The 230,686-nt window shown below is 42.1% G+C and carries 187 protein-coding genes, 1 tRNA gene and 5 pseudogenes (1 of these 193 cut by a window edge); 115 read left to right on the top strand and 78 right to left on the bottom strand.

The window, feature by feature from the left end; genetic code table 11:
* Positions 1–207 precede the first annotated feature (207 nt).
* The 3 genes from ACSAZL_RS22260 to ACSAZL_RS22250 form a co-directional block, all read right to left on the bottom strand.
* Positions 208–573 carry a response regulator gene (locus ACSAZL_RS22260; RefSeq protein WP_440946718.1) on the bottom strand — a complete coding sequence of 122 codons (366 nt, stop codon included), beginning with the start codon at positions 571–573 and terminating at the stop codon, positions 208–210.
* A complete protein-coding gene (locus tag ACSAZL_RS22255; RefSeq protein WP_440946717.1) occupies positions 545–3,634 on the bottom strand; it encodes a response regulator in 3,090 nt (1,029 codons plus the stop codon). The genes ACSAZL_RS22260 and ACSAZL_RS22255 overlap by 29 nt, the downstream gene beginning before the upstream one ends.
* Before the next feature lie 464 nt (positions 3,635–4,098).
* On the bottom strand, positions 4,099–6,888 hold the full coding sequence (locus ACSAZL_RS22250; protein ID WP_440946716.1) for a cation-translocating P-type ATPase: 2,790 nt from the start codon (positions 6,886–6,888) through the stop codon (positions 4,099–4,101).
* 560 nt (positions 6,889–7,448) lie between these two features.
* Here ACSAZL_RS22250 and mtaA point away from each other — a divergent pair.
* Both mtaA and ACSAZL_RS22240 read left to right on the top strand, forming a co-directional pair.
* Positions 7,449–8,468: a methylcobamide:CoM methyltransferase MtaA gene (gene mtaA, locus ACSAZL_RS22245; protein ID WP_440948937.1), complete on the top strand. Its 1,020-nt coding sequence runs from the start codon at positions 7,449–7,451 to the stop codon at positions 8,466–8,468.
* 311 nt (positions 8,469–8,779) lie between these two features.
* The gene (locus ACSAZL_RS22240; RefSeq protein ID WP_440946715.1) at positions 8,780–10,399 is read left to right on the top strand and encodes a methylamine methyltransferase corrinoid protein reductive activase; all 1,620 of its coding nucleotides are present in this window, start codon (positions 8,780–8,782) and stop codon (positions 10,397–10,399) included.
* 99 nt (positions 10,400–10,498) lie between these two features.
* Here ACSAZL_RS22240 and ACSAZL_RS22235 read toward each other — a convergent pair whose 3' ends face one another.
* A complete protein-coding gene (locus tag ACSAZL_RS22235; protein ID WP_440946714.1) occupies positions 10,499–10,753 on the bottom strand; it encodes a hypothetical protein in 255 nt (84 codons plus the stop codon).
* Positions 10,754–11,250: 497 nt separating this feature from the next.
* Between ACSAZL_RS22235 and ACSAZL_RS22230 the strand changes: the two genes are divergently transcribed.
* The gene (locus ACSAZL_RS22230) at positions 11,251–12,690 is read left to right on the top strand and encodes a GTP-binding protein (RefSeq protein WP_440946713.1); all 1,440 of its coding nucleotides are present in this window, start codon (positions 11,251–11,253) and stop codon (positions 12,688–12,690) included.
* 607 nt (positions 12,691–13,297) lie between these two features.
* Positions 13,298–14,464 (top strand): GTP-binding protein, encoded by a 1,167-nt coding sequence (locus ACSAZL_RS22225; protein ID WP_440946712.1) that lies wholly within the window; start codon positions 13,298–13,300, stop codon positions 14,462–14,464.
* Positions 14,465–14,669: 205 nt separating this feature from the next.
* Here ACSAZL_RS22225 and ACSAZL_RS22220 read toward each other — a convergent pair whose 3' ends face one another.
* On the bottom strand, positions 14,670–15,368 hold the full coding sequence (locus tag ACSAZL_RS22220) for a helix-turn-helix transcriptional regulator (RefSeq protein WP_440946711.1): 699 nt from the start codon (positions 15,366–15,368) through the stop codon (positions 14,670–14,672).
* 1,230 nt (positions 15,369–16,598) lie between these two features.
* Between ACSAZL_RS22220 and ACSAZL_RS22215 the strand changes: the two genes are divergently transcribed.
* Together ACSAZL_RS22215 and ACSAZL_RS22210 are read left to right on the top strand one after the other, a co-directional pair.
* Positions 16,599–18,494 (top strand): uroporphyrinogen decarboxylase family protein, encoded by a 1,896-nt coding sequence (locus ACSAZL_RS22215; RefSeq protein WP_440946710.1) that lies wholly within the window; start codon positions 16,599–16,601, stop codon positions 18,492–18,494.
* Between the two features lie 297 nt (positions 18,495–18,791).
* Entirely contained in the window at positions 18,792–19,112 is a 321-nt protein-coding gene (locus ACSAZL_RS22210; RefSeq protein WP_440946709.1) for a hypothetical protein, read from the top strand.
* On the opposite strand, the gene ACSAZL_RS22205 is transcribed toward ACSAZL_RS22210, so the two are convergent.
* Positions 19,099–19,350 (bottom strand): hypothetical protein, encoded by a 252-nt coding sequence (locus tag ACSAZL_RS22205; protein ID WP_440946708.1) that lies wholly within the window; start codon positions 19,348–19,350, stop codon positions 19,099–19,101. The two genes, ACSAZL_RS22210 and ACSAZL_RS22205, sit on opposite strands and share 14 nt — an antisense overlap.
* A gap of 139 nt (positions 19,351–19,489) precedes the next feature.
* Here ACSAZL_RS22205 and ACSAZL_RS22200 point away from each other — a divergent pair, with 139 nt between their 5' ends.
* The 10 genes from ACSAZL_RS22200 (at position 19,490) to ACSAZL_RS22155 (ending at position 34,954) form a co-directional block, all read left to right on the top strand.
* Positions 19,490–21,097: a TCP-1/cpn60 chaperonin family protein gene (locus tag ACSAZL_RS22200; protein WP_440946707.1), complete on the top strand. Its 1,608-nt coding sequence runs from the start codon at positions 19,490–19,492 to the stop codon at positions 21,095–21,097.
* A gap of 643 nt (positions 21,098–21,740) precedes the next feature.
* On the top strand, positions 21,741–22,862 hold the full coding sequence (locus ACSAZL_RS22195; protein WP_440946706.1) for a CobW family GTP-binding protein: 1,122 nt from the start codon (positions 21,741–21,743) through the stop codon (positions 22,860–22,862).
* Positions 22,863–23,944: 1,082 nt separating this feature from the next.
* Positions 23,945–24,721: a methanol--corrinoid protein MtaC gene (gene mtaC, locus ACSAZL_RS22190; RefSeq protein WP_440946705.1), complete on the top strand. Its 777-nt coding sequence runs from the start codon at positions 23,945–23,947 to the stop codon at positions 24,719–24,721.
* 14 nt (positions 24,722–24,735) lie between these two features.
* The gene (gene mtaB / locus ACSAZL_RS22185) at positions 24,736–26,121 is read left to right on the top strand and encodes a methanol--corrinoid protein co-methyltransferase MtaB (RefSeq protein WP_440946704.1); all 1,386 of its coding nucleotides are present in this window, start codon (positions 24,736–24,738) and stop codon (positions 26,119–26,121) included.
* A gap of 54 nt (positions 26,122–26,175) precedes the next feature.
* Positions 26,176–26,760, top strand: a complete 585-nt coding sequence (locus tag ACSAZL_RS22180; protein ID WP_440946703.1) for an acetate uptake transporter — start codon at positions 26,176–26,178, stop codon at positions 26,758–26,760.
* Between the two features lie 395 nt (positions 26,761–27,155).
* A complete protein-coding gene (locus ACSAZL_RS22175) occupies positions 27,156–28,121 on the top strand; it encodes a cation diffusion facilitator family transporter (protein ID WP_440946702.1) in 966 nt (321 codons plus the stop codon).
* A 651-nt stretch (positions 28,122–28,772) separates the two neighbouring features.
* A complete protein-coding gene (locus tag ACSAZL_RS22170; RefSeq protein WP_440946701.1) occupies positions 28,773–30,788 on the top strand; it encodes a hydantoinase/oxoprolinase N-terminal domain-containing protein in 2,016 nt (671 codons plus the stop codon).
* A 154-nt stretch (positions 30,789–30,942) separates the two neighbouring features.
* A complete protein-coding gene (locus tag ACSAZL_RS22165; protein ID WP_440946700.1) occupies positions 30,943–32,871 on the top strand; it encodes a hydantoinase/oxoprolinase N-terminal domain-containing protein in 1,929 nt (642 codons plus the stop codon).
* Between the two features lie 145 nt (positions 32,872–33,016).
* The gene (locus ACSAZL_RS22160) at positions 33,017–33,802 is read left to right on the top strand and encodes a helix-turn-helix transcriptional regulator (RefSeq protein ID WP_440946699.1); all 786 of its coding nucleotides are present in this window, start codon (positions 33,017–33,019) and stop codon (positions 33,800–33,802) included.
* A gap of 363 nt (positions 33,803–34,165) precedes the next feature.
* On the top strand, positions 34,166–34,954 hold the full coding sequence (locus ACSAZL_RS22155; protein ID WP_440946698.1) for a helix-turn-helix transcriptional regulator: 789 nt from the start codon (positions 34,166–34,168) through the stop codon (positions 34,952–34,954).
* Between the two features lie 548 nt (positions 34,955–35,502).
* On the opposite strand, the gene cdhA is transcribed toward ACSAZL_RS22155, so the two are convergent.
* The 3 genes from cdhA to ACSAZL_RS22140 all read right to left on the bottom strand — a co-directional run bounded on the left by cdhA (position 35,503) and on the right by ACSAZL_RS22140 (position 39,110).
* Positions 35,503–37,920, bottom strand: coding sequence for a CO dehydrogenase/acetyl-CoA synthase complex subunit alpha (gene cdhA / locus ACSAZL_RS22150; RefSeq protein WP_440946697.1), 2,418 nt, complete (start codon positions 37,918–37,920; stop codon positions 35,503–35,505).
* A gap of 430 nt (positions 37,921–38,350) precedes the next feature.
* The gene (locus ACSAZL_RS22145; RefSeq protein ID WP_440946696.1) at positions 38,351–38,770 is read right to left on the bottom strand and encodes a cell surface lipoprotein; all 420 of its coding nucleotides are present in this window, start codon (positions 38,768–38,770) and stop codon (positions 38,351–38,353) included.
* A 268-nt stretch (positions 38,771–39,038) separates the two neighbouring features.
* Positions 39,039–39,110, bottom strand: a tRNA-Arg gene (locus ACSAZL_RS22140).
* A gap of 172 nt (positions 39,111–39,282) precedes the next feature.
* On the opposite strand from ACSAZL_RS22140, the gene ACSAZL_RS22135 reads away from it, so the two are divergent.
* The 11 genes from ACSAZL_RS22135 to thsB all read left to right on the top strand — a co-directional run bounded on the left by ACSAZL_RS22135 (position 39,283) and on the right by thsB (position 54,792).
* Positions 39,283–40,467 (top strand): redox-regulated ATPase YchF, encoded by a 1,185-nt coding sequence (locus tag ACSAZL_RS22135; protein WP_440946695.1) that lies wholly within the window; start codon positions 39,283–39,285, stop codon positions 40,465–40,467.
* A 122-nt stretch (positions 40,468–40,589) separates the two neighbouring features.
* The gene (locus tag ACSAZL_RS22130) at positions 40,590–41,264 is read left to right on the top strand and encodes an undecaprenyl diphosphate synthase family protein (RefSeq protein ID WP_440946694.1); all 675 of its coding nucleotides are present in this window, start codon (positions 40,590–40,592) and stop codon (positions 41,262–41,264) included.
* 6 nt (positions 41,265–41,270) lie between these two features.
* The gene (locus tag ACSAZL_RS22125) at positions 41,271–41,789 is read left to right on the top strand and encodes a DUF5817 domain-containing protein (RefSeq protein ID WP_440946693.1); all 519 of its coding nucleotides are present in this window, start codon (positions 41,271–41,273) and stop codon (positions 41,787–41,789) included.
* A 520-nt stretch (positions 41,790–42,309) separates the two neighbouring features.
* Positions 42,310–43,284: a global nitrogen regulator NrpRI gene (nrpRI, locus tag ACSAZL_RS22120; protein ID WP_440948936.1), complete on the top strand. Its 975-nt coding sequence runs from the start codon at positions 42,310–42,312 to the stop codon at positions 43,282–43,284.
* Between the two features lie 32 nt (positions 43,285–43,316).
* Entirely contained in the window at positions 43,317–43,982 is a 666-nt protein-coding gene (locus ACSAZL_RS22115; protein ID WP_440946692.1) for an MBL fold metallo-hydrolase, read from the top strand.
* 520 nt (positions 43,983–44,502) lie between these two features.
* A complete protein-coding gene (locus ACSAZL_RS22110) occupies positions 44,503–45,246 on the top strand; it encodes an ABC transporter ATP-binding protein (protein WP_440946691.1) in 744 nt (247 codons plus the stop codon).
* Positions 45,228–46,451 (top strand): SufB/SufD family protein, encoded by a 1,224-nt coding sequence (locus tag ACSAZL_RS22105; RefSeq protein WP_440946690.1) that lies wholly within the window; start codon positions 45,228–45,230, stop codon positions 46,449–46,451. The genes ACSAZL_RS22110 and ACSAZL_RS22105 overlap by 19 nt, the downstream gene beginning before the upstream one ends.
* Before the next feature lie 695 nt (positions 46,452–47,146).
* Positions 47,147–47,506 (top strand): helix-turn-helix domain-containing protein, encoded by a 360-nt coding sequence (locus ACSAZL_RS22100; protein WP_440948935.1) that lies wholly within the window; start codon positions 47,147–47,149, stop codon positions 47,504–47,506.
* Positions 47,507–47,511: 5 nt separating this feature from the next.
* Positions 47,512–48,129 carry a 4Fe-4S binding protein gene (locus ACSAZL_RS22095; RefSeq protein ID WP_440946689.1) on the top strand — a complete coding sequence of 206 codons (618 nt, stop codon included), beginning with the start codon at positions 47,512–47,514 and terminating at the stop codon, positions 48,127–48,129.
* Between the two features lie 301 nt (positions 48,130–48,430).
* Complete coding sequence (locus tag ACSAZL_RS22090) at positions 48,431–51,481, top strand: FAD-binding and (Fe-S)-binding domain-containing protein (protein ID WP_440946688.1); 3,051 nt, start codon at positions 48,431–48,433, stop codon at positions 51,479–51,481.
* Positions 51,482–53,160: 1,679 nt separating this feature from the next.
* The gene (gene thsB, locus ACSAZL_RS22085) at positions 53,161–54,792 is read left to right on the top strand and encodes a thermosome subunit beta (protein ID WP_440946687.1); all 1,632 of its coding nucleotides are present in this window, start codon (positions 53,161–53,163) and stop codon (positions 54,790–54,792) included.
* Between the two features lie 420 nt (positions 54,793–55,212).
* On the opposite strand, the gene ACSAZL_RS22080 is transcribed toward thsB, so the two are convergent.
* Together ACSAZL_RS22080 and ACSAZL_RS22075 are read right to left on the bottom strand one after the other, a co-directional pair.
* On the bottom strand, positions 55,213–55,602 hold the full coding sequence (locus ACSAZL_RS22080) for a DUF473 domain-containing protein (protein ID WP_440946686.1): 390 nt from the start codon (positions 55,600–55,602) through the stop codon (positions 55,213–55,215).
* A 4-nt stretch (positions 55,603–55,606) separates the two neighbouring features.
* Positions 55,607–56,365, bottom strand: a complete 759-nt coding sequence (locus tag ACSAZL_RS22075; protein WP_440946685.1) for a proteasome assembly chaperone family protein — start codon at positions 56,363–56,365, stop codon at positions 55,607–55,609.
* 428 nt (positions 56,366–56,793) lie between these two features.
* Between ACSAZL_RS22075 and ACSAZL_RS22070 the strand changes: the two genes are divergently transcribed.
* Positions 56,794–57,381 (top strand): pyruvate kinase alpha/beta domain-containing protein, encoded by a 588-nt coding sequence (locus tag ACSAZL_RS22070; protein ID WP_440946684.1) that lies wholly within the window; start codon positions 56,794–56,796, stop codon positions 57,379–57,381.
* A 272-nt stretch (positions 57,382–57,653) separates the two neighbouring features.
* Here the strand turns inward: ACSAZL_RS22070 and mntA are convergent, their stop codons facing one another.
* A complete protein-coding gene (gene mntA, locus ACSAZL_RS22065; protein WP_440946683.1) occupies positions 57,654–58,085 on the bottom strand; it encodes a type VII toxin-antitoxin system MntA family adenylyltransferase antitoxin in 432 nt (143 codons plus the stop codon).
* Positions 58,086–58,231: 146 nt separating this feature from the next.
* On the opposite strand from mntA, the gene tgtA reads away from it, so the two are divergent.
* The 4 genes from tgtA to ACSAZL_RS22045 all read left to right on the top strand — a co-directional run bounded on the left by tgtA (position 58,232) and on the right by ACSAZL_RS22045 (position 63,426).
* A complete protein-coding gene (gene tgtA / locus ACSAZL_RS22060) occupies positions 58,232–59,704 on the top strand; it encodes a tRNA guanosine(15) transglycosylase TgtA (protein WP_440946682.1) in 1,473 nt (490 codons plus the stop codon).
* 251 nt (positions 59,705–59,955) lie between these two features.
* Positions 59,956–60,897, top strand: coding sequence for a UbiA family prenyltransferase (locus ACSAZL_RS22055; protein WP_440946681.1), 942 nt, complete (start codon positions 59,956–59,958; stop codon positions 60,895–60,897).
* Positions 60,898–60,915: 18 nt separating this feature from the next.
* Positions 60,916–62,073 carry an NAD(P)/FAD-dependent oxidoreductase gene (locus ACSAZL_RS22050; RefSeq protein WP_440946680.1) on the top strand — a complete coding sequence of 386 codons (1,158 nt, stop codon included), beginning with the start codon at positions 60,916–60,918 and terminating at the stop codon, positions 62,071–62,073.
* 213 nt (positions 62,074–62,286) lie between these two features.
* Entirely contained in the window at positions 62,287–63,426 is a 1,140-nt protein-coding gene (locus ACSAZL_RS22045) for a radical SAM protein (RefSeq protein WP_440946679.1), read from the top strand.
* A 435-nt stretch (positions 63,427–63,861) separates the two neighbouring features.
* Here ACSAZL_RS22045 and ACSAZL_RS22040 read toward each other — a convergent pair whose 3' ends face one another.
* Both ACSAZL_RS22040 and serB read right to left on the bottom strand, forming a co-directional pair.
* On the bottom strand, positions 63,862–64,719 hold the full coding sequence (locus ACSAZL_RS22040) for a coiled-coil protein (RefSeq protein WP_440946678.1): 858 nt from the start codon (positions 64,717–64,719) through the stop codon (positions 63,862–63,864).
* Between the two features lie 40 nt (positions 64,720–64,759).
* Positions 64,760–65,455, bottom strand: a complete 696-nt coding sequence (gene serB / locus ACSAZL_RS22035; RefSeq protein WP_440946677.1) for a phosphoserine phosphatase SerB — start codon at positions 65,453–65,455, stop codon at positions 64,760–64,762.
* A 414-nt stretch (positions 65,456–65,869) separates the two neighbouring features.
* On the opposite strand from serB, the gene ACSAZL_RS22030 reads away from it, so the two are divergent.
* Positions 65,870–66,700, top strand: a complete 831-nt coding sequence (locus ACSAZL_RS22030; RefSeq protein WP_440948934.1) for a F420-dependent methylenetetrahydromethanopterin dehydrogenase — start codon at positions 65,870–65,872, stop codon at positions 66,698–66,700.
* Positions 66,701–66,878: 178 nt separating this feature from the next.
* Here ACSAZL_RS22030 and ACSAZL_RS22025 read toward each other — a convergent pair whose 3' ends face one another.
* Together ACSAZL_RS22025 and ACSAZL_RS22020 are read right to left on the bottom strand one after the other, a co-directional pair.
* A complete protein-coding gene (locus tag ACSAZL_RS22025) occupies positions 66,879–67,319 on the bottom strand; it encodes a DUF2111 domain-containing protein (protein WP_440948933.1) in 441 nt (146 codons plus the stop codon).
* Between the two features lie 65 nt (positions 67,320–67,384).
* The gene (locus ACSAZL_RS22020) at positions 67,385–68,047 is read right to left on the bottom strand and encodes a DUF166 domain-containing protein (RefSeq protein ID WP_440946676.1); all 663 of its coding nucleotides are present in this window, start codon (positions 68,045–68,047) and stop codon (positions 67,385–67,387) included.
* Between the two features lie 169 nt (positions 68,048–68,216).
* On the opposite strand from ACSAZL_RS22020, the gene tmk reads away from it, so the two are divergent.
* Positions 68,217–68,834, top strand: coding sequence for a dTMP kinase (tmk, locus tag ACSAZL_RS22015; protein ID WP_440946675.1), 618 nt, complete (start codon positions 68,217–68,219; stop codon positions 68,832–68,834).
* A 117-nt stretch (positions 68,835–68,951) separates the two neighbouring features.
* Here tmk and ACSAZL_RS22010 read toward each other — a convergent pair whose 3' ends face one another.
* Entirely contained in the window at positions 68,952–69,224 is a 273-nt protein-coding gene (locus ACSAZL_RS22010) for a hypothetical protein (protein WP_440946674.1), read from the bottom strand.
* A 137-nt stretch (positions 69,225–69,361) separates the two neighbouring features.
* Positions 69,362–70,099, bottom strand: coding sequence for a HisA/HisF-related TIM barrel protein (locus tag ACSAZL_RS22005; RefSeq protein WP_440946673.1), 738 nt, complete (start codon positions 70,097–70,099; stop codon positions 69,362–69,364).
* A 112-nt stretch (positions 70,100–70,211) separates the two neighbouring features.
* On the opposite strand from ACSAZL_RS22005, the gene ACSAZL_RS22000 reads away from it, so the two are divergent.
* Both ACSAZL_RS22000 and ACSAZL_RS21995 read left to right on the top strand, forming a co-directional pair.
* Positions 70,212–70,916: a (5-formylfuran-3-yl)methyl phosphate synthase gene (locus ACSAZL_RS22000; protein ID WP_440946672.1), complete on the top strand. Its 705-nt coding sequence runs from the start codon at positions 70,212–70,214 to the stop codon at positions 70,914–70,916.
* A 106-nt stretch (positions 70,917–71,022) separates the two neighbouring features.
* The gene (locus tag ACSAZL_RS21995; protein WP_440946671.1) at positions 71,023–71,592 is read left to right on the top strand and encodes a metal-dependent hydrolase; all 570 of its coding nucleotides are present in this window, start codon (positions 71,023–71,025) and stop codon (positions 71,590–71,592) included.
* Between the two features lie 194 nt (positions 71,593–71,786).
* On the opposite strand, the gene ACSAZL_RS21990 is transcribed toward ACSAZL_RS21995, so the two are convergent.
* Positions 71,787–73,595 carry a DUF6541 family protein gene (locus ACSAZL_RS21990; protein ID WP_440946670.1) on the bottom strand — a complete coding sequence of 603 codons (1,809 nt, stop codon included), beginning with the start codon at positions 73,593–73,595 and terminating at the stop codon, positions 71,787–71,789.
* Positions 73,596–74,328: 733 nt separating this feature from the next.
* The gene (locus ACSAZL_RS21985; protein ID WP_440946669.1) at positions 74,329–75,234 is read right to left on the bottom strand and encodes a polysaccharide deacetylase family protein; all 906 of its coding nucleotides are present in this window, start codon (positions 75,232–75,234) and stop codon (positions 74,329–74,331) included.
* Between the two features lie 399 nt (positions 75,235–75,633).
* Between ACSAZL_RS21985 and ACSAZL_RS21980 the strand changes: the two genes are divergently transcribed.
* On the top strand, positions 75,634–75,921 hold the full coding sequence (locus ACSAZL_RS21980; RefSeq protein ID WP_440946668.1) for a hypothetical protein: 288 nt from the start codon (positions 75,634–75,636) through the stop codon (positions 75,919–75,921).
* Between the two features lie 1,539 nt (positions 75,922–77,460).
* Positions 77,461–79,479, top strand: coding sequence for a disaggregatase related repeat-containing protein (locus ACSAZL_RS21975; RefSeq protein ID WP_440946667.1), 2,019 nt, complete (start codon positions 77,461–77,463; stop codon positions 79,477–79,479).
* A gap of 416 nt (positions 79,480–79,895) precedes the next feature.
* On the opposite strand, the gene ACSAZL_RS21970 is transcribed toward ACSAZL_RS21975, so the two are convergent.
* Positions 79,896–80,018: a hypothetical protein gene (locus ACSAZL_RS21970; protein WP_440946666.1), complete on the bottom strand. Its 123-nt coding sequence runs from the start codon at positions 80,016–80,018 to the stop codon at positions 79,896–79,898.
* Between the two features lie 211 nt (positions 80,019–80,229).
* Between ACSAZL_RS21970 and ACSAZL_RS21965 the strand changes: the two genes are divergently transcribed.
* From ACSAZL_RS21965 to ACSAZL_RS21955, 3 genes are all read left to right on the top strand, one after another.
* Complete coding sequence (locus ACSAZL_RS21965; RefSeq protein ID WP_440946665.1) at positions 80,230–81,837, top strand: right-handed parallel beta-helix repeat-containing protein; 1,608 nt, start codon at positions 80,230–80,232, stop codon at positions 81,835–81,837.
* A 320-nt stretch (positions 81,838–82,157) separates the two neighbouring features.
* Positions 82,158–84,248, top strand: a complete 2,091-nt coding sequence (locus ACSAZL_RS21960; protein WP_440946664.1) for a disaggregatase related repeat-containing protein — start codon at positions 82,158–82,160, stop codon at positions 84,246–84,248.
* A 120-nt stretch (positions 84,249–84,368) separates the two neighbouring features.
* On the top strand, positions 84,369–84,902 hold the full coding sequence (locus ACSAZL_RS21955) for a metal-dependent hydrolase (protein ID WP_440946663.1): 534 nt from the start codon (positions 84,369–84,371) through the stop codon (positions 84,900–84,902).
* 117 nt (positions 84,903–85,019) lie between these two features.
* Here ACSAZL_RS21955 and ACSAZL_RS21950 read toward each other — a convergent pair whose 3' ends face one another.
* On the bottom strand, positions 85,020–86,615 hold the full coding sequence (locus ACSAZL_RS21950; RefSeq protein WP_440946662.1) for a glycosyltransferase family 2 protein: 1,596 nt from the start codon (positions 86,613–86,615) through the stop codon (positions 85,020–85,022).
* A 529-nt stretch (positions 86,616–87,144) separates the two neighbouring features.
* On the opposite strand from ACSAZL_RS21950, the gene ACSAZL_RS21945 reads away from it, so the two are divergent.
* From ACSAZL_RS21945 to ACSAZL_RS21920, 6 genes are all read left to right on the top strand, one after another.
* Positions 87,145–87,300: a hypothetical protein gene (locus ACSAZL_RS21945; RefSeq protein WP_440946661.1), complete on the top strand. Its 156-nt coding sequence runs from the start codon at positions 87,145–87,147 to the stop codon at positions 87,298–87,300.
* A 575-nt stretch (positions 87,301–87,875) separates the two neighbouring features.
* Entirely contained in the window at positions 87,876–88,811 is a 936-nt protein-coding gene (locus tag ACSAZL_RS21940; RefSeq protein WP_440946660.1) for a UDP-N-acetylglucosamine 3-dehydrogenase, read from the top strand.
* A gap of 117 nt (positions 88,812–88,928) precedes the next feature.
* Positions 88,929–89,966, top strand: coding sequence for a polysaccharide deacetylase family protein (locus ACSAZL_RS21935; RefSeq protein WP_440946659.1), 1,038 nt, complete (start codon positions 88,929–88,931; stop codon positions 89,964–89,966).
* A 212-nt stretch (positions 89,967–90,178) separates the two neighbouring features.
* Positions 90,179–92,116, top strand: a complete 1,938-nt coding sequence (locus ACSAZL_RS21930; protein WP_440946658.1) for a hypothetical protein — start codon at positions 90,179–90,181, stop codon at positions 92,114–92,116.
* 94 nt (positions 92,117–92,210) lie between these two features.
* Positions 92,211–93,671: a lipopolysaccharide biosynthesis protein gene (locus tag ACSAZL_RS21925; protein ID WP_440946657.1), complete on the top strand. Its 1,461-nt coding sequence runs from the start codon at positions 92,211–92,213 to the stop codon at positions 93,669–93,671.
* A gap of 137 nt (positions 93,672–93,808) precedes the next feature.
* Entirely contained in the window at positions 93,809–93,943 is a 135-nt protein-coding gene (locus ACSAZL_RS21920; protein WP_440946656.1) for a hypothetical protein, read from the top strand.
* Positions 93,944–94,157: 214 nt separating this feature from the next.
* On the opposite strand, the gene ACSAZL_RS21915 is transcribed toward ACSAZL_RS21920, so the two are convergent.
* From ACSAZL_RS21915 to ACSAZL_RS21890, 6 genes are all read right to left on the bottom strand, one after another.
* Positions 94,158–95,165 (bottom strand): GNAT family N-acetyltransferase, encoded by a 1,008-nt coding sequence (locus ACSAZL_RS21915; RefSeq protein WP_440946655.1) that lies wholly within the window; start codon positions 95,163–95,165, stop codon positions 94,158–94,160.
* A 77-nt stretch (positions 95,166–95,242) separates the two neighbouring features.
* Positions 95,243–96,457 (bottom strand): glycosyltransferase family 4 protein, encoded by a 1,215-nt coding sequence (locus ACSAZL_RS21910; protein ID WP_440946654.1) that lies wholly within the window; start codon positions 96,455–96,457, stop codon positions 95,243–95,245.
* Positions 96,458–96,500: 43 nt separating this feature from the next.
* Positions 96,501–97,427, bottom strand: a complete 927-nt coding sequence (locus ACSAZL_RS21905; protein ID WP_440946653.1) for a glycosyltransferase family 2 protein — start codon at positions 97,425–97,427, stop codon at positions 96,501–96,503.
* Positions 97,417–98,466, bottom strand: coding sequence for a polysaccharide deacetylase family protein (locus ACSAZL_RS21900; protein ID WP_440946652.1), 1,050 nt, complete (start codon positions 98,464–98,466; stop codon positions 97,417–97,419). The genes ACSAZL_RS21905 and ACSAZL_RS21900 overlap by 11 nt, the downstream gene beginning before the upstream one ends.
* A complete protein-coding gene (locus tag ACSAZL_RS21895; protein ID WP_440946651.1) occupies positions 98,450–99,523 on the bottom strand; it encodes a DUF354 domain-containing protein in 1,074 nt (357 codons plus the stop codon). Before ACSAZL_RS21895 ends, ACSAZL_RS21900 begins: the two co-directional genes overlap by 17 nt.
* 588 nt (positions 99,524–100,111) lie before the next feature.
* Entirely contained in the window at positions 100,112–100,393 is a 282-nt protein-coding gene (locus ACSAZL_RS21890; protein WP_440948932.1) for a hypothetical protein, read from the bottom strand.
* A 250-nt stretch (positions 100,394–100,643) separates the two neighbouring features.
* Between ACSAZL_RS21890 and ACSAZL_RS21885 the strand changes: the two genes are divergently transcribed.
* Entirely contained in the window at positions 100,644–101,927 is a 1,284-nt protein-coding gene (locus tag ACSAZL_RS21885) for a UDP-glucose dehydrogenase family protein (RefSeq protein WP_440946650.1), read from the top strand.
* 240 nt (positions 101,928–102,167) lie between these two features.
* On the opposite strand, the gene galU is transcribed toward ACSAZL_RS21885, so the two are convergent.
* Positions 102,168–103,061, bottom strand: a complete 894-nt coding sequence (gene galU, locus ACSAZL_RS21880; RefSeq protein WP_440946649.1) for a UTP--glucose-1-phosphate uridylyltransferase GalU — start codon at positions 103,059–103,061, stop codon at positions 102,168–102,170.
* 189 nt (positions 103,062–103,250) lie between these two features.
* Here galU and ACSAZL_RS21875 point away from each other — a divergent pair, with 189 nt between their 5' ends.
* Complete coding sequence (locus tag ACSAZL_RS21875) at positions 103,251–104,201, top strand: NAD-dependent epimerase/dehydratase family protein (RefSeq protein WP_440946648.1); 951 nt, start codon at positions 103,251–103,253, stop codon at positions 104,199–104,201.
* Positions 104,202–104,484: 283 nt separating this feature from the next.
* On the opposite strand, the gene ACSAZL_RS21870 is transcribed toward ACSAZL_RS21875, so the two are convergent.
* Positions 104,485–105,954, bottom strand: a complete 1,470-nt coding sequence (locus ACSAZL_RS21870; RefSeq protein WP_440946647.1) for a flippase — start codon at positions 105,952–105,954, stop codon at positions 104,485–104,487.
* Between the two features lie 758 nt (positions 105,955–106,712).
* Complete coding sequence (locus tag ACSAZL_RS21865) at positions 106,713–109,484, bottom strand: disaggregatase related repeat-containing protein (RefSeq protein WP_440946646.1); 2,772 nt, start codon at positions 109,482–109,484, stop codon at positions 106,713–106,715.
* Between the two features lie 482 nt (positions 109,485–109,966).
* On the opposite strand from ACSAZL_RS21865, the gene ACSAZL_RS21860 reads away from it, so the two are divergent.
* Entirely contained in the window at positions 109,967–110,092 is a 126-nt protein-coding gene (locus ACSAZL_RS21860; RefSeq protein WP_440946645.1) for a hypothetical protein, read from the top strand.
* Between the two features lie 258 nt (positions 110,093–110,350).
* On the opposite strand, the gene ACSAZL_RS21855 is transcribed toward ACSAZL_RS21860, so the two are convergent.
* Positions 110,351–111,439, bottom strand: coding sequence for a glycosyltransferase family 4 protein (locus ACSAZL_RS21855; RefSeq protein ID WP_440946644.1), 1,089 nt, complete (start codon positions 111,437–111,439; stop codon positions 110,351–110,353).
* Positions 111,440–111,736: 297 nt separating this feature from the next.
* Between ACSAZL_RS21855 and ACSAZL_RS21850 the strand changes: the two genes are divergently transcribed.
* The gene (locus ACSAZL_RS21850; RefSeq protein WP_440946643.1) at positions 111,737–112,942 is read left to right on the top strand and encodes a glycosyltransferase; all 1,206 of its coding nucleotides are present in this window, start codon (positions 111,737–111,739) and stop codon (positions 112,940–112,942) included.
* Positions 112,943–113,232: 290 nt separating this feature from the next.
* Here the strand turns inward: ACSAZL_RS21850 and ACSAZL_RS21845 are convergent, their stop codons facing one another.
* The 3 genes from ACSAZL_RS21845 to ACSAZL_RS21835 form a co-directional block, all read right to left on the bottom strand.
* Positions 113,233–115,254 carry a hypothetical protein gene (locus tag ACSAZL_RS21845; protein WP_440946642.1) on the bottom strand — a complete coding sequence of 674 codons (2,022 nt, stop codon included), beginning with the start codon at positions 115,252–115,254 and terminating at the stop codon, positions 113,233–113,235.
* A gap of 268 nt (positions 115,255–115,522) precedes the next feature.
* Positions 115,523–116,536, bottom strand: coding sequence for a glycosyltransferase family 2 protein (locus tag ACSAZL_RS21840; RefSeq protein ID WP_440946641.1), 1,014 nt, complete (start codon positions 116,534–116,536; stop codon positions 115,523–115,525).
* Positions 116,537–116,559: 23 nt separating this feature from the next.
* The gene (locus ACSAZL_RS21835) at positions 116,560–117,459 is read right to left on the bottom strand and encodes a glycosyltransferase family 2 protein (RefSeq protein ID WP_440946640.1); all 900 of its coding nucleotides are present in this window, start codon (positions 117,457–117,459) and stop codon (positions 116,560–116,562) included.
* A 675-nt stretch (positions 117,460–118,134) separates the two neighbouring features.
* Here ACSAZL_RS21835 and ACSAZL_RS21830 point away from each other — a divergent pair.
* From ACSAZL_RS21830 to ACSAZL_RS21770, 13 genes are all read left to right on the top strand, one after another.
* Entirely contained in the window at positions 118,135–118,350 is a 216-nt protein-coding gene (locus ACSAZL_RS21830) for a hypothetical protein (protein WP_440946639.1), read from the top strand.
* The gene (locus ACSAZL_RS21825) at positions 118,347–119,246 is read left to right on the top strand and encodes a DUF1616 domain-containing protein (protein ID WP_440946638.1); all 900 of its coding nucleotides are present in this window, start codon (positions 118,347–118,349) and stop codon (positions 119,244–119,246) included. The genes ACSAZL_RS21830 and ACSAZL_RS21825 overlap by 4 nt, the downstream gene beginning before the upstream one ends.
* Positions 119,247–119,248: 2 nt before the next feature.
* Positions 119,249–120,109: a lysostaphin resistance A-like protein gene (locus tag ACSAZL_RS21820; RefSeq protein ID WP_440946637.1), complete on the top strand. Its 861-nt coding sequence runs from the start codon at positions 119,249–119,251 to the stop codon at positions 120,107–120,109.
* Between the two features lie 562 nt (positions 120,110–120,671).
* On the top strand, positions 120,672–121,031 hold the full coding sequence (locus tag ACSAZL_RS21815; RefSeq protein ID WP_440946636.1) for a hypothetical protein: 360 nt from the start codon (positions 120,672–120,674) through the stop codon (positions 121,029–121,031).
* Between the two features lie 255 nt (positions 121,032–121,286).
* The gene (locus tag ACSAZL_RS21810) at positions 121,287–121,955 is read left to right on the top strand and encodes a DapH/DapD/GlmU-related protein (RefSeq protein ID WP_440946635.1); all 669 of its coding nucleotides are present in this window, start codon (positions 121,287–121,289) and stop codon (positions 121,953–121,955) included.
* A 67-nt stretch (positions 121,956–122,022) separates the two neighbouring features.
* Positions 122,023–123,105: a DegT/DnrJ/EryC1/StrS family aminotransferase gene (locus ACSAZL_RS21805; RefSeq protein WP_440946634.1), complete on the top strand. Its 1,083-nt coding sequence runs from the start codon at positions 122,023–122,025 to the stop codon at positions 123,103–123,105.
* A 45-nt stretch (positions 123,106–123,150) separates the two neighbouring features.
* A complete protein-coding gene (locus ACSAZL_RS21800; protein WP_440946633.1) occupies positions 123,151–124,089 on the top strand; it encodes a UDP-N-acetylglucosamine 3-dehydrogenase in 939 nt (312 codons plus the stop codon).
* A 90-nt stretch (positions 124,090–124,179) separates the two neighbouring features.
* Positions 124,180–125,607, top strand: coding sequence for a nucleotide sugar dehydrogenase (locus ACSAZL_RS21795; RefSeq protein WP_440946632.1), 1,428 nt, complete (start codon positions 124,180–124,182; stop codon positions 125,605–125,607).
* A gap of 64 nt (positions 125,608–125,671) precedes the next feature.
* The gene (locus tag ACSAZL_RS21790) at positions 125,672–126,724 is read left to right on the top strand and encodes a polysaccharide deacetylase family protein (protein ID WP_440946631.1); all 1,053 of its coding nucleotides are present in this window, start codon (positions 125,672–125,674) and stop codon (positions 126,722–126,724) included.
* A gap of 333 nt (positions 126,725–127,057) precedes the next feature.
* Positions 127,058–127,210 (top strand): hypothetical protein, encoded by a 153-nt coding sequence (locus tag ACSAZL_RS21785; protein WP_440946630.1) that lies wholly within the window; start codon positions 127,058–127,060, stop codon positions 127,208–127,210.
* 116 nt (positions 127,211–127,326) lie between these two features.
* Complete coding sequence (locus ACSAZL_RS21780; protein ID WP_440946629.1) at positions 127,327–128,844, top strand: lipopolysaccharide biosynthesis protein; 1,518 nt, start codon at positions 127,327–127,329, stop codon at positions 128,842–128,844.
* 458 nt (positions 128,845–129,302) lie between these two features.
* Positions 129,303–130,004 (top strand): hypothetical protein, encoded by a 702-nt coding sequence (locus ACSAZL_RS21775; RefSeq protein WP_440946628.1) that lies wholly within the window; start codon positions 129,303–129,305, stop codon positions 130,002–130,004.
* Positions 130,005–130,288: 284 nt separating this feature from the next.
* Positions 130,289–131,662, top strand: coding sequence for a TIGR04279 domain-containing protein (locus ACSAZL_RS21770; protein WP_440946627.1), 1,374 nt, complete (start codon positions 130,289–130,291; stop codon positions 131,660–131,662).
* A gap of 118 nt (positions 131,663–131,780) precedes the next feature.
* On the opposite strand, the gene ACSAZL_RS21765 is transcribed toward ACSAZL_RS21770, so the two are convergent.
* Both ACSAZL_RS21765 and ACSAZL_RS21760 read right to left on the bottom strand, forming a co-directional pair.
* On the bottom strand, positions 131,781–131,915 hold the full coding sequence (locus ACSAZL_RS21765) for a hypothetical protein (RefSeq protein ID WP_440946626.1): 135 nt from the start codon (positions 131,913–131,915) through the stop codon (positions 131,781–131,783).
* 250 nt (positions 131,916–132,165) lie between these two features.
* Positions 132,166–133,080: a glycosyltransferase family 2 protein gene (locus ACSAZL_RS21760; RefSeq protein ID WP_440946625.1), complete on the bottom strand. Its 915-nt coding sequence runs from the start codon at positions 133,078–133,080 to the stop codon at positions 132,166–132,168.
* Between the two features lie 818 nt (positions 133,081–133,898).
* Here ACSAZL_RS21760 and opgC point away from each other — a divergent pair.
* Positions 133,899–134,963 (top strand): OpgC domain-containing protein, encoded by a 1,065-nt coding sequence (gene opgC, locus ACSAZL_RS21755; RefSeq protein ID WP_440946624.1) that lies wholly within the window; start codon positions 133,899–133,901, stop codon positions 134,961–134,963.
* Between the two features lie 163 nt (positions 134,964–135,126).
* Here opgC and ACSAZL_RS21750 read toward each other — a convergent pair whose 3' ends face one another.
* Positions 135,127–135,252: a hypothetical protein gene (locus tag ACSAZL_RS21750; RefSeq protein WP_440946623.1), complete on the bottom strand. Its 126-nt coding sequence runs from the start codon at positions 135,250–135,252 to the stop codon at positions 135,127–135,129.
* Positions 135,253–135,266: 14 nt separating this feature from the next.
* Positions 135,267–135,431, bottom strand: coding sequence for a hypothetical protein (locus tag ACSAZL_RS21745; protein ID WP_440946622.1), 165 nt, complete (start codon positions 135,429–135,431; stop codon positions 135,267–135,269).
* Between the two features lie 709 nt (positions 135,432–136,140).
* On the opposite strand from ACSAZL_RS21745, the gene wecB reads away from it, so the two are divergent.
* From wecB to ACSAZL_RS21710, 7 genes and pseudogenes are all read left to right on the top strand, one after another.
* A complete protein-coding gene (gene wecB / locus ACSAZL_RS21740; protein ID WP_440946621.1) occupies positions 136,141–137,262 on the top strand; it encodes a non-hydrolyzing UDP-N-acetylglucosamine 2-epimerase in 1,122 nt (373 codons plus the stop codon).
* Positions 137,263–137,310: 48 nt separating this feature from the next.
* The gene (locus ACSAZL_RS21735; RefSeq protein WP_440946620.1) at positions 137,311–138,573 is read left to right on the top strand and encodes a nucleotide sugar dehydrogenase; all 1,263 of its coding nucleotides are present in this window, start codon (positions 137,311–137,313) and stop codon (positions 138,571–138,573) included.
* A gap of 78 nt (positions 138,574–138,651) precedes the next feature.
* On the top strand, positions 138,652–139,776 hold the full coding sequence (locus ACSAZL_RS21730) for a DegT/DnrJ/EryC1/StrS family aminotransferase (RefSeq protein WP_440946619.1): 1,125 nt from the start codon (positions 138,652–138,654) through the stop codon (positions 139,774–139,776).
* The gene (locus ACSAZL_RS21725; RefSeq protein WP_440946618.1) at positions 139,776–140,738 is read left to right on the top strand and encodes an NAD-dependent epimerase/dehydratase family protein; all 963 of its coding nucleotides are present in this window, start codon (positions 139,776–139,778) and stop codon (positions 140,736–140,738) included. Before ACSAZL_RS21730 ends, ACSAZL_RS21725 begins: the two co-directional genes overlap by 1 nt.
* A 700-nt stretch (positions 140,739–141,438) precedes the next feature.
* Positions 141,439–141,606 (top strand): annotated as a pseudogene (locus tag ACSAZL_RS21720) (DapH/DapD/GlmU-related protein); the annotation flags it as partial.
* A gap of 463 nt (positions 141,607–142,069) precedes the next feature.
* On the top strand, positions 142,070–143,341 hold the full coding sequence (locus ACSAZL_RS21715) for a glycosyltransferase (protein WP_440946617.1): 1,272 nt from the start codon (positions 142,070–142,072) through the stop codon (positions 143,339–143,341).
* Positions 143,342–143,356: 15 nt separating this feature from the next.
* A complete protein-coding gene (locus ACSAZL_RS21710) occupies positions 143,357–144,808 on the top strand; it encodes a lipopolysaccharide biosynthesis protein (RefSeq protein ID WP_440946616.1) in 1,452 nt (483 codons plus the stop codon).
* Positions 144,809–144,926: 118 nt separating this feature from the next.
* On the opposite strand, the pseudogene ACSAZL_RS21705 reads toward ACSAZL_RS21710, so the two are convergent.
* The 3 genes and pseudogenes from ACSAZL_RS21705 to istA all read right to left on the bottom strand — a co-directional run.
* A pseudogene (locus ACSAZL_RS21705) lies at positions 144,927–145,460 on the bottom strand (transposase); the annotation flags it as partial.
* 152 nt (positions 145,461–145,612) lie between these two features.
* Entirely contained in the window at positions 145,613–146,071 is a 459-nt protein-coding gene (locus ACSAZL_RS21700; RefSeq protein WP_440946615.1) for an ATP-binding protein, read from the bottom strand.
* Positions 146,068–147,315 (bottom strand): IS21 family transposase, encoded by a 1,248-nt coding sequence (gene istA, locus ACSAZL_RS21695; RefSeq protein ID WP_440946614.1) that lies wholly within the window; start codon positions 147,313–147,315, stop codon positions 146,068–146,070. Before istA ends, ACSAZL_RS21700 begins: the two co-directional genes overlap by 4 nt.
* Positions 147,316–147,551: 236 nt before the next feature.
* Between istA and ACSAZL_RS21690 the strand changes: the two are divergent.
* Positions 147,552–148,495: pseudogene (locus ACSAZL_RS21690) on the top strand (IS5 family transposase).
* A gap of 175 nt (positions 148,496–148,670) precedes the next feature.
* Here the strand turns inward: ACSAZL_RS21690 and ACSAZL_RS21685 are convergent.
* The 13 genes and pseudogenes from ACSAZL_RS21685 to ACSAZL_RS21625 form a co-directional block, all read right to left on the bottom strand.
* Positions 148,671–148,878, bottom strand: a pseudogene (locus ACSAZL_RS21685) (IS256 family transposase); the annotation flags it as partial.
* 149 nt (positions 148,879–149,027) lie between these two features.
* On the bottom strand, positions 149,028–149,492 hold the full coding sequence (gene tnpA / locus ACSAZL_RS21680; RefSeq protein WP_440946613.1) for an IS200/IS605 family transposase: 465 nt from the start codon (positions 149,490–149,492) through the stop codon (positions 149,028–149,030).
* A gap of 182 nt (positions 149,493–149,674) precedes the next feature.
* Positions 149,675–150,301 (bottom strand): annotated as a pseudogene (locus ACSAZL_RS21675) (IS1634 family transposase); the annotation flags it as partial.
* A 358-nt stretch (positions 150,302–150,659) separates the two neighbouring features.
* On the bottom strand, positions 150,660–152,207 hold the full coding sequence (locus ACSAZL_RS21670) for a hypothetical protein (RefSeq protein ID WP_440946612.1): 1,548 nt from the start codon (positions 152,205–152,207) through the stop codon (positions 150,660–150,662).
* Positions 152,208–152,945: 738 nt separating this feature from the next.
* Positions 152,946–154,160 (bottom strand): glycosyltransferase family 4 protein, encoded by a 1,215-nt coding sequence (locus tag ACSAZL_RS21665; protein ID WP_440946611.1) that lies wholly within the window; start codon positions 154,158–154,160, stop codon positions 152,946–152,948.
* A gap of 404 nt (positions 154,161–154,564) precedes the next feature.
* Complete coding sequence (locus ACSAZL_RS21660) at positions 154,565–155,752, bottom strand: glycosyltransferase family 4 protein (RefSeq protein ID WP_440946610.1); 1,188 nt, start codon at positions 155,750–155,752, stop codon at positions 154,565–154,567.
* Complete coding sequence (locus tag ACSAZL_RS21655) at positions 155,749–156,915, bottom strand: glycosyltransferase (protein WP_440946609.1); 1,167 nt, start codon at positions 156,913–156,915, stop codon at positions 155,749–155,751. Before ACSAZL_RS21655 ends, ACSAZL_RS21660 begins: the two co-directional genes overlap by 4 nt.
* Entirely contained in the window at positions 156,912–157,994 is a 1,083-nt protein-coding gene (locus ACSAZL_RS21650; RefSeq protein ID WP_440946608.1) for a CapA family protein, read from the bottom strand. The genes ACSAZL_RS21655 and ACSAZL_RS21650 overlap by 4 nt, the downstream gene beginning before the upstream one ends.
* A gap of 13 nt (positions 157,995–158,007) precedes the next feature.
* On the bottom strand, positions 158,008–159,378 hold the full coding sequence (locus ACSAZL_RS21645; protein ID WP_440946607.1) for a hypothetical protein: 1,371 nt from the start codon (positions 159,376–159,378) through the stop codon (positions 158,008–158,010).
* Between the two features lie 19 nt (positions 159,379–159,397).
* Positions 159,398–161,551: a bi-domain-containing oxidoreductase gene (locus tag ACSAZL_RS21640; RefSeq protein WP_440946606.1), complete on the bottom strand. Its 2,154-nt coding sequence runs from the start codon at positions 161,549–161,551 to the stop codon at positions 159,398–159,400.
* 38 nt (positions 161,552–161,589) lie between these two features.
* Positions 161,590–162,792: a prenyltransferase/squalene oxidase repeat-containing protein gene (locus ACSAZL_RS21635; RefSeq protein WP_440946605.1), complete on the bottom strand. Its 1,203-nt coding sequence runs from the start codon at positions 162,790–162,792 to the stop codon at positions 161,590–161,592.
* A gap of 13 nt (positions 162,793–162,805) precedes the next feature.
* Entirely contained in the window at positions 162,806–164,059 is a 1,254-nt protein-coding gene (locus ACSAZL_RS21630; RefSeq protein ID WP_440946604.1) for a glycosyltransferase family 4 protein, read from the bottom strand.
* Positions 164,060–164,299: 240 nt separating this feature from the next.
* On the bottom strand, positions 164,300–165,271 hold the full coding sequence (locus tag ACSAZL_RS21625) for a glycosyltransferase family 2 protein (protein WP_440946603.1): 972 nt from the start codon (positions 165,269–165,271) through the stop codon (positions 164,300–164,302).
* A 1,751-nt stretch (positions 165,272–167,022) separates the two neighbouring features.
* Here ACSAZL_RS21625 and ACSAZL_RS21620 point away from each other — a divergent pair.
* From ACSAZL_RS21620 to ACSAZL_RS21580, 9 genes are all read left to right on the top strand, one after another.
* Positions 167,023–168,807 (top strand): nucleotide sugar dehydrogenase, encoded by a 1,785-nt coding sequence (locus ACSAZL_RS21620; protein ID WP_440946602.1) that lies wholly within the window; start codon positions 167,023–167,025, stop codon positions 168,805–168,807.
* Positions 168,804–169,739 carry an SDR family oxidoreductase gene (locus ACSAZL_RS21615; protein ID WP_440946601.1) on the top strand — a complete coding sequence of 312 codons (936 nt, stop codon included), beginning with the start codon at positions 168,804–168,806 and terminating at the stop codon, positions 169,737–169,739. The genes ACSAZL_RS21620 and ACSAZL_RS21615 overlap by 4 nt, the downstream gene beginning before the upstream one ends.
* A gap of 90 nt (positions 169,740–169,829) precedes the next feature.
* On the top strand, positions 169,830–171,461 hold the full coding sequence (locus tag ACSAZL_RS21610; RefSeq protein WP_440946600.1) for a lipopolysaccharide biosynthesis protein: 1,632 nt from the start codon (positions 169,830–169,832) through the stop codon (positions 171,459–171,461).
* Positions 171,462–171,484: 23 nt separating this feature from the next.
* Entirely contained in the window at positions 171,485–172,258 is a 774-nt protein-coding gene (gene rfbF / locus ACSAZL_RS21605) for a glucose-1-phosphate cytidylyltransferase (protein ID WP_440946599.1), read from the top strand.
* A gap of 1 nt (position 172,259) precedes the next feature.
* Positions 172,260–173,369: a CDP-glucose 4,6-dehydratase gene (gene rfbG, locus ACSAZL_RS21600; RefSeq protein WP_440946598.1), complete on the top strand. Its 1,110-nt coding sequence runs from the start codon at positions 172,260–172,262 to the stop codon at positions 173,367–173,369.
* On the top strand, positions 173,359–173,904 hold the full coding sequence (gene rfbC, locus ACSAZL_RS21595; protein WP_440946597.1) for a dTDP-4-dehydrorhamnose 3,5-epimerase: 546 nt from the start codon (positions 173,359–173,361) through the stop codon (positions 173,902–173,904). The genes rfbG and rfbC overlap by 11 nt, the downstream gene beginning before the upstream one ends.
* Before the next feature lie 32 nt (positions 173,905–173,936).
* A complete protein-coding gene (locus tag ACSAZL_RS21590; RefSeq protein ID WP_440946596.1) occupies positions 173,937–175,040 on the top strand; it encodes a DegT/DnrJ/EryC1/StrS family aminotransferase in 1,104 nt (367 codons plus the stop codon).
* Positions 175,041–175,053: 13 nt separating this feature from the next.
* On the top strand, positions 175,054–175,743 hold the full coding sequence (locus ACSAZL_RS21585) for an acetyltransferase (protein WP_440946595.1): 690 nt from the start codon (positions 175,054–175,056) through the stop codon (positions 175,741–175,743).
* Positions 175,744–175,752: 9 nt separating this feature from the next.
* Positions 175,753–176,925, top strand: coding sequence for a TIGR00180 family glycosyltransferase (locus ACSAZL_RS21580; RefSeq protein ID WP_440946594.1), 1,173 nt, complete (start codon positions 175,753–175,755; stop codon positions 176,923–176,925).
* A gap of 240 nt (positions 176,926–177,165) precedes the next feature.
* Here ACSAZL_RS21580 and ACSAZL_RS21575 read toward each other — a convergent pair whose 3' ends face one another.
* From ACSAZL_RS21575 to ACSAZL_RS21545, 7 genes are all read right to left on the bottom strand, one after another.
* Complete coding sequence (locus tag ACSAZL_RS21575; RefSeq protein ID WP_440946593.1) at positions 177,166–179,037, bottom strand: hypothetical protein; 1,872 nt, start codon at positions 179,035–179,037, stop codon at positions 177,166–177,168.
* Between the two features lie 139 nt (positions 179,038–179,176).
* On the bottom strand, positions 179,177–179,986 hold the full coding sequence (locus ACSAZL_RS21570) for a glycosyltransferase family 4 protein (RefSeq protein ID WP_440946592.1): 810 nt from the start codon (positions 179,984–179,986) through the stop codon (positions 179,177–179,179).
* Positions 179,987–180,351: 365 nt separating this feature from the next.
* On the bottom strand, positions 180,352–181,497 hold the full coding sequence (locus tag ACSAZL_RS21565) for a glycosyltransferase family 4 protein (RefSeq protein WP_440946591.1): 1,146 nt from the start codon (positions 181,495–181,497) through the stop codon (positions 180,352–180,354).
* A gap of 31 nt (positions 181,498–181,528) precedes the next feature.
* Positions 181,529–182,773 (bottom strand): phenylacetate--CoA ligase family protein, encoded by a 1,245-nt coding sequence (locus ACSAZL_RS21560; protein WP_440946590.1) that lies wholly within the window; start codon positions 182,771–182,773, stop codon positions 181,529–181,531.
* Between the two features lie 70 nt (positions 182,774–182,843).
* On the bottom strand, positions 182,844–183,953 hold the full coding sequence (locus tag ACSAZL_RS21555) for a glycosyltransferase family 4 protein (RefSeq protein ID WP_440946589.1): 1,110 nt from the start codon (positions 183,951–183,953) through the stop codon (positions 182,844–182,846).
* 27 nt (positions 183,954–183,980) lie between these two features.
* Positions 183,981–184,952 (bottom strand): glycosyltransferase family 2 protein, encoded by a 972-nt coding sequence (locus ACSAZL_RS21550; RefSeq protein ID WP_440946588.1) that lies wholly within the window; start codon positions 184,950–184,952, stop codon positions 183,981–183,983.
* Positions 184,953–185,108: 156 nt separating this feature from the next.
* Positions 185,109–186,080 carry a glycosyltransferase family 2 protein gene (locus ACSAZL_RS21545; protein ID WP_440946587.1) on the bottom strand — a complete coding sequence of 324 codons (972 nt, stop codon included), beginning with the start codon at positions 186,078–186,080 and terminating at the stop codon, positions 185,109–185,111.
* 792 nt (positions 186,081–186,872) lie between these two features.
* On the opposite strand from ACSAZL_RS21545, the gene ACSAZL_RS21540 reads away from it, so the two are divergent.
* Together ACSAZL_RS21540 and ACSAZL_RS21535 are read left to right on the top strand one after the other, a co-directional pair.
* A complete protein-coding gene (locus tag ACSAZL_RS21540) occupies positions 186,873–187,760 on the top strand; it encodes a DUF1616 domain-containing protein (RefSeq protein WP_440946586.1) in 888 nt (295 codons plus the stop codon).
* A 568-nt stretch (positions 187,761–188,328) separates the two neighbouring features.
* Positions 188,329–189,531 carry a lysostaphin resistance A-like protein gene (locus ACSAZL_RS21535; protein WP_440946585.1) on the top strand — a complete coding sequence of 401 codons (1,203 nt, stop codon included), beginning with the start codon at positions 188,329–188,331 and terminating at the stop codon, positions 189,529–189,531.
* 261 nt (positions 189,532–189,792) lie between these two features.
* Here the strand turns inward: ACSAZL_RS21535 and ACSAZL_RS21530 are convergent, their stop codons facing one another.
* Positions 189,793–190,041: a hypothetical protein gene (locus ACSAZL_RS21530; protein WP_440946584.1), complete on the bottom strand. Its 249-nt coding sequence runs from the start codon at positions 190,039–190,041 to the stop codon at positions 189,793–189,795.
* 741 nt (positions 190,042–190,782) lie between these two features.
* The gene (locus ACSAZL_RS21525) at positions 190,783–191,046 is read right to left on the bottom strand and encodes a hypothetical protein (RefSeq protein ID WP_440946583.1); all 264 of its coding nucleotides are present in this window, start codon (positions 191,044–191,046) and stop codon (positions 190,783–190,785) included.
* Positions 191,047–191,653: 607 nt separating this feature from the next.
* Between ACSAZL_RS21525 and ACSAZL_RS21520 the strand changes: the two genes are divergently transcribed.
* Together ACSAZL_RS21520 and ACSAZL_RS21515 are read left to right on the top strand one after the other, a co-directional pair.
* Positions 191,654–192,544 carry a hypothetical protein gene (locus tag ACSAZL_RS21520; protein ID WP_440946582.1) on the top strand — a complete coding sequence of 297 codons (891 nt, stop codon included), beginning with the start codon at positions 191,654–191,656 and terminating at the stop codon, positions 192,542–192,544.
* Positions 192,545–192,671: 127 nt separating this feature from the next.
* Positions 192,672–194,489: a TIGR04279 domain-containing protein gene (locus ACSAZL_RS21515; RefSeq protein WP_440946581.1), complete on the top strand. Its 1,818-nt coding sequence runs from the start codon at positions 192,672–192,674 to the stop codon at positions 194,487–194,489.
* 147 nt (positions 194,490–194,636) lie between these two features.
* Here ACSAZL_RS21515 and ACSAZL_RS21510 read toward each other — a convergent pair whose 3' ends face one another.
* The gene (locus ACSAZL_RS21510) at positions 194,637–195,533 is read right to left on the bottom strand and encodes an SDR family NAD(P)-dependent oxidoreductase (RefSeq protein WP_440946580.1); all 897 of its coding nucleotides are present in this window, start codon (positions 195,531–195,533) and stop codon (positions 194,637–194,639) included.
* Positions 195,534–196,075: 542 nt separating this feature from the next.
* Between ACSAZL_RS21510 and ACSAZL_RS21505 the strand changes: the two genes are divergently transcribed.
* The 9 genes from ACSAZL_RS21505 to ACSAZL_RS21465 all read left to right on the top strand — a co-directional run bounded on the left by ACSAZL_RS21505 (position 196,076) and on the right by ACSAZL_RS21465 (position 203,372).
* Positions 196,076–196,963 carry a DUF1616 domain-containing protein gene (locus tag ACSAZL_RS21505; RefSeq protein WP_440946579.1) on the top strand — a complete coding sequence of 296 codons (888 nt, stop codon included), beginning with the start codon at positions 196,076–196,078 and terminating at the stop codon, positions 196,961–196,963.
* Between the two features lie 2 nt (positions 196,964–196,965).
* Positions 196,966–197,841 carry a lysostaphin resistance A-like protein gene (locus tag ACSAZL_RS21500; protein WP_440946578.1) on the top strand — a complete coding sequence of 292 codons (876 nt, stop codon included), beginning with the start codon at positions 196,966–196,968 and terminating at the stop codon, positions 197,839–197,841.
* An 89-nt stretch (positions 197,842–197,930) separates the two neighbouring features.
* Entirely contained in the window at positions 197,931–198,893 is a 963-nt protein-coding gene (locus ACSAZL_RS21495; RefSeq protein WP_440946577.1) for a hypothetical protein, read from the top strand.
* Positions 198,894–199,008: 115 nt separating this feature from the next.
* Positions 199,009–199,773: a heparan-alpha-glucosaminide N-acetyltransferase gene (locus ACSAZL_RS21490; RefSeq protein ID WP_440946576.1), complete on the top strand. Its 765-nt coding sequence runs from the start codon at positions 199,009–199,011 to the stop codon at positions 199,771–199,773.
* Positions 199,774–200,158: 385 nt separating this feature from the next.
* Positions 200,159–200,494 (top strand): hypothetical protein, encoded by a 336-nt coding sequence (locus ACSAZL_RS21485; RefSeq protein ID WP_440948931.1) that lies wholly within the window; start codon positions 200,159–200,161, stop codon positions 200,492–200,494.
* A gap of 449 nt (positions 200,495–200,943) precedes the next feature.
* Entirely contained in the window at positions 200,944–201,138 is a 195-nt protein-coding gene (locus ACSAZL_RS21480; RefSeq protein WP_011024348.1) for a 30S ribosomal protein S17e, read from the top strand.
* A gap of 56 nt (positions 201,139–201,194) precedes the next feature.
* Positions 201,195–202,070, top strand: coding sequence for a 4-hydroxy-tetrahydrodipicolinate synthase (dapA, locus tag ACSAZL_RS21475; RefSeq protein WP_440946575.1), 876 nt, complete (start codon positions 201,195–201,197; stop codon positions 202,068–202,070).
* The gene (gene dapB, locus ACSAZL_RS21470; RefSeq protein WP_440946574.1) at positions 202,067–202,858 is read left to right on the top strand and encodes a 4-hydroxy-tetrahydrodipicolinate reductase; all 792 of its coding nucleotides are present in this window, start codon (positions 202,067–202,069) and stop codon (positions 202,856–202,858) included. The genes dapA and dapB overlap by 4 nt, the downstream gene beginning before the upstream one ends.
* Before the next feature lie 331 nt (positions 202,859–203,189).
* Positions 203,190–203,372 carry a hypothetical protein gene (locus ACSAZL_RS21465; protein ID WP_440946573.1) on the top strand — a complete coding sequence of 61 codons (183 nt, stop codon included), beginning with the start codon at positions 203,190–203,192 and terminating at the stop codon, positions 203,370–203,372.
* Positions 203,373–203,450: 78 nt separating this feature from the next.
* Here the strand turns inward: ACSAZL_RS21465 and ACSAZL_RS21460 are convergent, their stop codons facing one another.
* The 3 genes from ACSAZL_RS21460 to ACSAZL_RS21450 all read right to left on the bottom strand — a co-directional run bounded on the left by ACSAZL_RS21460 (position 203,451) and on the right by ACSAZL_RS21450 (position 206,232).
* Positions 203,451–203,867 carry a hypothetical protein gene (locus ACSAZL_RS21460; protein ID WP_440946572.1) on the bottom strand — a complete coding sequence of 139 codons (417 nt, stop codon included), beginning with the start codon at positions 203,865–203,867 and terminating at the stop codon, positions 203,451–203,453.
* Positions 203,868–203,982: 115 nt separating this feature from the next.
* On the bottom strand, positions 203,983–205,125 hold the full coding sequence (locus tag ACSAZL_RS21455) for a hypothetical protein (protein WP_440946571.1): 1,143 nt from the start codon (positions 205,123–205,125) through the stop codon (positions 203,983–203,985).
* A gap of 30 nt (positions 205,126–205,155) precedes the next feature.
* Positions 205,156–206,232 (bottom strand): right-handed parallel beta-helix repeat-containing protein, encoded by a 1,077-nt coding sequence (locus ACSAZL_RS21450; RefSeq protein ID WP_440946570.1) that lies wholly within the window; start codon positions 206,230–206,232, stop codon positions 205,156–205,158.
* A 303-nt stretch (positions 206,233–206,535) separates the two neighbouring features.
* On the opposite strand from ACSAZL_RS21450, the gene ACSAZL_RS21445 reads away from it, so the two are divergent.
* Complete coding sequence (locus tag ACSAZL_RS21445) at positions 206,536–206,661, top strand: hypothetical protein (protein WP_440946569.1); 126 nt, start codon at positions 206,536–206,538, stop codon at positions 206,659–206,661.
* Between the two features lie 98 nt (positions 206,662–206,759).
* Here ACSAZL_RS21445 and ACSAZL_RS21440 read toward each other — a convergent pair whose 3' ends face one another.
* From ACSAZL_RS21440 to ACSAZL_RS21420, 5 genes are all read right to left on the bottom strand, one after another.
* Positions 206,760–206,939, bottom strand: coding sequence for a hypothetical protein (locus tag ACSAZL_RS21440; RefSeq protein ID WP_440946568.1), 180 nt, complete (start codon positions 206,937–206,939; stop codon positions 206,760–206,762).
* Positions 206,932–208,473, bottom strand: coding sequence for an ArsR/SmtB family transcription factor (locus ACSAZL_RS21435; RefSeq protein ID WP_440946567.1), 1,542 nt, complete (start codon positions 208,471–208,473; stop codon positions 206,932–206,934). The genes ACSAZL_RS21440 and ACSAZL_RS21435 overlap by 8 nt, the downstream gene beginning before the upstream one ends.
* Before the next feature lie 95 nt (positions 208,474–208,568).
* Positions 208,569–210,296 carry a right-handed parallel beta-helix repeat-containing protein gene (locus tag ACSAZL_RS21430; protein ID WP_440946566.1) on the bottom strand — a complete coding sequence of 576 codons (1,728 nt, stop codon included), beginning with the start codon at positions 210,294–210,296 and terminating at the stop codon, positions 208,569–208,571.
* Positions 210,297–210,847: 551 nt separating this feature from the next.
* A complete protein-coding gene (locus tag ACSAZL_RS21425) occupies positions 210,848–211,369 on the bottom strand; it encodes a hypothetical protein (protein WP_440946565.1) in 522 nt (173 codons plus the stop codon).
* A 185-nt stretch (positions 211,370–211,554) separates the two neighbouring features.
* The gene (locus ACSAZL_RS21420) at positions 211,555–211,941 is read right to left on the bottom strand and encodes an ArsR/SmtB family transcription factor (RefSeq protein ID WP_440946564.1); all 387 of its coding nucleotides are present in this window, start codon (positions 211,939–211,941) and stop codon (positions 211,555–211,557) included.
* A gap of 249 nt (positions 211,942–212,190) precedes the next feature.
* Between ACSAZL_RS21420 and ACSAZL_RS21415 the strand changes: the two genes are divergently transcribed.
* The 14 genes from ACSAZL_RS21415 (at position 212,191) to ACSAZL_RS21350 (ending at position 221,490) form a co-directional block, all read left to right on the top strand.
* The gene (locus ACSAZL_RS21415) at positions 212,191–212,640 is read left to right on the top strand and encodes a hypothetical protein (RefSeq protein ID WP_440946563.1); all 450 of its coding nucleotides are present in this window, start codon (positions 212,191–212,193) and stop codon (positions 212,638–212,640) included.
* 40 nt (positions 212,641–212,680) lie between these two features.
* Entirely contained in the window at positions 212,681–213,400 is a 720-nt protein-coding gene (locus tag ACSAZL_RS21410; protein ID WP_440946562.1) for a DUF1673 domain-containing protein, read from the top strand.
* Between the two features lie 5 nt (positions 213,401–213,405).
* Entirely contained in the window at positions 213,406–214,041 is a 636-nt protein-coding gene (locus ACSAZL_RS21405; RefSeq protein WP_440946561.1) for a DUF1673 domain-containing protein, read from the top strand.
* Positions 214,038–214,643, top strand: a complete 606-nt coding sequence (locus ACSAZL_RS21400; protein WP_440946560.1) for a DUF1673 domain-containing protein — start codon at positions 214,038–214,040, stop codon at positions 214,641–214,643. Before ACSAZL_RS21405 ends, ACSAZL_RS21400 begins: the two co-directional genes overlap by 4 nt.
* On the top strand, positions 214,644–215,273 hold the full coding sequence (locus ACSAZL_RS21395; protein ID WP_440946559.1) for a DUF1673 domain-containing protein: 630 nt from the start codon (positions 214,644–214,646) through the stop codon (positions 215,271–215,273).
* A gap of 29 nt (positions 215,274–215,302) precedes the next feature.
* The gene (locus tag ACSAZL_RS21390; RefSeq protein ID WP_052721747.1) at positions 215,303–215,863 is read left to right on the top strand and encodes a DUF1673 domain-containing protein; all 561 of its coding nucleotides are present in this window, start codon (positions 215,303–215,305) and stop codon (positions 215,861–215,863) included.
* 3 nt (positions 215,864–215,866) lie between these two features.
* Positions 215,867–216,511, top strand: coding sequence for a DUF1673 domain-containing protein (locus ACSAZL_RS21385; protein ID WP_440946558.1), 645 nt, complete (start codon positions 215,867–215,869; stop codon positions 216,509–216,511).
* The gene (locus tag ACSAZL_RS21380) at positions 216,508–217,119 is read left to right on the top strand and encodes a DUF1673 domain-containing protein (protein ID WP_440946557.1); all 612 of its coding nucleotides are present in this window, start codon (positions 216,508–216,510) and stop codon (positions 217,117–217,119) included. Before ACSAZL_RS21385 ends, ACSAZL_RS21380 begins: the two co-directional genes overlap by 4 nt.
* Complete coding sequence (locus ACSAZL_RS21375; protein WP_440946556.1) at positions 217,120–217,743, top strand: DUF1673 domain-containing protein; 624 nt, start codon at positions 217,120–217,122, stop codon at positions 217,741–217,743. It abuts the gene before it with no gap.
* Entirely contained in the window at positions 217,744–218,478 is a 735-nt protein-coding gene (locus ACSAZL_RS21370; RefSeq protein WP_440946555.1) for a hypothetical protein, read from the top strand.
* Position 218,479: 1 nt separating this feature from the next.
* Positions 218,480–219,115, top strand: a complete 636-nt coding sequence (locus ACSAZL_RS21365) for a DUF1673 domain-containing protein (protein WP_440946554.1) — start codon at positions 218,480–218,482, stop codon at positions 219,113–219,115.
* Positions 219,115–219,843 (top strand): DUF1673 family protein, encoded by a 729-nt coding sequence (locus ACSAZL_RS21360; protein ID WP_440946553.1) that lies wholly within the window; start codon positions 219,115–219,117, stop codon positions 219,841–219,843. Before ACSAZL_RS21365 ends, ACSAZL_RS21360 begins: the two co-directional genes overlap by 1 nt.
* A gap of 1 nt (position 219,844) precedes the next feature.
* Positions 219,845–220,582, top strand: coding sequence for a DUF1673 domain-containing protein (locus ACSAZL_RS21355; RefSeq protein WP_440946552.1), 738 nt, complete (start codon positions 219,845–219,847; stop codon positions 220,580–220,582).
* Positions 220,583–220,725: 143 nt separating this feature from the next.
* On the top strand, positions 220,726–221,490 hold the full coding sequence (locus ACSAZL_RS21350) for a DUF1673 family protein (protein WP_440946551.1): 765 nt from the start codon (positions 220,726–220,728) through the stop codon (positions 221,488–221,490).
* Positions 221,491–221,583: 93 nt separating this feature from the next.
* Here ACSAZL_RS21350 and ACSAZL_RS21345 read toward each other — a convergent pair whose 3' ends face one another.
* The gene (locus ACSAZL_RS21345; RefSeq protein ID WP_440946550.1) at positions 221,584–222,057 is read right to left on the bottom strand and encodes a DUF5788 family protein; all 474 of its coding nucleotides are present in this window, start codon (positions 222,055–222,057) and stop codon (positions 221,584–221,586) included.
* Between the two features lie 575 nt (positions 222,058–222,632).
* On the opposite strand from ACSAZL_RS21345, the gene ACSAZL_RS21340 reads away from it, so the two are divergent.
* A complete protein-coding gene (locus ACSAZL_RS21340) occupies positions 222,633–223,127 on the top strand; it encodes a hypothetical protein (RefSeq protein WP_440946549.1) in 495 nt (164 codons plus the stop codon).
* A gap of 238 nt (positions 223,128–223,365) precedes the next feature.
* Here the strand turns inward: ACSAZL_RS21340 and pyrI are convergent, their stop codons facing one another.
* From pyrI to ACSAZL_RS21325, 3 genes are all read right to left on the bottom strand, one after another.
* Entirely contained in the window at positions 223,366–223,836 is a 471-nt protein-coding gene (gene pyrI / locus ACSAZL_RS21335; protein ID WP_440946548.1) for an aspartate carbamoyltransferase regulatory subunit, read from the bottom strand.
* Positions 223,833–224,759, bottom strand: a complete 927-nt coding sequence (gene pyrB / locus ACSAZL_RS21330; protein ID WP_440946547.1) for an aspartate carbamoyltransferase — start codon at positions 224,757–224,759, stop codon at positions 223,833–223,835. Before pyrB ends, pyrI begins: the two co-directional genes overlap by 4 nt.
* A gap of 104 nt (positions 224,760–224,863) precedes the next feature.
* Positions 224,864–225,343 carry a DUF5788 family protein gene (locus ACSAZL_RS21325; protein WP_440946546.1) on the bottom strand — a complete coding sequence of 160 codons (480 nt, stop codon included), beginning with the start codon at positions 225,341–225,343 and terminating at the stop codon, positions 224,864–224,866.
* 403 nt (positions 225,344–225,746) lie between these two features.
* Here ACSAZL_RS21325 and hxlA point away from each other — a divergent pair, with 403 nt between their 5' ends.
* The 4 genes from hxlA (at position 225,747) to ACSAZL_RS21305 (ending at position 228,725) form a co-directional block, all read left to right on the top strand.
* Positions 225,747–226,994 (top strand): 3-hexulose-6-phosphate synthase, encoded by a 1,248-nt coding sequence (hxlA, locus tag ACSAZL_RS21320; protein ID WP_440948930.1) that lies wholly within the window; start codon positions 225,747–225,749, stop codon positions 226,992–226,994.
* 55 nt (positions 226,995–227,049) lie between these two features.
* Positions 227,050–227,211 (top strand): hypothetical protein, encoded by a 162-nt coding sequence (locus ACSAZL_RS21315; protein ID WP_440946545.1) that lies wholly within the window; start codon positions 227,050–227,052, stop codon positions 227,209–227,211.
* Positions 227,212–227,277: 66 nt separating this feature from the next.
* A complete protein-coding gene (locus ACSAZL_RS21310) occupies positions 227,278–228,072 on the top strand; it encodes an A24 family peptidase C-terminal domain-containing protein (protein WP_440946544.1) in 795 nt (264 codons plus the stop codon).
* 110 nt (positions 228,073–228,182) lie between these two features.
* Positions 228,183–228,725 carry a hypothetical protein gene (locus ACSAZL_RS21305; protein WP_440946543.1) on the top strand — a complete coding sequence of 181 codons (543 nt, stop codon included), beginning with the start codon at positions 228,183–228,185 and terminating at the stop codon, positions 228,723–228,725.
* A 234-nt stretch (positions 228,726–228,959) separates the two neighbouring features.
* Here ACSAZL_RS21305 and ACSAZL_RS21300 read toward each other — a convergent pair whose 3' ends face one another.
* Positions 228,960–230,686 carry the 3' portion of an amino acid permease gene (locus ACSAZL_RS21300; protein ID WP_440946542.1) on the bottom strand. The gene runs 532 nt beyond the window's last position, so the window shows 1,727 of its 2,259 coding nt (coding positions 533–2,259); its start codon lies off the right edge, out of view — the gene reads right to left on this strand; its stop codon occupies positions 228,960–228,962.

Here is a 230,686-nt window from a genome sequence, read left to right as displayed (position 1 = left end):
CAAATGTTGATTTACTTTCCCTGATTTTTTATGGTCTCCAGATTTTAAAGCTTTTTAGATTGTAAATATCATTTCCTGTCGCGAACTTCTAGCACTTCTAACTACAGTACATTTATGTATTTTTCGAAAGATTACCAATTTTTTTTAAAACATATAATATCCGTGCAATTCAGGTTGTGTTTCAAGATTGCAGTTCTGTGTCCGTTCTTAGTCTCCCAGATATTTATCGATAAGTGCTCTGAACCTGTGGATATCTATGGGTTTTGAGATATAATCCACGCATCCCATTTCGATAAAGTGTTCTTCACTTCCCTTCATGGCATGGGCTGTGACAGCTATCACGGGAATATCCGCAGTCACAGGGTTCTTTTTTATCCTGTCCAGAACCTCAAGCCCGTCCATCTTAGGAAGTTGCATATCGAGGAGGATAATATCGAACTTTTTCTCAGCAAGGCGCTCAAGAGCCTTTATCCCGTCCTCTGCTTCAGTTACACGGTGTCCGTAAAACTCCAGGAGGTCCAGGATCAATTCCATGTTCATAGGGTTATCTTCGACAATAAGAATTTCTTTCATCTTCACGCCTCTTCAGCATAGCTAATTGTTTTATCCTATTAATTAACTCTTTTCTTCCGAAAGTGCCCTTTTTCATAATAGAAATAAGATGACCCTTAAGTTCGCCATTGAGTTCTTCGATATTCTTCTCTGTAAACTCGCCTGCAGTACATACAATTAAAGGAATTTCTTTTGTCTGTTCCCCAGCTCTCAGACGAGAAATGACCTCAAATCCACTTATCTCCGGCATAAGCAGGTCGAGGATGAGGATATCCGGCTGCTGCTCGGAAAAGAGCCTTTCCAGACCTTCCTGCCCACCATAAGCTTTTACTATCTCAAAGCCTTCGGATTCGATCATTGAACTCAGCAGTTCCACCGCATTCTCATCGTCATCAATAATAAGAACCTTCGGCTCGTCAAAACTGAACTTACCTGTGATTTCTCTCAGGGAATCCAGCAGTTCGACTCTTCTTACCGGCTTTGTAAAAGAATAAGTTGCTCCAAGGGCAACTCCCAGTTCGTTATTATCTGTCACGGAAATAATAAGTACGGGAATGCTGGTTGTATCGGGGTCGCTCTTCAGCTGCCTCAGGACATTCCAGCCACTGGTATCAGGAAGTAAAACGTCCAGCGTGATGACATCAGGTTTCAGTTTCTTTGCAACTTCCAAAACATTTTTTCCACTATACAGGGAGGCTGTGCCGTACCCGGCTTCCCGGAGAACAACCGAGATCAGTTCATTGGAATTTATGTCGTCATCAACTACAAGCACAAGATTCTGAGCTTCACAACTTTCAGGAAGAAGGATTTCTGGAAGCTCAATTTCTTCTTTTAAAACTTCTGCGCACTCTTTCACGGAGAATGCAACTGTTTTACTCATTTCAAACTCAAGCATTACATCTTTAAGGTCCCTTGTGTCGGCTTTTTGGGACTCGGGCGGCTTTTTAAGAGGAACTGTGAACATAAAAGTACTGCCTTTTTCAGGTTCACTTTCAACCCAGATATCTCCCTGGTGTAGATTTACGATTTTCTTCACAAGAGCAAGCCCGAGTCCTGTCCCGCAGTACTGCCTGGCTGACGAGGAATCGATCTGAGTAAAGGGCTGGAAAAGGATTTTCTGGTCTTCAGAAGAAATCCCGATTCCCGTATCCGTTACGGAAAAAAGAGCCCTGCTTCCGCTCTTTTTACAGTGAACCGAGACGCTGCCTCCCTCCGGGGTAAACTTAATCGCATTGCTTACAAGGTTGTAGAGGATCTGGATCAACCGGCTTCTGTCGGCCTGAATATCTCCGAAATCCGGTCCTACAATAAAACTTATTTCAAGGGATTTTGTCTGGGCAAGGGGAAAAAGCGTGGACTTCACCTCTTCGAAAACCGAGTCAACAGAAAACTCACTGTAGTGAAGTTCCATTTTTCCGGCTTCTACTTTTGAGAGGTCCAGAATATCGTTTATAAGTCCCAGAAGGTGTTTTCCGCTTGCAGAGATGTTATTAACGTACTTCATCTGTTTTCCGTTGAGTTCCCCAAAGACTCTCTCAATCAGGATGTCCGAAAAACCGATGATGGAATTAAGAGGCGTCCTCAGTTCATGGCTCATATTGGCAAGGAACTCGCTCTTTGTACAGCTGGCAGCCTCAGCCTCCAGTTTTGCCTGAAGCAGTTTCTCTTCGGAACGTCTGTGTGCCGTAATATCAAGCCCTGTTTGCAGGAATCCGGTTACTTTTCCGTCTTCGTCTCTTGTAAGATTTGTACGGATCATCCAGACTTTTCCGTCAGTGGTAACTACCTCTCCTGTTTCTTCATTTCCGGATTCAAGCGCTTTTTGTGCAAGAGCCCTTCCTGAAGCCGCATCGGACATGGGAGAAAGTTCTTCAGAACTGTGCCCAATAATGTTTTCCAGCTTAAGGCCTGCATAGTCAAGAGAAGCCCTGTTTGCCCAGACGATTCTCAGCTCAAGATCCATAAAGATCACGATTTCGCTGAGAGAGTCGAGAATAACCTTCTTCTCATGTTCCTGAGCTTTAACTTTGTCAGAGTTTAATTTCAGACGGTCAAGCATCCGGTTTATTCCTTCAGTCAACCTCGAGAGCTCATCGTCCCCCTCCATAATACAGTGTGCCGAGAAATCTTCATCTTTTCCCACTTTGTCTACAAAAGTATCAATGGTAACAAGCCGGGATACGACCTCCCTATCAAGAAGGAACTTACAGCCTGCCCCGACCATGAGACCGGAAAACAGGAGGAAGAGAACGATATAGCGGAGAGACTTCCTGCCTTCTTCATAGATGTTCCTGTCAGCAGCCGTTCGAACCATGACTATTGGGTTTCCGTTAATGTCTCTGTGGATAAAATAACCTGCTAACCTGTCCCCTTCTACGTCTACAATACGTGTAAAATTCTCACTGCCATTATTTTCTAAAAAGGCTTGCTGAAACTCAGGAGGCACGTTATCAGGCCCGTAAAGCAAAACCGGATTTCCCGTAATTTTCTGGATTGACTCGACGAAACCAGAATCCAGTTCTCTCCCCAGGACAATTGTCCCGATCATTTTACTGTTATCGGATGCTGCAGATACGGAGTGGCAGGAAAAGATTACAGGTCCTCCTTCCAGCAGGAGTAGTCCGCTTAAAGGACTCAGCCCTTCCCTGTAGAGAAGGTTTCCGTTAGTGATCTTCTGGTTGATTTCGGGAATAATTAAGTCGCTGGAAGCATTGCTGGCATTTTTTGAATCCGAAACCTGAGAGTGGATTATATTCCCCGAACTACTGACAAAAAAAACAAAGTCACATCCGCTCAGGGTAAAAAGATCGGTGAGTAAAGTTCCGCCAAGATCTTCCGGATTCTCACTTGACATGAAAGCCCGGATATCTTCCCTTGAAGCCAGAGCAGAGTTTGTTTCGTCCAGCTGCAGGATCTGGAAATCAATTACATTTTGTACACTCTCCACGTTTTCAATTGCCTCTTTCTCCTCAAGGCCGGAAAAACTTGAGTCAAGGATATTCTGAGATGCAAAAATAACGACCGAAGTAAGAAGGGCAAAAATTATGTAGATAATAACAAAAATTTTTTTACTCACATTCATATTCTAAACTCGGCGGCGTTGAAATTGAATAGGGGATATAAAATAATTATATAAGATAAGCTTTAGATGAGAAATATATAAACAGTTCACATACATAGTATAAAAGTTTAACCTGAAGGAACATTTAGAAGGAGAAATAAGACTTTATTCTCCAAAAAGAAGAGCAAAAAAACATTTTATCCAAAAAGATATTTGATGAGAATCAAACCGTAACTTGCCAAAAGTATTAACTATCATATAAAATTAATTTCACGCCGAATTTACTTTCAAACCATAAATGTAAGATATCGTCTTTCTCTTTCTTTTTTCTCTTTAAGCTTTCGATTCCAGTTTTTCTTTCATTTTTCTCTTTAAGCTTTCTATTTCAGTTTTCAATTTCAGTTTTCTATTTCAGCCTCTTCGAGTTACCCTTCCAGCCATCTTAGAGTCAGGTTTATTTCTTAATCCACTACCCTCAAGTCAGATCACCATTTAAAGAATCTGGATACCCAGTTTACATTTTTCCTCAAGAGATATTTTCTCAGTTCATCGACTCCGAGGAGGAAAACCGCAAAAGGAACGGCAAGCAGTATGTACCTGAGGTCGATGGGAGCGGTATTGAAGATAAGGTTAGCAACAGGGTTCCAGATAATGAGGGAAAGGATCAGGAGTTCGCTTGCAATCCCCAGGAGAACCATGCGATTGCTGAAAAGGCCCATTGAAAAGACAGACTGGAACCGGGTTCTTGAAACAAATACATTGGCAATCTGGCAGATAATTACAGCTGAAAAGAAAGCGGTTATTGCCTGCATATAAATGGGATTACTTTTTGCAAGCTGCTCACCGAAAGTCCAGCCTCCTCCGAAAAGTACGGCAAAATAACAGAAGAAACCTGCAGCAGCTTCTATGGGTCCCTTTACCCCGTAGGATGTCAAAAGCACCTGAGAGGTCAATAATTTTTCATCCCGTGGTCTGGGGGGTCTCTTCATAATATCGCCCTCCCCTTTCTCCACCCCCAGCGCAATGGCAGGCAGGATATCAGTCCCGAGATCGATTGCCAGGATAAGCTGGACAGTCATGGGGAGGGGAATTGAAAAAAGAACAAAGGCTATGAACGGCAGGATTTCGGGGATGTTACTCGTAAGGATGTAAGCAATGAACTTTTTTATGTTATCAAAAACGGTTCTGCCTTCTTCGACAGCGTTTACTATCGTAGCAAAATTATCGTCCAGAAGTACCATGTCGGCAGCTTCGCGGGCCACATCCGTACCACTGCCCATAGCAACCCCCATGTCGGCATTTTTTATCGCGGGAGCATCGTTTACCCCATCGCCGGTCATGGTCACGATCTCGCCTTCAGCCTGGAAAAGCTGTACAATTTTCAGTTTCTGTACAGGGGAGGTCCGGGCAAAAACAATGCTCGGATTTTTGAGCCGCGATGCAAGCTCTGTGCGGGAAAGGGCTTTCAGTTCGTCTCCGGTAATGATCTCAGGTGCCCCGAATGCTGCAAGACCCACGTCCCTAGCAATTGATTCTGCGGTAACCGGATGGTCGCCTGTAATCATGACAACTTTGATCCCTGCTGCGTGGCATTTTGCAATGGCTTCCCGGGCTTCCGGGCGCGGCGGGTCTACAATCCCGATGAAACCCAGGAAAACAAAATCTCCTGTATACTCTTTCTGGGTTTCTGCCTGCCTGAACGCAAGGGCAATTATCCTTTCTCCCTTTTCTGCCAGTTTCAGGTGCCTGTCCAGAAGCTCTTTTTGCCCGGTTTCGTCCAGTTTTCGGACCTCTCCGGACTCCAGAATAGACCCGCACATATGCACAACAACTTCAGGAGCGCCTTTGAGGTAGATCTCAAGTTTGCCTTCGGGAGTACGGCAGACAACTTCCATGCGCCGGGTAATGGAGTCGAAAGGAAACTCTTCCTGCCTCGGATACTCGCGCTGGAGGGTTTTTACATCTACGAAACCATTCGCAAAAACAAGAAGCGCACCTTCTGTCGGGTCACCTGTATATCCGGGAGGGGCTTCGTAAAGCTTTGCGTTATTGCAGAGCCCTGCAACCCTTATGAAAACCGGAGGAATTTTTTCCGGAGCCCAGCCGGGATTTTCTGTAACTCCTTTTACGCCGGATCCGGAACCTTCCTGAGGACTGGAAGATTTTTCCGGTTCCAGACTTTCAAACCCCAGGATAAGAGAATGGACTGCCATCCTGTTCTGGGTCAGGGTCCCGGTCTTGTCCGTGCAGATCACAGTAGTCGAGCCCAGGGTCTCTACGGACTCAAGCTGCTTTATAAGGGCATTCCGGGTAGCCATTCTTCTGGAAGCCAGGCTGAGGGCAAGCGTAACTGTAGGTAAAAGCCCTTCAGGAACATTGGCAACGATGATTCCTATGGCAAAGATCAGGCTTGCAAGAAAGATGTCCTGGAGAAGAAATGCAAGCAGGAAAAAGGTAATTCCGAGGAAAATCGCAATTGCTGAAATAATCTTTATGAAATGATTGAGTTCTTTTCGGATAGGAGTATCCACGGAGGTGATCTGCTCCGTGAGGGTCGCCAGACTTCCTATCTGGGTATCCTGTCCGGTTCCGAAAATAATGGCTTTACCGTTCCCGCTCTGTACAAGAGTCCCGGAAAAGACCATATTCCTGCATTCCAGCATATTCTCATGGGTGCACTCAATAGAGCGCAGTTGCGGTTCGGATTCTCCGGTCAGGGCAGAGTTGTCCACTTTCAGGGAATTGGTTTCAATCAAACGCCCGTCCGCAGGGACCTTGTCTCCCTCTTCGAGCAGGATGACGTCCCCCACAACAAGCTCCGAAGCCAGAACGTCCTTTACCTTTCCGTCCCTGAGAACTTTTGCATGAGGGGGCAGGAGCTGTCGAAAACTTTCCATTGTCTTTGCAGCCTGGTACTCCTGCACAAACGTGAAAGTCCCGTTAAGGAAGACGACCCCGACTAGAGCAATTCCTATATATAGATTTCCCTGCCCAGGGTCAAGATATTCTCCAAGAAAAGAGAGAAGAGCTCCTACCGTCAGCAGGATGGAGAAAAAATTGCGGAACTGCCGGATGTATCTCTTAAGTATACTTTCTTTTCCGCTTTCTTCAAGAACATTTGGACCGCACTCCTCGAGCCTGCGGGCAGCTTCCTGTTCGCTGAGCCCGTTTTCATTTACGCCTAACCTCTGCAGGAATTCAGAGTAAGAAATTAAATGTTCGTCGCCCCGCGGAGAGCAGATCTGATTTTTATTTCCAGCCAACTCCTTTTTCATCGAATCCCCTTTAATTCAATGCGACACAAGAATAAGAAACTTAACGTTACGAGCCTGTTGAGTGCAGAAAAAGAATCCGGAATTATCAATTATCTGAGAACGGGATTTAATGGAATATCTGTCACCCCGGAACCGGATAGTAGAAAAAAGCAGAGGGAGGAAAAGGAATTGGGAGAGACATGCCCCCGAACAATATGGTAAAAATTTATCACCGGATTTATCAAAAAAAAGGCAAAGAAAAATTCCCGGCAATTAGTTTTTATAATTTGGTAGCTAAAAAAATAACCGCATCCTAGCTCAATTGAGGGGCTTGAGAATTGTTTTTACGGTCGGTATTCTCATTCCTGCTCATGTGAGAAAAAAAGGTGATACAGAAGGCGCTATCTGTTCCCATTTACCCGTAAAAATATAATTTTTTAATATATTTCGAACTCTGGATACTCTAGTCTGGAGTGTGAAACATTTTGGATTGAAAAGGTCTATATAATATTGTCAAGTAGACAATAAAATTGGAATAAAAATATATGTATTAAGATAAAAGTAAAAAAGGTATGACCGATATGAGCGAATTCACACTTAAAACAAGACTTTTAGCCGCCCTGAAAGGCGAACCTGTCGACAAAGTACCTGTCTGCTCCGTGACCCAGACCGGAATTGTAGAACTCATGGACGAAGTTGGCGCCCCCTGGCCGGAATCCCACACCAACCCTGAACTGATGGCAAAGCTGGCAATCGCCAACTACGAGCTTAGCGGACTTGAAGCCGTAAGGGTCCCCTACTGCCTTACTGTCCTTGTCGAAGCCATGGGCTGTGAGATCAACATGGGTACCAAGAACAGGCAGCCCTCTGTTACCGGTCACCCCTACCCCAAAGATCTCGAAGGTGCAGCCGTACCTGCCGACCTCCTGCAGAAAGGCAGAATTCCGGCAGTACTCGAAGCAATCAAGATCATCAGAGAAAAAGTCGGTCCTGACGTGCCAATAATTGGCGGAATGGAAGGTCCTATCACAGTCGCTTCCGACCTTGTAAGTGTAAAATCCTTCATGAAATGGTCCATTAAAAAACCTGACCTCTTCGAGCAGTCTCTTGACCTTGGAACTGAAGCTGCAATCGTCTATGCAAACGCAATGGTAGAAGCCGGTGCAGACGTCGTCGCCATCGCAGACCCTGTAGCATCCCCTGACCTCATGAGCCCTGACTCCTTCAAGCAGTACCTCCAGTCAAGACTGCAGAAGTTCTCCTCCGACGTGAACTCCGTAACTGTACTCCACGTCTGCGGAAACGTGAACCCGATCCTCAACTACATGGCAGACTGCGGCTTTGAAGGGCTCAGCGTTGAAGAAAAGGTTGGCAGCCCCAAGAAGGCAAAGGAAGTTATCGGAACCAGAGCAAGGTTCGTAGGAAACATTTCCAGCCCCTTCACCCTGCTGCCCGGACCTATCGACAAGATCAAAGCCGAAGCAAAGCAGGCTCTTGAAGAAGGCGTCGATGTACTCGCCCCAGGCTGTGGTATTGCACCCATGACCCCTCTCGAGAACATCAAAGCCATGGTCGAAGCAAGAAACGAATTCTACGCCTGAGAAGGCATAAAAATCCTTTATTTTTCCACGGACAAATCCCGGGGCTCTAGAACAATTAGAACTTCGGGATTTTCTGTCCCGGTTCATATTTTTTACTTTGCCAGGGAGGACCTCAGGGATGAGGAGATCAGGAGCCAGGCTCCTAACAGGCTATCAGCTCAGGAGCTCGATCCAGGCAAAAAATTAATCAAAACCCATAGTGACAGATTATTTGCCACGAAACTTATTAAATTTATTCAAAATAACAATTGTTGGGACAATTAGCTAATTCAGTTGAGTAAGTCTTAAACTTTTTTGGAGGAGGTTAAGATATGAGAACAGGAGTTGCAATTGACCTGGGCACCAGCGGATTCAGGGCCCAGAAAATTGACCTGGAAAGCGGCGAGATTAAGAAAACCGTGATAACTCTCCGGAACCCTCTGCCGGGAGCAAACGTAATGGACCACCTTGACTTTGCAATCCACTACGGGCTCGACAAAGCTCACGGGCTCTCGGCAACAGCGGTCAAAAATATCCTTACGGAACTCGGAGTAAACCCCGAAGAGATGGAAAAGTTCTCAATCTGTGGAAACCCTATCCAGCTTTCTATCTTTCAGGGAATTCCCATTGAAGACCTGGCATACGCAGGCGAGCGTAAGAAACAGAAATATCATATCGAAGAACAGAACAGGGACGCACGGGTAGTCCCCCTTGCCGAAATTGAGGGATTTGAAGAATTTAAGAACTGCAAACTGTTTGTGCCTCCCGCCATTAAACACGAGGTCGGAGCCGATGCCCTTGCCCTTATCGTTAAGGCAGGCATGATCGAGAGCGATGAGGTCGCAATCGCTACGGACTACGGGACAAACGCCGAAATGGCCCTCAAATCAAACGGGATCATTTACACAGGATCGGCTGCTGCCGGGCCAGCTCTCGAAGGGCAGGAAATCGAATACGGATCCATTGCCTCCCCGCACACTATCTGTGATGTCGAATTTGAAGGAGAAAACCTGCGCTGTTACGTGCTCGACAGGGATATGAAAACAACCATGGGAGACCTTGTAAACCCTAAGACCGGAGAGGTTGTGGAAAAGGGAGAGGTCACTGCAAAAGGCATTACAGGAACAGGAGTTATTGCCCTTATCGAAGCCGGAATGAGGAACAAACTGATAGTTCTTCCGAAGATTCAGACTCCTGAAAGAATCATCTACCTCCAGAACGGGATTAAATTTACCGAGAAAGACCTTATTGCTGCAGGAAGAGCCATAGGAGCCCTCAGAGCAGGGCACATTACGCTCTGTGCAGCTGCAGGCATTGAAATGGAAGACCTCAAGATAGCCCACATGTCAGGAGCTGCCGGGACTTACATGGATGCTGCAAAAGCCCACCAGGTAGGAATGATCCCGTACAATGCAAATTATGTCTCCCAGATAGGGAACACCTCCCTGACCGTTGCCAGGGAAATCCTGCTCTCCGAAGACAGGCTCTGGGAATTGCAGGCAATTGCAAAGGAAATACTGGGCACGCATGTGATGTTTGCAACCTCCGAAGCCTTTAAGGAAGCATATCTGCTGGAACTTGCCTACTGGAACGAGGGCATGGCATTCAAGATGCTCCAGAAGTTCCTGAAAAAGAAAAAACTCCCCATGATCGGCGAACCTTCGACTATCCTTAAAATCGACCGTCAGGTCGAAAGGGATATTCCGGTACTCGGAGAAGAAGGGCTTGAAGTGCTCGAAAAAGTCGGGACCTACCTTACCATGGTCATCGAGGACTGCCAGGGCTGCAAGAAGTGCGTAAAGGTATGCCCGAACGGAGCTCTCAGAATGGAGGACAATGGGCTTGTGAAAATAAGGACCGACCTCTGTGACGGAGCAAACTGCCAGCGCTGCCTGCACGCCTGCCCCGACGACAGGTTCAAATGGGAAAACCTGACCGTTGCAGGACTCTGATAGAAAATAAAAACAATTAATAAACGAAAAAAGAGGAAAGCCCGTTAACTGAAGTTTGCGGACTTTCTGCTTCACATTTTGGAGTGCAGTTCTTAAGAATTAGAGTGCGGTCCTTAAGAATATCCATCTTTCAAAGTATTCGCCTCCGATCAAGTCTGATCCTGAGTAAATTTCTGATAATATTGCGGATATTGTATTTGCGCTACGTGTTACAGTTTTGATTTTCGTTAGTTTTAATTTTTCAGTTCTGTTTTCTATTTCTGTTCTGTTTTCTATTTCTGTTCTTTTGAGTTCATGCTTGGATATTGATACATTTACAGTCCTGATGTTTTCTTTTTTAGTGTTTTCTGACATACTGCAATATGATCCAGATTATTGCATTTTGACAATAATTAAGAATCCAAGATCTGTATCACAAAAATTTTGGTATTAGTAAAAAATTTATTGGCATATATCCAAAGATTAGAAAGAAATATACGAAATGAGGAATGAAAGGGCAGACAGAAAGAGAAGAGAGAAAAAATTAGAGGATAGAGAAAAGATACAGATCGAATGGAATAACGTCCAGATACTTCAGGAGTCAATTTTGATTTAAAGAGCCGCATAACACAAAAAAGTCAGAATATTTACAATAATTTTGCCATATACCAAAAAAGTATTGACGAGATTAATAAAAAAGATAACTAAGCCATCAAGAAATATTTTTATATATACCAAATTAGAGACAAAGAAATATACTATGAGGATAAAGAAGTAAAAGTTTAAATTTCACATAAAAATTGCGGAGATTTAGGCTTCTCATAAAGACAAAAAACAGCAAATAAAAAAATGGAAGAAAAAGAGGACAAAAAATGGACGTAATTGTTGTTGGTGGTTTCCTGGGAAGCGGGAAGACCACAACTGTCATCAATATGGGTAAATACCTGGCAGATAAAGGAAAAAAAATCGCCATCATTGTGAATGAAATAGGAGAGATAGGGATTGATGGGGATATAATTAAGAAATTCGGATTTGATACCAAAGAGATCACAAGCGGATGCATATGCTGTACCCTGAAAATGGGGTTGAGAACAACAGTCGATACTCTCATGAAAGAGTATAAGCCTGATATCCTGATGATCGAACCCACAGGTATTGCTTTTCCAAACTCCATTAAAAACGAATTCAAGCTAATGAACCTTGGTGAAGAAGTTAAAGTTGCCCCCCTTGTAACTCTGATAGATGGAAGCCGCTTCAAGCATCTGATGAAAGAGATAAAGGATTTCGCCATGAGGCAGATTATAGATGCTGAAATCCTGGGGATAAACAAGGTGGATCTTATAGACTCACTTCAGATCCCCATTCTTGAAGTTTCAGTCCGGCAACTTAACCCGACAGCCAAGGTCGTCATACTTTCAGGAAAAGACACCGGAGAAAGGTTTGAAAGCTTCATACAACTGGTTCTTCCAGGAGTAAAGGATATTCCAAATAAAACCAAAAAGGCAGAAGAAGAGACTGAATCCACACAACCGGATTTTGAAAACTCAAACGACGCCTGCGGAATTGATAGTTCTGAAGAGAACTCCTCAAATGTCCCATATAATCATGGCGATTCTTTCAAGCATGCCATTGGCAGTTATTCTGCAGAGTATTCCTTAAAAGACGGCAGACACCTTAGTAAGGAAACTGCAAGAACCATTACAACTGAAATAATGAATAAAATAAAAGAAAAAACCCTTAAACTTAATCCGGAATTTTTGGGGCATATCAAGCTCTTCCTCGATAACGGATCAGAAACAGTGAAACAGAGCATTACAATATATAACGAAGAGCCGCAAGAAGATATTTTCAAATCGAATGATGGAGCTACCCCGACATTTAAAGTTCTTTCTGCGGTTTCAAAAGTCGAAAAAGAAGTTCTTAAAAATGCAGTAAACAGTTCAGTGCAAGAAACATTTGAAAAAATGGGAATAGAGATTCAGCAGGTCAAACACAGCCATGATCATGAGCATCACCATGGACACGATCATCCCCACGGACATGATGAGAAAGATGGAAACCATCGTCAAGAACATAATCATCACCACGGACATGATGAGGAAGAATATCATGAAGAAGACGATGACCACGACGAACATGAGCACCACGGGCATGATCATCACCATAAACACGACCATATAAGGGAGCATGGTAATGGAGAACAGGAACATGAGCATGATGTAGTTCATGATTGTTGCTGCCATGAATGTGACCACCATAAGCATTATGTACACGAAAATTATGAGCATCAAAGACCTCATGAAGTAAAATAAAAAAGATTTGGCTGAGGGATAATTCTCGACGCCGCCATTTCAGAAAAACGATGCCTTGCTTCAGAGTCTTTGCCTGATTTCAAAAAATAATTCCATGAGGGATTAAAACTTGACGACTGATATGCTTACCCGTCATGTGAAACCCGACGTATTTAAGATTTAACCTCCAAAAAAACAGGTGGTTTCCATATTAAGGCTTCCTCCAGACCCTTGACGTGGAACCACCATATATCTTTAACCACCATATATCTCTAATATGAGTGTTTGTAATATGCCTGGATTCCTTTATGTTTTGTGTTTTTCTGTACTAACATAGTCACACCGAATAGCTACATCCATTATGCTTGCAACTACAGGCTCTTTTTAACGTTATTTTTGAGCTTCTGCAGAGTTCAATCCGAATCTATGATGCCTTAACATGGATATCACCTTTTTTCATCTGCAAGTACTTTTTTATAAGGAGGGGTATAGAAATAGAAAAATATACTTTTAGAATAGAAAAGTTGACACTTATATTTATGAATTAAAAGCAGGATTTTACACTACATATTATGAAAATCAAAAAAATGACGATAATAAGAAAGTAACAGAAAACGGAGGAGAGAAAGTGGACGTCATTGTTGTTGGAGGTTTCCTGGGAAGCGGGAAGACTACTACCATTATCAATATGGGTAAGTACCTGGCAGAAAAAGGAAAAAAAGTTGCCATCATCGTGAACGAGATCGGAGAAATAGGTATTGACGGGGACGTGATCAAGAGGTTCGGGTTCGACACCAAGGAGATCACAAGCGGATGTATCTGCTGTTCCCTGAAAGTCGGGCTCAGGACAACAATGAACCTTCTGACAAAGGAGTACAAACCCGATATCGTGATGATCGAGCCCACAGGAATTGCTTTCCCACACGTTATCAGGAACGAAGTCGAGCTTATGAATCTTGGAGAAGAGGTAAAAATCGCTCCCCTTGTGACCCTGATCGACGGTAGCCGCTTCAAGCATCTGATGAAAGAGGTTAAAGAATTTGCCATGAGGCAGATTATAGATGCTGAAATCCTGGGAATAAACAAGGTGGACCTGATAGAACCCATCAGGATCCCGATCCTTGAGGCTTCGGTACAGCAGCTGAACCCTAAAGCCAGGGTGGTTCTGCTGTCAGGAAAGGATACCGGAGAAAGGTTTGAGAATTTCATGCAAATGGTCCTCCCCGAACTCAAAGAGGTTCAGGAAAAAACCCGGGTAACCGCCACGGAAAAAAAGTCCATACCTCCGGAAACCCAGGAAACCGAAGATTCGATCAAAGCTTCAGGAGTTGGCAGCTATGCTGCAGAGTTTGAAATCGAAGACGGAGGAAGCCTGAGCACTGAAGCCACCAGGGAGCTTACTGCGGAATTAATGAATACAATAAAGGGAAAAGTTCTGAGGCTGAACCCCGAATTTGTAGGGCATATCAAACTCTTCCTGGACAACGGGCTGGAAACCGTAAAACAGAGCGTTACTATCTATTACGAAGAGCCCCAGGAAGAGATAATTAAATCAAAAGAAGGCGCTACGCCGACATTTAAAATCCTCTCCGCAGTCTCAAACGTTGAAAAGGAAGCTCTGAAAGATGCTGTGAACAGTTCGGTACACGAAACCTTTGAGAAAAGGGGAATTGGCGTACATAAAGCTGAAAACGGACATGATCATGATCACGACCAGAAGCATCATGGACACCATGAACATGAACAGCACGGACATGTACAGAGAATCACGAGTATTAAAGGCAGGAAGGAGTAAGAAGAAAAAAGAGTAAGAAAAAGAGTAAGAGAGAAAGAGTAAGAAGGAAAGAAAAGGCGAGTAAGGTCAAAAGTTCCCCTGCTCCTTCTTTTTCAAACATCTTTTCCGGAATTTCTGCATGGCTGCCGTAACCAGAGAGCTTCAACAATATCCGGGATTCAATAAAATCCGGAAATGATTCTGGCCGACAGTTGATAACACTTTTTTAATTGATTTTCTCCGAGCGGTCTATATAATACCGAGCAAGTTCATTGCCCCATTCCAGAGCACTCGGAGTGAAACTCATGATCTTTCTATGGTCAAACTCTCCGTCTTTTCCAAAGAGCTTCAATAGCATGAAGTTGTCCGAAACCATGAAGGAAGAAGGCCTTACCTTGCCTGAGTAAATATAAAGAGAAACCCCGTTTCTCAAGCAGGTATTATATTCATCTTCAAAGTCGTTTTTCATCCTGTTGTATACCTTTTCATCAAGGATCAGGTTCACTTCAGCTCCGTCCTCTGCACAGCTTGCCTGAATTGAAGGGCAATCGGGACAGAAGTACGAGTAAAAGGACGTAAGGCTCTTTGAACTGTAAAGTCTGTCCCGCAAATGCCTTGGGAATTCAAAGAGGTGGTCCAGATCAGGCTCTTCCAGAGTACATTTCCCAAGCATGTCAATCTTCCGTATCAGATGCCTTGGGATAGGGGACCTATCATGTTTCGACCAGTAGTCCTTATTTCCGTCAAAGACATCCAGAAGAGAAGTAAGAGGGAGCATCTTTTCAACGATAACCTCTCCGATATCCGAGAGTTCGTAAGCACTTCCCTTCTGTACGATTATATCCATATCTTTCAGTTTTTTTATCTGCGGCATCACCGCACATGCCTTTACATTAAGAGTATCCTTGATCTCATCAATATACATCGGCCCATTAGCTAATTGAATAAGGAGACTCTTTCTTTTTTCAGAGAAGAAAATCAAGTCTATAAGGGAACTCATGTTTATCAGCTTCCAACCATGCATCTGTTACTTTAAGCCGAACTACCGTTTTCCGGAGTTTTACCCATAAACCCGCCTTCGCCCTCCGGGAAGGATAGCTTCAACATTTAGCCAAGAGCATAATGGATAAATCCAATACTTTACCAGGATGCACTATATGACCTGTAAATAAAGCGTTTTGAAACCAGCTCTTGTTAGTACCTCTACATTAAAGAAGGGGTTTCTACACATCTTTGATATGAAATTGGAATCTAAAAGTGGAAAACTTCTTTAGATCAAAACCATATTAATTATATTATAAGTATTATATTTAAATTTTGATTCTGATCAGTATAATAAAAACGACAGATATTATATTTAAATTATCAGAATAAGCAAGAAATCAAAAGATATAAAACAAAAGTCAGAGATACTCTACTGTTTTCAGTATACTGAAAAACAAAATACCTGTTTTTACACCGAATGATATAAATGCAATGGGCTTAAAAGAGCGGATCAATAGCTTGAGAGAGGATCGATAGGCTGAGAGATGATCGATAGGCTGAGAGATGTTCGCAACTTTTCAATCTGCATTTCTCCGATCATTACCCTCAAATTTTCAATACCCTTTATGTTTACATCCCCCCTCAATATTTAGCAGGCTCTATTTTTCCAGAGGCAGGGAGTTTTCCGCCCCCCCTAATAAAAACCTCATGCTTGCAAAAAGGCCGGGAACACAAAAGCTAAAGAAACAACAAATTTCCCCCGGGTTCTGAAACTAGAAGTCCAGTAAAAATCCATTCCATGCAAAATATAAAGAAAACTATATTTTTCCGGGAGGGAAAAAATTGCCATTGGATCAAAAAACATTGTCGGTTAAGCTATATATCATAGAGTCAATTTGTCAGTAGTGACCATTTAAGCCTGAAAGGAAAAACCTGTACTGGATTCAGGGAAAAATTTCAGTTTGTACCGCGGCTGGAAAATACTGATTTTCAGGAAAAACCTGATTTTCAGGATAATGGTCATTTTGTGGATTAAGGAGTATATTAGTGGATCCAGCGAATTAACGGGCTGTGGAACCCGTTATGGATCCAAATAAAAGCAGATAGAGATCCAGAAGAACAGGCAGAAAATTGGTTGTCTGGATCCTTCATAAAAAAGGAGATTTTTCTAATGGCAAAAGAAGATATTCTGAACGCTTTAGCTGATGCTGTCGTTGATGGTGACGACGAGCTCGCAGAAGAATTCGCACAGAAAGCCCTTGACGAGGAGCTCGATGCATACGAAGCAATAGTCGAAGGCCTTGCAAAGGGCATGAAGATCATCAGTGACATGTACGAGAAGGGAGAAGCTTTTGTCCCCAGCCTTCTACTTGCAGCAGATGCAATGTATGCAGGAATGGACATCCTTACCCCTTACATAAAAATAGACGGAACCTCCTCCCCCAAGAATGTCATCATTGGTACAGTTGAAGGAGACGTCCATGACATAGGCAAGAACCTTGTCAAGACCATGATGACTGCAGCCGGTTTTAACATGATAGACCTTGGCTGTGACGTGCCTCTCGATAAGTTCGCAGAAACCGCAAAGGAAAAGAAGGCAACTGCAATCTCAATGAGCACACTCATGACCACCACAATGAGCGGCATGGAAACTGTTATTGAACAGCTCCAGGAAGAAGGAATCAGAGACTCCCTCATTGTCATGGTCGGCGGTGCACCTGTTTCTCGGACTTTCGCAGACAGTATCGGTGCAAACGGCACAGCCCTTGATGCAAGCACAGCGGTTGAGACTCTTACTTCCCTTGTGAGCGAAATCCCTGCCGATGCCTGGAGTGACTCGGCAATTGCAGCAAGCAAGATGAAGTACAAAGAATCCCTCGCACAGAAGAGTGGCAAGGAAAAGATCGATATCGGTAGGGTAACCGCTGAGAAAGTCATCGCAGAATTCGACACCGTAGTTCCGAAGTTCAAAGAAACCATGACCAAAGCAGAGAGGTTTGGCGCTGCCTTCCAGGACAAGAAGGTCGACAGGCTCCCGGTAGCACCTCTCGCCTGCGGTGTATCCAGAAAGTTCGTGCCCTGCTCCTATGCCGATTATTCCACAAAGGCAGAGAAGTATGCAGATTGTGTCGAAGCAGGCATCAAATACTTCAATATGGACACCTTCGTCGGCCTGACCGACCTCTGTGTTGATGCCGCTGACTTCGGTGCAACCGTCAGGTACCCTGAAGAGGACACCCCCGCAGCAATTGGCCACCTCGAAGACTACGAGAAACTTGAAGTCCCCGAACTTAAGGAAGGCACACGTGCCTACAACCTGATCCAGGGCAACAAGCTCGCAACCGAGAAAGCACATGCTCTTGGCGCACCCATGACCGCCCTGATCGAAGGTCCGATGGTCGCCCTGACCCAGATCATGGGAGCAACCCGTGTGCTCTCTGACCTCAGGACAAACCCCGATGTTGTCCTCAAGGCCCTTGACAAGACCACAACCTACGTAGAAGAAATCATGAAGGGCATGTTCGAAGAAGCCCAGCCTGACAATCTCTGTATGGTTACCCTCTGGACAAACAACGTCATCCTTAGCGCTGACGAATACATGAAGTCCGAAGGCCAGGTTATGCAGAACAGGATCGCCCCGCTGTACAAGAAATACAACAAGCCTGTTGTTATCCACAACTGTGCCGATGCCCCACACTGGGAGCTCATAAACAAATGGAACACACAGTACTACAGCTACACCTTCTATCCTGATGAGGTTGATAAAGGATCCAAGGACCACAAGTACCTGATCAGCAACTATGGCAAAGAAACCATGTTCGGTGGAGAGGTCAGTCCGATCATCTTCCTGGATAACAGCCCTGAAGGCCTCCAGAAAATGAAGGCAGACACAATTGCCCTTCAGGAGAGCGTCCTGAACACTCTCAAGGAGAACGGCATGCAGTCCAAATACATGATTTCAACAGGCTGTGAAGTCCCACCGGGAGCGCCCTGCGACTCCATCACTGCCCAGACCTATACCGTGGCAGAAAAGGGTCCGGAAATCTACAAGAAGATCATCGGATAAACCTGCTGAGAACATTTAAGAAGAAAAAAACAAGCCTGGGTTGCCAGGCAGGAGATGGGCACCTTTCCCATCCTTCCTTTATTTATCACAATAAAAAATTTGGTTCTTGCTATTTCTGCGCCCTTTGCCTCAAAAAAGTGCAAGCGAACTAAAAACCAGGAAAAAGGCGCCGGGAAAGAAGAAAACGGAAAAACGGGAACAAAAACGATACACACATTTGGGCCGAAAAACAGAAAATTTTCCTCAGGAGATGGCAGAGAACCTTTTCAAATATTCAAATAAGAAAGGTGAAACCGGATGAGACATCAGAAAGTACCTGAAGCCGAGAAAAAAATGTTTTATTCGAGTCCTGTACACCCTGAAATCTATAAGCTGGAACTGAGCCATTCATCTCAGAGATTCCTCTTCTGTTATTCAGTTATTGAAACAAGTCCTGTGAGCTATAAATCGGGCTTAGCCTCTGGGTCGATAGAATATACAGATATATATACTGATTCCAGATATTCCGATTTGCCTGCTGAAGTGGATCTTACAATGAAAAATCCTGATACTTATCTCAAATGCACAGGACAACTCTCCGAATCATCAGACATTAAGCACACATTTAAAGAAAAATAATCCGGGCAGCAAAAATTTCCATATGAAATAACAAAAACAGCAAACCCTCCAAAACGGCAACTACCAAGATCCAACAAAAAACGGCAAAACTTCCAAAACAGCACCCACCAAGATCCAACAAAACAGCAAAACCTCCAAAACAGCAAAACTTCCAAAACAGCAAAACTTCCAAAATAGCACCCACCAAGATCCAACAAAAAACAGCAAAACTTCCAAAACGGCAACTACCAAAAATCAAACAGAAAATCCCCGGATAAAAACCCGAAAAAAAAGATCCGAGATTCGGATGCAATTTCGAAGAATGGTTGAATATTAACCGGAAATAAAACTTCCGGCAGGCCAGAAACAGCAGGAATCGCAGCAAATGAGGAGAGGACATGGCAAGCGAACTGAAAACACCGGGCAGCACGAGCCCTGAAAGCCAGGACGGAATGGCAAAACTGGCGCGGACGATAAGGGACAAGATCCTGATCGATGAGCCGGTAAAAGAAGAGGAGCTGATCGACCAGCTTGAAAGGGCAGCAATAGAAATTGGCGAGCTACTGAGCTCATCCCTCGGGCCGAGAGGGATGAACAAGATAATAGTAAACCCCGTGGGAGACATTTTCGTTACGAGCGACGGAAAAGTAATCCTGAAAGAAATGGATGTGCTTCACCCGGTAGTGACCTCCCTCAAAAAGCTTGCGGAATCAATGGACAAAGCCTGCGGAGACGGCACCAAAACGGCAGTCATTTTTGCAAGCAACCTGATTAAAAACGCAGTCAGGCTAATCAGGGCAGGAGTGCACCCTACAATTGTTATCGAAGGGTACGAACTTGCCATGCAAAAAACGTATGAGATGCTGCAGTACAGCATAAAGCAGGCATCGGAAGAGGATATCCGCACAACCATAATGTGCTCGGCAACAGGGAAGGGGATTGAAAGGCAGCAGGCACAGGCCGTTACGGATATTGTCCTGAAGGTTATAAGCCACCTTTCAGAAAAACAGGCCGGAAGGCTTGACCTGAATAGGAACGTCAAGATCCTCAAGAAGAAAGGCGGACCGGAAATCGTTGCAGTAGAAGGCCTGATTATGGACGAAAACCCGGCAAGGGAGGATATGCCAGCCGAGTTCGAGAACCCTGCGGTCCTGATCATAAATTATGACCTCAAAATAAAAAGCGGATATTTGAACCCCCAGCACAACCTAAAAATGGATTCAGTGCAGACTGCGCTCCTTTTTGAGGAGAGGAAAAAACAGATGTGCGGGGAAATTGCCCGGAAGATTATTGATTCGGGAGCAGATGTCCTCTTCTGTGAGGGAGATATCGACCCTTACATAGAAACCCTGCTCAGGGACGGGAATATTCTGGCTTTCAAGAAGCTGAAGATGAAAGACCTCGAAAAGCTTGCGGAAGCCACAGGTACGGCCCTGATGGCCAGGTCGGATGAGATTCACCCCTACGACCTCGGAAAGGCAGACAGTATAAAACTTGAAAAGAAAAACGGGGAAAATTTTGTTTTCATTACCGTGAAAGAGAAGACAATAGCTACCATCCTGATCCGGGAACCTGTAAAATACGGGCTTGACAAGGTGGAAGAGGCTGTTGATGACGCCCTGAACAATGCGGCCTTCCTCGGGAAAAACAGGGAAATCGTAAACGGAGGAGGGGCAATTGAGTTTGAGCTTGCGCATATGGTCAGGCTATTTGCGGCAACGCAGACGGGAAAGAAACAGCTGGCAGTCCGGGCTTATGCCGAAGCCCTTGAAAAAATTCCAGTGATCCTTGCCAGAAATATGGGAATGAATGAGATCGATGCAATGGCGCAGCTGAGAAATTCGTATGCAAGAGGGGTGGAGGCAAGGATAGACCTCTCAAGAAAGATAACGGATAAGGGGCCAAAAGTCTACGACTCGGCAACGGTAAAGAAACTCGCAATTATTGCGGGCACGGAGACGGCAAGAAACGTACTCAGAATTGACGAGATAGTGCCGAAGAGATGAAACAGGCATGAAAGCAGAAATCCGGAAAGGGAGCCGGAAAAATTCAAAAAATATCACGCTGATAACAGTGCCACTCCCTCTCCAAGGGCATTGTTGTCATATGCACCGAAAAGGAAGTTAGACCTGCAATACTCTTTTCCGGAAAGGCACGGATTTGCCATTTAAAGATGCCTTTCCGGGAGGGTATCTGTACCCGGAAAAACACTAAATAAAACTCTGAATGGGCGATATACTCCGGTTTTGCCATTTATCGGAAGATTGCCGTCCAGAAGCCGGGAAAAACGACTTGATACTCCAAACCTGAAGCACCTCGCAAAAAGAGTATCAAAGAGAAAAAAACGGATAAAAGGTTCTTTCCAAACCCTTTTGCCATTTTTAGGGTTTAAAGGAAAGATGTAAAACCTGAAGCATAGGACAGGTACGCCCCATTTACTGCTAACCCCAGGTAGGAAAGGGGCAATATTCCTGCCCTTATAAAGATGTAAGGCAGGCGATCAGCACTATAATAATACTGCCGACAGCGCAGGCGATATTCCGGAAAGAATGCCCGGTTCTTACCTGGGATTCGATTTAACCTTACACGATGCTCAATTCTTAACTATATTCAATTTTTACCTGAAGGCATGAGGAAGAGGGCAGAGCCATGAAATGCATGATAATCGGAGGATTCCTCGGAAGCGGAAAAACGACAACAATAAGGAAACTTGTCGAATACCTTGGAGCCCGGGGACAGCGGACGGCAATCATTGTCAATGAAATAGGAGAAGTAGGGATTGACGGAGATACCATCGCGGGAGGAGGAGTGGAAACCCGGGAAATTACAAGCGGATGTGTTTGCTGTACTCTCAGGATCAGTATGGAGTATACCCTGAGTAGCCTTATGCTCTCCTATCGTCCGGATACTATTATAATAGAGCCTACAGGGATAGCCTTTCCGAGACAGATCAAAAGCAATATCGAAAGCATGGGTCTTTCGGAGATTAGTTTTACTCCGATAGTAAATATTGTGGACCCCACCCGCCTGAGCACGGGCATAGAAGACCTGCAGAACTTTGTCCGAAACCAGATAGAGGATGCTGAGATCCTGGGCATAAACAAAGTGGACCTAATAGGGCAGGAAAAACTTCTGGAGACATGCTTGCTTCTTCGCAAATTGAACCCGAGAGCAAGGACCGTTCACTTCTCTGCCAGACAGGGAGGAGAAGGTCTGGACAAATTTTTCAGGCTGGCCGGGGTAAGCAGCCAGGATAAAACTGCCTGTGAGGTGAAAAATTCAGGAAAAGCAAGAAACTCAATTGAAGCAAGAAACTTAATTGAAGCAAGAAACTCCGTTGAAATGTCCGGAGTTTCAGCTTACTCAACCGAGTTCGAGATTACTTCACAGGAGATACCTCTTGAAACGGCTGTCTCCGTTTCCGGGCAGATCCTGGACAGTATAAGAAAGAGAGTGACGCAATTGAACCCCGAATTTACAGGGCATATCAAAGTTTCCTTTGCACACAAAGAGAATTTTGTAAAGGGAAGCGTGACTTCAGCATATGAAAAACCCGAAATTGAGATCCTCAAAAAAGAAAATAAGTCCCGCTCAAGGCTAAAGGTACTCTCTGCGGTGACATCCGTACCCAGGGAAGAACTTATAGAGACCGTGGACACAACGGTAAGTGAGCAGCTGGAAGACAGACAGCTTTCATTTATGAAAGTGGAAAAAAGCGGCTCCGGCTACAGTCCGGTTCTAATAAACCCCCTTAAACAGAGGAACTTCTGAAGGAAGGATGTTTCCGGTTGAGGAAAGCTGCGGCCTGACATACAAAAAGTTTATATAGGTTAAAATTGTCCTCGCTCCTTGCCCGAAAGAGTCCTTCATGTAGAGAGGAAAAATGCTCTTTCAGTCTTCCAGAAAAACCTGGCTTCAGGATTGCAACAGATTTGCTGAAAATATTCGGAAGTTCTTCCTCCGGAAAAATTAAAAACAGAGATGCAATAACCTACCAGGGAAAAAGTTCGCTCACATTTTAAAAAACAGCAGGAAAAAGGCAAGAAATTTGATTTAGCCGAACTAAGGGACAATTTAAAGCCCGAGACTTTAAAAATCTACAAAATATATAAGGAAGAGAATAAAAGTCTGGAAACCCCCGAGAAAAATGATTGAGGATGTAAAACTTACTTGCATGTTTCCAGAAGAAAGTCCCAATGCATCAGATTTTGCCTTGTTGAAGATTCCAGATAAAACAAATCCACTTGATAACCTCCGTAGTTCAAATAAAGACCTTCAGTTTTTCAAGGTCCGCAAGAAAAAGTCCCCTTGAAAAAAGAATAATTGCCAGATAAATTTTGATCCCATTGATTAAAACAATGGAAACAAAAAAACAATTCTTTTTTATAAAATCATTTGCGGAAAAAATTGGATTGAGAATTATAAAATTATAGCTGCGCAAAAATTAGCACAGATGAAGGTATATGCGAGGAAATCCAACTGTCATCTGCAAGTGAATTCCCGAGTTGCAAGGGAGTACACCTTTCATTAGTTAACTGGGAAGAAAAGGTCTACTGGCACCTGAAAATAAGAACTGGAATCCCGTATACCGGGAAATCAGCAATCATTTCTAAGGAGCCTGAAAAACAGGAAAAACAGGCCTGTAATTCGGCACTCTCGTGCAACCAGTACACCATAAAGAGGTTATCTATACCCCCACAATGAAAAGAATTCGATCTGGAGGTTTTCGAATTCATTTACATTGTTTCAGAATATATTAGGAAGAATATATCTGAAATAGGGAAGATGCAACTTGCAGGATCGAAGATCTGAGCAATCTGAGATCGCTTCATTATTAAAATGGAGGTTAAAATATGTTGGATTTGAAACTGGAAGACATCGATGGCATATTAGTACGCTATAACGTCGCCCTCGAAAAGGAAATGACCCCTGACGAAGCAGCAGAAGAGCTTTACCCGAAGGATGAACTCATCTACCCAATTGCAAAAGCAATCTACGAGGGAGAAGAAGACGACGTTGTTGATGCCCTCAAAGCCGCAATCGATGCAGGCAAGAAGCCAATCGACCTTATCAACGATGCCCTGATGGTAGGCATGGGTGTTGTATCCCAGCTCTACGACGAAGGTATCATTTTCCTCCCCAATGTTATGATGTCTGCAGACGCAATGCTGAACGGTATTGAATTCTGCAAGTCCCAGACCACCGAAGTACCTGAGCCAAAGGGCAAGGTCGTCTGCCATGTTGCAGAAGGTGACGTCCATGACATCGGTAAGAACATTGTTGCTGCCCTCCTGAGAGCAGCCGGCTATGACGTAACTGACCTGGGCAGAGATGTCCCTGTTGACGAAGTCATTGCAGCTGTTGAAAAAGAAAAGCCAATGATGCTGACAGGTACTGCTCTCATGACAACCACCATGTACGCATTCAAGGAAATCAACGACAAGCTCCTTGAAAAGGGAATAAAAATGCCCTTCGCATGTGGTGGCGGTGCTGTGAACCAGGACTTCGTTGCTCAGTACGACCTCGGAGTTTATGGTGAAGAAGCTTCAGACGCTGTGAAGATTGCTGACGCAATCGTTTCAAGCGGAGACGACATTGAGAAATTAAGAGAGGAATTCCACAAGCACTAATCGGAGGGAGCAAAATGGTAAAGAAATACACTTCAATGGCTTACGCTAAAGCAGATGACATGCTCTTCGGGAACTCAAAATTCCCAGTAAAGGCAGGGCTTGGCCTCGAGATCGGTGCTGGATACACAACTCCTGAACTGAACTACGCCCCGAGACCTCAGGCAGGCAAGTCCAAAGACAAACTAGTAAAAGAATACGAAAGGATCACCACCGACGCAATGGCAAGAATGGTCCAGATCGGTGCACCCTCCATCGTACTCGAAACCGAACACGTCGAACAGATGTCCAACAACCCCGACTGGGGAGGCGCTGTTGCACACGCCCAGAAGACCATCATGGAAGAATACCACGATGAATACGGCATAAAGTGCGCCCTCCGCCACACCATCGGTGACATCCGTGAAGACCGTGACTACCTCCAGCTCAGAGGAGACAAATACAGCACCTTTATGGAAGCCTTTGAACAGTGCGCCCAGAACGGTGCAGACCTGCTTTCCGTTGAGTCAATGGGTGGTAAGGAAGTATTCGACTACTCCATCCTCAGGAACGACACTGCAGGTATCCTCTTCGGTATCGGTGTGCTCGGCAGCATGGACATGGAAATGGTCTGGTCCGACATTGCAGACATCGCAAAGAAGAACGGCGTAGTTGCAGCCGGTGACACAGACTGTGCCCAGGCAAACACTGCAATGTTCATCGCAGGCGGTCTCCTTGACAAGAACCTCGCACACACAACCGCAATCGTTGCAAGGGCAATCTCTGCAGCAAGGTCCCTCTGTGCATATGAAGCAGGCGCAACCGGCCCTGGAAAGGACTGCGGATACGAAAACACCATCGTAAAGTCCATCTCAGGTGTCCCTATTGCTCAGGAAGGTAAGACCTCAACCTGTGCCCACTCTGACGTAATGGGTAACCTGACCATGCAGTGCTGTGACCTCTGGTCCAACGAGTCCGTTGAATACCACGGTGAATTCGGTGGTACCACCGTTCAGTGCTGGTCCGAGACTCTTGCATACGACTGTTCCATGATGAACGTTGCCCTGAAACTCGGAAAGGCAAAGGACCTGAGGGACATCCTCACCCTCTCTGACAAGTACAGAGACCCACAGGGCTATGTCCTTGCCTATGACAATGCATACAAGGTTGGAGAAGCAATTGCAAAGAACGGTGACAACAACTACCTCCGTGCAAAGGCTGCTGCAATCGAGTGCTGCAACATTGTAGAAGAAGGCATCAACTCCGGCAAGCTGAGACTCACAAGGTTCGAAACCAATGCTCTTGCAAAGGTTAAAGCCGACCTTGTAGCCCTTACCGACGATGCTGACAAGTTCATGAGTGACAACCTGACCAAATTCAAGCAGGAAGTTGCAGTTTTCAAGACCGAAAACTACGGGCTCTAAGCCCTAAACTTCCTTTTTTTAATTTTTTCGAAAAATGGCTTCAGGGGAATAATCATGAGCGAAAACGCAGGAACTTCTACAATAATTATTGATAAAACCGCAAATGCCGCTCCTCTCGGTTTTACCGGGTTGGGCCTCGCTGCAGTTCTGTTAAGTCTGAGCTACATTGGTGTGTACCCTGTAGGGTCAATGATTGTCTCCATGGCAATATTCCTGGGAGGATTTGCCCAGGTGTTTGCAGGAATCATGTCCTGGAAGAAAGGAGATATTTTTGCAGGAACTGCCTTTTCAGCCTTCGGCCTCTTCTGGTTCTCCCTGGCCGGACTGATCATAATGCCTGCAATGGGCTGGGTTGAAGCCTCACCCGGAATCGCTATGGCCGCGTATCTCTTCATCTGGGGTGTGTACACCTTTGTTATGTTGATCATTACAATGAAGATAGGAGTCAGAGCCCTCCAGTTTGTATTTGTAACATTATTTATACTGTTTATGCTGCTGGCTATTGTAAACGTAACCGGAAGTGCCGGACTGCTTGTAGTGGCTGGCTACGTTGGACTCATTATGGGCCTTGGATCTTTATATACGGCTCTTGCCATGGTAATGAATGAAGTTCATGGGAAGACAGTTGCTCCACTCTGAAGATAAAGTAATGACAGCATTACACCCTCAGTAATAAAAAACGGAACCTAAAAAACGGAAACTGAGGAAAATATACACCAACCTCGACGACCTACAAAACCCAAAAAACGGCAGGGCAAAAACAGGACAGAAAGCCCAAAAAAAGTTTCAACCCTTGAAAACACAGGTTAAAAACTAATCTGTGTTTTCAAAAACACTTACCCTCCCAAAATCTATTGATCTTAGTGGCCAAGAATGCTGCGTAATGTACCGCGTTAGGGAAAAAATGTAGGCTTCGAGGCTTCCTAATATATTCAATTCTCGTATTATTACTCTTATTATTACTCTTTTCGACCCTTTCGAATTGGCCCGCTTTATGAAGGAGGATTAAAAAACTCATTGCCGGGGAATTTCGGATGAAGACAAACAAAAATTTGAATAAAACCCGGAAAATCTCGTATACAGGGCTCTTTTTTAGTCTTGCACTAACTCTTTTCAAATTGTTTGCCGGACTGCTGGGACACAGCACGGCACTTCTTGCGGATGCGGTCCGTTCCTTTTCAGAGCTAATCAATGAACTCGTAAAACTTCTTGACCTTTCCATTGCCAGTAAACCCGAAGATTGGACCCATAATTACGGACATGGCAAAGTTGCGACCCTCTTTACGGGAGCTGGAGCATGTGTGCTCCTGTTTGCAGGCATCCAGTCAGCAAGTCTGGCTTCAGGAGAGTTGCTTATGTTTATTCAGGGAAAGGAGATGGAAACCCCTGAAATGTTTGCGCTCTCCGCAGCTGCTCTCGCCCTTGTATCAAAAGAAATTATCCCTCTTTTCAGCAGGCGAGCCTGGAAACAAACAGAGGAAATTTCATTCGAAACTGACATTTACACAGGAAACTCTCGGCTCAGAAATTTAGTGCTTTCCTGTTTTGTTACTCTGGGCATAGGATGTACGTTTCTCCCCGGAAAAACCTGGGCTGCGGCTGATTCCCTTATTGCGGTTCTTCTAAGCCTTTATCTTCTCGGATCCTCGGGCAAACTCCTCTACGGTACTGCCAATGAACTCATAGAAGCTTCCCTTGATGAAGAAAACAATCGGAAGATCAGGGAGATAATAAACCGAACCGAAGGAGTACTGGGTTCGGGAGAACTTAAAACCCGGAGAATAGGAAACGGGATAGCAATCAATGCCTGTATTACTGTAAATAGCTCTCTGAACATTCAGGAAGTTGCAGAGATTGCAGATCTGGTAGAAGAGAGACTCAAAACAACCTACGGAGAGGGCATATATACCCTTATAAAAGCAGAGCCTGCCCAGGAAAGAAGTTGTTTCCAGAAAAAGCTCAGGGCCTCCGAAGAAGGGGGAAAGAAGATAGTGGCATAACCAGGAAGACCAAAAACCAGCAAAAAAATATAAATCCAAAAAAATAAAATAATAAAAAAATAATAAGATCGATAAAAAATAAATCCTAATGCAGAAGTGAGAAAAATTGCGTTCCTGATTTAACGTATTGGCCCCTTCGACGTTGACTTTTATCCATTTAGTTAAACTGTTGCACGGACCAAGACCAGAGAAAATCCTTCTGGATTTTACAGACTTTAGACATAATACTCACCATTCAATTACTCACCGTTCAATTATCCACCATTCAATTACTCGCCGTTCAATTGTCCACCATTCAATTGTCCACCATTCAATTACCCGCAATTCAATTACTCACCGTTCAATTATCCACCATTCAATTGCCCGTAATTCAATTACCCCTCATCCAATTATCATCATTCAATTACTCAGGTTTCATTAGAACCAGATATCCATTTAGCTACTACATGTTTAACAACTATTCGGACTTTAATTATAATAACAGGCTTTGACCAGTACCGGAACCCAACTGTAAGCAACAGCCCGAAACCTGACCGGGTTGAACATTACTGGTTGAATATTATTATTACCAAAAACATACCCAGAAACGAATAACTTTCCGGAAAGCCTGAAGAAGTCACTATCCAATTTATAAAAGAGGTAAGTAAGAAAATGCACTTCAGTCTTGGAATAGATGCAGGGGGCACCTATACTGATGCCGTTATCGTAAGGGACTCTGATGGAGCGGTAGTTGAGTCGAGCAAAGCCCTGACGACCTACCCTGACCCTCTGCCGGGGATGAAAAATGCAATCGACAGACTGGACCCCGGTTATCTTAAGGATATAAAGCTCGTATCCGTATCCACCACCCTATCCACAAATACAATTCTGGAAAGCACCGGATTTCCGGTAGGGCTGATCATGATAGGAGACTATGTGATCCCGGAGAAACTTCCGACAGACCACTGGATAGCGGTCTCAGGCGGGCACAACAGCGACGGAGAAGAACTAAAAGCCCTGGATCTTGATTCCGTAGAAGAATTCGCCCTCACAGTACAGAGTAAAGTTTCGGCTTTTGCAGTCTCTTCGTACTTCAGCAACCGAAACCCTGAACACGAGCTTGCGGTCAAAAAAGCGGTAAAGGAGCTTACCGGACACCCTGTTGTGTGCGGGCATGAGCTGTCCCAGGATCTCGGAGCCTATGAAAGGGCTATAACTGCTTTTCTGAACGCCCAGCTCATCCCGATTACTCATAAGTTTACCCGGGCAATAATCAGAGAATTCGAAAGCCGCGGAATCAACGCAAACATGCTGATGCTAAAATGCGACGGGTCGGTGGTCGGAATCGAGGAAGCCCTGGAAAAACCCATCGAAACTATCTTTTCAGGGCCAGCTGCAAGCCTTGTGGGCGCCTCTCACCTCAGCAGGCTTGAAACGTGCGCAATGATTGATGTTGGCGGTACGAGTACGGATGTAGCCATGATGCAGAACGGGCTTCCGGAGCTCAGTAGTGCAGGGGCGGTAGTAGGAGGCTGGCAGACCCGCGTAAAAGCTATCCGTATGGAGACATCGGCAACCGGAGGAGACAGCCACATCTGGCTCAAAGGGGACAGGATCAATGTAGGGCCCAGGCGGGTTATTCCCCTATGCCGGGCTTCTGTCGTATACCCCGAATTCAGGGAGAAACTCAAGCACAACAGGGTAGCAAAAGGGTATCTCTGTGAAAACATCCAGGTAACGAAATTTTTTGTCCGCACGGGTTTCAGGCCTATCGAGCTAAAGGCAGGAGAACGGGAGATATACAGGCATATAGGAAACGAGCCCGTTTCCTTCGGAGACCTGCTCATAGCGCTGAAAAAACGCCCTTCACCCTCAATTCTCGATTCACTCATACAGAAAAGGCTGATTCAGGCTATAGGTTTCACACCCACCGATGCCCTGCACGTCCTGGGAGAGTATACCGAATGGGATGCGGAAGCTGCAAGGGTAGGAGCCCATATGCTCGGGCGGCCTCTGAAGCTAAGCCCGGAAGCACTCAGTGCCGAAGTAAAGCGCAGGGTTGCGCGAAACATTGCCGAAGACCTGATAGCATACCTTATAGAGGGAATGCCCAGAAATGAAATTGACAGGGTACTTCTGGGAAAGAACTTTACACGCTTCAGGATAGAAATTCCCGTTGTCCTTCTCGGGGGTCCTGTAGGGGCATACGTAGAAGAACTGCGAAAACTGATTAATGCCGAGTTCATAGTTCCCGAACACGCTGATGTCGGCAATGCAGTTGGCGCCCTTGTCGGAAAAGGAATTAAAAGGGTAGAGATTCTAATAAAAACAAGACTTGTTCCCAAGTCCAGGGAAGAAAAACCCGAAGAGGACGAGGAATACGGCATAGCTCCGGAGAGTGAAGTTATAGAAAGTGCCCTTCAGCAGGAAAAGAAAAACGAGTATATTGTGTTTTCCCCATCGGAAAGGAAGAAATTTGAAATCTATAACGAAGCTCTGGAATATGCAGAAAAGCTGGGGAGACAGCTTGTTATGGATTACATGACCGGGGCAGGGCTTGGAAAAGAGGACATCAGGATAGATGTCAGCAGGAAGCACCTGGCACCCCCCGGCTGGACCGGCGTGCCTCTGGAAACAAAACTTGTGTATGTAGGGGTCGGCGTTCCGAAGAATTCCCTGAATGTCTAAAAGAAAAGATAGGAAGAAATGTGAATTGCTGCACATTATAAGTAGAAATATATATCTTGAAACATAACTTTATGAATCCGGCTAAAAGGGAATTAATGCAGCTAAAAAGAGATAGATCGCCTAAAATAGAGTAAAAAATGGGGCTGTTTTGACAATGCAATATAGTCTGGGTATTGATGCAGGTGGAACATACACTGATGCGGTTATCTTAAGGGATTCGGACAGCCGGATCCTTGATACAAGCAAAGCGATTACCACCTATCCAAACCTGATGACCGGAATTCGGAACGCAATTGATAAGTTAAACCCGGAATATCTCAAGCAAGTAAGACTCGTGTCGGTTTCCACAACTCTTTCAACAAATACCATCCTGGAAAGGACCGGGTATCCTGTTGGCCTGATTCTTGTAGGGGACTACACCATTCCAAGGGAGCTGCCAGCCGACTACTGCATTACGGTGAAAGGAGGGCACGACAGCAATGGAGACGAACTCCAGCCCCTTGACCTCACGGCTGTAGAACAGTTTGCAGTGAGTCTGAAAAAGAAAGTATCCGCGTTTGCCGTTTCTTCCTATTTCAGCACCCGGAACCCGGAACATGAGTTAAAGATAAAGGATGTAATCCTCAAACTTACGGGGCATCCTGTGGTCTGCGGGCATGAGCTGTCCCAGGAACTCGGAGCCTACGAAAGGGCAGCAACCGCAGTCTTGAATGCCCAGCTAATTCCCATAACATACCAGTTTATCCATTCCATCATGAATGAAGTAAGGGAAAGAAACCTTGATGCGAAAGTTCTGATGTTAAAATGCGACGGCTCGGTTATAGATATAAAAGGCGCTAAACTGCGCCCGATTGAGACTATTTTTTCAGGTCCCGCTGCAAGTATTATGGGAGCTTCACACCTTTCAGGGCTCGACACCTGTGCGGTAATCGACGTCGGAGGAACAAGCACGGATGTCTCCATAATTAAAAATGGCGTACCCGAGCTCTGCGAGAAAGGGGCAGTTGTCGGGGGCTGGCAGACCCGCGTAAAAGCTATAAAAATGGAAAGCTCTGCAAACGGGGGAGACAGCCATGTATGGTTCAAGAAATGCATAAGGATAGGCCCGAGAAGAGTAATGCCTCTCTGTTTTGCTGCGGTAAAGTACCCCAACTTCAAAGAAAAACTTGAGAAAAATCCCATACCGTTGAGGACCATGCTCAATGAGCATATTCAGCCCACCAAATTTTTTGTCAGAACCGGAGTAATACCCGTCAACCCTACGGAGAGCGAGAAGAAGCTGCTGGAAGTTATAGGGGATGAGCCTCTTACTATCCACGAAATATTAAATAAAATGAAGCGTTTTCCCTCTCCTGCAGTCCTGGATTCCCTGCTCAACCAGCGGGTCATCCAGGCAATAGGCTTTACGCCCACCGATGCCCTGCATGTCCTTGGGGAATACACGGAATGGGACGTAGAAACCGCCCTGATAGGGGCCAAAAAACTTGCCCGCTTTACACAGCTTGGAGTACATGCCTTCTGTAAGAAAGTAAAGCAGCAGGTTGCCAGAAATATGGCTTACAGTCTTATGTCCTTTATAATGGAAGGCAGGGGAAAAGATGGAATAAAGATGATGCTGGAAGAAGAAGTTCCTGTCCAGTACAAGGTAAATATTCCCATAGTTCTGCTGGGAGGGCCTGTAAAAGCCTACTATGGAGAACTGAAAGCTCTTATTGATGCGGAGATTATTGTCCCCGAGCAGGCGAGAGTGGGCAACGCTGTCGGAGCTCTTGTAGGAAAAGGGATTAAAAGAGTTGAGATAACGATCAGGCCTTATTCGATGGAAAACCCGGACCAGAATTTCCTTGTATTTACCCCGGCAGGAAGAAAGAAGTTCGAGCAATACAGGAATGCCCTGGAATACTCCCAAAAAGCCGGGGAAGAACTAATCCTGGATTCCCTGAAAGATTTCGGGCTTCCGGAAAGTTCAATAAAGATAGATACAAGCATAGAGTATCTCGTTCCTCCGGGATGGAAGCAGACCCCGATGGAGACAAAGATGACGTTTGTGGGAGTCTGTACTCCCGGTTTTTCAATGGACTGAATCTACAGTTGTGCCCCAGAAACAGGTAGTTTGAAAAATGCCGGTGAAATTCTGAAATTGAAAAAGAACAGCCAAGGAACCAGCCTGCCGGAAAGAGGGATCGGCAGCATATCGCAGCATATTATACTGCAGGAAGTAGGGAGATATGGAATCTTCGCTTATTGATCTTGTTTTCCGCTCCGATAAAAGAAAAAACCTTCTTATACTGCTGGATAGCGGCTCAAAAAACATTGATGAAATCAGGGATGAACTGGATGTTACTGCTACCTCAATTCTTCCCCAGATAAAGAAATTGATAGATAGCGATCTCATCGTCCAGGAAGACCGGATGTACAAGCTCACGGTACTTGGAGAGTTCATAATCAAGAAGGTAAAGCCGCTGATCAGCGCCCTTGAGGTTGTGGAAAAAAATAATTCTTACTGGACAGGGCATGACCTGAATTCAATCCCCCGCCACCTTCTTGAAAGAATCGCAGAACTTGGAGATTGCATCCTCATAGAGCCGGACCTGAACCACATTTATGAACCCTCCCAGAAGATCATTGATAGCATGGCCAATGCAAAGATGGTTTCGACTTTTGCTTCATATTTCAATCCTGCCTATCTGCCCCTGTATGTTGAACTTGGCAGAAAGGATGCCGAACTTTCTCTTAATTTCACTCAGTCCGTCTGGGACCATCTCTCAAACGAACACTCAAATATGATAAAAGAGCTAATGAGCATGGATAACGTGAGCCTTTACATCTCTAAAGAGGGAATAAAGCTAACTGAAATTACTGTTACTGATAGAATAATGCTCCTTGGGCTCTTTGACAAAAATGGAAAGTTCGACCAGCAGTTTATTATGAGTTTTGAGCCTGCTGCCCTGCGATGGGGCCAGGAATTGTTTGACTATTTCAAGAGACTTTCCAAGCAGGTAAATAAGATATAACTTGGAAAAGACCATATAAGAGGAAAGGCACAGATGAATTCCCAACTTATTTAAAATATAAGTACTGTTCCCCCTCCGGGCATATAAAACAGAGATAGAGAAAAGTTTTGCCGGATGAGGCTCAGATATTGGGACATCATAAACAAAAAATAATGAAAAATAATTATATATCTTATAGTGGTAGTTTGTTACGTTAAAATGGCAATTTTCGGAATGTCCCCATAGTTACCAACCTGAAGGTACTTTTTTCCATCAAAAGTGATAATGGCAAGGAAGAAAGGAAAGAGAAGTGCATATACTTCTGGTATAGAGATATATACAATGTTAGATATAACAGGATAAAAACATAAGAGAGGGAATCAGATGGAATCATCATTACTGGATGTTCTCTTTCTTTCAGAAAAAAGGAAAAACCTCCTTCTGCTACTTCTGGACGGGCCCAAGACTATCGAGGAGATTAAGAATACACTGGATGTACGTTCAAGCCCGATAATGACTCAGATAAAGATCCTGATGAAGCAGGACCTGATTGTAGAAAACAACAGGCTCTACAAACTTTCCAGTATCGGAGAGATTCTTGTCCCCAAGATGAGAGCAATCCTTGAAACCTTTAATGTCTTCGATAAAAACCACGATTACTGGATAAACCAGGATATGACATCAATTCCTCCTGAATTCCTGGATGATATCGGAAAGCTTGGAGACTATATGGAAGTAAACCCGGACAGAAACCATGTATTCGAGTACCCGAAAGAAGTCGTAAAACACCTTTCCGAATCCGAGAAGGTAATGATCTCGTCTTCATTCTTCCTTCCGATCTATCCTTCACTCTGTATAGAGCTTGCGGCAAAGGGTACGGATATTACCCTCGTATTCACCGAGTATGTTTATGACAGGATGCTAAACGACTACAAAAAAGAGCTTGAACACTTCCTGAACTTAAAATACACCAAACTCTATGTCTGCAACAACAATAATATGAAAATCGCATCAAGCATAGTTACAGAGAAATTTACGGCCCTGTCCCTCTTTTGCAATAGCGGGATCTATTACAACCATAACCTTGTGAGTTTTGACGAAAGCGCGCTTAAATGGGGAAAAGAACTTTTTGACCATTATAAAGGCGTGGCAAGGCCGATTACAAAGGTCTGAGAGAAATTCTCCCTTCCATTAAAATTCCAGACTAAATAATATTAAACATATTTTTCGTATGGGTTCATAAAGAGTCTGAGGCTTTGCCTGTGGGTAGTGAGGCTTGCCATTCGGTTGCTATTCCATGCAATCACTTAACAAATATCTATCACTTCGTGTAACGGTTAATTCTCAAACCCGGTCCTACCACGCAGAAGTCTGCTGATATCATAAGAAAAAAGCGGCTCTGTAAAAGTCCCTTGATTAATTTTTGCTTAATCTATTATAAAGAAATACCATAAAACTGCTATAAAAGAAATATCATAAAACTGCTCCTTATCTGTTGTCCTCACAAAAAAGAAGGAGCAGTTAGTATTAAAATCAGATCTGTTTGTCATGGGTTTGTCATAGAACTTACGCAGTTGAGCTGAAATATCAATAGAGCATTGAACCGAACATTGAACCGAGCATTGAACCTTTAGGTGTTTAAAAATATAAATTAGAACAATAGCACCGGCTGTGCTTTATTTCGTACCTCAAATGCGTAAGTTCCCTTGTGTCAATCTTTTTCAGGCCTCTTTGCAAAGTCTCTTGAGGTTAGTTGGCTGTGCAGAGACATCGAATTTGATCTTCGGACCGGATATGATCTTCTTCCTCTTCCAGTCAATTTCCCATCCCTGCTCTGCCTCGAGCCTCTTTAGGAGTTCTTCACGCTTGGCAAGCGGGAGGTCAGCCTCATTCCTGACGAACCTCCACCAGTCTTCTGGCTCTACACCAAGGTATTTCTTTGAAAGCTCCATCCAGTGGGTCAGCTTTATGGACCTGCCCATGTTGTTGTCAGACGGGCGGATGCAGGCTTTTGCCATCATTGGGAGGGCTTCCTGCCAGGTCTCTGCTGTTGTCAGGAGGAATTCCGGTGCTGGTGGGATGTTCATCTCCGAGCCGTCCCTAGCGTCAAAGACTTTCCACTTGGACTCGTCATAGTTCTTGGCAATCAGGGCTCTCCTGTACTTTGAACTGTGCGGGCCGAGCACTGCGGGGATACCGTAGATGTTACATCCGGTACCGATTGAAGCTGCTTTCTGTGAGTATGCACCCCAGGCAAGTCCGCATGCACCTACACGGTTGAGAGTGTAGTCTGCAACTTCTGCCAGGTTTCCTGCCAGGGTCCTCTGGGCAAAGATTCCGGCAACTTTCTCAGCGGCTCCAGTAATGTGTGCATTGGACACACAGGAACCGGTGTTAAGCAGTCCGCCACCTGAGAATGTACCCGGGTACCTTTCGTAAAGGGTCTTGCCGTCCTCGTCTTTGTACATACCGATATCCATTGCGGAACATCCGCTCACTACCACAAGATAGTTCCTCCTCAGGAACTCTTCGGCAATGTTGTAGACATCTTTGGTACCGGCCGGATAGTTCGGGCATCCTATGATTGCAATGATACCCGGAGTAGTTCCCATAACGAGGTTCAGGCCTTCTGCCCTGATTTCCGCGTCACTTGCCTGTCCTCTGCCGGACCTGACCCATCCTTTCTCTTCACCGATGGATTTCTGTGAAGCCTTCTCAAGCACGTTCAGGATTGGGATTTCCTTCTTACAGACCTGCTCACAGCGGCGGCAGCCGATACAGACATCGTGGAGGGCTTCAAGGTATTCGTAGCTTCCCTTGGCTGCATATTCCAATGCTTCCGGGATATCGAGTTCTTCCGGACATGCCAGCAGGCATTCTCCGCACTTGGCACACTTGTCTATGTATGCCTTGAATTCCTCGTCAGTCGGAATTGCCGTTATGCCCTCTGCATCGCGGATCGGAGCCATTACTTCGGCAATCTTCGGGACAAGTGCTCCGAGTTTGTCATAGTCCAGCATCACACAACCCGGAATTGCGCCGGTCTTGAGTTCCTCGACTATTGAATCCACATCTGCGTCTGTGCGGTCAGGCAGACCCATCATGATCTTTTCGTTTGATGCGATCACGGGGATCTTAAGTTTCATAGATTCTGCCAGGACATCTCCGCGGACGCACTGTTCATCCACAACAATAACATCAGGCATTCCGGAGCGGATAACCTTCAATTCCTTTGCCAGGGATCCTACGATCTTTGCGTATGGAGCTCTCCTGTCAGCTTCCTTGTACCTGGTCATGTCGAATGCGGTACAGCAAAGCCCGGCAATTTCCATCTTATCGGTCAGGTTGTTCTCTTCCATGTAGTCCATGATGTAGGTTACACCTGCCACGTTGTGTCCGATTGCGACAATGAGTGGCTTGGACTTGTCAATGGATCCCATGCCGATTTCAATGAGCGGGGCTTCAGGGTCAGCTTTCGGGAAGTCATATGCTGAGACCTGAGCGATATCGGAAACTTCCATACCGACGTGGTCAAGACTGCCGCTGAAGAGGGCTTTTGAGTCGTAGTCAATTTCAGCGCTTTCCTGCCCTGCGTGGATGGTCGCAAGGAGCTGGGTGAGCTGTTCTTCAACATACTCCATCGGGGCTCTGCATTCTCCGAGGGTCTTTGGGCTCATCCCTGTGCAGATTGTAACGTTGGGGGTCAGGACGTTTGATTCTCCAAGGTTGAGGGGGAGATCTTCGCCAAAGACTTCTATTACATGGTCAAGCAGGTGGCGGCCGTGGGCAGCGTGGCAGGCAGTACCTGTAATTACACGGAGGAAGAATTCCCTTCCGGTGTGTCCGGCCATGTCAATTCCGCAGGCTCCTCTTTTGTTTCCGGAAAGGTCACATGGTCCGTAAGTACAGTAACAGCACTGGTCACACATGGGGGTCAGGACGGGTTCGTAGCGGTCAAGAAGAAGCAAGTTCCAGCTTCTGTAGGATGCCAGGCCTGCCAGAGCAGTGGGACCCATCGGGCCCAATTCCTTTGCTTTTTCTTCAGCAGCCTCCTTTGCTGCCCCTACAATGTTGTTGATAGTGATCTGAACGGATTCCAGATCTTCTATAGAAAAACTCCCGGTAGTTAGTTTGCTCATTTGAGCTTTACCTCCTAAATTTGTTTAAAGTCAACTTCGCCAAGACGATTGCAATTAAGATCTGCGGCATATTCTTAATGATTATACATTATATATTTTGCCGTCTACTTTAAAGCTACAATCGTTTAAATCAAAGCTTACGCAGTTGAAGGTAAAAATCGAATCCTCTGGCGTTGTGGTTTAAACTTATTTTTAGGTTGATGAAAGTTCAATGCTATTGACCACTCTGTTAATCTGCGTAAGTTATGCACTTTATATATTAAATTCCTGAATATATAAAATTTGGGTTATAAAATATTTTTCTATTTTTTAGCGAAGAACAAAGAAGCGTTCAATACTGTTTTTACAAAAATATTGGGTAAAAACCTTATTAAGAATATTTTTACAAAGTCAAAAAAAAGAAGCTTTAAAAAAGGAAGAACGGAAGTTCTCAACTCACCCTTATTGTAACATTCATTTCCGGAACGTCTTTCACAGTGAAGACGTAAGTTCCAGGAGTGTTAAAGGTATAACTATAAGGGACGCTGTAAGCCATTTCCTGATCCGGGAAGAGGCCGTCTTCACTTACGAGGACATAGTTTCCCTGCCTTTTGCCACTCCACCAGGAGACCGTATCCCCTGCAAGGATATCCAGTTCAGAAGGTCTAGTTACATTATAATACTCAAGGCGGACAACATAATCCTTTCCATCTGAAACAACATTTTCCTGCGGTACATTTTCTTGCGATTCCGTTACTGCGGCTTCCGAAGCAGCGGATTCCTCTGTTCCGGATCCCGCATCTTCCTCGGCACAGCCTGAAGCAAACAAAAACACAAACACCAGAAGTAAAACCAGAATTTTCCCTTTCATGAATCTCACCATCTTTTAGTCTGTATTTATAAGATAATTTATATTCATTATCTTTTTGATAGATTTAAGAGATTAGTGAGAAAAAAACAGAAAGAAGATAGGAAGGAAAAAGAGGATGCAACTAGTCGTGATGGAGAAAAAACGAAGAATAGACAAAGAACAGACAAGGGGTAGACAAAGAAAAAAACAAAGAATAGTCGGGAAGAGATAAAGAATAGATAAAAAGGGATGAAGAATAACCGGAAAATAGAATGAAAATAAGAATTTACGTCCCGACTGAGACTTGAACTCAGGTCTAAGGCTCCGCAGGCCTCAAGGATATCCACTACCCTATCGGGACGCAAGCGAGCACCACTGATAAGCACATTCTAGAATATAAACTTTGTTACTCAAAAGGTGGCTGAACCTGCGGCGTACCGGGCTTTTTTCCCCGAAAATGGGGAGAGAAAAACCTGTTTCCACGGCTTCAATATCAATAAAGATTAAATGCAACAAGCTCTTTTTTATAATTTATGTCGATGACCATAGGCCTTGCAGGAAAGCCCAATGCGGGCAAATCCACTTTCTTCAAAGCTGCTACCCTTGCAGATGTTGAAATTGCAAATTATCCTTTCACAACTATTAACGCCAATCACGGCGTCACATATGTCAGGGCTGAGTGCCCCTGTAAAGAGAAGGAAAAAATATGTGGAAAGTGTGTGGACGGCGTCAGGCTTGTTCCGATTGATATCATTGACGTTGCAGGGCTTGTGCCGGATGCCTGCAAAGGAAGAGGACTTGGAAATACTTTCCTGGACGAGCTACGGCAGGCCCAGGCAATAATTCATGTTGTAGACGCCTCAGGCGGGACAGACGCCGAGGGCAACCCCGTAGAAATAGGAGACCATAACCCGCTTGATGATGTGGCTTTCCTGAACAGGGAAATTACCATGTGGCTCTATGGAATTCTGGAAAGGAACTGGGTGAAGCTTTCCAGAAAAATCCAGGCAGAAGGGTTAAAGCTTGAGCTCGTGATTTCGGAACAGCTCGCAGGGGCAGGAATAAAGGAATCGCACGTAAACGCTGCCCTGATCGATACCGGGCTTGCAAGGGTGGATCATATTAAATGGACTGAGGAAGATATGATCCGGCTCTGCGACACTATGAGGGAGATCAGCAAACCCCTGCTTATTGCTGCAAATAAGGCAGATATTGCCCCGAGAGAAAACCTGAATAAGCTCAAGGAACTTGACAGGATAGTGGTCCCTACCAGTGCAGCTGCCGAACTGGCTTTGAAATCAGCGGCAAAAAGCGGAATAATCAGGTATGCACCTGGGGACAGAGACTTTGAGCTGCTTACAGAAGATCTTACAAAAGCCCAGAAGAAAGGGCTTGAAGCCATCCGTAAAGTAATTGAACGGCTTGGCACCACCGGTGTTCAGGAATGCATAAACAGGACGGTCTTTGAACTTCTGGACCTTATTGTAGTATATCCCGTAGAAGACGAAGGAAAATGGTCCGACAAAGTAGGGAACATGCTTCCGGATGCTTACCTTATGAAAAGGGGTTCTACCTGCCACGACCTTGCATACCAGATCCATACCGAAATAGGAGACCGTTTCCTGTATGCGGTGGATGCAAGGACGAGGCTCAGGCTAGGGGAAAAACATGAACTGAAAAACGGGGACGTAATCAAGATCGTATCTACTGCAAAATAACCTGCTTGGAAACGAGCTGAGAAAACCTGAAAGCCTGGAAACACAAGATAAAAAATAAAAAAGACCGGGCCAGTAAATTAGGAGTACCGAGCCATTTAAGGCATTTTTAGAAGGAATACTCAATGGACCTGCTTTCTTTTGGTCATCCTCTCTATGAGAGGTTCCTGGCCTGGCAAATAACGAGGTCAACTACAAAGACCCCGGAGCATGTAGCTATCATACTTAAGGAGACCGACCTCCTCGAACCGAGAGGGATGGAAAAACTCCTTTCTGCGCTCCTCATATTCAAAAGGTTTAAGGTAGAACTCGTGAGCATTTATGTAGATATCCTGAAGGCTGACCAGCCGGTGAAAACGGAACTTGCGTCAACGCTTGGAAGCAGCCTGGAAGAAAGTTTCACGGACCTCCCTTCCGGAACAGGGTATAAAGTACATGGCCTTGAAGGGGAAGTAAAGAGCAGCAGGCAGGGAAAGGACTTTTTTGTATATGTATCACTCGGGTTTGGAGGGAGAGGGGAAATCACCAGGGCCGTACTCTCTATTCTTGAAGAAGTTAAGGCGGGAAGTGTCAGACCTGAAGAAGTGGACGAAAAGATGCTTGAATCCCACCTTCTTGTCAAGCACGAACCCGATATAATGATCCGTTCGGGAGGGCAGAAACTTTCGGATTTCCTTGTCTGGCAGTCCGTATATTCGGAACTCTATTTTACGGACGTCAACTGGAAAGATGTGCGAAGAATAGACCTTTTGAGGGTAATAAGGGATTTCCAGAAGAGGCAGAGAAGATACGGAAAGTGAGAAGAGATGGAGTTAGGAGATAAACCCGCCCGTTATGTTGTGGTAGTCTGCCCCGAATGCCGGCAGCATGCCCAGATAACCGAGACCGGGAAGAAAACTCTCAGGTGCCAGCACTGCGGAGCCCTCCTGAAGGCACGAAAACTCAGGATATTCGGCTCTTTCGAAGAATTACCCGAAGCTGTGGACTTCAGAACTTGCCTGCAGGCAGAACTTTCCGGAAAAGGAAAAGAAACTTTTTTCCTGAAGCCTCATCCTGAAGAAGCAAGTCCCGAGGATCAGACAGGGAAAAAAACTACTCGGACGGGACTCGGGACTTCTTCTGGACAAACAGCCGCAAAAAAAGATCAGAAATCAATTCTCAAAGAGATCCTCGAGGTCTCGGAGGGAAAAATGGGAATTGAAGAGTTTCGTGAGAAGGCTGTGGAAAGAGGGATCAGCCGGAAGAAATTTAATACAATCCTGGAAAAACTTCTGGAAACAGGGGAGCTTTATTCTCCCGAACCGGGGATTGTGAAACTGGTATAATTTATGAGCCCCGGAATTGTAAAACCTGTACAATAATTAATATCCGGATCGAATATAGCAGCCGGACTGATCATACACGGCTGAGACCTTTACTGAGAACTTACGCTGCCATTTTTAATGATTGGAAGGGCCATAGAAAAAGTTAATAAAAGGAAGGTTAAAAGACTTTTTGCGGTCTGAAAAATTCTCTTTTCCGGGGTTTTCAGTAGCAGTTATATGAAGTTGAATGAGACAAACTTATATTAAGTACTAAAAGATTTACTATAATTGAGTATTTAAAAGAAGGATTTAATCCGTTTTGAGCAATCAATAAATAGCTGATTATATTCAATGATAATTATATGAACCTGGACTCACGGAAACCTCACCTATGATTCAGGGGAACTGCCTCATTGAAACTCTAGAAACCACTTAATACTCATTGAGACCGGCACGGAATGCTTCAATGTGCGGTCTTTATGGTTTCATCACGATTATCCGCAATCACGGAATTGATACAGGATATAACGGTGTTATAGACATGATGGATCCGCAAATCGAGCGAAAACTCATTGAAATCATGAGGGTGATTCACGAAAGTGACAAACCTATAGGTGCCCGGGCAATAGCTGACGAATTAAACAACCGGGGCTATGATATAGGAGAGAGAGCTGTCCGCTACCACCTGAGGATCCTGGATGAGAGAGGGTTTACAAACAAACACGGATATGCCGGGCGTACGCTTACGGATCTTGGAGAAAGCGAGATGAATGATGCCCTCATTGGGGACCGTTTTGGTTTTGTGATATCCAGGATAGAAGAAATGGCATTCAGAACCACTTATAACCCTGAAACAGATAAAGGGGACGTCGTAGTAAATATCTCTTATTTTGACAAAGATGATTTTGAAACTGTTATTGATTTGATTTCGTATACAGCTCACGCAGGGTATATGATAAGCCCCAGAGTAAGAATCTTCGAAGAGGATTCGGAACCTGAAATACCCCTCCCCCCGGGAAAAATAGGAATAGCTACCGTATGCAGCGTCACTTTTGACGGACTTCTCCTGAAAGCGGGAATTCCCGTAGAACCGTCCTATGGAGGGATCCTCCAGATAGAAAACAAGAAACCGGCGCGTTTCCTTGACCTGATCTCCTATAGCGGGACCTCCATTGACCCGATAAAGATTTTCATGAATCGGACTCCTACCTCCGTCCTTGAGGTCCTTGAAAAAGGAGAAGGAAAAATCCTTGCCAATATGAGGCAGATAAATGCCTCTGCTTATGAAATGGCAAAAGGAATTCTGAAAAAAGCAGAAAAAGTGGATCTGGCAGGCTGCGTCACCATAGGAGAAATTGATGAGTTCTTACTTGGAGCTCCGGTTGAAACCGGAAAGTTCGGGGTTGCGGTAGTCGGAGGAATTAACGGAATCTGCGCTCTTGAGGAAACAGGGATTGAGATTGAAACAAATCCGATTTCCACGATGCTTGATTACCGGACGATGTCAGAAATATGAGCCGCACGACGCTGAGAATGTGAGGCAGGCAGATGCTCAGGCTGACAGTACTGTACGATAATGAAGCATGCCCTGGTTTTACAGGAAGCTGGGGGTTCTCTGCTCTTCTCGAAACCGGCAGAGAGATCCTCCTTTTCGACACCGGATGGGATGGGACTCTGCTTCTCAAGCATATGGAGAAAATTGGCATCGACCCCACCTGTATAAATAAACTTGTCCTTTCCCATCAGCACTGGGACCATATAGGGGGGCTGCCCGAACTTCTTTGCACAAATCCCGGACTTACCGTGTACGTCCCATCATCTTTTTCAGAGAATCTCAAAAAGGAAATTCGGAAGAGGGCCGACCTTGTGGAAATAAAGGAAGCCGTAGAGATATCTGACGGGATCTGGAGTACGGGGGAACTGGGCGATAAAATAAAAGAGCAGTCCCTTGTCCTGAGTACGGAAAGCGGCTCCTATGTGCTTACGGGCTGTGCTCACCCTGGGATAGAGGCAATAATGGATGCTGCTGCCCTTTCCTGTGGAAAGATAAAAGGAATTCTTGGTGGGCTGCATGATAGCGAAAAATTTGAGAGACTTAAAGAGATGAAACTGATAGCAGCCGGACACTGCACGGCCCACAAGAAAAAAATAAAGAATGCTTTCCCTTCTCAATATATGGAAACTCGAGCCGGCATGCGCCTTGAACTCCAGTGAGCAAATTAAAAGGAAGAGGCCTCTTACTCCAACAATGATTTCTTTCCAACAATGATTTCTTTCCAACAATATTTTCTTTCCAACAATATTTTCTTTCCAACAATATTTTCTTTCCAACAATATTTTCTTTCCAACAATATTTTCTTTCCAACAACATTTTCTTGTAAAACAATAATTTTTTCAAAAAAAACACTTCTGCTTAAGGGATTGATGTCGTTGTAATCTCATGGCAATTCCAATTTATTGTGGATCCCAACTTTACACTTAAATTCAAAAAGATGTAGAGGAGAACCTATAGGGACGGATGGTTAGAAATACAATGGCTTCCAACAAGAATAAGGACTTTGTGCAGATAACTGGAAATCAGACATGACAGACCGGACTGCCAGAACAGTCTGATTTTATCGTTATTTTGTCACAATATAGTTCAAATAAATGTATTTTGAACGGCTACTTCTTAAGATACGGGGAAAGAAAGAGGGGAAACCGTATCCAAAATAAGATTAAGGGAGAAAAACCGATGCTGAAAATAGAAGATCTGACTGTAGAGGTTAACGGGAAAACATTGCTTCATGACGTGAACCTCGAAGTTGAAAAAGGGTATACAAATGTGCTTTTCGGCCCGAATGGAGCCGGAAAGTCAGCCCTCATGAGGACAATCATGGGCTTTAGCGAGTATAGGGTTGTAAAAGGCAGAATACTCTTCAAAGGGGAAGATATTACCCATCTTCCGATTGACGAAAGAGCTCGCCTCGGGCTGGGCATCATGATGCAGCGTCCGCCTGATATGGCTGGAATCAAACTGAGGGACCTTGTAAAAGTAGCATCGAAAGGAAAAAAGGATCCTGAAGCCCTTGCCGAAAATCTTGACATGAAGCGCTTTCTGGACAGAGATGTAAATGTCGGTTTTTCAGGCGGAGAAATCAAACGATCCGAACTTCTGCAGCTTGCAGCCCAGAACCCAAGCCTCTACCTTCTGGACGAGCCTGAGTCCGGAGTGGACCTTGTAAGCATCGAACAGGTAGGAATGACAATAAAAGAACTACTTGAAGAAGGCATGGAATGTCCGGGAGCTAGATGCAAAAAGGGGAAATCGGCCCTTATTATCACCCATACAGGCCAGGTTCTGGATTATGTGCAGGCAGACAGAGGGTATATTCTCTGTAACGGAACGGTAATGTGTTCAGGAAACCCCATGAAAATGCTGGAAGAAATAAAAAACAAAGGGTACCAGGAGTGCATAACATGCAGACTGATGAGATGAGCCTGAAAAAAAGAGCCGAAAGCGCAGCTGAGAAAAAAGCGGCTTACGGAGAGGATTTTGAACTGGAAAAGTTTGAAGAAGGCTCCAGGGTCAGCAAACCTATTGAAGACCTTCAAACTCTTGACGAGGAAAGCAAAAAAACCCTGCTTCAGGTAGGAATAATCCCGAGCGAAGAAGGAAGGTCCGGCAGTTTCCTTGTCCTGGATAATGCAGTCTCCCACTCTTCACTGAGGGACGAGAATGTGGAACTGATGTCCACACATAAAGCCCTTGAAAAATATGAATGGCTCAAAGATTACTCCTGGAAACTCGTGCAGGTGGATGCTGACAAGTACACGGCAAAAACCTACCTTGAAGATGCGGACGGTTACTTCGTCCGGGCTCCTGCGGGAAAGAAATCTTCCATGCCTGTCCAGACCTGCCTTATGCTGGGGAGCAAAAAAGCAGCGCAGACAGTACATAATATTATAGTCGTAGAAGAAGGAGCAAGTCTTGACATTATCACGGGCTGTACCACCAAAAAGGGCGTTGAAGAAGGACTCCACCTTGGGATATCAGAAATGTACGTCAAAAAAGGAGCAACCCTCAACTTTACAATGATCCACAACTGGGCAGAACATATAGGGGTCCGCCCGAGGACCGTTGTGCACGTAGAAGAGGGCGGGACTTACATAAGCAATTACATTTGCCTGAAACCCGTGCGCTCGGTACAGACTTACCCGACTGTCAGGCTCGAAGGAAAAGGAGCGGTTACAAGGCTCAATACCATAGCAATTGGCCACCCAGGCTCCGAACTTGACCTTGGGAGCAGAGCGATCTTCAATGCCCCGGATACGCGAGCGGAACTGATATCTAGAACAATCACAATCGGTGGAAGGCTGATTGCAAGAGGAGAAATGGTAGGCAATGCGAAGGGTGCAAAAGGGCACCTGGAGTGCAAAGGGCTTGTCCTCACCGACAAAGGCAGCCAGCTGGCAATCCCCATCCTCGAAGCAAATGTAGACGATATCGAGCTTACTCACGAAGCCGCCGTGGGAAAAATTGCTAAAGACCAGGTTGAGTACCTGATGGCAAGAGGGCTTACCGAAGAAGAAGCCGTTGGAATGATCATAAGGGGCTTCCTGGATGTTGGGATAAGGGGAATCCCGGAAGAGCTGAAAAAAGAAATAGAAGAAACGATTACACAAACGGCTCTCGGGATGTAAGTCCCGGCGCCCCGGAAACCCTGAAACTTAGAAAACAGATCCGGAAAAAACCGTGCCTGCAGAGGGGACAGAAAGTCGCTTATGAAAAATGTCTGAGAAAAAGACAGTTTTTTCCGGATCAAGTATAATTTAATTGAAAAAAAGTGTGTGGATCCGGCAGGAAAAAAGGAGAAACCTGCCGGTTTTTTGTGGAGTATATGTGGATTTAAATGAGCCCAAAATAGGTTCAAGATCAGGTTTCTTTGTGGAAGAACCCCGAAGCAAGCAAGCTCATCAAACCTTAATTTGAGGATTGGAGAGGGGGTATAAAAATGTATCTCAATTTTCCGGACTGCGGGCATTTCCCCGGACAAATCGGAGAAAAACCCGGCAAAAAGGGGAGGAATTTCTACAAACCGGAAAAATTACGAATATCCGGGATAACCGAAAATTATGAAGAAAAAACGTTCTCAAAACATGCAACGGGACTGAAGTAGAGATGGGGTTATATTTTATCAGGTAAATTTGTTTTATTTAAGGAATCTGGCTTATGCTGGGAACATGAGCTTAAGGGACGGGAAACCGCTGAAAAAGAGCGAAAACAGAGTAAATAAATTACAGTACTTCTAATTTTTACCGGCTTTATGCTGTACTTCCCAGTGTATATATACTCCTGACAGAATATTACAGTACTGTAGAAGAGAGGAGGGATTGGAATAATAGACTTCGCCTGCAAAGAATTCAGAATAGAAGATGTAATCAAATGCGCTCTCAATCTTACAAAAGCTGATTTGAATGTTATGAAGCACTTCCTGAATGAGACCGAAAAATGGACTGATACCGACACCCTTTCCAGATCTCTGAATCTGGATATTTCTACAGTCCAGCGTTCCGTGAAAAAGCTGCACGAAAAAGGAATTCTCCAGAGGTCGCAGCAGAACCTTGACGGAGGAGGCTATGTCTTCATTTATAAAATTCATTCAAGAAACCAGATTAAAAATGTCATTCTAAAAATTGTTAACTCCTGGGCCGAAAGACTCGGACAGGAACTCGAACAGTGGGAAAACGGAGGCTAATTAAAATGCTCAAAATCACCCCCTACCTGGGAATCCTTGTCCTGATAGTCTCTATCGGAGGGCTCTGGTATCCTGCCCTCGGGTATTTCATGCTGCTCGTCTTTGCCGCAATCTTCCTTATCAGCCCATTCAGAGGCAGATGGTTCTGCGGAAACCTCTGCCCGAGGGGAAGCCTGGCTGATTTCTGGGTCGGCAAAATTTCAAAGAAAAGAAAGATCCCAGCAATACTCCGGAGCCTGTGGGTGCGCCTCCCCATCTTTTTCCTGATGATGGGTGTTATGGGCTACAGGATTTCAAGTGTCATCGGAACCCTGAACACCTTTGAAAAGATAGGGATGATCTTTGTCACCATATGCCTTGTGACGACCACAATTGCAGTCCTTCTCGGCAGTTATCTGAGCCCCAGGACCTGGTGTTCCTTCTGTCCGATGGGAACCGCCCAGAACCTGCTCGGAGGAAAGAGATACCAGCTGAAGCTTGAAAAAGACAAATGCATCAGCTGCAAGAAATGTGAAAAAGTCTGTCCCATGCAGCTCAAGGTCTGCCAGACAGAGACAAAACCCGACTGTATCAAATGCGGACGCTGTGTGAGTGCCTGCCCCAAAGATGCCCTTCACTTTTAATTTTATTTATTCTTAGAAGAACACTGGAAATAGAAGAATATTGTGAAAAGAGCTGAAAAAAAGCTGAATAACAGAAAAAAGAGCTGAAAAGGAGCCAAATAACAGAAAAAAAAGCTGAAAAGAAGAGTTTTATCCGAAAAAGAATTCGGACTCACATCCGAAGATATAATATTTTTAATTGAAAAATATATAATGTAAATTATAGGGGAGCTAAAAAACATTTCCAGAACCTGATTTAGCACGACCATCTGCGCACACTGTAAAGTGTCCACAAATCGGCCCCAAAACAGGAGGAGAAAATATGACAGCAAAAAAAGTACCGGAACTTTCAGAAGTCCAGAAAACAGAACTCTCCGAACTCTTCGGGGAATGCGTCAATCTTGACAAACGCGACCGCCACTATTACAATCACGATATAGGAGCCTTACCCCCACTTGTCAAGAAAGTAATCGGGAACACCGACCCTGCAGCCGTTGTAAAAATCCGGACTGAAGAAGACGCAGTAAAGCTTCTGGAATTTGCAAACAGGCACAGGGTTCCGGTTGTTCCCCGTGCAGGGGCGTCTTCGGGGTACGGCGGGGTAATCCCTACAAAGGGGGGTATAGTTGCCGATATCACATCACTGAATAAGATCATAAGCATCGACCCCGAAGGACAGAAAGCGGTGGTGCAGAGCGGGATTATCTGGGAAAAGTTAGAGAGGAAATTGAAAGAAGAAGGGCTTTCAGTCAGGGCACTTCCTTCAAGCGCCCCCTCCTCGACCGTCGGAGGCTGGCTGGCCCAGAGCGGAGCCGGATACGGGAGTTATGAGTTCGGCTGGGGCTACGAGAGCATGGAAAAAGTCCGGGTTGTCCTTCCCAACGGAAAAATAAAGGAATTCTCAGGCCCCGAGCTCAAGAAACTGATAGGGACAATGGGAACCACTGGCATAATCACCGAAATAACCCTGAAGATCCAGAAGCTCGAAGAGAGAAAAACCGTTTCAGCCAGTTTCCCTGACGCTTCAGCCATGAAAAAGGCGGTCGAAACCATAAGGGAAAAGAACATCCCCCTCTGGTCAATCTCCTTCCTGAACCCAGAATGGGCGGACATGAAAAACAAATCGCCTCAGAAACTCCACTACGGGGAAATCGTGGACAAACACAGACCTGTACTGCCTGTTGCTTACGTCTGTACTTTCATGTATCCTGCCTCAAAGGACGTCTCAGGCTTAAAAGAAGCAATCGAGAGTGCAGGAGGCACGATCCTTCCCGAAGAGATTGCAAAGCACGAAACCGAGGAATGGTTCAAGTCCATGAAGGTTAAAAGGCTCGGTCCCTCCTTCATCCCGGCCGAGATCCTCGTGCCGCTTGAGAAGATGGGCAGTACTTTTGAAGAAATTAAAAAGCGGATCAAACTCCCGGTGCTCACCGAAGGGATGGTTATCAGTGACGGAAACGTCGTACTCCTCTGCTTTATGCGCCACTCCGAACGCTCCTTGCTCTTCAATACAGCCTTTGCCCTTTCCCTGAGCATCCTGAAAATTGCAGAAGAAAACGGAGGCAGAGCGTATTCTTCAGGCCTTTTCTTTGCCTCGAAAAAACAGAGCGTCTTTGGAGACCGGCTTTCGGAAATAGAAGCCCTCAGGAAAGAATTCGACCCCAACGGGATCATGAACCCTGAGACCCTGGAAGGAAAAGGGCTCCTGAACACCGCTGTCTCCCTTGGTTCCTCCTTCGAACCCATGGGAAGGCTTGTCGGGAATATGTCCGGGATAGGGGAAGTTACATTCAAGGACGAAAAGGACATACCCGCAGAAGTTGCCGAACTTGCCTATTCCTGTTCCCAGTGCGGGTACTGTGTAAGCGAGTGCGACCAGTACTACGGCAGGGGCTGGGAGTCCCAGTCGCCCAGGGGAAAATGGTTCTTCATCAAGGAATACCTGGCTGGCCGGGAAAAACTTGACCAGAGGCAGACCAACACCTTCCTTTCCTGTACCACCTGCCAGATGTGCGACGCCCGCTGTGAACTGGACATGCCAATCGAACATGCCTGGATGACAATGCGCGGAAAGCTGGTTGAAGAAGAGAAGAAGATGACCTTCCCGCCCTTCGAGATCATGGCTGCAAGCCTCCTGAAGGAGAGAAACATCTGGGCAAACCTCAGCAAAGACAGGGACAAATGGATCCCCGACGATATCCGGGCAAAGATGAAAGACAAAGCCGAGTACGCTTACTTTGCGGGCTGCACGGCGTCCTATGTGGAAAAAGACGTGGCTGTCGGGGCTGTGCGTATGCTCGATGACGCGGAGGTCGAGTTTACGGGGCTCGGGGATAAGGAAGCCTGCTGCGGAATTCCGATGCTTGTTGCCGGGAAGTGGGATGTCTTTGAGAAGATAATGAGGATGAACGTCGCCAACATGAAAAAGCGGGGCGTAAAAACCGTGATCACATCCTGCCCTGCCTGCTGGCTCATGTGGCATACGGTCTATCCCCAGTGGGCGGAAAAACTCGGAATCGAGTACGGGCTTGAGGCAAAGCACTATTCCGAAGTCCTTGTTGAACGCCTTGACGTGCTGAAGCCCAAATTCAAAAAACCGATCAATAAAGTGGTTGCCTGGCATGACTCATGCCACCTGGGGAGAGCAGGCGGAAAGGTCTACGAACCCCCAAGGGAACTTTTGAAAGCCATCCCCGGCCTCCAGTTCAGGGAACTTGAGCACAACAGGGAACAGGCGCATTGCTGCGGCTCGGTGGTGAGCCTGATTGCCGAGCCTCCGGTTGCATATAAACTTGGAGGTATGAGGCTTCAGGAAGCTGTAGATGTGAACGCAGACATCCTTGCGGCTCTGTGCCCCTGCTGTACTGTCCAGTTCCGTGTCGCAGCCGAGAAAAACAACATGAAAATAGAATCACAGGACCTCGGTGCCCTTGTAGCTAGGAGCCTTGGCCATGACATCCCGGACTCGACAAACTTCGCGTTGCAGTCATGGGTGCCCTTTGAGAAGATGATTGACCTCATGCAGCCCGAAAACATGACCGACCTGATGGTAGAACTCCTGCCCGAGATGATGGCAGCCATGCCAGCCCCGCTTCAAACCATGATGAAAATGGTCAAGTATGTGCCCGGCATGGATGCCATGATGAAGCCCATGATGCCGGTCATGATGCCGATGCTCATGCCCTCGGTCATGCCAAAAGTCATGCCGGACATGCTCAAAGCTGTCGAGAGGCGGGTTCCGATGCCGGACTACATGAGAGAGCAGCTCCCGGACCTCATGCCAAAAGCCATGGATAACTTGATGCCGAATATGCTGCCCCTGATCATCCCGCTGCTGACCCCACGGATGATCGAGTATATAAAAACTCACTGATTCTTCGCACAAAATTTTGTGGAAAAAGTCGAAGGAAAAGTGTCAGTTCCTTCGACTTAATTTTTGAGCTGATCCTAAAACTCAAAATTACTTCTTTTCGTCTCGTATCACTAAGTAGAATCTCACTGGGGAACTTCTCTGCAATCCTTGCTGAATATAGGAAACACCTGTGTCAAGAAGGGCACAAAGGATCAAGTCTAGAATCAAGATCTCATTGAAGATATATTTAATATTAAAAACTTTAACATTTGTAATAATCCGCCTATATACTCCTTTTATTTTCACCTTAATTTCAAGTGATAACTTCTATTTTCATGTAAGTGCCCGAAAAACAAGAATTTCCTTCATTTTTTATCTAAGAGCTGATCCCAAAACTAATTTAATTTTCACATTTATAAGAACTTCAAAAACATTTCCAGAATTCGAAGACTAATTGAGTACTCCAAATTTGGATTTAAGGAAGGAGTTCTGATTTTTAGGATCAGCTCTAATTTTTTCTTTTTTCGTTTAAAATCGTTATCATTTAAACGTGCCTATACGTTTGAGTTAAATTTCATCCAAAAGAATATGTAATGCATTTTGAAAATAGATTTCGAGTAACCCTATATTTTGAATATCTGGATTCCCCTATCGATTCGGATCAAATGTGAAAAAAGTATCGGGAACATATAGGCAATTGAAATTTACAGAGCATTCGATATACATTCCTTCGTGTTCATATTGATTTGTATTCCTGCAAGTAAATTTATTTAACTGTGAAGTAATAATAGTTTAAGTGTTGTATGAAAATAATTAATGATTTCTTACTATTAGGTACCATAGTGCTTGTTTTACTTATCAGCGATAGTATCGGGTATGCTGTAATTGCAGGAGCTTTAACAAGATATATACAAATTAGAGCTGCGAAGAAATAAGAAGTAAAACCAGAATAAAGAGGCATATGCAATTTATTCCATGATGTTAAGTAATGGAAACTGTAAGTCTTGATCGGTTTAAGGAGTATGTGACCAGAAATAAACCCATCGAATGTGTAGTACAGTTCATTCTCCAGAAGTCTCTTAACGAATGCAGTCTAAAAGAGGTCGTAGATGGACTGATTGTTTTTGGAACATCACGCATTATTTTGCACAGTAGATTACAGGGACAATGACGACTACTATTTGCTGGCATTAACTCATAGTCTGGGCCTTAATAACTCAAAATTAAATTTATCTACATTTGAAAGTTTATTTAAAATGTATGGAACCAACGTAGAGAGTAAATCTCCGAGAATACAATTTTTATGAAGGTATTTAAAGATAAATAACCAGTACTGCGATTCTGAAATAAGTTTATAAAACTTGACTTTTGAATTGATTGACCGATCACGCATTTTCCACTAAATGAGGAAATTATTTTGGAATCGAAGCATTAGCATTTTTTTGTTAGTCCTCTTGAGCGAAGCGGAGCGAGCGAAAAGGACACCGTCCTCCCGAGACGGGACTCGGGAGGCGAAACTCGGGAGTATTAAAAGGACCAGCAGACCCTTTTTTCCGGATCCAGGACCTGACCTCCAGAGGAATTCTTATATAGAAGTGCTTGCATTAAGAATAGGAAAATTACGCACAAAGGAAAGTGCTCAAGAATACGATTAATAAAGAATTCATACTAGTTCACATCATTAAAAAGGAGATTTAAGCTTGGCAGCACAACCGATCTTTATATTACGGGAAGGAAGCAAGAGAACTCACGGTTCCGACGCTCAGCACAACAACATCATGGCCGCAAAGGCAGTAGCTGAGGCAGTGAGGACCACTCTTGGACCCAAGGGTATGGACAAGATGCTTGTAGACTCGATGGGAGACGTCGTCATCACCAATGACGGAGCAACCATCCTCAAAGAAATGGACATCGAGCACCCAGGTGCAAAGATGATCGTAGAAGTCGCCAAGACCCAGGATGCCGAGGTAGGGGACGGAACCACCACTGCAGCCGTGCTCGCAGGAGAATTCCTGACGAAGGCGGAAGAACTGCTGGAAAGCGGGGTACACCCCACTGTGATCGCAAGCGGCTACAGGCTTGCAGCAACCCAGGCTGCAAAGATTCTTGACACGGTTACCATCAGTGCATCTCCCGAAGATACCGAGACTCTCGAGAAAATAGCAGGTACAGCCATCACCGGAAAGGGTGCAGAGTCACACAAGGCTCACCTTTCAAAGCTTGCAGTCCATGCGGTTAAGTCCGTTGTCGAGAAAAGCGAAGATGGGAAGATCACTGTAGACATCGAGGACATAAAGACCGAAAAGAGACCCGGTGGCAGCATTAAGGATTCCGAGATTATCGAGGGTGTAATTGTCGACAAGGAACGAGTCCACACCGCCATGCCGGAAGTCGTAAAAGATGCAAAGGTCCTTCTCTTAAGTGTTCCAATCGAACTCAAAAAGACAGAAACCAAAGCCGAAATAAAGATCACCACCCCTGACCAGATGCAGCTTTTCCTTGACCAGGAAGAAGCCATGCTTAAGGAAATTGTTGACAAAGTGATCAGGACAGGCGCAAACGTGGTATTCTGCCAGAAGGGGATTGATGACCTTGCCCAGTACTACCTGACAAAGGCAGGCATTTTCGCCATGCGCAGGGTAAAGAAGAGCGACATGGACAAGCTCTCCAGAGCCACAGGTGCAAGGGTTATTACCAACCTGGACGAAATCGAGGAGGCAGACATCGGCTATGCAGGCCTTGTGGAAGAAAAGGATGTCACCGGTTCCAGAATGACCTTTGTCACAGGCTGCAAGGACAGCAAAACCACCTCTATCCTTCTCCGCGGTGGAACGGAGCACGTAGTTGACGGCCTTGAGAGAGCCCTCGAAGATGCCCTCAGAGTTGTCGGCGTTGCTCTCGAAGACCAGAAGATCGTAGTTGGCGGCGGCTCACCTGAAGTCGAACTCGCTCTCAGGCTCAAAGAATATGCAGCAACCCTCAAAGGCAGGGAACAGCTTGCAGTTATGAAGTTCGCCGAGTCCCTCGAAGTAATCCCCCAGACCCTTGCTGAAAACGCAGGACTTGACCCGATCGACATGCTCGTAGAAATGCGCTCCCAGCATGAGAAGGGCAACAAGAAGGCAGGACTCAACGTCTACACAGGTAAGATCGAGGACATGTTCGAAAACAATGTTGTCGAACCCCTCAGGATCAAGACCCAGGCAATCAACGCAGCTACCGAAGCAGCAATCATGATCCTCAGGATCGATGATGTAATCGCTTCCTCCGGCGGCGCAAGAGCTGGCCCAGGCGGAATGCCAGGCGGCGAAATGCCCGAAGACATGATGTAAAGATACTAAACTAAACTGGAGGCTCCCGGAAAATCCCAAATTTTCCGGACCCTTCTTTTAGGAATCTGTTTTTCGGAATCCATTTTTGGAATATATTTTGGAATCCATTTTTGGGATCCATTTTTGAAACCTATTTTTGGAATCTATTTTTGAAACCTATTTTAAAAAGGGGTTTTTACGGTGAGAAATAGAGATCTGTTTTCAGAATAATTTCCGGAACAGGAATAATTTTTAGGATAGGTTCTTTTGTTTCTGGAAAACTCGTTTGAGAAATCAATTCAAGGAAAAAGTAAAGAAAAACGTTTTTCAGGAAGAGGAAGCCGCATTAAGGCCGGATATCTATTAAAAGAAGTTACAGATTCCGGAAAATAGATTTCAGATTGAAATCCGGCGCAGGAATTTAACTATTTGATGAAATTTTTACCTGGCTTCGTAACAGGAGATTTCCCTTGCATCTACTCTCACTGCTTTTCCGATTTCATTTGAGATAACATTTTTCACCCTTGCCATATGCCGGCATTCAAGTTGAATGCGGGCTGAAAGAGATTCTCGTTCTTCAATGTAGAGATCATTTGAGCTAACAAATGAGTGAACAGAAACCTGCTTTTGAATAACCTTTGCTATGAGCCCCGAAGTCCCATCAGTAAGGTCCTGAAGACTCGTAGAAGTCAGGAGAACGTTATCTCCTGCGTTGAGCCCCAGTACTCCGAAGAAGTTCTGCGGATTCCGGATCTCAAGAGTCCTGAGCTCGTGTTTTTTCAGGATTTCAATCACGGAGTCGGCAATTCCTGTTAACGCGATGTACTCCATGGGATCACCCGTACATTGGGAACTCCTTTTTGACTTCTCCCTTCCGCTCGGTAGCCTGAACATCTTCAGCAAGCTTCTGGAGCTCGATTTCTATACGCTCAGCCTGTTCTATAAGCCTGTCAGTGCTGACCGAAAGTCCGTACAGTTCGTTAAGGACTCCAATAACGGCAGAAGCGGCTCTTGGGTCAGGGTTCTGGGTCCTTGTAGCCCCGAGCAGACTGATCGCAGGAATCCCGCGCAGCAGGCATTCGGCCATTACGCTCCCTGAAATCCCGGAAATAGTCCCCATCTGGAAAATTTCCACCTTGTCTCTGATTTTATCCAGCATTTCCGGAGTAGTAGCCGCCCCGAAAACCTTATGTCCTCCATCCATAATTGCAATTCCTGCAATGGAAGCAATCTCTCTGACATTGATAGACTCAGCCCAGTCCACGAGAGCATTACTTACATCATAGGATACAGAATGGCTGATCGGAATATCGGAGATGACTATGATGAGATTGTGCTCCACATTTTCGTAAATCCTTACAGGCATATTTATAAGTCCTTCATAAAGCACTGCAATTGAAGGAAAATACCTGGACTCGATGGAGCCTATATACTCCATATTCATCTCTTCTATCATGTGTTGACTTGCAATATTCCCCACAAGCCCGATTCCGGGAAAACCTTCAATCAAAATAGGGTTTTTTGACTGCACAGGTTTTGTAATAATCTTCACGTCGTTGTTGTCGTAGTCTGTAGTAGTTGACAGAAGAACCACCTCAATGAAATGAAACCCCTATGATTATATCTGACCTAATCCTAAATAAACAAGTTTCTCGCCAGCCCGGGTCTGCGTTACCGTCTGCACAGACATCGACAAAAAAATATCGACGAATCCGGGATTCTGAAAGCCATAACCCTCTTTTTTATTAAAAGAGAATCCTTTTAATATATATCTTTTCTCATGACAGAGAAAAAATAATTCAGATCAGGAGCGTTTATTCTGATTATTACCTCCTCCACCCAATGTCTTCTAAATACAAACTGCATTGATACCGGGAGAAGAAAAGGGAAAGGAAAAGAGTTTCATAGAAAAAAAGGAAGATAACAGGAAAGAAATGAAAGAAGGGCAGAACAGAAACTGGAAGAGCATTCCACAAAAGCATTCGTAGAAAGATAAAAGCCAAATGCAGGAGGAATCGATTCATGGAAAAACCAATTCTCTATCTGGACAGCGTAGGGGAAGAAAACACAGACGCAGTTGTTGAAGCCGCAGCAAAAAGAGCCGCAGAACTTGGGATATCCCACATCGTAGTTGCCAGTACCAGCGGAAAAACCGCCCTCAAAATGGCAGAAGCAGTAAAAGGCAGCGGCATAAAAGTAATTGGAGTAAGCCACCAGTACGGCCAGAAGGAAAAAGGTGAATGGGAAGTCGAAGCAGAGTACGAAAAGAAGCTCGAAGAACTTGGAGCGGTAATTACCACCCAGTCCCACATGTTTTCAGGAATAGAACGTTCAATCACAAAGAAGTTCGGAGGTTACTCGAGGCTTGAGGTAATTGCCGATACCCTGCGTTCCCTATTCGGAAAAGGCTTCAAGGTAGCCATAGAGGTTGCCATTATGGCAGCAGACTCGGGCTATATCCCGGTCTCTGACAACACAGAAATCATAGCCATAGGAGGCACGAGGCAGGGTGCAGATGTGGCTCTTGTGCTGAGGCCGGCTCACAGCAACGACTTCTTCTCCCTTCAGGTAAGGGAAATTATTGCAATGCCACGGGCAAAAGAAGACTGAACTGGAAAAAGAGATTAAAGGAAAGAAGGAATGGGAAGAGGAGGGACTATAGTTTAGACATAGGCATTAAACTTAATTCGCTTAATATCCTGTGATTACGAAAATACGGAAAGCAAGAAAAAACCCGCCAACATTTTTAAATAGTTCCCTTGAGCGAAGCTCCCAACTCTAACCCTATAAATTAATCTGCTTGAGCGAGAGAAGAGAGTGAAACGGGCCGCGCATCGTCGAGACGCAACTCGAATGTTCCAGCTTGAAGTCGATCTTCTCTATCATCGAAATCCACCCTCTGTTATCCTTTTCAGGCTCTCTTTTGAATGCCCTTCAATGTGGTACCGCTCGTCCAGGTATCTGGACATAACTTTTGTTTCAAACTTTACCCTTAGAGGTTCATCGGCCTCTAAAATGATCCCGTTACGTATGATGTTATACGTCAAAAGAAGAGGTGAATCATTGAGCACCACAAGGTCTACATTGTTAGTTTTAAGGAGACCTGTAAGTTCGCTTATTAATTCCAGTTGAAGGTCAAAAACGTCCTCTTGTAAAAGAGTATCATCAAAAAGCACAGCAATATCTATGTCGCTCAGGCTGTTAGCTTCTCCCCGGACAGTTGAGCCGAAAAGATAGGCTAATGTAACATACTCAACTCTGGAGAAAAATTCCCTTAGCTCCTGTTCAAGCTGTTTGAGATTTAATTGTGGCATAGCAGGCGGCATATCATCAATCACCTATGACTTTATGCTTACCACTGTTTATAATTTGTGCAGAAAAGGTGTCTCTTTCTACCTTATCCTAATCTCCTGCCAGCCCCCAAAGATAAATATATCTGAGAGGCATCTATACCCCCGGCATGTCAACGATATTTGAAATTCTCGATAAAGATGCAGGCGGCAGGATAGGAAAACTCAGGACCCCCCACGGGACTGTTGAGACTCCTACAGTGATGCCTGTAATAAATCCGAACATCCAGCTTATCTCCCCGAAAGAAATGAAAAGCTTCGGGGCTGAAATTCTTATCACCAATTCCTATATCATCTACCGGAAAGAAGAACTGCGAACTGTCGCCCTGGAAAAAGGACTTCACGGGCTCCTGGGTTTTGACGGGCCGATAATGACAGACTCGGGCTCTTTCCAGCTTTCAGTATACGGGTCCGTGGAAGTTACAAACGAAGAGATCCTCGGTTTCCAGCAGAAAATCGGGAGCGATATCATAGTCCCCCTTGATATCCCGACTCCTCCGGACGTCCACTTCAGAAGGGCGGAAGAAGAACTTGCAGTCACTGCCGAACGCCTTGAAGCTGCCCGCAAATTCGTTCAAGGCGAACAGCTCCTGGCAGGCCCGGTTCAGGGCTCGACTTACCCCGAACTCAGGGAAAGGGCTGCCTCTCATTTAAGAGACCTGAACTTTGAGGTTTATCCCCTGGGAGCGGTCGTCCCGCTAATGGAGTCCTATCGCTATGCAGAGCTTGTGGATGTAATTGCCGCATCCAAAAAAGGACTTTCTCCAACTTCCCCTGTGCATCTCTTCGGGGCAGGGCACCCCATGATGTTTGCTCTCGCAGTCGCTCTTGGCTGCGACCTTTTTGACTCGGCAGCTTATGCCCTGTATGCAAAGGACGGGCGTTATATTACTGCGAGCGGGACATATCACGTCGAAAAACTAAACTACCTGCCCTGCTCCTGCCCCATCTGTTCCAGATATACTGCCGACGAGTTGAAAAAAGCCGGAAATAAGGAAGAACTTCTCGGAAGACACAACCTTTATGCAACCTTTGCGGAAATCCGGCTGATCAAGCAGTCCATCAAGGATGGAAAACTGCTCGAACTTGTTGAACAGCGCTGCCGTGCTCATCCGAAACTTCTTGACGGGTTGAAAAGGCTCTACACTCACTCTGCATGGCTGGAACAGTTTGACCCTGCAACCAAGGGCACATACTTTTACTGCGGGCCGGAATCCGCCTCAAGACCGGAAGTCCTGCGTTTCGGAAAGCGGCTGGAAAGGTTTAGCCTTAAAGGATCGGCAATTATCCGCACAGCTCCCGTAAAAGGAGAAAAGGATTATGACCGAATCCTGACGTTCAAAGCTCCCTTCGGGGCGTTTCCTGCAGAAATGGAAGAGGTATACCCCTTCAATGCCGAGGTTCCGAAGTTCCCGGACTATGAAGCTCTTAGCACGGCTCTCTCAAATACCCTTAAATTGATGGACCTGAACCCCAGAGCAGAATTTACCTTTATCTGCGAAAAGGAGTTTGAGCACCCATTAATTGAAGAAATCGGAAAGAAAGCAAAACTCATATACAGAGAAGCCTGGAAAAAAGAATAAACATCTAATAGCCCCCTTAGGAGCCAGGATTTTTTATGGATTCTAACAGCTCCAGGGGTTCTCATTCATCTCATAAACTCCTCAGTTACCTTCTTGGAACAGAATTCTCCTGAAAAAGAGAAAAAGGAAACTTTTTTGAGATGCCAATGTTTATAGGACTAACTGTAAAACCCCTGATAACACTAAAAACCTGACAATTCCAGAAATACAACCAACCCTCAATACAAACCAGAAAATTACAGGTGAAACTATTGTCCCTTACAGCAAGAATCGGGGAGCTCAGCCCCTACCTTCGGCTGCTGAGACCCGAACTTTACTACATGGACCTGACCCTCCCCGCCGCAAGCGCGATCCTTGCTTCCTACCTGGCAACCGGAGGGCTGCCCTTACTTGTCCCTTTCCTGATTGCCGTTATAGGAGGCTTTGCGGCCATAACCAGTTCATATGTTTTCAATGACTGCTGCGATGTCGATATCGACACCATCAATATCCCGGACCGTCCACTTCCAGCCTCGAGAGTTTCGAAGAATTCGGCGATGATGTACGCCCTCTTGCTTTTGCTTATCGCAGGTGCCGCAGCCACGTACCTGAACCCGGAATCCCTTGTAGTCCTCTTTATCGCAGCTGCTACTATCACCGTTTACTCAATCTTTGCAAAGCGCAGCACCTTCCTGAGCTTTCTTCCAGTGGGGATATCCTACGGCCTTGTCCCTGTGGGCATCTGGCTTGCATTTGACCCCGCCGGGATTTTGAAGGGCGGCGACGGAGTTATCCTTCCTCTTCCTGCAATCTGTTTCGGGCTTATGATGTGCGTTACGGACTGGGCTTTTACTCTGGGGGGCGTTGCCAGAGATGTGGAAGGAGACCGGCTAAAAGGAGCCCCGACAATGCCCGTAACCTTTGGAATTCCCTTTACCGCAAAGTTTGTGACCTTCTGGTGGATTGTCGGGGTTATTGCTTCAGTTACAATAGGCTGGTCAGCCAGACTAGGGCCTGTCTTTTTTGCAGGGGCTCTCGCCTCAGGGCTCTGGATGCTTGCCCAGTGCTTTGACTTTATAAAACACCCGACGCCTGAGAGGGGAGGCGCGCTTTTCCTTAACGGCTCAAACTACAGGGCAATAATGTTCGGGTCAATGATCCTGGACGTGGTGCTCTGCATATATCTTGGATCTTATACCTCCATTCTCTGGTGAAAAAAGGATCGGAAAAAAATGGATGCGGACATTATTGTAATCGGGGCGTCCCCTGCAGGACTCATGGCTGCCAGAAACGCCTGTGAAAAGGGCGCAGATGTCCTTTTGCTGGAAAAAAAGGAAGAGATAGGAAATCCCCCCCACCCTGCAAACTCTTTTTTTAAAGGGATGCTTGACAGGTGCGGGGAAAAGGCAGACCCGTCTTATGTTGTGCACTACCTCAAAGGAATGAAGATCATCTCTCCGGGAGGACGTGAGGTAATAGTAGAGACTCCAGGCTATTCTATTGACAAAGCAAAGTTTGACCGGTTTTATGCTGAAAAAGTAATGAAAACCGGAGTTGACATCAGGAGAGGAATAGAAGCAAAGGATATCTGGAGAGAAGGAGGGGAATTTGCTGTCAGCACTTCGGCGGGGAGATTCAGATCGAAACTTGTAATCATATCCGACGGCATAAATTCGAAAATGGCTTCTCTTCTGGGCCTGAAAACAATGAAACACCCGGAAGACATTGCCTGGGGAATTGAGCTGGACGTAAAGGCTCCCGGGCTCGGGAAGCCTGAAATGTTTGAGTACTATGTAGGAAACCATGCCCCCGGCTGGAAAACCACCTATGCGCCCAGAGGAAGCGATAATGCCGCGATCGGAGCATATGTGCGCAGGTGCGGGAAGGACGCAACTCCGTACCTGAATGCCTGGGTAGAGCGCTTCAAAAAACTTAAAGAGCTCGAGGAACTTGAGGTTGTAAGAAAACTTTCCGGAGGAGACCCTATCGTTACCATCCCGGGAGAATACATAACGGACGGGATAATGATAGTCGGAGGGGCTGCAGGGCAGTCCGGGATAGGCTATGCAATGAGGGCAGGCCAGATCTGCGGGGATGTGGCGGCAGGTGCTGTAAAAAAGGGAGACGTCTCAAAAAGTGCCCTTTCGGAATACCGGAAAATCTGGGAAAAAGAGTTTAAGGTCGAGCACCACATTGGCCGCATGGGGCTTGAGACCCTAAGGAAGATGACGGACAGGGAAATCGATGAGATGGCAAAGGTATTTGAAAAAGAAGACCTCTCCTTCATCCACGGAAGTTCTTTTGAACAGGCTCTGCAGGTTTTTACATTCATGCTCAGGAAGAAACCCTCAGCCATGTTGAACTACAGAGCATTCCTGAGGAATAAGTAAACTGAGAACAAACCAGAGAAAGCTGGAAATGATAGAACTGAAATAAAAAAATAAAACGGAAAATAAAACGGAAAATAAAACGGAAAATAAAACTGAAACAAAGCGGAAATAACAAAAAGGAAAATAAAATTGAAATAAAGAAAAGTCCGAACAAATAGATCCGAAACTACGGAAAGGAAAAAATACCGCCAGAAAGCCAGATGCAGGGAAAGTATGCAGTACGAGTTTTATAAAAATCCCCTTTTCAGGGTTTATGCTGAAATCGAAGATGGGTGCTTGAAGATGAAAACCGGAGGGATAGCCTCTCCGCTCATGAAAAAAGTCCTTACTGCAAACATCTCGATCTTTGACGGCGAAAAGCCTGCAAACGTAGAAGCTGACCGCCTGATCTATTCTACCTGGATGCCTCCGATTCCGAGTCCGGGTTTTGACCGGCTTGTCAGGAGCCAGATGTCATCAATGTTCGGGAAAAATATGCCTGACCAGGTAACAATCTCAATTACCGAGGACTGCCCCAACAACTGCATCCATTGTGCCCTCCCCGACACAAAGAACAGGGCGAAGCTTGCACCCGAAACCGTCAAAGGTGTAATCGATCAGGTGCTCGAAATGGGCACAACCTTTGTGATCTTTGATGGGGGAGAACCCCTGACCTATCCGGGTCTGGAAGCCCTGATAAACTACGTTGACCCTGATAAAGCCATTACTGGTATGTTCACTTCAGGAGTCGGGCTGACCGAAGAACGCGCAAGAAGCCTGAAAGCTGCCGGGCTGTATTCCCTTACGGTCAGTTTTGACAGTGCGTATGAAGAAAAGCACGATTATGTAAGGGGCAGGAAAGGAGTTTTCAAAAGCGCAGTTGAAGCAGTCAGAAACGGACTTGCTGCAGGGCTGCTTGTAAATATATATGTGGTGCTTTCAAGGGATAATGTCAATGAGCTTAATGAACTCTATACCCTTGCAACGGAGCTGGGAGTCCATGAACTCTCCTTCTATGAGATAGTGCCGACAGGCAGGTGGATGGACCATGCTTCCGAGATCATGACCCCAAAAGACCTCCGAAAATTTGACAATTTTGTGTCCAATGCAAGGGAAAAAAACGGACCCAGAATTTTTCCGATTCCCCAGATTATGAGGACTACAGGCTGTATGGCAGGCAGAAAGTGGCTGCATATAACGCCTGAAGGAAATGTTCTCCCCTGCGCCTGCATCCCTATCCCCTATGGAAATGTCCACAGGGACAGGATAAAGGATGTCTGGAAAAAGATCAGGGAAGACCCCGCGTATAATGCAAAATGCTGCCTTATGAGAAACCCCGAGTTCAGAGAAAAATACCTGAAGCTTCTGGAATGAACTTCACGCTTTTTAAAACAAATTTCATATTTTTGAAGCAGGCAGACCAAATTCAGAGCTTATTTTATTTCGAATTTTCTTTTTTTCGCATGCCCAAGAGGTTACCTGCACAGCAGAGAAGGTAGAAAAATTAGCTGCCGAAGACAGAAGAATTAGCTATTAAAGGTAAAAATCCCAGCCGTGCAAAAATCTACGAACAAAATTAGCCGTGAACAGGAAGCGGCTAAGAATGAAAGCTTACAAAAAAAAGCCGGTAAACATTAAAAAAGCCGGTCAATGTCAAAAAAACCAGTCAACGTCAAAAAAGCCAGCATTAAACAGGCAGCAGATTCCGGCACTGCACCGGCAAAAGAAAAAAGAGTGCAGATAAAGGTTTGAGCCCTTCACCTGCCATGGAAATTAGAAATCCAGCGAACAAATCTATTCTATAATTGATTAGACTAAACCGGACCGCTGAAGAGTCATCAGGTCTTCGGTAGTGAGCTTTGCCCCGCCCTTGAACTTCTCGAAAATGGATTTGGCGTCCTTCTGAAGTTCGGACTTGACGACACGGGACTTTCCGTCCTTGTCTTTCTTCTTAAGCTTGAAGATTTCTTTATCGAGATCCCTGATTTCCTTCTGGGCATTGATGAAAATCTTGTGCTGTTCGTCAGCTGCTTCCTGGGCTTTTACAAATTCGCGGTGTGCGATGTCCGACTCTGCCCTGGTCCTGTCAGCTTCCTTGAAGGCGGTAATCATTTTCTCGTGGTATTCCTGGGCCTGCCTGGCATACTCGGCAAGTTCGTTGTGGAACTCCGAAGCTTCGTCCCTGATCTTCTGGGCTTCGTCCAGAATGTTTTTCAGTTCGAGGTTGCCCTCAAGCTGGACTTTTTTAACCTGGTACTGTTTCTGAAGCTGGGTGATCTTACCAACGAGTTCCCTTTCCTTGCTGGTGCTAAGGACTTCGGTCTGCTGGGTGAATTCAAGACGGTCGATGTCTTTCCTCAGGGCTTTGATTGAGGGGCCACCAAGGTTGTTCTGCTTTCTGATGGAATCTGCCTTTGCAAAGAGTTCATTTGCTCTGGCATTGGTCTCATCGCGCTTGTTCTTATATTCACTGACCTTCTCGTTGATCTCGTCCCTGAGAACTTTCAGTTCCTGGGCTTCGTTGATAAGGTCTTTCGTCTTCTTGTTAAGGTCGTTGCGCTTAGCGGCAAGAGCACTGGCCTCAGCGTTCAAAGTGTTCCTTTTTTCCTTGGATTCTTCAGAAATGTCCTTCAGATCTGATCTTTTTTTCTGCAATTCCTTTAGCATCTCTTATTGTGCCTCCCGGTCCAGCAAAAAAGCTGGCATTTTAGTAGTGTTCGATGTCGACATGCTGTGCCTGATTACAACATTGATAAGAAAGAGATTCAAGAACAGGGATCACGGCTCTAAGATCTTTTATTGTTATAACCACGTCCGCATATTCCCTAAGGATGGGCTTTGGATTGAAAGCTATGGCAAACCCTGCTATCTCAAAGATACAGGCATCATTTGCGCCGTCCCCGACAACCACACACTGCTCGGGCCTGACATTGTAGAGCCAGGCCAATTCCTCGAACACCTTTGCTTTGGAGTCGCTCTGTGTGACAGGACCGACAACTTCGCCCGTGAGGCAGCCGTCTTCCACAAGCAGTTCGTTAGAAACGACGAAATCAATACCAAGCGTTTTACCTACCCTTTCGGCAGCAATGGTAAACCCACCGGAAATCATAGCAGTCTTATACCCTCGTTGTTTAACGTACAGAACAAGTTCAGCTGCTCCAGGCATAAGATTGATCTGATTTACGGCATCCAGGGCGGTTTCAAGGGGAAGCCCCTTAAGAAGTCGGACCCTTTCTGCAAGCGCTTGCTCGAAATCGAGATCTCCATACATCGCTCTCTTCGTAATCTCCTCTACCTTGCTAACAACACCTGCGGCCCTGGCGAGCTCATCGATGGTCTCAGCGTCTATAAGGGTGCTATCCATATCAAAAACAATAAGTTTGTTTTCAGTAGAATTATGCATAGGACAGTTCACGCAATCAAAACCTGGACCTGAATATCTATAGACATAGCGGGACAATTTCCCGAAAAAGGGCATGCCACCCGAAGCACCGTTTTCAGCGGTACCCCCGCAGCCTGATGTATATGCGCCCTAACATTAAAAGCCCACCAACGGATAAAGTTCTTCAAATTATAATGCGGGTTTCGCGAAACAAAACCACAAAACAACAGCATTGATGTCAACGTTTTTGAGTGAAATAAATCACATCCCTTTTAAGCTTTTCGGAGGACCCGCAAAAGATACCGAATAATGATTATAAATAGGACACAAATATATAAAATAAGGGTGATATGAGAGAGAGATTGCCAAAAGGATTATAAACCCTTTAGGAATTCCAGTATTGAAGAAAAAGGTCAACACAGGATTTTGAGAAAAATGGTCAACATAGGCTTTATAAAAATGGGCAACCTGGGAATGAGCCAGGTTATCAATCTGATCCAGGATGAAATTGCAGCGCGCGAGGGAATCACCGTAAGAGTATTCGGTACTGGTGCCAAAATGGGCCCTGCCGATGCTGCAGAGACTGAAAGCTTCAAGCAGTGGAATGCTGACTTCGTGGTAATGATCAGTCCTAATGCAGCAGCGCCGGGCCCTACCGCAGCCCGTGAAATCTGGAAGGACGTTCCTTGCATCGTAGTTTCAGACGGTCCCACAAAAAAGGAAGCCCGCGAGGCTTTTGAGCAGGAAGGTTTCGGATACATCATCCTTCCGGTAGATCCCCTCATCGGAGCAAAGAGGGAATTCCTCGACCCCGTAGAGATGGCATCCTTCAATTCCGATGCTATGAAAGTGCTTTCTGTCTGTGGTGTTGTAAGACTTATCCAGGAAGAGCTCGACAGAGTAACAGAACAGGTAGCATCCGGAAAGTCAGGAAAAGACCTCGAACTTCCGCACATCTTCGCAAAACCAGAGAAATGCGTTGAACACGCAGGCTTTGCAAACCCTTATGCAAAGGCAAAAGCTCTTGCTGCCCTTCACATGGCTGAGAAAGTCGCACAGGTTAACTTCCCTGCTTGCTTCATGTTAAAAGAAATCGAACAGGTCTGCCTCACAGCCGCAGCCGGGCATGAAATCATGGGAGCTGCAGCAATACTTGCAACTCAGGCAAGGGAAATCGAAAAGTCCAACGACACAGTCTTCAGACAGCCCCACGCAAAGAACGGAACCCTGCTGAAAAAGATCAAACTATACGAAAAGCCAGAGTAAATACCGGAAAACTCTCCCCGGTTTTAAAACTCATACCCTGGATTTCATCAAAAACTGGAGGAAATGGAAAAATGTCCCTCTCAAACCTTGAAAAAGAGGTGAGGGGCAAAATCCTCCAATAAAAAGCAGTTCTTTTTTTCCTTTTCTTTATAGAATGTTTTTGTAATCTTCTTCAGATTCATTTTTTTGCATGTTCTACTTCTTCCAGCACGGAAGTATATTCCTGAAAGACGGAGGGAAGATCAATTGTAGCCAGAAGGTCCACAATCCCCAGAGCCGCAATAACTTTCCCGTCCTTTGAACGGATGGGAGCAACTACCACATGTTTTCCACGGTACATGCCTTCTGCGGGAACTTCATGAGCAACTTTGTTGGTCTTTAACACCTCTTCGAGTACGGGGCCTGTATAGTCCCTGTCAAGGACCTTTCCCTTTTCCAGGCGAAGCCCTTTTCGTTTGAGGCTTCTGATGGTGGTAGGGAGTCCCGTTAGCGAATGAACTGCAGCTGCTATTGGCTCAAGATCTTCAGGACCTGAATCTTCTGATATAGATAGGGAAATAATGTTTTCACCCCCAAAAAGTACTTGGCGACCGGTACAGGCAAAAAACGGGAATTTCAGAAATTAAAAAATTGAGCCCCATTTTTCTGCCATATTTAGAATATATTTTTCCAAAGAATATATAATCACTCCTCATTCTCAAGCGCTTTTATGAGCGCTTGCTTATGCAGTTCTCCAGACTCGTGAATCCCCCCCATGTCGCCCCTGGAAGCCCGGCAGGGATAGTGCTGGACCAGCAGCCCGGCTTTAGGAGGGGCATCTTTTACCGGCATCCCAACAATCTCCTTTGCCATATACCATGTACTTCCACATGGAGCGCCTTTTACAACCTCAACTTTAGCTATTTTCCCGTCCTCCGTCTTAACTTTCAAGATGGGAGACCCGAAAATCTCAGCAAAAGGACGGTTAGCAGAATTGGGTTCGAGAGTGCAGCAAATTTCATCCACCTCTATGTCCATTCCGGAAGCTTCGGAAATTCTTTTAAGTTCTGGAACAGACGCCCTGGAAGCCCCTCCCGGCACTATCAAAGAGCGCACCCCGGCTTCTGCGGCAAGTTTTGCAATTGCTGAGGTCAGGTCAGGATGCAGGGAATAGGTAACCACAATGTCGGCAGAAAAGACTTCCCGGTCGAAATTCAGGTTTTCCAGAAACTCATCCGGCTCCTCGATGAATACGGGCACGAACTCGGGCAGATCGGCAGTTACAACTGAAAAATCACTGTGTTCCTTTACAGTTTCAATAAGGCGGTGCCCGTACTTGCCCCGTGTGATAACTCCTATTACGGTCATTACTTTAAGCTATTTTTAATGTTTACATAAATAGATACTCATTTTATCTCCGCCTTTAACATTATCTCTGCCTTTACACGTCAGCTAGCCGGAGCTTTCTGTAGAGTATAAATACAGATAGTGCGTTTGAATGAAAACTGTGAAGAAAAAAATAAGAAAGGCGGTCCTTATGCGAGGCAAACTGATCACACTTGAGGGTATTGACGGTTCAGGCAAAAGTACGGTTGCAAAAAAACTTCAGGAAAACCCTGAACTTCGGGTTTTTGAGCCGGTCTTTACCAGAGAGCCGACACGAGGTACCCTAACCGGAAATGCTGTCGAAAATGCCATTCGGTCGGATACCGACCAGCTTGCTGAACTCTTCCTTTTCACAGCTGACCATGCCGAGCACCTGGCAAAGCTTGTAAAGCCTGCCCTTGAAAACGGGAAAACCGTGATTTCGGATCGTTATTCCGACAGCCGCTATGCATATCAGGGGATAACCCTTAAAAATCGCCTCGAGAACCCGCTTGAATGGGTAAGGAACCTTCACAGAGGCTGGACCGTTGTTCCGGACCTTACTATTCTCTTTGACATCGAACCCGAGATTGCAGTTAAACGCTGTGGGAAACGGGGAGAACAAACTAAATTCGAAAAGATAGAATTCTTGCGGGGAGTCCGAGAGCTTTTCCTCAGACTTGCCGCAGAAGAGCCGGACCGTTTTATAGTGGTCGACTCTTCCGGTTCTCCGGAAGATGTGGAAAAAACAGTGGTGAAAAAAATTCTCGACTTTGTCCAAAGGGGTTAAACAAGATATTGCCGGGACTTGAAAACCAAATAATCGGACATGAAAAGTAAATAACCCTGGACATGGAAAAAATATAGAACTAAAACCTAAAAATAAAAGAAGAAAGTGAATGTCCGGTTAGAGCTCGTTATCATCTGCAAATTTGATAAGAGCTTCCCCGAGCATCCGGACATGCGAGGGGTTGAGATTGAAACGGGACTTTTTCATGCCCCCACGCTCTTTTGCGAGCTCTACGTATTCCTTTTCGAAACGGTCGCTGTGCGCCAGAGAGATAGTCATATACCATCCACCTCCCATCTTGATCTCCACATACCCGTCTCCACTGCTTTCTCCGGTGTGTTCTTCTACTGGCTCTTCAATGCTTTCCTCAGGTGCCTTTCTTTTCGCCATACTGTAACCTCGTAAACTCTTTGCTTCAATGCTGAAATCCGATGATCTGGATATAAATCTGCGAATTGGATTATAAAGATACTTAATGCTTTATATACCAGGGCATAAGGCAGGAATAAATCTTTCCCGGAAATTCGTTAATCATCCTTTTTTATCTGTTCAAGCCCCGGATTCATCACTTTCAGAGGGACCGCCCCTGAGTGGATTGCAGTTGCTACCAGAGCGCCCTTTATACCTAGCCTGTCAAGAGCAAAAAGGTCCTCCATACCCCTGACCCCTCCTGCAAGCAGTACATCGTGTACGGAGGTCTCAGCCAGTTTGCGCAGAAATTCCGGGTCAAAGCCCGAAGCTGTTCCGACCCTGTCGAGGTCCAGGAAAATCAGGTCTTTTAAGGGAAACCCGTTAAGAAGCCTTACAATTTCAAAGGGGTCTTCAGGGATCTCAGGGTCCTGTTTCAGGATTTTTCCATGTTTGACATCGATACTGACACTGATACGTCCCGGATATCTGGAAGCTGCGTCCCTGATTACTGCAAGCTTGCCGGTCTCGGTCCCGATAACTGCAGTTCCTGCAATGGAAAGGGCTTTGTCCACATCATTTAAAAAAGAGACTCCAAAATCTAGCATAGTATCTGCCTTTGAACTTACCCCCCGGATAATTTCCGCATTAATATCAAGAGGACCTTTACCCTGCAGCGCATTGAGGTCGGCAATGTAGACTTCCCTCGGGTGTAAAGCTTCCACAATTTCCAGGGGAACTGAGGTCCTGCACACAGCACTCGAATTCGAAACAGGGCGGTAATTCTCCCTTACCCCGCCTTTTGCAAGAACCACGTTACGGTTAAATATATCCATTACAAAGACTACTCGGAACATACTTATTCGATAGTTACATCATCCTATAAAAAAATATAAAATAAGATTTATTGTATAAAAGGATCAATATACATCAAAAAAAATTTAACTTCATATTAACTAGAGGCTTTCTATGAAACTGCTTGTAAGTCCAATCAACAGGGAGGAGGCGATTATCGCTTCTTTAGGCGGCGCGGACATTGTAGATGTCAAAAACCCAAAAGAAGGTTCCCTCGGAGCCAATTTCCCCTGGGTAATCAGGGATGTTAAAGAGGTTGTAAACGGCAGGCAACCGATAAGCGCAACAATAGGAGATTTCAATTACAAACCCGGAACTGCCTCCCTTGCAGCCCTTGGAGCCGCAGTCGCAGGAGCAGATTACATAAAAGTAGGCCTGTACGATATCCAGACCGAGGCACAGGCCCTTGAACTGCTCACAAAGGTCACGCAAGCCGTAAAAGATTATGACCCCTCAAAAAAGGTTGTTGCTTCAGGATATTCGGACTACGAACGTATCAATTCGATTTCTCCTCTCTTACTCCCCGCAGTTGCCGCAGAGGCAGGAGTAGATGTGGTAATGGTAGATACAGGTATCAAGGATGGGAAATCTACCTTCGAATTCATGGATGAAAAGGAGCTGAAGGAGTTTACTGACCTTGCTCACGAATGCGGGCTGGAAAATGCAATTGCCGGTTCCCTGAAGTTCGAAGACCTTCCGGTACTCGAAAGAATAGGTCCCGATATAATTGGCGTCCGAGGGATGGTCTGCGGCGGGGACCGGAGAACTGCGATCAGGCAGGAACTGGTAGAAAAGCTCGTAGCTGAGTGCCAGGTCTGAAAAGTTCTGTTCACAGTAGAGTATCAAACAGTAGAAACCTGTGCTGGCATGTCTTCCCGGCAGGCCGGCCAAAAAATAATTATACACAACCAACTTTTTTAATCTGATGTTTATTCTCGGACATATAGGCATTACCCTGGGGATCTTCTATTTCCTGAGCCGGTTATTGCCAAAAAAGAATATTCCGGTAGATTTTAAGTGGATAGCCTTTGGGGCTCTCCTTCCGGACTTTATCGACAAACCCCTTGGCAGGATAATCCTTGCTGAGACTATAGGCAGCGGGCGGATCTTTGCCCATACCCTCCTCTTTGCAATCCTGCTGGGGCTGCTTGCAGCTTACGCCTTCTACCAGAAAGGCTGGACGGTACCCCTCATTGTTGCAGGAGCTTCATTCTGTCACCTGCTTGAAGACCAGATATGGAACTCCCCTGAAGTCCTTTTCTGGCCGTTTCTGGGCTGGAAGTTTCCAAAAGATACGCTCTCCGGAGGCTTTATCGAATACTTCATGAAAATTTTGAATAATTCATACAATCCGGCTTCCGCTGGCGTATTTATCCCGGAAATAGTAGGTTTAAGCATTATACTCCTCTTTGCGGCAAGTCGGATCAGGTCAAAAATAGAAGCAAAAAATATCAGCTCTCAGACAATGAAAGAAAAAGCAAAAGAACAGGACTAAAAAAGTAGTATCTGAAATGTAGTATCTGAAATCGGTTGATATACATATTTAAAAACCGAAATCTTTCGCTTCACTCTCCTGCGTCTATTAGTCCTCTTGAGCGAGCGAAGCGAGTGAAAAGGACTTCGTGCTCCCGAAGCGAAACTCGGGAAGCGCAACTCGGGAAGCGCAACTCGGGGGCAATTCCGTCAGACTCAAGAACTGTGTTCGTAGATTTTTATGTCAAGGGAATCGTAAATCTTGCACAGAGGCCTATTGTCCTGAGTTTCGGAGCTGTTTCCGGCTGAGGAACTCAGATTATCGGATACTGATTTTTCCTCATTCAGAGCCTCTGAAAAAGTTGTTACGACAAGATAGAAAGATCCGGCCGTGGTGGGATTTTTCAAAGACACTACATCCTCAGGACGGTTTGCAGCGGCTGACCCGGAAGTGGCATAAACCTCAGGAAATGCTTCATATTGGCCCGGACTGCCGGCAGAATTTCCTGAAAACATGAGATCCGCTTTTTCTCCGGAATACAGAACATACGGATATGCGGCTTTTGATCCGGTCAGCCAGTTCATTCCCTCCACCTCATTCTGTGCGACAGCTTCCGAGATACCGCCTGCATACGGGGAACTGAAACAGCTGAAAAACCCTAAAGTCCAGAGAAGCCCCAGAGCCAGGATTGTAGCGACAAGTCCGGGGGTATGCCCCTTCCTGAGAAGAACAATGTAAAGAGAGTACCCCAGAAGCGGGATCTGGGCAAAGATGATGAAACTTAAGTTTACAAATCGGTCAGGAGGGTAAGGAATGAAGGGGTTTAAGAGAAAACCCAGCTCCAGAAAGAACGAAACTATATACAGGAATAAAAAGCGAGGGTACCTGCGGACAAAGTGGTGGCAAAAACGCTTACGGTTCTGCCATACGATTACTGTATTGACTCCAATGAAAATCAACGGGATATAGTACTTGCCGTAATAAAGGTTGAAAAGGTTTATGAACTCGAAAATCCCGGGTTCCATGCTTGGAATCGTGGCAAACCCCGCATCTATCATGGCCTCGATACGCAGGGTAAGAGCCGGGAGAAAAATACCGAAAAACACCGAAGCATACTTTGCGCAGAGCAAGAAGCCTCCCGAAGTAAATGATAGGAAGATAAAGAGAGGAACTATTTTTCCAGAAGAGCTGGAAAGGGGATCCTGAGCGAGATTTTTAAGACTACGGATTTTTTTAATGAGTCCTGACTGCATGGCTTTACCTGCAAAAGTGAGCAGAAAAGCGAAACATACCAGGTAAGTAAAGATAAAAGGATGAGCTAACGGGAGCAAAGGCATCATAACAAGCAAACAAACGATCGAAGCCTTCCTGTTTTTATCGGAGATCGCATTCCACAGCAAGAGAAGATAGATAGGAATAAGGCAGAAACTGAGATAATAGGGGACCGTTGAGACCTGGAAATGTCCGAAGTATGGAATAACCGAGGAAAGGAAAGTTACTGTAACCAGTTTTTCCCGGCTCATAAAGCCCCGGTAAAAGAGAAACATACCGGTAATAAATATAATCGAAAAGAAAACCGGTAAAAAGTAAGATAATGCCTGTGCCTTCATTCCTGAAGCAAGAGACAGAGCTGAGACCAGTAGGGGACCGGTGGGAGAGAGATCTGAAAAGGCAAAAAGTCCTGAGGAGCCGAAAGCTCCTGCATTTTCTGCCAGAGCCGGGTATGAGAATTCGTCTCCTCTGCCTACTGAAGCGTAACCAAGCATATAGGGGACTATTAACACGATAATATGGACAAGTATCAGGGAGAAGACTGCACCGATCTTCCGAAATGCGAGAAGAACAAAGCAGGAAGAAAGGTAGCAAAAGAGCAGGATCAGGTAAAAGCGGAAAGGAAGCTGCTCATAGATATTGACTGCGTAGCCTTCAGGCTGGATTTCTCTGAGAACAAAGAGGCTGTAAACAAGTAATAGCAGAGAAACCGATGTTATCAGATTTAAGATTTTATTGTTGAGTATAGACAATATGTCCCCCATCCTTTCGGAAAGTTACAGAGTCCGGTTTCCGTACCTTTATATAAGAACTTCCTTGAAACAGAGTCTCTACTCCCATAGAGTATACTTTCACAGGCAGCCTGCGGCAGGTAAACTTCCGTTCTCAAAATTTCCTTCTATCCAAAAATTTCTTTATTTTTCTCCTTTTTAGTTTTCGTGTATCCAATCGCTCAACAGATAATTAATAGTTATGCCTGATGCGCAGGTTGACATGCTCATCCTCAACCGAAATAATTTCATCATAGATAAAAATCCTCAAGAATTAAAGGCTTTCGGGTTTTTATATGGTAATCTACAGACCTTCATTATATTTCCATCATTTTTGAGATACATGAATAAGGTCATAAATTTCTGCTCATTAAGAATAGTAAATATCCATTAACTTGAAACAAATAAGCAGCAAACATCCATTAACTTGAAATAAATAAGCAGCAAACATCCATTAACTTGAAACAAATAAGCAGTTCGCTGAAAAAATCCGGAAAGCAGTTGTCCGAAAATTAGATTTTAAGGAACAGGAGTTCGGTTTCTTTACGAATCCGGAAGCCTTTAGACTTCCTGGCTATGTACCTTTACAGGATTAAATATTAGAGGTTGGATCTGTTTAAGGGAACAGAAAACATTCAAGGAGCAAAAAACATTCGGGGTGCAGGAAAAAAAATCCTGCCCTAAATTTTTTTTATGAGTACCGAAAAGTTTCCTTTTAAACACACGCTACTCCCGGATAATCTCTTAAGCATATTTTCTCAACTTCGTTCAGTTTACTCAGGATATGCCGGATCCTCTGTTCAACAAGCCTCCCTTTTATGCACCAGTAAAAGGGTCTTTTATTTCCAAGAGAGGGGAATCTGGCACAGGAGATATCCAGTGGATGGAAATAGAAAATAGTGTGCCCTCTTTTAAGACTCTGAGTAAGCCCGTCAAGTATGAATGAGGACCCCAGGAATCGAAGCATAGGCCCCCCTGATGCAGGAAACTTGAATCCATGTTGACAATAAGCCCATGGAAACTCAATAAAGTTCCGGTCACTGCTTGCTTCAAGTTCGTTTTCCGCAGGATAATAAGGGAAAGACGAAACATTCCTGAGAGCTGAGTCCGTTTTGTTGTAAAAGGAATTCACGGAAACAGATGAATCATACTTAAATCCCAGCTTTTCGAGAGAATCTACCATCCACCCCCCTACCAGAGCGTTTGGTGCTCTGTAGCCGACCAGCTTTTCTCCGCTGATTTTTTCGAGCATTCTCTTTGCAACCAGAGTCCTTTGCTCAAACTCCTCCACACTCATTAACTGTTTTTTTGTTTCAGGGTCGATTTTGCAGGCATGATTCAGCCCGTGGCATGCAAGCTCATGTCCCCGATCTACAATCAACTCTACCAACCCTGGGTAGTGTTCGATGGTATCCGCAACTACAAAAAAAGTAGCATTTATGTTAAACTCATCAAGAAGATTAAGCACCCTTTTTGTGGGCTCACTCAAGAAATCATATCTGCCGTTCCAGTTCTTGAAGAATTCGTCTACATTCCTGTAGACCGAAAACGGAGAACTGCAGACAGAAGGAATATGATACCAATCTTCAAGATCTACAGTAACTGAAAGACTACCGTACATTAAATCCCCTCACTCCGAGCTATATTTGCTTTATTGTGAAACCAGAATGGAAGTTCCACTAAGAATGGGAATTTGGCAACTATGATTCCCCACTGGCTTAGAAAGCCTCCCCAGCTAAAGTAACACCTTTAGAGTATAAAAGATTTTTTGAGATATCAGAAGGAAGAAAAGGGCAAAGAAACACTGAATTAAAGAAAAATTACTGTAACGGCGAGAACAAAATAAAGAAATTATATCATGCAGATAAGTATTAATAGCAGATAATGGGCATACATAGTCTAAGCAGACACTTATTGAAATTCCCAGGCTTCAGGCAAAGCAAGTTTATTCTTGAATTCAATCTTTTTCCCGAAAAGAGAAGCGTAGATTTCCCTGAAGCAAAACAGATAGAAATCTTTTTTGGAAGAATATCCAGAGGTTCAGAAACCAGAACATTTATTTGAGCCGCTAAAACCTCAGACAATCTTGAGTTGTGAACAATTGGAAAAAAGAGATTACTTTTCAAATTTTCAACATATCGAACAAAATCTTACCTTTTTGAGAAAAAGGCAAGCTCAAAAAGAAACCTCTGGCAGACTCCTGAATATTAGTTGTGTTGCCGGAGAGAGAAAAAATATTATTGTAGGGCCCACAGGATCTGGGAAGAGTACTGTAGGATATGAAAAAACCAGAAAAATTATTACTTGATATGGAGGATAAATTCAAAAATTTGAAAAGCTGTTTCCAGCTATTGAAGCTGTTTATCTTGATATCAATACCATATTGAGTTGAGTTTTAAGAAATGTAGTTGAATGGAACAACAGGAAAGTCAGGCTGTAAAGAGAAAAATGCACTTTATTAAAGAAATACGACAGACCGAAGGAAAAGATGGTGCTACATTCATTTTTAGTTGAGTTAGTTGCTCTCCTTTCTATATAAAGAACTATTACAGAATTCCTTCCCATGAAGGTTTACCTGCAGGCATAGACCAACCGCACATAATGAAGAATATTCAGCATAAGAAAAAAGAAGTTATAATGTTGAAATTTCAGGGTTTGAGACTGGCAGAAAGCAGGAATCGTAGAAATCCAATCTGATGAAACGACGGCTTTAGAATCACTCCATTTTAGCCAGCAGAGAGGTGAGTAAGACAGAGAAGTGAAGAAGACAGAAATAATTTAGCTCGAATTCTGTTGCGGAATAATTCTGGAGAAAAGAACAACCTGAATTATTTGTTCATTACTCCTACAGGTTGGACAAAGAGATTACTACGTACCCCAAGATTGCATGAATTTAAAAAACAGATAAAGGAGACCGCTATACTCATTAATTCAACCAGTTAGTTCTCGAAAATTCACGCAACTTTTTCTCTGAGAAAACTGCTTTTTTCGCCTTAAGGCACGTACAAGAATATAAAGTTTAAAAATCTTTATAAAAATGTTTAAAAAAATACCAAAAATATTTTATAATAGAATCACATAAGCTTTAAAGTCAACTCAGCATAACACAAATAAACAAAAATTTCGCAGATGAGTTGATCGGGCTAAAAGCCACGGCTGACAAAAACAGGAAAATTTGACCTGAAAATATCCTGTAATTATAACAACTTTTGAATAAAAGTCCAGAGCCAGAGCTTCTTACGTCCGTCCACTTCCAAAAACCAGCCACTTGTAACAGTGAGAATAGAGAGTGTAAAATCCTCTGCACCGTGTCCGCCCCACAAAACGCAGAGAACCGAATTGGACAGGTTCAAAAATATTACGAAGACGTAATTAGAATTTTTGAATTACCGTATAGACCCGACATAATTAGATATTTGAGATGAGCTTGGTCTAATTAGATAGTTCGGAAAAACATTACGAGACGTAATATGGAATTTTGAGAAATATCTAGGAAAGAGTATACGATTATCCTGGAATTTTTGAGTTTACTCAAATTCTAAATCCAATCTAGAGGCGATACGATGCTAAAAAAGAATCCAGGAACCCTATTCCTGACAGACAATATGCCTTATTTTAACAACCGTATCAACTGTTGGAGAAATATACAACTATTCCGTAGTTTTTTGAGTTTACCCAAATTCTAAATCCAACCCAAAGGTGATACGATGCTAACAATGAAGCAGGAAACCCCATTCCTGAAAACATGCCTTAATTTAACGGCCGTATGTGCTTTGGGAAATATACTATAAACCTATAAAGTTTTTTTAGTATACTCATATTCCAAATCCAACCCAAAGGTGATACGATGCTAAAAAGACAGATAGGAACCCTATTCCTAGTAGCATGCCTTATTTTAACAACCGTACCCGCTGCGTTAGGCGCACAGAATACAATAACTGTAAATCCGACGTCTGGAACAAATGCCCAGACTGCAATTAATAACGCAATAAATTCTGTAGCAGCCGGAGCAACATCAAGCAACCCGGGATATGTTCTCCTTAGTGCTGGTACTTATCAGATAAGTGCACCTATAATTTTGAAATCTAATGTAATACTGAAAGGTGCAGGCGACGGCACAATAATATATGCTACGGGTTCAGTTTGTAACTCCGAGGGATCACCTGCATATGTATTCGGGTCAGGTGTTTCTAACGTTGAAGTATCTAATCTTCAATTCAAAAGTACAGCAACCGGACCAAGTGACGGAGGCCACGGAGACTATCGAAACTGCATAAAACTCACGTCTTCGACTAACAGTAAAGTACACGACATTTTATTCACTCGCTATCTATATGGTGATGGTGTCAGAATCAGTAAAAGTTCTGGAATAAATGTATACAACTGTAGAATAACATCCTCAGGACACGATGGCGTGTCATTTTTGTCCGGCACCAAGGATTCCAGAATGTATAACTGCTATGTTGAGGTTCAGACCAACACCGGTGTCAGGGTAGACAACTGTGCAAATATTGAAGTGGACCACAATACTTTCACAGGTAACGCCGGGTCTGGCTGGTGCTGTGTTGAACTGGAAAATACACTGACAAATGTGAATGTCCATCACAACATTATGCATGATTACAAAGGATCAAGCAGCAGTGCAGGCATTGGAAATGTTAATGCAAAAGGGTCAATTAGCGTTCATGATAATGTTATGTGGAACGTGTCGCCTTACATTCAGGTAGGTACAGGCTCAAACATATTAGGACCATCTGATCACAGCGTTGAGAATTGGGTAGCAAAAGGATACGGATACGGCTCTCCTGGCAGTGTGTCAAGCTCACAGGATACGACTGTAGATTCGACAGCTGGAACAGAGACCCAGACTGCAGTTAATGAAAATGCTGTAACAGAGACAGAAGAAACCGAAGTTGCAACGATCAATAGTCAGACAACAGTTAATGAAAATGCTGTAACAGAGGCAGAAGAAACCGAAGTTGCAACGATCAATAATCAGACAACAGTTAATGAAAATACTGCAACAGAGACAGAAGAAACCGAAGTTGCAACGATCAATAATCAGACAACAGTTAATGAAAATGCTGCAACAGAGACAGAAGAAACCGAAGTTGCAACGATCAATAATCAGACAACAGTTAATGAAGATGCTGCAACAGAGACAGAAGAAACCGAAGTTGCAACGATCAATAGTCAGACAACAGTTAATGGAAATGCTGCAACAGAAACTGCTTCTGAAAAAGTAGTTGGAACTGATAACACATCGTTAAAGGAAGAGAATGCAACAGGTATTGTCATAGACAACCGCCTCAGGGAAGCTTCACCGGATGTCGTTTACCAGGATAAGGTGTACATCGACATAGGAGGCAGGCCTGGAGTAGGAAGGTACAGAGACCTTCTCCTGTTTGACCTGAGCGAATACAGCGATGCTGAAAATATTACCAATGCAACCCTGTCCCTCTACTGGTATTACCCTGACGGACGGGAAAGGCCGGAAGATACGATAGTAGAGATCTACAGACCTGCTGCAGCCTGGAGTCCGAAAAACGTGACCTGGAACAGCAGGGATGCCGGAGTGCTCTGGACACAGCCTGGAGGAGATTGGTTCGATATGAATAATGTCTCTCAGGGAGATACACCGTACGCTACGATAACCCTCAACGGAAGTGATATCCCGGACAACAGGTACTATGAGCTGAACGTAACCGATCTTGTAAAAGAGTACGTCAGCGACGAGTACGAAAATACAGGGTTCCTGATCAAAGCCCGGACCGAAAATGCGGATTACGTAGCATTCTACAGCAGCGAAATTGAAGATGAGAATAAGTGTCCAACCCTGCATATAGAAGAGAAAGTTGTAGCATAAAAACTCTAACTTCAGGAAAAGAACTCTGAAAGGCTGGAAGTACGGGGTAATAAAAACTTCCGTAACCAGCCTTTGAGTTCTTCCAGCTTTTTTATCAGAAGGAAAAAAATTCAGGCTAAAACCTGTGGAAATGAACTTTTTTGCTTTTCTTGCTTAAACAATCTAATATTACAGTCACTAACAAGGTGACATTCATTGAGACCTAATGGAATGGCTGTAGATGGAGAAAATTCATAGAAGATAATTTTAGATCTAAGTGAGAATAAAATTTTATGAAGATCTGGGCTCAGCTCAGAGAAAATAAATAATTTAATAGTAGATATATTTCCAGAAGTACTCATATGTTACTGTAAAAAACTTACATCAGCGAACTGCGTATAAAAATTAGTTAAAATTGAGGGTTAGAAATAAAAATATTATAATTCGAGAGGAGTTGTCCCTTCAATACAGGCCCCCCATACAATTCGAATAAATTCGAGCACATAAGCTTTTTGTACACAGCCGTAATCAAAGGTTAGTATCTTCATGTTGGAACTCATATACGTTCAAGAAAAAACGAAAGCTTGCACAGAATTATTCTGAGAATTGTTCTGGACGGTTGTAAATGTTAAACCTGTATGAACTGTTATAGACTAAACCTGTGAAACTACCGAGGAGATCAGACTTTTAAAAAAACCCCGGTGGCAATATCTTCCGGCACTAAATTTTTTTGAGTTTGGAAGCACACATCTCAGGATGCAGGGATAAAAAATGAACGGAAAAGACCTGTTAAAAAGATGGGAAAACAGAAAAAAAACGGGAGTTTACATTGCACTCTTCTTGTTCCTGATTGTAATGGTAACAACCGCCCTTTCGAACACACCTTCAGGCATGACGGTTTATGTAGCTGGAGACGGGGGAGGGGACTTTAACTGTGATGGTACTGACGACCAGATAGAGATCAACGAGGCTCTCGCATACGTCGCAGCACATCCGGAGTATACAACCGTTCATTTGAAAGGTCCTAACACATACGTAATCTCGGACAGTATTCTTATCGGAAACGATACCATTCTGGAAGGGGACCCTACGGCTGTGATAAAGCTTAAAGACGAAGCAAACTGGGAAACAGCAAAGCCTTTGATTAGGCAGATAAATAGCTCCAACCAGAATATTACTATAAAAGGTTTTGAGATAAACGGAAATCATGACGCAAATGCAGATAAAAAGAGAGGTGCCGGATACTACAATCTGATCTATTTCGTGAACTCGACAAATATTCAGGTTTACGACATGTATATGCATGACAGCCACGGCGACGGACTGAAAATTGAAAACAGTTCCAATATTCAATTTTACAACAATATAGTATACAAGCTAGGTCACGATGGACTTTACGGGATCCAGTCCCAATATATAGAAGCCTGGAACAATACGATAACCTGCAGGACTAACAGCGGGCTTAGAATATGGGACTCGAATCATGTAAAATTATATGACAATACTATTGATTCCTTTTATCACTGGAGCGCAGGCGGCCCCGGAATTCAGATCCAGAAATCCGCAGCCGTTATGGACGATATAGAAGTGTATGGCAACATCATCCACAACACTTACGGGCCCGGAATCTGGCTGCTGGCCTATGGCAATTACCCCATGGTAGAAGCGCAGAATGTCCATATCCACCACAATACATTTTACAGCACAGGCACGAACCCGAGTATCGACTGGGTAGGAGGTATCGTAACCAGCGGATTCAACAATACCCTGATTGAGAATAACGTATTTGATGGCACATATCATTCTGCCATTGTAATGATGTACCCGACAGGCTACTCTACAGACCTTTCACCTAAAGGCACAGGTTATACTACCATTGTCCGGAATAACATCATTACAAATACGGAACGGCGCAAGAGTGAATCGAGCGGGACGGGATTTGGGGTTGTCAATTATCTCCCCGAAACCCATAGCTTCGTACTGGAAAACAACTGCTTTTACAATAATGCGGCAGGGGATTATAAAAACGCAACGTCAGCAAGCGATATTTATGTAAACCCTCTTTTCGCAAATCAGAAAGAGCATGATTACCACCTCAGATCCGCAGGGGGCAGATGGAACGGAGAAACATGGGTTAAGGACATTGAAAATTCTCCCTGCATTGATGCGGGTTATTCCTCCTCTGACTACTCAAATGAACCTGAAGATAATGGGGAAAGGATCAATATAGGAAGGTACGGAAACACCGGAGAAGCATCAAAGGCAGGGGTAATGCCCGGATATGTGGCCTGGTGGAACCAGATCTTTTCGCAGGAATGGAGGATATTCAGGGTAATCCTGAGAACCTTCCTGCTACTTTGCCTTAAAATTAAGATTTAATGCTTTCTTCAGGGGCATCCTCCAATTAAAAAACTTTAATTTTTCCATTCAGGAAAAGAGATTTGAACCTGAACTTTCAGGGGGGTTTGATTTTAGATCGGGTTCGGCCAGATTCGTCTATCAACCTCAAAGACTTATGGCTTCCAGACTTATGATTCAATAATTTTAAAGAGACTTAAAGGTACTTTACTTAAGAATCAAGCTCTGCAGGCTCATGGATACGGAAAGAACCAGACTTTTCCGGTAAAGTTTTTTGCATCTCCCAACAGATAACCTTTTTTAAGCTGAGGGAGTTATAGTAAGTGTATCGGGGGTACAAAATGAACGAAAATCAGCGGGTATATTGGCAGAGGGAAAAAAAGAAAAAAGGAATCGTGGTCTTAATTTTTATTACTCTGGTTACAATTGTGACCATTGCCCTCTCAAATGCCCCGTCCGAACTGACTGTTTATGTAAATACCGATGGGAGCGGAGATTTCAACTGCGATGGAACCGATGATCAGGTAGAGATCAACAGAGCCCTCGCATACGTTGCAGAAAACCCGGAGTATACAACCGTTCATTTGAAAGGCTCCAATACATACGTTATCTCGGACAGCATTTTCATCGGCAGCGATACTGTCCTGGAAGGGGATTCCACAGCTGTGATAAAACTTGAAGATAAAGCAGGCTGGCCATTGGAGAAACCTTTGATTACCCAGATCGATAGCTCGGGAAACCATAATATTACTATAAGAGGTTTTGAGATTGACGGAAACCATGACGGAAATAAAGAAAAAGGCAGGGGCAAAGGATACCACAATCTGATCCATTTCCTCAACTGCAAAAATATTCAGGTTTATGACATGTATATGCATGACAGCCACGGCGACGGGCTGAAAGTGGTGAAAGGTTCCGATATTCAGTTTTACAACAATACGGTATACAAACTCGGGCATGACGCTCTTTACATGATCTATTCTTCAAACATAGAAGCATGGAATAACAGGATAACATGCAGAACAAACAGCGGACTCAGGGTATATAATGGAAATCACGTCAAATTCTATAACAATGTCATCAATTCCGAGGGGGAAGGAGGAGCAGGAATTGAAATCCAGAAGGCGGGCGCTTCAACAGCAATGAATGATATCGAAATCTACAACAACCTGTTTTATGAAACAAATACCGCAGGAATCTGGATTACAGGCTACGGGTCCGAATATTCGAAAGACTCTGCAAAAGATGTGTACATTCACAATAATAAATTCTACAAAACCGGAACTAATCCCGGGGCCGACTGGTCAGGAGGAATCGTCCTCAACGGTTTTTACGACACCCTGATAGAGAATAACATATTCGATGGATGCTACGGAGCGGCAATTGCTCATAAGCAGGTAGACGAAGAGTTTTCATCCCCAGGGTCAGGCTATACAACCATCGTACGAAATAATATAATAATAAATACTCAACCCAGTACTGCAGCCGGAGAAGGTTATGCATTTTATAATAAATTGCAAAACACCCACTCTTTCGTCCTTCAAAACAACTGTCTCTTAAACAATTCGGGTGGAGACTATATGTATGCCAGCTCTACATCGGATGTACAGGCCGATCCTGCACTTATAGAACAGCTGGATGGAAATGAGTCTTCGGTGAAAGACCTGCCCTGCGCAGACGCCATAAGCGCAGGGCCGCAGGAAATGCCTTATGAGATAGACGAGCATGGCATAGAACAGGAAGGAAGCCTTAAATCGGACATTGAAAAAGCAATCTCAAAAATGGTAAGGTTTATTAAAAATACCTTTTTTGGTTTTGCTTCGGGAGAGTCGGATGAAGAAAACCTTAAAATCGTCTCGCTTTCGGTTGCCTCGGACAACAGGCTGAAAGAAGAGGCTCCTAACACGACGTATAGGGAAACCGAATATATGGATGTGGGAGGAAGGCCAGAAGGAGGAATATACAGGGATGTCATACTGTTCGAACTGAAGCAGCTTGATGAAACAGACAGTATTGAAAAAGCGACCCTTTCTCTTTTCTGGTACTACCCCGACGAAGCCAGGCCAGGAGATATTGTTCTTGAAGTCTACAGGCCGGAAAAATGGTGTGAGGAACACGTTACCTGGGAAGAAAAAGAAATAGAAACTCCCTGGCAGAACCCGGGAGGAGACTGGTACGATAAAAATGGGGTTTCTCAGGGTAGCACTCCGTACGCCACAATCACCATTAAAGGCAGCACCCTTCCGGACGACAGGTATTACGAGTTTGATGTAACAGAGCTTGTAAAGGAATATGCCAGCGGGGAGTATGAGAATACGGGTTTCCTGATAAAAGCCCGCAGTGAAAGCAGCAATTATATTGCATTCTACAGTTCGGATTGGCAAAACAAAGCCCAGAGGCCAAAACTTACTATAGAGTATGTAGATGAATAATACAGGTTAGACGGATAACATAAGCTGGATGAATAATACAATCTGAAAATCGATGAAGAGTATGCGTGTATAAAGCACAGGCAATATTTAGATATAAATGAAGCACCTTCATAAACTTCGATGCTTCTTTTCGGACATCTGGGAATAACTCTGGGGATATTTATCGGGCTCGGGATAATTATTCCCCGTTTGAAACCCGCAATAGATTTAAGGTATCTTGCTCTAGGAGCGATTTTACCTGACCTGATAGACAAACCGATAGGAAAAGTAATATTTGAATCGGTCTTTTCAAACGGGCGTATGATAGGGCATACCCTGTTGTTCAACTGTTTTCTTGTTCTCGCCGGGATTTACCTGTATCAAAAAAGAAAAGATACCAGAGCATTGGCCCTCGCTTCGGGTTCTTTTTTCCACATCCTCGAAGACCAGGTATGGGGACGGCCTCAAGCTTTTTTATGGCCTCTGCTTGGATGGAGCTTTCCGAAAGATAACATTGATTACACAGGCCTCGAATACCTGATAAAAATGCTTGAAAGCTCATTCAAACCTGAATTTTCCCAGACTTTTATCTCGGAGATTCTGGGGATGGGAATAATTGCTATTTTTGCAGGGAGCTGGATAAAAAAAAGGCTGAGTAAATACAGCTCTGAATAGAAAATCCTGGTTAAAAATTAGGCGGATTAAAAGAGCCCTGATTAAAAAGGCGGGTTCTTATTGTTTCTTAAACAAAATAAATTACAGAAAAAGGTCTGGAAGTTTTCCTTCCGGACCTCAACGAGCAAGTCCTACCCTTTCATTCCTTTTCTTTTCAACCTGCATATCAAAGAGCATTCCGAACAGGAGCATCTGAAGTCCAGCACCCAGTACGAGGAAACCAAGCAGTGGGTAATATGATGGCAGCGGGTTTCGAAGCAATAGCTGCAAAAGTCCCCAGAGCCCCAGGAGGACGCTCAAAGGCAAGGCAAGCATCCCGAGGAAGTAGAACAACACCAGAGGATGGAAGTCCAGCACCGTGTATTTGACCCTGAGCCTCCAGAGAAAACCCCTGAAAAGCATGGGTGAAACCTTACGGATATACTTGCCATACCTTATGGAAGACTTTTCGCTGCCGTAACGGGCAGGGATTACTACATCCATGACCCTCATTCCAAAAGCGTTGAGCTTGATCAGCAGGTCGTTACAGTAGCCGTAGTAAGGATAAACGGAATCCAGATTGATGACCTCAAGGGCCTGCCTGGAAATGGCTGTATACCCGTTCTGCGGATCCATAACATGCCAGTATCCACTCCCTATTTTAGTCAGGAAACTCAGCAGAAGGTTTCCAAAAGACCTCCACCTGCTCATCCCGGTCATAAAATTATCCGAGAGAAGCCGGTTGCCCTTTGTGTAGTCAGCCAATCCCTCGATAATCGGGAAGATCAACCTTGGAAGCTGGGCAGGGTCCATCTGGTTATCTCCTGCCATAACCGCTACAATATCCATTTCGTCTTTTAGAGCAAGCTTGTAACCATCAATTATTCCTGCACCGACACCTTTGTTTACTTCGTGGCGCAGATAAACGATTCTCTGGTCTCCGAACTTTTTTACAATTTCTCCGGTCCGGTCAGTACTCCCATCATCGATAACATAAATCCGGTCAACATATTCCGGAATCCCGCTCAGGGTTTCGCTGATAAGCTGTTCTTCGTTATAAGCAGGTACTACGACCCCTATACGGGTGCTCTCAAGCTTCCTGAATGCCGGGTCAACGTCAAAGCTAAGATAGTTAACCTTAAGTTTTTCGGTTTTCGCAGCAGAAAGCAAGGATTTCAAAGACAGATGCTCTTTGCCGGAGCTAATATTCTGAAGTGCTCCTGAAGTCACTGCAAGAAAGCCAATCTTTTCTTTGAAGGTGCTTTTCCCATTCAGAAGCATGACCGTCTCCTGTTCACAGGAAACCCTGCAGGGCCAGGAACCTACCGACAGGTCAAATCCCTGCCTTAGCGGCTCAAGGACATGAGAAAGCAGATCTATGTCCTGCATGCATTCAGGGTAAATCAGAACAACAAGCTCTGAATCAAGAGATGCCCTGTAAAGGACTTTTAGCAGGGCTTCCTCTCCTCCTGCCAGGGGAACAACCCTTGCCCCACCAAGAGCTGCCACTTCCATAGTCCGGTCAGTAGAACCTTTGTCAAGCACAAGTACGCGGTCTGCGTAACTTGCCGCAAGCAGGACTTTGCTTCCTATGGAAGCTTCTTCGTTTTGAGCCGGGATCAATACAGTAAACTCATGCCTTAGAGGTCTATCGGAAAGTTGAGATGATGACGAAACCACACTGATAGGATCGGAAATTAGAGAATTAAGACAAAGCGTAAGGGCTGAATACAAACCCTCTCCACCCCCTTATGAATATACATTATACTATAACCCCCTGTATGTGTATAAATGCAAAAATATTAAAGGCTATCATTTAAAAGATTTTTAAATGAATATATATATAAAGTTGTTATTTTATTGAAAATGATCTGTTAAAATATTAATAACTTACAAGGACACTCCTTTTATTAAATGAAAACCTTCGGATATATAAGCAAGAACCAGAATTCCCAAATTCAGGCTTTTGGGTCCTTGAATCTCGGAAAAGTAAGGAATATATTCTGAATACTTAGAAAAAGAAAGTGCTCAAAGGGCGGATTTGCAGCAAAAGCAAGTTCATTCAGTATAAGCTTATTCTCCAGCCGCAACCGAAAAAACTCAGCTTCATCTACTAATAATTTAATATGATGTCGACGAATTAATTTTTTCCCGCACAATAGCGGAGAGACCACCTAAAAATAATCTAAGATTTCTGGTCAAATATATATCTGTATGCCCTGACCTGGTTACATTCCGTAGCTTGACTCTGTGGAATTGGTATATGGAAGAATTTAACGACCTTCAAGAGTATAGTGGAAAAAATACCATAATAGAGGCAATAGTCTATTGTGAAAATGACATCTTCATTGCAGTAAAAAGAAAATGGGGCAAAATAAATACCGGGAAAGTCCCTGATTCACGCAGTAGCCGCTCCTGAAAATAATATATTCACCGAGAGCTTATCTACTCTGCAGTCATAAAGAAAAGAGAAGCTGCAGGAATAGAGAAAAACGATAGAAAACTCACCTGTATAGCTCGCCCTGAGAACATGTGAAGAGGTAAGGGAACTTCTTTGGTTCAGAAGGATTCAAGCAAAATATGAAAAGTGTCAATAGGCTTCAAAAAATGAGACAGACGAGTTCGATATATATGCATAGTCGGCGTTTACTGACAAAAAATATTGCTGTAAGGTTGAAACTTATATTCAAAGAATATTTATAAATTTAGAGGGAGACGGCATAATGAGGAAGGCATATGCCGTTAATTGGGGAAAAAAGAGTTTGAGATTTGGCTTAGCTGTATTCCGGAAGGCTTCCATAAGATGAAATGAACAATATGGAAAAAACTGATTGAAGCCGTCTGAAAAAACAGTAAGAACTTAAGGTCTTTCTGTGAGAATTGATCTTTGTTTGCTGATAGTACACTACGTGTCAAATTATCCTGTTTAATTAACGGGGCATCAGACAAATAGAGACAAATAACCTGATAAAATCATTCTGGGGGGTAAAAGAATTGATACGTGTAGGAGTGGTCGGAACCGGTTACATGGGGGAGAACCACGTCAGGATCTATAGTAAAATGGAAGACGTAAAACTGATAGGGATTTCCGATCCCAATACTTCAAGGGTAAAGGAGCTTGCGGCAAGATACGGTACACTGCCTTTTGCAAACCATAAAAAAATGTTCGAGAAAACAAAGCTTGATGCAATAAGTATCGCAGCTCCCACCACCCTTCATTGCCCTATAGTGCTTGACGCCCTCGGAGCAGGGGTGGACGTGCTTGTAGAAAAGCCTATTGCAGACAGTGTGGAAAATGCATCTGCAATGATCGAATCCGCTGAAGAGATGGATAGGCACCTGATGGTAGGGCATATCGAGAGGTTCAACCCTGCAGTCCTGAAATTAAAAGAGATAGTTGATTCTGGAGCTCTGGGAAAAGTCGTCTCCGTTTCAACCCGAAGAGTTGGGCCTTACAATCCCAGGATAAGGGATGTGGGGGTAATCCTGGATATCGGGGTTCATGATATAGATATAATCTCCTGCATCTACGGAATGAAAATTAACCAGGTATATGCCGTTGCAGGTTCAGACATTCACTCTTTTGAAGATCATGCGACTATTCACCTGCGCCTGAACCACGCATATTCGGGGCTTGTGGAGACAAACTGGCTTACTCCTCATAAAATCAGGAAGCTTACAGCTGTCGGGCTGAAGGGGGTTGCATATCTGGACTACCTTGATCAAAGTGTGGAACTCCACGATGATGGCTGGATCCAGAAAGCCAGGGTAGAAAAAGCCGAACCTCTGCAAAAGGAACTCTCCCATTTTATCTGTTGTGCGAGGGATGGGACCTGCCCTATACCCTCAGGAGAAGAGGGGAAACATGCTCTGGAAGTGGCATTGGCTGCAATCCAATCATATCAGGAAGAAAAAATGATTGAAATCTGAAGCTGCAGCCAGGTGAAATCTATATGGATTCAATCTTCAACTGCCTCTTTTGCAGGCGAAATAAAGGCAAATATGCAGGTAAAAGAGGGGATAAACAGTAAATGAGGAGCTGATGAAGTGCTTAAGACAGTAGAGCAAAATAAAGAGTTATGGGAATTATTTACAAAAAAGGAGGAATACGACCCTGCCCTGCTGGATAAGTATGGAAGGTTTCCCTATTATCTGAGCAGGCAAAGAAATGTTTTTGAGCCGGAGGTATCAGAGTTTTTGCTGGAAAACGGATTGAACCCCGAATACCCGGAAAATAAAAAATTTGCCGTATGCCTTACTCACGACATTGATTTTGTATATACGGATATGTTGAACACTGCGGCAAGAACTTTGAAAGCGCTTAAAATGGGTCAGTTTGCAGAAGCTTCGATGCTTCCGTTTTCAAGAATAAACAAAACATGGAACCCTTTATGGAACTTCAGGCGGATAATGGAACTGGAAAAAAAGTACGGGGCAAAATCTACTTTCTATTTTCTGACTCTCGACCCGGGAAATAAAGATTTTAACTTCAGCATTGAGAAACTTGAAGGAGAGCTTGGCCTCATTTCGGATGAAGGGTGGGAGGTAGGACTCCATGGAGGGCATGAAGCATATAACAACCCGGCGGAAATGAGAAGTAAAAAACAAAAGCTGGAAAAAGTCCTCGGAAAAGAAGTAATGGGGTACAGGAACCATTATCTCCGGTTCAAGACTCCCGAAACCTGGGAACTGCTGGCAAATGCAGGATTCAAATATGATTCAACTTTCGGATACCACGACTGTGCAGGGTTCAGGAATGGCATGTGCCACCCTTTTAAACCTTATAACCTCAAAACCGGTAAAGAAATTGAGATCCTGGAAATCCCTCTAACTATAATGGATACTACCCTTTTCCACAGTCAAATGCGCCTGGACTTCGAGCAGGCCTGGGCTCTCGCTGAGAAACTTATCCTTACGGTTGAACGCTGCAGAGGAGTACTTACGGTTCTCTGGCATAATACCTACATGCAGGGAGAGTATCTGGAATTTTACAAAAAACTCCTGCAGTACTGCTCTGAAAAAGGGGCATGGATGGTCCCGGGAGCTGAGATCTGCACCTGGTGGAAAAAAGAATACGGCAGTTAAGGACAGAGCCTTGATTTAAGAGAAGTAAAAGAGTGGGCAACTGAAAATAAAGGAGATTAATCTGGAGAAAGGAGAGAAAAAACGATGTAAAGGATACGCGAAGGTTAAAAGAAACCGCGGTTCGACAAAAAGGATAGTTTGGATTTGTAAGAGAAAGCGGTTTCATCGGGAAACTATATAATCCTAAAGAAAGTTATTATGTTGTGGGTCGTATGGAAACCATAAAAGTGTATAAAGATAAGCTTACCAGAAATCTTGACACGGTTCTCAGTGTAATTGGATTCAACTTAGGTTTGTTTATTGTTTCTTTATATTACCTGATCAATTTAAACCAGAAGGACATCGGAACTGCCGTGCTTTCTGCCTGCTTAATCTATTTTATATTCCGAAAAAAATTCAAAAGTGAGGCGCCCGTTTCCTCAGAAAACGACAGGTTAAAAAATGGACTTACCTTTTCCTTTTATCTCGTATTCCTGATAAGCATGTTCGTATACAGCATGAACCTGTATTACAGGCCGATATCGTATTTTATACTGATATGCATACTTGCAGGAATCATAGCTTCGGAAATCCTGTATGTGAGAGAAGGAGATAAGGTAGCTCCAATACTGCTGCAGATATTCCTGCTTTCAATCCTTATAAGAGCCGGAATTTATTATAATTTCCCGAGCCTGATGGGCTACGACGCTTACTTCCATGCAGGCATGGCAAAACTGATTACTGAGACAGGAGCCGTTCCTCCGATTGAGATCAGCAGCAAATATTTCTATTACCCACTTGCCCACATCTTTGTCTCGATAACCCAGTTGATGGGTGGGCTGGATATCAAGGACAGTTTCTTTTATTCCATAGGGTTTGCCGATATTTTCAGCACTGCAGGGATTTACCTTATAGGAAAGAAACTCGAAGGTCCCCAGATGGGCTTGCTTGCAGCCTTATTAATAAATTTAAATAATCACAATATCGTCAGCGGGATTACAAATATAACCCCGGGTTCCCTGGTCCTCTGCTACTTTATAATTATCCTCTATACAATCTTTAGCGAAAAATCGGGCTTGATGCAAACAGGAATTCTTCTCATGGCTACGGTCCTGGTGGTACTGACCCACCAGTTAACTACTTTCGTGGTTCTTCTGGCTTTAGTTTCAATTTTAGCAGGAAAATTCCTGCACAACCACCTGTATGAGAGTTTACCCACCTCAACAGCCAGTCTTAATTATATCCTCTTTTTTGTGATTTGCCTGCAAACCTACTGGATGTTTACATATGTAACTCCGGAAACCTCCTTTTTTAAAATGATCTTCAAACCGCTTATGGACGTACTTCAGGCCGGGTCCAGTTACTCAAGCGATGAGCTTATAGTGGGGACTGTAACTAATCAGAACTCACTGGAAACCCTGATACTTCACATAAGCTACCTCGCCCTGCCCTTCTTTGCGATAGGAGGAGTGCTGACCTGGTTTTCACGCAAGGATGCCGAAAAAATCGATAAGTTCTCGATCGCTCTGGTTGTTGTAATTCTGTATAGTTTTGCTTACGGGATTCCTTTACTGGGCATGAGAAATTTCCTCACGAGCAGGTGGTTCCCATTAATAGCAGTGTTTCTGGTACTTGTAGCTGCCTCATATATGTTAAAGCTGGTAAGCCTGTTTAACTCCAAAAAGGCAAAAATTTCTGCAATTTTCATAATAATGTTGTTCTTCTCATTCGTAATGGTTACCACGCCGGGAATTAATAAAGACAACCCTCTTGTAGGAAAAGAGACAACTGTAAGAAACCAGTTTAAGAACATTGAAATCCAGCCTGTAAAAACACTATCTGCAGTGTACTCGGGTAACATTCTGATGGATGCTCCCTATGACAGCTGCCTTTTTTATAGAGACACGGGATATAATGTGGATAACGCAACATATTTCAATACGGACCAGATTGATACGGGAGAGATCAGCGGCGATCATCTGGTACTGCTGAGAAGAGCAGCCCTCGGGGAACCAATATCCATAAATGACCCGAACAGATACGGGGTAAACATTATCAAACCTTTACCAGCAGAGTTCTTCAACAGCTTCGAAGCTCCGGAGTATGCACTGGTGTATGACAATTCAGAGGTACTGGCTTACCTTAAAGAAAGTAAAGAAGTCAAAAAATAAAGATTCATTGGAAACTATTATATAAATAGCCGGAGTGAAAAACCCAATCTACGGCAAAAAACAGAATTAATATATTTCGAAGTTGGAAACCCCCATGTCAAACTTTATCACTAACGTACTAAAACTTGTATCCGGAAGTGTTACTGCACAGGCTCTGGGTATAATTCTCATACCCATAATCACAAGAATTTATAATCCGGATGATTTTGGAATTTTTCAGCTTTTTATGGCAATCTCAGGCATACTTGTGATTGTTTCTACTTTTTCGTATCAGCTTGCGATTATGCTGCCAAAAACAGAAGAGGATGCTGCAAATGTTGCCGCCCTGTGTACTCTACTGGTAACTCTTACAGCTTTAATTACAGGTATCGTGACTTTGCTCATTCCTGAGAATGTTGACAATATTTTCAAGACCCCCGGGATTTCAAAATACCTTCCTCTTCTTCCGCTAATAATATTCCTTAACGGGATGTTTTTTGTGCAAAATTACTGGCTTTCAAGAAAAACCCGTTTCGGAGTCATTGCAGGATCCAGAGTTTCGAACACTTTAACGTCAAAGTTAGTTCAAATAGGATTTGTGAAATGGAGTGTAAACCCATTAGGCTTGATTGGCGGATTCATTGCAGGATACGCATTTGCAGATCTTGTCATGCTAAAAGGCATAAAAAAAGATATTCAGGTTTTCAAACAGATCTCAATAAAAAGAATGAAAGAAGTGGCAATTCAGTACAAAAAATTTCCGTTATTCAGCTCCTGGTCATCGATCGCAAACACTATTTCTCCGCAGGTCCCTTCTTTTTTACTTGCATACTTTTACACTACATCAGTTGTGGGATATTTTTCACTTGCAAATCAGGTTGTAAACCTGCCGATGGGAATTGTCGGTACCGCTATAGGCCAGGTCTTTTTCCAGAAAGTAAGTGAGGTAAAGAACGGGAATGCAGAAGGAGACATGAAGGTTATAGTTGAGGAGGTTTACAAAAAACTGATTTCAATAGGACTCTTCCCTATGATACTCCTGATGATCCTCGGAGAGCAGATTTTCGTATTTGCTTTTGGAGAAAACTGGAGCATTTCAGGCACATATGTAAGAATCCTTGTGCCCTGGATCTTCCTGGTCTTTCTTTCTTCGCCGATCTCAACTCTCTATAATGTGTTTGAAAAACAGAAAGTCTGGCTAACCTTCAGTATAATTCTCCTTGCTTCAAGGATAATAGCCCTGGTTATCGGGGGAACTTACGGAGACCCCGAGTTTGCCCTTGCCCTGTACAGCTTTACGGGAATTGTGTTCTGGCTCTGGAACAATGCATACCTGCTTGGGCTTGCAGGAATTAGCAAGAAAGAAAGCGTAAGAATTCTTATAAAATATGCTACAATAGGCATCGTCGTTTCGATCCCGCTGATTTTGATAGAATTGATTTCCACAAGCTTTTACCTTATAATATTTGCAGCCGTGGTCATGACGGTTATCTATTATGCAATAACCCTTCACGAAGATCCTATGTTCAGAAAAATGTTCTCAACTTTACTTGTAAATGTAAGAAACAGGAACTGAGAGGGGAAATTAAATCTCCTTCTCAGGAAATAGAATTTTTTAGAATTTAACCGTCTTAAGAACCCATCTAATACCTTTGATAAAAAGAACTGAGAAAAACAAAATAAGAAAAGAAAAAAAGCTGAAAAACAAGATCCATGAAAAAAAGAACCGAGAAAATAAGATCCGAGAAGATAAGATCCGAGAAAAAGAGTGATTTTCATAAACCTGCAATAACAGAAGCAGAGGTTTCCACAAAAGTAATTAAAGCCGATTTCGGCTTTTTTAATTGACCCTTAACTAATCCTAATTAATCCTAACTAATCCTAACTAATCTTAACCAATCCTAACTAATCTTAACCAATCCTAACTAATCCTAACTAATCCTAACTAATCTTAACCAATCCTAACTAATCCTAACTAATCCTAACTAATCTTAACCAATCCTAACTAATCTTGTACCTGATTGATCCCTCTTTTCGCTAAGAAAGTTTCCTGTTCCTTCCATTATTCAGTTTCTTTGTGAGTAATGCTATATAAAGTCCGAGCAAGGGAATACTTTTTGCTACGCAAAGTCACAGTGTAGTAAGGAACAAGCTTCGGGGAAAAACCCATAATAAAGTCTGTAAATCTTGGGATATTTGCTGCCATTACATTCATATAATCGAAATTTCTGGACTTCAGGTCGAGAAACTCATTATAATACAGAAGTGCATTGGGACCCATTTTGCCAAAATCAGGATTCAGGGCTGAGGTCCAGGTTACCGTGCATTTCTTACCGTACAGGTTCAGATGGGCTGCAATGGCTTCTCCTTCAGGAGTTTCTGAGACGAACATGTACCCAACGTCTTTCTCCTGGATCAATTTGAATACCCTTTCAAAAAACTCCTTTGGCAGAGGAGGTTCCAGTTTCTGTTTCTCATAAACCAGAGAAAGCAGGCGGTAATAGGTTTCAGGGTCGTTCGAGATTCTTGTCTTAAGCCCTGCCTCACCTGCACTTTTAAGTTCTCTCCGGATTTTTCTCGATAGATTGCCGTCTACGTTTTCTTTGAGATCCAGATGATGGGTATAGCGCACGCTTGAATCCCATCCTTTCCAGGTAAAAGGTCTGACATCTTCAAGCCCGGGAGAGAGTGTGAGGTAAATACTGTCAAACCCCTGCTTGCAGAGGAAGTCACAGAGGGCCCCAAGAATTTCATGTGTATCCTGCATGCGTTTGCTCGCTTTAGAGCTGGCTCCTTCTTTTATAAGAGGTCCGCAATAGTCCGTCATATTACAGGTCGAAGACCCTATTTTCAGAATACCTTTAAAGTTCTTAATGAAAAGGGGGCATCCGCCCACAAGCTCCTCGTTTCTGAAACAACCATAAATCTTAAAGTCTCTGGAAAGGACATCCTTACAGATTTCCAGCCAGTCACTTGTGTGAAAGAGTGTACCGGGTTGGGCTTTTTCAACAAGCAGGTCCCATTCTTTGTACTCAGACGGTAGTAATTCTCTGACTTCAATTTCGTCCATTTTAAGCCCCGTGTAATAGACAACAATTTGTATCCATGATAAATTATAATACGGTAGAAAGATAGATTTTCGGGCATTCAGCCCTTGAGTCCTGATTTGCAGACCCCGTCTACCTGTTTCGCAACACTGTACCAGCTGTAATTTTCAGTAACATAACTTAAACCTTTTGAGCCCATTTTCGCTCTCGATCCTTGATTTTCAAGTAACTTTGAGATAGCTTCTGCAAGGGCTTCCGGGTTTTCTGGAGGGACAGGAATTCCCCCTTCCGAAGCCTCAAGTACATCGGCAACCCCGCTAATCGCACTTGCAACGACAGGTTTTCCGCAAGCCATGTACTCATATAATTTCAGAGGGGAAAGCCCTATTTTTGCATTCCTTGCCAGGATAAAGGGCGCAGCACAGATATCACTTGCGTTAATGTACACAGGTACCCGGTCGTAGGCAACAACGCCTGTGAAAATAAACCGGTCTGCAACTCCTAGTTCCCTTGAGAGATTGAGCAGCTCATTCTTCATAACTCCGTCGCCGACAATAAGAAAACGACATCCGGGGTATCTGGCAAGTATTGAAGGAACTGCCTTTACCAGATATTCGACTCCCTGCCATGGGGCAAGGTTTCCCACGAAACAGACATAAGGAGTTTCCGGGTCAAGCCCGAGCTCTTTTCGACATGCAGCCTGTTCAAGAGGTTTGAACAGGGAAGTGTTTGCTCCGTTAGGAACCACGGTTATTTTTTCTCCGGGAATGTTGTAAGCGCTCTCAAGATTCGCTTTTATTCCCGGAGTTACTGCGATAATCATATCTGAAAGCCCAAGAGCTTTTTTCAGAACCGATATCTTTAACCTGGCTTTTGCAGAAGAAAAATAGCTGGATAAACTTACTGTTTTTTCCCCTTGCAAAGACTTCTCTTCACCAAACCTGGATTTAATAAGACTGCTTTCGTCCTCAGGGATCCCGTTTAATTCGTAAACCAGAGTTTTGCATCTGCTCTTGCAAAAGAGCCCTGCAAGAAAACCGAAATTCGGATTTCTGGTATACAGTACATCAAAAGTTTCGGAGCCGACCAGACCTGCAGAGCTCCGGAAATAATTGATTGTGAGAGTTAACAGGCTTCCGGAACGTATATAATGGCAGCGGATATTGTCCAGGTGCGAAAGAGTGGAGCTATCCGTAGTGAAGATATGGATTTCATTATCCAGACCCGCCAGGTTGCTTACAAGCTCGTGCCTGTGGATAAGGGAACCATCCGCCAGGTAAAGGGGCCACACTATGTCCAGAAAGAGCAACTTCATACTATCACCTTATTCAATACTCCATTAGAATATTTTAGAATGTTCACTGCTCTCCCTGCCCGGCATCCGTAGAGCTGCGGCTTAAAACTCCCGATATTCTGGAAAACAAAAACCCCAGATTCTGGCCTCTATAATAAGCCCTTATTTCCATGTCCTTGATTTTGTTCTCCTTCTTAACGGCTGAATTGAGATATCCATAGAGATATGCAATTCCTGTGTAATATGGAGACTTGAGGGAATAGTAAAGCGTATTAAACAGAACCATAGATAGATTTTTATCTACGTAATAAGCCATCCAGCCGTTTTTGACATACCCATTCCAGAGGCCCTCTCCTGCACTCGTTTTTCGTTTCTGAATTTCGACTACGTCTACATACTGCCTGAGATGCCAGCCCCGAAGAATAGCCTTGGTATTGGAAATGGAATCAGGGGAAGGTTCTACCTGATAGCCTTCGGTCTCGAGGAAACAGAACTTTCTCCAGAGCCTTCCAGTACCGCGGGGCAGATTTTTATCGGATACTTCTCGTGAAAGTTTGCCGCCAACGTCATAGTAAACCCCTCCGCTTACAATCCCAAGAGAAGAATCTTTTTCAAATTCGTCCATTAACTTCCCGAAATAGTTTTCTTCGAGTACGGTATCGGCATCAAGAAGCCCTATGTAATCATACTCAATGCCATTTTTCCTGCAGTATTCCAGTGCGTAATCAAATCCCTGTTTGCAGACGTAGCTATAGTGAAAGGTTATGTCCCTTGGCCTCGGAGGGAGCCTTATACTCTGAATCCAGGAGTATCCTGCTTTCAGCTCTTCAAGAATTTGAGGGGTTTCGTCAGTACTCCCATCGTCCACTATGATCCATAATGCAGGTGTTACTTTCTGCCCTGTAACGGACTCGGAAACATCAGGCAGGTTATCCTCTTCATTTCTTGCAGGCGTAATCAACAGGTACTTCCTTTCAGGTTCAGGATTCATTTTCCCACCACCTGTAAATCTCTTCTCCACTTGTCATCCATGCCCCTTTTTCGGAACAGTACAGCAGCGCTTTTTCATAGAGTTTGATCCAGTCTTTTCGGAAACTACACCCGAAAACGAAGTTATGCCACAGCAGGGTAATTACCCCGTTGAACCTCGCTGTCGTATCTATCAGGTCCTTTGTGCATTTCCAGGCGTCATCAAAAGATCCGGAAGCCTTGAAAAGAGCAACATCCATTATGGTAAGCGGAATTTCCAGGATGCCTATCTCCCGGTCTTCTTTTAGGTTATATGGTCTGAAAGGGTGGCACATGCCATTCCTGAACCCGACCGAATCGCTGAATCCGAAAGTTGAATCATATTTGAATCCTGCATTTGCCAGCAGTTCCCAGGTTTCAGGGGTTCTGAACCGGAGATAATGGTTGCGAAAACCTATGATTTTTTTATCCAGAACGGCTTCAAGTCTTTCTTTTTCACGTTTTAGTGCTCCAGGATCGTTGTATGAATAGTATCCCCCATGCAGGCCAGCTTCCCATCCTCTGTCGGAAATCTCTCCCAGAGAGCCTTCTAAGTCTTCGATATCATATCTGAACCTTTTGGGATCTTCTCTGCTGGCAAGGAAGTAAAAAGAAGACTTTGCCCCGAAATTCTCTTCAAGGTCCATGATTTCGGAAAAGTTGAGGTAAGGGGAGTACTCAGGCCCCTGAAATTTCCAGAAAAATTGGGATGCAGAACCCCGGAAATCCAGAGCTTTCAGGCAGCAGGCTGAGGACAGCAGGCTGTGGGAAAGAGGAGGATAAATATCATCCATGTCATGAGTCAAACACACAGCAAAAGTCTTATTTTCCGGAAATTCAACTTCCATCCCGTGTTCTACCAGATATATGGAAGCCTCAGGCTCAGAGGCATTTCTGAGGTTTTTCTCAGCGAAAAGAAAACGTCCGTGTTCATCGAGCTTTTCGGGCGAATATTCTTCTCTTCGGGAAAAAAGATCCCAGATTTTTGCGTTTTGTTTCAGTAAATCATGCATAGCTCTCATCCGAAATCACAGATACGGAAACTCCTGACTTTTTTCCGGGAAGACTTTCTATGAGCCCTTCCATGAATTCGGTTACGTTAATTTTGTCCCTTAGCAGGGCAGCTTTCCTGAGGCCCCAGGTCTTCTTAAGTTCGGGGTCCTTGAGAAGTTCCACACCCTTTGCAAGGGCATCTTCCGAATCGCTGTAATTGAAGAGCAAACCGTATTTTTCCTCAAGCTCCGAAAAGTTTCCCATTGTCCCCGCAAGGGAGGAAACATAGATAGCCGGAGTACCGAGAATTGCGCTTTCAACAGCCATGGTTGCTCCTTCACCCACATATAGTGTGGCATAATAAAGAAGATCGTGGATTTTTTCGGAGGGCACCCGGATTCTGTACTGATCAAATTCTTCTGCCAGTTTCCCTTCCGAAGAAATGAAAACCTTCCCGAATTTTTCAAGTTCTTTAATAAGTGTCAATTTATTATCAATCCCATGCTGTCCTACATCATGATGTGCGCCCCAAGAAATAAAACGCAGGATTACGAACGGTTCACCTACCTCTACCCCAAGTTCCCTTAAAACCTCAGGATTCGGGGAGAAATAAGCCGGGTGGAGATATGCCAGTTCGTGATAGCCGCTATACTTGAGTTGCTTTTTCCCTACATCTTTTTTAAAGGACGTGGGCGTGCAGATAATATTACAGAAAGGATAGGTCATTTTCTGGGCTATTTCTGCATGTTCTGTATCATTAAAAATTATGGATTTTTTCCCCAGAGCCCACGCAACATGGGCAACAGGAGGAGAAAGAATACCCATAATGAGGTCCGGATTAAACTGGCGGGCGATATTATAAAGTTTGTACTCTCGTATGAACCACTCTTCAAAGAGATGAATCTTACCCTGTTTGACCTTACTTAAAACTGTATGTGGGATTTTATAGGCATCTAATAATTCTATTACAACATCCTTATCCCTTGAGACAACCAGAACCTGGTGTCCTTTTTTTTCAAGATTCCAGATAGTATTTTTAAAAAAATGAACATGGGCTGGATGCCCTATATCAACAATAACCCTCAAGATTTTCACTCCCTAAATGGTCCCCGCTTATTTCCATGAAAGAGGGAAAAGGACAGCTTTTCTAACGGAAGGCAACGGTAGAAAGGAATTCAGAAACGATTTTAAATGCCAAATCCGGAACAGATAGGCAAAATAATCTCAAGAAATCAGGGAGTCATTCTACTTCATCCATTAGAGAAGCAGTCAGATAGTCCCTGAATCTGGTTCATTTTAAATCCCTTTTTCCGAACCCTACTCCAGATTTAGTGTCCATTGAATTTCCCTGAGCTGACATTAGGTAATGGAAACTCCGACCCCCTCGGCATAGCTCCACCACATTACAGTGTTTTATTAAATTTAAATTTTTAATTCTGATAAGATCATTAACATAATACTATTATGGTTAAAAGATAAATAGTCTAGAATAAATAGTTTTGGAAATTAAGATTCTGAACTAAGATCTGTAACAAATAAAAAACACAGATAATTCCGATTTTTTCAGTTTCACAAAAGAAAAAAAATAGCCTATTATCACTCCTTGAGATTTCAGCAGGGAAACCTCCTCAGGCGAATAGAAGAAAATATCTAAAAATGAAAAAATTGAATGGATTAAGGGATTAAACCTGTAAAAATAATTTCCAGGCCTGCAAAGAGGAAATTGGCAACAAAACATATCAACAGGGGGTATATCCCCATATCAATGGAATCAATTGAAAAATGGTCTTCTTTTCTTGAAACCAGAAGCATTTCCTTCAACCCCAGAAGAACGATTAATCCCAGAACCGTTATCCTGTAATATTCAGGAATTCCAAAACTCGTATAAATAAAACAGATGCCCGAACCGGGAAAACTATTTCCCAGAGCAAGCTCTTCCGTACCCAGGATCAGCATTGAAAGCACTACATATCCCCCAGCTTAATTGGTAAGGTATTGTAAGAACATGTACTAAATTCTAACTATAGAAACCTATAAACTGTCAAACTATATAAATATTCAAACCGCCACGAAAGGGATAAGTATATGAAAGCCTGAAAGCGAGAAGCTTCAGAGATCAGGAATTGTAAAGAGATACAACCTATCAAAAAATAAATAAGACTTGGAAGCGATTACTTCTTCAATTCTTTAGAAAGAGGTTCAGATAATGAAAGTTTCTGTTATAGGTTCAGGGTATGTGGGTTCGGTCACTGCAGCCTGTTTTGCAGAGGTAGGACACGAAGTCATCTGCGTAGATATTGACAGGAAGAAAACAGAGCAGATAAACGCAGGCATTCCTCCGATCTATGAGGAGGGACTCGGAGAACTTTTGCAAAAATATGCAGGAAAAAGACTCATAGCAACTACTGATTATGAATTTGCGGTCAATGAAACGGATATTTCCTTTATCTGTGTCGGGACTCCGTCGGCAGAAGACGGAAGTATAGACCTTTCAATTGTCCGGGCAGCAGCAGCAAGTATCGGTGCGGCCCTGGCAAAGAAAGAGAGCTACCATGTGGTGGTAGTAAAAAGTACAGTGGTGCCCGAAACCACAGAAAAATTCGTCCTGCCGGTCCTTGAGGAAGCCTCAGGAAAAAAAGCCGGAAAAGATTTCGGGGTCGCAATGAACCCGGAGTTCCTCAGGGAAGGAAAAGCCGTCCACGACTTTATGCACCCTGACAAAATAGTTATCGGGGCAATAGACCGAAGATCAGGAGACCTGGTTTCCGAACTCTACAGGACCTTTGAATGCGAGATCACGCGCACAGGGCCGGCAACCGCGGAAATGATTAAATACGCAAATAACTCCATGCTTGCGACCAAGATCTCTTTCGCCAACGAGATAGGAAATATTTGCAAGAAGCTTGGGATCGATACCTATGAAGTCATGGAAGCTGTAGGAAAGGACTTCAGGATTTCCCCAAAGTTTTTAAATTCCGGGGCAGGCTTTGGAGGGTCATGTTTCCCGAAAGACGTAAAAGCGCTCATAGGAAAAGCAAAAGCAATAGGATACTCTCCTGTGCTCCTCGAATCCGTAATAGCTGTAAATGAAAGGCAACCGCTTCTCATGACCGAAATTCTCCAGCGGAAAATAGGAGACCTCACAGGCAAAAAAATTGCAGTCCTTGGCCTTGCCTTCAAAAACGAAACGGACGACATAAGAGAATCCAGATCGATTCCCGTGATTGCTGAACTCCTCAGGCTTGGAGCCCGGGTTTCGGCTTACGATCCGATGGCAACAGAGAACATGAAGCGTATCTTCCCCACAATCGAATACCTTGAGAAGGCCTCAGATGCGCTTAAAGACGCAGATGCCTGTCTTGTGATGACGGAATGGGACGAGTTTAGAAATCTCGACTCCGAATTCCAGGCCATGAAAGAAAAGATAGTTATTGACGGAAGACGGGTAATTAAAGCGAAAAATGTGGATTATGAGGGACTCTGCTGGTGAAAATCAGCAGAAATTGCCTTCCCATTTTTATGGAGCAACAGTTTGCAGTAATATTTTTCAATGATATATTGTTCGGTAATATGGCCTTTGCGACATCATTTCTTTAGATCTTACTTGTTGATTCTTTAATTATCAGGTTCTTTTGCTCCTATTAGATTCTATTATAATCTACTTGCTCCTATTAGATTCTATTATAATCTACTTGCTCCTATTAGATTCTATTATAATCTACTTTTATCTTTACATTTGATTTTCCGCCGGAGCCTTTCCAACTGCCAGGATTTCCTGCAGGTACTCAAGTACATCGTCTCTGAGGCTTTCGTTCAGGAGGGCAAAATCGATTATAGACTTTACATACCCAAGCCGGTCTCCAGTATCGAACCTTTTTCCTTTGAACCTGCAGGCATAGATCATCTGAGACCTGTTCAGGAGCCTGATGCCGTCCGTAAGCTGGATCTCACTCCCCACTCCGGTTCCGGCTTCCTTAATGCAGTCAAAGATTTCAGGGGTGAAGACATAGCGTCCAATTGCCCCGATATTAGAAGGAGCCTCTTCAGGAGAAGGTTTTTCCACAATATCCTCAAGCACGTACAGAGAATCATCAAGAGGCCTGCCCTTAATAATTCCGTAGCTATTCAGTTTTTCGTAAGGCACCTCTTCAACTGCGATGGTTGACCTTCCGTATTTTTCAAAATATTCAATAAGCTGGGCAGTGCAGGGTTTATCGTTAACGATAATGTCGTCTCCGAGAAGCACCGCAAAAGGTTCGTTTCCGATATGTTTCTCTGCCCTGAGGACTGCATCCCCAAGCCCGTTGGGTTCTTTCTGGCGGATATAATGGATATCAACGAGGGAAGAAACATCCCGGACCAGTTTGAGAAGTTCCTTATTGTGCTTTTTTGCAAGATGCATCTCAAGTTCCGGAGAATCATCGAAATAGTCCTCGATTGCCCTCTTGCCCCTGCCCGTGATAATAATGATGTCTTCAATTCCCGAGGCAATAGCTTCCTCTACAACATACTGGATCACAGGGGTGTCAATGATAGGAAGCATCTCTTTTGGCATTGACTTGGTGGCCGGGAGGAAGCGGGTTCCAAGACCGGCTGCCGGGATAAGTGCTTTTTTAATAGTCAAGATTAACTCTCCGATAAAAGAAAAATTCTGTAAAGATGTATTCTTACATAGGGTTAAGTACGTTTCACCCTATATCTTTAAGTTTTTTCTTATCCCATACGGGACTTAATGAACCGGAAAAAATTACATTATTTCCGAGAACAGTGAAAAATATTAATATGGGAAGAAAAAACTAATTGAGGATATTCCATGCCTTCAAAGAACAGAATACTTGTAACCGGAGGAGCCGGGTTCATTGGGAGCAATCTGGTAGACCGTCTGCTGGAAAAAGGGAACAGAGTCATCGTTTTCGACAACCTGAGTTCCGGTAAGAGGGAATTTATAGAACATCATCTCAAAAACCCGGATTTTTCTCTTGTAAAAGGAGATCTTCTTGATCCGGAAGCGATTGAAGGAGTTTGTAAAGACATTGACCTGGTATGCCATGTAGCCGCAAACCCGGACGTCAAACTGGGAGCTTCGGATACAAAAGTCCATCTGGATCAGAACATTCTTGCAACCTACAACCTCCTCGAAACCATGAGAAAAGGCGGTATAAAAAAAATTGCGTTTACTTCAACGTCCACTGTCTACGGAGAAGCACGCGTTATGCCCACTCCGGAGGACTACGGACCTCTTATCCCCATATCCCTCTACGGCGCCTCAAAACTCGCCTGTGAAGCCCTTATTACTTCATACTCTCATACCTTTGACATGCAGGCCTGGATTTTCCGCTTTGCAAACATTGTGGGACCCCGCAGCACACATGGGATTACCGTTGATTTCATAAAAAAGCTGAAAGAAAATCCCCACAGGCTCGAAATTCTCGGGGACGGAAAGCAGGAAAAATCCTACCTCCATGTATCGGAATGCGTTGATGCGATCCTTTTTGCAATAGAAAATAGTAAAGAAGAGGTAAATATCTTCAATATCGGTTCAGAAGACACCATCAGTGCCACTGGAATAGGAAAAGTTGTTGTGGAAGAGATGGGACTTTCTGATGTAGAGTTCACATATACCGGAGGGAGCAGAGGCTGGAAAGGCGACGTACCAAGGATGAGGCTCGGGATTGAAAAATTAAAAGCCATAGGGTGGAAGCCTGCCTGTACCTCAGAACGCAGTGTGCGGGAAACAGCAAGAGCACTGCTTTCCGAAAACTAAGCATGCGGTAGTGAGATTTAAGGCAATATTATTAGAGAATATCGTTCTCGAAATTCAACGTTCTCTAACTTATTTTTCTTTTGTATTTATTTTTCTTTCGTATAATACTCAGCAACTGCAATAAAGGTCTCCATTTTTAGAAAACAGCACGGACATAGCGAGAAAGCTATCAAGAAGTTCTTGCAAGCCGTGAGAATAGCGTGCTGATGATTAATTCATAAGCTGAAGGTAACCGGATGAATCAATCTGCTCAATTTGCTCGATTCCGAGGATACAGAACTGATTATTTGCTGTTTGGATTCGCTTTTGACCTGAATAAATACCTTTTTATTAAGGACATTTCATGATCGGTAAAGCCGCCTACCAGAAACATTACAATAAGATAAATAAACGTTCCTGCTCCCACGGCTTCGAAAAGCTCAACTATACTCGCGATAGGGAGGCTGGAAACAAAGAAATACATGGCCATTGATGACAGAATACTTTTTCCAATGTCCAGAAAATAAAAATCAAGCTTAAAATGTTTCAAGGATACACGTATGCAAAGCATAGCCATCAAAAAGTAGGAAACAAGAGTTGAAAAAGCAGCCCCGATAATGCCTACCGAGGGGATGAGAATGAGATTGATTAGCACGTTTGAAACTGCGGCAACGATGTTAATATAAGTAGCAGACTTCGTTTCTTTTATCAGGAACATTGTATTGACAAAAATCTGGAATATTCCTGCCATCAGCCCGGCAAAAGCAATGATTGGGATCACAAACCAGCCCGAAACGAAATCCTGAGTGGTAAGGACCCCGAGCAAAGGTTTTGCAAGAGCTGAAAGTCCAAAAACTGCAGGAATGGAGATGATAAGGAAATATCTCAGAGAATGCGACATGTAGACTCTTACTTCATCCATTTTATTCTCATCAAACAACTTTGAAAGCTCGGGAAGGAGAATAAGTTGAAGAGGACTTACAAAAAGCTGGATAAGGTTCCCGATTGAACATGCCGCAGAATAAACACCTACACTGCAGAGGCCAAGGAAATAAGTAACCATATATCGGTCACTTGATTCCGTAACCCACCTGATGAGGGCGTTTGGGGTTAATGGCAGAGAAAACTGCAGGTACTCTCTAATATAAGTAAACCGTGGGATAACAAACCCTATCTGCGAAACTATAGTAACAAGGGCGATTAAGAAAATCAGACCCTGAACCATTAAAGTTGCGGCTATTATTCCAAGAAGTCCGTATCCCATTTTAAGGAAAAATAGTATAAATAGCAATTTTCCAAAGGTTTCAAAAAGAGTAAGGTAAGAGAATTTCTTAATTTGCCTGAAAACCCTGAAATAAAAAAGGGATACAGATTCAATTACGTTCAAAAGAATTAAAAGGGAACCTGCCTGAACAAAATATGTTGCTTCAGGTTCCTTAAAACCGAAAGTTGCAAGCGGTTCTGCAAATATGTATAACAGGAATGAAGCCAGAAAACCTGATACTGTAACAAAAAAGAGGATTGAATATACTGCTTCCCTTATTTTTTTCTTATCGGTTTCGGAAGATAAAAATCTGACGAAACTCATTGAAAGCCCCATAAGTGCAAGGGAAGAGATCAAAGATACTGTAATATTGATCTGTGCCCAGAGCCCGTAATCATATGTTCCAAGGGTTTTTGTGATAATGGGAAGTAAAAAAAAGGTGCTCAGACTCGTAAGAATCTGGACCGTTCCAATAAAACCAACATCCCTTGCAAACTTTTGATATGACATCATACCACCTTAAAAAGAACTGCCTTTCCGTTTTTAATCAAAAGAGCTTATGAAATAGTTGCACAAAAATCTCTTTAGCAGCTGGTTCAGATCACTAATTAACTCTCGACATATAAATCCTTTTGAACGCCGTTGGTTATCCGACTCAGGTTTTAGCCTGTATATTGATTGTTTCTCTATAACCGGAGCGAATTGGGTTAGTATCATAAAAACACCTTTAATTGTAAGATGGAGTGCCTGAAAATTTTAAATTTATTCTCAGCGTTAACTTTATTCTTATAATAAGGAGATAATAAATTAGTTTCATAGAAACACCTTTAATAAGGGAGATAATCCTGAATTCGAGAACGGGAGATCGACAGGTAGTCTCACCGTTAACTTTTAATCTATTTGAACAGCGTTCTCTTTTGAAGAAATCAGCTCCTTCTCACCCAATAAGAGATTTCTGCAAAGGATAAAAGCCTTTGTGTTTAGGTAAATTTTTATAATAGTTTATTATGCAGGCAAACAAAACTTTCGAAAAAGAGTGATTTTGTCGGAGTTAACAAAATGAAAACCAAAGAAAAACGTACAGAAACCGGCACAGGACATATAAAAATAGTAATAAGAAGTAAACTTTAAGAGAAAAACATAGAGAGTATAAAAAGAAAGAAGGATTTTCCCGAAAAGCAGGATTGGGAAATTAACGTTTCCCGCAGTACAGAATTTCGGAGCACCTTCTTAAAGAGCATTTAAGCCTTTAGCTGTATACCGAGCATTTAGCTGTATACAAGTTGAAGTTTAGGTACCTGATTTTCGTTCCCACAGCCACTGCTGTAGAATGCAATGTAATTATTGTTTTCACTGCGGGCTTTTATCAGGAAACCGGTATTTTCGTACTCGCCACTGGTGTACTCTTTTACGAGATCGGTTACGTCCAGCTCGTAATACCTGTTGTCAGGAAGAGTACTGCCTTTAAGGGTGATTGTGGCATACGGAGTGCTGCCCTGAAGGACACCGTTCTTATCGTACCAGTCTCCTCCGGCATTCTTCCATGCAACCCCGCTGTCCCTCTTGGTCCAGCTTACATAGTTTGAATTCCAGGAAGAAGCAGGCCTGTAGACCTCAATCACAGTATCCTCAGGTCTTGTAGTTCCCGAAGGATAATACCAGTAGAGAGAAAGGATGGCATTACTAACATCAGCAGAGCCTGTATACTCTCTCAGGTCAAACCACATTGCATCTCTGTACCTGCCAACTCCACTAATTCCACCAACGTCAATGAAGGATGAACTCTGGTAGACTGTGGAAGGGGATGCTTCACGCAGACGGTTATCCTTTGCACCGGTAATAGTTGTATTTACGGTCGCTATGGGTACGGCCACTGAAGCTACTTTCTTTGTTATGCTAAGCTTTGGCTCCTGATTTTCGTTTCCGCAATCACAGCTGTAGAATGCAATGTAGTTGTTGCTTTCAGTTTTTGCTTTGATCAGGAACCCCGTATTTTCGTACTTGCCACTGACATATTCTTTTACGAGATCGGTTACGTCCAGCTCGTAGTAATTATTGTCAGGAAGGGTACTGCCTTTAAGGGTGATTGTGGCATACGGAGTGCTGCCCTGAAGGACACCGTTCTTATCATACCAGTCTCCTCCGGCATTCTTCCATGCAACCCCGCTGTCCCTCTTGGTCCAGCTTACATAGTTTGAATTCCAGGAAGAAGCAGGCCTGTAGACCTCAATCACAGTGTCCTCAGGTCTTGTAGTTCCCGAAGGATAATACCAGTAGAGAGAAAGGGTAGCAGCTCCAATCTGAGAGGCATCGGTATATTCTCTCAAGTCGAATCCCATTACATCCCTGTATCTGACATTATTCATCCCACCTGTGTCAATGAAGGATGAACTCTGGTAAACTGTGGAAGGAGAAGCTTCACGCAGACGGTTGTCGTAGACTTCGACTTCGGAAACGATAGTTTCATCAGATACGGGCTCGTCAGGAGTTGTGTCATCAGAGCTGGTGTCATCAGAGCCGGTGTCATCAGAGCCGGTGTCATCAGAGCCGGTATCATCAGAGCCGGTGTCATCAGAGGCAATCCCTGAGAGGGAGGCATATATAGTGTTTCCATATCTTCCAATGTTGATTTTGTTTCCGTTGTCTTCAGGCTCATTCGAGTAATCAGAAGAAGAGGATCCGGCATCAATACACTGGGAACTGGTGCTATCCTTAACCCATGTATTTCCATTCCAGCGACCTGCTAATGATTTAAGATGGTAATCATGTAAACTGGAGTCGGCAAAGAGAGGATTTACATAGATATCTGTTGCCGAGTTAACATTTTTGTAGTTCCCGGCTGTGTTGTTGTAGAGACAGTTATTTTCCAGCACAATGGTATGGGAGCTGGTAAGGCGGTTAATCACACCGTATCCGGTCCCAGCGGCGTTTTTCGTGCGCGGTACAGTGTTTACGATTATGTTATTACGGACGGTGGTCGTGAATCCTGTTCCTGAGGGTCCGGCGTTGGAGTCGGTAGAATACATATCTACGACCGCCGCATTATGGACTCCATCAAAGACGTTATTTTCAATCAGGACATTATGGAATCCACTGCCAAGAACTCCCCCAACCCACTCGATGCTCGGATTGGTTCCGGAACCATAGAAGATATTGTGGTGAATATATACACTCGATAAGCTCGGATCATACGCTCCGGCAGTTCCGATAAGCCAGATGCCCGGTCCGTAGGTGTTCGTAATCACATTATCGTAGATCTCGATATTATTCATGTCACCTTTGGATCTCTCAACCTGAATACCAGGGCCACCTGCACTCCAGTGATAAAAAGAATCTATGAAGTTATCATGGAACTTTACGTTATTGGTGTTCCATACCCTCAGAGCACTGTTAGTCCTGCAGGTTATCGTGTTGTTCCAGGCTTCCACATTCGAGCACTCGATTGCAAACAGGCCGTCATGTCCGAGTTTATATACAGTATTGTTATAAAACTGGATGTTACTACCGTATTTGATCCTCAGTCCGTCTCCATGCCCGTCATGCATATACATATCGTATACCTTTACATCGCTGGTGTAAAGGAAATAAATCACATTGTAGTAGCCTTTACCCTTGGCAAGTTCTGAATTACCATCGTGATTTACATCAACTTCGAAACCTCTTATCGTAATGTTGGTATTCCCTGAACTGCTCATCTGCTTGATAAGGGGTACCATAGTATCCCAGCCAGCGTGATCAACCAGCTTGATCACAGCATCTGAATCTCCTTCAAGGATAGTGTTGCTTCCAATAAGAAGAGGAGCATCAATAACATATGTAAAAGGCCCTTTGAGGCGAACAGTCGTATAAGCAGAGTTTTCTGCCACTAATTTAAGGGCCTGATTTATCTGCACATGGTCGTCTGTTCCATCACAGTTAAAGTCCCCACTCCCATCTCCTGCAACATAAATCGTAGGCGCAGTCCGGCATGAAACTGCCGGAATACTTGAAAGTACAAAGAACCCAACAAGGAGGAGGACTCCTAATTCTCGTTTTAGCATTGCTATCACCTGGGGTCGATCATAATATTTTTATTTAGAATGTCTAACCGGTAGAAATTCACTCCGATTTACCAAGAAAATCTCTATTAAATTTTACACTGTTAACTGATTTTTTAATAAAGTTATTCATACTGTTTTCAAACAATCTGACGAGATTTTGCAAATAGTATCCACTCTTCAAATTATCAAGGCTATAGAACAGGCTCTGGAAGAAGTTTCATCCAAGAGGCCGATGAACCCTATTAGATGAGATGAATACTGGATTCAGAGTTGATTCCCCCGTTTTTAAGGAAATTTACCTCCAATATACACGAATTCCCCCCGTGTGAACATTAGAAATAAATTACCTTTTAATACTCTAAGTAAATTTCTATAGTCAGCATTGTAAATTAGATCATTATATTATAAAAGTATTTGTGCGATGTTCTTAAATTTTTTTAGAAACTCAAAGACGAATAAGACAAACAGTTAAAATATATTAAGTGAGAAAAACAGGCAGAGAGCTCCTCATTATTAAAAATTATGAGAAAAAGAGAGACCCTATCAGTAAATCTACTGAGGATTCAGAAAGAGCAATTTTTGAAGAATGTACAGCGCAAGTAACTTAATCGTATATTTCTTGCCGCGAGGAGGACAGAGACAAAGATTATAAAAACAAAAAAGATGCGGAAACAGAAAATCAACAACAAAACCCACAAATCAAAAATAAAAACCGGTAAGTAATCAATAAAATTCGACAGTAAAACCGTTAGAAAATAGGAGTTGAATGATAGCTAAATCGTAAATAACAAAAATAACGAATATAGAAGAAAGATAATGTCTTATAGCGAAATCACAGGAAAATCCTGTAAAATCAAAAGACAGCATCAAACAATTTCGTCACATATATCAAGAATCTTTCTTGCAACCCCATCCCAGCTGTGGTTTTCAACAACATATTTACGACCCTGCTTTCCCATGGTATCCCTTATCTTTTCATCGGAAATGAGTTTCACCACAGCATTAGCGAGTTCTCCGGGGTTCTCGGGAGGCACTGAAATTCCACCTCCAGAAAGGTCGATAAGGTCTTTTACACCCGGGATACTGCTCGCTACGATAGGTTTCCCGCATGCAAGGTATTCGTATGTTTTTAAGGCGGAAAGCCCTATCTTTGAGTTTCTTTCCTGTATAAAAGGAGCAACGCAGACATCGGCTGCATTAATGTATACAGGGACATTCTCATAGGGAACTCTTCCAGTGAAATTGAATTTGTCCGAAAGCCCCATCTCTGAAGCAGTCTCCAGCAGTTTATTCCTCATTACCCCGTCCCCAACTACAAGAAAACGAACCTCAGGGCATTTATCCAGGATAAAGGGAGCGGAATGGATAAGAAACTCAACTCCCTGCCAGGCTGCAAGGTGTCCTACAAAACATATGTATTTCTTTGAATCATCAAGCCCCAGTTCGGCTCTTGCCTGCTTCTGGTCAAGAGGCTTGAAAATGTCGGTATTCGCCCCATTGTTAATTACGAGGACTTTTTCTGCAGGAACCGAGTATAACCTCACAAGTTCGTCTTTTAGCTTATCGGTCACGGAAACTATCCTGTCACAGTATCTATAATTGAACCTCTCAGAACGTAGTGCCAGATAAGAAAAGACCCTGTATGCAAAAGATTTAGAGTCAGGACTTACCTTAAGTTCGTCCATAACCAGCCCGTTAACCTCGACTATAGAAGAAATGCCCAGAAGTTTGCACAGGGCAATGGGGAAGAACGGGAAAGAGTTCTGACGCAGATAGAGAACGTCAGGCCTATTTGCCATGCATGAGTAAAGAAGATAAAAGGATAGTATGAACTCATATGAAGGCTGTATAAGGTACTTATTATCTATTACAGGCACATACTTGATATCGGAAAAGCCGCGCTCCACACCTTTCTGACCCGGAGCGAACAAAACCACATCCGTGTATTTTTTCAAATTTCTTAAGAGCTCGAGTATGTGTATATTCGAACCTGATTTTGTAGTGAAAGAACTATAATAGACCAGGAAAATTTTACTTACTTTTTTAAACATGATTGCCGTTATCTGAATAGCAAAAGTAGTTAATTAGTTTATCCCACAACTCTATCCATTAATTTTCAGAGGGAAGAAAGAATCGGTTCGGGATTCAAGTGCAAGAAAAGAAATTAGTGCAGTTTACAGAGAGATATTTATAGGAGAAATCCTCTCCTTTGTGTGATTTTGAGGCATCCGAATCGAAAAAGGAAATAGATTATGAGAGTACTGGAAGTATGTCAGGAATTTCCTAACAGGTATTACCCCCAGCTTGGGACATTCATAAAGCAGAGCATTGATTCAATAGCAGATCAGGGAGTGGACGTGACAGTAATTTCCCCAAAAGCTTACGTGCTACCTTTTTCCGCATTTCCATATCATAATTTTTCAAAATTGCCCAGGGTTGAGCATACCGAAAAATACGACCTTCATTATCCGCGTTATATCTATGCCATTCCCAAAAAGTATTTTTACCCTATTAGCGGCATTTCGTATGCACACTTCGTTTCCAGATACATCACAAAAAACATAAAACCAGAACCTGACCTGATTCATGCACATTTCTCATACCCCGATGGGTACGGAATGATGGGGCTTGCAAAGAAATGGAAAGTCCCTCTGGTGATAAGTGCACTTGGCACAATAGAGAGAAAGGTTGCCTATGAAGGATCCTATACCTCGAAGCAGATCATAGAAGCCATGAACTTTGCCGATAAAATCCTTTCTGTCAGTGAAGACCTCAAGGTCCATATAGTGAAGCTCGGGATAGATGAAAGTAAGGTGCATGTGGTCTCCAACGGCGTTGATACGGAGATATTCAAGCCTGCAGGAAAAGAACATGCAAGAAGCATTTTAAACCTGCCTCAGGAAAAAAAGATTGTCCTGTTTATAGGAGCCCTGAGAAAAATAAAAGGCGTGGATTACCTTATTGAAGCTGCAAAAAATTTTGTGGATACGGACACGGACCTCTATATGGTAGGCAGGGATGACGGGCTCAGAAAAAGCCTGGAAAAAAGGGCGGAAGAACTTAAAATTGCAGATTCTATCAAATTCACGGGCCCTGTAAACCATGAGGACATTCCCCTCTGGATTTCAGCATCAGATATGCTGGTCCTGCCTTCCCTCTCGGAGGGGAGGCCGAATGTCGTGCTTGAAGCCCTTTCCTGTGAAGTCCCTGTAGTGGCAACCGATGTTGGCGGAATACCCGAACTTATGGTTGAAGGGGAAACGGGCTATCTTGTTCCTGCAAAAGACCCTGAGAAATTGTCCGAAAAAATAAACAGGCTGCTTGAAGACGAAAGCCGAAGGGAAAAAATGGGAAAATTCGGGCGTAAAAGCATACTCCAGCGAGGGCTTACCTGGGAAGCCCATGCAAAGAAGACTGTAGACGTATACTCAGAGCTTCTATCGAAACCCTCAAAATAATTCGTGGGAAAGAAAGCGAACCCTGATTCACCATGAGAATTCGATCCGCAGGTTAGAGGATCTTTTATGCTCTTTTAAGTCCCTGAGTTTTGATATAATCTATCAGTCCGCCTGAGTATTACCCAGGTTTTTGAGGTTTATTCCGAAAAAATCTCAGGCTTTTTTACAGCCTTTCAGCTTTTATAATATTTCAGCTTTTATAATCTTTCAGCTTTTATATCCCTTCGGCTTTACAGTCTTCCAGCTAATGGAATGCCCTTATTTTTCACAAAAAGAATGAAGTACAGGCATTAAATGCCTGTAAGAGTGCTGTTAAGGTTGGAACTTCTGATAGGTTTGCTTAGCGCCGGGCCGGGAGCAAAGATATCCGTTGCCAGGTTTGAGTAGATTTTATTTGCTTGCGTAAGGTTGGTCTCAAGATCAATTATGTTTTCAGGAGTGTTCTGGTAGAAATAATTGGAAGTTTCCTTAGTACTGCTTTCATCGCTGCCGAAGTATAAGCCGCTCCTGAGAAACTCCTGAGTCCTGAATACTACATAGCCTCCGTAACTGGATAATTCGCTTACATTATCGATCCGGTAATTGTCATAAATTGAGATGTTCATACCCGAAGAATCCTCAGGAATCGACGGGAGATAAAAATACCTTGTTGTATAGTAATCGGAATAAACGGCAGAACCTTCGGGAATATACTTATAAACGTGTTCGAAACCGCTCAGTTCATTCGCGGTGAAATACTCATGTCTCGAACTCTGGCCAAGCATGTCTGCGTCCGAAATGCTGAAGACTGAAGAGATGAAGACAAAAATGGAGAACATGAGGACCACAAAAAAAACCGTATTGAACTTTTTAGGCCCGTATCTATCCACATAGTTCCAGAATACATAGATCCCATATCCCATTACGAAAGCCATAAAGGGGCTGACGAAAAGCATAAAGCGGTCAACCCTGAACAGAACCTTAAACTGCCAGATAGTATTGAGAGGGTTGGGAATATAGAAAATAAGGGTTATGAGAGCAAATAACCCCAAAACTGAAGCATAATTCTTCCTGTAGTTTTTCAGAAGAAAGCCTATTCCTATAAGAGCAAAAAATAAAAAGACGGATTTATCCAGGAGCCCCATCAGACTGACCAGGCTTTCTTCAAGTACGTCAGAACCTCCGGCGGTCAGAACTATAGAGTCCCAGAAATGGCTCTGTAAACGGGGAGTCAGGCTTCTCTGCATGAACAGATAGGCTACAAAAAACCAGTAAGCAGTAAAAGTAACGTTTAAAAGTAAAAAGAAAGGCTTGCTAACATAGTTGCCAGCCCCTATGATATACTCCGAGGCAAAAAGGATAACGAGTAACAACACGAACTGGAGTATGGAAACGTTATGAACCAGGGTTAGAAAAATCAAAACCACTACTGAAAGAGCTTTAAAAGAGAATTTATCCTCTTTGAAGTTGACACTGTAAACCAGATACAGCAGTAGAATAAACGCTACGAATGACATTGTGCGTGTAATCACGTTTGCACCGTAATACAGCACAATATAGCTTGCCGAGTAAAGGAGGCAGGAGAGCAAGGAGATCTGCCTGTTGTGTGTAATATGATTAAAGAGATAGTAAAGAAAAATTACTGTTGTCGCATAAACCGGTGCTGTTATCAGGAAAAGCGAGGTTTTTGCACTGATATTCAGGACCTCGGCTGCTTCTGCAACAAATATATGGTAAAGAGGGAAAAATGCATAGTCACTTAAGGAAGTAGAAATGGTCTGTCCTGTTGACGCGGTTAATTCCGAAAGGAAAATATGAGGCAGAATGTCAGTGGTCCCGAAGTAGAAATCATAGTTGAAGGTAACGCTGTAAGTAAGGTTTACCATAATTAAAAAAGACTCCAGAAGGACGAGGGACGGCTTTACATCTTTAGAGAAAATTTGCAGGAAAACCGAAAGGTACATCACCAGAATAAACACGAAATAATACCAGGGACGAACTCCCTGAGACAGCAAAAGCACAGCTATCGAGCCAATATAAAATATGCTAAATACATAAGTAAGGGACTTGATGTCTATCGACGGAAAGCTGTCTATATCATGCAGACTTACATCTTTTCTGTAGATGTACAGCACGAAAAGGCAGGAAAGTATTCCAGGAATTCCAGTAAACAACCCGCGAAGTGCATAGCCCGGCTTTCCGGTTGCAAACATCCATACAAAAGTGAATATAACTGCGAGAATTATTGCTAACGGGAACAGAAAGGAAATTATCTTCATTAAACGGTTATTACCCATGTTTTTGAGTCCCGTCTCTTCACTCAATCCGAACATACTATCTCCATAATCTTAAGCGATCATAACTTCATGTATTGAGTATTAAATAAAGGATGCAGAATTGAATCGGAATAATGACTCAGGATTGAACCTGAGACACAGGGTTCAGAAATTTTGTTCGAAACCAATAGGAATTACAGTGAGGTCAGTATTGCTTAAGAATTTTTTGCTCCGCCATGCTTCAAGTCGGGTTCTATTTCCAGGATTGTTTTAATATCCGGTTACCGAAAACTGCGGTCACGATAACCGGACGAATCCTTAAACATTAAATATCCGAAAGAGATTTGGTTTTTGGAAGGACAAGAGAGTTTGCAAAACTGTACATGAAACCCAGCCCGTAAGTAATGTGCTGCACAGGAATCACTAACAGAGTAAAAAGGCCGTACTTTGATTTCATCTTGTATATTACCTGAATTGAGGTAACAAAGACCAGCACGAAGTATAGGGTAATCAGCACCAGCAGGATCAGTATCGGTGTCGGATACACTATAGAAATAATAAGCGAAAGGACTGCAAAAGCTATGGCAATCGAGGGTAAAAAAGCATACCAGCGGACAAATTCTCCGTGCTTCTTGAAAAGCTCGCCCATCCACATGCCATATTTGAACATCCGCACCGAAAATGACTTGAGGGTTCCTCTTCTGTGGTGAAGCACTTTTGCTTCCGGAACATACAGAAATTTGTAACCTATTTTGTTTATTCTGTAGTTGAGGTCTCCGTCCTGGCCTATAACAAACCGCTCGTCAAAATACCCGGCTTCCACGATTGTATTTTTCCTGTACATAGCATTACAATTAGGAAGGGACGCAACATAATGTTTCTTTGTAGAGTTATTGGATTGGGCCGAACCTCCTGAACCCAGAAAAGTTTCCTGAGCATATCCTACCACTCTGCCAAACACAGGGTCGGTATCGAATACCAGATTCGGACCGCCAACACACGCGATATCATCAGGGGCGTCTTTCATTTCAATGACAAGGGTTTTTAACCAGAGAGGATCGACCTTACAGTCCCCGTCCGTAAACGCAACCAGATCTCCCCGAGCATTTTTCACTCCAAGGTTCCTTGCTGCGGCAACATTTTTTCGTTCATTAAGAAGGAGCTTGACAGGATATTTCTGTACAAGATCCCGGGTTTTATCAGTGGACATTCCATCGACTATAATAATCTCATAGGAATCCTGAGGGTAATCGAGCTGAAGAAGGGACTCAATGCATTCTTCAATGAATTTTTCTTCGTTGCGAATACCTGCTACAACCGAAACAAAAGGATATTCCATAAAATGACCCCGTTTTCTAACTTTTATTGCCTTCGAATCTGTTCATTTAGAAATATCATTCTTGAAATGGCATGCAGTATGATTCCCGTAAAGATCATAAAAGCTCCTATAATCGTCAGCATCACCATAAGGAGAGTAGGGCCGAAACGCAGGAATCCTCCCATAATGTAATCCTGCAAAAACTTCAAGCCCATAAGAACGCCTGTCGATGCCATAATAAGGCCCGGAACAGAAAAATAGTACAAGGGACGCCTGTATTCCATATCTTTCAGAATTCTGAATAGGACCCTGGGACCATGTATGAAAGGATGCTCAGTTGAACAGTTATCAAGATCATATCTGCAGTGAATCTCTACTTCAGTAAATTTCAGTTTATGGTCTTTTGCCTGAATGAGAATTTCAGAGCCTGCCGACATATCGGTGCCGTAAAGGTTTATATTCTCAATTGCTTTTCTGCCATAAGCCCGGAAACCGCTTTGAGAATCAGTAACATTGAGGCCACCTGCTATGTAAGTTGCAATGTCAAGGACTTTCATTCCAAACTTGCGATAAATAGGAACGTTTTTTCCGTTACCATTGATAAACCTTGAGCCGATCACGAGGTCAAATCCCTGTCTTAAGGGCTCAAGAAGCTTGGGGATTTCAGAAGGATCGTGCTGACCATCGGAATCAATTATAACCATAGAACCTGCACCGAGTTTGCGGGCGGTTTCAAAACAGTTTCTCAGGGCTGCTCCGTATCCTCTGTTAATTTCATGGCGGACAACGTAGGCACCAAGGGATTCGGCGATATCGACAGTATTATCCGTACTCCCATCGTCCACGACCACCACTTTGTCTACATATTTTCTGCAGCCCTTAATGACCTCTGCAATGGAATGGGCTTCATTATAAGCAGGCATGGCTGCAATAGTAATGGTCATGTGATATCATCTACCTCTTTGATGAAAGACTCAAGATATGTAAAGCGCCTTTTTACGTAAAAATCGGCGAGAATTTCAAATATGGAGAACACATTTTTCAGAGTCATCGCTCCATTAACTTTAAAGGGTTTCTAAGGATCATCTGTGAACAGATTTGCAGCGCATCATTTGGGGGATTGTGTCCTTTTAGGGAAAGGAAAGATGCCCTGCAAGTAACTCGTAGTTCTGAATAAGACGTGTATTTGTTTTAATATATGAGCTATATAAGCGTTTGGTCACGAAAAATAATTGGTCAGTCCCCCCGATAACGAAAAGAAAATTAAGCCAGCTTAAAAAGCCCGTTGGCCCGGAAAGGAGCTTAAAAGGCTCCGGATAAATCATAAGAATTATAATATTTGAAGAAAAAAATTAGACAGATATAAGAATCAGAAAGTTTTCCTCCGATACATAGGTAACATAAAGAAAAAAAACAAGCTTATTCAAGCGAAACATCTCCAAAAAATGATGTACATTAATCCGAGCCGTAAAATCCTTCGGAGTTAGATATAGAGAAGAAATACATTTTTATAATAACAGGCAGGAAAAGGGAAAGATATTTTATACAAAAACACAATTTGAGTTGATCGAATTAAAAAGCACTGTTGAAAAAAGAGAGACGATTCAGGAACAGAAGTTTTGCTAAATAGAAAAGGCTTCGGAATCGAAACTCGAACCAACCCCAAACCTTCCGATTCTCAACTCTTCACGGCAGAAGATTATAGAAGACCGGCCGGAAAAACAGCCGGAAAGGTTATTCTTAACTCCCGAAAGAGGGATAATAGAATAGAGATTAGCCCTGATACAAGAAAAATAAAACTGGAAAACCAGAAAAACATTAAAACCGTTTTATGAGGATTCATATGGCCGGGAACCAGAAGTTTCCATCTGACCTGCTGTTTGTGGTAGGCCTGGTAGTTCTTACAGATATTTTCGTACTTATTCCTGTACTCAATGAGAGTTTTATTCGCATAGTCCTTGGCCTGCCACTGGTATTATTCTTACCGGGGTACGCCCTTGTAGCCGTGCTATTTCCAACAAAAACCGGACTTGAGGGGATCGAGAGAGCAGCACTTTCCGTAGGAATTAGCGTTGCAATTGTACCTCTTATAGGACTTGTACTTAATAATACGTCATTCGGAATCAGGGAAGGGCCTCTTCTTGTAAGTCTCTCTTTGTTCGTTATCCTTGCATGCATAGTTGCATACATTCGCAGAAGAACGCTTCCCGAAAACAAAGCCTTTGGATTTTCTTTCAAGGCCTCTGCGTATTCCTTTTTATCTGAGGTTCTGGGAAAACCCCAGTCATCAACGGAAAAGGTCCTCAGGACCTTTCTGGCGATTTCCGTTCTGGCATTAGTAGGAACTGTAGCTTATTTATCCATAGTTCCCCACGAACAGGAACCATTTACGGAATTCTATATCCTCGGAGCCGATGGAAAAGCCGAGAACTATACTACGGAGTATGTTCAGGGAGAAAGTGGAACCGTCATTATAGGGGTCACAAACCATGAGCACAGAACAGTAAACTATACACTGGATGTCAGGCTCGAAAACGAATCCCTGCCACTTCCTGAAAACCTGAGGAATATAAAACTTGACGATAATACGACAATGGAAGAGCCCCTTGAGATAACCCCCTCTGTCGAAGGAGAGAATATGGAGCTTCAGTTCCTGCTTTTCAACGAGACTGAAAAGGATACACCTTACAGGGATCTGCGCCTCTGGATAAACGTTACCGAGGAGGCCTGAAGATGGAAACATATGAGAATCAGGAAACGCAAAAGCGTGAAAATAGAGAGACACAGACCCCTGAGTATATGCATGTACCTGAAAATAGGGTGGCACGGAAGCCTGAATTGAAAAACAAAGGACTTTACCTGATAATTCCGATTTTAGCCATCGCCTTTGCGGAATTCATGATATATTCCGGGAAGGATATAGCAGCCATGGTGATACATGCAGCCATCCTCCTCGGGCTTTCTCTTTCAATGTTGTACATAAAAAACGAGGAGGTTCAGAAGACTTATCAGGCCCTTATCCTGTTGCCTGTCCTGCGGCTTGTAAATCTTTCAATGCCAGCATTTTTTGATGTAACCCTTTACTCGTTTGTCTTTATCTATGGACTCCTTACGATTCCAGTAACCATTGCAATTACCCACCAGGGGTTTACCCGGGAACAGCTTGGAATAACCTTCAAAAGGATGTGGATCTATATTCCACTCTCCATAATTATAGGGTTCCTGCTTGGAGTAGGGGAATACTTAATAATTGAGACTAACTACCTCATCCCTGACATTTCAATTACCTCCCTGCTGGTACTTACCCTTGTTATGGTCTTTTTGGTAGGGCTTGTTGAAGAGATCATTTTCAGGTCCATTCTGCAGAACAGACTCGAAATGTTTCTCGGTAGCCGCAGTGGCCTGATTATCACAAGCATCCTGTTCGGATTAATGCATTCAGGGTATGGGAACATGGGGGAAATATTCTACACATTTTTTGTAGGTTTTATCATAGGATTTTTGTTCTATAGAACCCGAAGCCTCCCTCTGGCCACAATGATCCACGGCTTCATAAATGTCTTCCTCTTTGGGGTAATTCCCCATCTTCTTTAAATTTAATTTTTTGGAAGACCTATTTTTGGACGGTTCCTGCCCAATCGATTACTTTATTTTCGGGATTCGGAGGTAATTTTTCAGTTACCTCTTCCTGCGCCGCACCGGGCTGGAACCGGCCTGCCAGTCAGATAAAAAGTAGCTTGCAAGCCAGTCCCACATAAAGAGAGACAATATATTGAAGAAATATCCCCAGAGCTGAGAGAATACTTCCCCTACATCGAAAACTGTTTTTCAAATCACAGGCAAACATCAGCGCTCCCGCCAGCCTGTCTGACTTATGGATTCTACATCCCTGTTACAGGCTGATTTTTCCTTATTTTTTCCTGCAAGACCACTCTCCCGCGTAGAGCAATTGGTAATTGTTAAATTAGTCCTCTTGAGCGAAGCGAAACTCGGGAAATAGAGAAAAAGGATTTAATTTCACGAAAATGTTTAAAAAAGAGGTTTTTTCTCGATGCGTTTATTCAAGACTGGAGAAGCCCCCAGAACTTAAAAGAGATCTACAAGCTTGTAAAGAATAACTGCACCGAAAGAAAATAGAAGTGGAATAATTCCCATATTGAGAGAAGTCTTCACGGATTCTCCCCAATGCTTTGATAGAGGAAGAAAGTCTCTGAGAAGTAACAATAAAAGCAAAGCAGCTGCGGTCACTACTGCACCTTCAGGAACCCCGGGTGTTATCATCATTGAGAGTTCACCCGAAGAAGCAGAAGTTGAAGAAATTAAACTTGTAAGCGTATTCAGAACTCCTCTAGTTGATTCACGTATAAGACAAACAGATGTGCAATCTAATATAAAAATTCTCCTCCTTTTAAGCTCCAGAATTCAAGCTATATCCCCAAAAAGAGAAACGGAAAAAAAGGCAATAGATAACGAAAATTCTGGAAGTCCCGGCCCAGAGAACCGAAGAGATAGGTAAATAACCAAATCACTTAAATAATTATAAAATATATTCATCTAAGAAATTAAAACAGTTAGGGATTTACAGGGAGTGAATAAAGGGAAAAATGAGAAAACATAATCACATACGTGATCAGTCTGGAACAATAAATTAGCCAGGTCACCCACGAACAGGAAAGACCAAATAGATTCAAAAATAATTACTATGTCGCTCTGATTCTATTCGAAGCACTCCGAATAAGTTATAAGGACATTGGAAAAACGGGGGAAGAATATGAACTCAAAAGAATTCAAAATCCACAGTTCTTCAAAAGTTTACGGCACCTCGATAATCGGAAAGGGTACGGTAATTCTGGAGAATGTAGTACTGGGATATCCAGAACACAGAGTCCTCATGGAGATCCTTAGACAGGATAAGGAGATAGAGGACTTTGATTTTCCGGGCTGCAGTATAGGTCCGGACTCAATAATAAGAGCAGGATCGACAATATTTTCCAACGTAAAGACCGGAAAGAACTTCAAAACCGGGCATAACGTGATGATCAGGGAAAACACACAAATAGGAGACAACGTACTTATCGGAACGAACGTTATCATAGACGGAAGCGTGAAGATAGGAAATAATGTCAGCATCCAGGGAAACGTATACATTCCAACAAATGTGATTATCGAAGACAATGTATTTATTGGACCATGTGCTGTTCTTGCCAACGATAAATATCCCATACGTAAAAAATACGAACTTAAAGGTCCGATTTTGAGAAAAGGTGCATCCATAGGCGCTAACGCAACCCTGCTTCCGGGAGTGGAAATAGGGGAAGGGGCAATGGTTGCCGGAGGAGCCCTTGTGACAAAAGATGTGCCTCCGTGGAAGCTGGCGATCGGTACACCTGCCAGAATACAGGAGCTACCTGAAGATCTTAAAGAGCTAAACCGGATATAAACCTAGCAAAAAAACCAAAGTTAAGTAAGATAAAGTTTTATTGAGCTTATTATAAGAGGTTCTATAAATGATCCCAATCGCCAAGCCCCTGCTGGGCAAGGAAGAGATTGATGCAGTAACGAAGGTCCTGAATTCGGGCATGATTGCACAGGGACCAAAAGTGGAAGAATTCGAGCTCGCTTTTTCTGAATACACCGGCTGCGAGTATGCAGCTGCTGTAAACTCCGGCACTGCAGCCCTTCATATCGCGCTTCTCGCCCACGACATTGGAAAAGAAGACGAAGTAATTACAAGTCCCTTCACCTTTATTGCCACCGCAAACAGCATCCTTTACACCGGGGCAAAGCCTGTTTTTGCAGACATTGAACCGGATACATATAATATAGACCCTGAAAAGATCCAGGAACAGATTACTTCAAAAACGAAAGCCATTATGCCCGTCCACCTTTACGGGCACCCGGCAGATATGAAAGCTATAATGGAAATCGCTGAAGACCGCGGGCTTGTCGTGATTGAAGATGCCTGCCAGGCCCACGGAGCGGAATGCCTCGGGAAAAAAGTTGGCAGTTTCGGGACCGGAACATTCAGCTTCTACCCGACCAAAAACATGACAACAAGCGAAGGCGGGATAATTACAACAAATGAAAAGGAAGTCGCAGAAAAATCAAGGATGATCCGGGCTCATGGCTCAAAAGTTCGCTACCTGCATGAAATGCTGGGCTTTAACCTGCGCATGACAGATATTGCAGCTGCAATCGGGCTTGTTCAGCTCGAAAAACTGGACGGGTTTAATGCTGCCAGGCAAAAAAACGCAGCCATGCTTTCAGCCGGACTCAAAGGCATCTCCGGGGTTGTACCCGCAGTAACAAAACCCGGCTGTACCCACGTTTTCCACCAGTACACGATCAGAACTGAAAAGAGAGACGAACTGGCAGCTTTCCTGAAGGAAAAAGAAATAGGAACCGGAATACATTACCCGATACCCATCCACAAACAGCCCTATTATGTGGAACTCGGGTACAGGGATTCCTTGCCCGTCTCGGAGAAAGCAGCAGAGGAGGTGCTTTCCCTCCCGGTACATCCGGCTATATCCGAAGAAGATGTGCAGAAAATAGTTCGAGCGACCAGAGAATTTTATACCAATAATTGAATAATTTCAGGGCATAACCTCATCCCTAAAACAGGAAGTGAAACCTTGATAAGAGTAGGAGTAATAGGCACAGGCGCCATGGGTCAGAATCACGTCCGAATATACAGCGAAATGGAAGGCGTGGAACTTGCCGGGATATCGGATGTAGACCGGAACAGGGTCGAAGCCATGGCTGCTCAGTTTAAAACAAAAGCCTTTACAGATTATAAAAAGATGTTTGAAGAAGGCCTTGATGCGGTAAGTGTTGTTGTGCCCACAAAACTGCATAAGCAGGTAGTGCTTGATGCCCTGGACGCGGGGCTACATGTCCTTGTAGAAAAACCAGTTGCCGACACGGTTGAAAATGCGGACCTCATGATTAAAGCCGCAAAGAAAACAGGGAAAGTGCTCATGGTAGGGCATATCGAACGTTTCAATCCTGCAGTCATAAGACTTAAAGAAATCATAGATTCGGGCATCCTTGGCAAGATAGTATCCATCTCTACCCGAAGAGTCGGCCCCTACAACCCAAGGATAAGAGATGTTGGAGTGATTCTGGATATCGGGGTTCACGACATAGATGTCATTTCACACCTTTACGGCAAGAAGATAAATGGTGTTTACGCCATTGCCGGTGCAGACATCCACTCTTTTGAAGACCATGCCTCAATTATCCTGCGCATGGACCATAATTTTGCAGGTGTTGTAGAAACAAACTGGCTGACCCCGCATAAAGTAAGACAGCTGACTGCAATCGGAATCAAGGGTGTAGCCTATCTGGACTACATCGACCAGACAGTCGAGCTTCACGACAACGGCTGGATAAGAAAAGCCAAGGTTGAGCCAAGCGAACCCCTGAAAAATGAGCTCGTTTACTTTATAGACTGCATTAAGACAGGAAGACAACCTAACCCCTGTGGCGAAGATGGGAAACATGCCCTTGAAGTAGCAATGGCAGCCATCAAGTCCTACGAAGAAGAGAGACTAATCGAAGTAGGGCAGTAAACCAGAGACATAGCGGGGACGGAAATAAAAACCTGAAAATCAGAGAGAAATAGAATAAGACCTTAAAAACAAGACTGGAAAGTGATAAGCATGAGCAAATTGGAAAAACTTCTAAAGGAACGCGGCCCTATCAAAAAAATAGGAGTACTTGGCATGGGGTATGTAGGAATCCCCGCAGCCGTCCTGTTCGCAGATGCTCCCTGTTTTGACAAAGTACTGGGCTTCCAGCGCAACTCAAAAAGCTCAGGCTATAAGATTGATATGCTCAACCGGGGAGAAAGCCCGCTCAAAGGGGAAGAGCCAGGCCTTGAAGACCTCATTGGAAAGGTTGTCAAAGCAGGCAAGTTCGAGTGTACCCCCGATTTCTCAAGGATTTCCGAACTTGATGCGGTTACACTTGCAATTCAGACGCCCTTTGCAAATCCCAAGGACCTGGAGCCAGATTTCAGTGCGCTCATAGAGGGGATCAGAAACGCAGGAAAGTACCTGAGACCCGGGATGCTTGTAGTCCTCGAATCCACAATCACTCCAGGGACAACCGAAGGGATGGCAAAGCAGATCCTTGAGGAAGAATCCGGTCTGAAAGCAGGGGAAGATTTTGCCCTTGCCCATGCCCCTGAAAGGGTAATGGTAGGCAGGCTCCTGAAAAATATCAGGGAACATGACAGGATCGTAGGTGGAATTAATGAGGCAAGCACAAAAAGAGCAGTTGAACTGTATTCCCCCGTGCTCACGGTCGGAAAAGTTATTCCGATGAGTGCGACTGCGGCTGAGGTTACAAAAACTGCGGAGAACACTTTCCGTGACCTTCAGATTGCGGCAATCAACCAGCTTGCCCTTTACTGTGAAGCCATGGGCATAAATGTCTATGATGTCAGGACCGGGGTTGACAGCTTAAAAGGCGAGGGTATAACAAGAGCTGTCCTCTGGCCGGGGGCAGGGGTTGGAGGCCACTGCCTGACCAAGGATACGTACCACCTGGAAAGAGGAGTCAAGATCGGAAAAGGACAGCTGGACTATCCCGAAGGGGCGGATTCGATCTACGTGCTTGCCAGAAAGGTCAACGACTTCATGCCTGCACACATGTACAACCTGACTGTTGCAGCCCTTGAGAGGCTTGGGAAAGAGGTGAAGGGTTCAAAGGTTGCAATGCTCGGCTGGGCATTTATCAAAGACTCGGACGATGCAAGGAACACGCCGTCAGAACCGTACAAGGACCTCTGCCTGAAAGCCGGAGCCAGTGTTATGGTGCACGACCCGTATGTTGTCAACTATCCGGGCGTCGAGATTTCGGAGAACCTGGAAGAGGTTGTAAAAGGTGCGGATGCTGTAATCGTGCTTGCAGGGCACAGTGCGTACCATGATGTGAAGGCCGATTGGGTGAAAAAAATAAGCGGGAAAAAGAACCCGGTAATTATTGACGGGAGAAATGTAATTGACCCGGATGAGTTTATCGGAAAGGGGTTTGTATATAAGGGGATTGGGAGGGGAGACAAAAACTCACATGAGATAATATGAAGGGGAAAATTCCCCTTTTTAAGACGAATTTGTCTTTTAGATCTGGGAAAATAGGGCGAGAATCATGTTTGAGAAACTGAAAGAAAACGAGGAACTCTGGGCTCTCTACACCAGAAAGGAAGAGTACGGTCTGGCCTTTCGCGACAGGTATGAGAGGTTTCCTTACTACATGAGCGGCCATAGAAATATTTTCGAGCCGAGAGTTTCCAAATTTCTGATAGAAAACGGGCTGAAACCGCAGTATCCTGACGGAAAAAAATTCGCGGTCTGTCTTACACACGACATTGACGCGATTCACCCGGAAAAACTATATCCGCTAATCGGGTCTCTTAAAGCCCTTGCTCAAGGGAACCTGACCGAAGCAATGAAAACTCCTTTCTGCAGAGTTAACAGGAAATGGAATCCATGCTGGAACTTCAGGGAGATAGTAAAGCTGGAAGCCAAATATGACGCAAAATCCAGTTTCTATTTCCTTGCCCTGAACCCTGGAGAAACGGACTTTAATTATAACATTAAAGACATTGAATCGGAACTGGGCTTCATATCCGATAGCGGGTGGGAAGTAGGCCTGCATGGCGGACACGAATCTTACAACAGCCTTGAAGACCTCAAAGAAAAAAAAAGTCGGCTTGAAGAAGCCCTGGGCAAAAGAATTATAGGGTACAGAAATCACTTTCTAAGGTTTAGCGTCCCGGTTACCTGGGAATTGTTGAGCAAAGTGGGGTTCAAGTACGACACCACACTGGGGTATCCGGACTGTGCAGGCTTCAGAAACGGGATGTGTCATCCATTCAGGCCTTTTAATTTGAATGAAGGACGTCAAATCGATATTTTGGAAATCCCGCTGGTGATTATGGACCGTTCGTTTTTTAGAGACTATATGCGCCTTGATGTCAAAAAAGCTTGGGAATGTACGAAGCACCTTATCAATACTGTTGAAAGGTATAACGGCGTGATTACTATCCTCTGGCATAATAATACGTGCATCGAGGGAGAGAACCTTAAATACTACGAAAAAGTCCTTGAGTACTGTGCCGGGAAAGATGCCTGGATTACCAGCGGAGAGGAAATCTATAACTGGTGGACCAGCCAGGTTGAACCGGGGATCCAAAAGTGAGAATAAGTTAAAAAAGCAAGAAGAAGTTAAATGACCGAATTAATCTCTGTTTACAGGAATAAAACAACATCAATAGGCAGCTAAAAGAGAGCTTTTTTACCATATGTACAGCTGCCCCAGGCGGGTTAACCGGATTGGTGTTGATCCCGAAAATCCATGCTGTTAAAAAGTTAACAGTGACTTTCTGTTAAAAGTTCAATAATTCTTTTATCCGCAGGATTTGGAAGTTATAAACTCCAGTGAGCAAGAAAACATATAATTTTCCGGAGATTCTAATCGGATAAAGATTGAGAGTAGCTTAAAGCTGGAATTATGTCTGAAAATCCATTTTTTATGTGTTTTCTGGATGCAGGCTGTCACTACTGGGCGAAGAGTTCTGTCGAGTCGGATGAGTTTATAAGGGAGAATCTGGTTATAGGAAAAAGGGAAGGGAAAAAAAGAAGCAGGATAAAAAGTAAGTATAGGGTCGGAGTGCTGAAAGTCTGAGAATTAAAGTTCTTAAAAGAGCAAATATAACCGCAGGATTTTAAACGGCTCACCCCAGGTATTTTAAAGCTTCCAGCTGCCTGGCCTGAAAAAGCGACCTTTTCAGGGTACTGGCTATGGATAAAAAGACAGAAAAAGAGGCAGAGAAATCAACGAAAAACGAAAAGAGGGCAAGTTTTGTATCGGATGTCCTGACACTTGCAGGCGGAACGACCTTTGCTCAGGTCCTTACGATTCTGGCAGCTCCTGTTCTGACCCGCATTTACGGACCGGAGGATTTTGGAGTATGGGCTCTCTATATCTCCATAACGAGCGTCATAAGCATTATTGCATGCCTCAGGTACGATTATTCCATAATGCTGCCGGAATCAGAAGATGAAGCAGTAAACCTTTTAGGCCTGAGTTTCCTCGCAGTCCTTGCCGTTACCGGCTTAACCGTGCCATTTATCTGGTACTTCCACGTCCAGATAGTTGATCTGCTAAATGCCCCTCAGATTGAAGATTATCTCTGGCTTGTGCCCCCGTTCGTGTTTGTAAACGGACTTTTTCTCGCACTCAATCAGTGGAACTCAAGAACAAAACTCTTCAAAAGGCTATCCTTCTCAAGGATTTCCAGTTCGGTCTCGACGACTGCAACCCAGATTACCCTTGGGATTGTAGAAAGACCCCCGACTGCAGCCGGCTTAATCGGCGGAAGCCTTGCAGGCCAGTCTGTAGCGACATTCATGCTTGGAGGACAGATCTGGAGAGATGACAGGCGCCTGATAACAAAAAGCCTGGGCTGGAAAAAAATATATGAAGGCGCAATACGGCACCGCAAACTTCCGCTCATAGATATCTGGTCTGCCCTTATGAACTCAATCTCCTGGCAGCTTCCGGCTTTTCTCCTTTCAGCCTTTTTTACTCCTGCAGTTGTTGGTTTTTACTCCCTCGGGTTCCGCCTGCTCCAGTTACCCATGAGTTTTATTGGCGGTTCGATCTCGCAGGTATTTTACCAGAGGGCATCAAGGGCAATATCCGAAGGCACTCTCAGTAATCTTGTTGAAAGTGTATTCCGAATGCTTGTGCTTATAGGCATGTTCCCTATATTGATTCTCACAATTGTAGGAAGCGATGTCTTCACCGTTATTTTCGGGAGCGCCTGGACAGAAGCAGGAGTATATGCCCAGATTCTGAGCCTCTGGGCATTTGTATGGTTTATCTCGTCCCCTTTAACCACAATATACCTGGTAGTAGAAGAACTTCATTTCGGTTTCACCTACAACTTTTTTAACCTCACTACCCGCTTTCTGTCCCTCACAATCGGAGGCTTGCTGGGAAATGCCCGTGTGGCCCTTATCCTCTTCTCCATATCAGGCATTGTGGTATACGGGTACCTGTGCCTGAAAATGATGCACTACTCAGGCGTAAAGACCTCAAGAGCCCTGAAAATAGTATCCTCAAACCTGGTCCTCTTTATCCCTGCAGGAATAGTCCTGGTAGTTCTCAAAACCGCAGGAATAAACCAGGTTCTTCTGGTTGTAATCTCCGGCCTGATTATCTGTATCTATTATCTCTACATACTGAAAACGGATAAACAGGTAAAAGAGATAATAGGAGGATTCAAAGTGCCTGGAAAAGCGGAAAAAATATAAGAATATATCGAAGAAGCTGATTTTGAATTAGATTTCTCTTTTTTTGGACATATTTCACTAGAACACTCCTCATTAAACTGGCAACATATAAATTTTTAAACTTGATCATAGTAATTTTTCAAGATACAGATACAGATTTTTACCAGAAATTAAGAAAAAAAGTCAAAATAAAATATAAATAAACTTTTCTAAGACATATTCATACAGAGAACAAACTCAAGTGGGAGAATTTGCACTAAAAACCCAAGGATTAAAAAGAAAAGTCACATAAATATGGATGACTTATCTGGATATATTTGAGATTAAACATACTATGCAGAAGAAAAATATAGGAAAGGAGCTTCAAAATCTTGCTTTCAGAGGGAATAACATTCTTAAGACCAGTTTTTACTTTTCTCCGGAACCCATGGGATAGAAAAAAGCTTAGACTCCTGTTTTGGCTTTCTGTATTTATATCTTTGGTTGTTCTTCCGGGAACCGCAACTGCTAACAGCTGGGAACTTATCCCCGATACCCCGGTCGTTGGAGATACAATCGAAATAAGAGGGACTGATTTCACGGGAGAGACCGCAGACGTGCTGGTATCCTTTGAAAAAGATGTTCAGGTACTGGACGGCGGATATGAGTATCTACTTGAGGATGTGGAAATTCCGGCCGGGTTCAACAACCGTTTTACTGCGCAGGCGAAAGACGTCGATGACCTGAACGTGAGAGTAAAGATGATACTCTGGATAACCAGATCTGCAGAGGCAAAAGAAGGAACTGCCACAGTTTCCCAACCGGGTGTCCCTCCGGGAACTTATAAGATAAGGATCGATGGGAAATCAAAAGCCTCTGAGGTTAGACTCAAGATTACGGGCCTCCAGAAAGTGGAGCTTGACTCAGGGAATTTCAGCTATAAATACAATACAAAATCGATACCACCAGGCAATTTTGAAATAAAGGTAGGGGACGTTACCAGGCAGGTTACCCTCCGGCCGGCAGAAAACCTGTCTTCGGACATCAAAACCTCTTCGGAACAAAAACCCGATCAGGGCAAAAATCCTGCGGGAACGGAAACAGATCGTTTAAGAGCAGGGGAAAACTGGAACATATGGATTGGAGGGATCTTAACCGGAGTGATATTACTCCTGCTTTATTCAAGGGTTAAAAAGCGTTAAAGTAACGGGAGTTGCCGGAATAAAAAGAGTATATTTTTGCAATTAAAACGTCCGGGAAACCTTTTAAAAGATCTTAAATAGCGAACCCTTATTTTTAAGGAAAGATGTGAATGTTGAATAAAATTTAATTAAAAAAAATTAACAACTAAAACCCTTAAAAAGAACAAACTGCCTGAAATTAAGCAGGGAAGAGATCAACTAAGGGGTGATAGTAATTGGAAAAAAGAACAGGAATACATAATTGGCTTTGTAGAAAAACATTCAGGTTAACCTTAATAGTTTTTATGGTTGCTCTTTCATTCATTTCAATATCAGCGGCATTTTCCGAGGAAGAGCCCTGGATTGTAGTTATCGAAAAAAATGATGACAGCGTTTTTTTTGCAGACCACAATGAGAGCCTGACTGAAGGAGGCTGGATCCTTCTCAGCGGAGGAGAGGAAATTCAGCTTCCACAGCCTCTTAATTTCACATACAGCGGGACAGACAGCCTTAGCAGCGGGGGAGCTACCCTTGAGCTGAAATCAAATGCATCTTCCGGGAATGATACGAGACTGGTACTTACATATCCGTATTCAACCCATCCCTTTTATACTGAAAAAGAGAAAGTGAAGCTTGATTTCAAAGGACCTGCCGCTTTCGGGAAGCAGAAAGCGAATATTTACCTTATCGAGGGGCTTAATGCAGGTTCATTTAAAGAGGCTTTTAAGGATATCAGAGACGGGAACTCCGTGAGCTTCAAAGAAATCTTCGATAATAGTACGGACTCTACAAAACTGGTAGCTACCACGATCCTGAACAGGAACGGAGACCTTTCCTCCCCCCTGACTCTTGGCCCGCTCCCGGCCGGAAGTTACGGCGTACTCATAATGCTTGAGAGTGACGGGAATGGAAACTCCGGGTCTGAGAGAAAGGTTCTTTCAGCAACCTGTTTTGAGGTTATGGAATACGAACTGAAAATAGATTCTTCGAACAACCCCAAAGAATGTGAAAATCTTGAAGTCAACCTGGACCTGAAAAAAGCCCCGACTCAGGGGAGCTTCACATATGGAGCCCTGCTGATAAGGGAAGATGCTTACAGTGCGGAAATAAATGTAAGCTCCAACGGGACAGTAGTCGGGACCAGTGTTTTTGTTAATGGAATCGACATAATCAATGAGTTCGACATTAATTCCACATACTACGAGTCCAAACTCAGCAAAGATGAGCTCACCACCGAAATCCAGACCCTGATTGGAGAAGGCAACGGAACGATAAGCATAGGAGAAGAAAACCAGAACACGCTTTCCCTGACGACCTTCGACCTCCCCCCCGGAGACTATCTCCTTTTTGCAGCTGCCTATGAAAACGGCAAAGGCCTTGCCGGAATAGCTCAGAAAAAACTGACCATACAAGCAGCTAAAAGTTCAAAGAAGTCAGACAAAAAAGAGGAAGCAAACACCAACATATCAACAAAGAGTCAGAGTCCTTCCACTCTGGAAACTGAGCAGCCTATTATTGATTCCTCAAGCTCTTTTGGGCTGGAAGATCTCGAACCCCAGATAAGAGGAGAATCCCTGGAAGAAACTGTCAGGAAAGATCCTTCAAAGTTCGCTTCCTTCCTAATAGGCTTTGTGGGAACACTTTTGATAGGGATTCTTATATTGAAAAGAAATCGCTGAGGCAGGAAAAAACAGCAGAGGAAAGCTCAAACCTTGAGAAGGGACTGGAAAAAAGAGAAGGAATGCTCTAACCGGGAAATTGCCAGTTATTAAACCTTAATTTTTGTTTTTCCGGCCCCTAGCCCTCTACAATTTTGCCTACGGAACCCCTGGATGGGCTTCCTGTTTCTTTACAGCTGAAGAACAGTTCCGGCAGAGAAGCTAACAGCCTGAGCAAATAGGATGTAGCTGTGGCTTTTGATGCTTCGCTCAAGCAGACTAATTTGTAGCGCAGAAAAATAATTTTCTCAAACGGATTAAGGAAGAGAGAAAAGCAATCTGACCTGAAGGTACCAATATTCGAACCTCAATTTTTATTTATCTGCGTTCCCGGGAATTTCCGGAAAAAACGGTAATGCAGCTCTAACCGGCAAAGACAACACTGACCTGCCTGGCAACCGTTGCTTCTGCAAAAACGGCTTTAAAAAACTGCCATCTCCAGTTCAAGTACTCTTGTGATTAATTCATTTAAGATGCGTGCTCAGACAAGCTATGGAATGAAGCATGATCCCGGTAAAACTCATGAAGGTGCCGACAAGAGTTAGTAGAATCATCAAGACCGTAGGCCCGAAGTTCAGGCTCCCGCCAAGATAAAAAGTCCGTAGAAAACCCAGGCCCATGTATAAGCCGATACCCACGAAAAGGAAGCCGGGCAGGGTAAAGTAGTACAGAGGCTTATTAAACTCCATATCCTTAAAAATATTTAACAAAACAGTCAGGCCGTGCCTTAGCGGATGTTCGGTTGAGCCGTCGACATCGTACCTTACCCCTATAGGCACCTCTTTTACCCTTAACCCATTTCTTCCTGCGTCTGCAAGCATCTCGCTTTCTATTGCCATGCCCTGAGCATTAAAACGAAAGAGATCTTTCGTGGAGGCTGCAAAGGCACGGAAACCGCTCTGGGAATCGGTAATTTGTATCCCGGAGTTCATGACCGTGGCTTTGTCCAGAATAGTCTGGCCTATGCGTCGATACGCAGGCGTGTCTGTAGCGTGACCTGTCAGATAACGACTTCCATTAACCATGTCAGCTTCACCCTGGAGAATTGGGGCAACCAGCCTGGGGATGTCCGCAGGGTTGTGCTGCCCGTCCGAGTCCATGGTAACTATGATATCCGCACCTTCGGCAGCCGCAAACCCGGTCTTAAAAGCCATGCCCTTCCCCATATTAAGGGAATGCACAACTACCTCAGCCCCGGCGCTTGCAGCAATCTCAGCTGTTCTGTCCGAGCTGCCGTCGTCAACAACTATCACCCTGTCAGCATACTTCCTGGAAAGCAGGACGACGCTCCCTATGGACACCTCCTCATTGTAAGCCGGAAGAATTATGGTAACGTTATAGGAAGCAGCATGCCCTTCCTTGAAAAACTCCCACGGCATAAGAGATCGAAAACTATTTTCGGCTACCAGTTCTGTACCCGTTTTAATCTACCCCTATTGATGAATGGACGCGTAATCGGAATTATATTTTAGATATGAGGAGGAAAAGCAACATTCCCGTGCAAATAACTGAATTGTCCTCATATAAGTTCGTTTCAGGCATTGTTATCTAAAGTTAAGCAATATATAAGTATAAATATTCATCTGAAAGCGAAAATAAGAATAAAAATATATATTAGTGCTGAGAAAGGGACATTTTATTGAGAGATATAGTGTCTCTAGGATTAAACTTCTCATAACTGAGCACTTTTTTAAGAATAAGTAATCTGGCTGACAGTCCGCTGGAAAAAAGTAAACCAACACATTGAAAAACGGACCCAAAAACCTCTTTTATTTATTAAGTCAGCTGAATTTTTGCAGTACAATTATAGAAAACTTTTCTGGAAAACTTTTTGGGCCTATGATATATTTGGAGAAAAATTACATTTCAAAAATCATTATAAAAAATATTCATTATCAGAACGGAAGTCAGATTTAAATCAACAAAACCCGAGGGAGAAAAAGCAAGGCTGGAAAGTACCAAATACAAATCAAATAACTTAAATAACTGGAAAGTATAATTCACTAAAAATTAATTAAGCAGGATAATATTTCCTACAAGGAGGCACCATACTTCAATCCTTGCCATTATCCTGAAAAATCAATTCTCTTTTATCAGCAGATAAATAAAAGACAAACCTGACAACAACTGACAAGGGTTCAAAGATATAACTCAAGAGCATCTGCGATAAAAATCGTAAATAACGCGGGGTTAATAAATGGTTTTAGATCCATCCGGTCCGAAATACAAGTCAAACTCAAGATTACATGCCGTTGATATTTGCAGAGGATTGGCATTACTATTAATGATTGAAGGTCATATCCCCCAGTCCATAGGCTGGATATCCGACTGGGCATTCATTTTGGCCGGGCCATTTTTTTTAATTATCTCCGGCTTTAGTTACGATTTGTTTTTGTCGTCCAGGATGAAAAAGTCGTCCAAAAAGTACACCTTTTTGGAATCATTCTTCAGGGGATTTCTCATTTATATAATCCCATTAATACCCTACATAATAGTGGGGATCTTTTTCAGTTCTTATTTTTCTTCCGTAACAGGCCATACATATAAGCTAAATATTTTCCACTGGGGAATATTTCAGATTATCGGGGCGGGATATATTCTGGGGTTAGTGGTGCCCAATAATTTCAAATCAAAAATTCTCCTCACAATTTCAACATTTATCATATCGTATATAATTGTTAATTATTTTAGTGAATCCCTTACTTTCCTGATAAGCGGAGTTTTTCCCCTGTTCCCCTGGATCGGGTATTTTTTGTACGGACGCGTAGCTTATGAATTGTATCGGAGCGAACAACTGAAAGACGACAAAACCCTGTTGAGTTTTTCAGCTGCATTTCTAATTATAAGTTTATTGATATGCGAGATATTCAAGGTAAACCTGTCGTTACCTGCAAGAGGCCAGTTCCCGATGTTTTTGTTCTTAGGCAGCCTTCACTTTTTTATATTCTCCATACTTGTCGTATATGTAGACCATAAGCATTTTTACTTCAGTTCCGCAAATAAATTGGAGAACATAGGCAAGATCTGTTTTACAGCTTATTATATTCATTTTTTAGGCCTGTTTTTAATACAGAAATCAGTTTCAACGTTCTTCGAGAATTTGCTGCCTGCGATATCAAATTTGATTATTCTCTTAATAGTAGTCATAATTCTGGTACAGATTGAAAAAATCTGGAGGAATTACAATTATAGATTTGGATTTGAGTGGCTTCTCAGGAAAGGAACGGAAGGGTTTCTAAAATTAAGTAGAGTTCGAGGATGAAAAATATTGAAAGGATGAAAGAAAAATAAGAATTATCAAAAAGTTGATCATCGGGCACTTCCAAAAAACAGGAGAGGGAAAAATCCGGGAATACAACCTGTTGTAACAACATACAAAATTCCATTCATAAAATGTGGAGGATGAACCTGCCTCAAAGCCAATCTTAAAAGCCATGCCCTTTTCCATATTCAGGGCAGGCACAAAACATTTCAGCCCAGGCGCTTGCAGCAGTCTCAGCTGGCCTGCTCGAGCTGTCGTTATCAACAACTATCACCTTGCCAGTAATCAACAGCTGTCACCCTGTCAGCATACTCCCCCCACAAACAGGAAAACGCTTCCAATGGACACGTCTTCATTATAAGCCGGAAGAATCACGGTTATGTTATGGGAAGAAACCTGTTTTTCTGTGAAAAATTCCTGAGGAATAAAAAAATCAATAACCTCTTCCGGCACCAAGTCTGAATCCATTAATGTCCCTCTTAAATGAACGTGTAATCGGAATTAGAGTTTAAATCTCTTGATAAAAAGCAAGAATTAGGCATATAACACCAAAATGTTGTCATAAACATTTGTTCTCCGACTAATTTTCAAGGATGAAGAAATATATAAATATCAATATTCATCTGAAAATGCAGACATGAATAAAAATATATAGTATCGAAGAGAAAAATGTAGGCTGTTAGTAATTAGACTGTCATAAAGATTAAAAGAGAGATAGCAAACTTCTTTTGATAAAGTTATCAAAAAGAAAATCTACGGAAAAAAAGAGATAAACTCTTATATTCAGGAAAAGGCCACAAAAGTGGCTGAAATACACAAAAAACACCTAAATATTCCAATATTTACGATTAGAAGTATAGATAATTCGCTAAGAATTAATAGATCCAATTTTACCCTTTAAATCTCAATTTTTCAGTACAATTCTGAAAAACATTTTGAGTTCATGGTTTATTAGAGAATAATATTACAAAAATCGTCATAAAAATTTGTTCCAGTACAACTGTAACAAGACTATAAATTACAAGATGCTAATGAAAAAAACGGATCCAGTGAGTAATAAACTGGAACCAAATAACTTAAATAGATATTAAAGCATCATTAACTAAAAATTAATAATGTTTGAGAGCTAAAAACTAATAAGATTTAAGAGATCTTCCGGCAAGGACGCGGTAAAAATATGAAGATTGCAATTATTCTTGGTACCAGACCTGAGATCATAAAAATGAGCCCAATAATTAGAGAATGTGAAAAACAGGGCATAGAATATTACATACTGCATACAGGCCAGCACTACAGCTATGAGATGGACAAAATCTTTTTTGAGGAGCTGAAGCTTCCGCAGGCAAAGTACAATCTTGATGTAGGCTCAGGCTTCCACGGAAAACAAACCGCAAAAATGCTTGACAGGATCGAAGAAATCCTAATAAAAGACAGGCCGGATATCGTTCTTGTGCAGGGAGATACAAATACTGTTCTTGCAGGCACTCTTGCAGCGTCCAAACTCCAGATCAAAATAGGTCATGTAGAGGCAGGTCTAAGATCCTTCGACAGGACAATGCCCGAAGAGACAAACAGAATTATTGCAGACCACACTTCCGATTATCTTTTTGCTCCAACTGAAACTTCAAGAAAATACCTTTTAAATGAAGGCATTTCCCACGACAAAATCTTTGTTACAGGAAATACGGTTGTTGATGCAGCCTACCAAAACCTTGAAATCTCCAAAAATAGAGCCGATATTCTCAAAGAACTCGGATTAACAGAAAAAGAATACTTAGCAGCCACAGCCCACAGAGCCGAAAATGTTGACAGCAAAGAACGCCTAAACGGAATTCTTAAAGGCTTTTCTCAAATATATAAAGAATTCAGTCTTCCTATTATCTTTCCAGCCCATCCCAGAACCGTGAAAATGATCGGAGAATTCGGCTTCAAAGTGCCAGAAGGCACAAGATTGATCGAACCTCTTGGTTACCTGGAATTTTTACAGCTCGAAAGCGGAGCCAAGCTCATCCTTACAGACAGCGGAGGTGTACAGGAAGAAGCCTGTATCCTTAAAGTCCCCTGCGTGACGCTTCGGAACAATACCGAAAGGCCGGAAACGGTAGACGTCGGTGCTAATTTGATTGCGGGATGCGGGGAAAAAATCATCGAATGTGCAAGAAAAATGATCGAATCAGACTGCGAGTGGGAAAACCCATACGGAAACGGAAACGCTGCAGAACTGACCCTTCAGAACACAATGATAGACTATAATACTGAATTCCATAAAATGGAAAGCCCTGAACAAATGCAGTACTGAATATAACAAGGTTAGAATCATAAGTAGTATATTTAAAAGGTGGGAAAAATGTCAAAAATTTGTGTACTCGGCCAGGGATATATCGGCCTTCCTACTGCTCTTCTTTTTGCAAACAACGGCTGCGAAGTCGTGGGTATTGACGTGAACAAACATGTTGTCGACACCCTCAAAGCAGGCAAAATGCCCTTTGAAGAAACAGGCTTCCAAGAACTTCTGGACGGAGCCATTTCCAGAAAAACCTTCAGAGCAGAATCCTTTGTCGAAGAAGCCGACGTTTTTCTTGTAGCCGTTCCAACTCCTTTCGACTCCGAGATGCGGATGGCAGACCTCAGATATGTGATCTCTGCCTGTGAGATGATAGTCCCCCACCTGAGAAAAGACAACCTCGTAATCATCGAGTCAACAATCCCGCCCAACACCTGTGACAAGCAGGTAAAACAAATCTTGGAAAAATCCGGCCTCAAAATGTGCGAGGACTTCTACGTCTCCCACTGCCCCGAAAGAGCAATTCCCGGAAACACCCTCCGCGAAATGGTCTACAACGACCGCGTGATCGGCGGCGTAGACGAAAAGTCCACCCAGCTTACAGCCGACCTCTATGTGTCATTCGTGAAAGGCAACCTCCACCTCACAACCAGCACAACCGCCGAAATGATCAAACTCATGGAAAACACCTTCCGCGACGTCAACATCGCCCTTGCCAATGAGTTCACCCAGATTGCCGACGACTACAACATAAACGTATGGGAAGCCATCGAAATAGCAAACAAGCACCCCCGTGTAAACATCTTAAAACCCGGCCCCGGAGTAGGCGGCCACTGCATAGCCATCGACCCCTGGTTCCTTACCGAAAACGCAAACAACAGTAGCCTGATCATGATGTCCAGGCAGATCAACGACTCAATGCCCCAGTACGTTTTGAAGATGGTCAAAGAAATGCTTGCAGGCATTGAGAATCCGACAATTACTGTTTTCGGGGTTGCATATAAGGGAGATATCGCAGATACGAGAGCTACTCCGGCTAAGAAGTTTATCAAGCTTGCAGAAAAGGAAGGGTTCAGGGTTAAGATTTATGATCCTTTTGTGGAGGAGTGGAGCTATCCGATTCTAGGGTTGGAAGAGGCTGTGGAGGGGAGCGATTGTATTGTGGTGCTGACGGATCATTCGGAGTTTAGCAGTATGGAGCCAGAAATCTTCACCAGAAAAATGAGAAGACTAAACATAGTAGACACACGAAGTATTATTAACAAAAAGATATGGAAGAAAGTTGGATACACAATAAGATTGATTGGGACTAGCGGGCAAAAATAAATTTTATTGATTAAATAAAAAAGTTTCAATATTTTGTGATTACCATAAAAGAAATAAAAAATATGAGGAGAGTAAGTTTTGACATATCGGATTCCATTACTTAGACCATATTTTGATTCAGAGGAACTGTATGAGATTAGGAAGGTATTGGATTCTGGTTGGGTATCCCAAGGCCCTAAAGTAAAAGAATTTGAGAATGAAGTTGCAGATTACGTTGGTGCCAAGTATGCAATTGCTGTTACAAATTGCACAGCAGCACTCCATCTGGCACTATTAAGTCTCGATGTTAGCAAAGGAGACGAGGTTTTAGTAGCAGATTATACTTTCCCTGCTACAGGCCACTCAGTATTATATTGTGGTGCAAAACCAGTTTTTGTAGATATAGATCCAGCTACTTACAATATTGATCCTAATAAAATAGAAGAAAAAATAACTGAAAGTACAAAAGCAATTATTCCAGTTCACACATTTGGTCAACCTGCTGAGATGGATAAAATTATGGAAATTGCTAACGATTATAATCTTAAAGTCGTTGAGGATGCGGCCTGTTCCCTAGGTGCAGAGTACAAAAATAAGTACGTGGGAACTATTGGAGATCTAGGATGTTATTCATTTCATGCGAGGAAGGGAATCACAACCGGAGAGGGAGGGATGGTAGTTACCAATGACAGGAGATTTGCTGAAAAAGTAAGGTATTTGTCAGTTTTTGGCATGGAAACTGCTCATGAGCGAGAATCTGCAGATAAAATAACCATTCCCAGTTTTTCTGGTGTGGGGTATAACTATAAGATGAGTGACATCTCGGCTGCTGTTGGCGTGGCTCAGATGAAAAAAATAGAGCAGATAATTAAACGAAAGAGAGATTTGGCAAAATACTATGATGAAAAACTAAAGGATATTGATGGAATTAGTTCTCCATGGGTTCACGAGGACGTAACTCATGTGTACCAAAGTTATGTTACGCTTGTAGATAAGCAAATTAACAGAAACGAGTTAATAGATAAACTTCGTAACAAAGGTGTCCAAACTCAAATCGGAACTTATTCTTCATTTATCCAGCCAGTTTACAATTCCAAAGAAAAGTGTCAGAATTCTCTGGATGTATTTAGTAGGGCGCTAACTCTCCCTATATATTATACATTAAAGGAAGAAGAGATTGATTTTGTTTGTAGGACGTTAATGACTACTTTGAGGGATATGTAATGGTTATAAAAAAAAAAAAGATCTTTTTAACAGGTGGTAGTGGCTTCATAGGGACTAAAATTGTTGAGCGCCTGATCGAAGATAACGAGATAGTAGTATACGATACACTACAAAGAAATTCACTGAAAAACACTAACATACTTGAGCATCCAAACTTAGATCTCATAAAAGGGGATGTTTTAGATTTTGAAAAACTTAAAGATTCGATTAAAGGTTCAGAAATAGTAATCCATCTCGCTGCAATAGCAGGTATAGATACTGTAATAAAGAGCCCAACAAAAACTATGAGTGTAAATTATATTGGGACAAGTAATGTACTGAAAGCTGCAAGTGAACTAAAAAATATATATCGATTCATAGATTTTTCAACAAGCGAAGTATATGGATCTTATGCATACAAAAGAGATGAATCAGATGTAACAACAATGGGAGCTGTTGGAGAAGCAAGATGGACTTATTCGATAAGTAAACTAGCAGCTGAACATTTGACACACAGTTATCATAAAGAGTTTGGATTGCCGACTATATCTATAAGGCCCTTCAATATATATGGCCCCGGCCAGATTGGAGAAGGTGCTATACATAATTTCATAAAAAGGGCGATTAATAATGAAGATATTTTAATTCATGGAGATGGAGACCAGATTCGTTCCTGGTGTTATGTGGACGACATAGTCGATGGAATAATTTTATGCCTTGAAAATAAACAAGGCATAGGCCAAGTTTTCAATATAGGGAATCCGAGAGCAACCATTACAATACTAAGCTTAGCAGAAAAAATAAAAAGTATTGCAGAATCGAGTAGTGAAATTATTTTCGTGCCCAAGAATTATGTTGATGTTGAACTTCGTATACCAGACATAAAAAAATCTAAAGAGCTTTTGGGATATTCACCTAAAATCGACTTGAATGAAGGGCTCAAAAAAACAATTGAATGGTATAAGAAGAATTCATACTTTTAAGAACACTATATATTGAACATAAAAACTTAACAATTCTGAAAAGTACTAAATTACAGGTTGTTACCGCTCAAAAGATCGATGAAAATAACTTTAACACAATAAAAGTTGATATGATATATAAGAAATCCGCTAAAAGATTCATGAAAAAAGACCATATAATTAAAAGATAGAATATAGAGATATTATAGCAATAGTCTTCAATTGGCATGAAAAGATTACATTGAAATTACGATGAACTAACTAATTGTAGAAAAGCTAATTTCAAAACTAATTTTTTTATCACAACGAAACAAGATTTAAATTTTGACATTAATTATTTTTAATGCGAAACAGTGTTAATATGATCTTTGAAAATAATAAATTATATAGAAGTCATGGAAATGGTTCGTATCAAAGAGAAGATTTCCGAAAAGTAGGAAAAAATATTGTTTTTGAAGACAATGTGCTTATTTTTCACCCTGAAAATATAGAAATTGGCAACAATGTGTATATTGGTCATAATACTATTCTCAAAGGATATCATAAAAAAGAAATGATAATAGGAGACGAAACTTGGATAGGCCAATCTTGTTTTATCCATAGTGCAGGAGGAGTATATATTGGAAAAGCTGTAGGGATAGGGCCAGGCGTGAAGATATTAACCTCAGTACACAGCGAAGAAGAACTTTCAAAACCAATTTTGTTCTCAAAATTGAAATTTGATTCAGTTATTTTAGAAGACGGATGCGACATTGGAATAGGATCTATAATCCTTCCTGGGGTTTTGATAGGAGAAGGAGCAATTATTGGGGCTGGGTCCGTAGTCACCAAAGATGTAGAAGCTTACACTGTCGTAGCAGGAAATCCCGCAAAACTATTGAGGAAAAGAAAAGAAATGATGTAAGAAAATACGGTAATGTGGCGAAAATTCTGAAAACTTAAAGTCAATTTTTTGGAGACTGTATGTAAAACTAATCTACGGGTCTTTTATTTTTAACTCAAAAATTTCTTAAAATTTGTATTTTACAAACAATGGCACACTGCTGAAAATACTATATTTCTGAGAATATATCTGCAAATAACATATATAGTGTATCAGATTAGACTTATGCACAAAGTTAAAAACCAGTGTATTGGAATTCAACAATTTAAAATGTAAATTTAGTAAAATTCATCTTATACTTGAGTTTTTGTTCGAGAGATATGAGTTTTACGATAGAGAAATCGGCATGTGACTAATATTTAAAAAAGGTAATATTTACCATAAATTAAAAATTGTGTGTAATATTAATTAGACAGAACAAGTTAAATGTTTAGAAATATTATTATACAGTTAACATTGAGTAGATAAGATGAAAAAAAACCGCATATTGTTAGGCCTCCGTGAAATCGGAGAATATAATAGAAATCTAAAAGAGGGATTTCAAGAATTGGGTATAAGATGTACTTTCATTGATTTAGCCTACAGCCCATTTCAATATACTGGCAGCGACACACCAAATATCATAGTTTCCTTAAAGAAGTGGACAAATAAGAAAACACTATTAACTGAAAAAACATGTGTAAAGAATTCTTGCTTTATACTATCTCACATACTTGATTTTCCATTGTTCATATGGGCATTATTTAGATTTGATGTTTTTATATTTAGTTTTGGGGAATCATTTTTAAATTACTTAGATTTACCAATTTTAAAATTATTCCATAAAAAAATTATTTTTGTATTTTTTGGCTCAGACTCGCGTCCCCCTTACATTGGGTTAGATCTCGTGAAAGAAAAAAAAGACACCATACCTAAACATATAAAGAGAATCTTAAATAAGAAAAGAAGAATCCAGAAAATAGAAAAATATGCAGATATAATTGTCAATCATCCTCCTACTTCTCATTTTCATGAAAGAAAAATCATTCAATGGTTAATAATCGGAATCCCAAAGAAATATACTCTACATAACAATAGCATAACTAAAAATAGAAATTTAGAGATAAAAATTCTTCATGCACCTTCTAATCCAGCGGCAAAAGGTACAGAAATAATCCGAAAATCAATAAAATCGCTTCGCGAAAAAGGTTATTCAATTAATTACACAGAGATTACAGGCAAACCACACTCGATTGTCATAAGTGAATTACAGAAATGTGATTTTATTGTAGATCAAATATATTCCGATACTCCAATGGCTACACTTGCAACTGAAGCTGCATGGCATGGAAAACCATCTGTTGTAGGGGGATACTATATAGACCATATATATAATGATACTCCACAAGAGACGATCCCACCCAGCTTATACTGCCATCCTGATGAGATAGAGAATTCTATTGAAAAGATGATTGTTGATGAACCCTTCCGAAAAGATCTTGGAAAAAAAGCAATGGAATTTGTTCAGAAAAATTGGAGCCCTGAAAAAGTTGCAGCAAGATATTTAAGATTAATAGAGGGAGATATCCCAGAATCATGGTATTATGACCCATATAGTATTCGATATTTACATGGTGCAGGAGTATCTGAAAGTCTAATTAAGGATAATATGAAAGCTATTATTGAGTATGGTGGAATTGAATCACTTCAGTTATCAGACAAACCTGAACTAGAAAAAGAATTCGAAAATTTTACATATTGATGACGTGTTTTTATGTTGAGAAAAATAATCAAGGATTCCTCAATCTACTCAGCAAGTAATATTTTAGTTTCTGTTATTTCTATATTTCTTGTACCACTTTATACAAGAGTATTTATTCCAGCAGACTATGGTATTATTGACATTCTGAATATTGTAGCTTCGTTATTAAATATCACGATATCACTTGAAATATCACAAGCTGTTGGGCGCTTTACAACAGATAAAGAGAATAAATATGAGAAGTCAGCTTACTTCTCAACAGCTTTATTTTTTTCAATTTTAGCCTATAGTATATTCACTATTATTGCAATAGTGAATTCAGAATATTTGAGTCAACTAATTTTAGATAGTAGGGAATTATCAAAAATTACGACTGTAGCGTTCTTGTCAATTTGGGCAAATGGACTGTTTTATTTGATCAAAGGACAATTAAGATGGAATTCAAGACCTTTTAAATATGGTATTATTAGCTTATTATATTCGCTAATTTCCATCTTGATTACAGTTTTGTTAGTGCTCATAATTAAAATAGGAATTATTGGCATATTTTATGGCCAATTTATAGCAGGTTTTATTGGCTCATTACTGTCGCTTTATTACATTAAAGATTCATTTGTTTTTATTTTTGATAGCAAAAAATTAATCAAAATGTTAAAATTTTCTATTCCTCTTGTGCCTTCTAGCGTAGGTGTTTTTTTATTTGTATATGTTGATAGAATAATTATAAAGCAACTGATGACCTTTAACGACATCGGGCTTTATGGCATAGGATACAAGATGGCTTCAATAATGAGTTTATTGATTGGGGGAACTCAAATGGCACTAACTCCAATCATATATAATCATTACAATGAAAAAAACACACCCTTTGAAATAGCAAGGCTAGCTCGTTATTTCGTACTCTTTGCTTTTATAATGATTTTAGGAATGAGTTTATTTGCAAAAGAAATATTGATGGTTCTTACAACTCCTATTTATTATGGAGCAGCTGAAGTTGTTCCTTTTCTTGTTTTTTCAATGTTTCTTTCTGGAGTTTATGTTTTTGCACCAGGATTATGGATTATAAAGAAAACAAAGATTATTGCACTTATCAATATAGGAGCAGCAGTTCTAAACACTATACTTAATTATTTATTAATTCCAATATTGGGAATAAAAGGAGCAGCAATAGCCACATTGACAGGTGCTTTTATTACATTCTATACAAACCAAACTTTAAGCCAAAAATATTATCCAATTAAATATCCATGGGAAAAAATTATTCATAGCTTGTGTATTATTTTATTAATTCTGTCATTAAATAGCGTTTTCTCAAACATTCCATATTATAAATCCATTATTTTAAAGATATTTTTAATGTTCACTGGCACATTTGGCATTATTTATATATTGATGAATAAAAATGAATACCTAAAGATTAGAAAAGAAATAAAAAACTTATCGAACAGTGTACCTAAATTTTTGTAAAAATGTACTCAGAGAATTTCGAGAAACCTCACTGAGAATGCTCATTAGGGGGAAGAGACTGGAGGTGTGCCTTAATTTCGGTAAAATTCTCTCTGTACCCTTTACTCTTCTTTTTTGATTACTGCTCCATTATTATATACCTCTTTCCAGTAATCCATTCTTCATTAATATCAATCAGTATTGAGACAACGAGTCTCAATACTGATTCTTAACTCGGGAATGCCCCTACTACCTTTGTTCTTCTTTTTATCTCTTTGTTAGTTCTCTCCATAATATTTGTTGTCCTTATTCATCTCCAATGCTTATTGGAAATTGCATATAATTTATTATATCATACTGGAAACTTTCAAGGGTACCAGCTGCGCTTAATTAACTTGACACCTCTTAACCCTCTTTCTTTCAGGTCTTCGAAGAGATCTTGCCAGAATAGAGAGTCTTCACTGTCTGCTAATCTTGCTCCAAGAATCTCACGATAACCGTCGTCCCTGACTCCAGCAACTATGAAAAGAGCTTTATTTTCGTAGTGAAGTCCATCTCTCACTTTTAAATAAGTTGCATCAACGAAAAGATAAGGAATTTCGTGTTCTATTGACTTTGATAAGAACTCTTCAACCTTTTCATCCAGTTCTTTGGTAATTCTGGAGACACTGTTCCTGATAAATTCGAATTTGTATTCACACCTAAGAATGCTTCATGGCTAAATATAATTGTCAAGGCCGGTTTACTTTTCCCCATTTTGGCCGGATTAATTTTCCCCACCTTCAGATATAAATTTTGCTTAATTTTCCGTAAACTTATTAGAAATTACTGGTAAATATTTCCTGTTTTTAGACCCTGTTTTTTCCTTTCTTTGAGTCTGTAACTTTCTCCTTTGATGTTAATCGTCGTAGAATGATGGAGTAAACTATCAAGTACAGCAGCCGCTATTACATGATCCTTGAATATCTCTCCCCATTCTCCATACGACTTATTTGATGTCAAGATCGTTGAACTTTTTTCATAACGTCTGGATATCAGCTGAAATAGGCAGTAAGCTCCTTCTTCGTCAAATGGGAGATATCCTATTTCGTCAATAATCAGCACTTTAAATTTCATCAGGCCTTTGAGCTTCTTTTCCTGTTCAAACAGATAATCAAGGACTTCCATTGTTGTCTTGTTGTCCCTTGCAGCAATTTCAAGATAGTTGTCAAGGAGCTCTTCAACAGTATTCAGTTTCAGGTACTGCAGGTTATTGTGAAGTCTCTCATAACTGAAGTTGTTCATTCAAAACTCCCCTGGCTAAATGTTTCATAGACATCAAGAGACCTTTTTTCAACTTCAGGACCTGAGAATTTCAACGGAATCTGTGAATTTTTCTTGCATTTTGAGTTCTCTTTAAGGATCTCACTCAGGAGACCCTGGAAATGTTCCTTTTTCCTGGCAACTCTGCAATTACCTGGAAGAATTTCGTGTTCACAGATTTTCTCATAATCAACATAGACTTCGAATATTCCTTCAAAGATCTGAAGCTCTGCAGTTCTTCCTGCAAACCTGTAAGGAACAGAATACTTATTTCCAAGAAAAGAAATATAACAGTCTCTGGAGACCTTCCTGGTCTCCTTATGGACAACTTTGTAAAGAGGGATTTGATCCAGAAGGCTCAGGTTCTCCTCCTTAAAGCGTTCAAGAGGGATTTGATAGGTTGTTCCATGGACAGTTGAGTTTACTCTTTCCAACCAGCTGTGAACTTGGGCGTTCAGGTCTTCGAGAGAGGTAAACCTTCTTCCAAGGAAGAAATCCCTTTTGACGTAACCTACCGTATTTTCAATCTTGCCTTTTGTTTGAGGCCTGTAAGGCCTGCATAATCTGGGAATAAAACCAAAGGATTTGAAGAAATCCTCAAACTGTGAATTCCATTCAGAATCAGATGATTTTAAGGCTCTTTTGATAACAACCTGTTTCATGTTATCATAGAGAATTTCCTGTGTAAATCCTCCGAAGTATTCAAAGGCATTCAGATGACACTGAATAAGAGTTGGAGTGTCTATGCTCAGTGTAAATTCAATGTATCTCATTCTGGAATATCCAAGAATCATGTTGAAGCAAAAGAGTTTCTTTACCTTTCCATCAACCTCAACTGTTCCCATCTCTGCCCAGTCAACCTGAGCCTGTACACCCGGTTTTGTTTCATAGCGGAGTACGGCAGGAATTCCCTGCTCAGGTCGGACTTTTTGTACGAAGTCCTTAACGATGATGGTTTTTCCTCCATCAAAATCCATTTCTTTGATTTCCCGATAGAGGCGAGCAGCAGTATAGGGACCTTCTTTGAGTTTTTCAAGAATATAAGGTTTGAAAGGATCAAGCTTGCTCTTTCTTCCAGAACGTTTCTGGGGTTCAGGCAAGGTTTTCAGCCGAAGATATTTCCTCACAGTTTTCCTGTCAAAGCCTGTTTGCCTGGAGATTTCACTGATGCCAAAGCCTTGTGAATACAAATCTCGTATCAATAGCCATTCCTCCATTTTCAACATTATTTATAATCCTCGAGCTTTTCTCAAGGATTGAAAATTGGGGAATTTTAATCCGGCTAAAATGAGGAATTATTCACCGGCATTGACATTACGAAAAGCCAGTCATTTTTACATGGAAATAAAAAATGAAAGAAAGGGACGAAATGCCTAGCGGAATTACAGAGAATTTCGATAGACCTCCTCTCGGTTTGCACATTAAGGAGGGTATTTAAATCTCACTAAATTAATTTTAATCTATGAAAACGTTTACTGATTTTGCTCTTAAAGAGGAATACAAACGTATTCAATTGATTGGAGATAACCTTTCTGAACTTGAATCCTTAATCGACTGGAAACTTTTTCGTTTGATTTTAGGACCTATGTATGTAAACAAAACCGCTTCAGGCGGTAGGCCTGAAGTTGATGTCATTGTAATGTTTAAGATGCTTTTTTTACAGCAATGGCATGGTCTTTCAGACCCAGAACTTGAGAAGCAGTGTATTGATCGTCTTTCTTTCCGGAATTTTCTCGGTTTTCCTGATTATATCCCAGAAAGTACTACTGTCTGGTCATCAGAAAGAGAATTATCGATAACGGGAAAGAAGAGGAAATATGGGGAGAGTTACAAAGGCAACTTGATTCTCTTGGTTTGAAAATCAAAAAAGAAATGATTCAGGACGCTACTTTTATTCATTCCGATCCGAGACATGCTAAAGCTGACAAGCCGAGAGGAAATGAAGCAAAAAAAAGAAGAAGCAGAGATGGAACCTGGACAAAGAAGGGAAGTAAATCACATTTTGGTTATAAACTACATAGCATAATAGACAGAGATTATGAACTGATCCGAAGATTCAAAACAACAACAGCGTTAGTTCATGATTCTCAAGTTGATTTGTCCGAGGAAAATGAAGTGGTTTACAGAGATAGAGGATACTTTGGAGCAGAAGCAAAAGGTTTTGCTGCAACAATGAAAAGAGCAGTTAGAGGACAACCATTGGAAATAAAGGATATAATCAGAAACAAGAGGATTAGTTCAAAGAGAGTTCCAGGGGAAAGAGTTTATGCAGTAACGAAAAACGTATTTAATTCAGGAACGGTTCTTGTTACCACTGTTGAAAAGGTGAATGTGAAGATGTTGTTTACGGCTCTTAGTTATAATCTGCATCAACTGAGGACATTGAAAAGGAAAAGAGTGTTTTAAGGATAGCGGGAGTATCCTTAAGGTAAGAAAATAATGATCAAAAGAACTAAAAAAGAGAACTCAAAAGAGAAATTCGCGGGAAATGTTGAAGGAAAATTCCCACAAAGAAAAAAATGAGAGGTAAATCGAAATCCTCTAAAATAGAATTTAAAGGGAATTAATTAGGAATCGATGCACTAGCTTTACGAAAATTGGTAATCTCACAACGTTTTGCACCAGATTGGAGGAGGGCTTCCTCCTCCATTACGAGGTTTAAAAACCAAGTAATTAACTGGCGAATTCCATCTTCCTGATCGAAAAGATAATCATTTATAAATAAGAAGATATTAATCATTGACTTTGCATCATTTTTTTTTGGTAAAAGAAAAAGGATACAGAGTCAATCATATTTTACAGAACTTTCGGTACACTACCTCTTTTTGAGCTTCTTTGACAATCCTTTTGATTCTCTTTTCAAAAATCAAATTGCGGACGGCCACCCTACCTTAAAAGGTAGGGTATGCTTCGGGCCGTCCGCCGATTTCTGGGGAAGTTAGAAATCGGTTAGTTTCAATTGTCCAGATTTCTTTATTCTATTAGATCTAATCTCTTTTTTTGGTTTTCCTTGGGATTCGTTAATATAATGCCTGATTGTGTCAGCAGTTACATTCCCAATTGATCTATAGAACTTGCCACTTGACCATAAACTTCCACCCCAGTATTTTTCCCTTAATTCAGGATGAAGCTTAAATAATCTGTAAGAACTTCCTCCTTTTAGGTGTTGAATTACCTTGGATAGTGAAGTGCTTGGATGGAATTCCACAAACAAGTGCACATGATCTTCTACTACTTCCATGGCATGTATTCTATAGCCTTTCTCAGTACAAATGTTTTTGAGGATTGATTCGCAATCCTTTTTAACTTTCTTGTTGTAGAATATTTTGAATCTGTACTTAGGCGCCAATGCGATGTGGTAGGTGATCTGACCATAGCCATGGCTAAAACTACGCAATTCCAATGCTTATCACATCCTAGCCATAGGTGGCTGCAACCCCCCTGTGGCTATGGTGTCAAAAAACATTATATTGAAAAAAGTGACGATTTTAGATTTTTAAGGTGTATATCGAAAAACCTGCGAGGGTTCACTTCATCCCAGACTTGAAAGTCTGGGCATTCGTGACCCTCCGCGCTCCCATAGCAGTAAACATCATCAGGGAAAGTTATGTTTTCCTGAAGCATTTTCATTGCCTCTATTATGGTTTCTTTGTCGGATGAATTACCAGAGTAAGCCTTTGCAAATAACGGGATTCCATACTGATTTGTTATCATTCCAAGTCCAAAACGTTGAAGGTCATCTCTACCGTCTTTTGCATGGCCATATGTGATTTCGATGGCAGAACTGCCATCGATATGTTTGTAGTCTCCGTGAACGCTAAAATTGGTAGTGTCACATTGGAGGAGTTGAGTCTTGATGTTAACTATTCTCATCATTTTCAAGGCAAGTTTCATGAAAAGTTGAGTAGAGTCTGCTCTATATATTTCGTCAAGAGTTCTCCCTAAAACATCATCATTAAGGTCAGATGCACTTATTCCAGAACCAAGTAGTCTTTCAACAGGAAGAGTTTCAAAGTATTGAGAGTACATGTAAAGGCGACTGTCTGTGAAGCAAAGAAAGTTGAGAATCATTGACTTTACTACAATAGAATGAGCTAACTTGTGCTGCCCAAGTTTGGGCAGCACTTCATCAATCACTTTTCCAATTTCAAGTTCATCATAAATGCCAGAAACAATTTCGTGATGATCAAAAGAACGTGTTGTAAAAAGCATAATGAAAGCCAGAGCAAGATACGACATTTTCGATATTTATATATTAGCGAGAAAAAGGAATGAATTTGTAAGACATCTGCGGAAAGTCGGATGCTAAATAGGATATTGAAGATTTATACAAAGCTGGTTTAAGTTCCTTATATAGGCACTTCGCTTTTTCGAGTGGGTAACTTACATCCATCTCCTAAATGTCAAATTAGCACATCTAAGATTTAGAAACACTTATGGTTGAAGATCACATTCAGGCGTGATGTTCCCCTTTTTGACCTAGATACTACCTAACTGGATAATTATTTTCAACCCACTCGAAACAGCGAAGAGCCTTTATATAACTGTCAAACTCAGGCCAGATACCGACTTATTTCAAACAAATGTCAGTCTCTCCATTTGAATAGATGTGTTCAAGTTGCGATTTTGTTCTTTTAATTTCTGAGAAATCAAGTTTTGTTATGCGTACGTGGCTTTCTTGAGCTTCGATGGTAGACATAGATTCAGTCTTTACTAAGTTTAACTGTTCCCCTTCAGAAATTCCTCTCACTCTGATTCCTATAGAGTCATGTTTGTTCAAAACTATATATTGCCCATATTTTAACAGGTCATCCTCTATATGATCTTGATCATTGATTGGTAACTGACCATAAACTCGTAAATTGTCTAAAGACAATAGAATCCATGACTCACTAACCCAAATATTCGAATTCTCTGGAATAGTATTTTTGATCCAAGCTCGATATTGAACATCCGAAATTGTATCATAAAGTTTAACATATGGTTGAGTACCTACAAATAAACTAGTCTCACTTCCAGAAGTTGTGCTTCCTAAACTAAAAATAGGCAATACAAAAAGAAGCAAACTACAAAAAACCAAGCCTTTCATTCCAAATCTTTCAATAATAAGAACAATACCAAATGTAGCAAGGTAAACAATACTCATAGCCTCAAAAAAGGCAAACAATCTGTCACTAAAAAGTAAAGGCATTCTAATAAAACTACCAACTGAAATTAATGTCCATATAACTGTTCCTATTACAAGCCACACAAAGATATACTTATTTTTTTTCCACAACCCATATAATGATCCTATTGACCCAAGCAACAGAATAATTCCTCTCCCACTTGTATCAAAAAATATTAACCAGAATGGTCGTAGAAAATGATTCTTTGAACTTAAACTTGAAGATGCCACTTGATAGTTTTCAATCGTAAATAAAGAACTGAAATAAACATCAAATACCTTCACCAACGATGGTAATAAAGAAGATACATAAAGCCAATGAGCAATCAATAACACAATATAAAGAAAAATTATTGAAAAAATAGAAAAATAAAAAGATGATGTGTTAACATTATTTTTTGAAGCTATATAGTATCCAATCCCTAAGATTACAATTAATGAAAAAATTATCGTTGATGTAAATTGATGTGTCCAAATAATAACTACAATAACTAATATGCGCACGATTGTCCAACTTACGCGACTTCGTAAAAAATTTTGATTATTGCTACAGTCAATGGGCATAATTAATACCATTGAAATATACATTAATAATATTCCTAATGGTAAAGCATAAGAGAATTGGTAAGCGTGAGAACTATGATAATAAATAAATGGTGATGTTATAAATAAGAGCATGCCTGTGATCCCAAATTTTGATTCACCAGCACGACACATTAACGAATATGCAAATAATGCACTTACTGCATATAAAAGACTTGCGACACTCATATATAGGAATATAGAATCTATGCCCGCAATTTTAGCTAAAGAAGCTATCAAAATATGGTGAATCGGGAAAAAAGAGTAAGTAGAGCCATCTGGAATATAGCCAGTATATACAATTGGAAGCATAATTTTATAAATCTGGGTATGTGTATCACCAGAAGAATAAACACCATTAGGAAACACAATGAAATCACTTAATAATATGTTAAGACAAAGTAGAAATGTTAAGTAAGGGAGAAAACGTTTTATGAAATTATCCCCAGTTGTAATGGATATAACAAATATTGTCGAAATGCATATACCTACAAAAAAATAATACCCGAAAGACTTGTGGTATAATGATTCAAAAAATGTAAGATAGAGAATACTAAGTGAGAAACTGATAAAAAATATTATTAAATATATACGTGATAAAATGGGCGAAACAAAAAAAATAGATTCAGAATATCGTGTTAATTTATTAGATGCTACGAGGAAAATGAATAAACCTAATATAACATATATAGCTATACATGCATAACCATAACTTTTGAGCTTAATAAATGTGTACAAAAAGATAAAGAAAGCAAATATCAGAGAGTACAAAAAAGATTTATTGACAGAAAGTTTACTACTGATTTCTAAAGCATTTCCTATATTTTTCATAATTTCACTACCGCAATTATATAAATAATATATATAATTTTATAAACACTTGAATTATAGACCACAAAGCAATAATTAATACCACCAAATTTAACTTTCGGCAAATATCTGATCAGCCCCATAACTTAATTATATAGTTAATTATTCAGAGAACTCCTCAAAAATAATTGGTAACGACATAACTTATATTGCTAAATCACATGCATCCATTCAAAAATATAATCCCTAAATTATGAGGAATAGTTAAAAATTATATGTGCGAATTCATGAAAATATTTAGACCAAATCTTCGTAAATTGTCTTCAAAATGTTTGCAGATCTATCCCAAGTATAATTATCTACAATAGTTTTTCTAGCATTCTTACCTAATTGAGTATTATCACAAATTAATGCTTCAAATAATATATTTACAAAATTTTCAAAATCACCTTTATTAAACAAATAACCATTTTCTCCATGGTGAATTACTTCTGTAATCCCACCAACATTACTGCCCAAAACTGGTCTTTCCATTGCCATAGATTCAAGAAGTTTCAGAGGAACTATTGTCTCCGTAGAAATATTAGAAGGCCGAGGAATTACAAAAAGATCGCACATCTGGTAGTAAATAGGCATTTCTTCATACGGGACAACAGGCAAAAGGAGAACCTGCGTATATTTTTTAGAAAGATCTGTGATTTTATTTTCCTCAGAACCATGACCAATAAAAAGAAAAGAGATATCAGGATTATTGTCAATAATAGATGGTATTACTTTAACAAGTTCATCTACTCCATTTATTTTATCTAAAACTCCAGAATACATAACTACTTTAGAACGTAAATTTAACTCCGTCTTCTTCTCTTGTGATTTTTTTCCATATACTGGCGCGAACCGATTTGAATCTACTCCATTTGGCACCACTGTTATATTGTTCTCATCTATGTTGTAATGATTAGCAAGCCAGAGTTTCAGAGGCTGTGTAAGAGTTATAACATGGTTACAAGATCTTAATGCATTTTTTATCCTTCTTTCTTCAAGAAAATTACCAATAATTTTTCCAGATAGTGGTACTCCGATACTAGTCCCAGGTATACATATATCACTTGTATAGTCCATTCTTGCCGCATGAAATTCGATAATAAAAGGTTTATTCAATTTTCGACTCAATTTCTTAGCAGTTTGCAGGAATAAAGATGAATTGTGAGCATGAATTATATCAAATCCTTCGGATAGTGAATAAATAAATAACTTTCTTGGTTTTTCATACAGAGTGTGAAAATAACGCAATGGACTTTTTGTAAAAATTCCATGTGGAGCTAGTGGGACTGTTTTGACTGTCATATTTCCAATAATTTCTTCTTTTGGTTCAAGGACACGCCCCTTCATTGTACGATTAGAAATAATCAGAATGCTTTCGTGAGGTAACTTAGATAAAGTGCCAAATAATCTCACAGTAGTTCCGTTATGTTCAGGGTAATGTGCCGCCGATAGATGCAATATTTTCAACATTGTAAATTTCCTTCTTTATTTATTGGATATGATAAAATTATTCACTAAACATTAGTGGTGATATGAACTCTATACAATTGGATAATGAAGCAGACTTAGTTCATAATCAAGCAACCTCTTGTCCTAAATTCTATAATCTATATTTACTCAAATAGAATATTTTTCAAACTGTATAATTGACCGAGTGTGACATTATACACAAAAATATAACTTTATTTACAAATCAATCACTAACAAAAAAATATCTCTTAATATGAAATTTATCGGCAGTGTAGCGAATTTGCTGTAGATTTCAAGTTAAATTTTTATATACTGATAACTAAATTGACTTTCTGATATTAAATTTTCGATCCGAAAACTTCTAGAGATTTGTGATTTTACAGAAAATTGGGCTCACTACCAATTTATCGTTTAATATTTCTATATAAGACGTTTAATTTTCCACCTATACTCTTAAAATCATACTTTTCTTCAGCTAATTTCCGAGCGTTTTCACCAATTCTTTTGCGTTCAGATTCATTATCAATTAGATATTTTATAGAATTAACAAGTTCAACATTACTATCAACATTGTTATCAACAATGATTACATGTTCATTGTTGATAGCATTTATTCCCTCAATCCCTTTTTTTGTGGTAATTACAGGAAGCCCAACACTAAAGTAATCAAATATTTTTAGTTTAGTTCCAGCACCGTGAGTTAATGGAACTATGGCAATATCTGCAATAGAAATTATGCCATATAAATCTTTAATAAATCCTAAAGATCTCACATTATTTTCATGGAACTCAGGGAAGCCGGATCCACCAACTAAAAACAAAACATTACTATTTTCCTTGAATTGTGGTGCGATGTAGTTTTTTATTATTTCGAAAGCACGTTTATTAGGAGGATGAGAAAAGGCCCCATGAAACACAATAATAAATTTACTTGGATCAAGTCCAAGATCCTTCTTTATAAGATTTATATTACTTTTTAAAACAGACAAATCTGGGAGATGAACTCCAGAAGGGATCACACTTACTTTCTCTGGAGAAAGACAATACCTGTGTAGAAAAATAGTTTTATCCTGATCACTTACCGAGAGTATATGATCTACAATAAATTTACAAACAATTTTTTCTAACAGAGCAGTATACTTATAAACTAAGAACATTTCTATTTTAGAATACTTGCTGCAAATAGAAAAAGTCTCATTTATGAAGTCAGATTCAACGTTATGCGCATCATAAACAATTTTAGTTTTCTTTTTTTTGAGAATACACAACAGTTTTATAATAACTGCCCCACTTGGGTGCGTAATTTGTACTAAATTTGGATCTTCATTTTTTAGAATAAAGGAAACCTTATTAATAAAATTAAGATTAAAATCTTTGAAAATTGATAAGTTTCGATTAAATATTTTGAGATCCTCATAAGAATAAGTACTTGCGAACTTACTGTCTGAAGTTCTTATAACATCATTTGACTCTAACAAAATGATGTTGTTCCCTCTTTTTTTTAATTCTGTAATTAAATTAGAAAATCTATTTTGACTTCCAGAAATTGGATGAGAGAAACCAAAAGTCGTAGGGATTGCCAAGATATTCATAACAAATCCTCATAAATTATTTCGTATTTCTTAGCTATATCTAGCCAATCGAATTCAACAGCAAAGTCTTTACAGTCATTCCTCATTTCATGTATATGTTTATTATTAAAAATTAGCAGAATAGATTCCGCAATATTATTTGCATTACATTCCACCACATAGCCTACCTTGTTAGTGATCCATTCTGAAACTCCACAGTTTTGAGTAACAACAACTGGAGTACCACATGAACATGCTTCTAAAACTACGTTTCCAAAAGATTCGTATCGATCCTTCGATGGTAGTACAAAAACATCTGAATCAACATAAGCTTCAATCTTCTCTTCCCCAAATAATGGCCCAGTGAATAAAATGTCTTTAGTAAGATTTAACTCATTTACAATAACTTTTAAAGTATCCAAATAACCATCATCAGGACCAGCAATAATAAGTATTAGATTTTCAAAAACATTCTTCACAATCTTGAAAGCTTCTATAAGAATGTCTGCTCCTTTTCTTTCATGTATACGGCTCAAAAACAATACAATTCTACAATTACTATCAATAGAATGTTTTTCCCTAAAATTTCCTTCTTTAGGCAAATGTTTGTATATTTCGAAATCAATACCATTTGGAATATGAGATATAGGTTTATCATTCAGCTGAGGGAGGACATCTTTATATTGTTCAGATTCTATTTTTGATGATGCAATTACATGTTTTGCATTGCTAATTATTGATTTCCCAAAAAAACAATCAAAAAGAGACTTTTGTCTACTTTTTATGCTTTTTGGCATAGAGCCTCTAGGCTGTATTACATATGGAATCCCGTATTTTATTGCATAATAACAAACAACTGTAGCCAGTAAAGTTCTATGCTCATGTATATGAATTACATCAAATTTTTTAATTTGATCTCGCGCTATAAAAGGAGAGTAATATGGAAGAGGAGGAATTTTCCCAAAATATTTTCTAAGGTTTTCAAAATAATATACTTCTATTCCATCTAGGAAAATCTTCATATTTGTTTCAACATGCATATCATAAAGGCTTCTATTTGTAGTATACACAGTTACATCATGCCCATTTTTAGATAAATATTTTGAAAGACTAAAAGCAGATCTAGCCACTCCCCCTGCCTCAAAAGACGGTTTAAAAAAATTAGTGACTTGTAATATTTTCACAATGTTTCCCCCTTTCCACAATTTTTAATTAACAATCTAAGAGTCCCAATATAACACCTGATACAAAAAGGAGTGAAAAGCCAGAAAAAACATTCAAGTAAAGGCACCAAACCATATTTCTTAATTCTAAAGATATAACTGTTAATATTTCCAACTAAATATTCTTCTCCAATTTTCTCAAACCACCATTTATTTGTAATTTTTCCATCAATAAAGGGCTTAGATATTTGAGAAATAAAATTCAAGATTTTTTCTTTAACTTTACCTTCAACCAGAATAGGCACAAAGTTTTCATCAATAGTAATAGGAATTATTCGAAAATCAGTGATTCCATTTTCATTAAAATACACACAAAAAATAATAGAATCATTCGTACTGCTTTGGGACAACTTGCAATCAAATTGGAAATTTCCGAGGGAGTATGCAATTAACCCATTTTTGTACTTTTCAATACCTTGAAGGACATGTGGATGATGTCCCAATATTAAAATTGCACCGTGATCTATCAATTTGTGGGCGAGTTCTATTTGCTTTGGAGAAGGATACAACACATTTTCAGTTCCCCAATGTAGAGAAACAACAACAAAATCACATGTATCTTTAATCAGCTCAATGTCAGAAATGATTTTTTTCTCTTTGATTTTTGAAATTGAGATTTCTTCAGGTACTTTAAAACGACCAATGGTATATCCAAGAAATCCTAATTTGATTCCATTTTTTTTTATAATTGAAGAATTCAAACTTGATTTTTGAGAGCCAGCACCAATATATTCCAATTCATGCTCATCGAGTAACTCCAATGTGTTCCTGAAACCTTCTATTCCTAAATCAAGAATGTGGTTGTTGGCAACGTTTAAAATATCAAATCCTACGGCATTTAAATATGTTACAGATTCTGGAGACGACCTGAGAACTACAGACTTTTTCTTTTCCTTGCCTGTTGTTGATAACACAGTTTCTAAGTTTCCAAAAAGGATATCTTTTTTTCTAAAAGTATCCATGACATATTTAAAAGGATGTTGGTTATTTTTTGTTTGAAGAGTAATATCTCCTACTGCCATCAACATTAAAGAACTCATAAAATCTCCTAAATCAAATATCAACCTTTATATTTTGTATCAAAAATTTGTGTTTTCCACGTACTGTTTTCTGAATAGAGTCTACATAAAGAAAATCAAGATCAATCTGACTATGAGATATTCCCTTTATTTTTTCAAGAATTTCTTTTTCATCATTAATACTAAATTTTTCAGATTTAACTATCTTGAAAATTAATTCTCCTTTTTTTTCCTGAACAAGTTGGAGTTCTTTTATATGAGAAAATGCATTGAAATGTTGACCAAAAATAAGTGCAGTAAGAGTAATTTTGGAATTATCTCTTGTAATTATGATGTCTTGAGACCTACCTTCAACTCTTTCGAATAGGGGATACTCTCGACCACAATCACATTTTTTGCTGCCTAATTCACCCATGTCTCCCATTTTGTATCTGATCAAAGGCATTGCATAATTGTTAAAGCTGGTACCTACAATCTCTCCTAGGCCTCTGTGGATATTTTGCCCACTTTCATTCACTACTTCTGTAATTCCATATTCTGGGAATATATGATAATGGTTACTAATTTCACATTCTCCTGCTAGGACTACCTTTTCAGTTAAACCGTACCAACTGTAAACTCTGGTGTTAAACGTTTCTTCCAAGAATTTTCGCTGCATGGGGAATATGTTTTCAGATCCGCATAGAATAGCTTGTATAGGTGAGAAATTATTGAAATCATTTTCTTGAAGGTGCTTTGCAAAAAGGGTGACTGCAGAAGGATATGCCTGAATAAATTTAGGTTTGTATTCTTTAATTTTTTTTGCATATATTTTAGTGTTTTTGTCATTGATATCATAAGATGAAAATATCATCCACCTGCCGAAAAGTTGAGATTTCCAGAATTTGTTTTCTGAAGGCAGGACATTGTAACCTCTGAAAATAGCACATTTATCCCTAAACCTGTAACCTACTCTTTCCCACTGGATCTTCATAAAAGCCCATTCTTTAGCGTCCGTAACCCCACTTTCAAGATAGAGTTCAAGAGGAGTGCCGGAAGAACCTCCTGTGGTTACATGCTGAAATTGACCTGGAGAATAATTTCTGGCGCATAGATCCCTTGAGTTTTCACAAATAATATCCCTTGTAAGAAAAGGAAGTTGTTCCAGATCCTTTAAATCCTGAATATCTTTGGGTTTTAGTCCCCTTTCATCAAATATTCTATTATAATAGGGAACATTTTCGTACGCGTGATTAATTAGTTTCCTAAGCTGTTCAAGCTGAAACTCTTCCAGCTGTTCAGCGCTCCACCACTGAGATTTTTTTAATAAGTCATATGTGCGTTTGAAAGTCAAGCTATTTTTTCCAAGAATATCGAATGCTTTAGAAGTCATTCCTTGTGACAGCTTGTTTTTATTACTGGACATTTTTAACCTCACCTTCAACTTACAACCGCACAGATGATCCATTTTGAACAGATTCCACAGCTTTTAACGTCGCCAATGTCGTCAAAACATTACCATTAAAATCATACTCTGAAGAACCATTCTTCACCATCTCAAAGAATCTTTCAAACTCATTCTTATGCCCTTTCTCAGTAATCATCCTCCTCACAATCTTCTCTTTCTTCCCACCTTTGACCAATTCAAGCTGCTTGAAGTCCGTAATCACTCCTGCCATCCCGTCTGCAAAGAACTCAGCACGTTCTTTGGAGAGAGAACTGTCTCCGTGGGTAGTATATATTATAGTCCCGATTGAACCGTCTTCAAAGGAAAGGGTGATTGAGACGTTTTCGTTGTCTTCGGGACTTTTGGTTTCGGGTTCAATTTTTCGGGCGTAGACTTCTGTAGGGGATGAGCCTATGATGTATTGCAGGAAATCAATGAAATGGCAGCATTCGGTTCTGATGCGGCTGCCACCTTCGGAGGGATCGTAGATCCAGTGGTCTTTGGGGATGGACTCGGCGTTTACGCGGTAGAGGGCCACCATCGGCTGGGAACGCTTTTTGAAGAAATCCCCGAGTTTTGTACCGAGTTCGGAGTAGCGGCGGTTGAAGCCGACCATGACAAGACCTCCGTGCTCTTTCCAAGCAGATCTGACGGCGTTTAGTTCTTCTTCATTGAGGGCAAGAGGCTTTTCCACAAGGACATTTTTGCCGTGCTTGAGGGCTTCGATTACCAGAGGGGCGTGGAGGCTGTTTCTTGTTACTATGCTCACACAGTTGATTTCCGGATCTTCCATAATTTTATGGTAATCGGAAGTGCAGTATTCAAAGCCGTATTTCTTGGCAACGGATTCGCAGCTTATGCCGGTTGCAGCTGAGAGACCTTTTAATTTTATGCCGTCTATTTTCGAGAGGTTCGGGAGGAGTGTGCTTGTTGCAAAAATCCCTGCACCTATAACTCCGATAACTGGAGTTCCACTTGGGAATGGTTTTGATTCAGGAGCTTTAAGCATGATTTTGTCTTCAATTTCTCTATTCGTATCGTACCTGAGGACTATGCCGAGATATGGTTTTCTCTGTTCTATGATATCATAGGCATCTGGAGCCTGTTCAATTGGAAATTCATGGGAGGTGATAGGGCACATAGAAATTTTTTCCATGGAGAGGAGGTCCAGAAAAGCCTGCATATTGCGGTTTTCTGTCCAGCGGACGTAAGGGACAGGATAGTCCCAACCAAATTCTTCATAGGAGCGGTCATAGCGGCCAGGACCATAGGAACGGGAAACTCGGAGTTCTATTTCCTTATTATAATACTCTTCACGCGGAATGTCCATACCTACAAGGCCTAAAATTACCACCTTTCCTCGCTCACGGGTTATTTTTCCGGCAAAGTCCACGGGGTCGTTTGATTTTGTTGCAGCTGCGATAATTGTTACATCTGCACCTATCCCGCGGGAGAACTGGCGGACACTTTCTTCTATATTGGGAGTGCTGCGGGGAAGGGCAAAGTCTGCACCCAGCTCTTTTGCAAGCTTCACCTTGACTTCGTCAAGGTCTATCCCGAAGACCCGGCAGCCTGAGGCTTTAAGGATCTGCACAGTAATCAGGCCGATGAGGCCCAGACCAACAACAACGACATTTTCCCCGACCTGTACGTCGGCGTTTCGGACTCCCTGCATGGCAATCGAGCCCACTGTTGTAAAGCAAGCGTTTTTAAGGTCAACGTTATCCGGGACTTTTACACAGAGGTTCTTCGGGACAAATGCGACATCTGCGTGATTGGCATAGCCTGCACCTGCACAGGCAACCCTGTCCCCGACTTTTATAGATGTTATGTCCTCGCTTACGGAAATTACGGTGCCTGCGCTACTATAGCCAAGAGGTTCCCGTTTTTCAAGACGCCCCATAGCCTGTTGGAATGCAGAAATCGGACCGTCCTGTTTTGCTTTGTTTATTACTTTCATTGCAAGGTCTGGTCTTGCCCTTGCTTTTCCTACAAGGGATTTATCGGCAAGGTTCACAAGACCGGATTCGGTGCCTGCACTAATGACGGAATAATGGTTGCGGACAAGCACACCGCTGCCTTTTAAAGTGGGGATTGGGACGTCTTCAACCGTCAAACCTCCGTCTTTAAGATTTAGGACAACCTGTTTCATAATGGAGCTCCTTATGATGTTGATTTATGAAATTAATTTCAATTTTTAATTTGTTTTGATATCGAATAGCTCAGACAGTCCAGCACTTCCGAAGTCATGAACAGGTCAGGAAAATTATTATCCGGCTCAATTGTGGAGGTGTTTATATTCATAATGCCTGAAAGAATAGTAAAAAGTTTCGGATTCACAGAGTTTGAGAACCTTCGCCTAGCAAATTGTCTGTACATACCATATCCAAACCTAAAGAGCCTGTGGCTGACCGGATAATTTCCTATGTTTGCAGTATTAAGAGATGTGAAGACTGAAGCAGGAAAACTCAGCATCGAATCATTTTCCCAGCGGTTTACAATTTCTTTGACGTTTGCTTCTAGCACTTCCAGGGCCTTTTCTGCATTTTCTGAATAATTGGAATTCCATTTTGTTCCATACATAAAGCAGGGAACTGCAAAGGCATAAGCTCCACTCAGATAGTAAGCAAACATAAGGCCGCTCTTAGACCAGTCAAACTTGCCATCCGAAAATTGAACAGAGGAAAGCCATTTGACTCCTTTTTTAAATTCAGGGTCAAGCCAGTCACTTTCAAGAGAATCTATAATCTTTAGTAAGTAATAAAGAGTTACACCCTGATAATGGATACAGGGAATATTCAGGCAGTACCGATAGTTGCCTCTGTTTTCATTTGTGTACGGAAAAACCCCATCTGAAAACTGGTATCTGCAAATATGCTCCGCTGTGACCTTAGCGGCATCGAGGCACTCCTGATCGGAAAATACTTTTCCGTACTTTGCAAGAAATGCCCCACAGGTAGCATCCACGTTCAGGTGATCAGCGACATAAATGGAAGATTTTTTAAAATATCCCGGAGAGAACTGGTTTGTAATCACGAAATCTTTTGCCCGCAAAGCAGCCTTTTCAAAGCGTTCATCCTTCAGAAGCAGATAGCCATCAACAAGAGCTTCTCCCACAATAGAAGTTATAAGAGCTGATGGGTGGTTGTATTTCACATGCAGTTCATTCCAGGAGCCATCAGAGTTCTGTTTTTCAAGCAACCAGTTTAGGAGTTTTTCAACTAAGTCCGTATAATTGATTCCTTCCAGTCCGTTTATCCGGATCAGGGTTTTTGCACATTCGGCACTCACTCTGTTCCTAGAAATTCTATAGACAGGGTCCACCGTGTAAGCAAGATTTCCTTCAACCTTCAGATTAGGGAGAATGCCGTTTTGGATAATCTTTGAAGCCAAGAAATACATCCGCTCATTGAGAATCTGCATAACTTATACCGTCGCTGACAATAGGGATCTGCTTTTCAACATCAATGCTTTCTAGCCCTGATTTCAGGTTTGCTGCGATCTGCTGCCTGCTGTAATGTTTATCCACAAAAGCCCGGCCTTTTTTACCCATCTCAGCCTGTTTTTCTGGATTTTTCAACAGGTATAATATAGTGTCTGCAATTGAATCAGGTTCGTTTTCCGCAATTATTCCACCACTGGAACGCTCTGCAAGTTTTCGGATTTCACCTTCCCCGCACCCTACAAAGGGAATCCTGCAGGCCATGTATTCGTAGACCTTGGTGGGCACTGCATACTCGAGGGTCTTAAGCTTCTTAAGAGGAGCTACACCAATAAGGGATTCTGAAAGCATCTTCGGGATTTCCTCTCTGGGAAGCAGACCAGGGAATTCTACATAATCCGTAAGCCCATTCTCTATAGTGATTTTTTCCAGATACCCTTTGATATCACCATCGCCAACGATCAGTAATTTCAGATCGAATTGCTCATTGACCTTTTTCATTGCCAAGATGACATCTTCCAGATCCTGGGCATGACCTATGTTTCCTGCATAAATGATCTGGTTCTTTTTCGGGACGTCCACAGGATAGAAGAAATCGGTGTCTACACCGTTAGGTGTAACTTTTATTTTTTTCATATCGATGCTTTTGTATGTCCTCGAAATGTCCTGACCGAGTTCTTCAGTGGTGACACATATCATATCGGCATTGGAATAGCAGATCTGTTCGTAAGCGCGGCTCATTTTCTCAAATAAGCTTCCCTTTTTCAAAAATCCAAGACTGATGGAAGCGTTTATCCAGAGATCCCTCACATCCATAACCCACTTCTTTTTGAACAATAACTTGGCCGGAATTCCTCCAAATCCTGTGAAAATAGGCGGAGCAGAAGTAATAATTACATCAAATTTACTGAAATTGAAAAGTATCCATATTATAGTATGAAGTGGGAAAGTAAGGTAATAGGCAATTCTACCCACAAAACCGGGGTCCTCGCGATTGGGCTGCCATGCAAAAAGATTTACAAGATCGACTCCATTCAACGTTCCAGATTCGGAAATACTCCATTTTCTTTTAAAAGAACCTGAAGGGAAACTGGGGTAAGGTGCCAGCACATTAACATTTACCCCCAGTTTTCGGAGATGACTGGACATATCAAAAATGCGTGAGGCGTTGCCTGATTTTTCAGGTGGAAAATGCTGAGATATGATTAAAATCCTCACAATTTACCCTCATGAAAACAATTCAAAATATGATAGATGATATAATTTAAAAAGTATAGATTAGTTTTTCTTCCCCAACCATTGATATCGAAGCAAAATGACCAAAGCAATATATCATCTCTATAATTATTTCAAAGATCATACAGTGATTAATCGGGAACCATGCAAATATTTTTCAAGAGACCATATAAAAAACACATAATCCCCTGAACTTGCCTGCAGCCTGAAAATTTGTTCATGTCAAACAACCTCCTTTTCGCCCATAACCGCAGACACCGAATGCAGTAATATCCCTGTCAGCGCCATAAAAGTCCCTACAATAATAAACAGGATCATGAGCATCGTAGGCCCGAAATCCAGACCTCTGCCGAGAATAAAATCACGCAAGAAAACTGCACCCATACAAAGGCCACCTGCTCCGAGGATAATGCCAGGGGCTGTAAAGTAATAGAGAGGCTTGTTAAATTCGACATCCTTTAAGACCATGACGAGGACGCCTAAACCGTGTTTTATCGGGTTTACGGTTGAGCAGTCAACGTCGTACCTTACTCCGATTTCCACTTCTTTTATGCGGAGGCCGGACCTGCCCGCGTCTGCGAGCATCTCACTCTCTATAGCCATGCCCTGAGCATTGAAGCGGAATACGTTTTTGGCAGAGGCGGCAAAGGCGCGGAACCCGCTTTGGGAATCGGTAATCTGGAGGCCGGAGTTCATGTTTGTGGCCCGATCAAGGATGGTCTGGCCGACACGGCGGTAGATAGGGGTGTTTTTGTCCGTGTGGGAAAGGTAGCGACTCCCGTTGACCATATCAGCGTGACCGGCAATGATAGGAGCTACCAGTTTGGGGATTTCATCGGGATTGTGCTGGCCATCCGAGTCCATTGTCACGATTATATCGGCGCCCAGATCAGCTGCGGCTTCAAAACCGGTTTTGAGGGCTGCTCCTTTTCCTTTGTTGACCTCATGCACAACCACGTAGGCTCCGGCTTTCCGGGCTATTGCTGCGGTGCGGTCAGAGCTCCCATCATCGATTACGATTACGTTATCAGAGTAGTGTTTTGTAAGGAGAACTATGCTGCCGATGGAGACTTCCTCGTTGAAGGCAGGAAGAACCACGGTTATATTTTGAGGGGGGGTGCCACTAGCATCCGGAGCTTCCTCATTTTTTGGGATTGGACGAGCGTTTTTGCTCATAAGCGACTCATTATTCATTCGAATAACCCCGTAACAATAAAGTTAAATGTTGAATGAAATTAAGATTGTCTGACGATATGTAAGGAAAATGCAAGACATATAAAGTACTGAGTAACTATCCAGACACCACATTTATAAAAATAAAAAAAATAATTTGTGTTAATCTTCAGGTTCTATGCCCAGATAGTTATTGAAGTAAATTATTTTCAAATAGTAAGCAATGTAGAAGTATAAATAATTATCTAAAAGTGAGAATAAGAATAAAAATTTATATTATTAAAAAGAAAAAGAGACACCTTACAAGTATATATAGCACCTTAAGGACTAAATATCTTATAACCTGAATACGTATTCACGGCAAAGAAATCTGACGGACTATTCGTTAGAAAAAAGGAAATTGACCATTATATAAACTAAACGTTTTCCACCGGGAAATACTCCCGAATTCTCCGAATAATTTCAACATTTATCATGACGTATATAATTAGATCGGGTATTTTTTGTACGGACGCGTAGCTTATGAATTGTATCAGAGCGAACAACTGAAAGACGACAAAACTCTGTTGAGTTTTTCAGCTGCGTTTCTAATTATAAGTTTATTGATATGCGAGATATTCAAGGTAAACTTTATCGTTACCTGCAAGAGACCAGTTCCCCATATTTTTACTTGCATGCAGCCTTCACTTTTTTATATTCTCAGTGCTTGTTATTTATATAGACCATAAGCATTTTTACTTCAGTTTTTAGTACAGAAATCAGTTTCAACGTTCTTCAATAATTTGCTACCTACTATATCAAATTTAATTATTCTTTTAATAGTAGTTACAATTCTGATACAAATTGAAAAGATCCGGAGGAATTACAATTATAGATTTGGATTTGAATGGTTCCTCAGGAAAGGAACTGAGGGATTTCTAAAATTAAGTAGAGTGCGGGGACGAGAACAAGACAGCGCTGCCCATAGACAACTCCTCATAAGCTGGAAAAATGAAGACAGATCAAAGTTATATCAGGAAGCAGCCTGACTTTCTCTAAAAAGCACCTGTGGTATAAAAATAGAAAACCATCTTGATCGTCAATTCTTCACCTGTTTTAGTCCATTCCTTTTTTCATGAACATTTAATTTGAATTATGTTTTGAATCTCTTGATAAAACGCAACATTCTTACCCATACAATTAAACAGCCTCAAGAATTTTTATTGCTGGGCTGCTTCTCCAGGAGAAAGTAATTCAATATAATCCTTTTCAGGGAAGTAGTGGATAAAAATGGAGAAAGTCTGGAAGAAAGATATCAGTATTAAATATTGTAGGACATAGAAAATAAAATCAATTTAAAGACCGCTTTCACAGAAGTTGAACTTTAAACTTATCAGAAAATAAGAAGTCCACTTTTTTACACTACAATTTGACTCCGGAATCCTGACCTGAATTTTTGACTTTTTCACTGGACTCTTTTAGTAAAAATATATTATTAAAAAGTAGGGCCTTAAATTAGAAAACACTTTATAATTATATACCGAAGAAAAGAGGCTAAAATAAAGCAAATACCTATAAAAATCAATATCGATAAGAAGTTTAAAAAATAACCAAATGAGTTAAATAACTTAGAGTGTATCTTACTAAAAAATAATATTTTTGTAAAACTTCCCTAAAAAAAGATGCGGTAAAAATATGAGAATTGCAAGAGTTCTCGGCACAAGGCCTGAAATCAGATGTATAAAGTTTAATCAGAGATGTAATTTAAATTGAAAACTTTCGGAGAAAAAGTTATGACATTCCAGATTAGGAGTCATATTATTAACTCAGAAAATCCCCAGATTGAAAAGGATTCACTCGTAGATCTTACTTCTCATATTAGAGACTATTCGATTAGCCCAGAAGGAGAAGAATTTCCATTACCTGGACCTGAAGAATATAATGAAGAATTTAACAGAATTAAGATTCTCGTGGATCAAGCACGTGAAGAAGGAAAAGAAATTGTTGTTGTAATGGGAGTGGGATTCGTTGGGGCAGTGATGGCTGCAATCATCGCAGACACGAAAGACGAAAATGGGAACTACAGCAAATTTGTAATAGGCTGCCAGAGACCAAGTACCCGCAGTTACTGGAAAATTCCCCTGCTCAACAGAGGGCAGTCTCCTGTGAAATCGGAAGACAAAGAAGTAGATGAAATAATAAAGCGCTGCGTCCTTGAAACAAAAACTCTGGTCGCTACATATACAAATGAATGCCTGAAACTTGCTGACGTTGTCGTAGTAGACATTCAGTGCGATTATGTAAAGTGTGAGCTTGGAAATGTCAGGACCGGAGAAGCAGATATGGCCGCACTTGAATCTTCGATGAAAACAATCGGAGAACATATCTGCCCTGATTGTCTTGTCCTGATCGAGACAACCGTTGCCCCCGGAACAACAGAATTCGTTGCACTTCCACTCCTGAAAAAAGCATTCTACAAGCGTGGAATAGACTCAACTCCTCTGCTTGCACACAGTTATGAGCGAGTCATGCCAGGAAAGGATTACGTTGCAAGTGTACGCGATTTCTGGAGAGTCTGTGCAGGCTGCACCGACGAAGCAAAAGAAAAAGTTGAAAAATTCTTAAGAGAGGTAATCAATACCAAAGATTACCCCGTAACGGTAATGGACAGACCAATAGAATCAGAAACCGCAAAAATTATTGAAAACTCATATCGTGCAACCATACTAGCATTCCTTAATGAATGGAGCCTCTTTTCCGAAAGAAACGGTGTGGACATCATAAAGGTCATAAATGCAATAAAAATGCGTCCGACCCACAGCAATATAATCTTCCCGGGTCCGGGAATAGGCGGCTACTGCCTTCCAAAAGACGGAGGGCTGGGTTACTGGGCATATAAACATATCCTGGGTTTTGAAGATGGAGACGATGTTTTTAAGATTACTCCCACATCGATCGATGTCAATGACACAAGAGCCCTTCACGTAGCCGAGCTCACAAGAGATGCTCTCAGGAACATGGACCGGTACATTGCCGGAGCAGAGGTCCTTATCTGCGGAGCCAGCTACAGGCAGGATGTAGGAGACACGAGATACAGCGGAAGCGAGATTGTCGTAAGGAAACTTACGGAAATGGGCGCTGAGATGCGTGTCCACGACCCATACGTAGACCACTGGTACGAGATGGAAAGCCAGGACACATATCCGGCGTCCGGTCAGTCCTGGAAACGTTTCTTCAGAAACCAAGATAGCTTAACAGAGCTAAAAATGGAAAGCGAGTTGCCAGCAGCTATTAAAGGCATAGAAGCCCTGATTTTTGCGGTCCCACATAGCGAGTATCTTAATCTTGAGCCAGAAGCTATTGTAAAAATGGCAGGTGGACCTATTGTAATTATTGATTGTTTCGGGATATTATCAGACGAAAAAATAAGAAGATATTTCGAACTTGGCTGTGAAGTCAAAGCCCTTGGAAGAGGGCATATCCAGAGAATAAAAAAAGAAGTGCAGAAAAGCAAACTTCAAAAGCAAAATTCAAAAGTTTCCGTAGTTTCACAAGCTTACGTGAGGGGGATCTTTTGAAAAATAAAAAAGTAATAGTCACTGGTGGGATGGGTTTCATAGGCTCCCACCTTACTGAGAAGTTACTTGAGGACAATGAAGTAACAATTATTGATAACGAATCTACAGGTAAAATTGAAAATATAAAACATCTGCTAGACCACAAAAATCTAACTGTAGTAAAAGGCAGTATAGTAGACCTGAACCTGACAGAGATATTCAAAAAAAAGGATTACGTTTTCCACCTAGCAGCTATCCCCAGTGTTCCAAGAAGTGTGAAAGATCCCTTCAATTCAAATAATTCCAATGTAACAGGAACATTGAATGTTCTAATAGCTGCAAAAGATGCCGGAATTAAAAAAGTAATATTTTCATCTTCTTCCTCAGTTTATGGTGACACTCCTACTCTCCCAAAAAAAGAAGACATGCCCATAAACCCGATGTCCCCGTATGCAATCACAAAAGCAACAGGAGAAATGTACTGCAGAGTTTTTGAAGACCTCTACGGGCTTCCAACAGTTAGCCTGAGGTATTTCAATGTCTTTGGACCACGGCAGGATCCCAATTCTCAGTATGCAGCTGTAATTCCCAAATTTATAACTGCAATTTTGAACGATGAAAATCCAGTAATATATGGAGATGGAGAACAAAGCAGGGATTTCACTTTTGTCAAAAATGTTATTGATGCGAATATTCTTTCCTGCGAGTCAGACAAGACTGGAGTTTTCAATATCGCTTGTGGGAGAAGAATTATGATCAATCAACTGGTAGATTATATAAATGAAATATTGGGCAAGGAAATAAAATCAGTATATGCAGACCCAAGATCTGGCGATATTAAACATTCCCTGGCAGATATTTCGACAGCTAGGGATTTTGGATATAATCCAAAAAGCGATTTCAAAGAGGAACTAAGTAAAACAATTGTATGGTTTAAGAACGGATCCGCATAACATGGAGGACAGAATATAACAAATTGTCACAGCTGTTTTCCTCTAACCTCATTCTTAATATTTTGTAAACAGATAAAGTAGTGATTCATCTTGCCCAACCTAACCCCTCTTGACATCAAATTCAGCCAGCGTTTCTCAAAGAATGTGCTCTCAAATATAGCATACTTTGCCATAAATATAATCATTGGGCTGAAGTTGGTTCCTTATTTTGTAGATACACTGGGATTTTCAGCATATGGATTAATTCCCCTTGCAACATCAATTACCAGCTATGTAACACTAATTATTGACTCACTCAATACTTCCATTTCCCGATTTTTAACAATAGACTTACAAAGATCGGACATTTCCCGTGCAAATCAGACATTTAATACTGCCCTTTTTGGAACACTTGCGATTTTACTGATTCTGATTCCAGTAGTTCTCCTTGTTGCATGGTTCGCGCCAGAATTTTTTGATATTGGAGATACACCTTCAGGCGATGTATTCATTTTATTCTCACTTATTCTTGGATCCGTACTCATTCGGGCATGGAGTAGCAACTTCATGGTGACATTGTTTGCATACAATCGTCTGGACTACAGAAATCTCGTGAACGTTACCAACTTGGTAACCCAGCTGATATTAATTGTTGTATTCTTCACGATTTTCCCGCCATCATTAGTTTACGTTGGGATATCCTATTTTATAGCAGCTTTAGTTGCTCTGTTTGTTGCCTATAATCTTTCCCGCAAAGTTTGTCCAGATATTCAGATCTCCATAAGTTCATATTCCCGCGCTAGATTTAGAGAAATCAGGGGAATTGCATTCTGGGTTGTTATTGATACAATCGGGTTTATGTTAAATGCCAACATTGCATTGATGGTTGTAAATCGATTATTTGGCGACGTGGCAGGTTCAGAATATTCATTGGTAATTCTATGGAGTAGCTTACTTTACGGAATCTCAGGTCTGGTAACCAGTGCCATGACTCCGATGATTTATAATTATTATTCCAAAAGAGATACTGAAGGTTTGATCAAATTTGCTTTGTTTGCTATGAAATGCATGGGCCTATTTATGACCCCGATAATTGGGTTAATTTGCCTGTTTTCCCCTCAACTGCTCACCTTATGGATGGGAAGTGATGAATATGTCCACCTGGCACCTTTAATGTGGGTTGTAGTATCACCCGTGATTGTTAAAGTCCAAGTGTCTGCAATCAGCTCTATCGGTGTTGGTTACGGAAGAGTGAAAATACCTGCATTCTATAGTTTATTTGCCGGAATTCTCAATGTGTATCTCTCTTGCACTCTTCCCTTCATGTTTGGACTTGGTATCTATGGAGTTGCAATTTCGGGTGCTATCACTATGCTACTACACACAGGCATTAGTGCTCCTCTTTATATAGCCTACGTTGTCCGTGCACCTTTAGCCACGTTTGTAAAAGCAATCCTCAGAGGAATCGGTTACTTAATGGGATTTATTATGGCAGCGACATTAATTCTGGCTGTGTTCCCGGCTAGTAATATATTAATGACAATTATTGTAGGACTTGCATTATTAATCATATATATTACTCTGGTCTTAACATGCATACTCCACGAAGATGAAAAGGAACAATTAAGGTCCTGCGTACCTGGATTCTCATCAGACATATTCTTACCTTATCCCTATAAGCATACTTTTTCAAAATTTAGATATATCAAAAGTAACATAATGAGTATCATTAAAAAGACATAAATATCAGAGGAGTCACAAAACCAATGAAAGTTCTTATTCTTGCAGGAGGTCTTGGTACCAGATTATCCGAAGAAACCCATCTCATCCCAAAACCTATGGTTGAGATTGGTGGTAGACCGATTCTCTGGCATATCATGAAGTTGTATTCCCATTATGGATTCAACGAATTTATCATTCTTTTGGGCTACAAAAGTTATGTTATCAAAGAATTCTTTTCCAATTATTTCCTGCATCAGAGTGACGTGACATTTGATCTTAGTACTAATACTGTAGAAGTCCATGAAATGCACTGTGAACCTTGGAAAGTCACCCTTATTGACACCGGGTTGATGACACAGACCGGAGGTCGCGTTCTCCGTGCAAAACCCTATGTGGGAAATGAGACCTTTATGCTGACATATGGAGACGGCGTTTCGAATGTGGATATTCAGAAACTTCTTGCGTTCCATAAATCACATGGTCATGCAGCAACGGTTACCGCTGTTCAACCTGAAGGAAGATATGGCAATCTTGTTTCTGATAAAGATGGCAAGATTGCCAATTTCATGGAAAAACCCCCGGGAGATGGAGCATGGATCAATGCAGGATTTTTTGTATTGGAGCCATGTGTTTTTGATTATCTGAAAGAAGGAGACAACACGATTTTCGAACGCAGCCCAATGGAGAATCTTGCTAAAGATAGAGAATTGTATTCCTTTAAACACTACGGCTTCTGGAAAGCAATGGATACTCTCCGAGAAAAGAACAAACTACAGGAAATGTGGGATAAAGGAGACATCCCTTGGATGCTGGATTAATATGTTTTTCGAAGATGTATTCCATGGGAAATCAGTTCTGGTAACAGGGCACACAGGATTTAAGGGGTCATGGCTATGCCTATGGTTGTCCAAACTCGGTGCCGAAGTACATGGTTACTCCCTTCCTCCAGGTACAGATCCGAGTCATTATACCGAAGCACGGATACATGAATTACTTTCGTCAGAATATCTTGGAAATATCTGTGATAAATCAGTTTTTACTGAATACATTCATGAAGTGAGACCCGACCTTATATTTCACCTTGCAGCCCAGCCTATCGTCCTCAGATCCTATCAGGAACCGGTAGAAACATTTGAAGCGAATGTTATGGGGAGTATTTATCTGATGGATGCTCTGCGAAAACTGGATCATCCGTGTACAGTCGTTATGATTACCAGTGACAAATGCTACCTCAATAAACATCAGATATGGGGATACCGGGAATGCGATCCGCTTGGTGGGCGTGATCCCTACAGTGCAAGTAAAGCAGCAGCGGAAATTGCAATTGCATCTTACCGGGACTCATATTTTCCACCTGAGAAGATTGGAGAACATAAGATTCGTCTAGCATCTGCTCGTGCAGGAAATGTTATCGGCGGGGGAGATTGGGCTGAAAACCGTATCATTCCAGATGCGGTACGTGCAGTAACCACAGGAATCCCTCTAGAACTTCGCAACCCTCAAGCCATACGTCCTTGGCAGCATGTACTGGAGCCACTTGCCGGGTATCTACTTCTTGCAGCAAAGATGATGTGTGAAGATCATTGTGGAACGATTCCACTTGAATCAGCATGGAATTTTGGACCTTTGCCAGCAGAAACTATAACTGTTCTGGATATTGTCCAACAATTCTATGGTGTATGGGGTTCTGGAGAAACTAGGTACGACCCAATTCTCACGCAAGTACCTGAAGCAGCATTATTGAGATTGTCATCCGAGAAGGCAATGACTCACTTAGGCTGGAAGCCAATCTGGAGTATATCAGAAACCATTGAAAAAACAGCATCTTGGTACATGGATTATTATTTAAATAAAGGAGATGTACGTGAGCACAGTTTCAGAGATATTAAAAATTATACACAGGATATGAGGTCCCGGTATGCAATTTGAAGAAACTCCATTGAAGGGGTGTTACGTAATTCAAACGACTCCGTTTGTAGATCATCGTGGTGCCTTTGCCCGTTTCTTTTGTGAAAGAGAACTGGCACAGGTTATTGGAGATCGGAGGATTGTAAATGTGAATTTTTCCCGGACTGTAAAGAAAGGATCTATCAGAGGAATGCACTTCCAACGTCTTCCAGATGCGGAGATGAAGTTTGTCCGATGCATCAAAGGGAAGGTCTTTGATGTTGCTGTTGATCTTCGGAAAGACTCTCCAACTTATCTACAGTGGTATGGAGTTGAACTCTCTGCAGAAAATATGAATATGCTTGCTATCCCTGAAGGATTCGCGCATGGATTTCAGGCTCTTGAAGATGATGTAGAGATCGTGTACCTGGTAACTGCCTTCTATTCTCCCCATTGCGAAGGAGGCCTGAATCACGCAGACCCACAGATTGGGATTCGCTGGCCTCTACCCATTACGGACATATCTGAAAAGGATCTTCATCACCCCTACCTGCGTGATGAGCCAATAGCACTGTAATGTTGATGAAATAATCAAAGTGAGATGTACCTATGATGAGAATTCCCGTAAACAAACCAAGCATCACTGAACTTGAAATTGCCTATGTTACCGATGCAGTTACAAATGGCTGGGGAGATCACTGTTATGACTATATTAAGCGCTTTACCGAGGCATTAAAATCCTGTTTTGGTGTGAAGCACGCTTGGCCCACATCCAGTTGCCACGGAGCTTTACACACAGTTCTGATGGCTCTCGGTATTGGCCCTGGGGATGAGGTTATTGTCCCCGACATCACGTGGATAGGCAGTGTCTCCCCCATAGTCTGGCTCGGCGCGAAGCCTGTTTTTGCAGATGTTCTTCGTGACACCTGGTGCATCGATCCTGTCTCTATAGAGAAAAGAATCACTGACAAGACAAAAGCAATAATTGTAGTCCACCTGTACGGCAATGTCTGTGACATGGACTCAATCATGGCTATTGCAAAGAAACATAACATTCCTGTTATTGAGGACGCAGCAGAGGCCGTTGGATCAGAATATCATAGGATAAAAGTGGGAAGCATAGGAGATTTCGGTATCTTCTCATTTCACGGTACAAAAACATTCATAACCGGAGAAGGAGGCGCCCTTATTTCCAATCGCAATGATATTGCAGATAAGATATCCACTATCTGTAATCAGGGACGCAGACCAGAACAGCATATCATGTTCTGGGTTGATGAACTCGGTTTGAAATATAAGATGTCAAATCTTGATGCTGCACTTGGCGTTGCCCAATTTGAGCGGTTTGACGAGCTTGTCAACAAGAAGCGTGAGATTTTCGGATGGTACAAGGAGGCACTTGTAGATGTCCCGGATATTGCCATAAACGTGGAAAAACCGGATACAAAGAATCTCTTCTGGATGCCATCAATCATCTTCGGAGATTCCTATCATTTTGATCGCGATGCCCTGATTAAAAGTATGAATGCCGATGGCATCGGCCTGCGTCCATTCTTCTATCCTGTAAGCATGTTTCCGATGTTTGAGTCCGCAGAAGATAATGTAGTTAGCTGGTCTCTCTACAAGAGGGGGATTAATCTTCCTAGTTATCATGACATGACAAAACAGGACGTTATAACTGTGGTATTCGAATTACTCCAGAAAATCAGATAAAGAAGAATACATTATGGGAATTCATCTAAAACCCGGCTTCAGTACTGAATCATCGCCCTCTCTAAATTATATTATATGGGGTGCTAAAGGACATGGTATAGTTGTACGTGACGTACTTGACAATTGCTATGACTGCCATCTGCTCGCGGTTTTTGACAACAATACTAATCTAGAATCGCCATATCCAGATGTACCGTTATTGTATTTACGGGAAGGATTCGAAGAATGGTTTTCATCCTTGGATGTGCCAGTACCATTGGGTTTTGTAGTGGCAATGGGAGGTGCACGCGGAAAAGATCGTCTCCTCACAGCAGACTATCTTACCTCTTTTGGTCTTCAGCCAGTGTCATTTATTCATCCATGGACATCAGTTTGTTTGGACGTAGCTCTTGGTGATGGTGTACAGATTATGGCTGGAGCATGTATTAGTACAAGGGTTCGTATCGGAGACCAGACGGTTATAAATCACATGGCAAACGTGGACCATGAATGCATTCTTGGTAAAGGAGTTCACATTGCACCAAGTGCAACCCTTACAGGATGCGTGACTGTTCAGGATCGTGTAATGATCGGGGCAGGAGCAACTATTTTACCGAACCTGACCATTGAAGAAGATGCCATTGTAGGGGCAGGAGCAGTTGTTACGAAAGATGTTGATGCTGGTTCTGTCGTTATTGGCGTACCTGCACGAAGAAAGGACTAGTGATGTTCTATGGATTCCATTGGTGAATTTTATGCTGATAAAGATTTAAACCTGCTGAAAAAATTAACTGTAGTAATTCCAACATATAACAGAAATTATTACCTGAGTAGATGCTTATGGTACCACTCTCATTTCCCCTTTGGAGAGATCATTGTTGCAGACTCTTCGCCAGAGGGAAAAAAAGTAGTGAATCGAGAAATTGTACGAAAGCTTGTAGAGGAACGTGGGGCTAATATTCGATACCTGGAATATCTGCCTGAAACGGAGAAATATGGTGGGGATATTGTGAGGAAATGGGGAGACGCGGTGCAACATGTAGAGACACAATACTCACAGACTTGTACGGATAAGGAGTTTTTAAATCCGATGACGTTATGTAAATGTATTGCTTTCCTAGACGAACATGCAGACTACGATATGGCCGCAGGGCCTCGTTACAATATAAAATCATCAAAGTCCGGAGATATTGAATTTTTTGAAGCATCTCCAGGGCGTTCATTATCTATCGATTATCCTGATTCATTAGCTCGCCTTCTTGTATTTTCTACTTCCTTGCCTGATACATTTAATATAGCATCACTAAGAAGAAGCCATGTTCATAAACGCGTCTATAATAAATTATTTGAATCAGAAATTAATGATTTAAGGTTTGGAGAACTAGGATTAGAATTATTTTCTGTTATCTCATCTAAATCAATTTATTTTCCAGGCGATCCCCATATCTATCGAGACACCATAAAATTATATTCATCCCATAAAATAAAACGTTCCACACCCGAATCTTCCGCAACGCGTTATCCACTGCTTGAGGAATATCTCCAGACGGGATTGTATACAGACTATATGGATCACTTATCTTCATGTCTAGCCCATGAATATTTATCCTCAAGCTCATCTGAAATGACGGTTAAGGATGCACAGGATCTGATGAGAATTGCAATACTGAATCTCCAAAAAATTCGTGGGTTTTTTGCGAATCCATCATCAGATATTTCCCGCTGCGGAAGCCTTATTCTGACATGTCTTCCTACAGAAATATCTACATATGTGCGAAGGGTATTAAATCGCCCTGTCCAGTCTCCACTTGCAGATATCCCTGATGACTTCCAGATAATCACTCAGATTCTTATCAGAACATTGTATCTGCACAAAGAGGATAAAGCAATCCCTTTGAATCCGTAGAATCGGAGGTAGTGTTCTAGTGTCGCGTCAACTGTAAAATGTCGTAAAAATTAGATTGTATGACTTTCATAAAGAATCCTAGAGGACTACTTATGAAAAGATACACTGTGACACTTTCTGTCAAGGCTGGTGAATAATCCCTCGTATTAGCTGTTTTAAAATCCCAGTTCCCAATTCTTGATCAGGCTTCAAATTACAGTACGCAATAGCTTTTATTTTTCAAGGTATTAGAAATTCTGTTCAGACTTTGAGATATCCTCCTACTGATCCACAATCATATATTTGAGAGAAGCCATGTTCATCAAGAAGAATTCTTGGATCGTAATCAAGTCTAACAATATACGAAAATAACTTAAATAGCTTACCAATGACTTCTTTTCTAATAAGCACTAATTTATTTTGTAATTTATTTGGATCTTTTTGGGAAATTTCATAACTAAAATTTTCAAAATTATATTTGTATTGTTGAGTACTCGCATAATATTGTTGAGTACCCGCATAATATTCATCTGTTTTGATTGTACCTTCCCAGATTATCGATGTTGTTTTAGCAGCCTGGAGTTCCGATGCTGTAAGAGCGTGTGTAATTGAAGAATTTGGTGAAAACATATGATTGTCAGTATTTGCGAAAGGGTTCATTATCAAAAAAAATGACATGAAAACTACTAAAAAGAAAAATAATCCAGAACTTAAATATTTTTGTTTGACATAACTAGTTATTAATGTAAGTGAGAGCGCAAGAGGAATAGATAATAAGAGCTGAGCAAAATACCACCATCTACTTTCCACAATAGTATGACCACTAATTAATGAAAAAAATCCAAGGAATAACGGGGTTAATCCAATAAATGCGAAATTAAAGGTATTATGATTTCCATATCTTTTAGACATCATATAAAAGCATCCCACAAAAGATAATGCAAAAAACAAAAAAATACTAGCTTGATTAAATAATCGTTCTGAAAATGGAACTGTCACAATATTTTCTGATATTAATTCCATAGGAGCAGTAGCGAATATATCCATACTAAAGCCCCATTTTAGGAAGTTAGAAAAAATACCCAGATGTCCAGAGGCAAAACTCCACCATGCAAACATTGATACAGTGAATAAAATTGAATAGTTCACCGTAATAGGGGAATATTTTTTAGAATACAATATATTACAAACAGAATTCCCAAACCAATAAAAAGTTAGAATAATTGCTGTAAATATTGAAACAATAGTATGAGTGAGAATTATATCTACCATTAGTAAAATGGAAATAATGGATATTAATATAGGATCATACATTTTTACTTTTGATAAAAGATATAATAGAAATAAAACGAATATGACTCCAAAGGAATTTGGAATAGACCAGTAACTCATATAAATATGATAATTAGCAACAATTAATAATAGAGATGCTAATAAGCCAATCCTATCGTTAAATAGGAACTTTCCAAGCAAGAAAATAAAAAGTACATTGCATATAATTTGTGACAAACTAACAGAGAACATTGTAGCAAATTTATAATCTAACCCTGTAATTAAAGAAGTTAAAGTAATTAATATATGGAATAATGGAAGCTGTGAGTAATTGTATCCATCAGGTATAAAATGCGTATTAAGTATTATTAATGTCAAAAATTGATGATACCAGGGATCAACGCCCAGCACACTTGGAAATATTAATAATTGGGACCATGAAATAGAGATTCCGATTAATATTGTTTGGAATATAAACAAAGAATTTGAAATGTTGTTACAGAAGATTCTAAGAGCCATAACCCCCACAATTAGAGACATTAAAATAAAGTAAAGTAATGGTCTTTCATACAGATCTGGTCTAAAATAGATAGACAAAATACTAAGTGAAAAAAAAATAAAGTATAAAGAATTGAGTATAATACCTGTTGAAAAAGATAGGCGTGCATACTGGTTGTAAAATGCTTTCTTCCTCATACCAAACCATATCATACAAGCAATAAGTGAAAGAATTCCAGGAAATAAATACATCGTACGATTAAAAGGCAAACACACAAAAATTAGTAAAGTTGAAGATGCAATGCCTAAAATAGGAATTATATCATCAAATTTCGGACTTAAAAAACAATTAGTAGAACTCATATTAAGATCCCAAAGATTATTACATTTCTTCAAAGATTTTTATATATTCATATACTGTCGCACTAGAAGAAAATTCCTTTCTTACAAATAAATTGCCTTCCTAACGATCCTCTCTGAATCATTATAAAAAGGATACCAGTTAGATCTCTTCAAGCACTTCCTTCCACCTTTCAACCACGCGTTCGAAAGTAAAATGCTCTTCCACAAACCGCCTCCCATTCTCCGCAATTTGCTTCAGATCTGGAGAATTCAGCGCCCGCACTACGTTCTCCGCGATGCACTCTGGGGAATTATCCTCCATAATAAATCCTGTCTTGCCGTCTATTATAACATCCGGTATTGCCCCGACTGGTGTCGCGAGCACCGGGGTCCCGCAGGCCATCGCTTCGAGCATGATATTAGGGAGCCCTTCGGTGTAGGAGGGGAGGATGAGGAGTCGGAGCTGGTTCAGGTATTCGGGGAGTTCGTCGTGGGAGATCCAGCCCGGAAGGTCAACGCGGGCGGTTACTCCTTCTTCCTGCAAGGAGGACTCGATTGCCTCTTTCAATTGCCCGTTCCCGCCGATGAGCACGCGGATGTCCTGCCGATCGCTGAGGATGGCAGGGAGGGCCTGGGCAAATTGCGAGACGCCTTTTTCCCCGCTCAGCCGGCCGATGTAGCCAACGAGGGGAGGGCGAGCGGGCAGAGGGGTGGTGACGGTGAAGATGTCGAAATCCAGGTAATGGCGGTGGGCGATGATGATCTTTTGCTGGTAAGACTTAAGATCCCACTCTTGAATTAGATTAGAAGAATAGATGATGATTTTGTCCGCAAGTGAAAGACAAATTGACGATAAGATTCTCACAAATCTTAGGTATGTATCTTGAGAGAGTGAACACTCCTTTATGGCTGATCCAACCATCACAATAACGACTTTTTTATTGAATAACTTTGCTAGAATTATAGGCATAACCGAACGTTGCCCTCCTAAAAAAAACCAACAATCAACTTCTTTTGAGATTTTTATTAATATTATCGATGCCTTTACTTGCCCGTACAAATACCTAAAAATTTTCCATATTGAATTATCTGTTTTATAGTTAACACTATACAACATAAAGCGATGCTCTTCTTTGTATAGGAGATATCCCTCATTGCCAGTAACTAAGGTTAAACTTGTTGAAAAATTATGTAAAATCTCAACCAAGTTTGACAATGGTGCTATACTAGCTCTTGCTAATGGCAATGTTAGCAGTCCAATACCTTTTTTGACAATGTATCTCATAGTCCTCACATAACTTAGGAATCAAAATATTGTCTATCAATAGGGGCAAACTAAAGGTCTAAAGTGACCTCACCATGTTTAATCTCTAAGAGCATCTTAAGATATTGCTCGGAAATAAGATGCCAATCCAATTGATCGATGGCGTACCTTCTCGCATTTTGTGAGTGTTCAGAACATTCATTTGATATATAATCCAATATCTGATCAGACGCCGTACTAACATTCCCAAAATTGAGGATTATCCCGCAATCGGCGTCCTTCACAATCGCCAAGTTCGGGATATCAGACACAATACACGGCAGCCCCGAGGCCATCGCCTCTGCGAGGGTCAAAGGGGGCATACCTCCTTCATACTTCGAGGTCATAATATAGTAATCAGAACAGGCATAAAGGTCAGGAAGATCCCGATCGTCCACATATCCAAGGAAAAGAACTTTGCGCAACCCTATTTTCTCTGCAAGGTCTTTTGTCTCTTCTAGCAAATCCCCTTTACCTGCGATGCAGAGGGTCACATTGCCTACCTCCTTCTCGAGGTGTGAGAATACCTCGATCATGGTATAGGGTTGCTTCTGCTGAGTCAGTCGCCCGACACTCAGGAGGATGACATCATCCTCCGGGATCCCGAACTTCTTCCTCATCGGTTTTTTATCATCCAATGGGCGGAATCGCCTGATGTTGACCCCGTTTGGAATGTAGACCATCCGATCTCTTGCGATCCCGATATTCTCTAGCTCTTCACAGACTGGCTTGCCTACCCCGGTGAAGAAAGTGTTGGTAGGCATGCGGGTAAGGCAATAGCGCTCTAGGTGAGTTACGAGTGACTTATACAGGTGAAGTGGAAGATTGCCGATGGCATACGTCCTTGCCCCATAGTAGGTTGCGTGCATTGTCACAAGGCAGTGCTTAAAGGGATTCCTGGTAACAATAAAGGGATTCTGAAGCCAAGCAACGTCATAATCATTAGATTCAAGATGTCGAGAAACCTGGTACCAATATTGTAACATTCCCAAGATCCCATATTTCTTTATATGATCTAGGTCCCCTAACTTGATATCAGGACCCGTGGGGGAACAGATTGTATACTCAACTCCCATACCTTCTAATTCCCGGACAACGTTATACATCACATTTGCTATTCCAGAACCATCTGGATAATATTCAGTGGCACAAATTAACACTCTCATTTTTTCACCCAATATAAGCAATTAGCAGGAAACTAGAATCATTTCATAATGGTACAGGAACTTTCGACACAGCACACCTGACCTTCCCCGAGGGGCTCCGTGGGATCTCCTCAACGATGTCCACGTCAACCTCCATTTCCTCACCCATGGCGGCCTTGATGTCTCGTTGAATCTGCGGGATCGTTGCTTCTGAAAAATCCAAGCCCTTAACAACCAGCACCTTAAGAAGATCAATTCTCTCCTGGATTACCTTGAATTGCCCGATACCGGGGATCCCCCTCATGAGCACCGTCCAGATAATTGGAGAGAAAATCTGCCCGTTAGGAGCTTTCATAAAGGCATCAGAACGCCCCTCAATGAGTTTCATCAGCGGCAGTCCCCGCCCACAGGGACAGGTCTCATCGCTGAGGACACCGACATCACCAACAGAGTATCTGATAAGCGGCATTGTGTAGTTGTATAATCCTGTATACGCTATTTCCCCTCGCTCGCCCGGGGCAACCGCCGATCCCTCTCGTAGAAATTCCATAACTACCACATCACTGTCAATATGATATCCGGCATGTTCATGACATTCCCAGGCGGTTCGACCAAGTTCAACGCATCCGAACTGGTCGAGAACATCTACCCCAAAGGTAGTTTCGATACATCTGCGCATATCTTGAGTGAGCAGCTCAGATGTACTAAAAACCAGTCTTGGATGTATCACATCAGTACCAGTTTCTTGTAACCTCTTTGCCACCAGATATATTGACGATGCATACCCATCAATAACATCGGGGTTAATCTGTTTTAAAGCCTGGATTTGATCATCGGGTTTATCAAATAATGAGACAAATTCTGGGGCAAAAATTTGCAGTTTCTGGAACCACTTCTTTCCCACAACATGACTTGGGGAGGTGAAAACAGCCCATCTATCCCGAATTTTTTGGCCACAACCTAGGTTTGGCCTCAAAGCAACAGCTTTTTGGTAATCCTCATCTCTCGTGCCATAGACCATTTTGGACGGGATACCTGTCGAGCCACTTGTCTGGGAAACCCAACATTTGCTGAGATCGGTGCCTGGTGACAGTATTCTGCGGGGGAAGTTTTCTTGGACTTCCTTTTTTGTTGTCAGTGGAAGTTTTTGCAGGTCCTCGACGCACTTAATATCATCAGGGTATACGCCCACCGACCGGAATTTGTCGTGATATAACGGCACGTTTGTATAGGCATGCTTTAGCATCGCCCTGAGCATCTTCACCTGAATGGCTTCCAATTCCTCTGGCTTCAGCCATTGTTGTTTCATTAATTTCGACAAATACAAAGCTTTTCTTAAATGACTCATTTTATCCCCAAAAACTTATTTGAAACCAACATCATTCGCCTATTAAATCCTCATACACATCAACTGTTTTTAAAACAGTGTCGCTCCAGGAATATTTTTCTACAGCCTTGTTTCTCCCATTGACCCCAAACTGTTCCGCAAGTTTAGGATCAGAATAGATCTCAGAAACCGCATCAACTATAGCACTGGAATCTTTGGCAGGGATAGTAATTCCCACATCTTTTATTATTTCCACCAGGTGGGGCAGTCCTGTACAGATAACAGGAACTCCACATGCCATCGCCTCCATAATTGTTCTGGGGACTCCTTCTTCGAAGCTGGGAAGTATGAATATGTCCGAACTATTGTATACCTCACATAGTCTGGAATTCGGGCAAAAATCACATATAGTCACTCTGTTTTCAAGACTCATTTTTGAGATTTTATCTAGAATATTGCTTTTTTCAGGACCGTTTCCTATGAGAAGAAGATGCAGTTTTGGGTATTTTTTAGATAAAACATCAAATGCATCAATTAAATAGTCCAGTCCTTTGCCTCTTGTAAAACGACCAATCCACAATAACCTGTTTGTTTGTTTCTTATTCTTTTTTGGATGAAAGAGATCAGTATTAATTCCATTGTGGACAACTGATACTTTGGACCTGACGCCTGCCTCCTTTTTCAATCTTGCTTTTTCTTCATCAGTGTAACAGAGAACTCGGTCCGCCGAGTTGAACACGAATCTACCGAGAGTGGGGATGTAAACTTTGTGCAGCCAATCCGGACCGCTCGCCGGAATCAGCCCGTGGCTTGTAACCACAAATGGAATAGAAGGGTCCAGTGTGTCCAGAATACTGCACAAATTTGTTGTGAAAAACAGGTGTGAATGAGCATGCATTACGTCAAAACGGTTTTTATTTTTTATTAATGCAGGAAGCATAGAGGGAGATAACGCGTTTCCAAACAGCTCGAAAATTGGCTTGAATCTTTGGACATGATACCCTGAGACAAATTCTTCCTCAGGAGAATTATCCAAATTTGTAGTATATACAGTCACATCATTACCCAATGCTGCCTGTCCTCTGGACATTTCATGGATATGGATACCCAGCCCTCCAACTGATGATGGATACAAATCGGCTGCAACTCTCAGTATTTTCAAGAAAAAAGCCCCTTTTAATGGTTTAGTTTAAGCCATCCTCGTTTTCTTCGCGATCCCTGCCACGGTATGCAGCAGTATCCCTGTCAGTGCCATAAAAGACCCTATGACAATAAACAGAACCATAAGCATGGTAGGCCCAAAAGGCAAGCCTCCTCCCATAGCAAAGGTTTGCAGGAAATGGGCACCCATATAGAGCCCTCCTACTCCGAGAGCAAGGCCCGGAACTGTAAAGTAATAAAGTGGCTTGTTGAACTCGATGTCTTTCAAGACCATGACGAGGACGCCTAAACCGTGCTGAATCGGGTTTTCAGTTGAGCAGTCGACGTCATAGCGGACTCCGATCTCAACTTCCTTAATCCGCAAACCGGACCTGCCGGCATCAGCAAGCATTTCGCTTTCTATTGCCATGCCCTGAGCATTGAAGCGGAATACATTTTTGGTAGAGGCAGCAAAAGCGCGGAAGCCGCTCTGAGAATCGGTGATCTTGAGACCTGAGTTCATATTTGTGGCCGTGTCAAGGATTGTCTGGCCGACGCGGCGATAGATTGGAGTGTTTTTGTCCGCACGATTAAGATAACGGCTACCGTTGACCATTTCAGCATAGCCGTCAATAATAGGAGCTACAAGTTTGGGAATTTCAGCGGGATTATGCTGACCATCCGAGTCCATTGTCACGATTACATCGGCGCCAAGGCTGGTAGCGGCTTCAAAACCAGTTTTGAGGGCTGCTCCTTTGCCCTTATTAACCTCGTGCACAATCACATTAGCTCCTGCTTTCCGGGCGATTTCGGCAGTTCGGTCGGAACTGCCGTCGTCGACTACGATTACGTTGTCTGCATAGTATCTAGTAAGGAGAGCTATGCTGCCGATAGAGACTTCCTCATTGAAGGCGGGAAGAATCACGGTTATGTTTTGAGGGGAGGTCCCTCTTGTGTGTGAATTGTCTTCATTCTTTTTTGTTAACTGGACATTACTGCCCACAAACAGTTCATTATTCATCGAATAACCCCAAACATTCTTTGAAATTTTAAATGAAATTAAATAAAATTACAACTGTTCAGGCAGCACAGAATCAGAACAAAGGGCTTGATCCCGGAGAACTCGATTCTCAGGAGTGTTTCAATTCAGGTGTCTGAAAAGCTGAATGGATGATAATCAAACTGGCTTGATTTGCTTGACTTCTCCTGACATGGAATGGACTACGATTCCCCTGAGGGTCATGTATGCACCTGCAAGGGCCAGGAAAACCATAAGGAAGGTATGCCCGAAATTGAGGTTTGCACTGCCAAGGAAAAAGGCTTCAAGAAACTTGAAGCCCATATAGAAGCCACACGTTGCAAGGGCAAAACCTGGTACTGAGTAGAAGTACAGGGGCCTGTTGACTTCCATATCTTCGACCACGGTTTTCAAGGCTCTGAGGGCGTATTTTGCAGGGCTCCCGGCTGGACTTTCGGATTCGCGGAGGGTTCCGAGCTCTACCTCCTTAATCCGCAAACCGGACCTGTCGGCGTCGGCAAGCATTTCGTTTTCTATAGCTGTTTTTTTGCCGTTGAATCGAAAGATGTCTTTTGTTGAGGCTGCAAAGGCCCGGAAACCACTTTGCGCATCAGTTATTTTCAGGTCAAAGTTCATTTTTGCAGTAGTATCCTGCATGGTCTGGCCGACAAGACGATAGAGAGGAGCGTTTTTCTCGGAAGGATTCAGATAGCGGCTACCGTTGACCAACTCGGCATTTCCGTTAATGATGGGGGCAACAAGCTTCGGGATATCGGCAGGGTTGTGCTGCCCATCCGAGTCCATGGTAACTATAATGTCGGCTCCAAGGTTGGATGCAGCTGTAAAACCGGTTTTGAGAGCTTCAGCTTTTCCTCTATTGGTTTTGTGAGCAACTACTTTGGCCCCGGCTTTCCAGGCAACCTCAGCTGTCCGATCGGTGCTACCGTCATCGACAACGATTACATTGTCAGTATAAAGTCTGGTAAGAAGGACAATGCTCCCGATTGAGACTTCTTCATTATAAGCTGGAAGGATAACGGTTATATTTTGAGAGGAGGTCCCCCTGAAATGCATGTTCTCTTTATGGGCTGGGGACTGTGCACTGTTTCCCATAAGTGGTTTGTTACTCATTTTTATGACCCCTTTTAAATTTACCTTATTAAGTAGAGACAATTATAGCGGCTCAAAAGCCAGTCAATACCACTGAGAGAATGACTGTTTGAATTCCCAATATACTTTCGTTTAGATTGACATCTGGAATGCGAATATATAAATTTATTGACAGATATACTTAGTCATAATAATAAACAAGTAATAATAATAGCAAGAGAGCTTTAGTAAGACAAATATAACATTATACGATTGAAATACGTATCTTTCAAAATACAAAAAATACCAGAGTTCGAAATGTGAGAAATCAAAAAGGAAAAAATTGATTCTGAAAAAAAAACAATATCATGAGAATACAATATTTCCGTAATTATGTACCCCAGGGTTTCCTGTATTATAGGAAATTTATTACTGAAAGTCTGATACTTTAGAGAAGAATTTAACTTTGTATCCCACTTGCCGCATCTTCAGGAGAGAGAGAGAAAAAGATGAAATAGAGGCTAAAATGAGAATAGATGGAAAAATAAATTGAGTCTGTTTGCTCGCGTTAACGGAAAAAGTATATTATTAAATTAATAGAGTTAAATCAAAAAATATACATAGGAGTAAAATAATAGGACTGCCAGATTAAGGAAAAAAAGGATTTAGAAAAAATGATTGAGGCACTAGGATTCAGTAAAAACGATTGAGGAAAATAAATATATAAAACGAAAAAGAGCGAAAGAATAAAATGTATGAGAAGAAAATAATTACTCTCCCGAAAGAAACTGGAAAAATATAATAATTTTTTAAGTTATATACCGGATGACCTGAATGACCGGAAAAAAAGTTCCCTCGGACCTCTTAACCGTAATCGGGCTTGTGATCCTTACAGATCTTTTTGTACTCACGCCCGGATTAAGTGATACTGTGCTTCGCAATATACTCGGCCTGCCTCTTGTACTTTTCCTGCCAGGGTATGCCCTGATTGCCGCACTCTTTCCCGCAAAGTCCGACCTCGATGGGATCGAAAGGACGGCCCTTTCTTTTGGGCTGAGCATTGCAGTCGTGCCCCTGATAGGTCTCGGACTTAACTACACCTCCTGGGGGATAAGGATTTTACCAATCCTGATAAGCCTGTCAATGTTTACCTTTGCAATGTGCGGGCTTGCTTACCTGAGGCGGGCAAAACTTCCCGAAGCTGATGCATTTGAAGTACCCTTCAAAGAAATGGCACTCACGCTTAAAGCCGAAATCCTGGAAAAACCCGAACCTGGACTTGACAGGGTCCTTACAGTCATTCTGATCCTCTCCATCCTCCTGTCAGTCACAACTCTTTTTTATGTGATAATTACTCCGAAAGAAGGCGAACATTTTACAGAGTTCTACATCCTCGGGCCCGAAGGGATGGCTGATAATTACCCGACAAATTACACACTTGGAGAAAGCGGAAAAGTGATTGTTGGAATCGTAAACCATGAGTACGGGCCGGTAAATTATACAATGGAACTAAGGCTTGAAAATAGATCCCTACCCCTGCCTGAAAATATGCAGCAGGTCACGCTTGTCCATAACGAAACCTGGGAAAAGCCTTTAACGCTCACCCCTCCGGTAGAGGGAAAAGATATGAAGCTTGAATTCCTCCTATTCAACGAGAGCGACAAAAAAACACCCTACAGGGACCTTCACCTTTGGGTAAGTGTAAACTCAACAGGGAGTTGAGACTCAACAGAGGGTTTTGAGGGTGGGGCTGTGCCCCCGGACTTGAAAGAAACAAGTTGGGAAACCGGAGCATTATGCTCAGGCCATCCCTTAAAAATCAAATGCAATATTTAAGCATCATCTGTCCTCATTTAAGGGATTCCGATTGAAGAGAGTCAATTATCCTAACAGAACTTTCCTTACAAAGTTCCTTGAGCTTAGTCCTGTAACAGCTTTCGTCCAGGTAAAAACTCATTTTGAGAGCTTCCATTCTGAAGCTATGAATTTATGAACTTTTTTGCTTCCGAATTTCAGGACCTCGTTCAAACAGAAGGTAAACGAGTAGTGACGAAAAGTTCGTCATTCCGATGGTAAAGGATTTCATGAAAGTCAAAATATTTCGGGCAGAATCCCGACTATCGACAAAACTTTATACGACAATTACAATAAAATATTGTATGGATATAAGAGCTGCATGGTATTCCTGAGTTATTATAACAAGAAATCAGTAAAAAACCGATAAAAAACCTTTAATAGGATATCCACAAATCGATCAGAACTCGCGCGACTTGAAAGAGGAGTAATTTCCGTGCAAAAATTAATTAATTCTCCTAAAAGGCAAAAAGAACTGAATTTTTTGATTATCGTTTCGGTTCTAATTCTGACTTTACCGGCCATATCTCCAGAAGCCGCATCAAGTAGCAACCCGGAGTTATCCGGTTCAGCAGAGATGAGGCCTACTTCAGAGCAGGTACATGCTGAAGCTCTGGGAGAAGTAGAAAACTCAGAAGATGTTTTAACTTCATATGAAAAACCCGAATCCATTCCAAAAATTAGACAATATATAAACGTAATTTATACCGCAGGAGGGGTAGGAGCCGCAGCTTTGATCCTTCTTACATATTTACATATGACTTCGGGAGATCCAGGACTTGCAAAAAACCTCTTTAGAGATCTCAACTCGTTTAAAGTCTGGAAGACAGATGGCTCCGAAAAAACAGATCAAGAAAAAATAAAATCCAGAAAACTCAGGTTTCTTACTGCAGCCCCTGTCCTGAGCATAACCCTTGCGGAACTTCTCATCTTTTTAGGACAGATGGGGGCAGCTGTCTGGATACATATATTCACTTTGATTACCCTTTCCCTTTCCAATATAGTATTAAAAGATCCGGAAATACACAAAATATACCAGGCGTTTATGCTTCTCCCGGTGCTCAGGCTGATAAACCTGTCAATGCCTATCTTTTTTGACACTACCCTTTATACCTTTGTGTTCATCTACGGTCCCCTGGCAATTCCTGTGGCAGTCATAGTACTGCACCAGCGAGATTCCCTCGAAAAGATAGGAATTACCCTAAAGCACATAGTGCCCTATATGTTTCTCTCTGTCCCCCTGGGTTTTTTACTGGGGTTTGGAGAGTATCTTACTATCAGAACAGGATACCTGATCCCAGATCTAACCTTTACAAACCTGCTTGAACTTACAATTATAATGGTTTTTTTCGTGGGCCTCATCGAGGAACTGATATTCAGGTCAATCCTGCAGACCAGGCTCGAGAATTCCCTCAGTATGTGGGAAGCTCTATTAATTACAAGTATCCTGTTCGGGCTCATGCACTCAGGTTACGGCACTATTCAGGAAATTCTCTATACAGGCTTCGTAGGATTTATCATGGGCCTTGCCTTCTATAAAACAAAAAGTCTTCCTTTTATTGCTGTGCTCCACGGTTTTGTAAATGTTTTCCTTTTCGGGATCCTGCCCCACCAGCTAAGCCTCTGGCCCGGTTTCTGAACTCTCGATGAAAGAAACCATATACCCCTTTTAGAAAAAAACCAGGACAATAAACACTCCAGATTTTTTTTATGCCCTTGAAAAAAGACTCTGAAAAACATTGAATGGACCAGTTAAAAGGAAAAAGGGAAAATATAACCTTAAGAAAAGCATGAAAAAAAGATTTTTCATGAATAGAAAAAAGAAGAAGTAAAAGCGGTCCAACCATGAACAACGAAATCAAAAAAATGGAATATAACAGGAATTATTTCGAAAAAATGATCAAATAATCTCGACAACCTTGAAAACAACAATTCCCATAAAACTTAAAAGTAAGGGAACGATTGCCAGATTAAAAGAACTGTTAAGATATTTATTCCAGTATTCAGATGCTGAAAGGACTTCCTTTAAGGAAAGAAGAGTTATAAGCCCGACAGCTACAGATGCGCCATACTGAGGAAGCCCAGGACTTGTAATCATGGAAATAGCACTTGAGGAAATAGCACTCGATGAAATTATGCTTAGCAACATACAGATACCCCTGTAAACATTAAAACATGTACGCCAAGTACAGATGAACCACCAGTATAATAATAAACTATTGGCATAATGTTAGAGTATCGATATAATAGTACAACATACTATAAATAGTTTTTACCAATCTATAAATTTGAAGAGAATGTGGATTCCCCGCTAGCCCACCAAGTCAATAATGTCTATTTTTAATAAGGATAAGTAATATTAAAATTAGAGTTGAGCAGTACTTAGAGATGAACCAAATAATAGGCATCAGAAGAGAGAAAGTACTTGATCTAAGAAACCAAAATTTCACAAAAACACGGCATCAATAACCTGGAGAGATTTAGGAACTGATATAGAAAATAGACGGTAAAGATACAAAACCCGGTTTATATCTTGAAAAACAGTCATCAAAATGTACCCTTCACCTGTCAATTTCTATTCAGATCACTCAATTTTCAGTCCCTTCCAACTGAGATTGTTTTTTGCTATTACATTTTTCTCAAGACATGTTACTTTGCTATTCTTATATTGTTTTCTTTTCCTGCCAATTCATGGATTTGGAATGCACTTGTTTTTCAATCATCCGGGAATTCCAGATTTCTGACCTTATTCTGATGCATAAAAACTCTGACCCCTATCTTTTCCATTTACTGAAAAGAACTGAAAGAGAAAAGAATTCAAGAAAAGATATCAAGTAATTTTAAAAAAATAGTAATTAGAAAAAAAGAAACAGTTCCAGAAGCCTGGAATTTAGATAACCTCTGCAACCTTGAAAATGACAATTGCAGCAAAGCTGAAGAGCATAGGCATGATTGCCAGATTAAAGGAACTGTTAAGTGATTTATTCCAATGTTCGGATGCTGAAAGTACTTCCTTTAAAGAGAGAAGTACTATCAACCCTACAACTACCGCGGCACCATATTGAGGAAGTCCGGGACTCGTAACCATAGAAATTGCACTCGAAGAGATTGCACTTGAAGAAATTGCACTCGATGAAATTATGCTTAATAGCACATGATACCTCCCATAAATAATTAATTAGTTTTAACCCACCATTTTGTGAAGTTATTCGTATAGAAAGACTACATACTATAAAAAAGTTTCTTGAGATATTAAATGATTGAGATATAATATTGATTAGATTAATATAAAGAATTATATAAGAGATATTCAGAGATCGAGGAAGACACCGATAATAATCAAGATGCAGATAAGGATTATAATTCCAAACAAATGATTAAAAGCTAGGAATAATTATAAAATCACAGAGGAAATTCGGGAAAAGAATATAAACATTAAACAACATTACTAAGATATTTAATGAAAAAATAATAGAAAGTTAGAATAGAAAAAGTAAAGACTCTGGACATTAAAAAGTTAATTGAGTCTGTAGACCTCAATATACTATTAAAAATAAACAAAGGAGAGAATATTAGCGCCGACTTACAGAAATTTGAGGCAACCACTAATAAAAATTTATATAATGTTCACAGTAAAAGTTTATAGAATAGCTGTCTTCAGCATTATTATAAACATTTAATGCTTCCAAACATAGCAAGAAATTTGATTACCTACGTACTAAAAATAATGAATAGATCCTTGTTTGAAAGGAGCAGTTCCCGTGAAAAAATCCGTTCATCTCCATAAAAGGCAAAAAGAACATGCCTTTATGATCACCTTCCTTTCAGTCTTGATTCTGGCCCTACTAACAATTTCACCTGCCGCTGCAGCGGTTAGTAGCTGGGAGTTATCTCCTGAAAAACCCGTTGTTGGAGATACCCTTCGAATAAAAGGGAGTGCCTCTCCGGAAGAGGAAATAGAAGTAAAGGTTACTTTCGAAAAAAAAGTTTCGGTATCCGGAGGGGAGTACGAGTATATTCTTGAAGGGGTGAAGATCCCGGAAGGATTTGACAACCGTTTTACAGTGCAGGCCACCGGAGCCAGAGACCTCAATGTCAGAGTAAAGATACTGATCTGGGTAACAAAGAGTTCGGAGGCTTCAGGGAATACTGCAACTGTAACGCAGTCAAGTGTCCCTCCGGGAACCTATCAGATAAAGATGGATGGAAATGCCAAAAGTGGAACCTCGACTGTAAACCTGAAAATCACCGCGGTCCAACAGATAAAAACAGATTCAAACGGAGATTTCAGTTACTCCTACAACACAAAAGCTGTTCCTCCAGGGGACTTTGAGATAACTGTAGGAAGTATCACAAAGAAGGTAAACATTCAGGAAGAGAAGACTTCAGCTATGACATCGGATTATTCATCAGAAGAAACAGAGTCTGAAACAGAGCCTATTACGGAACAGACACCTTCAGAAACCCCTGAAGAAACCGGAATTGTTTCAAGTCCAGAACAGACCCCTGAAAATGTATCCGATGGAGAAGCTCAGGAGCCCGAGCCTGTTAAAAAAGATGGATCACCTATAGATACAACCTACATAATTGGGGGGATGGGAGCGGCATTTTTAACACTTGCTATTTATTTTAAAATGAGCGAAAAAAAATAAATTTTAGCCAGATAGCATGCAAACAATTTGCGATCTGAAAAATGATGAAACAAACAGATATGGGGAAAAAATGGAGGAATGTAAATTGAGAAAAAGTCTATTGATACTTATACTGACGATATTCATTTTGACCTCTGCGCCAGTGATGGCAGGGGGTGTAAGCCCTTGGAATGCAAACCCTATTGGCAATTTAAATTTTACCGATAAAGTGGTTTACTTCCTGGATCACACCAGCAACCCGGTAGAAGGGAACTGGATCACACTGGGACACCCATTTGAAGGAAACAGGATCCAACTCCCCCAACCGATAAAACTCACATATGACGGCACGAATCATGTAACCTATGATGGGATTTCCGGGAGCTTAAATAAGGAAGAAGGGGAAAGTTATACGATAACATATCCTTCAATTCCTCCTTATACCACACATCCCGTTTACCTACCTGATGAAAAGGTAACTATGTCTTTCTTCGGGGAGTCAGGACTTGGTGGAGAAAACGTAGATATATACCTGATCAAGGTAACCTCGGACAGTGTATACGGGCTTCTTGATGCTTTGCAGGCAGGAGATGTCGGAAATTTAAACGCCATTTTCCAGGATACAGTTGATGGAAACTATGAAAAGTGTTCTGCCGAATTGGGACCTGGCGGTGATTTATTAGAATATGACCTTGGATGTCTTGATGCAGGCCAGTATCTCATAGTCATGGTTAAGCAAAATGACGACGAAAGCCTGACAGTCCTTTCTTCCACAGCTTTTTTGGTTACGGAATACGAACTGTGCATTTCATCTCCTTCGTATATTGTAAAAGGGAATGACCTGGACATAAGCATGACGCTAAAAGGAGCTTCCGATGAAGATGACTGCACCTACGGAGCTGTACTCATAAAGAAACAGGCATACAAAGCAAACATAGAGATTGACTCCGATGGCACAATAGACGGAACTTCAGTAATAGTAAACGATCTTGATGTTATTGACGAATTTGACATAAACTCATCAAACTACAGGTCAAAGTTGACCAAAAACGAACTACAGACAGAAATTCAGACCCTTATAGGAGAAGGAAAGGGTGCCATAGCAATAGGGGAAACCGGCCAGAATAATCTATCACTTACCGCTTTTGACCTACCGGTTGGTTCTTACTACCTTTTCGTTGGCGCATATAGCCCGGAAAAGGGATTGGTAGGGCTTTCCCAGTCGGAGCTATACATTAAATCAAAAGGAAGTTCGCATAAAGATAAAAAAGAAGAAATAGAAATCAGCATAAATGCCAAAATAAGGGAGATCTGCCAGAATTATGTCACAAATGGCAAAAGGATAAAGTTTGAGTTCGAAAATGGGGCTACCCCTGTCAGCTATGTGGCGTTTGACCCCAAAACAACTGCAGGAAGCATAACAACTATTGTTGAGGAATTGAAAGGAAGATCTGCACTTGCTTCCACCGATCCTAAAGGAGAAGTCTACAAACACCTCAATATCCAGGTAGGAGATGAAGGTTTTGCAAATTCGAAGAACATTGAAAACGCCGTTGTGGGCTTTAAGGTTAACAAGGACTGGATAACTGAAAACCACGTTAATACGGATACAATAGCCCTTCAACATTTCGATGGCGATAAGTGGGACTCCCTTAATACGGAAAAAATAGGCGAAGATGGCAAACAAATCTACTTCGAAGCTGAAACTCCCGGATTTTCCCCATTTGCAATTACAGCCAGTAAGGACTCCCTTGAGATGGGAGTAGCAGGGGAAGGGGAACAATCCGCTTCAAGTGGAGAACAACAGGGCAACTCGGAATTAGTTATGGAATCTGAGATGCTTTCTAAAGAAAACGGAAATTCCGTATTAAAAATTGCCAGTTTCTTTATAGGTTTCCTGGTAATCATTGCGATAGGGGCAATCATAAAGAAAAAAGCAGACTCGAACAATGAAGGTAAAGATTAAGAAAAGTAAAGAAGAGCAGGAGATATAAAATTCTCCTGTTCAAATTCCTTTTTGAAATTCCTTTTTGAAATTCCTTTTTGAAGAAATTATTGTATTTAACAATGTATTGTTATTCAGGAATTAATACACTTTCAGATATTTTTAAATTTAAATCAAACTCTTTAATCCCTGTTCCAGTTCGATCTCGCCTTTCCACCAGCCGGAAATTTTTGAGACGTCTGCCCTAGAGTCCCGAACATCTCCTGCCCTTGATGCTGCATGGATGATCTGGCTTGGGGAGCCGGTCAGTTTGATAATATTCTCAGCGAGCTCGAGGACTGTTACGCTTTTTCCCATAGCCACATTCAAGACCTGGCCATCCCCGTGCTCGAGAGCTGCTGCGTTTGCCCTGACAACGTCTTTTACATGAACGAAATCCCTACTCTGAAGCCCGTCACCGTAAATGACAAGGTCTTTTCCCGCCTTTGCCCTTTCCAGAAAAATTGGGATTACAGCGGCGTATGGAGATTTAGGGTCCTGACGCGGACCGTAAACATTGAAGTAGCGCAGGCAGGTGGTCCGAAGCCCGTGTTCTTCATAAAACATTCTTGCTAGATACTCTCCGTCAAGCTTGGAGATTGCATAAGGCGAGGAAGGTTCAGGATACATAGCCTCTCTTTTGGGAAGCTCAGGGTTATTTCCATAAACTGCAGCTGAGGATGCGGTCACGAATTTTTCGACTCTTGCCCTGACACATGCCTGCAATACATTAAGTGTTCCAAGAGTATTTATCCGGAAAGCCTCAGCTGGCTTTTCACAGCTGAGAGGAACTGATACTAGAGCAGCTTCGTGAAAGACGCAGTCCATACCCGAGACAGCCTTTTCGACCGAAGAGGGATCACAGATATCGCCCTGAACGAATTCGACATTCCTGTGCTGAGGGACATTTCGGGAAAAACCCGTAGTGAGATTATCAAGTATCCTCACACTATGTCCTGCTTCTGCGAAATACTCAGCTATATGGGAGCCTATGAAACCTGCTCCTCCTGTAACCAGCACTTTCATGTTCCGAGAAAAGGAAAAGGTACAAAATAAAATTTTCCATGTAGGCCTGAAAATTCCACATTTCTGGAGAAATAGTGAAAAAGAAATGGTCCTCACAATGGGAAAATTGAAGGAAGCCCCTTCAGAAGGGAAATATTTTTCATCGAAAGAAGCCTTATGGATAAAGGGGAATCAAAAAAAATTGGGGAATTCAGGTCTTCACAATATAAATCGGCTGGCAGGTAAAGTACAGTTAAGGTCACACAGCTTGGAGTGACTGAATAATTTCCGAAAAACAGGTTCAAATAAGTGGCTTACTTCCCGGTCTACCAGGACAATATACTCAGCCAATTATTCCATTTAGATTTTCCATTATCCTAAGGCAGCAATGTCTGACGGGATGCTGGTTGGAAAAAGAGATGATATACGCAAAATGCATAAAACTGTGGGAGAAATATGCATAATAGGACATAAAATGAATGAGTTATCGGAGCCTGACGGAAAGCTTACATAAGTATAAATTGTAGGAAGATAGTATACTAAATATTTTCATAGTGATAAAAATGGCCGGAAACAGACAATTGCCTCTGGACCTGCTACTAGTGGCAGGTCTTGTAATCCTTACTGATATCTTCGTGCTTGTGCCCGTGCTGAGCGGAAGCTTTCTGCGTACCATTCTCGGACTTCTCCTGGTCCTCTTCTTACCAGGATACGCCCTGACAGGGGCTCTTCTTCCTGCAAAAAAAGACCTTGAAGGAATTGAGAGAGCTCTGCTTTCTCTGGGGTTAAGCATTGCCATAGTCCCACTTATGGGACTTGGAATGAACTACACTGACTGGGGAATCAGGGAAGTGCCTGTGCTCGCAGGGCTTTCTATTTTTACTCTTATCATGTGCGGGGCAACATACTACAGAAGACTCCAGCTACCTGATGCTGAAGCCTTTGAAGTCCCTTTCAAGGCTTCCGTCCTTGCCCTGAAAGCAGAGCTTCTGGAGGGGCATGGATCTGGAGTTGACAGGGCTTTTTCAATTCTACTGATAATTCTGGTTCTGGCCTCTATCGGCAGCCTTGCTTATGTCATAGGAAACCCTAAAGAAGGAGAGGCATTCACCGAATTCTACATCCTGGGACCCGAAGGAATGGCTGAGAACTACCCAACAAACTACACACCGGGGGACAGTGGTACAGTTATGGTAGGAATTGCAAACCATGAGCACAGAACTGTGGATTATACAATGGAACTAAGGCTTGAAAATAGTCCCCTGCCTCTTCCGGAAAACCAGAAATATGTCAGCCTTGAAGATAATACATCCTGGAAAGAGCCGGTCACTTTTACTCCGCCTCTTGAGGGAAAGAACATGAAACTGGAGTTTCTGCTTTTTAATGATACCGAGAAAAACATACCTTACAGGAATGTGCATCTCTGGATTAATGTTACAAAGGAGACCTGAAGATGGCACCTCCAGAATATCCGCCCTCGGAGCTGGAAGCGAGGAAGATCTCTTTGCCGGAGCCTGGGAAAATGTTTAAAATGCAGACCGATGAAAAGAATGGCTTCCTAAAAAAGATGTTTTCTGCAGGAGTTCCTGTTATTGCTATTGCTTTTGCCGAACTGTTAATCTTTAGCGGAAGAATAAAAGAAGCCGCAATAACCTATACGCTGCTCCTCATATTCTTTTCACTTTCAATAATAGTCTCAAAAAAATTGGAGATACGCAAAATTTACCAGGCCCTTATACTCCTGCCCATACTTCGCATGGTAAATCTTTCAATGCCCATCTTCTTTGGATCAAGCCTTTACACTTTCGTATTCATATATGTACCCATGGTAATTCCGGCAACTATAATATCCGTTCATCAGGAAATCCCAAAGGAGAGTAAAGGAGATTTACTCAAAAAAATGAAAATCTATCTCCCCTTTTCTATCCTTGCAGGCCTGATTTTTGCAGAGCTGGAAAATTTATTCATTCAAACTAAACCTCTTATTCCCGATCTTTCACTCGTTAACCTGCTTGAACTTACGATCATAATGATTTTTGTAATCGGCCTTACAGAAGAATTCATCTTCAGAGGAATTATCCAGACAAGACTGGAGGAGTTCATGGGCCCTGCAGGAGGCATTCTGCTTGCGAGCCTCTTATTCGGGCTGATGCATTCAAGCTATGGCACGCCTTACGAGATGGCCTATACTTTTCTTGCAGGAGGCGTACTCGGATATCTCTTTTACAGAACAAAGAGCCTTGCTCTCGTAGTCCTGATCCACGGTTTTATAAACATATTTCTATTCGGGCTAATCCCTCACCTAGGGCCGGGACTGGGCCTGATATAAAACTATTGAAAAAAGTATAAAAGAAGTTATATATCACAGAGCATATAACTTAACTAAGTTAGTTGAGGTTAGAGTACGGAAGAAAATCTATGAAGTCTATGATGCTCAAACCGAACAGAGCAGGACCAAAGCCCCTGTTTTGTTTACTCATTATACTAACCCTATTTTTAGGGGTTACAGCATCTTCTGCCACTGCAAAGGTAACAGGCCTGGAAATAAGCCCCGAAAACCCTAAAATCGGGGATACCCTTGTAATCAGCGGGATCGCCTCCCCTGAAGAAGAAGTGGCGATTTCGATTTCTTTTGAAAAGACCGTGCCTGTATACCTGAGAGAGTACAATTACGAGTTCGAAAACGTTGAAATTCTTAATTTTAATAACCTCTTTACTGTAAGAGCGGAAGGAGTAGAGAGCCTTAAAGTGAAAATGAAAATGGTTCTCTCAAAGACCGAGAGCGTCTGGGCTGATGATGGAATAGCTACCGTCTCCTATTCCGGAGTTTCTCCTGGAGTGTATAAGGTCAGAGTAGATGGCATAGCAGAAGACGGGGTTTCGAGTGTTGACCTGAAAGTCACAACAGTACAAAGACTTAAAGCCGGAACGGATGGGAAGTTTAGCTACAGGTATGGTACCGGGTCAGTTCCGTCAGGAAAACTTGAGATCAAGGTGGGAGATTCGAAAAGGGAAATTATCTTTAACACAAAAGGAAACTCCCCTGTCTTGCAGGCCCCTCCGACTTCTTCTCAGATCCAGGCATCCGAAGAGTCCGAGGAAAGAAAAAACTCCGAACTGACGGCACTTACAGAGGAGGAATCCAAAGATAAGGAACTAACAGACGGAGAAAACGAAGACAAACGCAGCATTCGTCTGACTGCAAGTTCTTGGGATGAAGATACCGCTACGGCTGCAATTGCCGGAGAAGTCCCTTCAAAAGATTCGGCAAAAGAGCCGGAAATTCAAGAGCATGAAAATAAGGTCTTCAGTTTCTTCTATTTGCTTGCCGGAATCGTAGCAGGAGTTGGGATTCTACTAATATTCAGGAGGAAAAAGTAAGGATTACTGCCCTCTTTATGCCCCGTGTCCCGCAGAATATATAAGTGTGGTTATCTTTACAGGGAGTCAAAAGTATTAATTAACGGGATTTCAGGGTATTTCGGAGAAAAAATATATGGAAAGGCACTCAAACCGTTTCTGGGAAATTGATTGCCTGCGAGGTTTCGCTGTTATTTTAATGCTTGGATATCATTTTCTCTATGATCTCGATTTTTTCGGGCTTGCCGATATTGAGTTAAGGTCCGGCACTTTACTTTATATAGGAAGGGGATCAGCTTTCCTTTTCATCCTGATATCCGGAACCGCACTTTCCATAAGCCGTTCAAGAGCTCTTGCCAGTGGAGCCCCGGGAAAGTCTGAGGAAAATTTTTCAAAATACCTGAAAAGAGGGCTTAGACTTTTTTCAATGGGAATGATAATTACAGGGATAACCTGGATTTTTTTCCCTGGACAGTATATTCTCTTTGGGATCCTGCACTTCTTCGGAGTCTCAGCAGTGCTTGCCTACCCCTTCCTGAAATACGGAAAAGAAAATTTGCTCTTCGGCCTGTTTTTTGCACTTATAGGGTTCTACCTCAAAGAAAGGACTTTCGGATTTTCTGCTCTGCTCTGGATGGGTTTCAGGCCCGAAGGCTTCACGACCCTTGATTATTTTCCCCTGTTTCCCTGGTTTGGGGTGCTCCTCGCAGGAATTTTCCTTGGGAATTCCCTTTATAAAGGTGGGAATAGGCAATTTGAAGTCCCTGAAGCCGACAAATTCTTGCTTTCCAAACTCCTTTCGCAGGTTGGGGAACATTCTCTGTTCATATACTTTATCCACCAGCCTCTTTTCCTAGGGTTTTTGCTTCTGACCGGGCTTCTTAACCCGGGGATACTGTGAATTGCTGTGAATAATAGAAGGGATCAAACCTGCTGGTTTTATATATAATACAGGCACCTGATTTTGATTATCATCCGATGTTAAGACTTCAGGGCTGTAACTACTATCGGTAATATTATTTACATAACCGAAAATATTTTAATATCCAGTATTATCCACCCTATCTAATATTATCTACACGTACTATTATTTACAGAGCTGAAATTAATATCAAATATTATCTGTCGTTATTCATCCGTATTGCAATAGAAACCGTACTTTTATATTGATCTTGCAATAACCCCTGAATAATTATCCGCGTGATTTACCTTTATAAGGTTGAACTCCTGAGAATCAACCTCTAAGAGGTAAAAAGTGCAAAACCAAAAAGAAAATGGAGAAAAGAATGTATCTGGAAATTGCAATGCTTGCCTATTTCGTAGTCCTCTTCCTGACAATTCGGGATATCCGAATTTTTAAAAGGACGGGCTATATCTCTTACAGGAAAGGTGCCCTTAAGGGGCTCGCAGCTTCTTCCCTGATCCTCATAGGGGCGATTAGCATTGAAGCAAAACCGGAAATTGGCCTGCTCATTGTTTTATTTGGGCTTACCGTAAACCGGAAAGGAGCAAGAGAGCCTGTTTTCACGAGTGCAGGAACACTTGACCGCTTTCTCGGGAAAACTGATTATGTAAAGAGCAATAGGTTAAAAAGAAGCAACAAAAAGGGCGAGAAAGGATAAGTAGAAATAAACAGGAAAAAACCTGAAAGGAAAAGCCGGAATAAGGGAGAGAAGAAATCAAAAAGGGAAGGCAGAAAAAGGCAAGATAACCAAATAATAAGGTTACCTGATTAAAAGTTTCTTTGAAAGCATCTCCCTACCAGAAAAGGCAGAAGAAAAAACATTTACAGAAAAGGCAGAAACATTCCCGAAAATACTTTTTCACCCCAAAACTTATAAATCTCAAGTTACCTATTAGTCGACAAAATCAGTATAGTCAAATTTTTGTATCCAGTTTCCGCTAAATCATTAATTGGAGATAGAAGAAACCCCATGTTAGGGAGCTACTTCCTTCTCCGACTTCACGTTAACCACTTCACGTTAACCAGAATTCACAGGGAAACATGGTTAGATAAACCACAAAAACTTGAATAACTGGAATAAAAAACAAAAAACCAAGAGGAGATACGATGGGAAATATAAGAGAGACAAACATCAAAAGAACTGCATTCAGCCTGCTTGAAAACTACGGAGACGTTTTTACAAAGGACTTCGAGACCAACAAAGCCCTTGTGACAAAATATACAACCATTGAAAGCAAAATAATTAGAAACAGGGTTGCAGGCTACGTCACAAGAAAAGTTGCACGCATGAAAGTCTACTGAATCAGTTACTGAACAGATTAAGAACTTACTTCCGGGAACAGGCAGGGGATATCTATATGTTTGAAGGAGCAATGCCTGCCCTGATCACTCCTTTTACTAAAGATGACAGGATTGACAGGGAAGGCCTACGAAGGAATATAGCATTTGTGGAAGAGGGAGGGGTTTCAGGAATCGTGCCCTGTGGCACAACCGGAGAATCGGCAACCCTTTCCGCTTTGGAGCATGAAGAAGTTATCGACATTGCAGTGGAGTGCGCAAAGGTTCCTGTAGTTGCGGGAACAGGTTCAAACAACACAGGAGAAGCCCTCCAGTTTACAAAACACGCCGCGGATGCGGGTGTTGATGGCGTACTTCTCATCTCTCCCTACTACAATAAGCCTAATCCTGCAGGTCTGCTTGCGCACTTCAAGAAAATTGCAGAAGCCGTAGATATCCCTATGATTCTCTACAATGTCCCCTCCAGGACAGGGCAGGATATGCCCGTGGATGTCATCACCAAACTTGCGAAGGTAGAAAACATCGTGGGAATCAAAGAAGCCAGCGGAAACGTCGGCAAAGTTTCCCAGATCCTGGAGCAGACTATAGATGACGATTTTGTGGTTCTTTCAGGCGAGGATGGGCTGACACTTCCGATTATTTCCGTAGGAGGCAGCGGAGTCATTTCAGTCGCTGCAAATATTGTGCCTGACAAAATGTCAGGAATGGTAAATGCAGCCCTCAAAGGAGATTACGAGACTGCAAGAAAGATCCATTTCGAGATAGCCCCTCTGATCCGTGCCCTTTTCCTTGAAACAAACCCGATCCCGGCCAAGAAGGCTGCAGAACTTATCGGGCTTGCAAGCGGACACCTGAGGCTTCCCCTTGCTCCTATGAGCGATGCCAACCAGTTAAAGCTTGTAACCGAGCTCAAGAGGCTGGGGGTAATGAAATGATTAACGCAGCAGTACTCGGAGCCTGCGGCAGGATGGGTTCCTTAATTATAGAAAACATCACCTGTTCCACCGACATGCAGCTCGTTGCTGCATTTGATATTGGCAACATCGGAAAGGATGCAGGAGAATTTGCCCATGTCGGCAACCTGGGGATACAGATCTCAGATGTCAGGGATCTTGAAACAGTCCTGAAAAAGACTCAGGCTGATGTCCTTATCGACTTTACCGCCGCCGGAGCGACCATTGTAAACGCTCCCATTGCCGCAGGATGTGGAGTAAACCTTATAATAGGAACTACAGGTCTTACCCCTGAACAACGCAAAGTAATTGATGAAGCTATCCGAAAAAACAAGGTACGGGCGGTTATATCTCCGAACTACTCCGTAGGCGTTAACGTATTTTTCAAGATAGTCAGAGAGGCTGCAAAGTATCTTTCGGACTATGACATCGAGATTATCGAAGCTCATCACAACCAGAAAAAAGATGCTCCGAGCGGGACCGCTCTTCGCGCAGCTGATGTGATCAGTGAAGCTCTGGGCGGCAAAGAATACGTATACGGAAGGGAAGGGATCGCTCCCCGTGGAAAGGAGATCGGCATCCACGCAGTGCGCGGAGGAGATATCACCGGAGACCATACGGTACTCTTTGTAGGAAATTCCGAAAGAATCGAAATCCGGCATATGGCTCATTCCCGCCAGATCTTTGCCAAAGGTGCGGTCCGTGCAGCCGAATGGATCTGCAAGCAGGAACCTGAAATCTATTCCATGGACGATGTGCTCGGGCTGTAAAGCTTAATTTAAGGTAATTGATTGTGAAATGGGTTGGAAGTTGGATTTAAGGGCTTCAAATTTTGCTTTTAAAGAAAATCCAGCCCTGCAACAACAAAAGATTAAACGACCACAAAAGGTTAAAACCGTAAAAATCAAAGGCTGGTTTCTGAGAACCACTCAAACCTGCCTCTGTTTTATGCCCGAAACGGTATCGACATTCATCTTCTATATTTATCTTTTTCTTCTGACTTTTCGGACTGTTTTGAAAAATCGTGCATTCATTGAGAACAACTTTTACGTCAACAAAGCGAAAAGTATAAATTATAAAAAATCGGAAATAGGATGGTGCTTGCTTGTAGAAGTCCAGCCCCTGAAGTCTGAAAACACCATATCATCCCACAACACAGACATGGACACCTACCTGCAAGCAAGTATTCCGGTAAAGACCATCCTTTTCGAAAGGTTGCAGGGTTCCGAAAAAACGGATTCTAAAAGACCTCATGGACCAGATGGAGCCCTGCAAAACCCCTGAAACATTTATTTTGCTGGAAACAACCTGAAAAGGATCTTAAAACCTCTCCTTAAACAGTTATCTCTCCAAAACCTCTCCTTAAACAGTTATCTCTCCTATGGAAAGGGGATGACCTTCCGCATACTCAGAATAGAGTTCTACTTCAACAGTGTTCCAGGGCTGGATATTTGTCTGGTAGGTTTCCGTGGACATATTGTCAAGAGTGAATTTGAATGTATAATCCACAATCTCAAATCCTGGCACACGGAACCTGAAAGATTTAGCCTGGTAAATATCCTCTCCTGCCGAAAGCTCGTATGTTTTGTCGAGTACGGAATTATTTTCCAGGTCATATATCTCTACCCGGAGTTCATGAACTTCCGTATCGTGATTTCGAACGTGGAAAAGGGGAGTGGGGGGTCCGGCTATGAGATAAGGGACGACTACAAACAGCAGCATGAATATCAATACCAGAAAAGAAATTCCAAGCATTAGCTTTCTTCTTAAACTTCTCATAAGGATTTCACCCGATCCTGATTAATGAATCTGAATTAATGAATCTGAATTAATGAATCTGAATTAATGAACCTGAATTAGTGAACCTGAATTAATGAACCTGAATTACCGAAGCTTAATTACTTGTATTGATCAGCTTCAACATTTCTTCGAGCTCTACGGTTTCACCTTTACTGACAGCTTTTCCGTCTTCGGAAAGGGAAAATTTACCCTGGAAACACCCACATACCACAAAGTGCTCCGGACCCAGATCTTTAGTAGCCGGATGCGTATCATCCACCAGGTAAAGCAGGACATCTTCCCCGGGTTCAAAAGAAGGTTCGTCTTCCGCACCCATTGAAAGGTTCCCTACTGTGCCTCCCAGAACTCGAACAACAACCTCATTTGAAGAGAGAGAATTCTTTAGATATTCGTTCACTGAAATCACAACATCCCTGTAAATAACCTCATTCGAATCCAGATCCTCCAGGACATTTTCCGGCTGTTCCCCATCCGGGGTATTCCATCTTGCAGGCAGGATTTCTTTTACCGAGCCGATAAAGATCAGGTCGGAATTTTTAGCTAGCTTATCCGGGCTTAAGTATTCAACCAGATAGCTGACTCCAATGGTCATGGGGGTATCTGAAGCACCGAATTCTTCAACTGATCCGTTCCCTGTAGAAGAACCGGGCTCCGAGAGAGAGGATTTGTTTTCAGGCTCCACAAAAATACAGATATTATTTGAGCTAATCTGCCCTATCCAGTAGGGTTTTGTGATATCTTCTCCATCGGAAGTGTGGTACTCTGCAAAAAGAGTATATTTTCCCGGGGGAAGAGCCCAGCAACCTGTATCCTGGTTTATCTTCAGGGATTCTCCCGGCTGAAGTTCCACAAGAGCTCCATTAGTTAACGGGAGCCTTTCAAGCACCCCGCATATGTAAGGTACGTAAGAGCCATTTGAATCCACAAAAGTAATGTCATAACTGATCTGTTCCATTAACTTCCATACATTTACGGGCTTACTACCGGTATTTTTCAGGACAAGTTCGATGTCAAAAATTTCCCCTTCAGCCACATGGATTTTTTCAGGGATTATCGTCAAATTCAGCTCCCCTTCCTGGTAAACAGGCTCTTTGTCCTCGATGCAGCCCGCTGCACCCACAATAAAGCATAAGATGACAATAGAGAGCAATCCCATCGCATAGAAAGCTTGCTTTTCTCTTATCACGTATACCGGGTTTTCAGGTTTTGAGAAAATTGCCCCTTTTCTTGCTTGCATTTGGACCTTCCTCCTTTTTGCATAGATCCATTACCCATCCTCATCTGGAATATTGATCCCTTTTATGCTGCCTCCGATGAAATTGCCTTTAAGAGTATTGTTTTCGGAGACATTTTTCCAGATCCAAGCCTGCCTCTTATCAGAGCCATCAGAGCCATCAGAGCCATCAAAGCCCCAAGCCCCACTCAACAGGCAATTGTTTAAGAAAAAGAGTTCGATTCCGTACCTGCAGTTCATGCTTAGGGTATTGTTGCAAAGAAGATTCCGATCCGAAAAGTTCAGGCCTATACCCCGACGGCTTTTCAGGACAGCCCTGTCTCCCAATTCGGTCCCCCGGGTTCCTTGCAGCAGGATTCCGGAGTATACAACATCGCGGATTGTATTGTTTTCCAGCCTGTTGCTTTCGGCATTCTCAAGCCAGATGCCGTAGCTGCCATTAATCTCTACAGTATTATTCCTCAGGCAGCAGTTATCCGAATTTTCCAAAAAAACGGCATATGTGTTGTTCCTGAACAAATTATCTTCCAGTGTACATTCCCGAATCCCATCGAGGAAAATGCCGGCACTTTTTTCAGGATCTTTACTTCCGTTCGCCCCTTCCACAGTAAACCCGCAGATTTCCACCCCCCTCTTCCTTGTCACATGGAACACAGGGGCTCCGGGATCAGCTGCCCTTATCACCGTATCCTCTGGATTTCCGGACTCAGCCCGGATCGTCACCTGGGAATCCACAACCAAATTTTCGGTATAAGTCCCAGGGGCAACAAGAATAATTTCCCCGGCAAAAGCATTCCTCACGGCTTCCTCAATTGTCAGAAAGTTTCCACTCCCATTCCCGTCTACCCTTGAAGTAAAGGGAGGCCAGCCGAAACAAGCAAAAGCTTCAGCGCTGACAATAACACTTTCTTCATCGGAAAGAATCTCTCCGACGCGCTCAGTTGTGCGTCCACAGACTTCCTCTGCACTTACATCGGATTCCTCCGCATTGAATTTTTCAAGAGGATATACGGGTACTTCAGCTTCTCCCGTACAGCCCGCGGGGATTGAAGCAAAAAACAACATAAGAGATAGTAAAGCCCCTGCTTTCAGACTTTTGTTAATTTCCATTTTTTCCTCTTTAACTCGTCAGTTTTTTGAAGGTAGAGACTGATGTCCATTAGTACATTTATAAAAAATTATACGTCCGTGATTATTGAATCACTAACCTACAATTTAATTTCTTAAAATATACATTTTCTGGCCAAATTATCTAACTATTGAGTTAAGTATACTTCAGGATTACTCCAGCATTATATAAAAAAACGAATACTAGCTCCTGAATTTTCCTCTTTATCTGTATTATTTCAAGGCAAAAATAAATATCAAAATAATTCCCGTGCCTGAAAAACGAGCTTGAAGAAGGCAGGTTTAATGAAAAGCCCGGACAGTGCAGGGACCCGGATCACCCCCCATACACTCTCAAAACGGGTTGAAAAGCACGACTCTGCTGACGGAGCCTCTCCCCGGAATAAGAATTATCATTTTTTCAACAGGTGAGTAGACCTTGATTTTCCTCCCTTTCCGGCTCCATTTTACCTCTGAGATTCTTATAAAGTCGGCTTCGAGAAGAGAATTAAGGTGATACTGGAGGGTATTTAGCCGCAGTTAAGCCTTGCAGAGAGTTCGCTTGCAGAGAGGCAGTTTTCTTCAAGGGTTTCAAGTATCCTTATCGAGGTTTCACTGAAAAGGAGTCGGGTAAGTTTTCTGGATTCCTCTGAAAAAGGGAGGAAAAGTACTTCCTCACATGTCTGCACGCACATTCTTTCATCAGCCATTTACAACCCCTTCCCTTTCATGCCAGGAATACAGATCCTCACCTTCACCTTCTGCAAGAGCTTCTTCCGAACAGGCAGCATCTCCTACTGTGGAAGTTTTTTCATTCAGACCCGCCTGATCTTTTCCAGAGGACTCCCCAACCTCATCCAAAGTCTCTAACACAGAGGTTCCTTTTTTAGAACCTGCAGAAAAGACTTCATCACTTTCAGAAGATTCGTCCTCTTCGAAACCTGCTCGTCCCCTTTTTATCAGGAACAGGAATCCGGCTGCTGACGAGAACAGAAGCAGCAGGAGCAGAGCAATCAGGTGTTTTAGCATAAGCGGAACACTGTCAAAGATACTGTTGAAGGCAGGGTCAAGATTGCTGTATTCCGATGCAAAAACCGCATTTATGTTCAGAAGTAAGAATACAGCAATCAAGATCAGGAGTATTGAGGCTGTAATTGTGGAATTAAGAACTCGCCTGAGCAGGGATTTTCGCCCGTAGGCCAGGATTCCTCCGAGCAGTAGCAGAACCAGAGAAAGACTAAGGCCCGAAAGTACAGAATCCTTTACAAGCCTGACCCTTGCAAACGCCCTGGCCTCGTTCCAGGCTTCGATTTTCCGGGCAGAAAGCGGAAACCCCACAGCATTTTCAAAGTACATAGCATCATACATTAACGAATCATAATTACCCTGGAAATTTTGCTGATCAGGAAGCATCTCGTTTTCATAGAGAGCATTTGCAAGACTGATCTCTTCAGGAGTCAGCTCCTTAAGTCCTATACTGGCCGCAAAGTCAAGGGTTGAGTCAAATGCTGGGTGTGCAAGGGAAAATACGGCCGGGATAAAAAGAAGGAGCCCAAATATCAAAAAGAAGTAGCAAAAAATTGGGTTTAAGGACTTCCAGCCGGTTTTAAGGACTGAAATCCCATGGGTTCGAATGGCTGAAAGCAAACTGCCTGTTTTTGACTTTATGCTGCTGAATCCTACCTTCTCCCCCTTCCCGGAAACCTGAATTCTGGAACTTACCTCTATAAGGTGTGTTTTAGCAAAACCGGAGATTTCACTCCCTTTATCAAATAACTTCAGGGTCCCTGCTTTAAGGCTGCCCAGGACATACCGAGCTCCATGTTTTACGGCAGTTAGGAAGCTGAAAATAAGCAAACCAAGCGAGTCCCAGAACTGCTTAAAGGCGCAGCCCAGCTGTGCCCCTTCTTCCTCACCAGAAAAATTATCCCAGGAATTGCCCTTTTCTTTCTCTCCGTTTCCAAGCATGGGAAGTATCGCTTCCACGTCCTCTTTGCCCTTTTCGGAAAGCCCGTAACGTTTAAGTTCGTCCTGTTCCACAAGATAATCGAGTTTCTTAAGGTGAAAGCTAAGCTGACCCGTTTTACAGCCTGTGAGCTGCATGAGGTGCGTGAATGTGAGACTGTCATCATAGAGTTTTTTTACAATTGTCGCCCTGATGGGATTTGAAAGGATCTTTAATAACTGTTCTTCGGAATCATTATCCATATTTTCACTATCCCTGCTTACTAAAATTTTCACCACTATAACTATACCAGTTTCTGAAGTCTATGCCTCTGTCAGAATCTGAGGTCTGCAATTGTATCCGGCACTGAGATCTGGTTTGGACCTCATTTTGATTAAATAAATATCTGGTCAAGGATCTCTTCAATCCAGGATTTATCCTGTATTTTCCTCAGGCGGATCGTATTGTTGTAGATGCGGTTTTCAGTTGAGTCTTTACTCACAAGAAGCCCTTTTTCGCATTCAAAGAGCTGATTGTCATGTACGGAATTTTCGTTGCTGGTATCTTCAAGGGAAATTCCATGCGTATTAGCCCACAATTCATTCCGGACAAGAGTGTTTCCGGAAGAGGTTTCCAGGCTTATCCCGCATTGGAAATTATTATTGGCACTGTTATTATCAAGTTGATTTTCCGCCGCTTTTAGCAGATAAAAGCCTGCCCGGATGTTGCAGGCCGCAATATTGGACTCGATGGTGTTTCCCATGCTTTCCTCTATTCTGAACCCTGAGGAAAAATCCTCTGCGCGGTTTTCAAAGAGCCGGTTTTCATCCGAACCTTTAAGGTAAATTCCATTGTTTCCTCTTTCCATAATATTGGCCCTGAAAAGGCTTCTGTCAGAGTTTTCTATTACGAGAGCTTCATTGTTCGAGTCAAGGTGATTACTTTCCAGAACGCAGTCCGTGCAGTTCCGGAGAAAAATCCCGTGTTCCATACCCGATACCCTATTTTTTAAAAGTGTGCAGTTTCCGGCCCCTAGAAGGAGAAGACCCGCCTCAGGTCTCTCTCCCCAATCGGATTTGATCACAAAACCCTGAGCAGTTATATTATCGGCATTTATTTCAAGAGCCGGAAAATCAGGCTCAGCCGGAATAATTATTACATTATCAAGCGGCCTTGTCTGGAAAATTACGAATTCTCCGGCATCGTCGCCAGGCACAGAATTTCCGTATTCAATAACCTCATCATCAACTTCATATTGCCCGAAATCCGTATCCTTTAAATCCACCTCTCTTATTCTCTGAAAAAGGTCCCGGTATGCCGTACTTACTCCCTGAATCCTGTCCAAGGTTCTATTTTCGTCTTCCGTCAGGTACAATTTGACCGAAGGGGCAAAGCTTCTGTTTTCAATTATGTTTTCTGAAATATTGGTAGAAACGTTTTCAGCCATGTTTTCAAGCCCTGCTCTTTCAGTAATATTTCCCTCGTTATCACCATCAAGCTCTCTTTCTGATGAAATAAGATAAGCGTAAACAACCTTACCCCTTCTGACAAAACCGATAGGATATTTTCTTCGGATTTCCTGAACCGATTCTTCGAGTACGAGCTTTTCTGATTCCGAAAAGGGTCCATTATTTATTTCTTTGAGCAGGTCTATCTGCCCGGAAGCATCAAGAATCAACAGCAGATAATCAGAACTTGCTTTTTTGATTGAGGGAGAAATGTATATTAAGGTTTCATACATGGGGTCAAGGCCAAATTCTTCCGTGATTTTATCGGTTTCTGCCATTATTTTACCGAACTCTGAACTATCAGAATCACTGCTCTCCTGGAGGGCGAAGGAAGCATCCCTGTCTTCTGCAATCAATGTTAGATATTTGTCCACAACCACATTTTCATTGTATTCCCCTGCATATACGAAAACCGTGTCTCCCTCTTCTGCCATGTCCACAGCGGCCTGGATGCTGCGGGAATCGCCCCATCCCTGCGCATCCACAGTAACTGTTTTGGCAGAGATAGAGCCTGTGAATGCAAGCAGTAAGAAGCAGAGGGCCACCACGCAACAGACAAAAATGCGGGGCTTGGCCTTCCATCCGTTTCGTATGTATTCTAAAGTCCTTTTCATGACAGTTCATCTCTCAAGCAGTTTTTTCATGCTAATTCTTTTTTCATGCTGATTCATCTATCTGCAGACTTTGAGATAGAAGGAGACTGAGGGAGCCAACCTATCGGGCAGTTTCCTCTTTGCCTGGCATCGATAAATAGATTTTTGACAAAAATTCCGAAAAAAAGACTTGCGTTTATTGGAAATCGTTTTCCAATTTTACCTGGAAACACTTGCCTGTATACTTTTTTCAAAATAAGCAAAGAAATTCACAGTTTTTATGAAGTAAAAGAGTTTGTCTATGTAACAATTCCTATTTACCCTTTCGGGAGTAGAACTTATAAATAATATGTATTACGCACGTCCGGATGTTTACTTTGCAAACATCCTTCCTATGAACAGGGCTCGAACATGAATTAAACATGAATTAAACATGAATTAAACATGAATTAAACATGAATTAAACATGAATTAAACATGAATTAAACATGAATTAAACATGAATTAAACATGAATTAAATATGTAAATTAAGTATATGAATTGAATAAGACCTGATTTAGCGACATGGTTATCACTGTCTTGCAAATACAATTCCGGAACTCAGGTTTTCAACTCTGTCCGCAACAACAATATTTCCCTGGATTCCGAGCTTTTTTCCCCTGTACCATTTACCCCTAATGCTAAGTTTGTCATCTTTTGAAACAAAACAGAGTCCATGATATAGAACCAATGTTGTTCCGCTCTCATATGCTATGGAAAATATACTCTCGTACTTGGAAAACACACCTCCAAACGCAATCATAATTAAAGGCACACCGATGAAGAAAAATGGCCTTTCATAAACTCTGGAATCGCCCAGGCACGTAGATTCAATGCCAAAAGATTCGGATTTCTCATTTCCCCTGTAATAGGATGAGCTCAAAGGATCTGCGATAATCGGCAAAAAAAGGAGCATACCTGCAATCAGAATAATCATTACCGCAACTATAATGCCCCAGAGGAGCTGGCCCATGAAATAGGAATAAAAAAGTACTGACGCCACAATAAGTATTATAACTATCAAGATAATGGTAGAGTTTGATCTTTCAGTCAAAATTTAACCTCTTTATACTCATGTTTTTACTTATATTTCATTCGTTGATAATATAAAATAGAATTAATCCAAAAACTCAGATTTTATCAAAACAATATATTTTGAACAAATTGAGAACCACCGCATTCAGTTACTTCTGCAGTTTGAGAGGATAATATCAGTTTTTAACAAATTCTAAAAAAATATTAGTCTCCGTCGATGCAGAAGTTTTCTTGCGTATTTTTTAAGAACATGCCAAGGATTTCTTCCTTGCAGCTATTCCTGCATCCCGGCACAAGAACTATTATTTTTTCAACCGGCTCGTAAATCTTTATTTTTCTTCCCCTCTGGCTCCATTTAATCTCTGAAACTCTGATCATACCCGCATCTAAAAGGGAATCAAGATTGTATTTGAGAGTGCTTAAGCCCAAACTGAGGTTTTCTGCAAGTTCACCTGCTGACATATCTTTATCTTCCAGAAGCTTCAGAATTTTTAGAGAGTTTGTATTAGAAAGAGCCTGTATTAGTTTTCGGGACTCTTCCGAAAGGAATAGAATCTCCAAATTTTTTTCTGAATAGTCCTCCTTCAGCATATTAAAACCTCAAACCCAGCTTCTAACTTATATTAGCATAGAATCTAATTGGAATTATATACTATTCAATAAATATTCATATTTGTAAACAAATTTTAACCTTGTTCCATATATTCTTTATGGCCATATCATCTAACTATTCTAAACAAAACTCCAGGATTTCCCTTCAGACAAAGATTTTCAGTAAAGTGGCTCAAAAAAGTTAAGAAGATCGAAAACTATATATAGTCAACATTCACATGTTTACTTATGTTCCTTCCGGCAGGTGAAAAACAATTTGAATTCTGGGTTCTGCGCCGAAACGGGCTCCCAAACATCAATATTGCAAAGCATTTCGGGGTCTCCAGACAGGCAGTCTCGCGAGCCCTCCTCAGTATGGATAAACGTATAGAAGAGACTTTGCTTGAGATGGCCAGGGCAAACAGGATAGAAGTGGAGAAACTGGACTCAAAGAAAGGAATCCTCTTTGGGAGATCTATTCCTTTCAAAGCCAACGCAATAATCTTTGTCTCAACAAAACACGGAATGCAGGTCTGGTACGAACACGAAGGAGAATGCGGGTCCTGCGACCGGTACAGGGAATGTATCGAACTCCTCTGGGACTTTGCAGAAGAAATGCAACTCAAACTTCAGAGTACAGAAGATCCCACAAAGATTGCAGATGAATTGTTTGAGAAATTAAAAGAGTCGATCGAATAGGCCTGGGTAAAGGCAAATAAAATTAAAGGAAGGGTAAACGATGGATGTATTCATAAAAAGTATCAGGAAACTGATGGGATGGTGTCCTAATGCTAAAGCACTTGAAACCAGGCATTCCATCTGCCCTGAATATCCGGAAGCTGATAACCAATCCGGAGGAAAAGATGCCGGGAATTCTCCGGTTCCATCTCCCGGCTGGTGGAACAAACGTCATAACAGGTCATTAATAGATTCCTCCGTGTTTACTCTCTTTTCCATATATTTGATCAGATTCCAGGGAGTTAGCCCCGTGGATGAACGTTTCATGTCCGGGGTAATTTTAGGAATTATTTTTAACCTGAGCCTCTGTATCCGGACCTGGAATTATCTGGATGACATAAAGAACTCAAGCAGACAAAGAAAAATTATAACTGTATCGTCAAAAGAGATAATAATAAAGTTAATAAATATAATAATAGCATTGGTAATACTGTATCTCTTATTTTCACAATTTAACTGGGGACTCGTTTTGTTTTTAATCTCTGCTTTTTGTTTGATAGCTTTGTTGCACTACTTTAAGTTTGATTTCTCTCCCATGGTGTTTCTTTTTTACTTAGGTTCACTCAACACGGTATTTTCATCTGGCATAGCCGGCATTTGTTTGACAGCTTTTCTGTATTATCTTACGGATGTATACTGGGAACAGAGGAATGGAAAAATAGTGCTTGTATATGACCGTAAAATGTCAGAGATCTGTATCGTAAATGCGGAAGCGGAGTAACGACCATGACCCTGAAATATATCAAAAAAATCATGGGCTGGTGTCCCTACTCAAAAGCACTTGAAACCGGACCCCGAATTAGCCTTGATAATTTTGAAGCCCCTCCCCGATCAGGGGGCGGAAAAACCGGAAGTATGGGGACCATTTCCCGATTTACCAGGCAATTTACCAGGCTGAGAAACCGGGTCCTTGCAGTAAGCATTTATCTTACACTCCTTTATTTTGTCATGTTATCCCGATGGGGAATAAACCCGGAAGCTTTCCTTGAAGGGCTTGGCCTTTCGCTGCTGCTCACAACCCTCTTCTGGAAAAAGCAGATGCAACAGTACGACGCCCTGGCAAAAAAACCTGTGGTTAGCAGTTCCGGCAAGAACAGGTTTCTCCGGATATTTTTTGCAATAATTCTGCTTATGATTTCGGTTCTGGTCTTTTTGCCTTATGTTGTCCGAACTATTTTCCATAACATTCAAACCCTCTATTCATTCGGTGCAGGTGCAATATTCTTCATATGGATCAGTTACCTGCAAATCATTTACTGGGAGCGGAAAAACAATATGAAAATTTGTACGAAAAGTGAAGGCGGGTTCAGGAAAACATATTCAAGGGAAATATGCCCTGAGGGAAAGAGGGGACTGGAATGAACGGGAAAGGAGAATTCATCAAAAAGTTCATGGGATGGTGCCCGAATGCCAGAGTACATGAAGCCAGACAGTACGTAAATCTTGAGCGTTTTGAGTTAGATACGCCAGCCGGAGCAGGAGGAGAAGATGGAGATATGAAAAATCCGGAACGGCTACGGAAAGCAAGTACTCGAATTCTTCTATATGGCATTTTTTTTACATCCGTGTGTTTTCTGGTACTTAATCAAACAGGCATAAACCCGATCTTTTTACTTGCCGGATTTTTCACTGCCCTCGTCCATGTCGCATTTTACTGGAAGATTCAAATGGAAAGATACGATGCCCTGGTAAAGAGATCAGTTGTTGAACATTCGAATAAGAAAAAAAGTATTATACTAACGATTCCGTATGCGCTTTATTTTGTGCTATTTTTCCTTAGTATCATTGTTGGTCGCGAACATTCCCTGCAAGCAATGATTTCATTCGGTACGGGTTTAATGGTTGGAATTTGGCTTGTCTATTTCCAAATAATATATTGGGAGAAAATTAATCACGTAACGATTTACTTCGACAAAGGTTGTGGAATGGAGAAAAAGTCGTATATCGTGAGGGAGGGAGAATAAATGCCCGTTAAGATCCTTGTTTTTGACCAGATCAAGAAGTTTATGGGATGGTGCCCGAATGCAAAAAAACTTGAAACAGGACCCCGAATCAGCTCTGCTGATTTTGAAGCATATGATCGATCAGGAAAAGAAAAAGCAAGAAGTCCGGAGGTTCTAGGCCCCCATTCCAGGCTTTATACCCAGCTCCTCCTGCTACCAATGTTCTTTGCTCCTGTTTATATAAACCTATTTCAAAAAGGTATAAACACAGAAGCTTTCCTTCTTGGCCTTTTACTTTCTTTACCGATCTATTTGCTCGGCTGGAAAAAGCAGATGTATCAATACGACGCTGCAAAAGAAAAAACTGTTATTTCTCCTTCCTTCAGAAAAATATTCTTCTATGTTTTCTTATTCCCATTTTTAAGTTTGGGTTTACTCATAGCTTTCTTACCTTATATCTCGTCTCATGCAGCTTATCTTTTTAACGATCAGATACTGTACTCTTTCTTTTCAGGAACTATGATTCTGATGTGGGGTTTCTATTTCCAGCTAATTTACTGGGAGAGGAAAAACCATGTAAAAATGTATGTGAAGAGAGAGAAGGGACAGCACAAACTGTATGTCCTTAGAGAAAAGGGGGGAGAACCATAAGCCGGGAATCCAGATACATAAAAAAACTGATGGGATGGTGCCCGAATGCAAAAAAGCCAGGGACTGAATACCAAATTGCTCATGAAAATTTTGGAGTATACAGCCAGTCAGGAAATGAGAAATCCCGAGTCCTCCCTACACCTTTGAGCAAATTTTCCAGACTTTGCACTTATGTCCTTTTGATAGACACGGGATTTACCTTTGCTTATGGTTTGCTTCTGGCCAGGATTGGAGTAAATACAGGAGCATTCCTTGCCGGACTGATCGTTTGCCTTACAATCAGCATCTATGATTGGAAGAGACAGATGCGGAGGTATGATACCCTTGAGAAAAATCCCGTGGTTGATAATTCCGATAAACAAAAACTTACCTGGATTTTTACCGCCATAATTTCCCTCATAGTCTTTCTCTCGTATACGAACCGTGTTCTTAACATGCAATTGACATTTTCCGTTGGAGCAGGAGCTGTTGCATCAATGTGGTTGAGTTATTTCCAGATACTATACTGGGAAAGTGAAAACCATAAAAAAATCTACATCAACAGGAGATGCGGGAAGTGGAAAACCTCGTATTTGATCAGGGAGAAATGAGAAATGCCCGTGAAACTCGTTGCTTTTGAGCAGATCAAAAAACTGATGGGATGGTGCCCGAATGCAAAAACACTCGAAACCGGATCCCGGATTAGCCCTGCCAATTTTGAAGCATATGCTCCTCAATCCGGAGGAGAAAAAGCCAGGAATCAGGAGGTTCCGAACCGATTTTCCAGGCTCTTCTCCAGGTTTGACGTTAGAATTCTTCTGCCAACACTATTCTTTACTTTTTATCTCATAAATTTGCTATCCCAAAAGGGTATAAACTCAGAGGCTTTCCTTCTAGGCCTTTCACTTTCTTTACTTACCTATTTGCTCGGCTGGAAAAAGCAGATGAATAAGTACGATACCCTGGCAAAAAAACCTGCTGTTGCTCCTTCCTTTAAAAAAACATTCTTCCGGGTTTTCTTAGTCATAATTTTGGGCTTAATTTTGTTCATGGTTTTACTGTCTCATCTGTCTCATATACTCCATTTTCTTAACGCTCAGTCAATGTATTCTTTTATTGCAGGGGCTTGGATACTGATGTGGGGAAGTTATTTTCAGTTAATTTACTGGGAAAAGAAAAAACAAATGAAAATTTATATAAAAAGTGAAAAGGGGTTCCAAAAAATGTATGCCTCTGAAGAAAAGGAGGAGAAACTGTGAACCTGAATACCGAATACATTAAAAAATTGATAGGTTGGTGCCCGAATGTCAGAGCATCTGAAGCCAGACTAAATGTTAGCTTTGAGAATTTTAATTCTGATATTCCTGAAAGAGCAGGGAAAGAAAACAGAGGTCCGAAAAATTTGGGATGGTTCCGGAAAGCAAGTACGCGACCCCTTCTCATTTATACTTTTTTTACTCTCATTTATCTCATGGTATTTCATCAAATAGGCATAAGCCCGATCTTTTTACTTGCCGGATCTTTCAGTTCTCTATTTCCCAGCATATTTTTCTGGAAGAAACAAATGCAAAAATATGACGCACTGATAAAAAAACCAGTTACTGAGTGTTCAAATAAAAGAAAAATGAGTATATTCGCGACCATATTTGCAGTTTATTTTGTAATGTCTTACATAATGTCTTACCTTGATGCTAATGCTGGGGGACTTGCCGTTCAAGCAATGATTTCATTCGTTGGGGGTTTCCTGGTCAGTATGTGGCTTGAATATCTTCAGATACTTTACTGGGAAAGGAAAAATCATAAAATAATTTATATCGACAAAGGCTACGGGTGTAAGAAGTCGTACATAATTCTGGAGAGAGAATAAATGCCCGCTAAAATCTTTGTTTTTGATCAGGTTAAAAAGCTTATGGGATGGTGTCCGAATGCCAGAGCGTCTGAAGCCAGACAGCATTCTAGCCTTGAAAATTTTGCTTCTGAGATCCCAGATAGAACAAGAGGAGAAAATGAAGATCTGAAAAATCCTGGATGGCTCCGGAAAACAAGTACTTATACTCTCCTGATTAACGCTTTTCTTTCACTTGCATATTTCCTGGTAATCGATCAATTGGGTATAAATCTAACTCTGAGTGCAAATCTAATCCTTTTACTTTCCGGATTTTTCATTGCCCTGTTTTTCGTTATATTTGACTGGAAGAAACAAATGCAGAGATATGACGCTCTCGTAAAACACCCGGTAATCGACTATTCAGATAAAAAATTGTATTACATACTTGCAGCTGTACTTTTCATTTTGATATATAATTTTTATATCGAAAACCAGGGACTTGATCTGCAAGCGATGTTTTCATTTGTGGGAGGTCTCGTGGTCGGAATATGGTCTTTCTATTTCCAGCTAATATATTGGGAGAAAAAGAACCACAAAACGATTTATTTCGACAAAAGCTATGGGACATGGAAGAAATCATACATTATTCGGGAGAAAAAATAAATGCCTGCCAAAGCTGCTGCATTTGAGCAGATAAAAAAACTGACGGGATGGTGCCCGGTTTGCGGAAAAATGGCATCGGAAAGAAGACAATTCTGTTCCTTTGCAAATACGGCCCCGGTTTCCGGAAAAATAGGAAATCTCCCCGAGTTCCGAACTTCAAATGTACTTTTTCCTGCAAACACAACTCTGTTCCTGATATATTTCATGATAAGTTTCAGGCTGCTCCTTTCCCTTAAGTATCCGAAGGAAATTCTTTTCTTCCTGACAGGTATCTTTTTGTTTAACATTTCTTTTTACTTCCTAATTCTCAAAACCTTCGACACAGCAGTTCTTGTAAATAAATTAGGGGTACATCTGCAGGCTTTCAGACTGAAGAAATTTGAAATTCCTTACGAAGAAATTGAAAGCATAACATTACACAGGCTTGAAAAACGTTCAAAGAAAGCATCTCTTCTCCTGGGAATTGGAGGCATTGCTATTTGCGGGTTCGTGGCCTACATAGCTGTAGGAAAAGGAGACTGGAATGTACCCATACTACTGATCTCCCTTCTCCCCCTCCTACTTTTTGCAGAGCGGAAACAAAGAACTCAGTTCTGGGACCTGAATACGCAGCTGTACATCAAGACCAGACACAAAAAGTGGTATGAATGGACCCCTTACTATTACTTAGTCACGGATGAAACCTCGGCTGAAGAGCTGAAATCGTCCATAGAAAGGCACTGCGAGGGTATATGAAATGGCTTTTATCGAATCTATCCGAAAAATGATGGGCTGGTGCCCTAATGCCAGAGCACATGAAACTCGGCATCCTCTTCATTCAAAATACTTTGTCGCGGATATCCCGACCAGAGGCGGTGATACCGGAAACTCGGAAAATCTAAGCTGGTTCCGGAAACTGAGCAGCAGGATTCTCCTGGTTGATTCTTTTCTTACACTTATATATTTCCTAGTAATGCCCCGTCTGGGTGTGAATATAGCTGCTTTACTTGCCGGGTTTTTCATTTTCGTAATTATTTTCATTTTTGACTGGAAAAAGCAGATGCACAGATACGATACCATAGCACAAAAACTAATTCTCGATAATTCCGGTATGAAAAAACTGTTCCGAATAATGAATCTGATTTTCTATGTAATGCTTTTTTGTTGGATTTTTTATTGGAGTATTTTAGGAGATGTAGAAAGAGATTATCTCATGGAAAAGATACTTCCTTTCTTTGAGGGGATCCTTTCTTTCTTTGCAGGCGGACTCGCTTCTATGTGGCTTGGCTGTCTCCAGATACTATACTGGGAAAAGAAGAATCACAAAACAATCTATTTAGATAAAAGGTATGGGAAGTGGAAAAACTCGTATATCATCAGAGAGGGGAGGTAATGACTTCCAAACTTATTGTTTTTAAACATGTCAAAAAATTGATGGGCTGGTGCCCGATTTGCAAGAACACAGCACAGCAAACAAAACAATCCCGTTCTTTTGCAAACTTGATTCCTATTTCCGGAAAAACAGGAAATTCACCGGAGTTCAGAACTTCAAATGTAGTTTTTCGTGCAAATACGAATCTTGTTTTTTTACTTTTCTATACAGGCATCAGCCTGCTTCTGAGGTATCCGGGGGATATTTCTTTCTTCATGATCGGCCTCTTACTGATTAACAGTTGTTACTACTTTCTATTTCTCAAAACCCTCGATGCAGCAGTTCTTGTAGATAGATTCGGGGTACATCTGCAGGCCTTCAAGCTGAAGAGATTGGAAATTCCTTATGAAGAGATTGAAAGAGTGGGTTCGTACAGGATTGAAAAGCGTTCAAAGAAAATGACCCTTCTTCTGATTCTCGGTGTAATTTTTTGTGCATTTGTGGTCTACCACATGGCTGTGGTAAAAGGAGAATGGAAAATACCCTTGCTATTGATCTCTATGCTTCCCTTCATACTATTTGGAGATAGGAAACAAAAAGCCCAATTCCGAGACCTGAATACGCAGCTGTACATCAAGACCAGACACAAAAAATGGTATGAATTGACTCCCTACTATTCCCTGATCACGGACGAAACCTCGGCTGCAGAGATTAAATCATCTATTGAAAGGCATCGTGAGGGCGTATGAAATGACTGTTATCGAAGCTCTCCGAAAATTAATGGGATGGTGCCCGATGAAAAATTCCCTCAGGAAAGGGTGGCAGGAAGGCAACTACCCGTTCTTTAAAATGGAAAATGGAAGTATTCAATTGGACCCCTCTCCTGTAGACCTGAGGAGAAACAAAATCCTTAAGGTGCGATATAGTCTCTTTGACAGGTGGACTGTAATAGTTGCTATTTTCACATTAATAATCTCCCTGCTTCTATGGATATATATTCCTGAAGACTCCTTTTTGATCATATTTTCAGGTCTTATTATGTTCCTTATACCTCTCATATTATTTCTTAACAGACCCAATATTGCTGAAGTAACATCCGGAAAAATCATAATCAAGAGACCTATGCGTAAACCACTTGTGATCGAAAAAGAAGACGTCATGCAAATCTCGGTAACAAGGACAGAAAATCATTACCTGCGCTGGCTGGTCCGCTCAATTTACGTTGTTTTTATACCAATTTACTTTGCAAAAGAGATAATGCCAACTTTGCAGGAAATGGAGAGGTCATTTCCGGAATACATTGATCTCAGCCTATTTCTGTTGAATCTTACAGTATTAGTAATGTTCCTTGTGGTGTTTTATAACCTCGAACTCATGGCGCCTTATCAGCGGATTCTTAAAGTTACTACACGTTCAAACCTGAAACTAAGTTTCTTTACCGATGATCCTGAAAAACTCACAGGAATTCTCAAAAAAGAAGAGGAGTAAGAAATAAAGGAAAAAACCTACAGCGGAATCTGAATACGCAGCTGATATTGAAACCAGTCCCTGTTGTTGAGGGACCCTTATCATTCCATAATCACGGACGAAGCCTCAGCTGCAGAGCTTAAATCATCTATTGGAAGGCATTTATGAAGGCGTATGAAATGGTTTTTGTGAAATACTTCCGAAAATTGATGGGCAGGTGCCCGATGAAAAACTCATTTGGGAAGAGATGGGGAGAAGACACCTTCTATGGATTCAAATTGAGAAATGAAAATATTCAATTGGACCCATCTCCCATGAACCCGCACGAAAGTAGAATTCCTAAGGTGCAAGTTAGCTTCTTTGACTTCTGGGCTCTAATAATTACTGTTTTCGTATCAATAATCTCTTTTGTAACCTCTTTGCTTGTATGGGCCTACATTCCTGAAGACTCTTTTTTGATTATATTTTCAGGCCTTGTTATTTTCCTTATACCTCTCATATTCTTTCTTAACCGTCCTAATACCGTCGAAGTAATGTCCGGAAAAATTGTAATCAAGAGACCTCTGCGTAAGCCAGTTGTTGTCGAAAAAGAAGATATCAGGCAAATCTCGGTAACAAATAACGAAAATCATTCCCTGCGCTGGTTGATCCGTTTATTTTATGTTATCTTTTTACCATTCTACCTTGGAGAGGGGATAATTAAAGCTTTACGGAATTTGGAAAGATCATTTCCAGACTATATTGTACTCAGTCTGTTTCTGGTGCGCCTTGCAGGAGTAGTATTTTTCCTCGTGCTGTATTACAATGTCGAAATCTTAGCGCCTTATCAACAAACCCTTAAAGTTACTACGAATTCAAACTTGAATCTTCAATTCTTTACCGAAGAACCGGAAGAACTCGTCACTATTCTCAAAAACGAAACGAAATAAAAAGGAAGACGAAAAAGTGGCCTAAAAAGAGGTCACCTGAAATTGTACCTTCCCAAAGTTATAAACACATAAGAAAGATAGAAAACAAACTCATCATTTTAGACTTTTAATAAGCTCCTGAAAGCGCTTTTCGTCCACTACCTTCTGGACATTGAGCATCCGCTTAAATTCATCAACACTTTTTTCCCCGCTTTTCCCCTCAAGTTTATCTTTCAGTTCCATTGCCGCCCGCAAAAGTCCGACCGTTTCTTCATAAAGGGTTTCTGCCTCAGCCTTTGTAAGTTTCTCGGTTTCGAGCAGTTCTTCATCTGCTTTTGCCCTTTCCTTCAGTTTGGGGATAAGAGCCCTGATTTCGGCAGCTTCATCCGGCCCGGGTAATTCCTTTTCTCCGAGGTCCCTTACCATGTCCCGAAGCCTGTATATCTCTCCATCTATCTCCACGCTTTCAGGGATTTTTTTCCCGGCCCAGGCAAATTCGCTCCTGAGGCTCCAGAGAAGTTTGTTGCGTTCCTGATAACTGATGTATTCGGCATCTGCCTCGTTTGCGCGGTTCTCATCTTTCAGCATAAATTTTTTCCTCAAATCCAATCTACTTTTATGATTTATCCGCCCGGCCTCATATTCTTTTCCATCCCGACTCCGGAAAACAGTTACAATCTACATCCAGAGGTCAGTACTTCCTTACCTTTAACCCGTACTCTGGAACAAGAATTAATCACATTTTCAAGCCAGTTATACTGCACTCTGATTTTTCTGTATCTATTTTTTTACTAAAATTTCGTTCTTCAGTATTAATTTTTTACCAGCATCTATGAAATAAATTGAAGAGTTTCATACTCGATTATCGTCCATTTCTCTTTTTTGATCAAAAAACAATAGCATTATGCCTTAAGAAAAAAGAGAAGACGAGTCTTTTATGGTACACATCTAATTAAGTAATTATTCCCATCTAAAACATAAATATTAATTTTATACAGAAAAGTATTAAATAATTCAGAGTATTATTATCATTTGGGGAATTTAGACTAACTGGCAGTCAGGTAGGGAGCCTGGGGAAGAGATAGAAGAATTAAAAATAATATTTCCTTATCTGAGCCTGTAAGATCATTTCCCCCACATAGATAGCAAAGGGAGTGCAAAACATGAGGTATTTGACTAAAATCTTAATGCTTACAGCCTGTTTGATCGCATTGAGTGGGGTTGCAGCAGCCTGCGACTGTGGAACTAATGAATGTACACCTAAAAGCCCTGGTTACTGGAAAAACCACCCGGAAGCATGGCCTGTGCAGACGATAACAATTGGTGATACCAGTTATGGTTATAAAACTTATACTATAGAACAGGCAATAGACATTATGCAGCACCCTGTGAAAGGAGATAAGGTTTACACCATGTTCGATGCGCTTATTGCCGCAAAACTGAACAAAGCAAACGGCTGCTGCCTGTCCTATGATGTAAATAACAAAGTTAATGAGGGAGACCTTTGGATGAGTAAATACTACTATGACAAAGATGAAAGCCCTATAAGAGCAAACAGTTCTCCCTGGCAGGACAGAACAAAAGTAGGATGTGGTGAGATTCCTAGTGGAGAAGACATATACCTGAAGCTTGATGCCTACAACAACGGGCAGTTATAATTAAAGAACATACAATTAAAGAACAGAATCAACCGAGCTAAAACCTCTTTCAGTCATATAATCTTTTGCCCCACCGGAAACCCGGTGGGGCTTCAGGGTAAAAACGAAATGAAATTTACATTTCTAACCAGACCTGGATATCCTCCCGGTTACGGCAAATTTTTTTAAACTCTTCAGAAGCTTTAATTTTCTTCAAGAAAAAACCTTAAAGAAAATTTTCGCAAAGAAACGTTACGGTTTACAGCAAATTTTCCGCAATCTCTTCGGAGATTACGTGCTCGCAGTACAGGCAATGAAGGGAAACTCCTTCTTCGTCGGACTGAAGTACTGAAAATTTGGATTTTATGGGTTCACTGCTGTTGGAGATGCAGTTTGAATTCATACAGCGGACAACGCCTTCCACATAAGACGGAAGCACGACTTTATTCTTCTGAACCACCTCAAAATCCCTTATGATGTTAATCGTGGCTTTGGGAGAGATAAGGGCTATTCGGTTAAGTTCTTCAACACTGAGTTCCTTGCCCTCGATCTTAACGACGTCTTTTTTGCCTCGTGCTCCGGGAGCGTTCATAACAAAGCTGACGGTTGCCCGAAAAGCACTGGAAATTCTCAGGATGCGAAGGACATTCAGAGCCTGTCCGGCTGTTATGTGGTCAATTACAGTCCCGTTTTCAATTGCCTGGATTTTCAGGTCCCTTTTTTCTTTCACTCAATCACCCCCATTGCCAGGGCAAGCAGTGCCATCCTTATAGGGACTCCGTAGAAAGCCTGCTCGAAATAGCATGCATGAGGGGTTGCATCCACCTCAGGAGCGATCTCGTTTACCCTCGGAAGAGGGTGAAGGATCTTAAGGTCAGGGTCTGCGGCTTTTAAAAGGTCACCTGTAACCTTCAGCCTGTTTTTAACCTTTTCGTATTCTTCGGGATCAGGAAAACGTTCCCTCTGAACTCTTGTCATATACAGGACTTCGACATCTCCTATTACCTCTTCAAGAGAATCGGTTTCCTTTACGCGGATCTTTTGCTTCTTTAGATCCCGGACAATTTCAGAGGGCATCCGGAGTTCCGGAGGCGAAACAAAGGTCATTTCTGCTCCGTAAAGGGACAGGGCATGGCAAAGGGAATGGACAGTCCTCCCGTATTTAAGGTCTCCTGCCATGGCGATTTTCAGGCCTTCAAGATGGCTTTCCCTGCGGATAGTGTAGAGGTCAAGAAAAGTCTGGGTAGGGTGATGGACAGAACCATCTCCCCCGTTGATCACGGGGACACTTGCAAATTCCGCAGCCATCCGTGCCGATCCGTCAAGGGGATGGCGCAGCACAATAAGGTCAGCATATTTACTGATTACACGGATAGTATCGGCAAGGTTTTCCCCTTTCATGACAGAACTTGCCTCAACCGAACCCAGGTTCAACGCCTGACCTCCAAGCCTCTGAGTAGCAACCTCAAAAGACAGTCTTGTTCTTGTGCTTGGTTCAAAAAAAAGAAGAGAAACAATTTTTCCATCCAGCAGCCTGGACCTTTCTTCACCCCTGGCTACAGGTTCAAGTTTTTCTGCGGTGTCCAGAACATGGTCAATTTCTTCCCGCGAAAAATCTTTCATTGAGATGACGTGCCGGTTCTTGAATAACATCCGTTTTTCATAAATGATTCCCAGAGATATAATCTTTGCTCCGAAAGTTTTCCAAGTTAACACTTCAGCAGTTATAGCCCTTATCTGCCCTCGTTCATTCCCTTTTACTTGGATACATTCTTTATGAATTCAAGCCAGAGCTTGGCATCCTTTACCCGCTGACTGACAAATTGCTCCTGAAAGCGTTTTGAACTTTCTTTAAGAGCCCCGCTTTCGATTTCTTTAAGGTCCGCTATTGCACGGAGCAGACCCGCAGTCTCATGGTAGAGAGATTCTGCCTGCTCGTGTGTAAGAGGTTTCTCTTCAAGTTCCTTTTCGTCCTCTTGCTCTTTTGCCGAAATAATATCGATGCATTTATCTATTCTGGATTTTTCGGTTTCAGTAAGGGTATCTTTCTGGATTAACTCCCAGACATAGTTGTGAAGCGGGTATTTTTCTCCCTCAAACTCCACATAGTCCGGGATATGCTGTCCTACCCAGAAGAGACGGCAGTGTAGAGCACCCAGTAACTCTCTGCGTTCCGCATCAGTAATATATTTTTGAGAAAAATTTTCTTCCTCGTTTGATTTAAGGCTTTTTTCCATAATTTGTCCCCGACAATTAAGTTATCTCCTCCGATAAAAAATATTTGTAACAAATTTTTAGTGGAGAACCCTGGCTGCGGAGATAAAATTATGGAAACAAAAACACTCAAAGAAATAGAGTTCAGAATGAAAAGCAATATAGATAATGAAGAACTCACATACTGAAAATGGGTAGTAAGAATATACAGGGGTAACAGGTGAATCAAAAAAGGTAATAAAAGTCATACTGATAATTTAATGGTATAGTGAAAATTTAATGGTATAGTGAAAATTTAAAACATATAATAAAATTTGAAAAATAAAACCAGGAGGAAACCGATGCAAAAACTCAATTTTTCACATTTCTCGGTTTCCCGATAGAGGTGATACTATCGTTCCCATAATTCAGGTTGCACTTGATCTTCTGGAACTTGACCGTGCAGTTGAGATTGCAAAAGAAGCAGTCGCAGGAGGTGCTGACTGGATCGAGATAGGGACCCCCCTGATCAAAAGTGAAGGCATGGACGCAATCCGCACCATGAGAAAAGCTTTCCCGGATAGGACAATTCTTGCTGATATGAAAACCGTAGACACCGGAGCCATGGAAGTCGAGATGGCTGCAAAAGCCGGTGCGGATGTAGTTATCGTCCTCGGCAGTGCGGACGATTCTACAATTCTTGACGCGCTCCGCTCAGCCCACAAATATGGGGTCCGACTGATGGCAGACCTTATCTCAGCCCCGGATCCTGTAAAACGGGCAGTGGATCTCGAAGCTCTGGGTGTGGACTATGTGAACGTTCATGTAGGCATCGACCAGCAGATGATTGGAAAAGACCCCGTATCCATTTTAATGGAAATTTCAGAAAAAGTGAGCGTACAGCTTGCAGTAGCCGGAGGGCTTGACGCCGAAAGTGCAGCCCAGGCAGTCAAAGCAGGTGCCAGGATTGTGATAGTGGGAGGGAACATAACCCGTTCTGACAATGTGACCGAAGCTGCAAGAAAAATAAGGCAAAGTGTGGACTCTCCTGAGTCTGTAGATATCCGGAACAGGGGGACCGTAGACCAGGAAATAAGGGAGATTTTTAAGGAAGTCTCCACCTCGAACATCTCGGATGCGATGCACAGAAAAGGCGCAATGAGAGGCATCCACCCCCTCGTAAAAGGAAAGATGGTAGGAACCGCAGTTACGGTGCAGTGTTTTGCGGGGGACTGGGCAAAAACAGTCGAAGCCATTGATCTCGCAAAAGAAGGAGATGTAATAGTAATTTATAATGAAAGTAAGGACGTTGCCTGCTGGGGAGGGCTTGCAACCCTGAGCAGCCTGAACAAGGGAATTGCAGGTGTGGTAATAGAAGGAGCTGTAAGAGACATTGATGAGGTCGAAACACTCGGGCTCCCGATTTACACCAGCAATACAGTTCCCAATGCCGGGGACCCGAAAGGTTTTGGAGAAATCAATGCTGAAATCACTTGTGGAAGCCAGACTGTAAAACCCGGAGATTATATAATCGGCGACGAAAGCGGAGTTGTAGTTGTCCCGAAGGAACATGCCTACGAACTTGCAAGAAGGGCAAAGGAAGTCAATAAAACCGAAAAGAGGATCTTCGATGAGATCCGGAGGGGGGGAACCCTTTCAGAAATCATGGAGCTTAAGAAATGGGAAAAACTTTGAAAAAATCCATCCCAGGAAAGCCCCTATATGCCGGAAAAACCTCTGAAAACCGAAAATGAAAGAGGAAAAGCCGGGAATAAAAATCGAACTAAAAATACAAAAAACGGAAGAAAATGCAGAAACTGAAGAAAGCAGAAAAATACAAAAAACGGAAGAAAATGCAGAAACCGAAGAAAGCAGAAAAAATACAGAAAACGGAAGAAAATACAGAAAATAATAAAAACCAGTACGAGAAAAGATTATAACTGGAGAAACAAAAAAGCAAAAGAGCAGAAAACTACACATGATCGAAGTCTTGAAACTGGCAGCCTGTCTGCCTTTTCTCCTTTACTCTTCCTACCTGGACCTGAAAACCCGCAGGGTCCCAAACCGTATATGGAAGCTTATGCTTCTTTCCCTCTCAGGTTTCTTAATATATGAAATTATGGAGGGGGGGATTTTATTTCTGCTCCAGTTAATTTTCTCTTTTTTTTCCAGTTTTTTTCTGGCTTATCTGCTTTTCAGGGCAAGGATTTTCGGAGGTGCAGACGCAAAAGCCCTGATAGTAATCGGGACTCTTGTCCCTGTTTACCCTGTCCTGGAGTTCTACGGCTACACTTTTCCTCTGCTCGGATTTCCTCCTGCAGGGCTCTTTTCACTTACGGTTCTTGAAAATTCCTTCCTTCTTACAGCTATCGTGCCTTTAGGAATTCTCTGTTACAACGTTCTTCATTTTACTCCTGATATGCTCAAAAAGCCGTTTTATATGCTCTTTGCATACAGGATGAACATTAAGGATATGCGAAAACTTCTGGAAAAAGGCAGATATATCCGGTTAGCTGAACGTTTTGAACTGAATAACGGGAAATTGAATCCTTCCTTTGCAGGCAGGGGAATTAATGTAAACCAGAATATGATCTCCAGACTTGAAGCCCACGAAGAGAATGGGCTCCTTGACGGCACTGTCTGGGTAACTCCGGGCCTTCCGTTCATGATCCCTATAACAGCAAGTTTTGTTCTGACAGTGATATTGGGAGATCTCATTTACTATTTCTTAACGGAAGTTCTTACCTGGTTTTATTTTCTGATAGGGAAATAATCACATAACTATAAAGACTTATTAAGAATTTATTAAAAATTTATTACAGACTAGAAAAGTTTTGAAACTTTTTTATATATGAAAATGCATAACAATATTATTAAATTAATATGAAGAATTCAAATTGCTTCTACAATGGGGGTGAAGCTATTTCGGGTTCAGGATTTTTAAATAAATTCATAAATGGGTCCTCAGGCAAAGCCTTGCGCAGGCCCATAAATAAATTCACGTGTGATGAAAAAGCCGTAAATCGCATTGTAGTCGTCGCCCTCGCGATGATGTGTATAGGCCTCCTTGCTCTCATGGGAGGAGCCGTGCTCCTTGGAGGAAGTACGGAAAGAGCTCTGAAATCAGGGACTTTTACGCAACTGGACGTCCAGATAATCGATTCGAAAAACCTTAAAATAGAGCATAAAGGGGGAGATCCGCTTAATTTAGGGGAAAGCACCGGTATCTACCTCCAGTATAACGGCACAGAGTATGAAATCACCCCTGATCCGCCTGTTGTCCTGGAAGTAGCAAACCAGATGAAACTGCCCCTGCCCGAAGAAGTCGAACTAAAAGAGGGAGATTCGGCCATTATCCTCGTAATAAATGAAAGAAAACACAAAACAATTTATCGAAAAGAACTTCTTTCGGGCTCTTCAGACTGAGAAAAGCATTTTTGATAGGAAGAAAGCCCTTATAAGCTTCATTTCCTCTTCCTGGCAGCTTCTGTCCTATCAAAAGTGTCTTTACCATCAAAAGTGTCTCCAGGCCTGAGGCAGGGATCACGGTTTCCGCATGCTCCGGAAATTTACTCCCCGAAATACTCGAGGGTGTCTGTAGCCTGTGTTTCTGACAGGAAAGACCGGGAGAAATGATAAAAATATCCTTGAAAGCCTTTCTCAGGCAAGGGCATTTTCCTCTCCGGAATCCAGGGCAAAAAGGCATGAAGAGCCAGTTTTTTCCATCAGGTGTCTGGCCAGATCCAGGTCCGGATTAGGGTCGAGGCTGAAGATGTGCAGGGATGCGAAAGGGAGTTTCGGGCTTTTTATAGGATCTTCACGCAGCACCTGCATCTTTACGTTTGGGATCCGGGCCAGTTCAGCCAGGGACTGCAGGAAGTTTTCGGCGGCCTGGGCCTGGATGGCAGTGGGAGCGAAGGTCATAAAGTTAAGGGAAGCTTTCCAATTGCTCTTGAGTTTATACGCTATGAGCAGAGCGAGGTCCATGTTTCCGAGTTCCATGCTGATTTCCCAATCAAGACCCCTATTCTCAATCCAGAGATTAATCAAATTTTGTCTTCCTAGCCCAGCTTGAGGGTGCTTTGAAAAAAGAATCACTCCCATCCTGTACAGGGAGGCTTTCCTTATGATTTCCCGGATCTTCTCGTCCCTGTCCCTGCTTTCGGGGAGGCTTAAAAAGAGAACACTGGGCCGGAAAAAAGAACCTGTAAGTGCTTCCATTCCTGCGACCAGGTTCTCTTCGAATTCTGCAGTATCAATAATGGTCCAGGAAGAAAAAACTCCTTCTTCCTGGAAACCCTCACTTATTGAAGACAGCTGGGAGAGAAGGGTTTCTTCATCTGTTTTGCCTGTCAGGCCCAGCAGTTTGACCGAACCTTTGGAGTAGGCGATGTCTCTGAGGAAATCAAAAGTTCCCAAGAGCTCCCGTGGGTCTTCCACAGGTACCAGGAGATTAGCTTTCCAAGTCCGCTCGCTGGAAGAAGTAAAAGAGTTTGTTTTCTTTGCCGCCCACTCGGCAACTGTCACAAAGAGCCCACTTCGAACATCCCCGAAAGGAGCTTTCAGGTGCTTGCGGAGGAGATAGCTATGGATCAGAAGAACCACAACCACTGCCAGGAAGCTAAAACCCGGGTTAATGATGAACATTGTAAAAAGACTGCCTGCCGCCCCCAGAAAGGACACGATGAGGGGGATTTTGAAAAGGGGCCTGAAACTCACCAGTTTCAGGTTCTGTTCGATAAAGACCACCACATTGATCATGGAATAGGTGATCAGGAAAAACATGGTGATCAGAGGCGCTACGGAATTAAGGTTGCGAAGCATAAGGGCTCCGAGTACAATCGCCCCTGTAAACAGAATAGCATTTCGGGGTTCTCCTCTATCGGTTTTTTGAGAAAACCATTCGCTTTTCGGCAAAATCCCATGCTCTCCCAGGGCCTGCAGGATTCTTGGGGCTCCCACAATGGAGTTTAGGGCCGAAGAAAAGGTAGCCCCAAGCAGCCCTGCAACCACAATGGGTCCGAAAGCCGCTTTTTCAAATATAATTGTGTAGTTGCTTACCAATTCCTCAGGGGTTACGGAGCGGGCAAACCAGTAAGCCAGAGCCAGGTAGATGCAGAGACTGATACCTATGGCACTCAGAGTGCCTGCAGGAATGCTTTTCCGGGGGTTTTTGAGTTCTCCGGACATGTTGGCTCCTGCCATGATCCCGGTTGCGGCAGGGAAGAAAACTGCAAAAACCTCCCAGAACCCTATCCCCACAAATCCGTTTTCAGGCGAGCCCGGAAAAGTCCCCCATGATTGCACAGGCCCCTGCATTGAATCTCCAAACCCTGTCCAGAAAACGGAAACCAGCGAAGCCACAATCACGACAAGGATAAAGTACT

The organism is Methanosarcina mangrovi, from assembly GCF_052057765.1.
In the GTDB taxonomy this organism is placed as follows: Archaea; Halobacteriota; Methanosarcinia; order Methanosarcinales; family Methanosarcinaceae; genus Methanosarcina.
The sequence above is the reverse complement of the archived record's forward strand: the minus strand, read 5'-3'. Positions and strand labels throughout refer to the sequence as shown.

Bases quoted from the DNA above. Each gene is read 5' to 3' on its own strand.
- ACSAZL_RS22010 (WP_440946674.1), bottom strand. From the start codon at position 69,224: ATGGCGAAAAGAAAGGCACCTGAGGAAAGCATTGAAGAGCCAGTAGAA.
- ACSAZL_RS21920 (WP_440946656.1), top strand. From the start codon at position 93,809: ATGAAAAAAAGAACCGAGAAAATAAGATCCGAGAAGATAAGATCCGAG.
- nrpRI (WP_440948936.1), top strand. From the start codon at position 42,310: ATGATGGATCCGCAAATCGAGCGAAAACTCATTGAAATCATGAGGGTG.
- ACSAZL_RS21620 (WP_440946602.1), top strand. From the start codon at position 167,023: ATGACATTCCAGATTAGGAGTCATATTATTAACTCAGAAAATCCCCAG.
- ACSAZL_RS21590 (WP_440946596.1), top strand. From the start codon at position 173,937: ATGATGAGAATTCCCGTAAACAAACCAAGCATCACTGAACTTGAAATT.
- cdhA (WP_440946697.1), bottom strand. From the start codon at position 37,920: ATGAGCAAACTAACTACCGGGAGTTTTTCTATAGAAGATCTGGAATCC.
- ACSAZL_RS21345 (WP_440946550.1), bottom strand. From the start codon at position 222,057: ATGCTGAAAGATGAGAACCGCGCAAACGAGGCAGATGCCGAATACATC.
- ACSAZL_RS22155 (WP_440946698.1), top strand. From the start codon at position 34,166: ATGGAATCATCATTACTGGATGTTCTCTTTCTTTCAGAAAAAAGGAAA.
- ACSAZL_RS21575 (WP_440946593.1), bottom strand. From the start codon at position 179,037: ATGAGTTCTACTAATTGTTTTTTAAGTCCGAAATTTGATGATATAATT.
- ACSAZL_RS22235 (WP_440946714.1), bottom strand. From the start codon at position 10,753: ATGTCAGAAAACACTAAAAAAGAAAACATCAGGACTGTAAATGTATCA.
- ACSAZL_RS21780 (WP_440946629.1), top strand. From the start codon at position 127,327: ATGGATAAAAAGACAGAAAAAGAGGCAGAGAAATCAACGAAAAACGAA.
- pyrB (WP_440946547.1), bottom strand. From the start codon at position 224,759: ATGTTATTCAAGAACCGGCACGTCATCTCAATGAAAGATTTTTCGCGG.
- ACSAZL_RS21975 (WP_440946667.1), top strand. From the start codon at position 77,461: ATGCTAAAAAGACAGATAGGAACCCTATTCCTAGTAGCATGCCTTATT.
- ACSAZL_RS22230 (WP_440946713.1), top strand. From the start codon at position 11,251: ATGGACGTAATTGTTGTTGGTGGTTTCCTGGGAAGCGGGAAGACCACA.
- ACSAZL_RS21665 (WP_440946611.1), bottom strand. From the start codon at position 154,160: ATGTTGAAAATATTGCATCTATCGGCGGCACATTACCCTGAACATAAC.
- ACSAZL_RS21900 (WP_440946652.1), bottom strand. From the start codon at position 98,466: ATGAGAGCTATGCATGATTTACTGAAACAAAACGCAAAAATCTGGGAT.
- ACSAZL_RS21550 (WP_440946588.1), bottom strand. From the start codon at position 184,952: ATGAATAATGAACTGTTTGTGGGCAGTAATGTCCAGTTAACAAAAAAG.
- ACSAZL_RS22220 (WP_440946711.1), bottom strand. From the start codon at position 15,368: ATGTATATTGATGAGATCAAGGATACTCTTAATGTAAAGGCATGTGCG.
- ACSAZL_RS22045 (WP_440946679.1), top strand. From the start codon at position 62,287: ATGCAGTACGAGTTTTATAAAAATCCCCTTTTCAGGGTTTATGCTGAA.
- ACSAZL_RS21995 (WP_440946671.1), top strand. From the start codon at position 71,023: ATGTTTATTCTCGGACATATAGGCATTACCCTGGGGATCTTCTATTTC.
- ACSAZL_RS21395 (WP_440946559.1), top strand. From the start codon at position 214,644: ATGCCCGTTAAGATCCTTGTTTTTGACCAGATCAAGAAGTTTATGGGA.
- ACSAZL_RS21745 (WP_440946622.1), bottom strand. From the start codon at position 135,431: ATGGATTCAGACTTGGTGCCGGAAGAGGTTATTGATTTTTTTATTCCT.
- ACSAZL_RS21370 (WP_440946555.1), top strand. From the start codon at position 217,744: ATGCCTGCCAAAGCTGCTGCATTTGAGCAGATAAAAAAACTGACGGGA.
- ACSAZL_RS21925 (WP_440946657.1), top strand. From the start codon at position 92,211: ATGTCAAACTTTATCACTAACGTACTAAAACTTGTATCCGGAAGTGTT.
- ACSAZL_RS21835 (WP_440946640.1), bottom strand. From the start codon at position 117,459: ATGACCATTACTATTGCAGCCATGCCTGCTTATAATGAAGCCCATTCC.
- ACSAZL_RS21805 (WP_440946634.1), top strand. From the start codon at position 122,023: ATGATCCCAATCGCCAAGCCCCTGCTGGGCAAGGAAGAGATTGATGCA.
- ACSAZL_RS21875 (WP_440946648.1), top strand. From the start codon at position 103,251: ATGCCTTCAAAGAACAGAATACTTGTAACCGGAGGAGCCGGGTTCATT.
- ACSAZL_RS21870 (WP_440946647.1), bottom strand. From the start codon at position 105,954: ATGTCATATCAAAAGTTTGCAAGGGATGTTGGTTTTATTGGAACGGTC.
- ACSAZL_RS22000 (WP_440946672.1), top strand. From the start codon at position 70,212: ATGAAACTGCTTGTAAGTCCAATCAACAGGGAGGAGGCGATTATCGCT.
- ACSAZL_RS21405 (WP_440946561.1), top strand. From the start codon at position 213,406: ATGACCCTGAAATATATCAAAAAAATCATGGGCTGGTGTCCCTACTCA.
- mtaC (WP_440946705.1), top strand. From the start codon at position 23,945: ATGTTGGATTTGAAACTGGAAGACATCGATGGCATATTAGTACGCTAT.
- ACSAZL_RS21360 (WP_440946553.1), top strand. From the start codon at position 219,115: ATGACTTCCAAACTTATTGTTTTTAAACATGTCAAAAAATTGATGGGC.
- ACSAZL_RS21910 (WP_440946654.1), bottom strand. From the start codon at position 96,457: ATGAAGTTGCTCTTTCTGGACATAGTGTGGCCCCTTTACCTGGCGGAT.
- ACSAZL_RS21850 (WP_440946643.1), top strand. From the start codon at position 111,737: ATGAGAGTACTGGAAGTATGTCAGGAATTTCCTAACAGGTATTACCCC.
- ACSAZL_RS22110 (WP_440946691.1), top strand. From the start codon at position 44,503: ATGCTGAAAATAGAAGATCTGACTGTAGAGGTTAACGGGAAAACATTG.
- rfbG (WP_440946598.1), top strand. From the start codon at position 172,260: ATGTTTTTCGAAGATGTATTCCATGGGAAATCAGTTCTGGTAACAGGG.
- ACSAZL_RS21915 (WP_440946655.1), bottom strand. From the start codon at position 95,165: ATGGACGAAATTGAAGTCAGAGAATTACTACCGTCTGAGTACAAAGAA.
- ACSAZL_RS21420 (WP_440946564.1), bottom strand. From the start codon at position 211,941: ATGCTGAAGGAGGACTATTCAGAAAAAAATTTGGAGATTCTATTCCTT.
- ACSAZL_RS22160 (WP_440946699.1), top strand. From the start codon at position 33,017: ATGGAATCTTCGCTTATTGATCTTGTTTTCCGCTCCGATAAAAGAAAA.
- ACSAZL_RS22180 (WP_440946703.1), top strand. From the start codon at position 26,176: ATGAGCGAAAACGCAGGAACTTCTACAATAATTATTGATAAAACCGCA.
- ACSAZL_RS21715 (WP_440946617.1), top strand. From the start codon at position 142,070: ATGAAAAAAAACCGCATATTGTTAGGCCTCCGTGAAATCGGAGAATAT.
- ACSAZL_RS22195 (WP_440946706.1), top strand. From the start codon at position 21,741: ATGAAATGCATGATAATCGGAGGATTCCTCGGAAGCGGAAAAACGACA.
- ACSAZL_RS21315 (WP_440946545.1), top strand. From the start codon at position 227,050: ATGAAAGAGGAAAAGCCGGGAATAAAAATCGAACTAAAAATACAAAAA.
- ACSAZL_RS21365 (WP_440946554.1), top strand. From the start codon at position 218,480: ATGGCTTTTATCGAATCTATCCGAAAAATGATGGGCTGGTGCCCTAAT.
- ACSAZL_RS21510 (WP_440946580.1), bottom strand. From the start codon at position 195,533: ATGAAAGTGCTGGTTACAGGAGGAGCAGGTTTCATAGGCTCCCATATA.
- ACSAZL_RS21795 (WP_440946632.1), top strand. From the start codon at position 124,180: ATGAGCAAATTGGAAAAACTTCTAAAGGAACGCGGCCCTATCAAAAAA.
- ACSAZL_RS21430 (WP_440946566.1), bottom strand. From the start codon at position 210,296: ATGAAAAGGACTTTAGAATACATACGAAACGGATGGAAGGCCAAGCCC.
- ACSAZL_RS21560 (WP_440946590.1), bottom strand. From the start codon at position 182,773: ATGAAACAACAATGGCTGAAGCCAGAGGAATTGGAAGCCATTCAGGTG.
- rfbF (WP_440946599.1), top strand. From the start codon at position 171,485: ATGAAAGTTCTTATTCTTGCAGGAGGTCTTGGTACCAGATTATCCGAA.
- ACSAZL_RS21385 (WP_440946558.1), top strand. From the start codon at position 215,867: ATGCCCGTGAAACTCGTTGCTTTTGAGCAGATCAAAAAACTGATGGGA.
- ACSAZL_RS22125 (WP_440946693.1), top strand. From the start codon at position 41,271: ATGGAGTTAGGAGATAAACCCGCCCGTTATGTTGTGGTAGTCTGCCCC.
- ACSAZL_RS22200 (WP_440946707.1), top strand. From the start codon at position 19,490: ATGGCAAGCGAACTGAAAACACCGGGCAGCACGAGCCCTGAAAGCCAG.
- ACSAZL_RS21390 (WP_052721747.1), top strand. From the start codon at position 215,303: ATGGGATGGTGCCCGAATGCAAAAAAGCCAGGGACTGAATACCAAATT.
- ACSAZL_RS21495 (WP_440946577.1), top strand. From the start codon at position 197,931: ATGAAGTCTATGATGCTCAAACCGAACAGAGCAGGACCAAAGCCCCTG.
- ACSAZL_RS21490 (WP_440946576.1), top strand. From the start codon at position 199,009: ATGGAAAGGCACTCAAACCGTTTCTGGGAAATTGATTGCCTGCGAGGT.
- dapA (WP_440946575.1), top strand. From the start codon at position 201,195: ATGTTTGAAGGAGCAATGCCTGCCCTGATCACTCCTTTTACTAAAGAT.
- ACSAZL_RS21865 (WP_440946646.1), bottom strand. From the start codon at position 109,484: ATGCTAAAACGAGAATTAGGAGTCCTCCTCCTTGTTGGGTTCTTTGTA.
- ACSAZL_RS21840 (WP_440946641.1), bottom strand. From the start codon at position 116,536: ATGGAATATCCTTTTGTTTCGGTTGTAGCAGGTATTCGCAACGAAGAA.
- ACSAZL_RS22080 (WP_440946686.1), bottom strand. From the start codon at position 55,602: ATGGAGTACATCGCGTTAACAGGAATTGCCGACTCCGTGATTGAAATC.
- ACSAZL_RS21340 (WP_440946549.1), top strand. From the start codon at position 222,633: ATGAGGTATTTGACTAAAATCTTAATGCTTACAGCCTGTTTGATCGCA.
- ACSAZL_RS22090 (WP_440946688.1), top strand. From the start codon at position 48,431: ATGACAGCAAAAAAAGTACCGGAACTTTCAGAAGTCCAGAAAACAGAA.
- ACSAZL_RS21985 (WP_440946669.1), bottom strand. From the start codon at position 75,234: ATGTACGGTAGTCTTTCAGTTACTGTAGATCTTGAAGATTGGTATCAT.
- ACSAZL_RS21460 (WP_440946572.1), bottom strand. From the start codon at position 203,867: ATGAGAAGTTTAAGAAGAAAGCTAATGCTTGGAATTTCTTTTCTGGTA.
- ACSAZL_RS21445 (WP_440946569.1), top strand. From the start codon at position 206,536: ATGAAAAGCCCGGACAGTGCAGGGACCCGGATCACCCCCCATACACTC.
- ACSAZL_RS21930 (WP_440946658.1), top strand. From the start codon at position 90,179: ATGGAAACCATAAAAGTGTATAAAGATAAGCTTACCAGAAATCTTGAC.
- serB (WP_440946677.1), bottom strand. From the start codon at position 65,455: ATGCATAATTCTACTGAAAACAAACTTATTGTTTTTGATATGGATAGC.
- ACSAZL_RS21325 (WP_440946546.1), bottom strand. From the start codon at position 225,343: ATGGAAAAAAGCCTTAAATCAAACGAGGAAGAAAATTTTTCTCAAAAA.
- ACSAZL_RS21845 (WP_440946642.1), bottom strand. From the start codon at position 115,254: ATGTTCGGATTGAGTGAAGAGACGGGACTCAAAAACATGGGTAATAAC.
- ACSAZL_RS22040 (WP_440946678.1), bottom strand. From the start codon at position 64,719: ATGCTAAAGGAATTGCAGAAAAAAAGATCAGATCTGAAGGACATTTCT.
- ACSAZL_RS22130 (WP_440946694.1), top strand. From the start codon at position 40,590: ATGGACCTGCTTTCTTTTGGTCATCCTCTCTATGAGAGGTTCCTGGCC.
- ACSAZL_RS21640 (WP_440946606.1), bottom strand. From the start codon at position 161,551: ATGAAACAGGTTGTCCTAAATCTTAAAGACGGAGGTTTGACGGTTGAA.
- ACSAZL_RS22135 (WP_440946695.1), top strand. From the start codon at position 39,283: ATGTCGATGACCATAGGCCTTGCAGGAAAGCCCAATGCGGGCAAATCC.
- ACSAZL_RS22170 (WP_440946701.1), top strand. From the start codon at position 28,773: ATGCACTTCAGTCTTGGAATAGATGCAGGGGGCACCTATACTGATGCC.
- ACSAZL_RS21650 (WP_440946608.1), bottom strand. From the start codon at position 157,994: ATGAGTTCTTTAATGTTGATGGCAGTAGGAGATATTACTCTTCAAACA.
- ACSAZL_RS21485 (WP_440948931.1), top strand. From the start codon at position 200,159: ATGTATCTGGAAATTGCAATGCTTGCCTATTTCGTAGTCCTCTTCCTG.
- ACSAZL_RS22250 (WP_440946716.1), bottom strand. From the start codon at position 6,888: ATGAAAAAGGAGTTGGCTGGAAATAAAAATCAGATCTGCTCTCCGCGG.
- ACSAZL_RS22145 (WP_440946696.1), bottom strand. From the start codon at position 38,770: ATGAAAGGGAAAATTCTGGTTTTACTTCTGGTGTTTGTGTTTTTGTTT.
- ACSAZL_RS21450 (WP_440946570.1), bottom strand. From the start codon at position 206,232: ATGGAAATTAACAAAAGTCTGAAAGCAGGGGCTTTACTATCTCTTATG.
- ACSAZL_RS21580 (WP_440946594.1), top strand. From the start codon at position 175,753: ATGGATTCCATTGGTGAATTTTATGCTGATAAAGATTTAAACCTGCTG.
- ACSAZL_RS22070 (WP_440946684.1), top strand. From the start codon at position 56,794: ATGGAAAAACCAATTCTCTATCTGGACAGCGTAGGGGAAGAAAACACA.
- ACSAZL_RS21905 (WP_440946653.1), bottom strand. From the start codon at position 97,427: ATGAATCCTGAACCTGAAAGGAAGTACCTGTTGATTACGCCTGCAAGA.
- ACSAZL_RS21625 (WP_440946603.1), bottom strand. From the start codon at position 165,271: ATGAATAATGAGTCGCTTATGAGCAAAAACGCTCGTCCAATCCCAAAA.
- ACSAZL_RS21725 (WP_440946618.1), top strand. From the start codon at position 139,776: ATGGTTATAAAAAAAAAAAAGATCTTTTTAACAGGTGGTAGTGGCTTC.
- mtaB (WP_440946704.1), top strand. From the start codon at position 24,736: ATGGTAAAGAAATACACTTCAATGGCTTACGCTAAAGCAGATGACATG.
- mtaA (WP_440948937.1), top strand. From the start codon at position 7,449: ATGAGCGAATTCACACTTAAAACAAGACTTTTAGCCGCCCTGAAAGGC.
- ACSAZL_RS21415 (WP_440946563.1), top strand. From the start codon at position 212,191: ATGTTCCTTCCGGCAGGTGAAAAACAATTTGAATTCTGGGTTCTGCGC.
- mntA (WP_440946683.1), bottom strand. From the start codon at position 58,085: ATGCCACAATTAAATCTCAAACAGCTTGAACAGGAGCTAAGGGAATTT.
- ACSAZL_RS22095 (WP_440946689.1), top strand. From the start codon at position 47,512: ATGCTCAAAATCACCCCCTACCTGGGAATCCTTGTCCTGATAGTCTCT.
- ACSAZL_RS21455 (WP_440946571.1), bottom strand. From the start codon at position 205,125: ATGCAAGCAAGAAAAGGGGCAATTTTCTCAAAACCTGAAAACCCGGTA.
- ACSAZL_RS22115 (WP_440946692.1), top strand. From the start codon at position 43,317: ATGCTCAGGCTGACAGTACTGTACGATAATGAAGCATGCCCTGGTTTT.
- ACSAZL_RS21570 (WP_440946592.1), bottom strand. From the start codon at position 179,986: ATGCCTATAATTCTAGCAAAGTTATTCAATAAAAAAGTCGTTATTGTG.
- ACSAZL_RS22020 (WP_440946676.1), bottom strand. From the start codon at position 68,047: ATGACCGTAATAGGAGTTATCACACGGGGCAAGTACGGGCACCGCCTT.
- ACSAZL_RS22005 (WP_440946673.1), bottom strand. From the start codon at position 70,099: ATGTTCCGAGTAGTCTTTGTAATGGATATATTTAACCGTAACGTGGTT.
- ACSAZL_RS21440 (WP_440946568.1), bottom strand. From the start codon at position 206,939: ATGGCTGATGAAAGAATGTGCGTGCAGACATGTGAGGAAGTACTTTTC.
- ACSAZL_RS22255 (WP_440946717.1), bottom strand. From the start codon at position 3,634: ATGAATGTGAGTAAAAAAATTTTTGTTATTATCTACATAATTTTTGCC.
- tmk (WP_440946675.1), top strand. From the start codon at position 68,217: ATGCGAGGCAAACTGATCACACTTGAGGGTATTGACGGTTCAGGCAAA.
- opgC (WP_440946624.1), top strand. From the start codon at position 133,899: ATGGTTTTAGATCCATCCGGTCCGAAATACAAGTCAAACTCAAGATTA.
- ACSAZL_RS21890 (WP_440948932.1), bottom strand. From the start codon at position 100,393: ATGCTGATCCTGGGTACGGAAGAGCTTGCTCTGGGAAATAGTTTTCCC.
- ACSAZL_RS22165 (WP_440946700.1), top strand. From the start codon at position 30,943: ATGCAATATAGTCTGGGTATTGATGCAGGTGGAACATACACTGATGCG.
- ACSAZL_RS21660 (WP_440946610.1), bottom strand. From the start codon at position 155,752: ATGAATATCTTGGCAATCCCTACGACTTTTGGTTTCTCTCATCCAATT.
- ACSAZL_RS21790 (WP_440946631.1), top strand. From the start codon at position 125,672: ATGTTTGAGAAACTGAAAGAAAACGAGGAACTCTGGGCTCTCTACACC.
- ACSAZL_RS21585 (WP_440946595.1), top strand. From the start codon at position 175,054: ATGGGAATTCATCTAAAACCCGGCTTCAGTACTGAATCATCGCCCTCT.
- dapB (WP_440946574.1), top strand. From the start codon at position 202,067: ATGATTAACGCAGCAGTACTCGGAGCCTGCGGCAGGATGGGTTCCTTA.
- ACSAZL_RS21945 (WP_440946661.1), top strand. From the start codon at position 87,145: ATGGAAGAATTTAACGACCTTCAAGAGTATAGTGGAAAAAATACCATA.
- ACSAZL_RS21700 (WP_440946615.1), bottom strand. From the start codon at position 146,071: ATGAACAACTTCAGTTATGAGAGACTTCACAATAACCTGCAGTACCTG.
- ACSAZL_RS21480 (WP_011024348.1), top strand. From the start codon at position 200,944: ATGGGAAATATAAGAGAGACAAACATCAAAAGAACTGCATTCAGCCTG.
- ACSAZL_RS21500 (WP_440946578.1), top strand. From the start codon at position 196,966: ATGGCACCTCCAGAATATCCGCCCTCGGAGCTGGAAGCGAGGAAGATC.
- ACSAZL_RS22030 (WP_440948934.1), top strand. From the start codon at position 65,870: ATGGTCAACATAGGCTTTATAAAAATGGGCAACCTGGGAATGAGCCAG.
- ACSAZL_RS21770 (WP_440946627.1), top strand. From the start codon at position 130,289: ATGGTTGCTCTTTCATTCATTTCAATATCAGCGGCATTTTCCGAGGAA.
- ACSAZL_RS21305 (WP_440946543.1), top strand. From the start codon at position 228,183: ATGAAGAATTCAAATTGCTTCTACAATGGGGGTGAAGCTATTTCGGGT.
- ACSAZL_RS21735 (WP_440946620.1), top strand. From the start codon at position 137,311: ATGTCAAAAATTTGTGTACTCGGCCAGGGATATATCGGCCTTCCTACT.
- ACSAZL_RS22105 (WP_440946690.1), top strand. From the start codon at position 45,228: ATGCAGACTGATGAGATGAGCCTGAAAAAAAGAGCCGAAAGCGCAGCT.
- ACSAZL_RS21355 (WP_440946552.1), top strand. From the start codon at position 219,845: ATGACTGTTATCGAAGCTCTCCGAAAATTAATGGGATGGTGCCCGATG.
- ACSAZL_RS21885 (WP_440946650.1), top strand. From the start codon at position 100,644: ATGAAAGTTTCTGTTATAGGTTCAGGGTATGTGGGTTCGGTCACTGCA.
- ACSAZL_RS21955 (WP_440946663.1), top strand. From the start codon at position 84,369: ATGCTTCTTTTCGGACATCTGGGAATAACTCTGGGGATATTTATCGGG.
- ACSAZL_RS22260 (WP_440946718.1), bottom strand. From the start codon at position 573: ATGAAAGAAATTCTTATTGTCGAAGATAACCCTATGAACATGGAATTG.
- ACSAZL_RS21970 (WP_440946666.1), bottom strand. From the start codon at position 80,018: ATGAGTTCCAACATGAAGATACTAACCTTTGATTACGGCTGTGTACAA.
- ACSAZL_RS21540 (WP_440946586.1), top strand. From the start codon at position 186,873: ATGACCGGAAAAAAAGTTCCCTCGGACCTCTTAACCGTAATCGGGCTT.
- ACSAZL_RS21960 (WP_440946664.1), top strand. From the start codon at position 82,158: ATGAACGAAAATCAGCGGGTATATTGGCAGAGGGAAAAAAAGAAAAAA.
- istA (WP_440946614.1), bottom strand. From the start codon at position 147,315: ATGTTGAAAATGGAGGAATGGCTATTGATACGAGATTTGTATTCACAA.
- tgtA (WP_440946682.1), top strand. From the start codon at position 58,232: ATGTCAACGATATTTGAAATTCTCGATAAAGATGCAGGCGGCAGGATA.
- ACSAZL_RS21825 (WP_440946638.1), top strand. From the start codon at position 118,347: ATGAGGATTCATATGGCCGGGAACCAGAAGTTTCCATCTGACCTGCTG.
- ACSAZL_RS21965 (WP_440946665.1), top strand. From the start codon at position 80,230: ATGAACGGAAAAGACCTGTTAAAAAGATGGGAAAACAGAAAAAAAACG.
- ACSAZL_RS21375 (WP_440946556.1), top strand. From the start codon at position 217,120: ATGCCCGCTAAAATCTTTGTTTTTGATCAGGTTAAAAAGCTTATGGGA.
- ACSAZL_RS21350 (WP_440946551.1), top strand. From the start codon at position 220,726: ATGAAGGCGTATGAAATGGTTTTTGTGAAATACTTCCGAAAATTGATG.
- ACSAZL_RS22175 (WP_440946702.1), top strand. From the start codon at position 27,156: ATGAAGACAAACAAAAATTTGAATAAAACCCGGAAAATCTCGTATACA.
- ACSAZL_RS22210 (WP_440946709.1), top strand. From the start codon at position 18,792: ATGAGACATCAGAAAGTACCTGAAGCCGAGAAAAAAATGTTTTATTCG.
- ACSAZL_RS21810 (WP_440946635.1), top strand. From the start codon at position 121,287: ATGAACTCAAAAGAATTCAAAATCCACAGTTCTTCAAAAGTTTACGGC.
- ACSAZL_RS21820 (WP_440946637.1), top strand. From the start codon at position 119,249: ATGGAAACATATGAGAATCAGGAAACGCAAAAGCGTGAAAATAGAGAG.
- ACSAZL_RS21545 (WP_440946587.1), bottom strand. From the start codon at position 186,080: ATGAGTAACAAACCACTTATGGGAAACAGTGCACAGTCCCCAGCCCAT.
- ACSAZL_RS22215 (WP_440946710.1), top strand. From the start codon at position 16,599: ATGGCAAAAGAAGATATTCTGAACGCTTTAGCTGATGCTGTCGTTGAT.
- ACSAZL_RS21310 (WP_440946544.1), top strand. From the start codon at position 227,278: ATGATCGAAGTCTTGAAACTGGCAGCCTGTCTGCCTTTTCTCCTTTAC.
- ACSAZL_RS21785 (WP_440946630.1), top strand. From the start codon at position 127,058: ATGTGTTTTCTGGATGCAGGCTGTCACTACTGGGCGAAGAGTTCTGTC.
- ACSAZL_RS22240 (WP_440946715.1), top strand. From the start codon at position 8,780: ATGAGAACAGGAGTTGCAATTGACCTGGGCACCAGCGGATTCAGGGCC.
- ACSAZL_RS22050 (WP_440946680.1), top strand. From the start codon at position 60,916: ATGGATGCGGACATTATTGTAATCGGGGCGTCCCCTGCAGGACTCATG.
- ACSAZL_RS21530 (WP_440946584.1), bottom strand. From the start codon at position 190,041: ATGTTGCTAAGCATAATTTCATCGAGTGCTATTTCCTCAAGTGCTATT.
- ACSAZL_RS21505 (WP_440946579.1), top strand. From the start codon at position 196,076: ATGGCCGGAAACAGACAATTGCCTCTGGACCTGCTACTAGTGGCAGGT.
- ACSAZL_RS21760 (WP_440946625.1), bottom strand. From the start codon at position 133,080: ATGCCGTGGGAGTTTTTCAAGGAAGGGCATGCTGCTTCCTATAACGTT.
- rfbC (WP_440946597.1), top strand. From the start codon at position 173,359: ATGCAATTTGAAGAAACTCCATTGAAGGGGTGTTACGTAATTCAAACG.
- ACSAZL_RS21410 (WP_440946562.1), top strand. From the start codon at position 212,681: ATGGATGTATTCATAAAAAGTATCAGGAAACTGATGGGATGGTGTCCT.
- ACSAZL_RS21645 (WP_440946607.1), bottom strand. From the start codon at position 159,378: ATGTCCAGTAATAAAAACAAGCTGTCACAAGGAATGACTTCTAAAGCA.
- ACSAZL_RS21400 (WP_440946560.1), top strand. From the start codon at position 214,038: ATGAACGGGAAAGGAGAATTCATCAAAAAGTTCATGGGATGGTGCCCG.
- wecB (WP_440946621.1), top strand. From the start codon at position 136,141: ATGAAGATTGCAATTATTCTTGGTACCAGACCTGAGATCATAAAAATG.